The sequence below is a fragment of the Streptomyces sp. NPDC001339 genome, from assembly GCF_042895955.1.
Classification (GTDB): domain Bacteria; phylum Actinomycetota; class Actinomycetes; order Streptomycetales; family Streptomycetaceae; genus Streptomyces.
In genome coordinates, this window is sequence record NZ_JBIAWT010000003.1 from 56,323 (window position 1) to 281,681 (window position 225,359).

General features: G+C 71.3%; 203 protein-coding genes, 1 pseudogene and 1 riboswitch (2 of these 205 only partly in view). Of the genes and pseudogenes, 85 read left to right on the forward strand and 119 right to left on the reverse strand.

The genetic code is table 11. The features are described 5' to 3' along the window. Positions 1 to 1,352, forward strand: partial view of a D-alanyl-D-alanine carboxypeptidase/D-alanyl-D-alanine-endopeptidase gene (gene dacB, locus ACFY12_RS09275; protein WP_390715146.1) — the 3' portion only. The gene continues 232 nt to the left of window position 1, outside the view; the window shows 1,352 of its 1,584 coding nt (coding positions 233–1,584); the start codon falls outside the window, past its left edge; the stop codon is at positions 1,350 to 1,352. Positions 1,353 to 1,428: 76 nt separating this feature from the next. On the opposite strand, the gene ACFY12_RS09280 is transcribed toward dacB, so the two are convergent. Then, on the reverse strand, positions 1,429 to 1,845 hold the full coding sequence (locus ACFY12_RS09280; protein WP_390715147.1) for a PPOX class F420-dependent oxidoreductase: 417 nt from the start codon (positions 1,843 to 1,845) through the stop codon (positions 1,429 to 1,431). 210 nt (positions 1,846 to 2,055) lie between these two features. Between ACFY12_RS09280 and ACFY12_RS09285 the strand changes: the two genes are divergently transcribed. Then, positions 2,056 to 2,796, forward strand: a complete 741-nt coding sequence (locus ACFY12_RS09285; RefSeq protein WP_390715148.1) for an SDR family oxidoreductase — start codon at positions 2,056 to 2,058, stop codon at positions 2,794 to 2,796. A gap of 68 nt (positions 2,797 to 2,864) precedes the next feature. On the opposite strand, the gene ACFY12_RS09290 is transcribed toward ACFY12_RS09285, so the two are convergent. Continuing rightward, a complete protein-coding gene (locus tag ACFY12_RS09290; RefSeq protein ID WP_390715149.1) occupies positions 2,865 to 4,097 on the reverse strand; it encodes an MFS transporter in 1,233 nt (410 codons plus the stop codon). A gap of 129 nt (positions 4,098 to 4,226) precedes the next feature. Here ACFY12_RS09290 and ACFY12_RS09295 point away from each other — a divergent pair, with 129 nt between their 5' ends. After that, on the forward strand, positions 4,227 to 4,679 hold the full coding sequence (locus ACFY12_RS09295) for a winged helix-turn-helix transcriptional regulator (protein ID WP_390715150.1): 453 nt from the start codon (positions 4,227 to 4,229) through the stop codon (positions 4,677 to 4,679). A gap of 90 nt (positions 4,680 to 4,769) precedes the next feature. On the opposite strand, the gene ACFY12_RS09300 is transcribed toward ACFY12_RS09295, so the two are convergent. The 7 genes from ACFY12_RS09300 to ACFY12_RS09330 all read right to left on the reverse strand — a co-directional run bounded on the left by ACFY12_RS09300 (position 4,770) and on the right by ACFY12_RS09330 (position 10,384). Next, positions 4,770 to 5,471, reverse strand: a complete 702-nt coding sequence (locus ACFY12_RS09300; RefSeq protein ID WP_390715151.1) for a type 1 glutamine amidotransferase domain-containing protein — start codon at positions 5,469 to 5,471, stop codon at positions 4,770 to 4,772. A gap of 73 nt (positions 5,472 to 5,544) precedes the next feature. Next, complete coding sequence (locus ACFY12_RS09305; protein WP_390715152.1) at positions 5,545 to 6,669, reverse strand: cupin domain-containing protein; 1,125 nt, start codon at positions 6,667 to 6,669, stop codon at positions 5,545 to 5,547. Further along, positions 6,666 to 8,141 carry a pyridoxal phosphate-dependent decarboxylase family protein gene (locus ACFY12_RS09310; RefSeq protein ID WP_390715153.1) on the reverse strand — a complete coding sequence of 492 codons (1,476 nt, stop codon included), beginning with the start codon at positions 8,139 to 8,141 and terminating at the stop codon, positions 6,666 to 6,668. Before ACFY12_RS09310 ends, ACFY12_RS09305 begins: the two co-directional genes overlap by 4 nt. Next, positions 8,128 to 8,454: a hypothetical protein gene (locus ACFY12_RS09315; protein ID WP_390715154.1), complete on the reverse strand. Its 327-nt coding sequence runs from the start codon at positions 8,452 to 8,454 to the stop codon at positions 8,128 to 8,130. The genes ACFY12_RS09310 and ACFY12_RS09315 overlap by 14 nt, the downstream gene beginning before the upstream one ends. 26 nt (positions 8,455 to 8,480) lie before the next feature. Then, positions 8,481 to 8,909, reverse strand: a complete 429-nt coding sequence (locus ACFY12_RS09320) for a hypothetical protein (protein ID WP_390715155.1) — start codon at positions 8,907 to 8,909, stop codon at positions 8,481 to 8,483. Positions 8,910 to 9,018: 109 nt separating this feature from the next. Beyond that, on the reverse strand, positions 9,019 to 9,324 hold the full coding sequence (locus ACFY12_RS09325) for a hypothetical protein (protein WP_390715156.1): 306 nt from the start codon (positions 9,322 to 9,324) through the stop codon (positions 9,019 to 9,021). Positions 9,325 to 9,427: 103 nt separating this feature from the next. Then, the gene (locus tag ACFY12_RS09330; RefSeq protein ID WP_390715157.1) at positions 9,428 to 10,384 is read right to left on the reverse strand and encodes a DMT family transporter; all 957 of its coding nucleotides are present in this window, start codon (positions 10,382 to 10,384) and stop codon (positions 9,428 to 9,430) included. A gap of 50 nt (positions 10,385 to 10,434) precedes the next feature. On the opposite strand from ACFY12_RS09330, the gene ACFY12_RS09335 reads away from it, so the two are divergent. Together ACFY12_RS09335 and ACFY12_RS09340 are read left to right on the forward strand one after the other, a co-directional pair. Continuing rightward, positions 10,435 to 11,364, forward strand: a complete 930-nt coding sequence (locus tag ACFY12_RS09335; RefSeq protein ID WP_390715158.1) for a LysR family transcriptional regulator — start codon at positions 10,435 to 10,437, stop codon at positions 11,362 to 11,364. Between the two features lie 159 nt (positions 11,365 to 11,523). Next, positions 11,524 to 11,709, forward strand: a complete 186-nt coding sequence (locus ACFY12_RS09340; protein ID WP_390715159.1) for a DUF1737 domain-containing protein — start codon at positions 11,524 to 11,526, stop codon at positions 11,707 to 11,709. Between the two features lie 9 nt (positions 11,710 to 11,718). Here the strand turns inward: ACFY12_RS09340 and ACFY12_RS09345 are convergent, their stop codons facing one another. Continuing rightward, positions 11,719 to 12,309, reverse strand: a complete 591-nt coding sequence (locus tag ACFY12_RS09345; protein ID WP_390715160.1) for a carboxymuconolactone decarboxylase family protein — start codon at positions 12,307 to 12,309, stop codon at positions 11,719 to 11,721. A 178-nt stretch (positions 12,310 to 12,487) separates the two neighbouring features. Here ACFY12_RS09345 and ACFY12_RS09350 point away from each other — a divergent pair, with 178 nt between their 5' ends. After that, the gene (locus ACFY12_RS09350; protein ID WP_390715161.1) at positions 12,488 to 12,802 is read left to right on the forward strand and encodes a hypothetical protein; all 315 of its coding nucleotides are present in this window, start codon (positions 12,488 to 12,490) and stop codon (positions 12,800 to 12,802) included. A 132-nt stretch (positions 12,803 to 12,934) separates the two neighbouring features. On the opposite strand, the gene ACFY12_RS09355 is transcribed toward ACFY12_RS09350, so the two are convergent. Further along, complete coding sequence (locus tag ACFY12_RS09355) at positions 12,935 to 13,453, reverse strand: hypothetical protein (protein ID WP_390715162.1); 519 nt, start codon at positions 13,451 to 13,453, stop codon at positions 12,935 to 12,937. A gap of 194 nt (positions 13,454 to 13,647) precedes the next feature. Between ACFY12_RS09355 and ACFY12_RS09360 the strand changes: the two genes are divergently transcribed. Next, entirely contained in the window at positions 13,648 to 14,463 is an 816-nt protein-coding gene (locus ACFY12_RS09360; protein ID WP_390715163.1) for an alpha/beta fold hydrolase, read from the forward strand. Between the two features lie 101 nt (positions 14,464 to 14,564). Here ACFY12_RS09360 and ACFY12_RS09365 read toward each other — a convergent pair whose 3' ends face one another. Further along, the gene (locus ACFY12_RS09365) at positions 14,565 to 14,921 is read right to left on the reverse strand and encodes a hypothetical protein (RefSeq protein ID WP_390715164.1); all 357 of its coding nucleotides are present in this window, start codon (positions 14,919 to 14,921) and stop codon (positions 14,565 to 14,567) included. Between the two features lie 175 nt (positions 14,922 to 15,096). Between ACFY12_RS09365 and ACFY12_RS09370 the strand changes: the two genes are divergently transcribed. From ACFY12_RS09370 to ACFY12_RS09380, 3 genes are all read left to right on the forward strand, one after another. Beyond that, positions 15,097 to 16,371: a hypothetical protein gene (locus ACFY12_RS09370; protein WP_390715165.1), complete on the forward strand. Its 1,275-nt coding sequence runs from the start codon at positions 15,097 to 15,099 to the stop codon at positions 16,369 to 16,371. 22 nt (positions 16,372 to 16,393) lie between these two features. Further along, positions 16,394 to 16,482: riboswitch (ZMP/ZTP riboswitch) on the forward strand. 21 nt (positions 16,483 to 16,503) lie between these two features. Further along, positions 16,504 to 17,364 (forward strand): bifunctional 5,10-methylenetetrahydrofolate dehydrogenase/5,10-methenyltetrahydrofolate cyclohydrolase, encoded by an 861-nt coding sequence (locus tag ACFY12_RS09375; RefSeq protein WP_390715166.1) that lies wholly within the window; start codon positions 16,504 to 16,506, stop codon positions 17,362 to 17,364. A gap of 189 nt (positions 17,365 to 17,553) precedes the next feature. Continuing rightward, entirely contained in the window at positions 17,554 to 18,363 is an 810-nt protein-coding gene (locus ACFY12_RS09380; protein ID WP_390715167.1) for an SDR family NAD(P)-dependent oxidoreductase, read from the forward strand. Between the two features lie 19 nt (positions 18,364 to 18,382). Here the strand turns inward: ACFY12_RS09380 and crcB are convergent, their stop codons facing one another. The 6 genes from crcB to ACFY12_RS09410 form a co-directional block, all read right to left on the reverse strand. Beyond that, on the reverse strand, positions 18,383 to 18,757 hold the full coding sequence (gene crcB / locus ACFY12_RS09385; RefSeq protein WP_390715168.1) for a fluoride efflux transporter CrcB: 375 nt from the start codon (positions 18,755 to 18,757) through the stop codon (positions 18,383 to 18,385). Next, a complete protein-coding gene (locus tag ACFY12_RS09390; RefSeq protein ID WP_390715169.1) occupies positions 18,754 to 19,140 on the reverse strand; it encodes a DUF190 domain-containing protein in 387 nt (128 codons plus the stop codon). The genes crcB and ACFY12_RS09390 overlap by 4 nt, the downstream gene beginning before the upstream one ends. Positions 19,141 to 19,351: 211 nt before the next feature. Next, positions 19,352 to 20,461 carry a TerD family protein gene (locus ACFY12_RS09395; RefSeq protein ID WP_390715170.1) on the reverse strand — a complete coding sequence of 370 codons (1,110 nt, stop codon included), beginning with the start codon at positions 20,459 to 20,461 and terminating at the stop codon, positions 19,352 to 19,354. A 218-nt stretch (positions 20,462 to 20,679) separates the two neighbouring features. Then, positions 20,680 to 23,367, reverse strand: coding sequence for a magnesium-translocating P-type ATPase (mgtA, locus tag ACFY12_RS09400; RefSeq protein ID WP_390715171.1), 2,688 nt, complete (start codon positions 23,365 to 23,367; stop codon positions 20,680 to 20,682). Between the two features lie 124 nt (positions 23,368 to 23,491). Then, positions 23,492 to 23,875: an ArsR/SmtB family transcription factor gene (locus tag ACFY12_RS09405; RefSeq protein WP_390715172.1), complete on the reverse strand. Its 384-nt coding sequence runs from the start codon at positions 23,873 to 23,875 to the stop codon at positions 23,492 to 23,494. Positions 23,876 to 23,926: 51 nt separating this feature from the next. After that, a complete protein-coding gene (locus ACFY12_RS09410; RefSeq protein ID WP_390715173.1) occupies positions 23,927 to 24,424 on the reverse strand; it encodes a VanZ family protein in 498 nt (165 codons plus the stop codon). 188 nt (positions 24,425 to 24,612) lie between these two features. Between ACFY12_RS09410 and ACFY12_RS09415 the strand changes: the two genes are divergently transcribed. The 4 genes from ACFY12_RS09415 to ACFY12_RS09430 all read left to right on the forward strand — a co-directional run bounded on the left by ACFY12_RS09415 (position 24,613) and on the right by ACFY12_RS09430 (position 26,092). Continuing rightward, the gene (locus tag ACFY12_RS09415) at positions 24,613 to 25,050 is read left to right on the forward strand and encodes a (2Fe-2S) ferredoxin domain-containing protein (protein WP_390715174.1); all 438 of its coding nucleotides are present in this window, start codon (positions 24,613 to 24,615) and stop codon (positions 25,048 to 25,050) included. A gap of 72 nt (positions 25,051 to 25,122) precedes the next feature. Continuing rightward, the gene (gene rpmB / locus ACFY12_RS09420; protein ID WP_390715175.1) at positions 25,123 to 25,359 is read left to right on the forward strand and encodes a 50S ribosomal protein L28; all 237 of its coding nucleotides are present in this window, start codon (positions 25,123 to 25,125) and stop codon (positions 25,357 to 25,359) included. Further along, a complete protein-coding gene (rpsN, locus tag ACFY12_RS09425; protein WP_390715176.1) occupies positions 25,359 to 25,664 on the forward strand; it encodes a 30S ribosomal protein S14 in 306 nt (101 codons plus the stop codon). The genes rpmB and rpsN overlap by 1 nt, the downstream gene beginning before the upstream one ends. Positions 25,665 to 25,894: 230 nt before the next feature. Further along, entirely contained in the window at positions 25,895 to 26,092 is a 198-nt protein-coding gene (locus ACFY12_RS09430; protein WP_390715177.1) for a hypothetical protein, read from the forward strand. 98 nt (positions 26,093 to 26,190) lie between these two features. Here ACFY12_RS09430 and ACFY12_RS09435 read toward each other — a convergent pair whose 3' ends face one another. The 3 genes from ACFY12_RS09435 to ACFY12_RS09445 all read right to left on the reverse strand — a co-directional run bounded on the left by ACFY12_RS09435 (position 26,191) and on the right by ACFY12_RS09445 (position 28,023). Continuing rightward, positions 26,191 to 27,360 carry a GTP-binding protein gene (locus ACFY12_RS09435; protein ID WP_390715178.1) on the reverse strand — a complete coding sequence of 390 codons (1,170 nt, stop codon included), beginning with the start codon at positions 27,358 to 27,360 and terminating at the stop codon, positions 26,191 to 26,193. Between the two features lie 6 nt (positions 27,361 to 27,366). After that, positions 27,367 to 27,537 (reverse strand): 50S ribosomal protein L32, encoded by a 171-nt coding sequence (gene rpmF, locus ACFY12_RS09440; protein ID WP_390715179.1) that lies wholly within the window; start codon positions 27,535 to 27,537, stop codon positions 27,367 to 27,369. 165 nt (positions 27,538 to 27,702) lie between these two features. Then, positions 27,703 to 28,023 (reverse strand): bifunctional 3-phenylpropionate/cinnamic acid dioxygenase ferredoxin subunit, encoded by a 321-nt coding sequence (locus ACFY12_RS09445; protein ID WP_390715687.1) that lies wholly within the window; start codon positions 28,021 to 28,023, stop codon positions 27,703 to 27,705. Positions 28,024 to 28,290: 267 nt separating this feature from the next. Between ACFY12_RS09445 and ACFY12_RS09450 the strand changes: the two genes are divergently transcribed. The 4 genes from ACFY12_RS09450 (at position 28,291) to ACFY12_RS09465 (ending at position 34,125) form a co-directional block, all read left to right on the forward strand. Next, positions 28,291 to 29,034 carry an IclR family transcriptional regulator gene (locus ACFY12_RS09450; RefSeq protein ID WP_390715688.1) on the forward strand — a complete coding sequence of 248 codons (744 nt, stop codon included), beginning with the start codon at positions 28,291 to 28,293 and terminating at the stop codon, positions 29,032 to 29,034. Positions 29,035 to 29,265: 231 nt separating this feature from the next. Next, entirely contained in the window at positions 29,266 to 31,722 is a 2,457-nt protein-coding gene (locus tag ACFY12_RS09455; RefSeq protein ID WP_390715180.1) for an FAD-dependent oxidoreductase, read from the forward strand. 73 nt (positions 31,723 to 31,795) lie between these two features. Further along, positions 31,796 to 32,950, forward strand: coding sequence for an N-methyl-L-tryptophan oxidase (gene solA, locus ACFY12_RS09460; RefSeq protein ID WP_390715181.1), 1,155 nt, complete (start codon positions 31,796 to 31,798; stop codon positions 32,948 to 32,950). Between the two features lie 11 nt (positions 32,951 to 32,961). Then, the gene (locus tag ACFY12_RS09465) at positions 32,962 to 34,125 is read left to right on the forward strand and encodes an aromatic ring-hydroxylating dioxygenase subunit alpha (protein WP_390715182.1); all 1,164 of its coding nucleotides are present in this window, start codon (positions 32,962 to 32,964) and stop codon (positions 34,123 to 34,125) included. Between the two features lie 57 nt (positions 34,126 to 34,182). Here ACFY12_RS09465 and ACFY12_RS09470 read toward each other — a convergent pair whose 3' ends face one another. The 6 genes from ACFY12_RS09470 to ACFY12_RS09495 all read right to left on the reverse strand — a co-directional run bounded on the left by ACFY12_RS09470 (position 34,183) and on the right by ACFY12_RS09495 (position 40,886). Then, entirely contained in the window at positions 34,183 to 34,977 is a 795-nt protein-coding gene (locus ACFY12_RS09470; protein ID WP_390715183.1) for a carbon-nitrogen hydrolase family protein, read from the reverse strand. 108 nt (positions 34,978 to 35,085) lie between these two features. Then, on the reverse strand, positions 35,086 to 36,507 hold the full coding sequence (aspA, locus tag ACFY12_RS09475) for an aspartate ammonia-lyase (RefSeq protein WP_390715184.1): 1,422 nt from the start codon (positions 36,505 to 36,507) through the stop codon (positions 35,086 to 35,088). Between the two features lie 74 nt (positions 36,508 to 36,581). Continuing rightward, positions 36,582 to 37,613 carry an asparaginase gene (locus tag ACFY12_RS09480; protein WP_390715185.1) on the reverse strand — a complete coding sequence of 344 codons (1,032 nt, stop codon included), beginning with the start codon at positions 37,611 to 37,613 and terminating at the stop codon, positions 36,582 to 36,584. Between the two features lie 8 nt (positions 37,614 to 37,621). Beyond that, complete coding sequence (locus ACFY12_RS09485; RefSeq protein WP_390715186.1) at positions 37,622 to 38,368, reverse strand: FadR/GntR family transcriptional regulator; 747 nt, start codon at positions 38,366 to 38,368, stop codon at positions 37,622 to 37,624. Between the two features lie 50 nt (positions 38,369 to 38,418). After that, positions 38,419 to 39,111, reverse strand: a complete 693-nt coding sequence (locus tag ACFY12_RS09490; protein WP_390715187.1) for a response regulator — start codon at positions 39,109 to 39,111, stop codon at positions 38,419 to 38,421. Then, positions 39,108 to 40,886, reverse strand: coding sequence for an ATP-binding protein (locus ACFY12_RS09495; protein WP_390715188.1), 1,779 nt, complete (start codon positions 40,884 to 40,886; stop codon positions 39,108 to 39,110). Before ACFY12_RS09495 ends, ACFY12_RS09490 begins: the two co-directional genes overlap by 4 nt. Before the next feature lie 230 nt (positions 40,887 to 41,116). Here ACFY12_RS09495 and ACFY12_RS09500 point away from each other — a divergent pair, with 230 nt between their 5' ends. The 3 genes from ACFY12_RS09500 to ACFY12_RS09510 are packed head-to-tail and all read left to right on the forward strand — an operon-like array spanning position 41,117 to position 43,901. Then, complete coding sequence (locus ACFY12_RS09500; RefSeq protein WP_390715189.1) at positions 41,117 to 41,932, forward strand: ABC transporter ATP-binding protein; 816 nt, start codon at positions 41,117 to 41,119, stop codon at positions 41,930 to 41,932. Then, a complete protein-coding gene (locus ACFY12_RS09505) occupies positions 41,922 to 42,797 on the forward strand; it encodes an ABC transporter permease (protein ID WP_390715190.1) in 876 nt (291 codons plus the stop codon). The genes ACFY12_RS09500 and ACFY12_RS09505 overlap by 11 nt, the downstream gene beginning before the upstream one ends. Positions 42,798 to 42,845: 48 nt before the next feature. After that, entirely contained in the window at positions 42,846 to 43,901 is a 1,056-nt protein-coding gene (locus ACFY12_RS09510; RefSeq protein WP_390715191.1) for an ABC transporter substrate-binding protein, read from the forward strand. Between the two features lie 80 nt (positions 43,902 to 43,981). Here the strand turns inward: ACFY12_RS09510 and ACFY12_RS09515 are convergent, their stop codons facing one another. The 6 genes from ACFY12_RS09515 to ACFY12_RS09540 are packed head-to-tail and all read right to left on the reverse strand — an operon-like array spanning position 43,982 to position 52,254. Beyond that, positions 43,982 to 45,052 carry a trypsin-like serine peptidase gene (locus tag ACFY12_RS09515; RefSeq protein ID WP_390715192.1) on the reverse strand — a complete coding sequence of 357 codons (1,071 nt, stop codon included), beginning with the start codon at positions 45,050 to 45,052 and terminating at the stop codon, positions 43,982 to 43,984. Between the two features lie 32 nt (positions 45,053 to 45,084). Then, complete coding sequence (locus ACFY12_RS09520) at positions 45,085 to 46,227, reverse strand: trypsin-like peptidase domain-containing protein (protein WP_390715193.1); 1,143 nt, start codon at positions 46,225 to 46,227, stop codon at positions 45,085 to 45,087. Next, complete coding sequence (locus ACFY12_RS09525) at positions 46,224 to 49,259, reverse strand: ATP-binding protein (protein WP_390715194.1); 3,036 nt, start codon at positions 49,257 to 49,259, stop codon at positions 46,224 to 46,226. The genes ACFY12_RS09520 and ACFY12_RS09525 overlap by 4 nt, the downstream gene beginning before the upstream one ends. After that, positions 49,240 to 50,361 (reverse strand): hypothetical protein, encoded by a 1,122-nt coding sequence (locus tag ACFY12_RS09530; protein ID WP_390715195.1) that lies wholly within the window; start codon positions 50,359 to 50,361, stop codon positions 49,240 to 49,242. Before ACFY12_RS09530 ends, ACFY12_RS09525 begins: the two co-directional genes overlap by 20 nt. Before the next feature lie 13 nt (positions 50,362 to 50,374). Beyond that, a complete protein-coding gene (locus ACFY12_RS09535) occupies positions 50,375 to 51,343 on the reverse strand; it encodes a hypothetical protein (RefSeq protein WP_390715196.1) in 969 nt (322 codons plus the stop codon). Between the two features lie 17 nt (positions 51,344 to 51,360). Beyond that, positions 51,361 to 52,254: a DNA/RNA non-specific endonuclease gene (locus ACFY12_RS09540; protein WP_390715197.1), complete on the reverse strand. Its 894-nt coding sequence runs from the start codon at positions 52,252 to 52,254 to the stop codon at positions 51,361 to 51,363. Between the two features lie 204 nt (positions 52,255 to 52,458). On the opposite strand from ACFY12_RS09540, the gene ACFY12_RS09545 reads away from it, so the two are divergent. Beyond that, complete coding sequence (locus tag ACFY12_RS09545; protein WP_390715198.1) at positions 52,459 to 53,259, forward strand: caspase family protein; 801 nt, start codon at positions 52,459 to 52,461, stop codon at positions 53,257 to 53,259. Positions 53,260 to 53,338: 79 nt separating this feature from the next. On the opposite strand, the gene ACFY12_RS09550 is transcribed toward ACFY12_RS09545, so the two are convergent. Continuing rightward, positions 53,339 to 53,530: a DUF6381 family protein gene (locus ACFY12_RS09550; RefSeq protein ID WP_390715199.1), complete on the reverse strand. Its 192-nt coding sequence runs from the start codon at positions 53,528 to 53,530 to the stop codon at positions 53,339 to 53,341. Between the two features lie 453 nt (positions 53,531 to 53,983). Here ACFY12_RS09550 and ACFY12_RS09555 point away from each other — a divergent pair, with 453 nt between their 5' ends. Then, entirely contained in the window at positions 53,984 to 54,946 is a 963-nt protein-coding gene (locus tag ACFY12_RS09555; protein ID WP_390715200.1) for a hypothetical protein, read from the forward strand. Between the two features lie 77 nt (positions 54,947 to 55,023). On the opposite strand, the gene ACFY12_RS09560 is transcribed toward ACFY12_RS09555, so the two are convergent. The 7 genes from ACFY12_RS09560 to ACFY12_RS09590 all read right to left on the reverse strand — a co-directional run bounded on the left by ACFY12_RS09560 (position 55,024) and on the right by ACFY12_RS09590 (position 64,535). After that, positions 55,024 to 55,374 carry a PRC-barrel domain containing protein gene (locus tag ACFY12_RS09560; protein WP_390715201.1) on the reverse strand — a complete coding sequence of 117 codons (351 nt, stop codon included), beginning with the start codon at positions 55,372 to 55,374 and terminating at the stop codon, positions 55,024 to 55,026. Positions 55,375 to 55,531: 157 nt separating this feature from the next. Beyond that, positions 55,532 to 56,029, reverse strand: a complete 498-nt coding sequence (locus ACFY12_RS09565; RefSeq protein ID WP_390715202.1) for a DUF6328 family protein — start codon at positions 56,027 to 56,029, stop codon at positions 55,532 to 55,534. A gap of 73 nt (positions 56,030 to 56,102) precedes the next feature. Continuing rightward, complete coding sequence (locus ACFY12_RS09570; protein WP_390715203.1) at positions 56,103 to 58,658, reverse strand: ATP-dependent Clp protease ATP-binding subunit; 2,556 nt, start codon at positions 58,656 to 58,658, stop codon at positions 56,103 to 56,105. A gap of 136 nt (positions 58,659 to 58,794) precedes the next feature. Continuing rightward, a complete protein-coding gene (locus ACFY12_RS09575; protein ID WP_390715204.1) occupies positions 58,795 to 61,110 on the reverse strand; it encodes an FUSC family protein in 2,316 nt (771 codons plus the stop codon). A gap of 96 nt (positions 61,111 to 61,206) precedes the next feature. Further along, positions 61,207 to 62,190, reverse strand: coding sequence for an acyl-CoA dehydrogenase family protein (locus tag ACFY12_RS09580; RefSeq protein ID WP_390715205.1), 984 nt, complete (start codon positions 62,188 to 62,190; stop codon positions 61,207 to 61,209). 171 nt (positions 62,191 to 62,361) lie between these two features. After that, a complete protein-coding gene (locus ACFY12_RS09585) occupies positions 62,362 to 63,537 on the reverse strand; it encodes an acyl-CoA dehydrogenase family protein (RefSeq protein WP_390715206.1) in 1,176 nt (391 codons plus the stop codon). Further along, on the reverse strand, positions 63,537 to 64,535 hold the full coding sequence (locus ACFY12_RS09590) for an enoyl-CoA hydratase (RefSeq protein ID WP_390715207.1): 999 nt from the start codon (positions 64,533 to 64,535) through the stop codon (positions 63,537 to 63,539). Before ACFY12_RS09590 ends, ACFY12_RS09585 begins: the two co-directional genes overlap by 1 nt. 79 nt (positions 64,536 to 64,614) lie before the next feature. Here ACFY12_RS09590 and ACFY12_RS09595 point away from each other — a divergent pair, with 79 nt between their 5' ends. Together ACFY12_RS09595 and ACFY12_RS09600 are read left to right on the forward strand one after the other, a co-directional pair. Further along, positions 64,615 to 65,397 (forward strand): SDR family oxidoreductase, encoded by a 783-nt coding sequence (locus tag ACFY12_RS09595; protein WP_390715208.1) that lies wholly within the window; start codon positions 64,615 to 64,617, stop codon positions 65,395 to 65,397. A gap of 121 nt (positions 65,398 to 65,518) precedes the next feature. Continuing rightward, positions 65,519 to 66,676, forward strand: a complete 1,158-nt coding sequence (locus ACFY12_RS09600; protein WP_390715209.1) for an acetyl-CoA C-acetyltransferase — start codon at positions 65,519 to 65,521, stop codon at positions 66,674 to 66,676. 52 nt (positions 66,677 to 66,728) lie between these two features. On the opposite strand, the gene ACFY12_RS09605 is transcribed toward ACFY12_RS09600, so the two are convergent. The 4 genes from ACFY12_RS09605 to ACFY12_RS09620 are packed head-to-tail and all read right to left on the reverse strand — an operon-like array spanning position 66,729 to position 70,130. After that, positions 66,729 to 67,778 (reverse strand): NAD(P)H-dependent flavin oxidoreductase, encoded by a 1,050-nt coding sequence (locus ACFY12_RS09605; RefSeq protein WP_390715689.1) that lies wholly within the window; start codon positions 67,776 to 67,778, stop codon positions 66,729 to 66,731. 14 nt (positions 67,779 to 67,792) lie between these two features. After that, positions 67,793 to 68,524 carry a CoA-transferase subunit beta gene (locus tag ACFY12_RS09610; protein WP_390715210.1) on the reverse strand — a complete coding sequence of 244 codons (732 nt, stop codon included), beginning with the start codon at positions 68,522 to 68,524 and terminating at the stop codon, positions 67,793 to 67,795. After that, the gene (locus ACFY12_RS09615; protein WP_390715211.1) at positions 68,521 to 69,369 is read right to left on the reverse strand and encodes a CoA transferase subunit A; all 849 of its coding nucleotides are present in this window, start codon (positions 69,367 to 69,369) and stop codon (positions 68,521 to 68,523) included. Before ACFY12_RS09615 ends, ACFY12_RS09610 begins: the two co-directional genes overlap by 4 nt. After that, the gene (locus tag ACFY12_RS09620; RefSeq protein WP_390715212.1) at positions 69,366 to 70,130 is read right to left on the reverse strand and encodes an enoyl-CoA hydratase family protein; all 765 of its coding nucleotides are present in this window, start codon (positions 70,128 to 70,130) and stop codon (positions 69,366 to 69,368) included. Before ACFY12_RS09620 ends, ACFY12_RS09615 begins: the two co-directional genes overlap by 4 nt. A 56-nt stretch (positions 70,131 to 70,186) precedes the next feature. On the opposite strand from ACFY12_RS09620, the gene ACFY12_RS09625 reads away from it, so the two are divergent. Beyond that, the gene (locus tag ACFY12_RS09625) at positions 70,187 to 71,002 is read left to right on the forward strand and encodes an SDR family oxidoreductase (protein ID WP_390715213.1); all 816 of its coding nucleotides are present in this window, start codon (positions 70,187 to 70,189) and stop codon (positions 71,000 to 71,002) included. A gap of 1 nt (position 71,003) precedes the next feature. Further along, a complete protein-coding gene (locus ACFY12_RS09630) occupies positions 71,004 to 71,918 on the forward strand; it encodes an SDR family oxidoreductase (protein ID WP_390715214.1) in 915 nt (304 codons plus the stop codon). A gap of 82 nt (positions 71,919 to 72,000) precedes the next feature. Here ACFY12_RS09630 and ACFY12_RS09635 read toward each other — a convergent pair whose 3' ends face one another. Together ACFY12_RS09635 and ACFY12_RS09640 are read right to left on the reverse strand one after the other, a co-directional pair. Then, on the reverse strand, positions 72,001 to 72,786 hold the full coding sequence (locus tag ACFY12_RS09635) for a uracil-DNA glycosylase (RefSeq protein ID WP_390715215.1): 786 nt from the start codon (positions 72,784 to 72,786) through the stop codon (positions 72,001 to 72,003). Between the two features lie 51 nt (positions 72,787 to 72,837). Next, positions 72,838 to 75,252: a glycoside hydrolase family 65 protein gene (locus tag ACFY12_RS09640; protein WP_390715216.1), complete on the reverse strand. Its 2,415-nt coding sequence runs from the start codon at positions 75,250 to 75,252 to the stop codon at positions 72,838 to 72,840. 189 nt (positions 75,253 to 75,441) lie between these two features. On the opposite strand from ACFY12_RS09640, the gene ACFY12_RS09645 reads away from it, so the two are divergent. Beyond that, on the forward strand, positions 75,442 to 76,305 hold the full coding sequence (locus tag ACFY12_RS09645) for a universal stress protein (RefSeq protein ID WP_390715217.1): 864 nt from the start codon (positions 75,442 to 75,444) through the stop codon (positions 76,303 to 76,305). 89 nt (positions 76,306 to 76,394) lie between these two features. Here the strand turns inward: ACFY12_RS09645 and ACFY12_RS09650 are convergent, their stop codons facing one another. The 12 genes and pseudogenes from ACFY12_RS09650 to ACFY12_RS09705 all read right to left on the reverse strand — a co-directional run bounded on the left by ACFY12_RS09650 (position 76,395) and on the right by ACFY12_RS09705 (position 89,490). Then, complete coding sequence (locus ACFY12_RS09650) at positions 76,395 to 77,735, reverse strand: nicotinate phosphoribosyltransferase (RefSeq protein WP_390715218.1); 1,341 nt, start codon at positions 77,733 to 77,735, stop codon at positions 76,395 to 76,397. Positions 77,736 to 77,803: 68 nt separating this feature from the next. Next, positions 77,804 to 78,103: a dsRBD fold-containing protein gene (locus ACFY12_RS09655; protein ID WP_390715219.1), complete on the reverse strand. Its 300-nt coding sequence runs from the start codon at positions 78,101 to 78,103 to the stop codon at positions 77,804 to 77,806. A 61-nt stretch (positions 78,104 to 78,164) separates the two neighbouring features. After that, positions 78,165 to 79,025 (reverse strand): universal stress protein, encoded by an 861-nt coding sequence (locus tag ACFY12_RS09660; RefSeq protein WP_390715220.1) that lies wholly within the window; start codon positions 79,023 to 79,025, stop codon positions 78,165 to 78,167. Positions 79,026 to 79,247: 222 nt separating this feature from the next. Continuing rightward, positions 79,248 to 80,519 (reverse strand): sugar ABC transporter permease, encoded by a 1,272-nt coding sequence (locus ACFY12_RS09665; protein ID WP_390715221.1) that lies wholly within the window; start codon positions 80,517 to 80,519, stop codon positions 79,248 to 79,250. Beyond that, a complete protein-coding gene (locus tag ACFY12_RS09670; RefSeq protein WP_390715222.1) occupies positions 80,516 to 81,295 on the reverse strand; it encodes an ATP-binding cassette domain-containing protein in 780 nt (259 codons plus the stop codon). The genes ACFY12_RS09665 and ACFY12_RS09670 overlap by 4 nt, the downstream gene beginning before the upstream one ends. A 246-nt stretch (positions 81,296 to 81,541) precedes the next feature. After that, positions 81,542 to 81,805 carry a hypothetical protein gene (locus ACFY12_RS09675; protein WP_390715223.1) on the reverse strand — a complete coding sequence of 88 codons (264 nt, stop codon included), beginning with the start codon at positions 81,803 to 81,805 and terminating at the stop codon, positions 81,542 to 81,544. A gap of 282 nt (positions 81,806 to 82,087) precedes the next feature. Next, positions 82,088 to 83,248: a sugar ABC transporter substrate-binding protein gene (locus tag ACFY12_RS09680; RefSeq protein ID WP_390715224.1), complete on the reverse strand. Its 1,161-nt coding sequence runs from the start codon at positions 83,246 to 83,248 to the stop codon at positions 82,088 to 82,090. Positions 83,249 to 83,261: 13 nt separating this feature from the next. Continuing rightward, positions 83,262 to 85,766, reverse strand: a pseudogene (locus tag ACFY12_RS09685) (SpoIIE family protein phosphatase). A gap of 308 nt (positions 85,767 to 86,074) precedes the next feature. Next, positions 86,075 to 87,127 (reverse strand): zinc-dependent alcohol dehydrogenase family protein, encoded by a 1,053-nt coding sequence (locus tag ACFY12_RS09690; protein WP_390715225.1) that lies wholly within the window; start codon positions 87,125 to 87,127, stop codon positions 86,075 to 86,077. 93 nt (positions 87,128 to 87,220) lie between these two features. Beyond that, positions 87,221 to 87,547: a hypothetical protein gene (locus ACFY12_RS09695; protein WP_390715226.1), complete on the reverse strand. Its 327-nt coding sequence runs from the start codon at positions 87,545 to 87,547 to the stop codon at positions 87,221 to 87,223. A gap of 264 nt (positions 87,548 to 87,811) precedes the next feature. Continuing rightward, positions 87,812 to 88,279 carry a hypothetical protein gene (locus tag ACFY12_RS09700; protein WP_390715227.1) on the reverse strand — a complete coding sequence of 156 codons (468 nt, stop codon included), beginning with the start codon at positions 88,277 to 88,279 and terminating at the stop codon, positions 87,812 to 87,814. A 260-nt stretch (positions 88,280 to 88,539) separates the two neighbouring features. Next, positions 88,540 to 89,490, reverse strand: coding sequence for a hypothetical protein (locus ACFY12_RS09705; protein ID WP_390715228.1), 951 nt, complete (start codon positions 89,488 to 89,490; stop codon positions 88,540 to 88,542). Positions 89,491 to 89,687: 197 nt separating this feature from the next. On the opposite strand from ACFY12_RS09705, the gene ACFY12_RS09710 reads away from it, so the two are divergent. The 3 genes from ACFY12_RS09710 to ACFY12_RS09720 all read left to right on the forward strand — a co-directional run bounded on the left by ACFY12_RS09710 (position 89,688) and on the right by ACFY12_RS09720 (position 93,575). Continuing rightward, positions 89,688 to 90,521: an undecaprenyl-diphosphate phosphatase gene (locus tag ACFY12_RS09710; protein WP_390715229.1), complete on the forward strand. Its 834-nt coding sequence runs from the start codon at positions 89,688 to 89,690 to the stop codon at positions 90,519 to 90,521. Positions 90,522 to 90,739: 218 nt separating this feature from the next. Further along, on the forward strand, positions 90,740 to 91,975 hold the full coding sequence (locus tag ACFY12_RS09715; protein WP_390715690.1) for a PP2C family protein-serine/threonine phosphatase: 1,236 nt from the start codon (positions 90,740 to 90,742) through the stop codon (positions 91,973 to 91,975). A 205-nt stretch (positions 91,976 to 92,180) separates the two neighbouring features. Further along, entirely contained in the window at positions 92,181 to 93,575 is a 1,395-nt protein-coding gene (locus ACFY12_RS09720; RefSeq protein WP_390715230.1) for a DUF5685 family protein, read from the forward strand. A 125-nt stretch (positions 93,576 to 93,700) separates the two neighbouring features. Here ACFY12_RS09720 and ACFY12_RS09725 read toward each other — a convergent pair whose 3' ends face one another. The 3 genes from ACFY12_RS09725 to aceA form a co-directional block, all read right to left on the reverse strand. Beyond that, positions 93,701 to 94,531, reverse strand: a complete 831-nt coding sequence (locus ACFY12_RS09725; RefSeq protein ID WP_390715231.1) for a hypothetical protein — start codon at positions 94,529 to 94,531, stop codon at positions 93,701 to 93,703. Then, complete coding sequence (locus ACFY12_RS09730; RefSeq protein WP_390715232.1) at positions 94,531 to 95,805, reverse strand: VWA domain-containing protein; 1,275 nt, start codon at positions 95,803 to 95,805, stop codon at positions 94,531 to 94,533. Before ACFY12_RS09730 ends, ACFY12_RS09725 begins: the two co-directional genes overlap by 1 nt. 300 nt (positions 95,806 to 96,105) lie before the next feature. Further along, positions 96,106 to 97,389 (reverse strand): isocitrate lyase, encoded by a 1,284-nt coding sequence (gene aceA / locus ACFY12_RS09735; RefSeq protein WP_390715233.1) that lies wholly within the window; start codon positions 97,387 to 97,389, stop codon positions 96,106 to 96,108. Between the two features lie 490 nt (positions 97,390 to 97,879). Here aceA and ACFY12_RS09740 point away from each other — a divergent pair, with 490 nt between their 5' ends. Together ACFY12_RS09740 and ACFY12_RS09745 are read left to right on the forward strand one after the other, a co-directional pair. Then, on the forward strand, positions 97,880 to 99,289 hold the full coding sequence (locus tag ACFY12_RS09740; RefSeq protein ID WP_390715234.1) for a short-chain fatty acyl-CoA regulator family protein: 1,410 nt from the start codon (positions 97,880 to 97,882) through the stop codon (positions 99,287 to 99,289). A gap of 50 nt (positions 99,290 to 99,339) precedes the next feature. Further along, positions 99,340 to 100,452, forward strand: a complete 1,113-nt coding sequence (locus ACFY12_RS09745) for a CapA family protein (RefSeq protein WP_390715235.1) — start codon at positions 99,340 to 99,342, stop codon at positions 100,450 to 100,452. Here the strand turns inward: ACFY12_RS09745 and ACFY12_RS09750 are convergent. The 4 genes from ACFY12_RS09750 to ACFY12_RS09765 all read right to left on the reverse strand — a co-directional run bounded on the left by ACFY12_RS09750 (position 100,433) and on the right by ACFY12_RS09765 (position 104,096). Next, positions 100,433 to 100,681: a ferredoxin gene (locus tag ACFY12_RS09750; protein WP_390715236.1), complete on the reverse strand. Its 249-nt coding sequence runs from the start codon at positions 100,679 to 100,681 to the stop codon at positions 100,433 to 100,435. The two genes, ACFY12_RS09745 and ACFY12_RS09750, sit on opposite strands and share 20 nt — an antisense overlap. Before the next feature lie 55 nt (positions 100,682 to 100,736). Then, complete coding sequence (locus tag ACFY12_RS09755; RefSeq protein ID WP_390715237.1) at positions 100,737 to 101,957, reverse strand: cytochrome P450; 1,221 nt, start codon at positions 101,955 to 101,957, stop codon at positions 100,737 to 100,739. A gap of 193 nt (positions 101,958 to 102,150) precedes the next feature. After that, a complete protein-coding gene (locus ACFY12_RS09760) occupies positions 102,151 to 103,416 on the reverse strand; it encodes an acyl-CoA dehydrogenase family protein (protein WP_390715238.1) in 1,266 nt (421 codons plus the stop codon). A 218-nt stretch (positions 103,417 to 103,634) separates the two neighbouring features. Then, a complete protein-coding gene (locus ACFY12_RS09765; RefSeq protein ID WP_390715239.1) occupies positions 103,635 to 104,096 on the reverse strand; it encodes an RrF2 family transcriptional regulator in 462 nt (153 codons plus the stop codon). Positions 104,097 to 104,248: 152 nt separating this feature from the next. On the opposite strand from ACFY12_RS09765, the gene ACFY12_RS09770 reads away from it, so the two are divergent. Further along, positions 104,249 to 104,758 carry a SixA phosphatase family protein gene (locus ACFY12_RS09770; protein WP_390715691.1) on the forward strand — a complete coding sequence of 170 codons (510 nt, stop codon included), beginning with the start codon at positions 104,249 to 104,251 and terminating at the stop codon, positions 104,756 to 104,758. 45 nt (positions 104,759 to 104,803) lie between these two features. Here ACFY12_RS09770 and ACFY12_RS09775 read toward each other — a convergent pair whose 3' ends face one another. From ACFY12_RS09775 to ACFY12_RS09810, 8 genes are all read right to left on the reverse strand, one after another. Further along, positions 104,804 to 105,922 carry a S1 family peptidase gene (locus tag ACFY12_RS09775; protein WP_390715240.1) on the reverse strand — a complete coding sequence of 373 codons (1,119 nt, stop codon included), beginning with the start codon at positions 105,920 to 105,922 and terminating at the stop codon, positions 104,804 to 104,806. A 220-nt stretch (positions 105,923 to 106,142) separates the two neighbouring features. After that, the gene (locus ACFY12_RS09780) at positions 106,143 to 108,383 is read right to left on the reverse strand and encodes a xanthine dehydrogenase family protein molybdopterin-binding subunit (protein ID WP_390715241.1); all 2,241 of its coding nucleotides are present in this window, start codon (positions 108,381 to 108,383) and stop codon (positions 106,143 to 106,145) included. Continuing rightward, positions 108,380 to 109,375 (reverse strand): FAD binding domain-containing protein, encoded by a 996-nt coding sequence (locus ACFY12_RS09785; RefSeq protein WP_390715242.1) that lies wholly within the window; start codon positions 109,373 to 109,375, stop codon positions 108,380 to 108,382. The genes ACFY12_RS09780 and ACFY12_RS09785 overlap by 4 nt, the downstream gene beginning before the upstream one ends. 41 nt (positions 109,376 to 109,416) lie before the next feature. Further along, positions 109,417 to 109,947 (reverse strand): (2Fe-2S)-binding protein, encoded by a 531-nt coding sequence (locus ACFY12_RS09790; RefSeq protein ID WP_390715243.1) that lies wholly within the window; start codon positions 109,945 to 109,947, stop codon positions 109,417 to 109,419. A 158-nt stretch (positions 109,948 to 110,105) separates the two neighbouring features. Next, positions 110,106 to 110,798: a nucleotide exchange factor GrpE gene (gene grpE, locus ACFY12_RS09795; RefSeq protein ID WP_390715244.1), complete on the reverse strand. Its 693-nt coding sequence runs from the start codon at positions 110,796 to 110,798 to the stop codon at positions 110,106 to 110,108. Continuing rightward, positions 110,795 to 112,681, reverse strand: coding sequence for a molecular chaperone DnaK (gene dnaK, locus ACFY12_RS09800; protein ID WP_390715245.1), 1,887 nt, complete (start codon positions 112,679 to 112,681; stop codon positions 110,795 to 110,797). The genes grpE and dnaK overlap by 4 nt, the downstream gene beginning before the upstream one ends. Before the next feature lie 265 nt (positions 112,682 to 112,946). After that, the gene (locus ACFY12_RS09805) at positions 112,947 to 113,258 is read right to left on the reverse strand and encodes a hypothetical protein (RefSeq protein WP_390715246.1); all 312 of its coding nucleotides are present in this window, start codon (positions 113,256 to 113,258) and stop codon (positions 112,947 to 112,949) included. A 161-nt stretch (positions 113,259 to 113,419) separates the two neighbouring features. Further along, positions 113,420 to 114,193 (reverse strand): GNAT family N-acetyltransferase, encoded by a 774-nt coding sequence (locus ACFY12_RS09810; protein ID WP_390715247.1) that lies wholly within the window; start codon positions 114,191 to 114,193, stop codon positions 113,420 to 113,422. A 380-nt stretch (positions 114,194 to 114,573) separates the two neighbouring features. Here ACFY12_RS09810 and ACFY12_RS09815 point away from each other — a divergent pair, with 380 nt between their 5' ends. The 8 genes from ACFY12_RS09815 to ACFY12_RS09850 all read left to right on the forward strand — a co-directional run bounded on the left by ACFY12_RS09815 (position 114,574) and on the right by ACFY12_RS09850 (position 124,115). Beyond that, positions 114,574 to 115,059: an Hsp20/alpha crystallin family protein gene (locus ACFY12_RS09815; protein WP_390715248.1), complete on the forward strand. Its 486-nt coding sequence runs from the start codon at positions 114,574 to 114,576 to the stop codon at positions 115,057 to 115,059. 201 nt (positions 115,060 to 115,260) lie between these two features. Continuing rightward, positions 115,261 to 116,985: a CocE/NonD family hydrolase gene (locus tag ACFY12_RS09820; protein WP_390715249.1), complete on the forward strand. Its 1,725-nt coding sequence runs from the start codon at positions 115,261 to 115,263 to the stop codon at positions 116,983 to 116,985. A 75-nt stretch (positions 116,986 to 117,060) separates the two neighbouring features. Then, positions 117,061 to 117,681 carry an L-threonylcarbamoyladenylate synthase gene (locus ACFY12_RS09825; RefSeq protein ID WP_390715250.1) on the forward strand — a complete coding sequence of 207 codons (621 nt, stop codon included), beginning with the start codon at positions 117,061 to 117,063 and terminating at the stop codon, positions 117,679 to 117,681. Between the two features lie 34 nt (positions 117,682 to 117,715). Continuing rightward, positions 117,716 to 118,147 carry a TIGR03668 family PPOX class F420-dependent oxidoreductase gene (locus ACFY12_RS09830; RefSeq protein WP_390715251.1) on the forward strand — a complete coding sequence of 144 codons (432 nt, stop codon included), beginning with the start codon at positions 117,716 to 117,718 and terminating at the stop codon, positions 118,145 to 118,147. A gap of 48 nt (positions 118,148 to 118,195) precedes the next feature. Next, entirely contained in the window at positions 118,196 to 119,377 is a 1,182-nt protein-coding gene (locus ACFY12_RS09835) for a macrolide family glycosyltransferase (RefSeq protein WP_390715252.1), read from the forward strand. A 133-nt stretch (positions 119,378 to 119,510) separates the two neighbouring features. Further along, positions 119,511 to 120,623, forward strand: a complete 1,113-nt coding sequence (locus tag ACFY12_RS09840; protein ID WP_390715692.1) for a M20 family metallopeptidase — start codon at positions 119,511 to 119,513, stop codon at positions 120,621 to 120,623. 215 nt (positions 120,624 to 120,838) lie between these two features. After that, positions 120,839 to 121,771, forward strand: a complete 933-nt coding sequence (locus tag ACFY12_RS09845; RefSeq protein ID WP_390715253.1) for a TNT domain-containing protein — start codon at positions 120,839 to 120,841, stop codon at positions 121,769 to 121,771. Positions 121,772 to 122,048: 277 nt separating this feature from the next. Next, positions 122,049 to 124,115, forward strand: a complete 2,067-nt coding sequence (locus ACFY12_RS09850) for an ABC transporter ATP-binding protein (protein WP_390715254.1) — start codon at positions 122,049 to 122,051, stop codon at positions 124,113 to 124,115. A 141-nt stretch (positions 124,116 to 124,256) separates the two neighbouring features. On the opposite strand, the gene ACFY12_RS09855 is transcribed toward ACFY12_RS09850, so the two are convergent. Continuing rightward, on the reverse strand, positions 124,257 to 125,684 hold the full coding sequence (locus ACFY12_RS09855; RefSeq protein ID WP_390715255.1) for a PucR family transcriptional regulator: 1,428 nt from the start codon (positions 125,682 to 125,684) through the stop codon (positions 124,257 to 124,259). A 191-nt stretch (positions 125,685 to 125,875) separates the two neighbouring features. Here ACFY12_RS09855 and ACFY12_RS09860 point away from each other — a divergent pair, with 191 nt between their 5' ends. After that, positions 125,876 to 127,486 (forward strand): hypothetical protein, encoded by a 1,611-nt coding sequence (locus tag ACFY12_RS09860; RefSeq protein ID WP_390715256.1) that lies wholly within the window; start codon positions 125,876 to 125,878, stop codon positions 127,484 to 127,486. Positions 127,487 to 127,653: 167 nt separating this feature from the next. Then, on the forward strand, positions 127,654 to 129,375 hold the full coding sequence (locus ACFY12_RS09865; protein WP_390715257.1) for an acyl-CoA dehydrogenase family protein: 1,722 nt from the start codon (positions 127,654 to 127,656) through the stop codon (positions 129,373 to 129,375). A gap of 45 nt (positions 129,376 to 129,420) precedes the next feature. Here ACFY12_RS09865 and ACFY12_RS09870 read toward each other — a convergent pair whose 3' ends face one another. From ACFY12_RS09870 to ACFY12_RS09890, 5 genes are all read right to left on the reverse strand, one after another. Further along, a complete protein-coding gene (locus tag ACFY12_RS09870; protein ID WP_390715258.1) occupies positions 129,421 to 130,179 on the reverse strand; it encodes a TetR/AcrR family transcriptional regulator in 759 nt (252 codons plus the stop codon). Positions 130,180 to 130,189: 10 nt separating this feature from the next. Next, positions 130,190 to 130,804 (reverse strand): thiol-disulfide oxidoreductase DCC family protein, encoded by a 615-nt coding sequence (locus tag ACFY12_RS09875; RefSeq protein ID WP_390715259.1) that lies wholly within the window; start codon positions 130,802 to 130,804, stop codon positions 130,190 to 130,192. Continuing rightward, positions 130,780 to 131,208 (reverse strand): hypothetical protein, encoded by a 429-nt coding sequence (locus ACFY12_RS09880; protein ID WP_390715260.1) that lies wholly within the window; start codon positions 131,206 to 131,208, stop codon positions 130,780 to 130,782. The genes ACFY12_RS09875 and ACFY12_RS09880 overlap by 25 nt, the downstream gene beginning before the upstream one ends. A 218-nt stretch (positions 131,209 to 131,426) precedes the next feature. Further along, a complete protein-coding gene (locus ACFY12_RS09885) occupies positions 131,427 to 131,660 on the reverse strand; it encodes a hypothetical protein (RefSeq protein WP_390715261.1) in 234 nt (77 codons plus the stop codon). 179 nt (positions 131,661 to 131,839) lie between these two features. Further along, a complete protein-coding gene (locus ACFY12_RS09890; RefSeq protein ID WP_390715262.1) occupies positions 131,840 to 132,262 on the reverse strand; it encodes a hypothetical protein in 423 nt (140 codons plus the stop codon). Between the two features lie 510 nt (positions 132,263 to 132,772). On the opposite strand from ACFY12_RS09890, the gene tgmA reads away from it, so the two are divergent. Together tgmA and tgmB are read left to right on the forward strand one after the other, a co-directional pair. Next, entirely contained in the window at positions 132,773 to 132,964 is a 192-nt protein-coding gene (gene tgmA / locus ACFY12_RS09895) for a putative ATP-grasp-modified RiPP (RefSeq protein ID WP_390715263.1), read from the forward strand. Between the two features lie 6 nt (positions 132,965 to 132,970). Next, positions 132,971 to 133,900, forward strand: a complete 930-nt coding sequence (tgmB, locus tag ACFY12_RS09900) for an ATP-grasp ribosomal peptide maturase (protein ID WP_390715264.1) — start codon at positions 132,971 to 132,973, stop codon at positions 133,898 to 133,900. A gap of 14 nt (positions 133,901 to 133,914) precedes the next feature. On the opposite strand, the gene ACFY12_RS09905 is transcribed toward tgmB, so the two are convergent. Next, complete coding sequence (locus ACFY12_RS09905) at positions 133,915 to 134,991, reverse strand: beta-propeller fold lactonase family protein (protein ID WP_390715265.1); 1,077 nt, start codon at positions 134,989 to 134,991, stop codon at positions 133,915 to 133,917. A gap of 219 nt (positions 134,992 to 135,210) precedes the next feature. Between ACFY12_RS09905 and ACFY12_RS09910 the strand changes: the two genes are divergently transcribed. Further along, positions 135,211 to 135,582 (forward strand): hypothetical protein, encoded by a 372-nt coding sequence (locus ACFY12_RS09910; RefSeq protein WP_390715266.1) that lies wholly within the window; start codon positions 135,211 to 135,213, stop codon positions 135,580 to 135,582. A gap of 96 nt (positions 135,583 to 135,678) precedes the next feature. On the opposite strand, the gene ACFY12_RS09915 is transcribed toward ACFY12_RS09910, so the two are convergent. The 11 genes from ACFY12_RS09915 to ACFY12_RS09965 form a co-directional block, all read right to left on the reverse strand. Then, on the reverse strand, positions 135,679 to 136,686 hold the full coding sequence (locus tag ACFY12_RS09915) for an RICIN domain-containing protein (RefSeq protein WP_390715693.1): 1,008 nt from the start codon (positions 136,684 to 136,686) through the stop codon (positions 135,679 to 135,681). 105 nt (positions 136,687 to 136,791) lie between these two features. Beyond that, positions 136,792 to 139,419 (reverse strand): acyl-CoA reductase, encoded by a 2,628-nt coding sequence (locus ACFY12_RS09920; RefSeq protein WP_390715267.1) that lies wholly within the window; start codon positions 139,417 to 139,419, stop codon positions 136,792 to 136,794. Beyond that, positions 139,416 to 140,582 carry an acyl-protein synthase gene (locus ACFY12_RS09925; RefSeq protein WP_390715268.1) on the reverse strand — a complete coding sequence of 389 codons (1,167 nt, stop codon included), beginning with the start codon at positions 140,580 to 140,582 and terminating at the stop codon, positions 139,416 to 139,418. Before ACFY12_RS09925 ends, ACFY12_RS09920 begins: the two co-directional genes overlap by 4 nt. Then, on the reverse strand, positions 140,579 to 141,739 hold the full coding sequence (locus ACFY12_RS09930; RefSeq protein WP_390715269.1) for a GNAT family N-acetyltransferase: 1,161 nt from the start codon (positions 141,737 to 141,739) through the stop codon (positions 140,579 to 140,581). The genes ACFY12_RS09925 and ACFY12_RS09930 overlap by 4 nt, the downstream gene beginning before the upstream one ends. Beyond that, entirely contained in the window at positions 141,736 to 143,103 is a 1,368-nt protein-coding gene (locus ACFY12_RS09935) for an MFS transporter (protein WP_390715270.1), read from the reverse strand. Before ACFY12_RS09935 ends, ACFY12_RS09930 begins: the two co-directional genes overlap by 4 nt. Then, positions 143,100 to 144,437, reverse strand: coding sequence for a phenylacetate--CoA ligase family protein (locus tag ACFY12_RS09940; RefSeq protein ID WP_390715271.1), 1,338 nt, complete (start codon positions 144,435 to 144,437; stop codon positions 143,100 to 143,102). The genes ACFY12_RS09935 and ACFY12_RS09940 overlap by 4 nt, the downstream gene beginning before the upstream one ends. A gap of 333 nt (positions 144,438 to 144,770) precedes the next feature. After that, complete coding sequence (locus ACFY12_RS09945; RefSeq protein ID WP_390715272.1) at positions 144,771 to 145,622, reverse strand: hypothetical protein; 852 nt, start codon at positions 145,620 to 145,622, stop codon at positions 144,771 to 144,773. Next, on the reverse strand, positions 145,619 to 146,029 hold the full coding sequence (locus tag ACFY12_RS09950; RefSeq protein ID WP_390715273.1) for a DUF6114 domain-containing protein: 411 nt from the start codon (positions 146,027 to 146,029) through the stop codon (positions 145,619 to 145,621). The genes ACFY12_RS09945 and ACFY12_RS09950 overlap by 4 nt, the downstream gene beginning before the upstream one ends. Further along, complete coding sequence (locus tag ACFY12_RS09955; RefSeq protein ID WP_390715274.1) at positions 146,020 to 146,664, reverse strand: DUF6230 family protein; 645 nt, start codon at positions 146,662 to 146,664, stop codon at positions 146,020 to 146,022. The genes ACFY12_RS09950 and ACFY12_RS09955 overlap by 10 nt, the downstream gene beginning before the upstream one ends. Positions 146,665 to 146,731: 67 nt before the next feature. Next, the gene (locus ACFY12_RS09960) at positions 146,732 to 154,471 is read right to left on the reverse strand and encodes an SDR family NAD(P)-dependent oxidoreductase (RefSeq protein WP_390715275.1); all 7,740 of its coding nucleotides are present in this window, start codon (positions 154,469 to 154,471) and stop codon (positions 146,732 to 146,734) included. Positions 154,472 to 154,698: 227 nt separating this feature from the next. Continuing rightward, entirely contained in the window at positions 154,699 to 154,992 is a 294-nt protein-coding gene (locus ACFY12_RS09965) for a hypothetical protein (protein WP_390715276.1), read from the reverse strand. A gap of 427 nt (positions 154,993 to 155,419) precedes the next feature. Here ACFY12_RS09965 and ACFY12_RS09970 point away from each other — a divergent pair, with 427 nt between their 5' ends. Continuing rightward, complete coding sequence (locus ACFY12_RS09970) at positions 155,420 to 155,716, forward strand: hypothetical protein (RefSeq protein ID WP_390715277.1); 297 nt, start codon at positions 155,420 to 155,422, stop codon at positions 155,714 to 155,716. Between the two features lie 43 nt (positions 155,717 to 155,759). Here the strand turns inward: ACFY12_RS09970 and ACFY12_RS09975 are convergent, their stop codons facing one another. Continuing rightward, a complete protein-coding gene (locus ACFY12_RS09975; RefSeq protein ID WP_390715278.1) occupies positions 155,760 to 156,644 on the reverse strand; it encodes a universal stress protein in 885 nt (294 codons plus the stop codon). A gap of 384 nt (positions 156,645 to 157,028) precedes the next feature. Between ACFY12_RS09975 and ACFY12_RS09980 the strand changes: the two genes are divergently transcribed. After that, complete coding sequence (locus ACFY12_RS09980; RefSeq protein ID WP_390715279.1) at positions 157,029 to 158,399, forward strand: Ig-like domain-containing protein; 1,371 nt, start codon at positions 157,029 to 157,031, stop codon at positions 158,397 to 158,399. A gap of 38 nt (positions 158,400 to 158,437) precedes the next feature. On the opposite strand, the gene ACFY12_RS09985 is transcribed toward ACFY12_RS09980, so the two are convergent. Further along, on the reverse strand, positions 158,438 to 158,818 hold the full coding sequence (locus ACFY12_RS09985) for an ArsR/SmtB family transcription factor (RefSeq protein ID WP_390715280.1): 381 nt from the start codon (positions 158,816 to 158,818) through the stop codon (positions 158,438 to 158,440). A gap of 137 nt (positions 158,819 to 158,955) precedes the next feature. Between ACFY12_RS09985 and ACFY12_RS09990 the strand changes: the two genes are divergently transcribed. Beyond that, positions 158,956 to 159,678: an SDR family oxidoreductase gene (locus tag ACFY12_RS09990; protein ID WP_390715281.1), complete on the forward strand. Its 723-nt coding sequence runs from the start codon at positions 158,956 to 158,958 to the stop codon at positions 159,676 to 159,678. A gap of 76 nt (positions 159,679 to 159,754) precedes the next feature. Here ACFY12_RS09990 and ACFY12_RS09995 read toward each other — a convergent pair whose 3' ends face one another. The 4 genes from ACFY12_RS09995 to cseB all read right to left on the reverse strand — a co-directional run bounded on the left by ACFY12_RS09995 (position 159,755) and on the right by cseB (position 165,406). Beyond that, positions 159,755 to 162,319 carry an ABC transporter permease gene (locus tag ACFY12_RS09995; RefSeq protein WP_390715282.1) on the reverse strand — a complete coding sequence of 855 codons (2,565 nt, stop codon included), beginning with the start codon at positions 162,317 to 162,319 and terminating at the stop codon, positions 159,755 to 159,757. A 57-nt stretch (positions 162,320 to 162,376) separates the two neighbouring features. After that, positions 162,377 to 163,237: an ABC transporter ATP-binding protein gene (locus tag ACFY12_RS10000; protein WP_390715283.1), complete on the reverse strand. Its 861-nt coding sequence runs from the start codon at positions 163,235 to 163,237 to the stop codon at positions 162,377 to 162,379. A gap of 196 nt (positions 163,238 to 163,433) precedes the next feature. Next, the gene (locus ACFY12_RS10005; RefSeq protein ID WP_390715284.1) at positions 163,434 to 164,732 is read right to left on the reverse strand and encodes an ATP-binding protein; all 1,299 of its coding nucleotides are present in this window, start codon (positions 164,730 to 164,732) and stop codon (positions 163,434 to 163,436) included. A 5-nt stretch (positions 164,733 to 164,737) separates the two neighbouring features. After that, complete coding sequence (cseB, locus tag ACFY12_RS10010) at positions 164,738 to 165,406, reverse strand: two-component system response regulator CseB (protein ID WP_390715694.1); 669 nt, start codon at positions 165,404 to 165,406, stop codon at positions 164,738 to 164,740. A gap of 549 nt (positions 165,407 to 165,955) precedes the next feature. Here cseB and ACFY12_RS10015 point away from each other — a divergent pair. After that, the gene (locus ACFY12_RS10015; RefSeq protein WP_390715285.1) at positions 165,956 to 166,807 is read left to right on the forward strand and encodes a tetratricopeptide repeat protein; all 852 of its coding nucleotides are present in this window, start codon (positions 165,956 to 165,958) and stop codon (positions 166,805 to 166,807) included. Positions 166,808 to 166,859: 52 nt separating this feature from the next. Here ACFY12_RS10015 and ACFY12_RS10020 read toward each other — a convergent pair whose 3' ends face one another. Next, on the reverse strand, positions 166,860 to 167,993 hold the full coding sequence (locus ACFY12_RS10020) for a haloacid dehalogenase-like hydrolase (RefSeq protein ID WP_390715286.1): 1,134 nt from the start codon (positions 167,991 to 167,993) through the stop codon (positions 166,860 to 166,862). 422 nt (positions 167,994 to 168,415) lie between these two features. Here ACFY12_RS10020 and ACFY12_RS10025 point away from each other — a divergent pair, with 422 nt between their 5' ends. The 4 genes from ACFY12_RS10025 to ACFY12_RS10040 all read left to right on the forward strand — a co-directional run bounded on the left by ACFY12_RS10025 (position 168,416) and on the right by ACFY12_RS10040 (position 170,051). Further along, positions 168,416 to 168,742 (forward strand): hypothetical protein, encoded by a 327-nt coding sequence (locus ACFY12_RS10025; RefSeq protein WP_390715287.1) that lies wholly within the window; start codon positions 168,416 to 168,418, stop codon positions 168,740 to 168,742. Beyond that, a complete protein-coding gene (locus tag ACFY12_RS10030; RefSeq protein WP_390715288.1) occupies positions 168,709 to 169,164 on the forward strand; it encodes an SgcJ/EcaC family oxidoreductase in 456 nt (151 codons plus the stop codon). Before ACFY12_RS10025 ends, ACFY12_RS10030 begins: the two co-directional genes overlap by 34 nt. A 24-nt stretch (positions 169,165 to 169,188) precedes the next feature. After that, the gene (locus tag ACFY12_RS10035; RefSeq protein ID WP_390715289.1) at positions 169,189 to 169,554 is read left to right on the forward strand and encodes a VOC family protein; all 366 of its coding nucleotides are present in this window, start codon (positions 169,189 to 169,191) and stop codon (positions 169,552 to 169,554) included. A gap of 194 nt (positions 169,555 to 169,748) precedes the next feature. Beyond that, positions 169,749 to 170,051, forward strand: coding sequence for a hypothetical protein (locus tag ACFY12_RS10040; RefSeq protein ID WP_390715290.1), 303 nt, complete (start codon positions 169,749 to 169,751; stop codon positions 170,049 to 170,051). 63 nt (positions 170,052 to 170,114) lie between these two features. On the opposite strand, the gene ACFY12_RS10045 is transcribed toward ACFY12_RS10040, so the two are convergent. Then, entirely contained in the window at positions 170,115 to 172,661 is a 2,547-nt protein-coding gene (locus ACFY12_RS10045) for an ATP-binding protein (RefSeq protein WP_390715291.1), read from the reverse strand. Positions 172,662 to 172,811: 150 nt separating this feature from the next. Then, positions 172,812 to 173,342, reverse strand: a complete 531-nt coding sequence (locus ACFY12_RS10050; protein WP_390715292.1) for a universal stress protein — start codon at positions 173,340 to 173,342, stop codon at positions 172,812 to 172,814. Between the two features lie 402 nt (positions 173,343 to 173,744). On the opposite strand from ACFY12_RS10050, the gene ACFY12_RS10055 reads away from it, so the two are divergent. After that, the gene (locus ACFY12_RS10055) at positions 173,745 to 176,339 is read left to right on the forward strand and encodes an ATP-binding protein (RefSeq protein WP_390715293.1); all 2,595 of its coding nucleotides are present in this window, start codon (positions 173,745 to 173,747) and stop codon (positions 176,337 to 176,339) included. A 24-nt stretch (positions 176,340 to 176,363) separates the two neighbouring features. On the opposite strand, the gene ACFY12_RS10060 is transcribed toward ACFY12_RS10055, so the two are convergent. From ACFY12_RS10060 to ACFY12_RS10070, 3 genes are all read right to left on the reverse strand, one after another. Further along, positions 176,364 to 178,328, reverse strand: a complete 1,965-nt coding sequence (locus ACFY12_RS10060; protein ID WP_390715294.1) for an amino acid transporter — start codon at positions 178,326 to 178,328, stop codon at positions 176,364 to 176,366. Positions 178,329 to 178,542: 214 nt separating this feature from the next. After that, entirely contained in the window at positions 178,543 to 181,413 is a 2,871-nt protein-coding gene (gene lanM, locus ACFY12_RS10065; protein ID WP_390715295.1) for a type 2 lanthipeptide synthetase LanM, read from the reverse strand. A 123-nt stretch (positions 181,414 to 181,536) separates the two neighbouring features. Next, positions 181,537 to 181,665, reverse strand: a complete 129-nt coding sequence (locus tag ACFY12_RS10070) for a hypothetical protein (protein WP_390715296.1) — start codon at positions 181,663 to 181,665, stop codon at positions 181,537 to 181,539. Between the two features lie 893 nt (positions 181,666 to 182,558). Between ACFY12_RS10070 and ACFY12_RS10075 the strand changes: the two genes are divergently transcribed. Continuing rightward, the gene (locus ACFY12_RS10075; RefSeq protein ID WP_390715297.1) at positions 182,559 to 182,888 is read left to right on the forward strand and encodes a plasmid stabilization protein; all 330 of its coding nucleotides are present in this window, start codon (positions 182,559 to 182,561) and stop codon (positions 182,886 to 182,888) included. Positions 182,889 to 183,034: 146 nt separating this feature from the next. Continuing rightward, a complete protein-coding gene (locus ACFY12_RS10080) occupies positions 183,035 to 183,469 on the forward strand; it encodes a hypothetical protein (protein ID WP_390715298.1) in 435 nt (144 codons plus the stop codon). 226 nt (positions 183,470 to 183,695) lie between these two features. Here ACFY12_RS10080 and ACFY12_RS10085 read toward each other — a convergent pair whose 3' ends face one another. The 3 genes from ACFY12_RS10085 to ACFY12_RS10095 form a co-directional block, all read right to left on the reverse strand. Beyond that, entirely contained in the window at positions 183,696 to 184,094 is a 399-nt protein-coding gene (locus ACFY12_RS10085; protein WP_390715299.1) for a hypothetical protein, read from the reverse strand. A gap of 122 nt (positions 184,095 to 184,216) precedes the next feature. Beyond that, positions 184,217 to 185,395: a hypothetical protein gene (locus tag ACFY12_RS10090; protein WP_390715300.1), complete on the reverse strand. Its 1,179-nt coding sequence runs from the start codon at positions 185,393 to 185,395 to the stop codon at positions 184,217 to 184,219. 358 nt (positions 185,396 to 185,753) lie between these two features. Further along, positions 185,754 to 186,674 (reverse strand): aminoglycoside phosphotransferase family protein, encoded by a 921-nt coding sequence (locus ACFY12_RS10095; RefSeq protein WP_390715301.1) that lies wholly within the window; start codon positions 186,672 to 186,674, stop codon positions 185,754 to 185,756. A gap of 195 nt (positions 186,675 to 186,869) precedes the next feature. On the opposite strand from ACFY12_RS10095, the gene ACFY12_RS10100 reads away from it, so the two are divergent. Together ACFY12_RS10100 and ACFY12_RS10105 are read left to right on the forward strand one after the other, a co-directional pair. Beyond that, entirely contained in the window at positions 186,870 to 187,490 is a 621-nt protein-coding gene (locus ACFY12_RS10100; protein ID WP_390715302.1) for a flavin reductase family protein, read from the forward strand. Positions 187,491 to 187,891: 401 nt separating this feature from the next. After that, a complete protein-coding gene (locus tag ACFY12_RS10105) occupies positions 187,892 to 188,785 on the forward strand; it encodes an endonuclease/exonuclease/phosphatase family protein (protein WP_390715695.1) in 894 nt (297 codons plus the stop codon). On the opposite strand, the gene ACFY12_RS10110 is transcribed toward ACFY12_RS10105, so the two are convergent. Both ACFY12_RS10110 and ACFY12_RS10115 read right to left on the reverse strand, forming a co-directional pair. Beyond that, on the reverse strand, positions 188,715 to 189,017 hold the full coding sequence (locus ACFY12_RS10110; RefSeq protein ID WP_390715303.1) for a DUF2277 domain-containing protein: 303 nt from the start codon (positions 189,015 to 189,017) through the stop codon (positions 188,715 to 188,717). The genes ACFY12_RS10105 and ACFY12_RS10110 overlap by 71 nt on opposite strands. Beyond that, positions 188,962 to 189,759, reverse strand: coding sequence for an alpha-ketoglutarate-dependent dioxygenase AlkB family protein (locus ACFY12_RS10115; RefSeq protein WP_390715304.1), 798 nt, complete (start codon positions 189,757 to 189,759; stop codon positions 188,962 to 188,964). Before ACFY12_RS10115 ends, ACFY12_RS10110 begins: the two co-directional genes overlap by 56 nt. 492 nt (positions 189,760 to 190,251) lie before the next feature. Here ACFY12_RS10115 and ACFY12_RS10120 point away from each other — a divergent pair, with 492 nt between their 5' ends. The 5 genes from ACFY12_RS10120 to pqqE are packed head-to-tail and all read left to right on the forward strand — an operon-like array spanning position 190,252 to position 193,524. Beyond that, the gene (locus ACFY12_RS10120; protein WP_390715696.1) at positions 190,252 to 190,413 is read left to right on the forward strand and encodes a pyrroloquinoline quinone precursor peptide PqqA; all 162 of its coding nucleotides are present in this window, start codon (positions 190,252 to 190,254) and stop codon (positions 190,411 to 190,413) included. A gap of 13 nt (positions 190,414 to 190,426) precedes the next feature. Continuing rightward, complete coding sequence (gene pqqB / locus ACFY12_RS10125; RefSeq protein ID WP_390715305.1) at positions 190,427 to 191,356, forward strand: pyrroloquinoline quinone biosynthesis protein PqqB; 930 nt, start codon at positions 190,427 to 190,429, stop codon at positions 191,354 to 191,356. A gap of 19 nt (positions 191,357 to 191,375) precedes the next feature. Continuing rightward, positions 191,376 to 192,161, forward strand: coding sequence for a pyrroloquinoline-quinone synthase PqqC (gene pqqC, locus ACFY12_RS10130; RefSeq protein ID WP_390715306.1), 786 nt, complete (start codon positions 191,376 to 191,378; stop codon positions 192,159 to 192,161). Beyond that, entirely contained in the window at positions 192,158 to 192,415 is a 258-nt protein-coding gene (gene pqqD, locus ACFY12_RS10135; protein ID WP_390715307.1) for a pyrroloquinoline quinone biosynthesis peptide chaperone PqqD, read from the forward strand. The genes pqqC and pqqD overlap by 4 nt, the downstream gene beginning before the upstream one ends. Further along, positions 192,403 to 193,524, forward strand: coding sequence for a pyrroloquinoline quinone biosynthesis protein PqqE (pqqE, locus tag ACFY12_RS10140; RefSeq protein ID WP_390715308.1), 1,122 nt, complete (start codon positions 192,403 to 192,405; stop codon positions 193,522 to 193,524). The genes pqqD and pqqE overlap by 13 nt, the downstream gene beginning before the upstream one ends. 46 nt (positions 193,525 to 193,570) lie before the next feature. Here pqqE and ACFY12_RS10145 read toward each other — a convergent pair whose 3' ends face one another. After that, positions 193,571 to 193,951, reverse strand: a complete 381-nt coding sequence (locus ACFY12_RS10145) for a VOC family protein (RefSeq protein ID WP_390715309.1) — start codon at positions 193,949 to 193,951, stop codon at positions 193,571 to 193,573. Between the two features lie 423 nt (positions 193,952 to 194,374). Here ACFY12_RS10145 and ACFY12_RS10150 point away from each other — a divergent pair, with 423 nt between their 5' ends. Beyond that, complete coding sequence (locus ACFY12_RS10150; RefSeq protein ID WP_390715310.1) at positions 194,375 to 194,605, forward strand: DUF6296 family protein; 231 nt, start codon at positions 194,375 to 194,377, stop codon at positions 194,603 to 194,605. Positions 194,606 to 194,655: 50 nt separating this feature from the next. Here ACFY12_RS10150 and ACFY12_RS10155 read toward each other — a convergent pair whose 3' ends face one another. Continuing rightward, complete coding sequence (locus tag ACFY12_RS10155; RefSeq protein ID WP_390715697.1) at positions 194,656 to 195,354, reverse strand: aspartate/glutamate racemase family protein; 699 nt, start codon at positions 195,352 to 195,354, stop codon at positions 194,656 to 194,658. Between the two features lie 96 nt (positions 195,355 to 195,450). Continuing rightward, on the reverse strand, positions 195,451 to 196,635 hold the full coding sequence (locus ACFY12_RS10160; RefSeq protein WP_390715311.1) for a cytochrome P450: 1,185 nt from the start codon (positions 196,633 to 196,635) through the stop codon (positions 195,451 to 195,453). Between the two features lie 338 nt (positions 196,636 to 196,973). Here ACFY12_RS10160 and ACFY12_RS10165 point away from each other — a divergent pair, with 338 nt between their 5' ends. From ACFY12_RS10165 to ACFY12_RS10185, 5 genes are all read left to right on the forward strand, one after another. Beyond that, positions 196,974 to 197,717, forward strand: a complete 744-nt coding sequence (locus ACFY12_RS10165; RefSeq protein WP_390715312.1) for a Mut7-C RNAse domain-containing protein — start codon at positions 196,974 to 196,976, stop codon at positions 197,715 to 197,717. A 1,061-nt stretch (positions 197,718 to 198,778) separates the two neighbouring features. Beyond that, positions 198,779 to 199,369, forward strand: coding sequence for a hypothetical protein (locus tag ACFY12_RS10170; RefSeq protein WP_390715313.1), 591 nt, complete (start codon positions 198,779 to 198,781; stop codon positions 199,367 to 199,369). Positions 199,370 to 199,495: 126 nt separating this feature from the next. Continuing rightward, on the forward strand, positions 199,496 to 200,203 hold the full coding sequence (locus ACFY12_RS10175) for a class F sortase (protein WP_390715314.1): 708 nt from the start codon (positions 199,496 to 199,498) through the stop codon (positions 200,201 to 200,203). Between the two features lie 248 nt (positions 200,204 to 200,451). Further along, the gene (gene hemC, locus ACFY12_RS10180; RefSeq protein ID WP_390715315.1) at positions 200,452 to 201,387 is read left to right on the forward strand and encodes a hydroxymethylbilane synthase; all 936 of its coding nucleotides are present in this window, start codon (positions 200,452 to 200,454) and stop codon (positions 201,385 to 201,387) included. A 514-nt stretch (positions 201,388 to 201,901) separates the two neighbouring features. Continuing rightward, positions 201,902 to 202,072 (forward strand): hypothetical protein, encoded by a 171-nt coding sequence (locus ACFY12_RS10185; RefSeq protein ID WP_390715316.1) that lies wholly within the window; start codon positions 201,902 to 201,904, stop codon positions 202,070 to 202,072. A 120-nt stretch (positions 202,073 to 202,192) separates the two neighbouring features. Here ACFY12_RS10185 and ACFY12_RS10190 read toward each other — a convergent pair whose 3' ends face one another. Further along, positions 202,193 to 202,537, reverse strand: a complete 345-nt coding sequence (locus tag ACFY12_RS10190) for an MmcQ/YjbR family DNA-binding protein (protein WP_390715317.1) — start codon at positions 202,535 to 202,537, stop codon at positions 202,193 to 202,195. Positions 202,538 to 202,760: 223 nt separating this feature from the next. Between ACFY12_RS10190 and ACFY12_RS10195 the strand changes: the two genes are divergently transcribed. The 8 genes from ACFY12_RS10195 to ACFY12_RS10230 all read left to right on the forward strand — a co-directional run bounded on the left by ACFY12_RS10195 (position 202,761) and on the right by ACFY12_RS10230 (position 211,432). Beyond that, on the forward strand, positions 202,761 to 204,650 hold the full coding sequence (locus ACFY12_RS10195; protein ID WP_390715318.1) for a glycoside hydrolase family 15 protein: 1,890 nt from the start codon (positions 202,761 to 202,763) through the stop codon (positions 204,648 to 204,650). 317 nt (positions 204,651 to 204,967) lie between these two features. Continuing rightward, positions 204,968 to 205,579, forward strand: a complete 612-nt coding sequence (locus ACFY12_RS10200; RefSeq protein ID WP_390715319.1) for a flavodoxin family protein — start codon at positions 204,968 to 204,970, stop codon at positions 205,577 to 205,579. A gap of 458 nt (positions 205,580 to 206,037) precedes the next feature. Beyond that, complete coding sequence (locus tag ACFY12_RS10205; protein ID WP_390715320.1) at positions 206,038 to 207,042, forward strand: methyltransferase; 1,005 nt, start codon at positions 206,038 to 206,040, stop codon at positions 207,040 to 207,042. 30 nt (positions 207,043 to 207,072) lie between these two features. Further along, positions 207,073 to 207,723, forward strand: a complete 651-nt coding sequence (locus ACFY12_RS10210) for a thermostable hemolysin (protein WP_390715321.1) — start codon at positions 207,073 to 207,075, stop codon at positions 207,721 to 207,723. Next, positions 207,710 to 209,278 carry an AMP-binding protein gene (locus ACFY12_RS10215; RefSeq protein WP_390715322.1) on the forward strand — a complete coding sequence of 523 codons (1,569 nt, stop codon included), beginning with the start codon at positions 207,710 to 207,712 and terminating at the stop codon, positions 209,276 to 209,278. The genes ACFY12_RS10210 and ACFY12_RS10215 overlap by 14 nt, the downstream gene beginning before the upstream one ends. Further along, positions 209,275 to 210,216, forward strand: coding sequence for a TauD/TfdA family dioxygenase (locus tag ACFY12_RS10220; RefSeq protein ID WP_390715323.1), 942 nt, complete (start codon positions 209,275 to 209,277; stop codon positions 210,214 to 210,216). The genes ACFY12_RS10215 and ACFY12_RS10220 overlap by 4 nt, the downstream gene beginning before the upstream one ends. Further along, positions 210,213 to 210,905, forward strand: coding sequence for an O-methyltransferase (locus ACFY12_RS10225; RefSeq protein WP_390715324.1), 693 nt, complete (start codon positions 210,213 to 210,215; stop codon positions 210,903 to 210,905). Before ACFY12_RS10220 ends, ACFY12_RS10225 begins: the two co-directional genes overlap by 4 nt. Then, positions 210,902 to 211,432 (forward strand): nuclear transport factor 2 family protein, encoded by a 531-nt coding sequence (locus ACFY12_RS10230; RefSeq protein WP_390715325.1) that lies wholly within the window; start codon positions 210,902 to 210,904, stop codon positions 211,430 to 211,432. Before ACFY12_RS10225 ends, ACFY12_RS10230 begins: the two co-directional genes overlap by 4 nt. A gap of 30 nt (positions 211,433 to 211,462) precedes the next feature. Here the strand turns inward: ACFY12_RS10230 and ACFY12_RS10235 are convergent, their stop codons facing one another. The 3 genes from ACFY12_RS10235 to ACFY12_RS10245 all read right to left on the reverse strand — a co-directional run bounded on the left by ACFY12_RS10235 (position 211,463) and on the right by ACFY12_RS10245 (position 214,546). Then, complete coding sequence (locus ACFY12_RS10235; RefSeq protein ID WP_390715326.1) at positions 211,463 to 211,978, reverse strand: MarR family winged helix-turn-helix transcriptional regulator; 516 nt, start codon at positions 211,976 to 211,978, stop codon at positions 211,463 to 211,465. A gap of 157 nt (positions 211,979 to 212,135) precedes the next feature. Further along, positions 212,136 to 213,467, reverse strand: coding sequence for a M64 family metallopeptidase (locus tag ACFY12_RS10240; protein WP_390715327.1), 1,332 nt, complete (start codon positions 213,465 to 213,467; stop codon positions 212,136 to 212,138). Between the two features lie 170 nt (positions 213,468 to 213,637). Then, positions 213,638 to 214,546, reverse strand: a complete 909-nt coding sequence (locus ACFY12_RS10245) for a LysR substrate-binding domain-containing protein (protein WP_390715328.1) — start codon at positions 214,544 to 214,546, stop codon at positions 213,638 to 213,640. A 101-nt stretch (positions 214,547 to 214,647) separates the two neighbouring features. On the opposite strand from ACFY12_RS10245, the gene ACFY12_RS10250 reads away from it, so the two are divergent. Then, positions 214,648 to 215,952 carry an MFS transporter gene (locus ACFY12_RS10250; protein WP_390715329.1) on the forward strand — a complete coding sequence of 435 codons (1,305 nt, stop codon included), beginning with the start codon at positions 214,648 to 214,650 and terminating at the stop codon, positions 215,950 to 215,952. Here ACFY12_RS10250 and ACFY12_RS10255 read toward each other — a convergent pair. Next, on the reverse strand, positions 215,927 to 216,451 hold the full coding sequence (locus tag ACFY12_RS10255; RefSeq protein WP_390715330.1) for a 5-carboxymethyl-2-hydroxymuconate Delta-isomerase: 525 nt from the start codon (positions 216,449 to 216,451) through the stop codon (positions 215,927 to 215,929). The two genes, ACFY12_RS10250 and ACFY12_RS10255, sit on opposite strands and share 26 nt — an antisense overlap. A 109-nt stretch (positions 216,452 to 216,560) precedes the next feature. Between ACFY12_RS10255 and ACFY12_RS10260 the strand changes: the two genes are divergently transcribed. Both ACFY12_RS10260 and ACFY12_RS10265 read left to right on the forward strand, forming a co-directional pair. Then, on the forward strand, positions 216,561 to 217,628 hold the full coding sequence (locus tag ACFY12_RS10260) for an HpcH/HpaI aldolase/citrate lyase family protein (protein WP_390715331.1): 1,068 nt from the start codon (positions 216,561 to 216,563) through the stop codon (positions 217,626 to 217,628). A gap of 43 nt (positions 217,629 to 217,671) precedes the next feature. Next, positions 217,672 to 218,550 carry an HpcH/HpaI aldolase/citrate lyase family protein gene (locus tag ACFY12_RS10265; RefSeq protein WP_390715332.1) on the forward strand — a complete coding sequence of 293 codons (879 nt, stop codon included), beginning with the start codon at positions 217,672 to 217,674 and terminating at the stop codon, positions 218,548 to 218,550. A 73-nt stretch (positions 218,551 to 218,623) separates the two neighbouring features. Here the strand turns inward: ACFY12_RS10265 and ACFY12_RS10270 are convergent, their stop codons facing one another. Further along, complete coding sequence (locus ACFY12_RS10270; RefSeq protein WP_390715333.1) at positions 218,624 to 220,498, reverse strand: TIGR03767 family metallophosphoesterase; 1,875 nt, start codon at positions 220,496 to 220,498, stop codon at positions 218,624 to 218,626. A gap of 303 nt (positions 220,499 to 220,801) precedes the next feature. Between ACFY12_RS10270 and ACFY12_RS10275 the strand changes: the two genes are divergently transcribed. The 3 genes from ACFY12_RS10275 to ACFY12_RS10285 all read left to right on the forward strand — a co-directional run bounded on the left by ACFY12_RS10275 (position 220,802) and on the right by ACFY12_RS10285 (position 225,162). Next, on the forward strand, positions 220,802 to 223,015 hold the full coding sequence (locus ACFY12_RS10275; protein WP_390715698.1) for a HelD family protein: 2,214 nt from the start codon (positions 220,802 to 220,804) through the stop codon (positions 223,013 to 223,015). A gap of 251 nt (positions 223,016 to 223,266) precedes the next feature. After that, positions 223,267 to 223,827, forward strand: a complete 561-nt coding sequence (locus ACFY12_RS10280; RefSeq protein WP_390715334.1) for a CAP domain-containing protein — start codon at positions 223,267 to 223,269, stop codon at positions 223,825 to 223,827. A gap of 315 nt (positions 223,828 to 224,142) precedes the next feature. Further along, the gene (locus ACFY12_RS10285) at positions 224,143 to 225,162 is read left to right on the forward strand and encodes a M28 family metallopeptidase (protein ID WP_390715335.1); all 1,020 of its coding nucleotides are present in this window, start codon (positions 224,143 to 224,145) and stop codon (positions 225,160 to 225,162) included. A gap of 62 nt (positions 225,163 to 225,224) precedes the next feature. Here the strand turns inward: ACFY12_RS10285 and ACFY12_RS10290 are convergent, their stop codons facing one another. Then, positions 225,225 to 225,359, reverse strand: the 3' portion of a protein-coding gene (locus ACFY12_RS10290) for a hypothetical protein (protein WP_258527922.1). Its footprint extends 72 nt past the window's final position; only the last 135 of its 207 coding nucleotides appear in the window; the start codon falls outside the window, past its right edge; the stop codon is at positions 225,225 to 225,227.

Genomic DNA, 225,359 nt, shown 5'->3' on the forward strand with positions numbered 1-225,359 from the left:
CCGGATCGGCGGCCAAACTCTTCGGCGTCAGCGGCACTTGGCACACCCTCGGGGGCGACCACCGCTTCGTCACCCCGGTGCACGCCGTCGGGAAGGTCCGTAACGGAACGCTCGACGGCGATCTGGACCTGGTCGCACAAGGCGACCTCAGCCTCGGTGGCCGAACCCGCAAGGACGGCACTCTCGACTTCACCGCCATCGACCACACCCACGCCAATGACATCCCCGGCGCCACCCTCACCCCGCAGAACCCGCTGGCCGGCCTCGACCAGCTCGCCCGGCAGGTGCGGGCCGCGGGCATCCGGCGGGTCCACGGCGACGTGATCATCGACGCCCGGCTGTTCCGGCCCGACCCGGCACTCGATCCGGCGCCCACCCCACTCATCGTCAACGACAACGTCATCGACCTGCTGACCTCGCCCGGCAGCCGCGCGGGTGCCCCCGCCGCACTGAGCGTGCGTCCGAAAGTCGCGCCGTACCGCGTCACCTCGACCGTACGCACCGTCGCGGCGGGCGAACCCACCGACATCCACGTCACCACCTCCGCGGACGGCACCCGGATCCGGCTCTCCGGCACCATCGCCGAGGGCTCCGCCCCCGTCCTGCGGGTGTCCCGTGTCAAAGACCCTCAGGCCTTCGGGCGGACGGCGATGATCGAGGCGCTGAAACGGGCCGGGGTCGAGGTCCGGGGGAACGCCGTCGGCCCCAACCCGGCCGGCCGGCTGCCTGCCTCCTATCGGGGCGCACGCGTGGTCGCCCGCTACACCTCCCCGCCGTACGCCGAGTACGCCAAGCTCGTCCTCAAGGTGAGCCACAACCTCGGCGCGAACCTCGGGATCTGCCTGATGGCGACGCGCGTACGAAGCGCCGACTGCGAGGACGGCTTCCCCGTGCTCGCCGCATTCCTGAACGGTGCGAGGGTGGACGGCCGGGCCGTACAACTCGCCGACGGCCGGGGCGGCAACCCGGCCAACCGGGCCACACCCCGGGCCGTGGCGCAGATCCTGACGTACTGGCAGCACACCCCTGACGCCCGGCGCTTCCGCGAGTCGCTGCCGGTTCTGGGCATCGACGGGACCCTCGCCGACTCCTGCCGTGACTGCCCGTCACGCGGCAAGGTCTTCGCCAAGACAGGCACCGTGGCGGGCGGTGACGCACTCAACGAACGGCTGGCGGTGGGCGCCGAGACGATGGCCGGATATCTGGAGACCGGCAAGGGGACGTACGAGGTGTTCTTCGCCGGAGTGAACGGTGCCGCGACGTCCCACACCGATGCCCACGACGTCCTGCACATCGCGAACGACGTGGCCGGCGTGGCCGCTCTGCTCCAGCAGAGCCGTACCGCCGGCTGACCCGGTCGCGAAGCCGGCCGAGTGGTCTGCCGGCCCGTCGGCCGATGGGTCGGCGGACCGCTCGGCCCGTTGGCTCTCAGGCCTGTTCGCTGTCCTTCAGGGAACCCCAGCCGTGCCAGCGGTCGATCTCGATCCAGGCGCTGACCCGGCGGCGGTTCCGCCGGGGATACGGCGTGCCCAGGTAGTGCCGGGCCAGCCGGTCGATGTCGGTCAGCCCTTCGTCGTCCCGCAGCTCCGTGACCCGCCCGACGACGCTGAGGTGCGTATACCAGTTGCCGTCCTCAAGGACGGTGAGCGTGACCCGGGGGTCGTTGCGGAGGTGCTCCAGCCGCTTACGTCCCTCGTCCATGTTCACCAGTACACGGCCGTCGTCCCAGAGGTACCAGGTGGCTGTGGACACCGGCTGGCCGTCCGCCCGCAGGGTGCTGATGACGGCGGGGTTGGGCTTGCTCAGCATGGTGACGGCAGCTTCGGGAAGCGGTGGTTTCGACATCGGGGGAGCCTCCGTGGTCATCGGTCAGTCGGTCATCGGGCATCTGTCATCGGCCATGATGTAGCCACACTCCCTGCATCATGGCGCGGCGGACCCGGAATGTTCGGGAGGCAGGAGGTGTTGGGACTTCGTGACCAAGGCGATCAGGACGGTCGAAGTGATCGAAGTGGTCGAAGTGATCGTGTCTCCGTACGTGGAAGAGGACCGCTGATGTCGCACCCGCCCGCCCGCTCCGGTGAACTGCACGGAAGGGTCGTCGCCCTGATCGGCGGCGGCTCGGGCATAGGGCTCCGGGTCGCCCATCAGGCGACCGCGGCCGGTGCCCAGGTCGTACTGGGCGGCCGTACGCCGTCCACGCTGGAGGCCGCAGCCAAAGGCCTTGGCAGCGCCGCCAGTTGGCGGACCGTCGATGTGGCGGACCCCGAGTCCGTGGCCGCCTTCTTCGGTGCGCTCGAGCGTGTCGACCATGTCTTCACCTCGGCCGCGTCGTACCGGGTCGGCCCGATGCTGGAGTTGAGCGACGCGGACGCGGCCAGCCCCTTCACCTCCAAATTCTGGGGGCAGTACCAGGTCGTCAAGCATGCGGCGCCGTTGATGCCGGAGGACGGCTCGGTCGTGCTGATGTCCGGCGCCGCGGGGGCAAGGCCGCCGGCACCCGCACCCGCCTACGCCGCCTGCAACGCCGCCGTAGAGGGACTCGGCCGGGGACTGGCCGTCGAACTCGCCCCCATACGTGTCAACGTGGTCTCCCCGGGCACGGTGGACGGCAATCTCTGGGCCCAGCGGCCCGAGCGGGACCGGGAGGCCAGTTTCGCCCAGTACCGCAGGGACACCCTGCTGCACCGACTCGGCACCGAGGACGAGATCGCCCATGCTGTGCTGTTCCTCTTCACCAACCGCTATATGACCGGCTCCACCCTCTACCCGGACGGCGGGTACACGCTGCGCTGACGACCGCACTGACGGCGGAAATCCGCCCACACCGCCCTCGACGTGGTGACGGCCGCGTATCGCCGCCACTACGCCGGGGTGCTGCGTCGCGTGCACGCCCACAGCGCGAGACCGAGGCAACTGAACGCGGCACCCAGGGCGCATACGGCGCCCCAGCCGGCCACCGTGTAGAGGAAGGTCGCGGTGATGGCGCCGGTGGCGCTGCCGAGGGAGTAGAAGATCATGTAGCCGCCGATCAGCCGGCTGCCCGCGTCCGGGTGCAGCGTGTAGATCAGGGTCTGATTGGTGACGTGGACCGCCTGCACGGCGAGGTCGAGAAGGATCACGCCGACGAACAGGGCCCAGAGCGAGCTGCGGGTGAAGGCCAGGGGCAGCCACGAGGCGGCGAGCATTGCCAGGGCGATGCCGGTGGTACGCCGGGAGAGTCCGCGGTCGTTCAGGCGGCCCGCCACGGTCGCGGCCAGGGCGCCGGCGACACCGATCAGCCCCAGCGCCCCGATCGCGCTGTGGGACAGGAAGTACGGGGCCTCGCTGAGCGGCAGCGCGACGCTGCTCCACAGGGTGCTGAAGGCGGCGAAGACCAGCAGACCGAACAGGGCCCGGAGCCGCAGCAGCCGTTCCCGCGCGAACAGGGTGATCGTGGAGCGCAGGAGCTGCCCGTAGCGCAGGGTCGGCGGCGGAGCGTCGCTGGGGCGCGGCAGCACTCGGTACAGGATCAGAGCGAGCAGGGTGGTGAGCGACGCCGAGGCGAGGTAGACGGAGCGCCAGCCCGCGAGATCGGCCATGAGGCCGGATATGGTGCGGGCGAGCAGGATGCCGATGACCACGCCGCTGGTGACCAGACCGACGACCCGTCCGCGCCCGGCGGGAGGGGCCAGTGATGCCGCGAAGGCCACCAGCGTCTGTGTGACGACCGCGAGAAGCCCTGTCGCGGCCATGCCCGCGAGCAGAATCGCCGCCGTGCGGGCGGCGGCCACCACGGTCAGTGCCACCGCCAGGAGCAGTAACTGGGCCACGATGAGCCGTCTGCGGTCGGCCACGTCGCCCAGCGGCACGAGGAAGAAGAGTCCCAGCCCGTATCCGACCTGCGTGAGGGTGACCACGCTGCCGACGAGTGCCGGGCTCATGGCGAGGTCATGACCCATGGTCACCAGGAGCGGCTGGGAGAAGTAGACGTTGGCCACCGCGGCCCCGCAGGCGACGGCGAACAGTATGACGACGCCACGGGACAGAGCGGACGCGGGTCTCTCCCCGCTTCGGGCCTCGGTCCGTCGTGTCACGGCCTCATCGTTGCCGGGCATCAGCAGTTCTCCCCCCACACTCTGGTTTCAAGTTGCTACCGGCGTGACGGTAACTCCTTGGGTAGCATGTTGCAACCACCGTGAGGGTGGGAGTGAGAGTGCGTAGAGCGCGTGAGAGCGAGGGACGCCATGGTGACCAGGACACGCTTCGACGACAGTGAATGTCCCGTTGCCCGGTCGGTGGACGCGATCGGCGACTGGTGGTCCCTGCTGATCGTGCGGGACGCCTTCGACGGAAGCCGGCGCTTCGGGGAGTTCCAGCGCAGCCTCGGCGTGGCCAAGAACATCCTCACCGCGCGTCTGCGCAGCCTGGTCGCCGGCGGTGTCCTCGAATCCGTCCCCGCCTCGGACGGCAGCGCCTACCGCGAGTACGTACTGACTCCGAAGGGCAAGGCGCTCTTCCCCGTCATCGTGGCGCTGCGGCAGTGGGGCGAACAGCACTTCTTCGAACCCGGCGAACCACACTCACAGTTGGTCGACCGCCGACAGGGACATCGCCTGCGCGCACTGGAAGTGCTGTCCGCGGACGGGCGAAGGCTCGACCCCGACGACACCACCGTCCACAAGGTCCGCGTCCCGTAAGGTCCCCGTGCAGTGACCCGAGCCGGAGACCCGGTGCCGCTCCGCCGCTCTGCCGATGCTGAGCGGCGGAGCGGCGGAGCGACCCGCCGGTTACAGCAGAGCGACCAGTCGGCGCGCAAGGGGGGCGGCGGAGGCCGGATTCTGTCCGGTGAGGAGTTGCCGGTCGTGGACGATGTGCTCGCCCCATGCCTGTGGGCCGGCAAGGAAGTGTGCTCCGCGCTGGGTAAGGGCCCGTTCCGCCGTCCACGGCAGGGTGCGCAGCAGTCCCAGGTCTTCTTCCTCGGCGTCGGTGAAGGCGGTCATGCGGTACCCCGCGAAGGGCCAGTGTCCGTCGGGGCTTGCGCAGGACAGCAGGGCGGCGGGAGCGTGGCAGACGGCGGCCATGGGTTTGCCGGCGCGGTGGAAGTCGGTGAGGAGTGTGCCGCAGGCCGGTTCCCCGTACAGGTCGATCATGGGCGCGTAGCCGCCGGGGAGGAACACGGCGTCGAATCGGCCCGCGGTGAGGTTTTCCAGGGGCTCCGGTGCCTTCAGATGTGGTTGGAGTCTTTCTACGGCGTGGCGGAGTTCGTCGCAGCGGTCCGCTGGTGCGCCGGTGCCTTCGGGGGTGAACCCGGCCGGGTCGGGGACGGCGGGTGCGCCGCCCGGAGTGGCGAGGGTGATGTCGAGGCCGGCGTGGGTGAACTCACGGTGGGGTTCGGTGAGTTCTTCGGGCCAGAACCCGACGGAGCGGGTGCTTCCGTCGGTGAGGCGAAGGGTGGTGGCGGCGGAAAGAAGGATGAGGACGGAAGGCATGGCTACTCACCTCACGGGTGGGGTGGTGGCGGTTCGTTCGTGGGGGCCGGTGGACCGCCACCACGGGGCGGTGTCAGGGCTGTTGACCGGCTGCTGCCTCTTCGGCGTATGCCTCTTCGACGTCGGCCCCTTCGGTGTGTGCCCCTTCGGTGTATGCCTCTTCGACGTACAGGCCGAGTCTGTCCATGAGGGGGAACTCGTTGTAGGAGAACAGCACCGCTTCGTCGCGGGACTGGCGGTTGGTGTGGGAGTGCCACGCCCACGACGGGACGCAGAGGGTGTCACCGGTTGACCACTCGAAGTCGGTTCCGTTGATGGTGGTGGTGCCTTCGCCGCGTGCGACGACATGGACAACGGAGCCGGTGTGGCGGTGTGTTGTGGTCCGCTCGCCGGGCTGGAGCAGCTGGAGTGTGCAGCCGATGGTCGAGGCGGCCGGGCCGCCCGTTGCCGGGTTGGTGTATTCCAGGATGGTCCCGTCGTACGGGGAGTGGTGCCCGGCCCGCGCCGCGGTGGTCAGGGCTTCATGGCACTTGTCCCACGGGTAGGCGTGGAGCGGTGAGGTCTCTTGTCTGCTGCGGGTGTCGGGCAGCAGCAGGCCGCCCCAGGTGGCGAGGGTGTCGACGCGGCGTGCCGGGTCCAGGTGGGTGCCCGCGGGATGGAGTTCGAAGAAGTTCGCTCCGAGGGTGTTCACCAGTGGATCGTTGGTGCAGTCCTGCCAGATCACCAAGCCGTCGTCGGCGTCGTTGCCGTGCTCGTGCCACAGTCGGCTCGGTGTGACGACCACGTCACCGGGGTTCACGGATATGCGGTCGCCGTTGACCGCGGTCCACCCGCCCTGCCCTTCGTGGACGAAGCGGATGGCGGAGGCCGCGTGGCGGTGGCAGGTCATGGACTCGTGCGGCTTGAGGACCTGTAGCCCGGAGTACAGGTGTCCGCAGGCCGCTTCGTAGTCACGGTGCGCGGGATTGAGATGGGTGATGACACGGAGTGCGGCGGCGTCGCCCTTGACGAACTCGGCCGCCTCGATGGCGAACGGCCGCAGGTTGCGGTAGCGCCACATGCAGGGGACCGAGCGAGGGCTGGGCGTCCAGGGCAGATCGTCGTTGACCGAGGACCAGCGTCCGACGGCGTAGTGGACGCCCAGACGCTCACCGAAGGTGCTCGGGTCGGCCGGCGTGGCAGCGGTGACGGCGTTCATCCCTGCGTCCCTTCCTGCGCGGTCGCTGCGGCGGTGGTCAGCTCGTGCCACAGCGCGTCGATGTCGTCGCCGCGGGTGTGGATGTTGCCGATCGAGACGCGGATGACGTAACCGCACTCCAGCACGGTGTGCGAGACGTATGAGCTGCCGCGGGCGTTGATCTGGCGGTGAATGCGTTGGTTGATCTCGTCGACCTGTTCGCCGGTCAGGTGCGGCGGGGCATAGCGCAGACAGACCAGGGGCAGGGGAGTGGAGGGGTTCACCACCTGCCAGTGAGGGGCGTTCCCGGCCGCCTTGCGCAGATGGTCCGCGAGGTCGGCAGCCGCCTCGAGACGGTCGCATATCCCGCGCATCCCGAAGGACTTGATGATCCACCACAGTTTCAGGGCGCGGAACTGCCGGCCGAGTTGCAGTGAGTAGTTCATGAAGTCGACGCTGCCGTCCTCGTGCCGCGTGCTGAGGTACTCGGGGACGAGGCGGAAGGCATTGGTCAGTGCATCGGTATGGCGGCACAGCAGGGCGCTGGCCTCCATCGGGCACAGCAGCACCTTGTGCGGGTTGGCGACCACGGAGTCGGCGACGGAAAGATCCGGCAGGTGGGGGCGTACCTGTCCGGCCAGGCGCCAGAACCCACCGTAGGCGGCGTCCGCATGCAGCCACAGGTCGTGTCCGTCGCAGACGCGCGCGATGTCTTCCAGCGGGTCGATGGATCCTGTGGACGTGCTTCCGATGTTGGCGACGACGGCGAGTGGACGGTGGCCGGCGCGCGTGTCACGGCGAATGGCGGCGTCCAGGGCCGAGGGGGCGAGTGTGCCGTCGGCCGTGGCGGGAATCCGGACGACATTGTCCAGTCCGATACCCAGTGTGATGGCGGCCTTGTCGATACTGCTGTGGGTCTGGTCCGACGCATAGACCCGCAGTGGGGGTGCGGCGGCGAGGCCGCGATTGCGTATATCGAGGTCCGTGAGGCGCTCGCGGGCCGCGGCCAGGGCGTACAACGTGGCCAGCGAGGCTCCGTCGACCAGTACGGCGTCGCCGCCACGCGGATAGGCGAGCATATCGGCAAGCCACTCCAGCACCGTCATTTCCACGGCGGCAGCGGCCGGCGCCGAGTCCCAGAGCATGACGTTGACGTTCAACGCGGCGGTGGCCATTTCGCCGAGGATGGCGGGGCCACTGGAGCTGTTGGAGAAGTAGGCGTGGAAACGCGGGTGGTTCCAGTGCGTGAGATTCGGTGTGACGTCCTGCCAGGTCTGGCGGAGGACATCGGGAAAGGGCTGCGGGTCGGTGGGCAGGGGTTCATGGATCTGTGCGCGTATGTCCTGTGCCGATTTCCTCGTGGTCACGGGCTGGGAACGAAGCGTTTCGAAGTGCTCGCGCAGGTATGCCAGGAGAGCGTGCCCGTTGTCCTCCAGTTGCTGCGGGGTCCAGTCGCCCAGGGCGCGCTCGTGCTCGTGGTCAGTGGTGGTCATGCTCGACCTCCACGGGCAGTTCATGCGCATAGCGAATGACACGCGGGCGGGTGCAGTACTTGGCGATCAGCGGCTCCACGAGACTCTCCTCGCTCACCAGGAGAGTCTTGTGATCGTGCGCGCTGCGCCACGGGTAGATCCACGTGATGATGCGGGGGTCCGCGCCGTCCTGGAGAAAGGTGGCGTGGCCGTTCCACCCCGGATGGTGATGTGCGTTGTCGCCGAGGGCATCGTCGATGGCCTGCATCGTCGCGGTGGCGTTCTTCGCCGCCTCATCGTTCAGGTACCAGGTTTCCACCACGGTGAACGTCATTATCGGTCTCCTTGGAGCGAGCGATGTCACGAACTGCCGGCGAAGTAGTCCTGCAACAGGGAGGTGCCGCCGGGTACGAACTTCTCGCAGATGAGTTTGTGATGGGCTCGGTTCCGCGACTGTTCCTGCCACAGCCGGCGCGCGGCGTCCTGGACATCGGCGGGGGCGGTCCCTGTGCGGGCGGCTTTCTTCAGCGGGCCACGTACCGTCTTGAGCAGTCGCAGCATCCGCTCATGGTCGCTGTTGAATTTGCCGGAGAAACCGGGGCTGACCCACGGAGGTGCCATGGACGGCCGTAGGAGGCCGTCGTAGGCAGGCTTGGGGAAGTCGGACGCATAACGCATACACGCCGTCGCGGCCCGGTACAGGCGGGTCAGTGTATTCAGCAGGTGCCGGACCGTGTCCCAGTCCGCGTCGGCCATGGCCCTTTGCAGTGCAGTGAGGTGAGTGTTCATCACTGTCAGGTGCAGATGGAAAACATGGTGCCCGAGCTTCCATCTGCGGATGGCTGTCCGGTGTTCGGTCGAAAGTAACATGTGCTGTCCACGGCTCCCTCATAGAGGATCACCGTTGTGGCTCAGCAGCCGTGAGCCGCACGGTGTGCTGCAGTAGTAGCGCGATTCCGTCCAGCAGGTCTGCCCGTTCTTCCTGATCGAGGCTCGTGGCGGGCAGGTCGTCGGTGACGCTCGAGGTCACCGACAGCACGTGGTGGGCCCATGCGGTCGGGGAAGTGTCGGCATGGCGGATGCGAAAGTAACTGTCGTACTCGTCGGGCCCGCTGACGTTTCCCGGCGCATGGCCGTCACGAGGCAGCGTAATGGGAGAAATCAGCCCGTGATCATCGTCATCCGTGGGTGCGGGTTGATCCATGACGTGTGGTTCCCTTCGGTAAGTGGCCGTCCGACCCTCCAACGGCCTTTTCCGGCAGGTGCACTTGGTGACGCACGGTCATTCAGTGGGGGAATCGGTCCGTTCACGATGCGGAGGACGGTGCCGGGGCGCGGTTGGCGAACCAGACCGCACCGATGACCAGAGCGCAGCCGGCCAACTGGCTGGCCGTAGGGGTTTCGCGCAGGATGAGCAGCCCGAGCGCGATCGCCATGACCGGTTGCAGCAGCAACAGCGCGGCAGAGGCGTTGGGGGCGAGCTGCGAGCTGCCCTTGCTGATCAGCAGCCACGCCGCCACCTGCCCCAACAGAGCCAGAGCAATGATCCAGCCCCACGAAGGGGCGGAAATGGCCAGTGGCAGTCCCGTGGTGACCAGACTGATGAGCCCTGATGCGGCGGCGGCCGACGCGGTGGAGGTTCCGACCGGCGTCACAAGGTGGCGCGGTGAACGCTGACCGGACAGGCGGATCAGATACAGGTACCCCGCGTAGGCCACGCCCGCAGCGACGCCCAGAACCGCTCCGCGCACGGGCGCACGCACATCGGCGCTGTGGTCCAGGACTCCTGCCGCCAGGGCGATTCCCGCCAGCATCAGCGGGCTGGCGTAGAGGAAGCGACGTGGAATGTGGGTTCCGCTGAAGATCCGGGCCAGTACGGGGAAGGCGATGACCTGCACATTGATCAGCACCGTGGAGATGGCCGCCCCGATGTCCATGATGCTGACGGTCCACATCACATAGTCGAGGCCGAGAAAGAGTCCCGCGAGAACGGCAAGGCCGCACAGCTTGTACGGCAGGGCGCCGTGGCGGCGGATCTCGTACCACGCCATCGGGGCGAGGACCACCAGAGCGACGGCGCAGCGCAGGAAGGCGGCCGTCCCCGGATTGGTGTCGGCAAGCTTGACGAACATCGCCGAAGCGGACAGGCACGCAGCGCCGCCGACAACCAGGAGTGCCCCGCCGGTCAGCGGACGCGGCCCGGTGCCCCGGTCAGGGTGGCCGGCGGAGCGGTCGGAGGGCCGATTCGTTGATGTTGCTTCCACGCGCCTCACGATGCCACCTACAGTTAGGCAACACTACTTACTGTTGCTTCGTGAAACTCGGTAGTGAGGCTTACGTGTTGACGTGGGACAGGCTTCGTGTGTTCGCGGCCGTGGCGCGGCACGGCTCCGTCCGCGCTGCGGCGGAAACGCTGCACATCACCGGGCCGGCCGTTTCCCAGCACCTGCACAGACTGGAGAAGGAGGCCGGTTGCTCCCTGGTGGAACCCGATGGGCGAGGCATCCGCCTCACCCACGCCGGGCGGGTCCTGGCGGCCTCCGCCCAAGCGATGGTCGACGCGGCGGCACGCGCGGAACTCGACCTCACCAACCTCGGTGGCCTGGTCGTCGGCCCACTGCGCATCGGGGCCGTCGCCTCCGCACTGCGTTCCGTGGTGCCCCGCGTCCTCCAGAGCCTGACCGACAGGCACCCACGCCTGGAGCCCGAGGTGAGTGACGGTGAAGCCGCCCAGATGATCCCGGCGTTGCACGCCGGTCAGCTCGACGCCGTCGTCATGGAGAGCTGGACCCACGCTCCCGCCCGCACCCCGCCCGGGATCGCGACGAGCACCCTGGTCCTCGAGGATGCCCTCGTCGCCGTCCCCACCGAGCACCCGCTCGCCCACCTGGCCTCCGTACCGCTCACCGCACTGCGCGGAGAGGTCTGGACGAGTTGCCCTCCGGGCAGCGACGCCCACGAAGCCCTCATCCGGTTGCTGCACCGCTTCGAAGAGAACCGGGCGAGCGTCCGCTACTGCGTCGCCGACTACGCCACCCAGTTACAGCTCGTTGCCGCATCCCTCGCCGTGGCGCTCGTCCCCCGTATGGCCGCCGCCCACACTCCCGAAGGAGTCCAGCTGATCCCCTGTCGACCGGCAGTCACACGCACTGTCGCGGTTGCCACTGTGCGGGGAGCCGAAACACCACCGATTCAAGCGTTCCTGGCCGAAATGGAGCGATCCTGCCGCAGCCGGCAACCGTGAGCGCAGGCCGCGGTCGGCAACCGTCGCAGCCAGGAACCGTGAGCGTGGTTCCGAGTTTCCTGGCGTTTCGGATGTCCAAGCAGCAGTAGGGCCAGGCTTCGTCGGACCGCATGTGTACACGTACGCACACAGATGCTCGAACCTGCGATCCTTGTTCTCATGAGCACACCACCAGACGGATTGCCCATCTACCGAGTCCTGACAGGTCCGGACGACGCCTCGTTCTGCCAGCGTGTGAGCGAGATGGTGGACCTTGGCTACGAACTGCACGGTGGCCCCGCCGTCACCTTCAACGGTGAGAGCGTCATCGTCGCCCAGGCGCTGATCTGGCCGTCACGGTCGTAGGGGGCGCGCCTACGACGAGTGGCTGACGCGCCCGCCGGAGGCGGCTTCGTCGGCGGGCGACCGGCTCTTCTTGTCAGCCTGGGACCAGTCGGGTGGCTGCTGGTCGATGTCGACTTCCAGGTTTTCCGCAAAGATCGCGTTCAGGACGTAGTGGCCGATGAGCATCGTGGCGGTCGCCACACCGCTATCACCCAGCGCGGTGCGGGCGGCCTCGAAGGTTTCCACGTCGGCCTTCCCCTTGGTCACGCATTCCTCGGCGTAGCGCAACAGCGCGGCCTGCGTGGGGTCGAGTGCGGAGAGGTCGCCGGCCGTGACCGCGGAGATTTCCTTGTCCGATGCCCCCACCTGTTTCGCCCGCGGCGAATGGTGGTGGCGCTCATAGTCGCAGCCGGTAAGGGCGGCGACCCGCAGGATGGTGAGTTCCCGCAGGACGGGGCTCAGTGCCGAATTCTGCAGTGCGTTGCCCTGGCGCAGGAAAGCCTCTGTGATATCGGGGTCGGCGACAAGCATCGCCCGTACCAGGTTGATGGGGAACAGGTCGTAAAGCTCCCGCTCGCGTGGGGTCATCGTGACGGGGTCGCGAAGCGTGATCCGGGCCATCGTGGGCCTCCTGCCATTAGGTTACGACATACCCTCTGATAAAAGGGTAAAACGTGCATCAGGCGGCCTCGAAGTCGATCGTGGCGACCTCGAGCCGGCGCACCTGGACCCCCCTGTCCGGTAGCCGTTCCTCCGAGAAACGATTGATCACGCTGGGCGTGGCATTTAGCATCCATACATGGCGGATCAAAAGGCGGTTATAGAAGTTCACGTCAAACCGTCCCCCATTGCGGCGTGGTTCCATCACCTGATGACGAAGCCGGTAGTTGAGGTCGATGGTCGCGAATGCGCTGCGCAATGGGGAACTTCGAAGATCGGAGTGGATCCCGGCTCACACTGTATGAGCGTGTATTTCCGATATCGTGGGCAAAAGGGTGCGCGGCTCGCCGAGGCGAGCAAGGAGTTCTCGATATCCGAAGCGTCACCGCATGTGGAGGTCATGGCCAGCCTCGGTCCGCGCAATGGAAGCGCGTTCCGGATCGAAGAGCTGTGAAGCGCCCAAGGTGGCGGAGGCCATGAGACCGTCCCGGCCCGCCGTGCAGCTGATGACGCCAACCACCTCATGCTCGAGCTGGAGGCCGACCGATCGGCGCCGCAGACTCTTCACCGGTCGCGCCGGCCTTCCTCATCGGACACTGCCCTCAGTGACATCAGCGCCCCACGCAGCGAGCCGATCTCCCAACAGTCCCACGCCGTCGAGGACATGGCGCACGAAAGCGTCGCGCTCATGGGCCAGAACGGCGGCTTCCCAGACGCAGGGCGCGAGCCCCACCCGGCCGGGCCGCAGTTGGTCCGGCCGTCCCGCCGGACCGACGAAGACTGCCAGGTCGGACATATAGCCTTCGATCCAGCTGGAGACGAGGACGTAGTCGCCGTCGCCACCCGCGTGCAGGATCACGACGGCGAGTCCGAGTGTTCCTCGGACGTGCCCAAGTTCCAGATGGGCTCCGGCGATCCGCAGTGCCGCTGTCGCGTCCTGGTCCGTTACGGCGCGGCCCGGCGCCTCGATGGCGTACATCTTCACCAGATGGCCGGCGGCCTCGCGAGTGCCCAACGCCCTTACGGTGCGGTCATGGTGGCCGTTGGCCAGGGCGAGCAGGGATGTCGCGTCCACTGCTTCCGGCAGTTCCTTGCGATCGCTCATCCGGACATCATGCCGTGCGGGGTTGCGCCGCCCTGAGGCGGGTGGATCGGACGGTGCAGGAAGGCACTTCGCGATGACATGGGGCGTCGGGGCGGGCCCGGGCCGCTGTGCCCCGGTCCGTGGCGGCGGCACGGCCGGGATCCTGCTGGTGGGGCCCGTACCGTTGAACCAGACTGAAGAACGTGGAAACTTTCGTGTCTGTCAGCAACGGGGAGCTCTGGGCGGAGGATTCGGGAGGGGACGGGCTGTCGCTGGTCCTGCTCCACCCAGGTGTCGGGGACTCGACGATCTGGGACCCCGTGCTCCCGGCGCTGACCGCGCGGCACCGGGTGATCCGCTACGACGCCCGTGGCTTCGGCCGTTCGCCCGCGCCCACCGCCGCCTATTCCCCGGCCGGGGATCTCGCCGCGGTCCTCGACCACTTCGGGCTGGCCCGCGCGGTGCTGGTGGGCTCCAGCATGGGTGGCGCCACCTCGATCAGCCTGGCTCTGGAGGCCCCGGACCGGGTGGCGGGGCTCGCGCTCTTCGTGCCTGGGGTCACGGGGTTCGACGGGCTGCTGCCGTCCGGGTTCTACGAAGAGGTGGGCAGGCTGGCCACGGTCGGCGATATGGAGGGCGTCGTCCGGCTCGGGCTGGGCCTGTGGGGACGGGCCGGAGGCGGTACCCCCGAGGCCGATCCGGTCGCGGCCGCCCAGCTCCGCGGCGTACTGCCCGCCTGGTTCAGCAGCGTCGGCCACCAGGAGGCGGACGCCCCCGCCTTCGACCGGCTCGGCGAGGTCACCTCGCCCGCGCTGCTGGCACTGGGGGAGCTGGACCAGCCGGAAGTGGTGCGCTGCAACGAGGAGATGGCGGACCGGATCCCCCGCTGCCGCCTGATCCGGCTGGCCACCTCCGACCACTACCCGACGCTGCGCGAGCCGGAAGCCGTCGTCCAGCTGATCGAGGAGCTGTACGCCGATGCGATGAGCACAGGCACAGCCGACGGCTCCGGGGGCCCGCGCACGACCTGAAGCGCCTGAAGCGGAGGTTCCGCAGCCCGTGAACCGCGCCTCTGGCCGAGCCCGCAACTACGCGGGGTGGGGCGCGGGGTGGGTGGGGTGCGGAGCGGCCGTCAGGCTCCGGGGCCGGTCGTCGTGGGGCGGCTGAGGCGTCCAGGCGGGGCCGAACGTGCGGCCGGGACCGGGATGTGTGTGCGGGGTGGCAGTACATCGGGTGCGCGGTGCGGCCGGAGGGCGGCGAGTGCGGTCTCGGTCTCCTCCATCAGGCGGTGGTAGGAGACCAGTCGCTGCCACTCGGGGTCGGCGACCCCGGGAACCGTGGCGTCCCGCTCGGTCCAGCGCCGTACCAGCGCCGCGTACAACGGGGTCTGCCTGGCAACCTCGGAGGTGATCCACCGGGGGATGACCCCGGGGCGGGGGAGGAAGGTCTGTCCATGACCTGCGACAGTGCCGGAGGTGGGGGCGCTCATGGCCCTAGAAACGATAGTCCGGGCTCAGGGTCACTGGGCATAACTGCGTATATTTGAGGCTCCCCGTACATTCGTCCCTAAGGTGGGGACATACGTCCCGAAGGTGAGGGCATAACTCCCGCGAATATCACCTCATGCAGTGATCTATGCTCGATAAGCGGTTCAATCCGGACGAATGAACGTTGTCGCAGTCATGGAACCGAGGGAGTTGTGGGAGCGCCACGCGGTACTCGCACAGGCGTTTTGCAGCAGCGATGAAGAGGTCCGCCGGACGCAGGGACTCCTCGACGAGGCCGAGGCCCGCCGCTCGCGGACCCTGGCCGCCTTCGCCGTGACCGTCGGCAGCGACGCGGTCGTGGCGGACCTTCTCGGCCTGGACGAACGTGAAGTCCGCCTGGCCCGCCGTACGGTGGGCAAGGACGACGCCCGTGCGGTCGCCAAGAGCCTGCTCTCCCAGCCGCGTGAGCAGGCGGCCGTGCGCGAGCACCCGGCCGAGCAGGCCCCGGTGCGCGAGCCGGCCGCGCCCCACGTTCCGCAGCAGACCGCGGTTCCCTCCGCCGTGCCCCCCACGCCCCAGACGTCCGGGCACCCGACGGCCGCGCAGCAGGCGATGGCCCACCCGAACCACCCGATGGCCCAGCCGGCCGCCGGTCAGACCGGGGTCGGACAGGCCGGAGTCGGGCATGTCGGGGCCGGTCAGGCCGGAGTCGGTCAGACCGGAGTCGGACAGGCCGCGGGGCAGGCCATGGCCGGCCCGCTCGCCGCCGGTTCGGCCGGCGCGTCGCCCCTTACGGACTCTGCCTGGGCGCCCGCCCTGGACGCCGTCCTGATGAGCAGCTGGCACACCGGAGTCGACCTCACCGCCCTCGCCACCGAACTCGGCCTGGACGTCCGGCTCCTGGTGGCCCGCGCCCAGCAACTGTCCCAGGAGACCCGCACCACCCAGCCCGCGCCGCCGGGTGGCATCGGCCGGCACCGCCGGATGGCCACACTCCAGCCGTCCTCCCAGACCGACACCGGCTATCCGGCGTGGCGCGAGAGACCTGCGCAGCCGCAGCGGGAGCCGTATGGGGCGCAGTCGCAGCGCGAGCAGTACGACCACGAGTCCTGGCGACAGCAGCCGTACCAGAGCCAGAGCCACTACGGCTACCCGGACACTTCCGGCCAGCAGGCCCACCAGAATCACCACAGCTATCAGAACCATCAGAGCTATCAGAACCACCAGAGTTACCAGGGCTATCAGGGACATCAGGGTTACCCGGACTACCAGGCCTACGAAGGGCAGCAGCACACCTCCCCTGCCGTGACCGCTCCCGCCATGGCCACTGCCGCCTGGGACCCCGCCGGCATCGCCGCGTCCCATGACTGGGACGGCATCCTCAGCCAGTGGGAGGCGACCACCCCCACCACACCGCCGATCCCCGCCCCCGGCCACAGCGGCGGTGCCTGAGGCGCGGGCGTTCGATACAGTGGGCGCGAGCCGTGACTGGCGCTTGGGTGGAGTACCACCGGGGAGCGGCTCGGCCACTCGAGGCCAGTGCCGCGCGCCTGGGCGATCCGTCACGACGCTCAGGAGTTCACGATGTCGATGTCCCGTACCGCCCGCCTCATGGACGGCACCGCACTCGCCCGCAGCATCGTCGAACGGGCCGCGGACCGCGCCGCCGCCTTCACCGCACAGACCGGCCAGAGCCCTTGCCTGGCGACCGTACTCGCGGGTGAGGACCCCGCCTCGGTGACCTACGTCCGTATGAAGCGCGCCCGTTGTGAGAAGGCCGGTATCCGCTCCCGGCACGTCGCCCTCCCCGCCGCCACCACGACCGCCGAGCTGGTCGACACCCTCACCGGGCTCTCGAACGACCCCGACGTCCACGGCATCCTGCTCCAGCACCCGGTCGGCGCACATATCGACGAGCGTGCCGCCTTCGAGGCCATCGCCCCCGAGAAGGACGTCGACGGCGTCACCTATCACTCCTTCGCCACCATGAGCTTCGGTGTCGACGGCTTCGCCTCCTGCACGCCCGCGGGCATCCTCCGCCTCCTCGACCACTACGACGTCGAGCTGGCCGGCAAGCACGCGGTCGTGGTCGGCCGCAGCGCGATCCTCGGCAAGCCCGTCGGGATGCTGCTGCTCGGCCGCAACGCGACCGTCACCTACTGCCATTCCCACACCACCGACCTCGCGTCGATCACCCGGCAGGCCGATGTCCTGGTCGCCGCCGTCGGCCGGCCCCGGTTCCTCACCGGCGAACACATCAAGCCCGGCGCCGTCGTCATCGATGCCGGCTACAACCCCGGCAACGTCGGCGATGTGGACTTCGACTCGGCGAGCACCCGCGCCTCCCTGATCACCCCGGTCCCCGGCGGTGTCGGTCCCATGACCATCGCCACCCTGCTCACCCAGACCGTGGATGCCGCGACCCGCCGGCTGCAGGCGGTCTGACACGGTCCGACCCGGTCCTGCGCGGTCCGACGACAACGGCCGCGCACCCGGCGGAGCCCCGGCGGCGCTGCCGTACACCGACGGCGTCCGTATGATCACGAGGAGACACGTACAGCACACGGAACAGCACACGGAGCACCACACAGGGCACCACACAGGGCACACGACCACCGAGGAGGCTGAACCGCCATGTCGGAGCAGCGAGTTGTCATTGTGACGGGCGGCGGTACGGGCATCGGCGCCGCCACCGCCCGGCTGCTCAGGGCATCCGGGCACGAGGTGGTGATCTCCGGCCGCCGCCCGGAGCCGTTGCACCGCCTCGCCGAGGAGACCGGAGCGCTCGCCCATCCCGCCGACGCCGCCGATCCCGAGGCCGTGCAGGGCCTCGTCGACGCCGCCGTGTCCACGTACGGGCGCCTCGACGGACTCGTCCTCAACGCCGGTATCGCCCGCAGCGGATCCGTCGGCGACCTGTCGCCGGCGGACTGGGAGGCCGTGATGGCCACCAACGTCACCGGGCCCTTCCTCCTCCAACGCGCCGCGCTCCCGCACCTCTTGGCGGCCCGCGGTGCGGTCGTCGCCGTGGCCTCGGTGTCCGCCCTGCGCAACGGCAACGCCAACGCGGCCTATGCGACGTCGAAGGCGGCCCTGCTCCAGCTCTGCCGTTCGCTCGCCGTCGACTACGGACGGGACGGTCTGCGCGCCAACATCGTCTGCCCCAGCTGGGTGCGCACCGACATGGCCGACGGACGGATGGCCCGTTTCGCGGAGGAGGCCGGGCTCGGGGACGGCGGCATCGACGCCGCGTACGAGGAGGCCACCCGGCTCCTTCCCGCCGGCCGCCCCGGCGAGCCGCACGAGATCGCCGAGGCGATCAGCTGGCTGCTCTCGCCCGCCGCGTCCTTCGTCAACGGCGCGGTCCTCCCCCTCGACGGCGGCGCCACGGCCGTCGACATCGGGCGCACCGCATTCAGCTACCGCCTCACCCCACGCGACTGACACCGGCCCCGGGCGCGCTCTACCCCCAGGCGGCCTGTGCGACCGCCGCGCCGGCGAACGCGGCGCCGAGTCCGGCCACCAGGCCGGCGACGACGTTGGCCGCGGCGAAGAAGCGGGCGCCGTCCTCCGCCAGCCGCAGTGTCTCGTACGAGAACGTCGAGTACGTGGTCAAGGCCCCGCAGAAACCGGTGCCGACCAGCAACTGCACCTGGGGGGACGCCACTCCGGCCGCGACCGCGCCGCTGATCAGGCCGAGGAGCGTGGAGCCGATGACGTTGACGGTGAAGGTGCCCCAGGGGAAGACGGTGTCGTGCCGGGCCTGTACGGCGCGGTCGGTGAGGAAGCGCAGGGGGGCGCCGACCATGGCTCCCGCGATGACGAGCAGCCAGTTCACCGCCCTTCCGGCTCCTTCCGGCTCGCGGTCGCGGACTCGTCGGCCGGCTGCGGCCCGGACCCGGGGCGGATGACTTCGCAGGCGTCGAGGACGACCAGCCCCTCGGGAACCAGCTCGTCCAGCTGGGGGAGGAAGGCGCGGACCCGTTCCTCGGTGTCCACGATCACCACGGCCACCGGGAGCTCTTCGCTCAGGGAGAGCAGACGACTGGTGTGGATCATGGAGGACGCGCCGAAGCCCTCGATGCCCCGGAAGACCGAGGCGCCCGCGAGGCCCGCCTGGTGGGCCCGGTGCACGATCTCGGTGTAGACGGGCCTGTGGTGCCAGGTGTCGTTCTCCCCGACGAAGACGGTGACACGCAGCGCGGGGCCGGTGAGTCTCACTGCTGCCTCCAGTCGGCGATGCGGTCCTGGCTGTCGCGGTCCGGTCCGTCGAGGGGCTCGTTCACCCTCGCGTCGCGTCGCGTCGTGTCGCGCCCGGGCCCGGGAAGTTCACGCTGTGGACCAGCCTACCTTTCGCCGCCGGTGCTCTCCTGTCGGTACGGGCCGGGGCGCCCGGCCGGCGAGGCGGGTCGCGGCCGGGCGCCGGGGAGGGTCACTCCTCGTAGAAGTTGTTGACGACCACATCCGGCTCGTCGTCGTCGAACGCCTCGTTGAGCAGCGCACCGCCGACCAGACCGGCCGCGCCGGCGCCGATCAGCGCGCCGGTACCGAAGCGGCGGCCGCCCTGCTGAGGCTGCTGCGCCTGGTGCTGCTCCTGCGGGTAGCCCTGCGGCATCGGCTGCGGGTACCCGTGCTGGGGTGCCTGCTGCGGATATCCCGTCTGAGGGGCGGTGTAGTACGGCGGCGGGGTGGTCTGCACCCGCTGGGCGCAGCCGCCGCAGGCCTGGATCTGACGGGGTACACCCCATTGCGGGGACCACATCACGGTCGTCGGGCCGGGGCCGTGCTGGGGGTCGAAGAAACAGGTCATGGGGGAGCTCCCTGTCGATGGTGATGAAGTCGGTTGCGGTGCGAGCGGCGATGCGGCCGGCTGCGTCGCGATCGCGGCCGGTGCGACCGGTTGCGGTGCTGCGGCGGCCGTGTTCGCCGTCGCAGCGCCCGCCGTATCTGCCGTATCCGCCGGGCGCAGGACGTCGACGCCGAAGTCCTGGGCGATACCGGCCAGGCCGGACGCGTAGCCCTGGCCGATGGCGCGGAACTTCCAGTCCGAGCCGTGGCGGTAGAGCTCGCCGAAGACCATGGCGGTCTCCGTGGCGGCGTCGCCCCTCAGGTCGTAGCGGGCGATCTCGGCGCCGTTGGCCTCGTCGACCACGCGGATGTGGGCACTGCGGACCTGACCGAAGTTCTGGCCGCGCCGCTCGGCCTCGTAGAGGGAGACCGGGAAGACGATCTTCGCCACCTCGGCGGGGACCCTGGTGAGATCGACCTGGATCTGTTCGTCGTCACCGCCGCTGCCGCCGGCCGCGTCGTTACCCGAGTGCCGGACCGAACCGTCGGGGCTGCTCAGGTTGTTGAAGAAGACGAAGTGGCCGTCGGAGAGGACCTTCCCCGACTGGCCGCACAGCAGCGCGCTGGCGTCCAGGTCGTAGGCGGCTCCTCCGGTGGCTCCTACCTGCCAGCCCAGCCCCACCCGCACGGCGGTCAGGCCGGGGGCGTGTTTGGTGAGCGACACATTGCCGCCCTTGGTCAGGGCCACACTCATCTGCTTCCTCCACAACTGTCCTGGCGTTCCGGGGTCCGGGGTCCGGGGTCCGGGGTCCGGGGTCCGGGGTCCGGGGTCCGGGGTCCGGGGTCCGGGGTCCTTCGGCTTCAACGCCGGGGGGATCCGGATAGTTTCCGGGTTGCGCAATATTTTAAGTATGCGCACGTGAGGTGAGTGAGCCGGCGCTGATACCAGACGCTGACAGCGCTGATGCGCGGTCAGGCGGGGCAGCCCGCGCGAGGCTTCCGGCTCGCGTAGCGCTTCCTGGCGGCCGTGAGCGCGCACCCGTACACGGTGAGGACCGCCGCGAGCAGCGCGTAATAGAGGGGCGGCGGAGCCGACATGTCCAGCAGCGGACCCAGGGGGGACAGCGGCAGCAGGACGCCGATGACGGCGAGGGCGGTGACGGCGAGGTGGACGGGGCCCAGGGCCCCGTCCTCGGCGGCCCGGCGACCGGTCCGCAGGAGGAGCATCACCATCGCCTGGGTGAGGAGGTTTTCGGTGAACCATCCGGCGTGGAACATCGCCGGGTGGCTGTCGGCGTCCGCCGCCGTGGTGTGTACGGCGAAGGCGAGGACGCCGAAGGTGGCAAGGTCGGCGACGGCGTTGAGCAGGCCGAACACCGTGATGTAGCGGAGGAAGGGGCGAGCCCGGAGGACGGCCGGTCGGCGCGTCGCGGCGGACGCGGGGCGGTCGACGGCGAAGGCGAGCTGGGCCGCGTCGAAGCACAGGTTCTGGACCAGGACCTGGGCCGGGAGCATGGGGAGGAACGGCAGCAGGAGACCGGCGGCGAGCATGGCGATGACATTGCCGAGGTTGGAGGAGAGCGTGATGTGCAGATAGGCGGCGATATTGCCGCTGCTGTGGCGGCCGGCGGCGATCGCGTGGTCGAGGGCGGTGAGGTCCTTCTCGGCGAGGACGACATCGGCGCTCTCGCGTGCCACCTCCACCGCTCCCCGGGGGCAGACACCGACGTCGGCCGCGTGCAGGGCGGGCAGGTCGTTGACGCCGTCGCCGAGGAACCCGGTCACGTGCCCGCTCTCGCGCAGGGCCGTGACGATACGGGCCTTGTCCCGGGCCGTGCAGCGGGCCACCACCGTGGCCCGGCCGACGGCTTCGGCGAGGGGTGGCCCGGTGAGTGCACCCAGTTGACCGGCGGTGAGCACCTCGCCCGGCTCCAGGCCGAGGTCCCGGCAGGCGCGGGCGGCGGTGCCGGGGTGGTCGCCGGTGAGGACCTTCACCGCTACGCCGCGCCGGGCGAGGTCGTGCAGGGCGTCTGCGGCGGTGGGCGCGAGCGCGTCGCGGAGGGCGACGAAGCCGAGGAAGGTGAGTCCCCGTACGTCCGGTTCGCGGTACGTGCCGAGGCGGGCCGGGCGTTCGGCGTGTGCGACGGCGACCAGCCGCAGTCCGTCCGCCGCCTTCCGTGCCGCGAGGCCGAGGAGGCGAGCGCGCTCCGCGGCGTCGAGCTCGGCCTCCGTACCGCCGACGGCCACGTGTCCGCACCGGTCGAGGACGTCCTCCACGGCGCCCTTGACGGCGAGGGTGTGCCGGCCGTGCTGCCCGGGGCGGCGCACTATGGCGGCGGCGAAGCGGTGGACGGGGTCGAAGGGCAGGGCCGCGATCCCGTCGTACGCGAGGGGGCCCGCGCCGTCGCCGTACGCGAGGGGGGTCGCGTCGTCGCCGTACGCGAGGGGGTCCGCGTCGTTGTTCCCGCACGCCTCCCCGGCCGCGTCGAGAATCGCCTCGTCGAGGGTGTCCGGGGCGGGCAGTTCGGCGAGCTCCAGGGTCCAGAAGCTGCTCACCGCGGCCCAGCGCAGTACGCCCGGGTCGTCGTCTCCCCGGGCGTCCACCGAGCGTTCCACCACCGGCCGGTCCTGGGTGAGGGTGCCGGTCTTGTCCAGGCACAGGACGTCGATCGCGCCGAGGTCGTGCAGGGCGGGCAGCCGTCTGACGATCACGCCGCTGGTACGGGCCAGCGCGGCGGCGCCCCGGGCCAGCGTGGCGGTGACGATCACCGGCAGCATCTCCGGGGTGAGCCCGACCGCCACGGCGACCGCGAACGGCAGCATCTCCAGCCCCCGCCCGCGCAGCGCCGCATGCGCCATCAGCACCAGTGGCGGGGTCAGCAGCATGAAGCGGATCAGTGTCCAGGCGATGCCGTGGACCGAGCGGTCGAAAGCGGTCTCCGTACGACGCCGCGCCGGACGGCCGTACGACGCCGCGAACCGGGTGTCCGCACCGGTGGCGATGACCAGCGCCGTGGCGCTCCCGGAGGCCACACTGCTGCCCTGGAAACACAGGTGCGGCGGCTCCGCCAGGTCGGGCGGCTCCGCACCGTGGCCGGCGGGTGTGTCGACCGGGTACTCGGGCGCGTCGATCGGGTACTTCGGTACGGGCGCGGACTCGCCGGTCAGTGCCGCCTGATGCACCGTCAGCCCGCTCGCGCGCAGCAACCGCACATCGGCCGGTACCAGATCACCGGGGCCGAGCCGGATCACATCCCCGACGACGAGCTGATCGACCGGCGCCTCACGGACCACGGGCGGGGCGCCGTCGTCCGCCCTCCGCTGTACGGACGCCGTGGTGGCGACCAGTTCGCGCAGCGCGGCCATCGACCGGCCGGCCTGATGCTCCCCGCCCGACCGCAGGACGCAGCTCACCACGACGAGCACCATGATCACGCAGGCGGTGCCCCAGGAGGCGATGGCAGCGGACACCAGCCCGAGACACAGCAGCACCATGGTGAACGGATCGCGCAGGCTGCCCAGAAACCGCCGCGGCCAGGAGGCCGGCCGCCAGGCGGGGACCACGTTCTCCCCGTCGCGCAACAGGCGCTCCTCGGCCTGCTCCTCGGTCAGCCCGCGCGGCCCGCTCTCCAGCCGCCGCATCAGCTGAAGCGCAGGCATGGCATCGGGCGCCAAACCAGTCACGGAACCGGTCACGGAACCGGTCACGGAACCGGTCACGGAACCGGTCACGGAACCGGTCACGGAACCAGGCACGGAATCAGGCACGGGATCGGGTACCGAATCAGGCGCCGAAGTGACGGAGGTGCGCCGACGACGCGTGCCCGGCACGGGCGGACAGCCGGTCGACCAGGAGCCGTACCACCGCGACCACGTCGGGGTCGTCGACGAAGTACACGACCCGGCGGCCCTCCCGGCGCGACCGCACCAGACCGGCGAGCTTCAGCTTCGACAGATGCTGGCTCACCGCGGGCAGCGCGCCGCCGACCCGCCCCGCGAGCCCGCTCACATCACTCTCCCCCTGCGCCAGCGCCCATACGAGGTGCAGCCGCGGCGGGGAGGCGAGCAGCCCGAACACGGCGGCCGCCTGGCCCAGCACCTCGGCGGACGGGTCCACCGTGCCACCACCCTCGCCTGCCGCACCCGCGCCTGTGACGCCCAACACCACTGATCGTCTCCGTCCCCCTGGGACGCGCCTTCGTGTCCCCGAACGGCCAGTCTAGGCCGCGTACCTCGCACGCCTCGCGCGTCTGCCGCGGTGGACCGGCAGGCCGAGGGCGTGGAGGACGGCGGCCGCGAGGGCGAAGCCGGCCAGGCAGCCGAGGGTGTTGGACAGCAGGTCGTTGAGGTCCGAGGTACGTCCGGAGTGGACGAGGTACTGCGTCGTCTCTATGGCGAGGGATCCGAGGAAACCGAGGAGGCCGGCTGTGTACCAGCGGAGGCCGAGTGCGGCGAAGAGGATGCCGCCGGGGAGGAACAGGGCCGTGTTCAGGAGGAAATCGACGATATCGGCGGGGTTGCCGACGTCGAGGAGGGCGAGGTTGACGGCCTGGCCGCCACCGGAGCGGGTGCCGAAGGTGAGGCCGGCGACACCGGCGGCCCACAGCCACACCAGGCCCAGCAGTACACGCCGCGAGGTGCGCAGGGACTTGGTGGCCGCACCGGTTATCAGGCCGCCCGCGATACCGACAGTCAGGGCAATTGCGAAGAAAGGCATGCGAAACCGTACCTGAGCCTTCAAAGGGCGCGTCTCGCCCGTAGCGCGTACAGCGCCACGGAGTCGCGGTGGCGGCATCGCGCACCGCCGGGAGTGGCACGGAATGTCCTGCTCGAGGCGGAGTTCGGGGTGTCCCGATCGAGACGACGGGCCTGGCCGATCCGGTTCCCGTGGCCCAGACTCCGCCCATGGACGACGCGATCGCCGCCCGCCGGGACCGCGGTGTACGGCCCTGCACCGTGGTCGTATGCCGCGGCTGCTGTTGCGGCAACCCGCGCAAACACCCCGACACCGACCATGAAGGGCAACTCGCCCGGCTCCGCGTCGCGGCGGCGGAGTCGGGCGGGCGGTTCGCGGTCCGTACGAGCGCGTGCCTGGGGCCGTGCGCTCAGGCCAATCTCATCGTCGTCCAGCCGTCCGGTGAGGGCCGGCGCCGTGGCGGCCGGGTGACCTGGATAGGCCGGGCGCTGGGCGACGGGAGCACCGGCGACATCCTCGGATGGGTGGCGGCCGGCGGGCCGGGCGTGGCCGATCCACCGGCCGCTCTGGAGCCGTATGTCGTCCCGAGTCCCGGTGAGGCGCAGGCGGGTACCCGGGTACGTGGACGTCGTGCACCCCGCCCTTGACTCGATGGACTACTATATGGAAACGGTTTCCATTTCCGATAGAGTTTTCTCCGATGAGAGGCAGCCAGCACCATGTCCGCCCACTGCCAACTGACCGGCACCAAACCGGGCTTCGGCAAGACCATCTCCCATTCGCACCGCCGCACCTCCCGTCGGTTCGACCCGAACATCCAGCGCAAGCGCTACTGGCTGGCGAGTGAGGGGCGGTACGTCCGGCTCACCCTCAGTGCCAGGGCGATCAAGACGGTCGACCTCATCGGCGTCGAGGCCGCGGTGGCACGCATCCGCGCGCGCGGGGTGAAGGTCTGATGGCGAAGCAGAGCAAGATCGCGAAGAACGAGAAGCGCAAGGTGATCGTCGAGCGGTACGCGGCCCGGCGCGCCGAGCTGAAGGAGATCATCCGGCGGTCGTCCTCGACCGACGCCGAACGCGCCGCGGCCCAGGCGGAGTTGCGGCGCCAGCCGCGCGACGCCAGTGCGACCCGGGTGCGGAACCGGGACAGTGTGGACGGCCGCCCCCGTGGCCATCTGCGGAAGTTCGGCCTCTCCCGTGTGCGCGTACGGGACCAGGCGCACGCCGGATTCCTGCCTGGAGTCACCAAGTCGTCCTGGTGACGCCGGGGCCTCCCCGCTGGACGGCACCGTGGCCCGGACCCTCGTTGTCCGGGCCACGGTGCCGTTCCGGCCGTTCCGGCCGCACTGGGCCGGCGGTGAGGCGTCGTGGGCAACCGTGGGCGCCGAGGGGTTAGGCCAGTCGGCGGTGCTGCTCCCGCCGTGTTCTCGAACCGCGTCTAGCGTGCGGTGGGAGGGATCAGATTGATTCGCCGACCGGAGAGGACACGTCCATGCGCCTTCGTGCTCTTGCCATTACCGCCTGTGCCATCGCTCTGCTCGCTGCGGTAGCTCCCGGGGCCGCCGCCCGGCCCCGCGACGGAGTGGACTTCGGCGTGCGCCTCAACGCGTGCGGCAATGAGTTCGGCGTCCTTGCCATCCCCCTCACGATGCTGGCTCCCATGCGGTCGGACTGCGCGTCGGAGAAGTGATCGGGCGGACTGCGTGCCGGAGGAGCGATCGGGCCGTATGGCAGGGGCGTTCCGGGTTGGGCAGTGCCGTGGCTGCGACCACTGCCCAACCCGGGGTTTCAGGCCTGCGGCACCAGGTCGTGGTGCTCGTGTGCGCAGGCGTCGTCGATGCCGTACGTGTCCCAGGCGGGGAACGGGTCATCGGAGGGGTGTTCGCCGTCGGCCAGGAGGCAGTCGGTCAGGGCCGCGTGCAGCGCCGTGGGGCGCAACTCCGTGCCGATGAAGACCAGTTCCTGGCCCTGGCCGCCGTCGGCGGCGCGGGCGCCGGTCGGCTCGAAGCGGGCGACCGCGCCCGCCTGTGACCACAACCCGGTGACGCGCGGGCGGCTGGCCAGCCAGAAGAAGCCCTTGGAGCGCAGGATCCGGCCGTAGTCGCCGCTGTCGAGACCTTCGGTGACGAAGGACCAGAGCCGGCCCGGGTGGAAGGGGGCGTCGGCGCGGAAGACCGTACTCGAGATGCCGTACTCCTCGGTCTCCGGGACGTGGTCGCCGTTGAGTTCGCGCACCCAGCCGGGTGCCTGCTGGGCCCGCTCCAGGTCGAACAGTCCGGTGCCGAGGACGTCGGCGGCGTCCACCCTGCCGTGCCGTACGGGCACGATCCGGGCGGCCGGGTTGAGGCGGGCGAGCGTGGCCCGAAGGCGGTCGCCGGCCTCCGCGTCGACCAGATCGGTCTTGTTGAGGACGATGACGTCGGCGAACTCGATCTGGTCCATCAGCAGGTCGCTGACGGTGCGTTCGTCTTCCTCGTACTGGTCCAGGCCCCGCTCGGCCAGGCCGTCGCCGCCGTTCAGCTCGGGCAGGAAGGTGGCGGCGTCGACGACCGTGACCATCGTGTCGAGCCGGGCGAGGTCGCCGAGGGTCGCCCCGTCGTCGCGGGGGAAGGCGAACGTGGCCGCGACGGGCATCGGTTCCGAGATGCCGCTGGACTCGATGAGGAGATAGTCGAAGCGGCCCTCGCGGGCCAGTCGGCCGACCTCTTCGAGCAGGTCGTCGCGGAGGGTGCAGCAGATGCAGCCGTTGGTCATTTCGACGAGGCGTTCCTCGGTGCGGGAGAGCGCGGACTCGCCGCCGCGCACCAGGGCCGCATCGATGTTGATCTCGCTCATGTCGTTCACGATGACCGCGACGCGCAGGCCCTCTCGGTTGCTCAGCACGTGGTTGAGCAGGGTCGTCTTGCCCGCGCCGAGGAAGCCGGACAGGACCGTGACGGGCAGTCGGTGGTGCGTCATACCGCCTCAGCGCTCCGGGTGCAGCAGCCCGCGTTCGTACGCCTTGGCCAGCCGCTGCGGCACCAGGTAGGTGGAGCCGTCGACGGTGATCGGTACGAGCTGGGGGGTGCGCGCCTTCCACTGGGCGCGGCGGTGGCGGGTGTTGCTGCGGGACATCTTGCGCTTGGGCACGGCCATGGTGACCTCCTGGCTGACCGGGGTACTGGGCGGTGGCCCACGCTATCTGAAAATGGAAGCCATTTCCAAACAAGGGGAGTGTACGGCCGCCCGGGGCGGAGGTGGGCAGGCAGCCAGGTGGCCAGGGCGCTTCTGGCGGATCTCCGCGGCGTCGCGGCCGCGACCTCATGCCGCCGTGCCCTCCTCGGCTGTGCGGTGGACGTAGATCATGCCGTCCTCGACCGTGACCGTGTGGGTGCGCACGGCCCGGCGCGCGGGGAGACAGGTGGGCTCACCGGTGCGGAGATCGAATGAAGCGGCGTGGAGCGGGCATTCGACCAGACACCCCTCCAGCCAGCCGTCCGCGAGCGAGGCGTCCTGGTGGGTGCAGGTGTCGTCGATGGCGTACAGCTGCCCGTCGGCGTTGAAGACGGCGATCGGAGGTGCGGTGTCGATGCGTAGGGACTCGCCCACGGGCAGGTCGGCGAGGCGGCAGACCGGAATCACAGGACCAGGAAGCACAGGACCCCCCTGTTGCTGTTCGGTATCAACGCGTTTCGCTTTGCGCACTATGGAGCGCGGTGCGCAACAGAATCGAGGCGGGGGGCGTGCGCGTCAAGCGTTCCCCGGAAAAGCCGGCCGTTCGGAACCGGACCCGCGATCGGGTCCCCAGGTGGTGAGATCCAACGTATGACGGGCAACGTGCAGCGACAGGCGGAGGGGCTGGTGGCGGGGCCGCCGGAGGGCAGGCCGCCGAAGGGGCCCGCGAGCGCGGTGCAGTCGGTGGACCGGGCGGTGACCGTACTGGAGATCCTGGCGCGGCTCGGCGAGGCCGGGGTGACCGAGGTCGCCGACGAGCTGGGAGTGCACAAGTCGACCGCGTTCCGGCTGCTCGGGGTGCTGGAGAGCCGGGGGCTGGTCGGTCAGGAGCAGGAGCGCGGCAAGTACTACCTCGGTGCCGGAGTGCTGCGGCTCGCCGGTGCGGCGGCCGTGCGGCTGGACATCTCCCAGGAGGGCGCGGCGGTGTGTCGGCAGCTTGCCGACGCACTGGGGGAGACGGTCAATATCGCGGTGCTGGAGAGCGATGCCGCGGTCAACATCATGCAGGCCCGCGGCCCGGCTTCGGTCACCGCACAGAACTGGCTCGGCCGGCGGACGCCGCTGCACGCCACGTCCAGCGGCAAGGCGCTGCTCGCGTACCAGCCGGTGCCGGTTCAGGAAGCCGTCCTGGGACGGAGGTTGCCGCGGCTGACCGAGCGGACCGTCACCTCGGCCGCCGAGCTGCGCCGGCAGCTCGAGGAGGTCGTCGAGCGGGGTTTCGCGCTCGCGGTCGAGGAGCTTGAGCTCGGGCTACGGGCGGTGGCGGCGCCGGTACGGGCGCATGACGGCTCGGTGATCGGGGCGATCAGCGTCTCGGTGCCGGCCTACCGGCTGGATGCGGAGCGGCTGCCAGAGGTCGTCAAGGGCACGGTGGCCGCGGCTGAGGAGCTCTCCCGGCGTATGGGGTACGCCTGTTGATGCCGTGATGCCGTGATGCCGTGATGCCGTGATGCCGTGATGCCGTGATGCCGTGATGCCGTGATGCCGTGATGGCTTGACGGGCCTTTCGCCGGCAGTTGGCGCGCGCCTTCTGCCGGTGGTGGGCGTCGGCCTCTTGACGCGTCGATAGCGCGTTCTCACTATGTCTCCGAAGGCGCAACCAGTCGTGCTCTGCGCAACAGCGATCTGCGCAACAGCGAGGGGTGGGCTATGAACCGTTCCCGTGTGGTGGTCATCGGCGCCGGTATCGTCGGCTGCTCCCTCGCCGACGAGCTGACCGCCCGCGGCTGGACCGATGTCACCGTCCTCGAACAGGGGCCGCTGGCGGCCCCCGGCGGCTCCACCTCGCACGCACCGGGCCTGGTCTTCCAGACCAACCCCTCAAGAACCATGACCGAGTTCGCCGCCTGCACCGTCCGCAAGCTGAGCTCCCTGGAGGACGGCGGAACGCCCTGCTTCCGCCCCGTCGGCGGCCTGGAGGTCGCCACGACCGAGGCGCGCTGGGCCGATCTGCACCGTAAGGCCGGACTCGCCGCGTCCTGGGGTGTACGGGGTGCCCTGCTCACCCCGCGGCAGTGCAAGCGGCTCTGGCCGATGCTGGACGAGACCCTGCTTCACGGCGGATTCCACACCCCCGACGACGGACTGGCCCGCGCCCTGCCCGCCTGCCGTGCCCAGATGGCCCGGGCCGTCTCCCGCGGTGCCCGCTTTCTCGAGCGGCACACCGTCACCGGTATCGAGCGGGCGGATGGCCGGGTCACCGGCGTCGTCACCGACCGGGGCGGCTTCCCCGCCGACCACGTCGTCTCCGCGGCCGGCTTCTGGGGGCCGGTGATCGGGGCCATGGCCGGGGTGGACGTACCGCTGCTGCCGCTCGCCCATCAGTACGCCAGGACCGCACCGCTGCCCGGGCTCTCCCCGGCCAACGGCCCCGGGGAGGAGGCGACCCGGCCCATCCTGCGCTTCCAGGACCGCGACCTGTACTTCCGCGAACACCACGACCGCCTCGGTATCGGCTCGTACGCCCACCGCCCGATGCCCGTCGACCCTCCGCCGGTCTTCGGCCGGCGGGGCTCCCGGCGGCGCTTGCACAAGGGAGGCCGGTACGCCATGCCGTCCGTGCTGCCCTTCACCGCGGACGACTTCGCCCCGAGCTGGCAGGACAGTGTGACCCTGTTGCCCGCGCTGGGCGCGTCCCGGGTCGCGGAAGGCTTCAACGGCGTCTTCTCCTTCACGCCCGACGGTCTGCCGCTCCTCGGCGAATCCCGTGAGCTGCGCGGATTCTGGCTCGCCGAGGCGGTCTGGGTCACCCACTCCGCGGGCGTCGCCAAGGCCGTCGCCGAGTGGATGACGGACGGCCGGCCCGCTCTCGACGTCCACGAGTGCGACCTCCACCGCTTCGAGGACGCCCAGCGTTCCCCCGCGTACGTCGCCGAGCGAGGCGCCCAGAGCTTCCGAGAGGTCTATGACGTCATCCACCCGCTGCAGCCCATGGCCCAGCCCCGGCCGCTGCGTACCAGCCCCTTCTACCCACGCCAGCAGCAGCTCGGCGGGTACTTCCTGGAAGGCGGCGGCTGGGAGCGCCCCCACTGGTACGAGGCCAACGCCCCGCTCGCCGAAGACCTCCGGCTCCCCGAGCGGGACGCCTGGTCGGCGCGGTACTGGTCGCCGATCGCCGCCGCCGAGGCCAGGGCCACCCGGGAGCGGGTCGCCCTCTACGACATGACCCCGCTGCGCCGGCTGGAGGTCACCGGCCCGGGAGCCCTCGGCTTCCTGGACCGTATGACCACCAACAACCTCCGCAAGAAGCCCGGCGCGGTCACCTACACGCTGCTCCTCGACGAGACCGGAGGGATCCGCTCCGACCTCACCGTCGCCCGCCTGGCCCCCGACCGCTTCCAGATCGGCGCCAACTCCCCGGCGGACCTGGACTGGTTGCTGCGCCACGCGCCGTCCGACGTCCGGATCCGCGACATCACCCCGGGCACCTGCGGCATCGGCGTCTGGGGACCGCTTGCCCGCGACCTCGTCCAGCCGCTGACCCGCGACGACTTCTCCCACCAGGGCTTCGGCTACTTCCGCGCGAAGGAGACGTACCTCGGCCACGTCCCGGTCACCGCCCTGCGCCTGTCGTACGTCGGAGAGCTGGGCTGGGAGCTGTACACCACCGCCGACCTGGGGCTGCGGCTCTGGGACACGCTGTGGGAGGCGGGCCGGGAGCACGGGGTGATCGCTGCCGGGCGCTCGGCCTTCAACTCCCTTCGCCTGGAAAAGGGTTACCGCGCCTGGGGCACCGATATGACCGACGAGCACCATCCGTACGAGGCGGGTCTCGGCTTCGCGGTACGCCGGGACAAGGACTTCGTGGGCCGTGCCGCACTCGACGGGGCGCCGCCCGTCACGCGCAGACTCACCGCTCTCCTCCTCGACGACCCCGCCGCCCAGGTCCTCGGAAAGGAGCCCGTCCACCTCGACGGCGTCCCGGCCGGCTACGTCACCAGCGCCGCGTACGGCTACACACTCGGCCGCTGTATCGCGTACGCCTGGCTGCCGGCCACCCTCACCGCCGGCACCGGAGTGCATATCGAGTACTTCGGCGAGAAACTCCACGCGACCGTGGCCGAGGAGCCGCTCTTCGATCCGGACATGACCCGCATCCGTTGCTGATCTGCCATGTTGCTGACCTGACCTGACCTGACCTGACCTGACATGTTGCTGACCTGATATCAGGAGTTCTGCTGTGTCTCCCACTTACGACGTGATCGTCATCGGGCTGGGCGGAATGGGCAGCGCCGCCGCGCACCAGCTCTCCGCGCGCGGTGCCCGTGTCCTCGGCCTGGAGAAGTTCGGCCCGGTCCACCAGCGTGGCTCCAGCCACGGGGGTTCACGGATGACCCGGCAGTCCTACTTCGAGGATCCGGCGTACGTTCCGCTGCTGCTGCGCGCGTACGAGCTGTACGACGAGCTGGAGCGGGCGACCGGCCGGGACATCGCCACCCTGTGCGGCGGTGTGATGGTCGGCCGCCCGGACACGCGGACCGTCTCCGGTGCGCTGCGCTCCGCCCGGCAGTGGGACCTGCCCCACGAGATGCTGGACGCCGCCGAGATCCGCCGCCGCTTCCCGACGCTGCGGCCGCAGGACGACGAGGTGGCGCTGTACGAGCGGAAGGCGGGCCTCCTCCGCCCCGAGAACACTGTCGCCGCCCACCTCCAGCTCGCCACCCGGCAGGGCGCCGAGCTCCACTTCGACGAGCCGATGACACGCTGGGAGCCGTGCCGGGGCGGCGTCCGCGTCCACACCGCCGAGAACGCCTACACCGCGGGTCAGCTGGTGCTCTGCCCGGGGGCCTGGGCGCCCGGACTGCTCATGGACCTCGGCGTGCCCTTCACCGTCGAACGGCACGTCACGTACTGGTTCCAGCCCACGGGCGGCGTCGGGCCCTTCCGGCCCGAGAACCACCCCGTCTACATCTGGGAGGACGCGGCCGGGGTCCAGGCCTACGGCTTTCCGGCCATCGACGGACCGGAGCTCGGGGCCAAGGTCGCCTTCTTCCGCAAGGGCGTCGTCTGTACGGCGGAGACCGTCGACCGGACCGTACGCGATGACGAGGTGCGGGCCATGGCGGACCATATGTCGCGCTGTGTCCCCGATCTGCCCGGCACCTTCCTCAAGGCCGCCACCTGCCTGTACACCAACACCCCCGACGAGCACTTCGTCATCGCCCGCCACCCCGCGCACCCCGAGTCGACCACCGTGGCCTGCGGGTTCTCCGGGCACGGCTTCAAGTTCGTACCGGTGGTCGGCGAGATCGTCGCCGATCTGGCTCTGACCGGCACCACCGCGTACCCGATCGGTCTCTTCGACCCCCGCCGGCTCGCCGCCGCGCCCGCCTGAGGAGGACGCACATGACGACGACTCCTGTCTCCCCGCCCCCGGCCGCCGTGAAAGCGCTCTCGACGGCGCCCTCGCCCAGCTTGACCGCCACCCTCGCCGGCCGTTACTACACGGATCCGGGGATCTTCCGGCGGGAACAGGAGCAGATCTTCGAACGGCAGTGGTTCTGCGCCGTGCGCGGCTCCGATCTGACCGGGCCGGGCGCCTACCGCACGGTGCAGGTGGGCCGGGAGAGCGTCCTGATCACCCGCAACCGCGCCGGTGAGCCGCGTGCCTTCCTCAACATCTGCCGGCACCGCGGCGCACGGCTGTGCACCGAGGAATCCGGCGAGGTCCGCCGCAGCCTCCAGTGCCCGTACCACGCCTGGACCTACGACCTCGACGGACGGCTGGTGGCCGCCCCCAACCTGCAGCGGATGCCGGACCTCGACCGTACCGGGCGCGGCCTGGTCACCGTCCCGCTCCGGGAGTGGCTCGGCTACGTCTGGGTGTGCCTGGCCGACCGGCCGCCGTCCTTCGAGGAGGCCGTGACCGGCGCGGTCACCGAGCGGCTGGGCGATCCGGCAGCCATCGACCAGTACCGCACCGAGGCGCTCGCACTCGGCCGGCGCCTCACCTATGACGTGCGCGCCAACTGGAAGCTGATCGTCGAGAACTTCATGGAGTGCTACCACTGCGCCACCATCCACCCCGAACTCACCGATGTCCTGCCGGAGTTCGCGGAGGGTTTCGCCGCCCAGTACTACGTCGGCCACGGTGCGGAGTTCGCCGCGGAGGCGGCCGGGTTCACCGTCGACGGCAGCGCCGGCTTCGGCCGGCTGCCGGGCATCGACGGTGACCGGGACCGCCGCTACTACGCGATCACCGTCCGGCCGCAGGTGTTCGTCAACCTCGTCCCCGACCACGTCATCGTCCACCGGATGTTCCCGGCGGCCGCCGACCGCACCCTCGTCGTGTGCGACTGGCTGTACCAGCCCGACGTCGTCGACTCCGGTGCCGATGTCAGCAAGTCCGTCGAGCTCTTCCACCGGGTCAACACCCAGGACTTCGACGCCTGCGAGCGCACCCAGCCGGGCATGCACTCCCGCGCCTACCGCGACGGCGGGGTGCTCGTACCCAGCGAGCACCACATCGGCGCCTTCCACCGCTGGGTCGCCGAGCGGCTGGCGGACTGACCGCGCGGGAGGGTGAGAGGTCGGGAAGCCGGGAGGTCGGGAGGCCGGAGGGCGTCCCTAGAGCCGGCGGTTGTCCAGGACGGCCACCGCACGCCGTACCCGTGCGGTCTCCTCGACGTCCACATCGGCGGCCAGCAGGCCTGGTTCGCCGCCCAGCCGGGCGCGTACCGTCCCGTCGGGGCCGATCAGCGCGCTGTGCCCGACGCCGGTGGGAATCCGGGTGGGTACTTCCGGATCGGCCGACGGATCCGGGGCGGCCTGGCCGACGGCGGCGAGCCAGACCGTCGCGTCCAGCGCGCGGGCCCGTACCAGCAGGTCCCACTGCGCGAGCTTGCCCGGGCCCGCGCCCCAGGAGGCGGGCAGTACGGACACCGTCGCCCCGGCGTCCGCGTGCGCCCGGAACAGCTCGGGGAAGCGCAGGTCGTAACAGGTCGCCAGGCCCACCCGGACTCCGCCGACATCAATGGTCACCACCTGCGAGCCCGCGGCGACCGTGTCCGACTCCTTGAACCCGAAGGCGTCATAGAGGTGGATCTTGTCGTAGGACGCCTCGACCCCGGGCCCGGTGGCGAGCAGGGTGTTGGCGACCCGGCCGCCGGGTGCCGGGGTGAACATCCCGACCACCACCGTCACCCCCGTCTCACGGGAGACGGACCGCACGCCCTCGGCCCACGGCCCGTCCAACGGCTCGGCCACCTGCCCGAGAGCCACCCCGAACTGCACCATCGACGCCTCGGGGAGGACCGCCAGCCGAGCCCCCACGTCCGCGGCCCGGCGGACGTGGTCCTGTACCGCCGCGAGGTTCTCCTTCGGGTCGGTCGATGCCGTCAGCTGGCACAGCGCGATACGCATGCGGCCTCTCTTTCCTCGTGTCCGAGTCGTGGTGCCTGTGTCGTGCCTGGGACGTGTCCGTCCCGGTACCGATTCTCCCGCGGATCTCCCGAGGATCTCCGGCCGGCCTCAGGCCGGGGTCAGGTCCTCTCCCGTGCCGGCGATCTCCTCCGGGCGCAGCAGGGCGGCGAGCCGGTCGGCCGGGAGCAGTCCCTGTTCCAGGACCAGTTCGGCGACGCCGCGGCCGGTCGCCAGGGCCTCCTTGGCGATCGCGGTGGCGGCGGTGTAGCCGATGTGCGGGTTGAGGGCGGTGACCAGGCCGATGGAGTTCTCCACGCTCGCCCGGAGCGTCTCGGTGTTGGCGGTGATACCCACCACGCACCGCTCGGCGAGGGTGCGGCAGGCGGCGCCGAGGTGGGTGATGCTCTCCGAGAGCGAGTGCAGGATGACCGGTTCGAAGGCGTTGAGCTGCAGCTGGCCCGCTTCGGCGGCCATGGTGATGGTGACGTCGTTGCCGATGACCTCGAAGGCAACCTGGTTGACGACCTCCGGGATCACCGGGTTCACCTTGCCGGGCATGATGCTCGAACCTGCCTGGACCGGCGGCAGGTTGATCTCCGCCAGGCCCGCGCGCGGGCCGGAGGAGAGCAGCCGCAGGTCGTTGCAGCTCTTGGAGAGCTTGACGGCAATGCGCTTGAGGACGCCGGAGAGGTGGACGAAGGCCCCGCAGTCCTGGGTGGCCTCGACGAGGTTGGCGGCGGTCACCAGGGGCAGGCCGGTGAGCGCCACCAGGTGTGCGCGGGCCGCTTCGGCGTACCCCCGGGGGGCATTGAGACCGGTGCCGATGGCGGTGGCGCCGAGGTTGATCTCGTGGATGAGAAGGGCGGCTTCGGCCAGCCGGCTCTGGTCCTCCTCCAGCATCACCGCGTACGCCGAGAACTCCTGGCCCAGCGTCATCGGCACCGCGTCCTGGAGCTGGGTGCGGCCCATCTTGAGGACGTCGCGGAACTCCTCGGCCTTGGCGGCGAAGGCCTCGCGCAGCACGGTCATCGCCGCGAGCAGCTCCCGTACGGCGAAGATCGTGGCGACGTTGACGGCGGTCGGGTAGACGTCGTTGGTCGACTGGCTGAGGTTGACGTGCTCGTTGGGGTGCAGACGGTGGTAGTCGCCCTTGCCGTGGCCGAGGATCTCCAGCGCGCGGTTGGCGATCACTTCGTTGGCGTTCATGTTCGTCGAGGTACCGGCACCGCCCTGGATGACGTCGACGATGAACTGGTCGTGCAGCCGGCCGTCCACCCGGATCTCCCGGCAGGCGGCGGCGATGGCGTCGGCCCGCTCGGGATCGAGCAGTCCGAGGTCCTGGTTGGCCCGGGCGGCGGCCTCCTTGACGGCGGCGAGGGCGTTGATCAGGTGCGGGTAGGCGGCGATCGACGTACCGGTGATGGGGAAGTTCTCCACGGCGCGCAGGGTGTGCACGCCCCAGTAGGCGTCCGTGGGTATGTCGCGGTCGCCGAGCAGATCGTGTTCGCGGCGGTGGGCGGCGGCGGTCATGGTGCGCTGGTCCTTTGAGGGGGGAAGCAGGGGGAGGGGGAGGGGGAGGGGATGCGGTGCGGTGTGATGGCGCGTCAGGTATCGGTGGGGCGCGGGGCGAGGGCGCCCGCTGCCCGGAGTTCACCGACCGGTGCGCCGCCGCCGATCACCGGTGTGGCGGCGAAGGGGGCGAGTACCCCGGGGTCGATGCCGCAGCGGGCCAGCGCCGCCGCCGTCACCGGCATACGGGCGCGGTCGGCGCCGTCGGCTATCTTCACGCCGACCGCCCGTCCGTCCGGCAGCGCCGCGATCTGTACGCCCTCGAAGCCGTCCTTGGCGAGCAGCCCCGGCACGGCGTGCACCAGCCGGGCGGTGTCCCGTCCGCTGCCGGAGACCATCTCCGGGTGGGTGCGCATGGCATGCGCGACCCGGCCCTCGTGCGTGTCGGGGGAGGCCGTCGCGAGGCGGGCGGCGGCCCGGGTCAGGCCGTGCAGGGACACCGCGAACAGCGGCGCTCCGCAGCCGTCGACCGTGACATGGGCGATGCCCTGGCCGGTGAGGTCCGCCACGGTCGTGGCGATCTCCTGCTGGAGCGGGTGCTCCGGGTCGAGGTAGGTGTCCAGTCGCCAGCCCCGGGCCCGGGCCGTCAGCAGCATCGCGGAGTGCTTGCCCGAGCAGTTCTGGGCGAGCCGGGAGGGGGCGAGCCCGCGCCGGAGCCAGTCGTCCCGTTCGACGGCCCCGTACGGCAGGTCGGGGACGTTGCGCAGCTCGTCCTCGGCCAGGCCGGCGGTGTCCAGGATGCGCCGGGCCACGGCCAGGTGCCGCTCCGCGCCGGAGTGGCTGGCCGCGACCAGCGCCAGCGTCTCGTCGTCCAGCGGCGGCAGCCCGGCCCGCAGCAGGCCGACGGCCTGGAGCGGCTTGATCGCCGAGCGGGGGTAGAAGGCGGCCTCGATGTCGCCCGCCTGGAACTCCACGGTCCCGTCGGCGGCCAGCACCACGACCGAGCCGTGGTGAACGCCCTCGATGACGCCGCCGCGGATCACATGGGCGACGGGGACGTGGGCCGGTTCGCGCACCTCGGGCGGTGCCTGGGGTGCGCGGTGCGGCGGGGTGGTGCTCTGGCTCATGATCGGTCTCAGCTCTCCGTGGCGTCCGTGGTGGGGGCTGTGGCGGGGGCCGTACGGTGCGGCGGGCGCACGATGGTGGTCAGCGTCGTCTCGACGCGCGAGAGGTGGTGTGCCATGGCTTCCGCGGCGTCGCGCTCGGAGCGGTCGGCGAGCGCCTCGACGATCGCCCGGTGCTCGCGGTTCGACTGCTCGCGCCGTCCGCCGAGCTCGGTGAGGAACGCCGACTGGCGGGCCAGCGCGTCGCGGATCTCCTCGATGACCCGGCGGAAGACCGGGTTCCGGGCCGCCTGGGCGACGGCGAGGTGGAAGAGGGTGTCCATCGCGACCCAGGCGGTGGTGTCGGTCTCCCGCTCCATCCGCTCCAGCAGGTGCGTGAGGTGGTCGAGGTCCGTAGGCGTTCGGCGCAGCGCCGCGTACCCGGCCACCGGGATCTCCACATGGCGACGCACCTCCAGGAGATCGCTCGCCGCGTAGTCGCCGAAGGTCGGATCGGCGAGCGCGCCGTTCGAGACCACGAAGGTGCCCTTGCCGGTGCGGGAGACCGTGAGCCCCATGGTCTGGAGCGCCCGCAGCGCCTCCCGGAGCACGGGTCTGCTCACTTCCAGACGACGGCAGAGCTCCGCCTCCGAGGGGAGCTTGTCCCCGACCGCGTACTCGCCCCGCTCGATGGCGCCGCGCAGATGGTTCAGGACCGCTTCCATCGCGCTGACCCGCCGGGGCGTGGCACCAGCTGTCTGGCTGTCTGACAGGTTCACTCGACGATCCTCGGACCCCGTGGGGGGAGCTGTCAAGCGCGGTCAGGCGGTCAGTGGGCGCCCGCGCGGTGGTAGCGGTGTTCGGGGCGGCCGGTGTCGCCGTACCTCAGCGTGAGGGTGATGTGACCGCCGCGTTCCAGGTGCTTGAGGTAGCGCTGGGCCGTCGAGCGGCTGACACCGGAGCGTTCGGCGACCTCGTGCGCGGAGAGCGGGCGGACGGCCTCGCCCAGCACGCGGTGGATGAGGTCGGCGGTGGCCGCCGAGTGGCCCTTGGGGAGCTCGGTGCGCGGGGACTCGGGGGCCCGGAAGGCGCTGAAGATCCGGTCGACCTGTTCCTGCCCGGCCTCGCCGTGCCCGCTCACACCGGCGACGGTACGGCGCAGCGCGGCATAGCCGTCGAGCTTGGCGCGCAGCCCGGAGAAGCCGAACGGCTTGACGAGGTACTGCAGCGCGCCGGAGCGCATCGCGTCCTGGATGGTGGCCACATCGCGGGCCGCGGTGACCATGATGACGTCGGTGCGGTGGCCGAGCTGCCGGAGCCGCCGCACCAGGGCCAGGCCGTTCTCGTCCGGGAGGTAGTGGTCGAGCAGCATCAGATCGGCCGGGGTGCGCTCCAGGGCGGCCAGCGCCTGGGCGGCGGTGTGGGCGCGGCCGGTGATACGGAAGCCGGGCACCTGGGCGACGTACGCGGCGTTGATCTCGGCGACGTGGAAGTCGTCGTCCACGACCAGGACATCGATCATCGCGGGTCTCCGATCACCGTGGCTCTCCGATCACCGTGGGTCTGCGTTCCGCGTGGTTCCTCGTGGCGGCTGTCGGCCGCGGGGGACTCAGGACCCTTCGGGCCCTTCTGCCGCACGTGGTGTCCATCGAGTGGGTCGAGTCCGTCGAGCGCCTCCGGCAGGACGACCGTGAACACCGCGCCCCCGCCCGCCCGCGCGGTCACCCGGGCCATCCCGCCGTAGCGCTCGGCGAGCCGGCGCACCAGTGCCAGGCCGATGCCCCGGCCGCGTGCGGGGGAGCGGCCCCCGGTGAGGGGTGGATCCTTGGTGGACCAGCCCTCGGTGAAGATCTGTTCGCGCAGAGCGGGCGGTACCCCCTGCCCGGTGTCCGAGACCCGGAGGACCGCCGTGGTGCCCTCGGCCCTCAGCTCCACCTCGACGAACGGGTCGCCGCGGCGGCGCCCGGCGGCGGCGTCCAGCGCGTTGTCGATGAGATTGCCCAGGACGGTCACCAGGTCGCGCGGGTCGACCACCCGGTCGGGCAGCAGCGTCGAGGCCGACACCCGCAGCGCCACCCCGCGCTCGGCGGCGATCGCCGCCTTGCCGGCCAGCAGCGCGGAGAGCAGCGGGTCGGGCACCCGGTCGGCGATCTGCTCCGCCTGCGCCCGGTGGGCGGTGGTCACTTCGGTGACGAACTCCACGGCCGTGGTGTACCGGCCCAGTTCGAGCAGTCCGCGCAGCGTGTGCAGCTGGTTGGCGTGTTCGTGGTCCTGGGCCCGCAGCGTGTCCAACAGCCCCTGGGTGGCGTCCAGTTCGCGGCCGAGGAGCTCCAGCTCGGTACGGTCCCGCAGGGTCACCACCGCCCCGCCGCCGCGCGTAGGCACCCGGTTGGCGATCAGTACCCGGCCGCCGCGGACGGCCAGCAGGTCCGCCCCGGCCACCCGCCCGGTCAGCACATCGGTGGTCCGGCCGGGCGGCAGGACGTCGCCCAGCGCCCGGCCCGCGGCGTCGGTTCCGAGCCCGAGCAGCCGCCCGGCCTCGTCGTTGACCAGCCGGATCCGGCCCTTACGGTCGAACGCCACCACGCCCTCCCGGATGCCGTGCAGCATCGCCTCGCGCTCGTCGAGCAGGGCGGAGATGTCGGCGAACGCCAGACCGTGCGTACGGCGGCGGAGCCGGCGCGAGAGCGCGACGGCGGCCAGCACACCGACGGCCAACGCCGCGCCGGCGTAGCGCAGCACGGTGGGGACGGTGCCCAAGAGGCGCTCCCGGACGCTGTCATAGGCGATACCGACCGAGACCGCGCCGACGATCCGGCCGCGGGCGTCGCGCAGCGGCACCTTGGCGCGGGCCGAACGCCCCAGTGTGCCGGTGTCGATCTGCCGCACCTCCTGCCCGGCCAGGGCACGGCTGGGGTCGGTGGAGACGCGCCGGCCGATCTCGGCGGTGGTGGTGTGCGACCAGCGCACCCCGCGGGTGTCCAGCACCACGACGTACAGCGCTCCGGTCGCCCGGCGGATCCGCTCCGCGTCGGCCTGCACCGGCCCGTGGGCGTCCGGTCCGTTGGCGGCCAGTCCGTGGGCGTCCGGTCCGGTGGCGGCCAGTTCGCGGGCGAAGCGCGGATCCGCCGCGGTGGTCTGGGCGATGGCCAGTGCCCGCCGCATCGCCTGGTCGTCGAACTGGGAGCTGAGCGGCGCGAGGAACAGGCCGGTGGCGAGTACCAGCACACCGGTGGTCAGGGCCACTTGCGAGGTGAGGACCTGCGCGAAAGCGCGCCGGGGCCAGGGGATCCGCATCGGTTTCGGGTCTCCTCCGTCCTGGGCCCGCCACGGGGCGGGGAACCGTCGCCGGCGTCTCGTGGCGAGGGGGCCGCGCCGTAAGCCCTCCGTGAGCACCTGCTCACCTCCTGATGATCCGCATGCTGTTCTAGCGTGAGCAGAACGCACACAACAGGGTTTGTGAGCAGAAAGGCAGCTTGTGCTCACAAGCTGCGCCGTGGTCCGGGCCGCTCCTAGCCTCCCGGCCCATGAACAGCTACACGGGCCCCGCCATCGAACTGCGCGGCGCCGGCAAGACGTTCCGCACCCCGTCGGGGGTGCCGCACACCGCTGTCCGGGATCTGGATCTGGTCGTCGAGCGCGGCGAGTTCGTCGCCGTGGTCGGTCCCACCGGGTGCGGCAAGTCCACCACTCTGACCCTGATCAGCGGGCTGGAGGAGCCCACACAGGGCGAGGTACGGGTTGCCGGTGAGCCGGTCCGCGGCATCGGCGACCGGGTCGGGTTCGTCTTCCAGCAGGACGCGGTCTTCCCCTGGCGGACCGTGCTGTCGAACGTGATGGCCGGGCCCCGCTTCCGCGGCGTCCGGAAGCCCGAGGCCAGGCAGCGGGCGCGGGAGTGGCTCGCCCGGGTCGGGCTGGCGTCCTTCGAGGACCGCTATCCGCACCAGCTCTCCGGTGGTCAGCGCAAGCGGGTGGCACTCGCCGCGACCTTCGTCAACGACCCGGAAATCCTGCTCATGGACGAGCCGTTCTCCGCGCTGGACGTGCAGACCCGGGCGCTGATGTCGGACGAACTCCTGGAGCTGTGGTCGGGGACCGGGGCCTCGGTCGTCTTCGTCACCCATGACCTGGAGGAGGCGATCGCGCTCGCCGACAAGGTGGTGGTGATGACCGCCGGCCCGGCGACCGTCAGGGAGGTCTTCGAGATCGGACTGCCGCGGCCCCGCCGGGTCGAGTCGGTACGGCTGGAGCCGCGGTTCCTCGAAATCTACCGGGAGATCTGGGCCTCGCTCGGCGAAGAGGTCCGGATCACCCGCGAGAGGGGTGCCGCGGATGCCGCCTGAGACCGTCGTCGCGCATGTCACGACGGCCGGGTCCGGTACCGGAGACGGCCGTACCCGGGAGCGGGCGCGCGCCGCTCGCCACCGCACGCTGCTGGTGTACGGCACCCGGGTCCTGCTGCTGGTCGGGCTGACCGGACTGTGGGAGGGGCTCGCCAGGGCCGCCGTGATCGATCCCTTCGACTTCTCGATGCCGTCGAAGATCTGGGCCCAGATGACCCAGTGGGCGCTGCACGGTACGCCGCAGGGCCCGCTGCGGGAGCAGATCTGGTACACGCTCTACGAGGCGCTGCTCGGCTGGGTCATCGGCGTCATCGCCGGAGTGGTGCTGGGCATCGCGCTCGGCCGGATCCGCTTCCTGGCCGATGTCCTCGGCCCGTACATCAGGGTGCTCAACGCGCTGCCACGGATCGTGCTCGCCCCCGTCTTCCTGATCTGGTTCGGCCTCGGACCGGCCTCCAAGGTGGCCTCCGCCGTCGTCCTGGTCTTCTTCCCGGTCTTCTTCAACGCCTTCCAGGGCGCCCGGGAGGTCGACCGGAACCTGGTCGCACACTCCCGGATCCTGGGCGCCGGCGGCCGTCAGGTCACCCTCCAGGTCGTGATCCCCTCCGCCACCTCATGGATCTTCACCAGCCTGCATGTCAGCTTCGGCTTCGCGCTGATCGGCGCCATCGTCGGGGAGTACATCGGCGCGACCAAGGGCCTCGGTCTGCTGGTCGCGGCCTCGCAGGGCACCTTCAACGCGGCCGGTGTCTACGCCGCCATGGTGATTCTCGCCGTTGTCGCGCTGCTCGCCGAAGGACTGCTGGCCCTCCTGGAGAAGCGGCTGTTCCGCTGGAAACCGGACGGCGCCCCGGCCGGCCGTTGAAGGAGCACCGCCACCCGCACCTCCGTCAACCCACCAAGGACGTATGCCATGCGCTCTCACCGTAAGCCGGTGGCCGCCGCTGCCGCCGCGCTGCTCGCCCTCACCACCCTGACCGCATGCGGCGGCGGAAGCTCCGCGGCCTCCGCCCCCGGCACCAAGAACAACAAGATCAAGATCATGGTGGGCGGCCTGGACAAGGTCATCTACCTGCCGGCCAGACTCACCCAGCAGCTCGGCTACTTCGAGGACGAAGGCGTCCACGTCATCCTGCTCACCGAACCGGCCGGGGTGCAGGCCACCACCTCCCTGGTCTCCGGTGACGTCCAGGGCGTCGTCGGCTTCTACGATCACACCCTCGACCTTCAGGCCAAGGGCAAGCAGGTGGAGTCGGTGGTGCAGTTCGCCCACGCCCCCGGCGAGGTCGAGGTGGTCTCCCGCAAGGCGGCCGGCGAGATCACCTCGCCCAAGGACTTCAAGGGCAAGAAGCTCGGTGTCACCGGCCTCGGCTCGTCCACCGACTTCCTGACCAAGTACCTCGCGGTCAAGAACGGGGTGCGGGCGGAGGAGTTCACGCCGGTGGCGGTCGGCGCCGGCCAGACCTTCCTCGCCGCCCTCCAACAGGGCTCCATCCAGGGCGGGATGACGACCGATCCGACGGTCGCGCGGATCGTGGACCAGAACCTCGGCAAGGTCCTCGTCGACATGCGCACCCCCGAGGGCTCGAAGCAGGCGCTCGGCGGCCCCTACCCGTCGTCCAGCCTCTATATGAACACCGACTGGGTGAACAGCAACAAGGAGACCGTGCAGAAGCTGGCCAACGCCTTCGCGCGGACCCTGAAGTGGATGTCCACCCACACCGCCGAGCAGATCGCCGCGAAGATGCCCGCCGACTACGCGCAGGGCGGCAAGGAGCTCTACGTCCAGGCGATCAAGGACACCCTGCCGATGTTCACCAAGGACGGGGTGATGCCGGCCGACGGCCCGGAGACCGTCGAGCGCGTCCTCAAGGCCTTCAACCCCAACCTGCGGAACGCGTCGGTCGATCTGGCGAAGACCTACACATCCGAATTCGTCAAGAAGAGCCCGGTCGCCGGGAAGGGGTGACCCCCATAAGGCCCTACGACTTGGACCAAGACGCTACGGCTCGGGCCAAGTTCCTGCGATTCGGGCCAAGTTCCTGCGGCTCACACGAAGTTGATCTCCGCCCGTGCCAGCAGAGGGTCCTCCACCAGCTGCCACAGCGGTACGGCGAAGTTCCCGGAGCCGTAGCGGCCGCCGAAGTGCAGGCCCAGCACCCGGTGGTCGGTGAGATCGATGACGGGTGAGCCGCTGTTGCCGCCGAGCGTGGAACAGTCGTGCCGGATGGTGTTCTCGCCCGGCACCCACTCCGTGGTGGTGCCGGGCTGGAGCCGTTTGACGTTGTAGATGTCCATGAAGATCCGGCGCATCGACTCCGGCTCGTTGCGCCGGCCGTCGTACGCCGGATAGCCGACGCAGTACACCGGACGCCCCGGCAGATCGGCCGGAGCGTCCGCGGCCACCGCCAGGGGAGCGGGCAGCTCCCCGCCGCCGGGCGGCGGTGCGACCCGCAGCAGGGCCAGATCGACGTCCTCGTGGATGCCCAGCACCTCGACGACATCGTAGGACGGACCGCCGCCTCCCGGGAGGGCGCCGCCGCCGTACTCCTCACCCATGTCGACGTTGACGCCGACGCCCTGCTGGAAGGACCAGCCGTCGCCGTCGCCGCGGGCGAACTCCGCCGCGACATGACGGTTCGTCAGCACCGCCTCGGGGCCGACGAGGAACGCCGTACCGAGCCAGTCCAGGCTGGGGTGCCCGGTGAGCTCCACCCGGCCGACCCGGACGAACGACTCCCGGATCGCCGCCCGGTGTCCCTCCAGGACCGCCCAGTCTCCCTGTTGCGGCGCGAAGTCGTGGTTCTCCACCAGGATCGCGGGCCGGCCTTCGAGCAGCACGATGGCCTCCACGCCGAAGGACTCGTCGTCGCTGATCTCGTCCGCACGGCCCTCGGCGAGCTTCTCCAGACCGGTGACACCCGCCGACAGCACCCGGGTCCGCTCCTGCTGCGCGAACTGCGCGATCTGCCCGGCCGGCAGCTCGTCCGCCGGGAGTTCCTCCAGAGATTCGGGGATCTCCCAGGACAGCCCGTCCCGGACCCGGGCCGCCACCTCCCGGAGATCCGAGAAGACCTGCTCGGGACCGGCCGGTACCGGTGATCTGTGCCCTGTGTGCATCTCGTCCTCCTCGACGCGCCGTCGCCCTGCCGCTACGGCGCCGCTTGTGCCTGCTCGATCTCGGCATGGATACCGGGACTGGTGGCCTCCAGGTGGCGCAGCACGCTGCGCATCTGGGTGCCGACGTTCACAAAGGCCGTGGTCCGGCCCTGGAACAGCACGTTCTCCACGCGCCGGGTGCCCCGGTGGAGGGCCACCACCTTCCAGTCGTCGGTGCAGACCGGTGAGCCCGACGACCCGCCACGGGTGTCGGTGAAGTAGCGCACATCGTGCTCGTCCGCCTGGTAGACGAGGTTGTTGCGCAGCGCCACCCGCTTCGACCGGCCGCCCGGGTGCTGGATGATGTTGACGGCCACATAGGCGTCACCGGTCACCGTCAGCGGCCGCTCCGCCAGCTTCAGCGCCTGCCGGGCGGGCCGGTCGGCCAGCCGCAGCACCGCGTAGTCGAGTGCGGGGTCCGCGGCGACGAGTTCGCTGACGGTGGCCTCCACCGTCTCCGTGTCGTCGGTGTCGGCGTCGGCGTCGAAGTCGAACCGGGCGGTGGTGCGCCGGGCCTGGAGGCGCAGGTCCTCGGGGCCGGCCAGCGGCCGCCCCGCGCCGGTCCCGGCCCTGGCGTTGACCACATGGTGATTGGTGATCAGCAGGTCCGGGGTGATCAGCCAGCCGGTACCGGAGTGCGGGAAGCCGTTCGGCTGGAGGGGGGCGCCGCCCTCGTAGGGCGGTACCTTGACCCGGGCCACCGCCGCGCCGGCCAGCGCACCGCCGCGCAGAAAGCCGATCGGGACGGTGTCGTCCCGGTGGATGATCTCCTCCTTGATCTCCCCGGGAAGCGGCAGCCCGGCCGGCACCTCCGGCTCGCCGCCCGCCGCGCGCGCCACCTCGTCCAGGGCCCGCTGGAAGACGGTGAGCGGCCCGGCCTCGGTGGTCTCGGCGACCGCGTTGCGGAGCCAGATCTCCAGCGGCACCGAGCCGTCCACCAGCCGCTCCACCCGGTTCATCTCACTGAGGTCCGAGTGCACCTGGCGGCCGGGCGCCGGGTGCAGCGGCAGCGTGCCGCGGTAGCGGGGCATGATCCCGTCGAACAGCAGCGGCCGGACCGCGGGGTCGGCGAGCCCGGTCTCCACCGCGGCGTCCAGCACCCGGCGGACCTCGTCCGGCGGGAGGTAGCCGGTCATCGGTCACCAGGCCCCGCGGGGCCGCTCCCTTCCCGCGTACGGAGGCCTTGGCCGGACGGGCCCCGGGCGTACGGGCCGTCGCCCGCCGGTGCCGCCGTACCCTCTCCGGAACCGAAGCCCATCGCCGCGGCCACCCCCGCGACGATCTCCCCGCTCTCGTCGGGAATGGTCAGCAGCCGTCGGGCGAGCGCGTCGAGGGTGCCGCGGTCGCGGGCCAGCCGCAGGATGCCCGTGATGCCGGTGGGCGCACCGCCGGCCTGCGGCCGGGCCGGTCCCACGGCCTCGTTCAGGATCTCCATCACGGCGCCCAGCAGCGCCGGTTGCCGGCGGGTCGCCCGTCGCATCGCGGCGCCCAGCGTGTCCAGCGTCTCGTCGTCGGCCGGCAGCCCCACCACCTCCAGCGCGTGGTCGAGCGCCCCGGGGGCCCGGTCGTAGATCTGCGAGGCGACCGCCCGCACCAGCACCGGCCGGTCGGCGAGCACCGTATCGGGCAACCGCGCGAGCAGTTCGGCGAGCCGGCGGTCCGCTTCGGCGGCCGAGCCCTCGCCCCCGGCCGTCAGCCGGGCCCGCGCCAGCAGCGCGCCCATCGCCTCCAGATCCTGTCCGAGGCCGACCGCGACCTGCTCCGCCGCCCTGAGCTCGCGGTCGGCGCTCGCCGGATCGCCGTCCTCCGCCGCGAGCCGGGCGGCGAGCAGCAGCAGCTCCAGGCGGCGCCCCTCGCACCCCGGGCGCTCCGCCGGGCCGAGGGCGTCCGCCACGGCCCGGCGGGCCTCGGCCCGCCGCCCCAGGCGGTTCAGGGTCTCGGCGAACAGGGCGTGCAGCGGGCTGCACGGCGTCCAGGGGCGGCGCCGGCCGATCCGTTCCCACGCCGCGTCCGCGAAGCCCTGCGCCAGCAGGTCCTCGACCTCGCGGGCGGTGATCCGCTCCCAGTCCTCCTGGTCGGCGCCCGCCGCCACCCGGTCCGGGGCGCCCCCGCCGAGCCGGGCTGTCAGCAGCCCGGCGGCCCTGGGTGACAGGTCCTGCTGCGCCCCGGCCAGGAACCGTTCCACGCCCGGCAGCCAGCGCTCCTCCACCGACCGCGGGTCCTCGTCCAGCCGCAGCCGGTGGTAGATCTCCTCGGCGCGCGCCTCCAGGCCCTCGCACCGGGCGTAGTGCTCCACCGCGCGCCGCTCCACGGCGCGCATCACCCGGGTACGGTCGCCACCCGGCAGCCGCAGCATGATGGCGCGGACATCGCCCCGGTAGCGCACCGCGTCCGTACGGGCCGGCTCGACCATGTCGAGACGGCTCAGCCCGGCGAGGAGCGACCGGGCCCGGTCCAGGGTCGGCACCTCCAGCCCGCAGGGTCCGGCGAGTACGTCCTTGATGATCTCCGGGGTGATGACCCGCAGCGCCAGGCCCGGGTGGGCCAGCCGGCGGACGTCCGGATCGGCGATATGGCTCAGGATCCGGTCGTAGAGGACGCCCTGCACCAGCAGTTGGTCGACGCGGCGGGACACCTCGGGGCGCCGTGGGGGCAGGCTGCGGATCAGCTCGCCGGCCGTCCCGGCCGACGCCTCCGCCAGAGTGGCGGCCCGCGCGGCCAGCTTCAGGCTCAGCGGATGGCCGCCGACCCGGTCGGCCAGCGCCCGGGCCACCTCCCGGTCCGCCACACCGCTCGACAGCAGGACGCCCACGGCCGCCTCGGTGTCGAGTTCGCCGAGCTCGATGGCGAGCGGTGACATGGTCTTCGCCGGGTGTTCCACCGGTGCCCGCCCGGAGGCGATCCACCGCGTCCGGGGGTAGACGCTCTGCAGCGCGAGGAAGATCGCCCAGCCCCGGCCCGTCGCCGGTGAACCGCGGTACTGCGCCGCTTCGACCGCGTCCATGACCAGCACGAATGGCGGGTCCGGCTGATCCCTGTCGGCCTTGCCGTCCGCGACCGCCCGCACCAGGACATCGGCGACCCGCTGGGCGAGTTCGGTCTCCCGCTGGGTGGCCAGCGTCTGGAACTGCCGTGAGGAGCGGCGCCCCAGCACGGCCCGGGTGGCGGCGAGTTCCTGCAGCTCGGTCACCCGCTCCTGCCCCTCGCGCTGGCTGCGGGCCGCCTGCTCGCACTCCTCGGCCAGCGCGTCCAGCTCGGCGCGGTGGGCCGGATACTGGATGCCGAGCTGCCGGGCGGCCTCGGCGATCAGCGTCACCGGTTCCTGGATGGACAGGGTGGGCCGCTCGAAGTCGATATACGCGAACGGGAAGCCGCCACCGGGCGTGCGCACACCGTCGAGCAGGAACTGGGCGAGCAGGGTGCTCTTGCCCATCCCGTCAGGACCGTGCACGACCAGCGGCGGCATCGGCGCCGGGGCCACGTCCGGCATCGGCTCGGGCGGCGCCGATCCGCCCGGCAGCCCGACGTAGCGCCGCAGTTCCTCCAGTTCGCGGGCGCGCCCCTGGAATGGCTGCCGGACCAGCTGCTCCAACGGCTCCAGCAGCCTGGCCCGTTCCAGGTCGCGCTGCACCTCGGAGGCGTCCGGCAGCCCGGTCACGCCCGGCACCTGGGACAGCCACAGCACCGCCCGCAGGGCGTCGGCCAGTTCGCCGGCGGTCATCCGGGCCGTCGTCGGCGGGCGCCCGGAGAGCTGGGCCAGCGCGAAGTACTCCGGTCCGGACCCGGGGGAGAGCGGGCCGGTGTTGCCGGCGAGGGCGCGCCGGGCGGCCTCCGGCCCCGCCAGGCCGCGCAGCGTCCGTTCCCGGACATCGGCCTTGAGGGCCCACTCGGGCCGGTCCTGCTCCCCCAGGGTCGTACAGTCGTCGACCAGCTCCAGCAGTGCGCGTCCGGTGGGGTGCTGCTCCCCGGGCAGCCTCAGCCGCCGGGGATCGAACCGCGCCAGCAGGCAGGCCGCCTCCCGGTAGGCGCGGCGGAGGTCCGAGACGCCCGGGGCCCGGTCCGCGCCGGTGTGCAGTGCCTCGCGCAGCCGCGCGGTGAACAACTCCCGTACGTCCACCCGCTGTTCGGAGGGTGTCCCGGCGGGCCGGTCAGAGGGACTGGTAGACACGAATGGCCTCCTCCGCCGCGCTGCAGACCCTCCGCATATAGCTCTGACCCTCCTCGCCACCCCTTCCGGCGGCGCACAACACCTCCTCGACGGCCACGTCCACCAGCTCCGCGACGGTGCTCTCCGGAAGCCCGGCGGTGACCGGGGACCTCGGGGCCGACTCGTGGAAGGCCAGGTCGAAGAAGGCCCGCAGGTCCTGTGGTTCGGCGACCCGGGCGGTGTCCCAGCAGATACTTCCCCGCAGGTCGTAGGGGAGTTGGCGCATCGAGCGGCCGTAGCCGAGCAGCACCAGCCGGGGGGCCTGCTCGCCCCGGGCGGCGGTGTGCTCGTAGAGGGCCAGGGCCAGCTGCCCGATGAAGTCCCACACATCGGAGCTGGGGTCGAGCTTGTCGCACTCGTCGAGGACCAGCCACAGGCGCTCGTCGGCCGCGGTCGCCCGGGCGGCCACCCAGTGCGCCGCCTCGTCGATCGACGGCAGCGGGTCGCCCCGGCCGGTCCGGTCGAACGGGGCGGGCCCCGCCCCCGGCCCGGTGACGAAGTCGGCGAGCCGCCGGACGACCTCGGCGGCGGTGGACGTGCGCGACAGGGTGACCCGCACCGGGCGGAAGCCGCTGTGCTGTCCGATGTGGCGCAGGAAGGTGTAGGTGTACGACCGCCCGCTGTCCGGTTCGCCGTCGACCAGCAGGATGAACGTGTCCGGGTCGGCGATGAACCGGCGCAGCGTCTCCCGCAGGTCCTCGCGGTCGATGAACGCCTCGGTCCCGTTCTGCAGGACGCAGCTGCGGAACGTGTCCTGCGCGGTGTGGGCGCGGACGTCGTCGCGCAGCCGCGCCAGGAATTCCCGTGCCTTCACGACGTCCGGGAGCACGGCCAGCCGGTCGGCCCCGGTGAGCGCCTCCATGAGCCGCAGCTGGCGGTGGAGGACGGTCCGCGAAGCCCGTACGAGGGCACGGGCGTTGTCCGCGCTGACGTGGGTCAGCGGCAGCGCGCCGACGAACTGCTGGGGGAAGCCGTACTGCAGCAGCTGGGCGTGCGGATCCGTGGTGTCGAGCAGATAGCTCTGCGCCCACGTGGTGACCAGGTCCCACTCGGTTTCGGTCAACGGCACACCGCACCTACCCGGGACCGTGCGTGAGATGGCCGAACAACTGGTGCACCGGCTCCCTGACCTGGGGCTGGGACAGGTACTCGCGGATGCCGTGGTGGTTGCCGCTGTCGTTGGTGACCAGCAGATCGGTGACCCGCTCCGGCGGTGCGTACTCGGGCCGCAGGGTGTGGTCGAGGGCGACCAGGTCCCGCAGGTCCGAGGCGTTGCGCCAGGCCGCCACGCCCGCCGGGACGGCCGGCGGGTGGACCAGCTGGTCCTGTACCTCGGTGATCGCCAGCGGTGAGCCCACGGTCACCAGCAGCTCCACTTCGCGCCCCAGCTCCCTGAGCACCTCGTACGCGATCACCGAGCCCAGGCTGTGCCCGATCACCACGAGCGGACCGTCGGCCGGTCCGCCCAGTGCCTCCCGCACCACCTCGCGCATCGCCGGACCCGCCCCGCCGAAGAAGTACGCGTGGACGTCCTTGAAGGTGTGCCGGACCAGCCGCCGGAACACCGCCGTACGACCGGCCTGGGGCAGCGGCAGCGCCTCCAGCGGCAGCTCGGCGGACGGCTCCTCGCGCTCCCCGGCATGAGCCAGGGGGTCCGCGAGGTACGTCATGTCCCGCAGCCAGCCGGCCAGCGCGCTCCCGTCCTGGCCCGCCCGGCCCTCCAGCCCGGCGTCCGCCGCCTCCCGCCGCGCCTCGTCGAGGGTGCGCGCCACGAACTCCTCGGGCGCTTCGAGCGCGGCCCGGTCCGACGGGGGAGCCCCGGGCCCGGTGGCGGCCGCCGGCTCCTCGGCCGGCTCCGGCCCGCCGTCCAGCGGATCCGCCCAGAAGTCGGGGAGCGGCTCGGGATACCGCAGCGGCGCCCAGTACGCCATCCGGGAGGCCCCGGCCATGTCCCTGCCGAACAGCGCGGTGTCCCACTGGGACTTGAGCAGCTCGCGGCGGACCTTGTTGCCGTTGCCGTGGACGTAGACGACCGCAGGGGGCATGGCGCTTCCCTCCGCCCTCAGCCGCGCCGCAGCACGATGTCGTCGGGCGACTGGAGCCGCTTCCAGCGCTCCCTGGGGGCGCGGGTGACCGGCATCAGATCGACGTCCGGCAGCGGCCCCAGGTCCAGCAAGGTGAGCTCGACGACGTCCGAGACCGGCACCTGGAACGTCCGGAAGGCGCCGAGCGGGGGCGGCGCCCCCGGTGTGGCGCCGGCCAGCGCCCGGTCGGCGTCCCGCGTCAGATCCGGGCTCTGGTCGAGTACGTACGCCGTCGCCGCCAGCGCGCCGTCCTGGACGAACGCCGCCACCTTCCAGAACCGCAGCGGTACCTGGACGCCCCGGTAGGGCGGGTCCGAGTCGTGCAGTACGGGACCGGTGAGGACGGCCAGCTTGCGGTCGAACGCGGCGGCGTGGTCGAGGAGGTAGTTCTCCAGCCCCTGCCAGAGCTCCTTGCCCTGGTTGAACACGTCGGCCTGCGGGGCGGCGTTGGTGTAGTGGAAGGTGTCGGCGTCGGCCTGTTTCGCCTCCGCGGCTTCGCCCCATACGGGGTCGAGCCGCCGTACCAGGTGTCCTTTGTCGAGGGAGTTGGCGCGGTAGATCTCGTTGCCGGCCTGCCGGCTCTCGGGCACCCGCGGATCGAACTGCCAGTCGTCCTCCCGCGGGAGGTTCACCAGCTGCCCGCCGTCGATGCAGACGCCGGTGGCCGCCGCCATCCGCCGGTCCGGGCGGAACACGACGGTGAAGTGGGTGTATGGCAGGAGCACCGTCTCCAGGTCGGGGACGCTCGGCTTCGGGAGCGGCACCTGGACGCCGAGGAAGTGCTCGTCGTAGCCCGCGCGGCCGGCGAGGGAACCCCGGAACCCGGCCCCGGACGTCACCCCACCCGCCGCCTGGGAATCTGATGGGATCATGTGAAGAGCGATTCCCGGTGGCATGTGCCGCTGATCGGTGCGCACCGTGAAGCCACTCGAACAGCCGGGCGCGTCGAGGCCGCACGGGCACGGCGGGCGGGGCGACCGTTCAGGCGGTTGGGCGGGCCGCCGGGTTCCCGGACCGGCACATCATGGAACGCATGCAGGCACCTCCCGTCGTCCCGCCGTTGTCAAGGAGCCCGCATGCCCACCGGCCTCTCCCTCCACCTCGGACTCAACCAGGTCGATCCCACCAGGTATGGCGGCTGGGACGGCCAGCTCGTCGCCTGTGAGAACGACGCCCACGACATGGCGCGGCTGGCCGCCGCGGCCGGCTTCGAGCCGACGACCCTGCTCACCGCCGACAGCACCGTCGCCAACGTCACCGGCGCGCTGCGCGAGGCGGCCGGAACCCTCGAGCCCGGCGACATCCTGCTGTTCACCTACTCCGGCCACGGCGGCCAGGTCCCGAACACCGTGGGAGGTGACAATGAGCCGGACCGGCGCGACGAAACCCTGGTGTTCTACGACCGCGAATTCATCGACGACGAGCTCAACCGGGAATTCGGCCGCTTCGCCCAGGGCGTCCGCATCCTCGCCTTTCTCGACTCCTGCCACAGCGGCACCGCCATCGAACTGCCCCAGCAGACCACACGGACCGCCCGGCTCATGCCGGTCTACAAACAGGACGAGATCTACCAGCGCGACAAGGAGTTCTACCAGGAACTCCAGCGCGACCTCGCGGCATCGAAGAGCCAGGGGCGCCCCGCCGACGCTCTGCTCATCTCCGGCTGCCAGGACAATCAGCTGTCCTCCGACGGCGACACCAACGGACTCTTCACCGGGACCCTGCTGGAGGTCTGGCGCGACGGGGCATTCCGTGGCGACTACCGCCGCTTCCACGGCGAGATCCTGCGGCGGATGCCGCCCTACCAGAGCCCCAACTTCTATGTGACCGGACAGCCCGGAGAGGAATTCCTGGCGCAGCAGCCGTTCACGGTCTGACGGCGCCCGGAACCGGGAATCCGGCACACGGGGACGGGGCGCGGCCACCGGCCGCGTCCCGTCCGCACCTGCTGTTCCTTCACTCCGAGGGGTAGATGTCCCCGCCCCGCAGCATGCTTTCCTGCTCACTCTGGGACTGCAGCCTGCGAGCCTTTTCCTGGAGCCGCTTCCGCTCCTCCGGATCGTTGGTACGTTCCGCGGCTGCCTTCAATTCCTGGGCCTTGTCACGCATCTGCTGGATTCGTGCGCGTACTTCTCCGGATGCACTCATGGTCGGTCCTCGCGATCGGTCCTCGTGATGGGTCCTCGTGAACTGTCCTCGCACGGTGGCGGCAGAGCTGCTCAGGGAGCTGCCTCTACCAGCGAATCAGGCCCGGCCGCCTTCGGCACTTCGAAAAGACCTCACGAAGCCCGATCGTAGAAAGGCGCCGAGCGCGGCACGCCCGGGCGTACCGGCGTGTCTCCACCGGATGGCCTTCCTGAATGGCGAGGGCGGCGGAAAGGGACGTTGGCTGAAGCAAGCAGATCACGTCCGCTGAGTGTCAGAGCCTCTGGCGTTTGACGCTCCCCTCGTTCAGTGGAGTCCTCCATGACATCCGAACCAGCACTTTGTGGGGGCGACGCCGAACTGTCATCGACAGCACACGGCGAGCGTATTCCGCCCCTCCCATCCGAGAAGAATTCGTCCCGCACCCTTCTCTGGGAGGCCGTCACCCATCGGCCCTTGGAGGAAGTCGCCGCGCTCGTGGAACTGCTCAAGCGCAGCGGCGACGTTCCCAATCCGGGTGACGAAGCCCTCCGCCTGGCGGTGCTCTCCCGTCCGGTGAGCGACGTCGCGGTGCTGTTCGACCTGCTGCGGGCCGATCCGAACGCGGTGGAGTCCAGCCGTGACGCGCTGCGTGCCGCGGCCGTGGACCGGTCCGTCGAGGAGGTCGCGCAGCTCATCGAGCTGTTCGACTGGCCGCGGGAGGACGACGGCCACGGCTTCGGCACCGCCGGCCCGTTCGACATGTCCGCCCCCTTCCCTCCGGGCCCCGGGAGCCCCGGCGGCGGCCCTCCGGAACCGGAGCCCACCGCGGCCATGCACGTCCTCGACCCCGACGTCCGCCCCCTGGGGAACACCGCCCACCCGGCCCCCACCGGGCACCACGAGACCGCGATGCCGCAACCACCCGGCCGGCCGCCCTGGGCCGGCCACCCCGCCGGCCCGCACCCGCAGCACGGCCAGGGCGCCCCGCCGTGGCCCAGCGCGCACGAGGAGCCCCGGCAGCCCGGCTACGCCGTCCCCGGCGTGCTGCGGTCCGTACTGCGCTGGCCCGCCGCGGGGGCCCTGGCGCTGTGCGGGGTGAGCCACCTGCCGGTGAACACCTCGCCCGTGCACGGCGCCCAGGCGGCCGTCGCGCTCTCCATGGCCATCGCCGTGGTCTACCTGCTGCTGTCGGGCTGGCTGGCGATGCGCGACACCGCCCTGGTCTGGACGGTGAGCGCCGCCGCGGCCATGGTCATCGTCGCCGTGCACGCGCTGTCCCGGGCCGGCGTCCTCACGCCCCTGGGAAGCGGCCTGGGCGACACCGGTATGTGGCCCGAGATGGTGGCGGTGGCCCTGGCGATCGTCACCGCCGGACTCGCCGGTGCGGCGCTGCTCAGTCGCACGCGCCGGGTAGGGCCCGTCCCGGCGGGACTGTGAGCCGCCGGCGCGGAACCGTCAGCCAAGGGCGCGGGCCGGGACCCTGAACGGGGGCCCGGCCCGCGCCCTTCGTCAGGTCAGCTGTGCGGAGCCCCGTAATGCCCGGCGAGCCGCCGGTAGTACGCGTCGTCGCCGAGGTGCTTCCCCCGGTCGAACTCCGGGGCATCCGCGATGTCCTTCTTCGTCCGGGCGAGGTAGATCACGCTCCGGTCGAAGTCGATCGACGAGATGACACCGGCCGGCAGCAGGACGTGCCTGCCGAAGATCCACGCACCGGTGTCGACGACCAGATACGCGGCTCCCGCCTCGTCGGAGTGCTGGTCGACCGTCCCGACGGTGCCGTCGATCGCCTCGACCGAGAAGCCGGTGAGATCGGTCCCGGCACGGTGGCCCGCGGTGTCCTGGAATCCCCAGATGCCGTCCGTCATGGGAGACCTCCCAGCGCTGCCGAGCGGCCGGAACCGCGCGCCTTCCCTCGCCGTCCCTCCCCGTGACCATCATGCCCCCGGCATCGGCCCCCGGAGACCCGCCGGAAGCGCCGTGGGCCCTGCCCCGTCGGAACCCATCGGGCCCATCGGACACGCCCTAATCCCTGGACGAGTACCGGTGCAGCACCCAGGCCGGCAGGGCGAACCAGCAGACGATGAACCAGGCGACCAGCCCCGCGACGAGCCAGGGGACGGCCGGACCGCCCCACGCGATCCGGAGGATCAGCAGCAGCGCCGAGGTGACGGTCAACAACAGCAGGACGATCCCGGTCAGGGCCAGCCGCGAGGCCCAGGTCACCGTCTCCGGCTTCAGCCGGTGGCCGGCGACCAGCCGGTGGAAGGTCACCGTGCCGATCAGCGCCCCGGTGGTCGCCGCGCCCAGCAGCACCGTCACCACGTAGATGGTCACGTCGGCCTCCCCCAGCGTCGCGAAGCGCGGGGTGAAGACCACGGTGAGCAGGAACCCGAAGAGGATCTGCACCCCGGTCTGGATGACCCGCACCTCCTGCAGCAGCTCGACCCACCGCCGGTCCGCGCGCTCCTCCGGCGTCTCATGGCGACCGCGCGCCGTCCGGCGCGGATCCGGCGACTCCATCCGGCCTCTCCCGTCTGCCGGCTCCCGTCTGCCCGTCTGCCGCGGCCCTCCGGCTACCGCCGCTGCCCGTCGGCTAGTGCTTCACGCTGGTGCGGAACGCCAGCTCGTCGTCCTTCACCTCCACCCGCACCACGTCCCCGGACGACAGCGCCCCGTCGAGCAGCAGCCGCGAGAGCGCGTTGTCCACCTCCCGCTGAATGGTGCGCCGCAGCGGCCGCGCCCCGTACTCGGGCTGGTGGCCGCGGTGGGTGAGCCAGTCCACGGCCTCCGGTGTGAACTCCACGGAGATGTCCTGGGCGTGCAGCCGGCGGCGGGTCCCCTCCAGCAGCAGACCGGTGATCTGGCGCAGCTGCTGGTCCGTGAGCCGGCGGAAGACGATGATCTCGTCGAGCCGGTTGAGGAACTCCGGACGGAAGTGCTCGCGCAGGCTCGCCAGCGCCCGCTCCCGCGCCCCGTCGCCGCCCTCCGCCCCCGCCATGTCCGAGCCGAAGCCCAGCACCCCGCGGCCGCCGCTGAGCGCCTCGGAGCCCAGGTTGCTGGTCATCACGATGACGGTGTTCTTGAAGTCGACGGTACGGCCCTGGGAGTCGGTCAGATGCCCGTCGTCGAGCACCTGCAACAGCATGTTGAACACGTCCGGGTGGGCCTTCTCCACCTCGTCGAGCAGCAGCAGCGAGTACGGGTGGCGCCGCACCGCCTCGGTCAGCTGGCCGGCGTCCTCATGGCCGATGTATCCGGGCGGCGCGCCCACCAGCCGGCTGACGGTGTGCCGCTCCTGGAACTCGCTCATGTCCAGCCGCACCATGCGGTCCTCACTGCCGAACAGCGCCTCGGCGAGCGCCCGGGCCAGCTCCGTCTTGCCCACGCCGGTGGGGCCGAGGAAGAGGAAGCTGCCGATCGGGCGACTGGGGTCGGACAGGCCGGCCCGTGAGCGGAGAATCGCCTCGGAGACCGCGGTGACCGCGTCGTCCTGGCCGATCACCCGGTCGTGCAGCCGGTCCGCCAGCCCCAGCAGCCGCTCCTTCTCCTCCTGGGTCAGGCTGCTGACCGGCACCCCTGTCTGCCGCGACACGATCTCCGCGACGTCCTCCGCGGTGACCTTCACGATCGTGCCGTCGCCGCGCGGCCGGGAGCCCTGGGCCGCGTCGATCCGCGCGGTCAGCTCGTTGATCCGGTCCCGCAGCTCGGTGGCCCGTTCGTACTGCTCCGACGCGACCGCCTGGTCCTTGTCCACGGCCAGCTGTGCCACCTCACGCTCCAGCGCCCGTACGTCGGTGGTCTTGGCGCCGGAACGGAGCCGGACCCGGGCGCCCGCCTGGTCGATCAGGTCGATGGCCTTGTCGGGCAGGAAGCGGTGGGTGATGTAGCGGTCCGACAGCTCGACGGCGGCCAGCAGCGCCTCGGGCGTGTAGCGGACCTGGTGGTGCGCCTCGTAGCGGTCCTGGAGGCCGCGCAGGATCTCCACGGTGTCGGCGACGGTCGGCTCGGGCACCAGGATCGGCTGGAAGCGGCGGGCGAGGGCGGCGTCCTTCTCGATGTACCGCCGGTACTCCTCCAGCGTTGTGGCGCCGATGACATGCAACTCCCCGCGGGCCAGGGCGGGTTTGAGCATGTTGCTCGTGTCCAGGGCGCCGCCCTCCCCGGTGCCGCCGCCGGCCCCGACGACCGTGTGCAGCTCGTCGATGAAGATGATCAGCGAGTCGGGGTGGGCGCGGACCTCCTCCATGATCCCGTTCATCCGCTCCTCGAAGTCCCCGCGGTAGCGGGTGCCCGCGAGGACCGCAGTCAGGTCCAGGGCGACCACCCGGCGCCCCGCCAGGGTGTCCGGGACCTCCCCGTCGGCGAGCCGCTGCGCCAGCCCCTCCACGATCGCCGTCTTGCCGACGCCCGCGTCACCGACCAGCACCGGGTTGTTCTTCCCCCGGCGGGAGAGCACCTCGATGGTCTGCTCGATCTGCTCGTCGCGGCCGATCACCGGGTCGATCCGGCCCGCCCGGGCCAGGTCGGTCAGATCGCGGCTGAACTTGTCGAGGGTGGGGGTGTCGTGCTTGGGCGGGGCGCCGTGCTCGCCGGGGCCGTGCTGCGGCCCGTGTCCGCCCTGCGGGGTGGCGGCGTGCGGCTCGAAGTGGGCGAGGCCCAGGATCCGCCCCGCCGCCGAGTCCGGGTTCGCCGCCAGCGCGTCGAGCACATGCTCCGGGCCGATGTACGAGGACCCGTTGTCCCGCGCCAGATCGTGCGCGCCCAGCAGGGCCCGTTTGACCGCCGGGGTCACCGCGACGCTGGACTGCTTGGGGCCGCTGCCGGCGCTGCGGTCGATCTCGGCCGCCAGCGCGTCGGGGTCCGCCCCGGCCTGCCGGAGCAGGGTCCGGGTCGGCTCGGCGCTCAGCGCGGCCCGCAGCAGGTGCTCGGTACCCAGCTCGGGGCTGCCGTGCTCGGCGGCGTAGGCGGCTGCGGAGGTCACCAGGTCCCGGGCGGGCCCGCTCATCAGGCGCGCGATGTCCGCGTGCCGGGGCAGTGACTGCCCGCCCTCGCCGCTCCCGGACGGCACCGCGCCGCCGAAGAAGCGCGCGAGGAATTCACTGAACGGGTCCGGGCCGTAACCCTCCGGACCCACGGATCCATTGCTCATGTGTGTCCGTTCCGCTGCCACGGCGGTACCGCGACATGCTGCCTCGTCGGGGCCGGTCGCCACTCCACTGCTTCAGGATCGGTTCCCGCGGAGCCATCCGCACCCGGGCGGGCCGCCGCGGGCCCGGCGGCGCGGCTCACAGCTCGCGGTGGATCCGGGCGAGGTCGGCGGTGAGCGCGTCGAGCCAGATGACCGAGTCGACGAGGAGCGCGGCGGAGACCGCGCGGGCGTCCTGGTCGGGGACGTCCTGCGGGATGTGCGGGACGACGGCCAGCAGGGCGTGGATGTCCAGCGCTGGGGGAGCGCCGAGCGGTGGTGGTGGGGCACCGTGGTCGGTGCGGAGGCGGCGGGAGAGGTCCCGGTAGGCGGCCGCCGTGGTGCCGGAGGCCTGCCGCAGCCAGGAGCCGACCTCCCGCCGGTCGATCCGGCCGGGCCGGCCGGGCAGCATCCGTTCGCCGCGCCGTGCGTCCGCCCCGGCGACCACCACGGCCAGCCAGTCCGGCTGCCGGTCCGGCTCGGTCCTCGGTTCGCTCTCGAACTGGGCCAGGCTCTCCTGCGCGAGGATCAGCGCGCGGTTGATCGCGGCGATACCGGCGGCGCTGCCGCCCGCCGCCGGGACACCGGCCGTGGTGCGGTCGACGATCCGCGTGGTGGTCCACCCGATGGCGTCCGCGACGGCCGCGCACAGGTCCGCCATGCTCCTGCGGACCTCGCGCCCGGCGCCGCGCGGCCAGGCCACCAGACCGCAGACCAGACCGATGACGCTGCCGATCAGCACATCCTCCACCCGGACCGGCGCGAGCAGCCAGGTGACCGGCGAGACCTGTGCGAAGAGCAGGGCGACGACCAGGGTGAAGCCGCCCTGCGCCCAGGCCAGCCCGCGCAGCGGCCCGACGAGGAAGGCCACCAGCATCAGCGGCGGCAGCACCACCGCGTACACCACCGGACGGTCGTGGACCGCCGCCAGCAGGCCAGCGGCCAGCCCCGCGCCGAGCAGCGTTCCGATGAGCGCCTGGCGGACCGCGGTACGGGTCTCCAGGCTCGTCGTCCGGATCAGGGTGAGCGTCGCCAGCAGCACCCAGAAGCCGTGCTGAAGATTGAGGACTCCGGCGACGGCCCGGGCCGCGGCCAGCCCGAGCGCGAACCGGCAGGCGTTCTGGAAGATCACCGAGCGGGGGGTGAGGTGCGTGGCCAGCCGCTGCCGCCACAGCTCGGTGGCGCGGGCCCGCGCGTAGGTGAAGGAGTGCCCGCCCGGGTTCCGGTCGACGCTGCGGTCGCCGAGCAACAGCCGGGTGGCCAGCACGAGGGTCACGGCGGCGTCGGCGGCCTGTACCACCAGCGACCGGCGGCGCAGACGGGCCAGCTGTTCGTCGGCGCTCAGGCGGTCCAGGGCCTCCAGGGCCCGGCGGGTACGGGCCGGGGCCAGCTCGTTCTGGAGGGCCGTCGCGGACGGCCGCCCCATACCGGGCCGCAGCCGCGCCCGGCGCGGTGGCAGTGCGCCCACGCGGACCCACCGCCGTTCGTTCTCCCGCAGCGCCCGGGCCGTCTCGCGCGCGGTGGCGCCGACGGTCCGCAGCAGGGCGGCGGTCTGCGGGCGGAAGGCGCGGTACGCCCCGGCCGTGGTGTGCACGGCGGCCAGCCTGGCCAGCAGGGTACGGACGGCCTCGGCGGTATGGACCAGTGCCTTGTTGGCGAGTGTGGGGGCGGCGGGCATATCGGCCGGGGGTACCCGGTCCGGGCGCAGCGCCTCCGCGGCCGCGTCCGCCCGGGCGAGCGCGGGACCCGGTGCGGGGCCGCCGCGGTGCTCGGCGAGGTCCGCCGCCGCGTCGGCGGCCTCGGCCAGCAGCCGGCGGAACGGTGGGGTGGCCGGTTCCGGCAGGACGAAGCGCTGGGCCAGCACGAGCAGGACGGTGCCCAGCAGATAGCCCGCCAGCCGTTGCGCCAGGGTGTCCGGGGCGTACGGCGGGAAGCACGGCAGGATGTAGAGCAGCTGCATCCCCGGTGCCGCGGCGGCGACCCGCGGCCCGGTGGTGCCGGCGTACGCGACCAGGAAGCCGACGACCAGCATGCCGAGGACGGCCGCCCAGGTCCGGACCGCGAGCAGAGTGCCCAGGCCGACGAGCGCCAGGCCGGCGGGGACCGCGGTGAGCAGGGTCTCGGCGCGCTGGCGCCCGGAGCCGGGGATCCGGGCGAGCGCGCCCAGCGCGACCACGGTGAAGGTGGCGTACAGGGACATCACGGTCAGGCCGAGCCCGTAGCGGCAGAGGTAGAAGGCGGTACAGGCGGCGACCGTCACACGGACCGCCGTGCCGACCACCGGCCGCTGTGTGTGCAGCGCGTGCCGGCCGTGCTCCCGCAGATAGCGCAGCCGGCGCAGCCCGGCGCGGAGGGGCACCGACCCGACGGGTCCGTCGGCCGTCCGCCGTGGGGAAGCTCCCAGCTGCGACCTCACCTCTCCACTATTGGCCAGCGGCCGGAGGTCCGCACCGCACCCAGCGATCGGAGGTCCGTACCGCGCCCAGCGGCCGGGGGTCCGCACCGCGCCCCGTCAGAAGTGCTCCAGCACCCGGTCCCGGCACTCGGCCGGTGTGCCCCAGGCGTCCCGCAGGGGGCGGGCCTTGCGGATCCACAGGGAGAGGTCCGGTTCCTCCGTGTAGCCGAGGGCGCCGTGCAGCTGTAGCGCCGTACGGGCCGCGGTATACCCCGCTTCACCCGCCGCGGCCTTCGCCGCCGCCACCTCGCCCGTGGCCGAGGGAGCGTCCGCCGCCACCGCCAGCGCCGCCGCGTACACCAGCGGCTGGGCGAACTCCAGCGCGATGAGGGTGTCCGCCAGCCGGTGTTTGACCGCCTGGAACGAGCCGATCGCCACGCCGAACTGGGTGCGCCGCCGGACGTACGAGACGGTCGCCGCCAGGAGAGCGCGGCCGAGGCCGAGGCACTGCGCCGCGGTGGCCAGCCGCGCGACGTCGACGGCGTGGGCGGCGGCCTCGGCCACCTCCGGGCCCCGGGCGAGGACCGTGCCGCCGAGCGGACGGGACAGTCGCCGGGCCGGATCGAGGCAGGGCTGCACCGGGCCCTGCGTGTCCGTACGGCGCACGGTGTCGCCCCGGACGACCAGGACGGCGTCGGCGGCATCCGCGTCCAGGGCGAACGGTGCCCCGACGCACAGGCTGACCATGGCGTCGCCGGAGGCGATCCGCGGCAGCCACTCCCCGGCCGCGTCACGCTCCCCGAGCCGGTCCAGGAACGCGGCCGCGGCCACCGTCTCCACCAGCGGACCCGGCACCGCATGACGTCCCAACACGCCGAAGGAGACGGTCAGTTCGACCGGAAGCGGTCCCACGCCGCCATACCGTTCCGGCACGGCGAGCCCGAACACCCCTGCCGCCGCGATCCGCGCCCACAGCTCCCGCCCGGGCCCGTGCTCCCCGGCGGCCCAGGCGCGTACCACCGCCGGAGCGCCGGACGACCCCAGCATGCCGTCCAGCACACGGCCGAACTCCCGCTGCTCGGCGGTGAGGAGGAAGCGCATCAGCGGCGTCCCTTCGGCAGCCCGAGCAACCGCTCGGCGACCCTGTGCTGTCCCGGGGGCAACCCCCGGACCCCCGGCCCGGTCATCGTCCCCGCGCCTCCTTCGGCAGACCCAGCAGCCGTTCCGCGATACTGTGCTGTCCCGGGGGCAACCCCCGGACCCCCGGCCCGGTCATCGTCCCCGCGCCCCCTTCGGCAGGCCCAGCAGCCGCTCCGCGATGATGTTCCGCTGGATCTCATTGGTGCCGGCGTAGATCGGCCCGGCGAGGGAGAAGGTGTAGCCCTCGGCCCAACTCCCGTGCGCCGGCGCCTCCTCGGCGGCGTCGGTGAGCATGCCGTACGGGCCGAGCAGGTCCAGCGCGGTCTCGTGCAGGGCGAGGTCCAGCTCGGACCAGAAGACCTTGGTCAGGCTCGACTCGGCGCCGGGGGAGGCCCCGTCGGCCGGCCGGGAGGCCTGCGCGTAGCCGAAGAGCTGGTAGGCGCGGGCGCCGATCAGGGCGTCGGCCACCCGGCCGCGGAGCGCCGGACCGGCCGCTCCGGGGGCCGCCCGCCACAGCGCGGCCAGCCGCCCGGCGGCCGCCATGAAACGGCCCGGGCTGCGCAGCGTCAGGCCGCGTTCCCGGCCGGCCGTGCTCATCGCCACCCGCCAGCCCTGCCCCGGCTCACCGATGACATCCGCGTCGGGTACGAACACCCCGTCCAGGAACAGTTCGGCGAAGGCCGGTTTCCCGTCCAGGCGGCCGATGGGCCGTACCGTCACGCCCGGCGCGCGCAGCGGGAACATCAGATACGTCAGCCCCTGGTGCGGCCGGCCGGTACCCGGTTCGCTGCGGAACGGGCCGAACGCGCGGTCGGCGAAGGCGGCGCGGGACGACCAGGTCTTCTGCCCGCTCAGCCGCCAGCCGCCGTCGGTGCGTACGGCGGTGGAGCGCAGTGCCGCCAGATCCGAGCCGGCCTCCGGCTCCGACCACGCCTGTGCCCAGATCACCTCACCCCGCGCCATGGGGCCGAGGACGCGGGCGCGTTGCTCGTCGGTGCCGTACTCGAAGAGGGTGGGGGCGAGGAGGCTGATGCCGTTCTGGCCGACCCGGCCGGGCGCGCCCGCGGCGTGGTACTCCTCCTCGAAGACCAGCCACTCCAGCAGTGAGGCGCCGCGGCCGCCGTACTCCTCGGGCCAGGAGACCACCGACCAGCGGTCCGCGGCGAGCCGGTGCTCCCACTCCCGGTGGGCGGCGAACCCCTCGGCGGTCTCCAGGGACGGCAGCGGGGCGGCGGGGACGTGCGCGGTGAGCCAGGCCCGGGCCTCGGCCCGGAAGGCGTCCTCCGCGGCGGTGAAGGCGAGGTCCATCAGGCCTCCGCCGCACGCGGATTCGCCGGCTCTCCCCCGGAGGGCCGCCGGGTCGCCGCCCCGGAGGACCGCCGCATCGCATCGAGGTCCATCCCGCCCAGCGGGTCGGTGGCGGTCTCGGCGTTGTGCGCGTGCGCGAGGTGGTGCAGGGCGAACGCCGAGTCCAGTCCGGGGTGCAGGCCCTGAAGGTCCTCGGCCTGGTTGACGGCGCGCTTGGTCAGCGCCAGCCCGAGCCGTGGCATCGCCGCGATCCGAAGCGCCAACTCCCCGGTCTGGTATGCCAGTTCATGCTGCGGGACGACCCGGTTGACCATCCCCAGCTCGTACGCCCGGCGGGCGGACATCCGGTCGCCCGTGTAGAGGAACTCCTTGGCGATACGCGGGGGCATCACCCACGGGTGGGCGAAGTACTCCACACCCGGGATGCCCATCCGTACCACCGGGTCGGCGAAGAAGGCGTCCTCGGCGGCGACGATCAGATCGCAGATCCAGGCGAGCATCAGACCGCCCGCCACACACGCCCCCTGGACCGCGGCGATCACCGGTTTGGGCAGTTCCCGCCAGCGGCGGCACATGCCGAGGTAGACCTCCGACTCGCGGGCGTAGCGCTGCTCGGCGCCCGCCTTGTCCGAGTGGTCCCACCACAGCCCCGCGGCGCGGTCGAAGGGGAGGTGGGCATCGCGCCCGGGGGAGCCGATGTCGTGGCCCGCGGAGAAGTGCCGGCCCTCGCCGGCGAGTACCACCACCTTGACCTCGTCGTCGTCCGCGGCGCGGTAGAAGGCGCGGTCGAGGGCGTAGGTCATCGCGGAGTTCTGTGCGTTGCGGTACTCCGGGCGGTTCATGGTGACGGTCGCGACCGGGCCTTGGAGGCTGTAGCGCACGGGCGCGTCGGTTGCGCCGGGAGCCTGGCCGGGATGGCGCACGGGCGCGTCGGTTGCGCCGGGCGCGTGGCCGGGACGGCGCACCGGGTTCTCGTCCTCGTGGGCAGCGGGCATCATCCCTCCCCTCCTTCCCTAACAAGTGTTTGGTAGGTTAACGTACGGCCGCGAGCGGCGTCGAGGCCGAGGAGGTCCGCGTATGACACCGCCCCCCTACGTGCCCGGCCACGATCTGCTCACCGGCCGTACCGCCGTCATCACCGCGGCCGCCGGCGCGGGCATCGGCGGCGCCACCGCCCGCCGCTTCCTGGAGGAGGGCGCCCGGATCGTCATCGGCGACGCCCATGCCCGGCGGCTGAAGGAGCACGCCGCGGCGCTGGCCGAGGAGTTCGGCGCCGACGCGGTGGCCGCCCTGCCCTGCGACGTCACCGACGAGGGCCAGGTGGGCGCCCTGCTGGACCTGGCCGAGGAGCGCCACGGCCGCCTCGACATCGTCGTCAACAACGCCGGGCTGGGCGGCACCGCCGACCTGGTCGAGATGACCGACGCGCAGTGGACCGCGGTCCTCGACACCACCCTGAACGGCACGTTCCGCTGCACCCGGGCCGCCCTGCGCCGGATGCGACGCACCGGCAGCGGCGGCGTCGTCGTCAACAACGCCTCCGTCCTCGGCTGGCGCGCCCAGCGCGGCCAGGCGCACTACGCCGCCGCCAAGGCCGGGGTGATGGCGCTGACCCGCTGCGCCGCCATGGAGGCGGCCGCCTACGGCGTACGGATCAACGCGGTCGCGCCCAGCCTCGCCATGCACCCGCACCTGGTGAAGGCCACCACCCCCGGGCTGCTGGCGGAGCTCACCGCGCGGGAGGCTTTCGGCCGCTGGGCCGAACCCTGGGAGGTCGCCAACGTCATCGTCTTCCTGGCCGGCGACTACGCCTCGTACATGACCGGCGAAACGGTGTCGGTCAGCGCACAGCACGCCTGAGACACCTGCGCCATCCCCGGGGCACCCGCACCACCCCTGAGGCGCACCGCGCGGCCACCACCACTCAAGGGCCTTGCGGAACCGGCCGGCACCTTCGCAGAATCTCACCAAGGAGAGCAGCATGTCCGAGGCCTATGTCGTCGACGCGGTCCGTACCCCGGTCGGCAAGAAGGGCGGTGGCCTCTCCGCCGTCCACCCCGCCGATCTGGGCGCCCATGTGCTGACCGCCCTGATGGCGCGCACCGGTGTCGACCCGGCCGCCGTCGAGGACGTGGTCTTCGGCTGCCTGGACGCGGTCGGACCGCAGGCCGGGGACATCGCCCGTACGTGCTGGCTGGCCGCCGGGCTGCCCGAGGAGGTCCCCGGCGTCACCGTCGACCGCCAGTGCGGATCCTCCCAGCAGGCCGTCCACTTCGCGGCCCAGGCCGTGCTCTCCGGCACCCAGGACCTGGTCGTCGCCGGCGGCGTACAGAACATGTCGCAGATCCCGATCGCCTTCGCCGGCCGCCGGGCCACCGAGCCGCTGGGCCTGACCGAGGGCCCGTTCGCCGGCTCCGGCGGCTGGCGGGCCCGCTACGGCGAGGCGCCCGTCAGCCAGTTCCACGGCGCCGAGCTGATCGCCGACACCTGGCGCATCTCGCGTACGGAGATGGAGGAGTTCGCGCTCCGCTCCCACCAGCGGGCCGTCCGCGCCATCGACGAGGGCCGCTTCGACCGGGAGACCGCGCCGTACGGGGACGTCACCGTCGACGAGGGCCCGCGCCGCACCACCTCCCTGGCGAAGATGGCCGCCCTGCCGTCCGTCATCCCGGGCGGTCGGCTGACCGCGGCGGTCTCCTCGCAGGTCTCCGACGGCGCGGCGGCGATGCTGCTCGCCTCCGGGCGGGCGGTGGCCGCGCACGGGCTGACCCCGCGCGCCCGTATCCACCACCTGTCGGTGCGCGGGGAGGACCCGATCCGGATGCTGACTGCACCGATCCCCGCGACGGCGTACGCGCTGAAGAAGGCGGGCATGACGATGGACGACATCGATCTGGTCGAGATCAACGAGGCGTTCGCGCCCGTCGTCCTGGCCTGGCTCGCCGAGACCGGTGCCGACCCGGAACGGGTCAATGTCAACGGCGGCGCCATCGCGCTCGGCCATCCGCTCGGCGCGACCGGCGTACGGCTGATGACGACCCTGCTCCACGAACTGGAGCGCACGGGCGGCCGGTTCGGCCTGCAGACCATGTGCGAGGGCGGCGGTCAGGCCAACGTCACCATCATCGAAAGGCTGTGAGCCGCGTCACCGCGCGACCGTGGGCCGCATCATCGAGCGGCTGTGAGCCGCGTCATCGAACGGCGGTGAGCCGCTCGCGTACCTCCGCCGCCTCCCGCATGATCCGTTCCACCAGCTCCGCGCAGCACGGCAGGTCGTCGATCACCCCGGCGACCTGCCCGGACGCCATCACGCCGAGATCCGTACGGCCGTCCACCATCGCCGACCTCAGCAGCATCGGGGTGTTCGCGGCGAGCAGTACCTGACCCCACGTCATATCCCGGCCGTGCCGCAGGGCGAGACCGTCGCGGATCATCCCGCGCCAGGTCGCACCGGACAGTCTCCGGAAGCCCGCCGCCGCGCGGACCGCCCGCACCAGGGCCGCGGCGCGGCCGGCCCGCTCGAGGGAGTCGACGAAGTCCGTGCGCAGCATCCGGTGCGGCAGCCCGTCCACCGCGGTGGTGACGGTGACGTCGTGGACGGCCGCGGCCAGATAGCGGGCCAGGACCGCCCGGGGCACGGTGCTGTCCGATGTCAGCAGGAAACGGGTGCCCATGGCGATCCCGGCCGCGCCGTACGCGAGGGCGGCGACCAGGCCCCGGCCGTCGAAGAAGCCGCCCGCGGCGATCACCGGGATGCCGACGGCGTCGACGACCTGGGGGAGCAGCACGCTCGTGGCGACGCTCCCGGTATGGCCGCCGCCTTCGCCGCCCTGGACGATGACCGCGTCGGCGCCCCAGGCCGCGACCTTCTCGGCGTGCCGGCGGGCGCCGACGGACGGGATGACGACGACGCCGGCGTCCTTCAGCCGGGCGATCAGCGCACGGGACGGGGCCAGGGCGAAGGAGGCGACCCGTACGCCCTCGTCCACGATGACGCGCACCCGCTCGGCCGCATCGCCCGCGTCCGCCCGCAGGTTGACGCCGAACGGCGCGTCCGTACGGGAGGCGACCTCGCGGACCGCTGCGCGCAGCCGGCCGACGGTCATGGTGGCCGAGGCGAGGATCCCCAGTGCGCCCGCGTTCGCGGCGGCCGAGACCAGCCGGGGCCCCGCCACCCACCCCATACCGGTCTGTACGAGCGGATACCGCACCCCGACGAGCCGGGTGAGGGCCGTCTCCATCGGCGCCGTCGCCATCAGCCCGCGACCTCGCGTGCGCGCAGCCCCTCCGGGTCGATGACCTCGCGGATCAGCCGGAGTTCGGCGGGGGTGGGTTCCCGGGTGTACGGCACGTCGTCCGGGACCGCCAGGGGGAACCCGGTCGCCGCGGTGACCTCGCCGACCGTGACCCCCGGGTGCAGGGACGCCAGCCGCATCGAGCGGTCCGGTGTGGCGAAGTCGAAGACGCCCAGATCGCTGACCACCCGCGGGATGCGGTGGAACCGTGTCGCGGACGGGCCGGCGGCGGCCGCGCTGTCGTACCCGACCCCGCAGACCATGTCGACCCGGGCCACGAAGACCCGCGGGGAGTGCCGGGGAATCCAGTAACTCACCGGATGGTTGAGGGTGTTGACGGGGGCGCCGCGCACCCCCAGGAGCTGGCGGGCGGGCCGCTGCCAGTCGCCGACGCAGGAGATGTTCTGGTTGCCGAACCGGTCGAGCTGAGCGGCGCCCATCATCACATGCCGCCGGCCACCGGTCACCATGGCCAGATGCCGGCGGTAGGGAAGCCAGCCCTCCGGCGTGCCGTCGGCGCCGACGAGCGTCGCCTCGCCGTCGGTCAGCAGCAGATCCGGCGCGAAGGTCCGTTGGGCGAGCCGGGCGCCCACCGAGGGGATCAGGCCCATGGGGCTGGCGAGTACCTCCCCGTTGCCGCGCCAGGCGTCGGCGCAGGCGACCACGCAGTACTCGGCGCGGCTGGTGGTCATCGGGCCTCCTCGTGCCAGGCCCGGACGGCGGACTGATAGGCCTCCTCGTCGGTGCCCGACAGGAAGCGCTCCGCGAACTCGGGCCAGGGCGTGGTCGCGTACAGCTTCTGGAAGGGCTCGTCGCGGCCGTGGTCCGGCGCGCAGGAGGTGAAGTGCGCGCCGTGCGGCGTCTCGACGACACCGGTGACCGCGTGCCGCTTGACCAGCAGGGTCTGTGGCACCGCGGTCGCGAAACCGCCGGTGTCGACGAGCCGTTCGCAGGAGACGTACGCGGCGTCCGCGGCTTCGCAGAACAGGTCGTCGAAGTACGGATCCGGGCCCAGGTACTGGCCGTTGCCGAGCCGGTCGGCGCGGTTGAGGTGGACCAGGGCCGCGTCCATCCGCAGCGCGGGCATCGCGACGAAGGTCTCACCGTCGTCGTACGGTGAAGTGACCGTACGCAGCGCCGGGTTGACCCGCATCACATCGGAGCCGAGGCCCGCACGGACCGGCAGGAAGGGGAGCCGGTGGGCGGCGGCGTGCAGTCCCCACATGAACATCGCCTCGTCGATCTCGGTCAGCGCGAACGCGCCCCGCTCCCGGGCCGCGCGGAACTGCGGCTCCAGGGGGATCGAGTCGAGCGTCGCGAACGGCGCGATCAGCCGGCGGATCCTTCCGGCGGCGGCGAGCAGGCCGACATCCGGCCCGCCGTACGAGACCACGGTCAGATCGGTGACCTCGGACCGCAGCAGCGCCCGTACCAGCGCCATCGGTTTGCGCCGGGAGCCCCAGCCGCCGATGCCGAGGGTCATCCCGCTGCGGAGACGGGAGACGACATCGTCGGGCGTCATGGTCTTGTCGGTCATGGCTGCCCGGCCTCCTGGCGGTGCTCGGCGCCGAACACGTCACGGATCCGGCGGGCGACTCCGCTGAGGTCGGCCTCGAAGGTGAAGCCCTGTTCGAAGCGGTAGCTGCGGCGGACGTCGACCGGGTCGATACCGTTGATCGCGGCCTTGGCCAGCCGGATCAGTGTGCCGTCCTTCGCCGCGATCTCTCGCGCCAACTCCACTGCGGCATCATGGAGTTCGGCGCGCGGTACGACATTCCAGACGGAGCCGTGCGCCCGCAGTTCGGCGGCGGTGACGGTACGCGAGGTGTAGTACAGCGCCCGCATCAGATGCTGGGGCACCAGTCTGGCGAGGTGGGTGGCCGCGCCCAGTGCGCCCCGGTCCAGTTCCGGCAGGCCGAAGGTGGCGTCCTCGGAGGCGACGATCGCGTCGGCGTTACCGGCCAGCCCGATACCGCCGCCCAGGCAGTGGCCGCCGACCGCCGCCACGACCGGTACCTCGCAGTCGTAGACCGCGGCGAACGCCTCGGCGCAGCCGCGGTTGGCGCCGAGCAGCGCCGCGTGTCCGGTGTCCCGCCGCAGCTCCTTGATGTCGACGCCCGCGTTGAAGCCCGGCCCGGCGGCGGTCAGCACCACGCAACGGGTCTCCGGGTCGCGGCCCGCGGTCCGCACGGCGTCGGCGAGGTCGTACCAGCCCTGTACCGGCAGGGCGTTGACCGGTGGGAAGTCGACGGTGAGGACGGAGACGCCCTTCTCGGGGCGCGCGGTGGAGACACCCATCAGCGGATCAGCTACCTTTCCACCAAACGTTTGTTAGGCCGGGAAGGTAGCACCGAATGGAACTCGACGGGAGGGTCGCGGTCGTCACGGGCGGAACCCGGGGCGTCGGCGCGGGCATCACCCGCTCGCTGCTGGCGGCGGGCTGCGCCCATGTCGTCGTCTGTGCCCGCAGGCCACCGGACATGCCCCTCGAAGCCGGCGGAAGAGAGGCCGAGTTCAGCCCGCTGGACCTCCGGGACCCGGATGCCGTACAGGACTTCTTCACCGCCCTCGCCGAGACGTACGGGCGGCTCGACGTCCTGGTCAACAACGCCGGCGGTACGCCCTACCGCCTCCTCGGCGAGGTGCCCGCCGAACGGCACCGCCGGGTCATCGACCTCAACCTCACCGCGCCGCTCACCGCCACCCTCGCCGCGTACCCGCACCTCCGCGCCGCACACGGCTCGGTGGTGATGATCGGCAGCGTCAGCGGCACCCGCCCGTCACCCGGGACGGCCGCCTACGGCGCGGCGAAGGCCGGTCTGGAGCAGCTGGCGCGCTCCATGGCGGTCGAGTGGGCGCCCGACGTACGGGTGAACACGCTGGTCGTCGGCGTGGTCCGGACCGAACGGTCCGCCCTGCACTACGGGGACGAGAAGGGCATCGCCGCCGTCGCCCGCACCGTTCCGCTGGGCCGGCTGGCCGAGCCCGCCGACATCGGCGAGGCGGCCGTCTTCCTCGCCTCGGACCGCGCCGGATACCTCACCGGGGCCAGCCTGCTGGTGCACGGCGGCGGCGAACGCCCCGCGTTCCTCGACGCCGCGACCGTCAACCAGGGCACATTCGGCCGGCGCACACCCCCCGCCGCCACGACCGAAGGGACAGGGAACTGACATGCCGACGGGAATCTGCGCGGGCCGGGTCGCCGCCGTCACCGGCGCCGGCCGTGGCCTCGGCCGCGCCCACGCCCTGGCCCTCGCCGCCGAAGGCGCCCGGGTCGTGGTCAACGACCTGGGCGTCTCCACGGCCGGCGCCGGCATCTCGCCCGGTCCCGCCCAGCGGGTCGTCGACGAGATCCGCGCCCGCGGCGGCCAGGCCGTCCCGCACACCGCGGACATCACCACCCCCGACGGCGCCGCCTCGCTCCTCGCCACCGCCCTGGACACCTACGGCCGCCTCGACACCCTCGTCAGCAACGCCGGATTCCTGCGCGACCGGATGCTGGTCAACCTCGACGAGGACGACTGGGACGCGGTCGTCGGCGTCCACCTCAAGGGCCACTTCCTCCCGCTCAAGTACGCCGCCGCGTACTGGCGGACCGAGGCCAAGGCCGGCCGGACGCCGCGCGCCCGGGTCGTCCACACCAGTTCGGGCGCCGGTCTGCACGGCAGTGTGGGGCAGGGCAACTACTCCGCCGCCAAGGCCGGAATCCTCGCCCTCACGCTCGTCGCCGCCGCCGAACTCGCCCGCTACGGCGTGCAGATCAACGCCATCGCCCCCGCCGCCCGCACCCGGATGACCGAGCGGACCTTCGCCGGGACGATGGCGGCCCCCGCCGACGGCGGGTTCGACGCCATGGCCCCCGAGAACGTCTCCCCGCTGGTCGTCTGGCTCTCCTCCGCCGCCGGCGACGGCGTCACCGGCCGGGTCTTCGAGGCCGAGGCGGGCCGGATCACCGTGATGGAGGGCTGGCGCCCCGGACCCACCGCGGACAAGGGCGGCCGCTGGACCCCGGCCGAAGCGGGCGAGACGGTACGCACGCTGCTCGCGTCGGCGCGGCCGCCCCTGCCGGTGTACGGGACGTCCTGAGCAGGTCGTCCGAGGGCGGGCCGAGCGCGTTGCCCGAGGCCGCCGCGCCGAGCACGGCGCGGGTCACGCCGGCCGGCCGGCGTCACGCCGTCAGCCCCGCGCGGACGGCGGCGCGGGTGAGCAGGTCCTTGAGCATCTCCGGGGTGAGCAGGCCGGTGAAGGTGTTGCGCTGGCTGGGGTGGTAGCTCCCCAGGACGTACAGGCCCTGGCGCCGGCCCGCAGCGGGGAGGGGCAGTTCCACGCCATGTCCGAACGCGGGGCGGGGGCGGGGGAGCGGCCAGCCGGCCTCCCCGAGTACGGGCAGCAGTGCGTGCCAGGCGAACGCGCCCAGCGCCACGACCGCCCGCAGCCCGGGGCCGAGCAGTGCCACCTCCGCCGCCAGCCAGGGGCGGCAGGTCCGCCTCTCGGCGGGCGTCGGCTTGTTCTCCGGCGGGGCGCAGTGCACCGCCGCGGTGACCCGCACGCCGTACAGCTCCAGCCCGTCACCGCGGTGTCTCGCGGTGGGCTGGGAGGCGAGACCCACCGCGTGGAGCGCGGCGAACAGGAAGTCCCCGGAAGCGTCCCCGGTGAACATCCGGCCCGTCCGGTTGCCGCCGTGCGCGGCCGGCGCCAGCCCGACGACGGCCAGCGCCGCGTCCGGTGGCCCGAACCCCGGGACCGGACGCGCCCAGTACTCCCAGTCCCGGAACGCCGCGCGGGGGTGGGCCCCGATGTGCTCGCGCCAGGCCACCAGCCGAGGGCAGGCCCGGCAGCGGGCCACCCGCGCGTCCAGCTCGGCGAGCCCTCCGCAGCGGGGCGCGGTGCGGGCCGGGAAGTCGCTGTCCTCTTCCCTGCCCGGCGGCCCACCGGCCGCGCCCGTTGCGTTCATCCCCCCACGCTAGGTCCTGTTCGACGGGTCAGGCCCCAGGCTCGACGCCGGTCAGCCGTCCGGCAGATCGAGCCGCCGGGCCGTCCCCGGCGCGACGCTGAACGACCGCTCCCGCAGCCGCACCCGCACCGCCGCCTGCTGGGACTCCGGTACCGCGATCCGCACCTGTTCCCCGCGGATCCGCAGATCGATGTCCCAGTGGTGGCGGTAGCGGATGCGGACGTCGAACGTGGAGAGCTGGGGGAGCGGTACCGGGTCGAGCCAGAGGGCCCCTTCGCGGGTCTCCAGGCCGGTCAGGCCACGTTGCACCAGATCCAGGGTGCCGGCCATCGCGCCGAGGTGGATGCCCTCCGCGGTACTGCCGCCGTGCAGGTCGGCGACATCGCCGGTGAGCGCCTCCTCGCAGTACGTCCAGGCGTCCGGGCGGTGCACCCGGGCCAGCACCCAGGCGTGGACCAGGGCGCTGAGGGTGGAGCCGTGGCTGGTGCGCCGGAGGTAGTAGTCGACGGTGGCGCGCCAGGTGTCGTCGTCGAGGGCGTAGCCGAGCCGGCGGAAGACCGAGGCGAGCTCCGTGGGGGAGAAGAGGTAACCGAGCATCAGGACATCGGCCTGCTTGGAGGCCTGATAGCGGTTGACGGTGTCGCCCTCGGCCTCCAGGATCCGGTCCAGCCGCCGGATGTCCCCGTAGCGCCGGCGGTAGCCCGCCCAGTCGAATTCCGCCAGGTCCGCATAGCCGGTGAACTGGCTGATCACGCCCTGGTGGAAGGGCACATGGAGCAGCCGGGCGATATCGTCCCAGCGCTCCGGCTCGTCCGGGGTGAGCTGGATCTGCTCGAAGAGCTGCCGCCGGTGGGCCTCGGGGAGGGTCCGGCAGAGCTCGAGGGCGCGTATCAGCACCCAGGCCGCGGTGACATTGGTGTACGCGTTGTCGTCCACCCCGGGCCCGGCGGCCCCGGGATAGCCGTCGTGGTACTCGTCGGGACCGACCACACCACGGATCCGGTACCGGCCCAGCCCGGGGTCCCAGACCGCGACGGAGGCCCAGAACCGTGCGATCTGGAGCAGCATTTCGGCACCCTTGCCGTGCAGGAACTCGGTATCCCCGCTGGCCTGGCCGTACTGCCAGATGTTGTAGGCGATCGCCGAACCCACATGGTGCTGACGGCGCGAGTGGTCGGGCAGCCAGCGGCCGGACCGGGGGTTGAGATGGAGCTGCTGGGTCTCCTCGCGGCCGTCACCGGCGCTCTGCCACGGGTACATCGCCCCCGCCCGGCCCGCCTCCCGCGCCGCGTGGCAGGCGGCGGGCAGTCGCCGGTGGCGGTAGTCGAGCAGCGCCCGGGACACCTCGGGAAAGTGCAGGTTCAGAAACGGCAGCACGAACAGCTCGTCCCAGAAGACGTGCCCGCGGTACGCCTCACCGTGCAGGCCCCGCGCCGGCACCCCGACATCCAGCTCCGCGGTGTGCGGGGAGAGGGTCTGGAGCACATGGAAGAGGTGCAGCCGCAGGATCAGGCCCGCCTCTCCGGGCACCTCCAGCCGGGCCTGCCGCCACAGGTTGTCCCAGGCACGGCGGTGCGAGGCCAGCAGCTGCCGGAAGTGCGGGGCCTGGAGCACACAGGTCACCGCGGCGTGCCGGGGACTCTCGATCGCCGGGTCGTGGGAGGTGTACAGCGCCACCGTCTTGTCGACGGTCACGGTGGAGCCCGCGGTGACTGGCAGCAGCACCGTGTGGCAGGCCCGGAGCACGGTCAGCCGGGGCCGCGGCGGCACGCCCCGCCCGGGGGTGGCCCGCAGCCGCTCGGCCAGCGCGACACGGATGTCCGAGTCGACGGTGCGGCAGCTCAGCCACACCGTGTCCGGCCCCTCGGCACCTGTCTCCCAGCCCCGCAGGTGCTGGTCGGCCAGACCGCGATAGCGCTCGACTCCGGTGTTGCGGACCGCGCCGTCGATCCCCGCCTCCACCTCCACAGTGCCCGCCCAGCCCTCCGCCGTGAACGCGGTGCGCAGCGCGGCGAGATGGGGGTCGCCCATGTGCACCAGACGACGCTGCTCGACCGTCAGCCGCCGCCCGGCCCCGTCCTCGTAGACCGACCGGCGGGTCAGGGTGCCGTACCGCAGGTCCAGGTCCTGCCGGTGCTCCGTCAGCTGCGGGTGGTCGGGGGAGAGCCAGGGCCCCGGGGGCGCGTCGGCCGGGCGGATCCGGTAGCGCAGCGGCAGCCAGTTGGGCAGGTTGACCAGGTCCTCGTTGTCCACCGGGCGGTCCGCCACAGTGGACGTCAGGCGGTTGTAGCAGCCGGCCGCGTAGGTGCCCGGATAGTGCGCGGGGCCGGCCAGCACCTCGGACGCCGCGCCCCGGGTGCAGAAGTAGCCGTTGCCCAGCGCGCAGAGCGCCTCCCGCAGCCGTTCCGCACCCGCGTCGTACCCCTCGTACGACCAGGTCCAGGAGCGGCCGCCGGCGGTCGGCATCGGTCACGGCTCCCTTCGTCCTTCGTCGGTGTCCTTCCATGTCACCACGGCCGGGGGCCGGGGGCGCGGCACGCGGCGGGCGGCCCTGGCGTGCCCCGGGGTACGGGGTGACGATGGAGGGACACCGGCCGGACCGGGCGACCGGGCCACCGAGGCGACCGGGCCGGCGAGCGGAAGGCGGTGGCGGCGATGGAACGGCCCCTGGTCGTGGGCGTCGACGGATCGGACTCCGGCCTCCGGGCGCTCGACTGGGCGGTGGACGAGGCGGCGCTCCTCGGGCTTCCCCTGCGCGTGCTCTACGCCTCCGAATGGGAGCGCTTCGAGGGCGAGGCCCCCGAGCAGGCCCCGGAACGCCCCCGCGAGGAGGTACTGGTGGAGGCCGTCGTGGCCTCCGCCGCCGAACGCGCCCGCGCCCGCGACGCCGCCGTCGACGTCACCACCGAGGTGGCGCCCGAGGACGCGGTCACCGCCCTGCTGCGCGCCGGCCACACCGCGTCGCTGCTGGTCCTGGGCTCGCGGGGGCGCGGGGAGATCACCGGGCTGCTGCTGGGGTCGGTCGGGCTGGCGGTCGTGGCGCGGGCCCGCTGCCCGGTGATCGTGGTACGCGGCGATACGGCCGGGCTGACCGGCACGCATCAGTCGGTCCTCCTCGGCGTCGGAGACCCGGGCAAGGGCGCGGACGCGGTCCGGTTCGCCTTCCGGGAGGCCGAGGCCCGCGGCTGCCTGCTGAAAGCCGTCCGTGCCTGGCGCTGCCCGGCGCACGAGCGGACCGACGCGGGACACCCCGGGAGCACTCACGAACGGCAGGCCTCGGAGCTGATCGACAAGGCACTGGCCGCGGCGGCCGGCGACCATCCGGAGGTCAGGGTGCGGCGGACCACCGTCGAGGGCCCGGCGCACAAGGTGCTGGTGCACCGCGCCGCCGCGGCGGATCTGCTGGTCATCGGGGCCGGGCGTCGTCACGGCCACTTCGGACTCCCGCTCGGGCGGGTGGTGCACGGGGCGCTGTGCCATGCCGCCTGCCCGGTGGCGGTCGTACCGCAGCGCGGCTGAGCGAGACGCGAGTCTTCTCGCGGTGTCACCCATCTCCGTACCGCACACAGGCTCTGTACCCCACACAGGCCCTGTACCCCACACAGGCCCTACGTGCCGAACGGTGCCAGGATCTCCCGCTCGGTCCGCCGCTGTACCCGTTCGCTCAGTAGGGACAGCTTGTGCGACACCGTCGCCCGCACCGGCTCCGGCGACCGGACGCGCCGCGCCGTGCCGGGCAGCTCCGCGACGTCCGCCAGCAGCCGCCGGTGGGCGTCCGCGAGCCGGTCCCGTGGCGTACAGCGTCGGCCCGCCCGCATCATCGTCTCCAGCAGCGGCACCCCGTCCGCGGGCGGCGGCTCGTCGGCCAGCCCGATCACATCGTGACAACCGGGCCTGCGGAAGACCTGCTTCCGGCCCGGCGCGGTCACCTTCGCCGACGACAGCTTCATCACCGGCCGGCCGTCGTACGCCACCAGCTTGTACGCCGAATCCAGCGCGGGCGCGTCGGCGCTCACCCCGACGCGGGTGCCCACCGCGTACATGTCGATCGGCGCACCCGAGGCCACCAGGTCGTGCACGGCGTACTCGTCCAGCCCGCCGCTGGCGACGATCCGTACCTGAGGAAGGCCCGCGTTGTCGAGCATCGCCCGGGCGCGGCGGGAGAGTTGGCCCAGGTCACCGCTGTCCAGCCGGATCGCCGAGCCGTCACCGCGGCCCAGCGCGGTCAGCACCCGGGCCGCCGCCGCGACCCCGGACGCGGTGTCATAGGTGTCCACCAGCAACGTCACCGGGCCCGGGTGGCACAGCGCGAACGCGGTGAAGGCGGCCTCCTCGTCCTCGAACGCCTCGATGTACGAGTGCGCCATCGTGCCGACGGCCGGCAGGTCCTCGGCGTGTGCCGCCGCGACATTGCTGGTCCCCGCGAAACCGGCCATCGCCCCCAGCCGGGCCACCGTGTGCGCGACCTCGGTGCCGTGGGTACGCCGGAGCGAGAAATCCACCACGGGGCGGCCCTGCGCGGCGAGTACACAGCGGACGGCCTTGGACGCCAGCGCGGTCTGATGGCTGAGCTGGTTGAGAACGTACGTCTCCACCAGCTGCGCCTCGGGGAGCGGCGCGGTGATCTCCAGCAGCGGCTCATTGGCCAGCACCACCCGCCCTTCCGGTACCGCCCGGACCTCCCCGGTGAAGCGCAGGTCGGCCAGCGGGGCCAGCTCCCGCGCGGGCCGTTGCAGCGCCTGGGCGAACACCTCGACGTCGTCGTGCCCCACCCGGAAGCCGGCGAGGTGGTCGAGGACCGATTCGACGCCCGCGGCGATCAGGAAGCCCCGCTCCGGCGGCAGTCGCCGGACGAAGCAGCTGAAGGTCGCCGGCCGCACCATGCCCTCGCGCAGGTACGAGAGAGCCATGGTCACTTCGTACAGATCGGTGACCGTCGCATCCGCCATGGACGACTCCTTCCCGGCCGGGCCGCCGGCCCGGTGCGCCGCGCCCGGCTCAGGCCGGCGCGTTCGGCTCAGGCCAGCGCGTTCGTCCAGCCGTAGGCCATCCGGTTCTCCCGCCGGGGCGGCGCCGCACCGACCTCCTGGAGGTCGTCGTCCGCCACCCGCAGCAGCTGCCCCGCGAGGTCCTTCAGCGCGCGGCCGGCCGCGATCTCGTCCCCGATCTCCGGTACGTCCGGATCCTCGGGGCTGCAGCGGGCCGTGCCGCGCCCGGTGAAGGTGGTGGTTCCGGTGTCCAGGACCGCCCGCGCGGTGGTCATGCCGCCCTCTTCGACGAGGGAGACCCGGACCGGCCAGTCGACTGTGTTCGCCATGGCTCACTCCCATGCCCTTGGGCCCCCTCTACCGCCATCATCCGCCTTCTCCCTCGTGTTCTCACTCGTGCGGCACCACCGCCACCGGGCACGGGGCGTGATGGACGACGGCCTGCACGATATGGCCGATCCGCGGGCCCGGCAGCAGGTGGTGGTGCCGGCGTCCCACGGCGAGCAGTGCCGCGTCCGCGGTGTCGTGGAGCAGGGCCGGTGCCGGGCTCTCCATCTCGGCCCGCGCGTCCACCGGCACATCCGGATACTTCTCCCGCCAGGGCCGCAGCGCCTGCTCCAGCTCGTACCGGGCCTGCTTGGCGGCTTCCTCGGCGGCGGACGGCTCCACCCCGCCGCCCCGGTTGTACGCGTAGGCGGGCAGATGCCGGCCGTGTACGGCACGCAGGGTGACGCCGCGGCGCGCGGCGGAGGCGAAGGCGAAGGCGAACAGCGCCTCGCAGGGCTCGTGGAGGCCGACCCCGAGCACCACGTCACCGTCCCGCCCGTCCGGCGTGGGCTCCTGCTCGGCGCGTACGATCACCACCGGTGTGCTGGTGTGCGTGACCAGTTGCAGACCGAGTTCACCGAGGACGTAGCGCGACATCGGGCCGAGGTTCCGCGAGCCGAGGACCAGCAGGTCCGACGCGGCGGCGGCCTCTTTGAGGGCGTCCATCGGGTCCTTGGCCACCAGGTCCGCGTCCACCGGGATGTCCGGGTACCGGGTGCGGACGGCGGCCTCGGCCTCGTCCATCATCCGGTGCGCCCAGTAGTTCTGGCTGCTGTCCTGGGGCCCGGTTTCGGACGCGAGCAGCACCCAGGCGTGCAGCAGCCGCAGCCGGGCGTGGCGCAGCCGCGCCTCCCGCGCCGCCCACAGGACGGCGGCCCGGGACTCCGGCGTACCGTCCACACCGGCCGTGACGATGTCCTTCATGACCTGGCTCCTCTCTCCGGCGGCCGTCCCCGGCCCGCGGTGTCAGTCGCACACCTCCAGCCTCCGCCCAGGTCCCTCCCGCCCGCACGGCGACCGCGCGCCGCCGTGGCTCCGGTCCTGTTAGAAGCGCCCTGGCCAGGGCCTGTATCGACAGTCGCCGCGGGGCCCGCCCTTCGGGCGGACGACGGGACTTCCGACACAGGCCATAGGCCCTGGACCGCCCTAGACCCGGCCGTGGGACCGCTGGGCGCGCCGGGACAGCGAATCGATCACCACCGCGACCAGCAGCACCCCGCCCGTGATCATGTACTGGACGGCGGTCTCGATGCCCATCAGGGCCACCCCTGACGCGATCGACTGGATGACCAGCACCCCGAGCAGCGCCGACCAGGTCCGGCCCCGCCCGCCGAACATGCTGGTGCCGCCGATGACCGCGGCGGCGATGGCGGCCATCAGCAGATTGCCCGATCCCGAGGTCTGGGAGACCGAGGTGACGCGGGAGGCCAGGAACATCCCGCCGATCGCGGCCATCGTCCCCGACACCATGAACACCGAGATCCGCACCAGGTCGACGTTCAGCCCGGTGCGCCGGGCCGCCTCCACACTGCCGCCCAGCGCGAAGATCATCCGTCCGTAGCGGGTACGGCACAGCACCTGGTCGAGACCGACGAGGAGGACCAGGAAGATCAGCAGGGCCAGCGGCAGGCCCTGGAACTGGTTGAGCACATACGCCGCGGCCACCGAGACCACCGCCAGCACGCCGGTGCGCAGCACCAGTTCGCCCAGCGGCCGGGCCGGCACCCCGGCGGCCCGGCGACGGCGTACGTCCTGGTAGGAGGCGAGGAAGTAGCCGGTGGTGCCGAGTACCGCCAGGCCGTAGGCGTAGGCGTCGTGGGTGAAGTAGAAGCCGGTCAGCTGGGCGACCAGACCCCGGTCGTCGAGGTTGAGGGTGCCGCTGGAGCCCAGGAGCGAGACCATCAGGCCGTTCCAGCCCAGCAGACCCGCCAGCGTCACCACGAAGGCGGGCACCCCCACCTTTGCGAAGAAGAACCCCTGCACGGCCCCGATCGCCGTACCGCAGAGCACCGCGAGGAGCAGCGCCGGCCCCTCCGGCATGCCGTGCTGCACGTTCAGTACCGCGAAGGCGGCCGCCGCCAGGCCGCTCACCGAGCCGACCGACAGATCGATCTCCCCGAGCAGCAGCACGAAGACGACACCGGTCGAGATCATCCCGATACCGACGATGTCCACGCTCAGCACGGACAGGTTGCGCGGTGAGAGGAAGTTGCCGTTGAGGCTCTGGAAGATGATCCACACCACGAGCAGCCCGAGGACGACCGGGACTGCCCCCAGCTCACCGGCGTGGAACCGACGCCGGAGGATCCGCAGCGGGTTCTGTCCGCCACGCCCGTCCGGGGTCCGGCCGTCTGGGGTCCGGCCGTCCGCGCCGGCCGTCCGCTTCCCGCGCCCTGCCGCCGACCACGGCCGCCTCACCCCTCCACCTCCCAGCCCGGCGCCCTGCGCCGCGTCACCGCGTTGTCGGTGGCCCCGGTGATGGAGGAGATGATCTGCTCGTGGGACGTTGTGCCGACGTCGAAGAACCCGTTGTTGCGGCCCAGCCGCAGTACCGCGATCCAGTCCGCGACGGCCTTGACGTCCCCCAGGTTGTGGCTGATCAGCAGGACGCCGAGACCCCGCTCGCGGAGCTGGTCGACCAGGTGGAGGACCTGCGCGGTCTGTTCGATGCCCAGGGACGCGGTGGGCTCGTCGAGCAGGACCAGCCGGGGCTCGCCGAGCATCGAGCGGGAGACCGCGATGGTCTGCCGCTGGCCCCCGGACAGCGAGGCGACCGGGATACGGACGTGAGGCATCCGGATGGCGAGCGAGTCGAGCAGCTCCCGGGTGCGGCGCTCCATCTCCACCTCGTCGAGCAGCCCGGTCCGCTGGAGCTCCCGGCCCAGGAAGACATTGCCGACCACATCGAGGTTGTCGCACAGCGCGAGGTCCTGGTAGACGGTGGCGATGCCCAGCTCCTGGGCCTCGTGGGGACGGGTGATCCGGACCGGCCGGCCCTGCCACTCGACGGTGCCCGCGTCGGCCGGGTCGACCCCGGCGATCACCTTGATCAGCGTGGACTTTCCCGCCCCGTTGTCCCCGACCAGGGCGACCACCTGGCCGGCGCGCACCTCCAGCTCGACGTCCGCGAGCGCCTGGACCGCGCCGTACCGTTTGAAGACTCCGCGCAGCCGCAACAGCGGCGGTGCTGTCATGGGGCACCTGCCTTACCCGGTGAGCCCGGCCTTGGCGCACACCAAGACTGTCCAAGGACACACACAGTCCACGTTACTGTCGATAAGGCAGCAAACCAGACAACAAGGAACAGAATGTAATCGAACGTCCGTGTGGCGGCGCGGAAAGAGGAACGGCGTCGCGTCCCAAGGGCAGGAAGATTTTTGGGTTCTGACATGAGTTTGGCGCCCCGGGTGGTGGGGCGCCAAAGTTTCATCTGCCGACGATCAGCGGGTCCCGCCGGCGCCGAGGGCGTTCGTCTTGGAGGCGAGGTCGTTCTTCGTAGCCAGCTTGTCGGCGACCTTGCTCAACCCGCTGATCAACACCTCGGCATTGATGTCCTTGAGCGGGTTCTTCACGTCGTTCTTGCTGACGGTGCTGCTGTCCACCAGCGTGTCGTCACCGTGGGATGGAGCGGCAAGTGCCGGGGACGCGGCCCCCAACATCAGCGCGACGCCGACAGCACCTGCAGCAACCTTGGCGATCTTCACGATCCGTACCCCTTCCAGCAGATGCGTCCAACGGCGCGGCACGACTCTCGTGCCTCCGGAGCGTCCCGGCCTGGGATGCTCGTCACGCACTGCCGCAGCCCCTAACCACTGCACTCATATCAAAGTGTCGGGGCGTCACCCGTACGAGCAATATTTTCTTCAGTCTTCTCACTCGCCCGGCCGAACTGTACGAGGCCCCCGCCGGGCACGACCGGCGGCCGGCAGGGGACCTCTTCGCACGTCAGGCTGCTGGAGAGGGCGTACCGATGCCCGCTTGGTTGATCATCGAGGGGATCTTCCCTCGCTATGTGTGGGGTGTGTCAGACCCGCCTTGGCGCAGGCGGAGGCGTACTTGGGAGTGCAGATCTGATCGACTGTGTACATCCCGTCCTTGATGACCGTGTTCTTGATGGTGTGCACGGTTACCGGGACGGGGGTGAGCAGGACGGCTGGAATGCCGTGTGTGGTGGGGCTGTTGACGCGGTGTGTGGCGAGACCGTCGAGGCTCTCGCCGCGGCCCAGGGCCACGGCCATGGCGGCGGCGTGTTCCGCCTCGGGGCGGAAGGACTTCAGGACGGTCATGGTCTGCTCGCCCGAGAGGAGCCGCTGGACCGCGTCGAGTTGGGCGTCCTGTCCGGTGATCGGGGGCAGCGGGGAGACCTTCTCCGCTTTGAGGGCGGCGATGACGGCGGTCGCGAGGATGTCGTTGGCGGCGTAGACCCCGTCGATGTGCTCGGCACCGAGGGACGAGATGGCGGCGGACATATTGGCGTTCGCCGCCTCCTGGCGCCAGCCGGCGGTGTCGTACGACTTGCCGATGCGGACCTTGCCCCGGAGGACGGACAGCGCGCCCTGCTTGAACCAGGCGGAGTTGGGGTCGGTGTCCGCGCCGTTCATCATCACGATCTGGCTGTCGCGCGCCCGGTCGCCGAGTGCCCCCAGCAGCGCCCGGGCCTGCAGCCGGCCGACCTCGGCGCCGTCGAAGGAGACGTAGCCCGAGACCGGCCCCTCCGCGAGGCGGTCGTAGGAGACCACCCGCACACCGGCCCGGCGGGCGTGCCCGACCGGCGCGCGCATCGCCCGGGAGTCGACGGCGTCGAGGACCAGGACGTCCGCCCGTTTGGTGATCATCGCGTCCATCTGCGCCTGCTGGGTGGTGATGCTCTGCTGCGCGCTGACGGCCTCCACCTCGCACTCGGGGCAGAGCCGATGGATCTCCCGCAGCATCAGCGGCTTGTCGAAGTGGTGGAAGCGCCAGTTGTTGTCCGGGAACAGCACCCCGATCCGCGGAGAACCCGAACCGCCCAACTGCTGCCCGCCGCAGGCCGCCACGGCGGCCACCAGACACAGCCCGGCGAGGGCGGCGGCAGCGGTACGCGGACGGCGGGGCCCGATCTCCGGACGGACGACGGGAGTTCGACGGAAGGGCCAGGGCCTGGTCACCTCGGGGACCTCCTCACTCTCCGGCCTCCGCTGAGGCCGCCTGGGCGAGTTGCTCCTCCGCCCCGAGGCTGATCTCGCTCCACACCTGTTTGCCGCCGCTCAGCGGTACGGATCCCCAGGCCGCCGACACCGCCTCGACCAGCAGCAGCCCGCGGCCGCCGGTCGCCTCCCAGTCCACGCTCACCGGCTTGACCGGGGCCCGTGGCGAGCCGTCGTTCACCGCGATCCGCAGCCGTCCGGCGGCCAGCGTCAGATCCATCCGCACCTCGCCCTGGGTGTGCGCGAGGGCGTTGGTGACCAGCTCGGACACCACCAGCAGCGCGACGTCCAGTTCCTCGGTGACCTGCCATTGCCGCAGTGTGCGCGAGGTGAAGCGGCGGGCGTGCATCACGGCGTCAGGGAGCCGCCAGACCGCCCAGCGGGCCCGGGCTGGCCGTACCCGCATCCCGTCGTAGCGCAGGACCAGCACCGCGACATCGTCGTCGCGCCGCTCGGCGCTGCCCAGCAGGTCGTCGGCGAGCCGCCCGGCATCTGCCGGATCGGCCGCGGCGAGCACCGCGCGCACCTGGCGGATGCCGTCGTCCAGGGTGAGCCGGGCCGATTCGGCCAGACCGTCGGTGAGCAGCACGAGTACGGTGCCGGGCGCCAGGCCGACCTCGGTCAGCGGGAACTCGCCCTCGGCGGACACCCCCAGCGGGGGCCCGCCCTCGACCGGGACCTCCTCGGTGCTGCCGTCGGGGTGGCGCAGCAGCGGCGGCAGATGCCCGGCCCGGACGAACCAGGCGATGCCCTCCTCCATGTCCAGGTCCACATAGCAGCAGGTGGCGAAGAGGTCGGTTTCCATTCCCAGCAGCAGCCGGTTGGCGTGCGCGATCACCACATCGGGCGGATGACCCTCCACCGCGTACGCCCTGATGGCGGTCCGCATCTGCCCCATGATCGTCGCGGCCCCGGCGCTGTGCCCCTCCACATCGCCGATCACCAGCGCCACATGCCCGTCCGACAGCGGGATCACGTCGTACCAGTCGCCGCCCACCTCCAGCCCCATCGTGGCGGGCAGATAGCGGACCACGGCCACCCCGCCGGCCAGTTCGGGCAGTGTGCGGGGCAGCAGACTGCGCTGCAGCATCGTGGCGAGCTCATGCCCGGCGTCCAGCGCGTGCGCCCGTACCAGGGCCTGCCCGACCAGGCCGGCGGTCGCGGTCAGCAGCGACCGTTCCTCCGGCCCGAAGCGGTGCGGGGTGTCCCAGCCGACCAGGCACACCCCCACGATCTTTCCCCCGGCCCTCCACTCGCTTCGAGTCGAGGAGACCCCACCGTCCGCCGGCAGCGGCAGTACGGCGAGCCCGCCCGGCCCGACGCCCGCCAGCCCCGGCTCCAGTTCGGATCCCGGCGGCCACAGGGCCACATGGCCGGCCCGCAGCACCGCTTCCACCGTGGGCAGCGAGTGGGGCGACACCTCCGGCCACTCCGAGCGCCACGCGGACTGCCAGGACGCGGGTCAGGACTCCGGCTCCGGCGGGTCGAGGAGGGTGACCACCAGGCGGTCGGCCGTCCGCTCGGCGACCGCCACCCGGCTCGCGGCCAGCGGTGCCCGCAGTGCCGCCACCACCGCCCGGCTCACCTCCCGGATGGTGGTCGCCCCGGCCAGCGCGGCGGACAGCCGCTGGACGACGGAGACCTCGTCCGCGCTGGGCCGCAGGTACGAGGCGTCGGCCACTACCCCGAGCATCCGCTCCGGCGTCCCCTCGGCGTCGATCAGCACCCGGCAGCGCAGACTGAGCCAGCGCAGCTCCCCGTTGGCCCGCCGGATCCGGAACGACAGCTGCTGGCCGACGGCGGACGTCCCGCCCGGCTCGACGATCTGCATCAGCGCCGGGACATCGTCCGGGGCGGTGTGCTCCAGCAGCGTCTCCACCCGTCCGTCGAACTCCTGCGGACCGATCCCGAACAGCTCCAGCACCCGGGCGTCCGCGTCGATCCGTCCGGTGTACAGGACGAGCGTGAAGGCACCGCCCCGGAGGGTCTCCAGCCCCGGCCCCAGCAGCTGCCGCCGCCCGGTCCGCGCCCTCACCCGCGCCGCGACGGCCTCCAGCCCGGCGGCCACCTGGTCAGCGTGCAGCTCCAGGAGGTGCCGCCGGTCGGCGTCGAAGGCATCCGCTGCCTGGTCCACCACGACCAGGCACCCCAGTCGCCTGGCGTTCCCGCCCAGTGGCAGTACGCCGAGGGAGACCCCGGCCGGCGCCGCCCCGGAGCGGTCGCCGGAACGGTCGTCTCCCGGTGGAGTGGTGAGCGTGCCGGGCGCGGTCGGCTCCGCCGGCCCCAGCCACTGCGGCAGTCCGGTACGGAACGCCGTCGCCACGGGGGAGTCCCCCGACAGGTCGTACCGCTCGGGCAGTCCGCAGGGGGCGCCGGAGCCTCCGACCGTCTCGGCCAGCTGAAGCTCGCGGTCCCCTTCGGCCGGCACATAGACGGCGGTCAGCTCGGCGCCCGAAGAGCCAAGGACCCGCGCGGTCACTGCCTGCTCCGCCTCCGTACGCGGGAAGCCGTCGTCATAAGCCACGGTCGTCGTATCCGCCCTCGGGGCCAGGGCGTCCACCCCGCCACCGTCTCACCGGATATGTCGTGCTCACCGGATCGTGCCGGATCGTGCTTGCCGGATATGTCGTGCATTACCGCCCTGACTCCATGGTGCGACATTCAAGCAGTGGGCAGCCAGTCGGCGCGGTGACGAGGCGAGCCACGGCGGGTGACCGGGAACCCATGGCAGGTGACCGGGAACCCGCGGCGGATGACCGGGAACTCACGGCTGATGACCGGGAACCCTCAGCCGGGGATCAGCACCGCGGCCCCGTGGACCCGGTCGGCCGCCAGGTCGGCGAGCGCCTCGGGGGCGCGGCTGAGCGGGTACGGGCTGACCGTGACGCGGATGCCGATCCGGGCCGCGGTCCGCAGGAACTCCAGGCCGTCCGCCCGGGTGTTGGAGGTGACGCTGCGCAGGTTCCGCTCGTAGAACAGATGGTTCTGGTAGTTCAGCGGCGGGACGTCGGTGAGGTGGATCCCGGCGACGGCCAGGGTCCCCGACCGGTCCAGCGCCGCCAGGGCCACCGGCACCAGATCGCCCACCGGGGCGAACAGGATCGCCGAGTCCAGCGGCTCGGGAGGGCGGGCGTAGGCCTCGCCGGCCGAGGACGCACCCAGCCCGAGGGCGAGTTCGCGGGCCTGGGCCGACCGGGTCAGCACATGGACCCTGGCCCCTTCGGCCAGTGCGACCTGCGCAGCCAGATGTGCCGAGGCGCCGAACCCGTAGATCCCGAGCCGGCCGCCCGGGGGCAGCGCGCTGCGGCGCAGCGCCCGGTAGCCGATGATCCCGGCGCACAGCAGCGGCGCCAGATGGGCGGCGTCGTGGTCGTCCGGGAGCGGATAGGCGTAGTCGGCGGGGAGGACGGCGGCTTCGGCGAAACCGCCGTCGGCGTCCCAGCCGGTGTACCGGGACGCCGGGCAGAGGTTCTCCCGCCCGGACCGGCAGTACCGGCAGTCACCGCAGGTGCCGCGCAGCCAGGCCCCGCCCGCCCGGTCGCCGACGCGGAAGCCGGTGACGGCCTCGCCGGTGGCGATCACCCGGCCGACGATCTCGTGTCCCGGCACGGTCGACGGCCGGTGCGGGGCCAGATCCCCCTCGGCCAGATGCAGATCCGTACGGCACACCCCGCAGGCCTCCACCCGCACCAGAATCTCGCGGGGCCCCGGTACGGGGGCGGGACGCCGCACCGGCACCAGCGGCCCGGAGGCGACCGGCCCGGGGTGGGCGACGGCCCAGCCGCTCACCGCGCCCCGGTCGGCGGTCGGTGCGGCGGGCCCAGCCTTGTGACCAGCCATGGGTCCAGGATCGCTCCGGTCCGGGAGCGCGCCAAACACCGACACGGTCCCGGCGTCCGCCCGACTGACGGCACGGGGAGCCTCGACCCTCCGTCAGGGGGAGCGGCGGATGCGCGCGGTCAGCTTCCGGCGGAGGCGTGCCAGGAGACCGCGCCGGGTGGGCGGGGAGGAGGCGGAGCACGGGGAGGAGGTGGAGGACGGGGAGGAGGTGGAGGACGGCGCGGAGGGGGCGGGTGCGGTGGGGGTGTCCGAGGCGTCCGTCGGCGGCTCGGCCGGGGACGGGGGCTCCGGGTCGACCGGCGGCTGTACGGCGGAGCCGTCCGGGTGCTCGGTGGACTGCCGGGGCCCGGGCGTGCTGCGGGTACGGGCGGCCTCGGCGCGTACCAGGGCGCCGAGCGCGGCGAAGACGTCGATGGGCATGCCGAATCTCCTGCGGTGCGAAGGTCCTGAGGGCTGACGGCGGCACGGCGCGCCGCCCCTAGGGCCCTTCTGATGGATCTCCGCGGCGTCACGACGCCCGGCACGCACTCTCGCCGCACCGCGCGAAAGCCCACGTAGCGCCACTACGCGGACTTCCGCGCGGCACGCCGAGAGCACGCACCAGACGCCGCTCCTTCTCCCACGGAGATCCATCAGAAGGGCCCTAGCCCGCGGTGCGGGGAGGGGCGTGCGGCCGGGGCCCGGTCAGCAGCGGAGAACCGTGGCGCGCCCGGGGGAGGGGGCGAGTGCGGCCGGGACGACGGCCCAGGCGGCGGAGTGCGCCGGTGCGGCGAGCGCCTGCACCGCGGCGGATTCGTCGATCGCCTTGCCGCTGGACCCGGTCGGGATGTGGTGACGCAGATGGCAGGCCGAGGCCTGGTGCTTGCGGTGGACGCCACGGCCCGGGTGTTTGTCACCGCCCTCGGACGGTCTCACCACCGGCGCCGTGGAGTCGCAGGCCCGGTCGGACGGGCCGGATACGGCCGATACGGCCGATACGGCGGGGGCGGCGGGAGTGGCGGCGTGGGTGAGGCAGCGGCCGGCCTCCGGGAGCGGAGCGTCGGAGGAGCCGGTGAGGAACGCCGCGTGCAGCAGCGTCAGCAGCGTGAGGAGGAGAAGCAGACGCCGACCGTCGGTCGCCGTGGAGCGGCCGGTGGTGGCGGTGTCGCGCATGCGGGTCTCCCAACGCTCTTCCAGGAAAAAATCCCCTGGAAGACATCGGGGCACTCGGGAGACACCGGAATCGGGGCGCAATTCCACCCGATCCGGCTATGGGGCGTACGTCTGCCTCATATGCGGCTAACCGGTCATGTCTTCCGCCGTGGACCGGTCTCCCGCCATGGACCCGGTCTCCCGTCGTACGCCGCTCTCTCGGAATGCACCGGTCTCCCGTCACGCACCGGTCTCCCGTCACGCGCCGACCGCCGAGAACGTCAGCCCGTCGAAGTGGCGCGCTCGTAGCAGTGCGAGAACTGCTCCAGCGGTTCGCCTTCCGCGCTCCACGGCCAGGGCGCAGCCACCCCACCGGTGGCGCGCAGTACGGCTGCGGCCTCCGTGATCCGCGCGGACTTGATCAACGCGTAGGCCAGGACGTTCAGATCGGCCAGCGCCGCCGCGTGGCGCAGGAACCCCGGCCGCGGCCAGAAGTGCGCCGCCTGGTCGAGCGCCCTGGTGGCATCCGGGCGCCGCCATATCTCCCCCGCGCCGAGGGCCGTCACACCCCCCGGGGCCACCGCCCGCTGATGGGTACGCACCAGTGCGGTCACCTCCAGACCGGCGGCGGGGGCGTCGGCCGGCATACCGGAGCGGACGCCGTCGAGCAGGTCCAGCACCATGGAGCTGGAGCCGCACTCGTCGGGCGAGAGGTAGCCCAGGGCCTGGAGATGGGCCTCCCGGTTCCAGGGGTCGCGGGCCTTGATCTCCCGCCACACCGCCGACAACTCGCTCGACGGGCGCCGCTCCAGCCGGAGCAGGGCCAGCTGCAGGGTCCACGCTGTGGGGTCCGCCGGGAGCAGCTCGGCCGCCAGCCGGCAGGTCTCGCGGGTGGCGTCCAGGTCGACGCCGCTGCCCGGCCGCTGCGCCTGGAACAGCTCCGACCAGGCATGGAGCAGCAGCGCGTGCGGGTTCCGGGGGCCGTGCTGCCGCCAGATCCCGGGCAGCGCCCGCCCCGCGGACCCGGCGAGCACTCGCAGCCGGTGCGCCTTGCGGTCCCAGTCCTCGCCGGCGTCGTCGAGCACATTCGCCATCAGGGCCATGACGGCCGTGTCGAGGGAGCCGCGGTCCCAGCACGTCTCGACGCGCCGCCGCACCCGCCCCAGGTCGAGGTCGTCGAGTTCGGGGACCAGCCGGGGACGGTTGCTCTTACGGCGTCGGAAGACGGACATGTCCTCGGGGCCTTCCCAGAAAGAGGTGCGGTGGACGGAGGGGACGGAGGGAACTCAGCTGCTGGGCCCTGTCGCCGCTCGTACAGGACAGCGCCAAATGCCGGCGGGACGTTACGCCCGTCCTTCCGGTACCGATTGCACCCGTCCTTCCCGGTACCGTCTGTGCCCACCGTCCGCCCTCGCCGGAATGGGACCCCATGAGCGCCATCAGCATCGGACAGGCCATCGTCCTCGGAGCCGTCGAGGGAGTGACGGAATTCCTCCCGGTCTCCTCCACCGGCCACCTCAGAATCGCCGAAGGGCTGATGGGGATTCCCCTCGACGACACCTCCGTCGTCGGCTTCTCCGCCGTCATCCAGGTGGGGGCGATCGCCGCGGCGCTCGTCTACTTCGGCAAGGACATCGCGCGGATCGTCCGGGCCTGGATCCGCGGGCTGCGCGACCGCGAGGAGCGCTACCACCACGACTACAAGTTCGCCTGGTGGGTCATCTGCGCCACCCTCCCGATCGTCGCCGTCGGCCTGGCCGCCAAGCCGCTGATCGAGGGGCCGCTCGCCTCGCTCTGGGTGGTGGCCGGCTCGCTGATCGCCGGCAGCGGCGTGATGTGGGCGGCGGACCGGAGGGGCCGGCACAAGCGCGGGGAGGACGACACCTCGCTCCGGGACGCGATGTGGGTCGGCTGCTCGCAGATCCTCGCCCTGCTCTTCCCCGGCTTCTCCCGCTCCGGCGCGACCATGTCCACCGCCCTCCTCCTCGACCTGGAGCGGGTCGCCGCCACTCGCCTCTCCTTCTTCCTCGGCATCCCGGCCCTCACCGGAGCGGGCGTCTACGAGCTGAAGGACGCGGTCGGCAGCGGCGCCGCGGTCGGCCCGCTGGCCGTCGGCACCGTCGTCTCCTTCGCCGTCGCCTATGCCTCGATCGCCTGGCTGCTGAGGTTCGTGGCCCGGCACTCCTTCCACTCCTTCGTGCTCTACCGGATCCTCGTCGGCGCGCTGCTCTTCGCCCTGCTGGGCATCGGCGTGGTCAACTGACGGTCACCCGGGCCGCCGCGCCGGGCCGCCGGAACGCGGCCGTGCTGCTGGTATGGGGTGGTATGGGGCAGTGAGAGAGCGGACCGCGCGACGCGGGACGCGGCACCCTGGAGGTGGCCTTGTCGAAGCGGGAGGGCTCGGACGCGGAGCGGGACACCGGTCTCGCGGCCGCGGGCCGGGACACCGACCTCGCCGGCGTACTGACCCGCCTGCGCGTGATGGAGGAAGCGGCCGAACAGATCGGCACCACCCTGGACGAGCAGACGACCTGCGCCGAGTTGTGCCGTTTCCTGTGCAAGCACCTGTGTGACGCCGCCGCGGTCGACCTGCTGTCCGAGGACGTCACCGGGGCGCGGGGCCCGGCCCGGCCGGCGCTCCACCGTGTGGCGTCGGCCGGGCTGGTGAAGGTGCTTCAGGCGCGCTTCCCCGACGACGCGACGGGGCCGCCCGAGGGCGGAGCACCCGCGCTACGGGCACTGGACGAGGCCCGCCCGATCACCACCACCGCGGTCCTCAAGGGCGGAATGTCGGCCCAGGCGCTGTCGGTGCCGCTGCTCGCGCACGGCCGCCGCTACGGTGCGCTGCTCACCCTCCGCGCGGGCGGTACCTTCAGCGACCAGGAGACCGCCACCGTCCACCATCTGGCACGCCTGGCCGCCGGCCACCTCGCGCACGGCCGCCGGTACGCCTCGGTGCAGCGCACCGCGCTGGACCTGCAGCGGGCCCTCCTCGCCGAACCGGGCCGGCCGCACCCCAACCTGGACCTCGCCACCCGCTATCTCCCCTCCGGCTCCAGCTCCCTGGTCGGCGGCGACTGGTTCGAAACCGTCCGGCTCCACTACGGGCGCACCCTCCTCGTCATGGGTGACGTCATGGGACACGGGCTCGACGCGGCGGTCGACATGAACGCCTACCGCTCCACCCTCCGCTACGTCGCCTCGACCGACCTGCCGCCGCACCGCGTCCTGCGTCAGCTGGACACCGCGGTGGCCGAGGACGAGTACCGCCGTCCGGCCACCTGTCTGCTGGCCCGGGTCGACCCGGCCCGCGGTATCGCCGGGTTCGCCAGCGCCGGCCACCTCCCCCCGGCGGTCTTCGGCCCGGACGGCACCGCCGACCTGGTGCCGGTGCCGGTCGGCCCGCCGCTGGGCACCGGCATCGGCGGCTACGAGATGATCACCCGCCCCCTGACACCCGACGACACCCTGCTGATGTTCACCGACGGCCTCGTCGAGCGCCGCGGTGAGGACATCGACGCCTCCCTGGCCCGGCTGGCCCGGCTGCGGCTGCCTGTCGGGGCCGGCGTCGAGGAGGTACTGGACGAGGTTCTGCTCGACCTCGACGGGATGTACGCCGAGGACGATGTCGCCGTACTCGCCGCGCGGGTGCGCGAGCACGCGAGCCAGGAGCCGGGCGGGCCCGGCGAGGAGCCGGAGCACCCGCTGGTCATCTGAGGACAGGTGGGCGGAGGGCTGGTCGTCCGAGGCCGGGTCCGACGGCCGGCCGGCGGGGTGTCAGCCTGCGCGCCCGGTTTGTGCGAGGGGTATGTACGCAGGTCAGCGCAGTAGTCGGTACGATCTCCAGCCGTTGCCCGGGCCGTGTCGCCCACGCCCCACGCCACCATTGCCACCATTCCGACGTCTTACGGGGGGTTTCACCATGTTCGGAATCGTCAGGCCCTGTTCCCATCGCCTGTCTCAAGGGCTCAAGGCCGAGTGGATGGCCCATCTGTGCGGCCTCTGTCTCGCCCTGCGCGCCGATCACGGGCAGTTCGCCCGGGTCGTCACCAACTACGACGGACTGATCATTTCCGTACTGACGGAAGCCCAGTCGGGCCGGACGGCCGACCACCGTCGTACCGCCGGACCCTGCCCGCTCCGGGGCATGCGCACCGCTTCCGTGGCCCGGGGAGAGGGCGCGCGGCTCGCCGCCTCGGTGTCCCTCGTGCTCGCCTCGGCGAAGATCCGGGACCATGTGGCCGACCGGAACGGCCTGTTGCGCCGCAGGCCGGTGGCCGCCGCGGCGCGGAAGGTCGCCGCGGGGTGGGACCGCGCCGGGGCGCGGACCGGCGCCGGCGTCGGCTTCGACACCGCCGTACTCGTCGACGCGGTCGACCGTCAGCTGGGCATCGAGCAACTGGCCGGCCCCGGCACACCCCTGACGGCCATCACCGAACCGACCGAGACCGCCACCGCCGCCGCCTTCGCCCACACCGCGGTGCTGGCGGGCCGCCCGGGCAACGCCGAGCCGCTGGCCGAGGCGGGCCGGCTCTTCGGCCGGCTGGCCCACCTCCTCGACGCCGTGGAGGACCGCGCCCAGGACGACGCCGAGGGCGCCTGGAACCCGCTGACGGCCACCGGCGCCACCACCGCGCAGGCCCGCCGGCTCTGCGACGACGCGCTGCACGGTATCCGGCTCGCGCTCCGCGAGGTGGAGTTCATCGACTCCGCCCTGGTTCATGTGCTGCTGGTGCACGAGCTGCGCCGGTCGGTGGACCGGGCCTTCGGCACCGTCGGCTGCGCCCACCTGGGGCACGGCACCCAAGGGAACGGCACTCAGGGGCACGGGGCACCGGGCCCGTACGGCGGCCAGGCCGGCAACCCGTACCAGCAGGGCAACCCCTACCAGAACGGACCCGGTCAGCCGCCCCCGTACGGCCAGGGGGCGCCCGTCGGCCCGTATGCCCATGGCCGGCAGCACCTGAACGGGCCGCAGAACCCCTACGGCGGGGGTGCGGTGCCGCCCGGCGGGCAGGGCGGCGGTGGCCATGGTGGCGGTCCCGGCGGCGGGGACGGCGGATTCCCGCACCTCCCGCACCAGCCCAAGCCGCCCCGTGGCTTCCTCGCGGGCTGCGCGGTCGCCATCGGTCTGTGCTGCACGTGCAAGCTCTGCTGTGCGGAGGAGTACGAGGGGCCCTGGTCGCGCAAGAAGCGCGAGGGCTGCTGCCAGGACTGCGACTGCGGCGACGGTTGCGACTGCTGCAATGGCTGCGATTGCTGCGGCTGCTGTGACGGCTGCGATTGCTGTGGTGGCTGCTGCTGTTGCGACGGATGACCGGCGGCCGCCGGCTGCCCCCGCCCGCATCCGGCCGTCCCCGGTTGTCCCCACCCGTCCGCGGCACCGGGGCGGCCACGGAACCTCCCGTGGCCGCCCCGGTGTGCGGGATCATCAGGCAGCGATCAGGCGCCCGGCGGTACCCTCGACGGACGGCCGGCCCCGCGGGTGGCGCGGTAGCCGGCGATACCCGCGAGCGCGGCGAGCGCACCCCCGGCCGCGGTCCAGATCCAGCGGTCGGACCACCGGCCCGAGGACCAGCCGCCCTCCGGCTCGGCCATGGCCGCGGGCCGTGGTGACGCACCGTCCCCCTTCGCCCGCGGAGTGGCGGACCCGGCCCCGGGCACCAGGGGAGCGGCCAGCGCGCCGTCCACCGCATGGGCCCCGCCCTGGTCGGAGGTGGACGCCACGACCTCGGCGTGGACCGGCTGGCCCAGGTCCTCCTGCGGCACACCGGCGACCGTCAGGCGGACGAAGTAGCTGCCCGGCAGCGGATCGTTCGACCACGGTTCCGCCCAGCCGCGGACCGTGCGCAGGGTGCAGGACAGCTCGACGGAGCCGGCGTCCCGGTCCGCGGACCGCGACGAGGCGCCGTACGTGCACGCCTGGCGGCGGCGCAGCCCGTCGTAGACGTCGAGCTGCCAGGTGGCCGCACCGTGCCGGCCGGCGGCCGGCGGGAGCGTCACCTTGGCCTTGACCGTGGCGCGCTGCCCGGCGTCCACCGGCAGGACCCAGTAGAGGTAGTCGCCGGTGGACGCGTCGGCCGTGGCGGGCTGGTCCGGCCGGATGGCGGCCGCCGTACGGAAGGAGGTGCCGGCCTCGGTGGGCGCGGCCGAATCCGGACTCCCGCTCGCGCTCGGGGTGGGCGTGGGGCTGTCGGCGAGCGAGGGCCCCGCCAGGCCGAGCAGGCCGGCCCCGGCCAGGACGACGGTCGTCAGTATGCGTACGGTACGCATCAGTTGGTCCTCCACACGGTGACGCGCCAACGGGAGAGCCAGCCCCACAGCAGACCTGCCGCCAGACCGGCGAGAGCCAGCGAGCCCAGCAGCCACCAGCCGTGGCCGAGGCCGAAGGACGCCGCGTCGGAGCCGTCGCGGGGACCGTCGACGACGTCGATGGCCAGCTCGACCGGGAGCCCCGGGTCGGTCCTGACCGAGGCGGGCGCGGAGAAGGAGTTGCCGACCTGGAGGCAGACGGTCTCCGCCGGGGCCTTGTCCCCGCCGTCCGGGGCGTCCACCTCGGCCTTGGGGTAGCGCAGCCCGGACGAGATCACATCCGTCCGCCCGTAGCCTGCCTCCGAGCCGCGGACGATCTCCCGTCCGTGCACGGTCGAGGCCCGCAGCAGGACTCCGTAATCGTTGTTGACGGCGCGGTCGGCGGCCACGCTCACCGACGCCCGCAGCTCCTGGCCCGGCCGGACGTCCACCCGGTACCAGCGGTGCTCGCCGAACTTCTCGCGGTCGGTGTAGAGACCGGACGTGAGCTTCGGGGCGTTGGCGCACTGCTGGGCGCCCTCGGCGGGCACCGGGGTGACGACGGGGTCGGCGGCCCGCTTCACCAACTGGTGTACCCGGTCGCGCAGTTCCTTGGTGTGCTGCACCGAGGTGTACGTCCCGCCGGTGGCCTCCGCGATACAGCTCAGCTGCTTACGGGTCCGGTCGTCCGGCAGCAGCCCGAGGGTGTCGATGGTGAGGCCGATGCCCTGGGCCGCGATGTCCCGGGCCACCTGGCAGGGGTCGAGCGGGGCGCAGGTGTCCTCGCCGTCCGTGATCAGGACGATCCGGCGGGCCCCGTCGCCGCCCTTGAGGTCCTCGGCGGCGCCCAGCAGGGCCGGGCCGATCGGCGTCCAGCCGGTGGGCGCCAGCGTCGCCACCGCGGTCTTCGCCTCGGTCCGGTCCAGCGGCCCGACGGGGTAGAGCTGCCGGGTGTCCTTGCAGCCCACCTGCCGGTCGTCGCCGTGGTAGGTGGCGCCGAGGGTGCGGATGCCGAGCTGGACGTCCTGCGGTACGGCGTCCAGCACCTCGTTGAACGCCTGCTTGGCGGCGGACATCCGGCTCTGCCCGTCGATGTCGCGGGCCCGCATCGAGCCGCTGACATCGAGCGTCAGCTCGACCTTGGGGGTGGCCTTCGCCGCCGGCTCACCGGCGCCGGCGGGCGTGGGCAGAAGGGCGACGGCCATGGCGGCGAGCAGTGCGCACACCCCGGCCGTCAACCGTTTTCTTGTGATCATCGATGGATCGTATGGAGAAATCCCGGCCGGGCCAAAACCGTCCGGGTACGGTCGGCCTGACCGGCCGTCCGACGTCCCGGCGGCCGCCGCCACCCGGGTACGGCACCACGTACGGCACCGCGCACGAGAGGGGTGCGGGGCAGCATCGTTCCGCTGCCCCGCACCCCTGTCACGGCAGCCGCGGCCCCTCAGCCCCGGCGGCCGACCGGGCCCCTCAGCCCCGGTCGTGGCGGGCGCCTCCCGTCCCCGGGAAGCGTGGGTGGAGCGGCTCCCGGAGGAACCGCTCCCGGTGGAGCGTTCCTAGTGGAACTGCTCCTCCTCGGTGGATCCGGCCAGCGCAGTGGTGGAGGAGGCGGGGTTCAGGGCGGTGGAGACCTGGTCGAAGTAGCCGGTGCCGACCTCGCGCTGGTGCTTGACGGCGGTGAAGCCGTGCTGCTGGGCGGCGAACTCCCGCTCCTGCAGGTCGACATAGGCCGTCATGCCGGACTCCGCGTAGCCGCGGGCCAGATCGAACATCCCGTGGTTGAGGGAGTGGAATCCGGCCAGGGTGATGAACTGGAAGCGGTAGCCCATCGCGGCCAGCTCCCGCTGGAACTTGGCGATCTGGTCGTCGTCGAGGGCGGCCTTCCAGTTGAACGACGGCGAGCAGTTGTAGGCCAGCATCTGATCGGGGTACTCGGCGTGGATCGCCTCGGCGAACTCGCGGGCCTGCGCCAGGTCCGGCGTCCCCGTCTCCACCCACAGCAGATCCGCGTACGGAGCGTAGGCCAGGCCCCGGGCGATGACCGCGGCCATGCCGTTCTCGACCCGGTAGAAGCCCTCGGCGGTCCGCTCGCCCGTGCAGAAGCGGGCGTCGCGCTCGTCGATGTCGCTGGTGAGGAGGCTGGCGGCCAGCGCGTCGGTACGGGCCACGATCACCGTCGGCACGTCGGCGATGTCGGCGGCGAGGCGGGCGGCGTTGAGGGTGCGGATGTGCTGCCCGGTGGGCACCAGGACCTTGCCGCCGAGGTGGCCGCACTTCTTCTCGGACGCCAGCTGGTCCTCGTAGTGGATACCCGCCGCACCGGCCGCGATCATCGCCTTGGTCAGCTCGAAGGCGTTGAGCGGGCCGCCGAATCCGGCCTCGGCGTCGGCCACGATCGGCGCCAGCCAGTCGGTGGTGTCCTGGCCGCCCTCGGCGGTGGCGATCTGGTCGGCGCGCAGCAGCGCGTTGTTGATCCGGCGCACCACCTGCGGAACGGAGTTGGCGGGGTACAGGCTCTGGTCCGGGTAGGTGTGCCCGGCCAGGTTGGCGTCGGCGGCCACCTGCCAGCCCGACAGGTAGACGGCCTGGAGCCCGGCCCTGACCTGCTGCACCGCCTGACCGCCCGTCAACGCGCCCAGGGCGTGGACGTAGTCGAGCTCGTGCAGCTGCCGCCACAGCCGCTCGGCGCCCCGCCGGGCCAGAGTGTGCTCCTCACGGACACTGCCCGACAGCCGCACCACGTCCTCGGCCGTGTAGGTGCGCTCAACTCCCGCCCAGCGGGGGTCCGTCGCCCACCGCTGTGCCAGCTGCTCGGCCGCCGTCGTACCTGCCTGCGCCATGACCGTCTCCCGTGGTCGCCTGAAATCGCTGTGGATCGTGTGCCCGTGGGCCATATGGCCCTGGGACCGTGTGCCGGTGAACTGATTGCCTGTGAAGCGTGTGTCCGTGAACTGCCCTGGAACGGTGTGCCTGTGAACGGTGCGAAGGGCGCGTCACTGAGTGCCATACCGTCCGGTGCGACGCCCGCCGAACCCCGCCCGGTGTTGTGGAGAGGTGAGCAATGCGTCCGGGGGACCGGGCCGGAATTCCGGGACGTACGACGTCAGGGCGTCTGGTCGGTCCCGTGGTTCCGCTCCGGCCACCGGGGTCCGGCGGGCCGCACTACGACTCTGGCATTGGCACTGAGTGCCAACAAGCATGGATGACTGCCAACTTCCGCGCATCTTCCGATGCCTTCTTGCCAACTTTGCCAAGGCTCCTGTCCCTTCGCGCCCGGCGCTTCGTAGGCTCCCTCCGGAACGCACGGAGAGGGCGGAGAGGACGGAACGCTTGAGCAGGACATACGCGGGGGCACGGCTGCGACGGCTGCGCGAGGAGCGACGGCTCAGCCAGGCCGCACTGGCCCGGATGCTCGCGATCTCGCCCAGCTACCTCAACCAGATGGAGCACGACTCACGGCCGCTGACCGTGCCGGTCCTGCTGCGCCTCACCGAGACCTTCGGCGTGGACCCGGGCTTCTTCTCGGAGCGCGACACCAGCCGCCTCCTGGCCGACCTGCGCGAGGCGCTCGCGGACGAGGTCACCGCCGCCCGGGTGTCGCCCGCGGACCTCTCGGAACTGGCCTCCCGGCTCCCGGCGGTCGCCGGCGTCCTGCTCGACCTCGGCCGCCGCAACCAGAAGCTGGCCGAGCGCCTGGCCGAGGCGGCACACGGCCGCGACCACGACGACCCGGCCCCGCCGCGCACCCCGCACGAGGAGATCCGGGAGTTCTTCTACCGCCGCCAGAACTACCTGCACGACCTCGACCTCGCGGCCGAATCACTCGCCGGCACCCTCGGCATCCGGCCGGGCGAGGTACTGCCCGCCCTCGCCACCCGGCTCACCGACGCGCACGGCGTCCGCCTCGCCCCCGGCTCCGGCCGCCGTCTGCACCACTACGACCCGGCCGCCCGGGTGCTGCACCTGTCCCACCGCCTGCGCCCCGGCCAGCAGGCCTTCCGCATGGCCACCCAGCTGGCCCTGCTGGAGTTCGCCGACGAACTGTCCGCGCTCGCCTCCGAGGACTACGAGGAGGGCTCCACCACCTGGTCGCTCGCCCGGATCGGCATCGCCAACTACACCGCCGCCGCACTGATCCTCCCGTACCGCGCCTTCCACATCGCGGCCGAGGAGATGCGCTACGACCTGGAGCGCCTCACCGACCGCTTCGGCCTCGGCTACGAGACGGTCTGCCACCGGCTCAGCACCCTCCAGCGCCCCCGCCTGCGCGGGGTGCCGTTCTCCTTCGTACGTGTCGACCGTGCGGGCAACATGTCCAAACGCCAGTCCGCCACCGGCTTCCACTTCTCCCGCGCGGGCGGCACCTGCCCGCTGTGGAACGTCTACGAGGCGTTCGCCGCGCCCGGCCGTATCCAGGTCCAGATCGCCGCGATGCCGGACGGACAGCGCTACTTGTGGACCGCCCGCACCGTCACCCGGCACCGTGGCGGCTGGGGCGAACCGGGCAAGACCTTCGCCATCGGCCTCGGCTGCGAGATCCGGCACGCCTCCCGGCTCGTCTACTCCGACGGCCTCGACCTCGACAACGCCTCCGCCGCCACCCCCATCGGCATGGGCTGCCGCATCTGCGAACGCCTGGACTGCCCGCAGCGCGCGGTACCGCCCCTGGGACGGCCCCTCGCCATCGACGAGCACAGCAGCACCTTCGTGCCGTACCCCGTCGGGGACGCGCGACCGTGACGCCGGAGATCCGTCAGAAAACGCCCAGCCTGAACGTCTAGCCTGGAGGAGTGGGCGGTGACCCGGTCACCGTGTTCCTCTGCGGTGACGTGATGCTCGGGCGCGGCGTCGACCAGATCCTTCCGCACCCGGGCGACCCCGCGCTGCGTGAGGGCTATGTCCGCGACGCCCGGGTCTACATCGACCTGGCGGAGGTGGTGAACGGTCCCATTCCCCGTCCGGTCGGCTTCGACTGGCCCTGGGGGGAGGCGCTGCGCGTGCTCGACGAGGCCGCGCCCGGCGCCCGGGTGATCAACCTGGAGACCAGCGTCACCCGCAGCGGCTCCTTCGCCCCCGGCAAGGCGGTCCACTACCGCATGAACCCGGCGAACCTCCCCTGTCTGACCGCCGCCCGCCCCGACGTCTGCGTACTGGCCAACAACCACGTTCTGGACTTCGACCGCAGCGGACTGGCCGAGACGCTCGGCACCCTGGCCGGCGCCGGCCTGCGCACGGCGGGGGCCGGCGCGGACGCCGCGGCGGCGGGGCGTCCGGCCGTGGTGCCGCTCGACGGTGGCGGACGGGTGCTGGTCTTCTCCGTCGGGATGCCGTCCAGCGGCATCCCGCACGGCTGGGCCGCGGCCGAGGACCGCAGCGGTGTCGCCTTCGTGGCCGCGCCGACCCGGGACGCCGCGACCGAGCTGGCGGACCGGGTACGGCAGGCCAAGCGCCCCGGCGATATCGCGGTGGTCTCCGTCCACTGGGGTCCCAACTGGGGATATGGCGCCTCCCGTGCCGAGACGGCGTTCGCGCACCACCTCCTCGACGGCGAGGTGGACATCCTTCACGGGCACTCCGCACACCATCCCCGTGGCCTGGAGGTCCACCGGGGAAGGCTCCTGATCCACGGGTGCGGCGACTTCATCGATGACTACGAAGGCATCACCGGCTACGAGGAGTACCGGGACGACCTGCGGCTGCTCTTCCTGGTCTCGGTGGATCCGGACACCGGCCGGCTCCACGACCTGCGGGTCACACCGCTCCAGGCCCGGCAGATGCGGCTGCGGCACCCCTCGCCCGAGGACCTCGGCTGGCTGCGAGGGCTCCTGGACCGGATCAGCACCGGTTTCCACCCGTGCCCCGCGGCCGACCCGGAGGGCGCGTTCACTCTGCGGCCTTCTTGAGGCCCGGCGCGCCGTGCTCGATGTGCTCGGCGGCGTCCTCGATGACCCGGATGACCGAGTTGGGGCACAGGGCCGCCGCACGGCGGGCCGCGTCCGCCAGTTCGGGCGGGGGCTCGTCGTTCAGGACGACGACCGTACCGTCCTCCTCGGACTGGTCGAAGAGCGCGGGAGCGGTGAGGGCGCACTGTCCGGCGCCACGGCAGCGCGAGCGGTCGACGCGGATGCGCATGCTGTGCTCACCCCCAATCGTGTCCGTCCCCCCACGTGTCCGTCCCCACGTGTGCTCACCCCCAGGTGAGCGGCAGGGCGTGCACCCCGTAGATCAACATGTCGTCACGGAAGGGGACTTGGTTCGCCGGTACGGCGAGCCGCAGGTCCGGGAACCGTCCGAAGAGCGCCGGGAAGGCGACCTCCATCTCCACCCGTGCCAGCTGCTGGCCCAGGCACTGGTGGATGCCGTGCCCGAACGCGACATGCTGCGAGGGCTCGCGGGTCACATCGAGCCGGTCGGGCCCGTCGAACTGCTCGGGGTCCCGGTTCGCGGCGGCCAGCGAGGCGACCACGGTCTCCCCGGCGCGGATGCGCCGCCCGGCGATCTCGACATCCTCCTTCGCGACCCGGAGGGTGCCGAACTGCACGATGGTGAGGTAGCGCAGCAGCTCCTCGACGGCGCGCTGGACGCCCTCGGGGTGCGCGCGCAGCGCGGCGAGTTCGCCGGGGTACGACAGCAGGGTGTACGTACCGAGCGCCAGCATGTTCGCGGTGGTCTCATGGCCGGCGACCAGCAGCAGACGCCCGATGCCCGCCAGTTCGTCGTCGCTCAGCGCGTCCTCCGGCGCCTCGGTTCCCCTCGCGATCAGCTGGCTGAGCAGGGCGTCATCGGGACGGGCGCGCTTGGCGACGACGAGGTCGTGCATATACCCGCAGAGCGCCTGGTGTGCCGCGAGCGCTTCGGCCTCGTCCACGTCCAGTCCGAGCAGCGTCCTGCTCCAGCGCTGGAATCCGGCCCGGTCCGCGTACGGGACGCCGAGCAGCTCACAGATGACGAGGGAGGGGATGGGCAGGGCGAAGGCCGGCACGAGGTCCACCGGGGGGCCGCCGCGCTCCATCGCGTCGAGGTGGTCGGCGACGATCCGCTCGACCCGCGGGGCCAGGGCCCGCATCCTCCGCACCGTGAAGTAGCGGGTGAGGATCCGGCGGTAGCGGGTGTGCTCCGGAGGGTCCATCGTCAGCAGCACACCGGCGCGTTGTTCGGCCTCGGCGAGGCGGATCGGGATCCTCCGCAGGGGCAGCGAGGCCCGCCTCCGGTCCGCGCTGAACCGGTCGTCCGCGAGCACCGCGCGGACGTCCCGATGACGGGTGAGCAGCCAGCCGGTCTTGCCGTCGGGGAAGGACAGCCTGCTGACCGGATCCTGCTGCCGCAGCCGTCGGAAATCGTCCGGTGGGTCGAGCGGGCAGCCGCGGCGCGTCGGCAGCGGCGCCGGGGCGAGCCGGGTTGCGCACATCGGAACGCTCCCTCCGTCCGGCGGCGAGAACCACACCTCTCTCCAGAGTGCACCACCACCGGCGCGAACGGCAGCCCCGGCAGCAGCCCCGGCAGTAGCGCCGGTACGGCGTCGGCGCAGGCCTGCTGCCGGCACGCGCCTGCTGGCGACACGGGCTGTCGACTCGGGCTGTCGACAAGGCCTGCCAGGGCGCTCAGATGCGGAGAGTCACGGGCGTACGGGTGCCGTTCAGGTAGTGGTCGCCGATGTCCCGGAGCCGGTGGGTGGGCGAGCCTTGTGCCGTCAGGACGCGCGCGTTGCGCCAGAACCTGTCGAAGCCGGGGTCGCGGGCGGGTACGTCGGTGCCCTCCGTGAGTTCCAGCACGCGGGTGGTGATGTGCATGACGGACCTGCTGGTGACCGCCTCGGCCGCGGCGATCAGGACGGCGATGTCGGCGCGCTCCTCGACGCCGAGTCCGTGCCCCCTGCGCAGCCCTCGCGCCAGGGCCTCCGTCGCCGGTTCGGCCACCGCTGCCGCCGTGTGCGCGGCGGCCACCAGTTCCCCGTAGGCCAGGAGGAGGTACGGATCCCCGCCGGGCCGTCCTTCGTAGGCATCGCCGTCCGTGTCCGCCGGCGGCCAGGTGTGCGGCGTGGTGCGGCTGACGTCCCGGGCCTCGGCCAGCGCTCCTTCGGCGATCCCCAGGCCGACATGGACCAGCGCGAGCCGGAGGGCCAGTGGTGCGAGCGTGGTGAACGGGGAGGCGTCGTGTTCTTCACGCGGGACGGCGCCCAGTACCTGCTCGGGGCGCACCGGGACACCGTCGCATACGAGGGTGCCGGCTCCGGTCAGCCGCTGGCCGAGGCGGTCGTGCGCCGGCTCGGCCAGGACGCCCGGGTGGGCCGGGTCCACGAGGACGATCAGCGACTCGCCGGTTCCGGCACGGACCGCGCCGAGTACCAGCCGGTCGGCGACGGTGACGCCCGCGGGGAAGCTCCGCCGCCCGTCGAGCACATAGCCGTCACGTGCCTGCCCGCCGCGCACCGGAGTGAGGACCGGCCCGGAGCCGGCCTCCGCGGTCTCCGCCCGCGGGACGTCGATACTCCCGCCCCAGAGCCACTGTTCCTCGGCAGCCCGGAGTTCGAGCGCCTCGGCCCTCTCCGGGGTGCCGAAGAGGCGGGCGCTCCACGACAGGACGTAGTGCCGGGCGAGCAGTTCGCCGATGGAGCCGTCGGCCGCCGAGATCTCCCGGACGACGGCACAGGCGGCCCGCCAGTCGGCGCCCCTGCCCGGCGGGCCGGGCGGCAGCAGCAGAGACGGCAGCCCGGCTTCGCGCAGCCGTGCGGCCTCGTCGTACGGCGGCTTGCCCGCCCGGTCGCGGAGGAGCGCGTCGACGGCGAGATCGTCCGCGATCTCACGGGTGACGCGCGGCCATATGCCGTCTTCCGATGGGGGGTTGACCAGATCGGGGGTGGGGCGCACTGCGGAAGTCCTTTCCCAGTTCCCGGTTTCCCTGTTTCCCACTGAATTAGTAGGGAAAGCCTGCGCCCGGAATTCGCCGACAGCAAGAGGGTGTTCACGACGTGGACGATCGGGTCTTGCGATCCGGACACGAGTGGGTTCCGGACAGGAGTGGGTTCCTGACGCGGGTCCGTCCGGCCGCGGGTGGGTCCGGACGGCCGGCGGCCGCGGGGTGCTGACTACGGATTCGTCCAGGCGGCCGGGTCCTCAGCCAGTGCGGAGACCCGGCCGGGCAGTTCGGCCGTGGCGACATCGGCCAGGGACACCCCGTCGAGGATCTGGCGGACGTTGGCCCGCAGCGCCACCCACAGCGGGAGCAGCGACTCGGCGGGGCCGGTGTACGACAGTTCCGGCGGGCGCACGCCGCGTACGGACACCAGCGGGCCGTCCACGACACGGATGACGTCGGCGATGCTGATCGCCTCCGGGGCCTTGGCCAGCCGGTAGCCGCCGTTGCCGCCGCGCTGGCTGAGAACCAGCCCGCCCCGGCGCATATCGTTGAGGATGCTCTCCAGGAACTTGTGCGGAATGTCCTGGGCACGGGCGATGGTCTCCGCCTTGAGCGGCGGTTCCCCGTCCTGGACACCAGCGAGTTGCAGTGCGGCCCGCACCGCGTAGTCAGCTCTGGCCGAAATCCGCATGGCGGCATTATTCCGCAGGGCCGGAACGCCCCGCGCCCACGGGATCCCGCCCCACCCGGCGCGGTGGGTGCGGACGGCCACCCTTGGGTGTGAGGCTGGGAAGTGAGACGCTCGCCCGGTGACGATGGAGGGAGGCGGCCCCCGTGGAGACAATGCGCCGGCTGGTCGTCCTGAGACACGCGAAATCCGCCTGGCCACCGGAGGTGGCGGACCACGACCGGCCCCTCGCCCGACGCGGGCTGCGCGACGCCCCGGCCGCCGGGCGCTGGCTGCGGACCGCCGACTGTGTCCCGGACCTCGTCGTCTGCTCCACCGCCGCACGCGCCCGGCAGACCTGGGAACTCGCCGCCGCGCAGCTCCCGGCCCGGCCCGCTGTCCGCCATGAACCCTGCCTCTACGGCGCCGACCCGGCCGCCCTGCTCGCCGTCGTCCGCGAAACCCCGCCCGACGTGGGCACCTTGCTGCTGGTAGGGCACAACCCCGCGGTCCAGGACCTCGTCCTCCTGCTCGCCCACGAGGCGCTCAGCGACGCCCTCGAACGCACCCGGGAGAAGTTCCCGACCTGCGCGATCGCCGTACTCGCCCAGCAGGACGCCTGGCCGGCGGTCGCTCCGGGACGGGCCCTGCTCACCGACCTGGCCGTGGCGCGCGGGCAGCGGTGAGGACGGCATGCCTCAGGCGTGTCTCGGGCGTGCCTCAGGCGTACGTCAGCCCAGCTTGGCTCCGGTCTTCTCCAGGGCCGCGCGCACCGGCTGGTAGAAGGTTTCGCCCTTCTGGGAGCAGGTGCCCCGGCCGCCCGAGGTGAGACCGAGCGCGGTGTCACCGTCGAAGAGCGGTCCGCCGCTGTCTCCGGGCTCCGCGCAGACGGTGGTCTGGATCAGGCCCTCGACCGCCCCCTCCTGGTAGTTGGCGGTCACGTTGAGCGCGGTGACCTCACCGCCACGGACGTGGGTGGTGCTGCCGCTGCGCTGCACCTTCTGGCCCACGATCGGGTCGGCCGCCTTGGAGATGGGCTGCTGGTTGCCGCTGCCGTTGCCGCCGCCGCTGCTCTTGCTGTGGCCGCTGCTGTAGAGATTCACCGCGCTGGGGTGCACCACATCGGCCGCGGTGTACTTCGCGAGCCCGAAGTCGGAACCGGGGAACTTGTGGTGCTCCGTCACGGCGATCTCGGAACCTCCCATCTGCTCGGACCAGCGCTGCACCGCCTTGGCGCAGTGCCCGGCCGTCAGGACGTACGGCTGGCCGTCCTTGACGACGTTGAAGCCGAGTGAGCAGCGCGCCTGGCTGCCCCAGATGGCGTCGCCACCGGCGATCACCGGCCGGAGTTCGTACGGCGAATGGGTGAGGGTGGCTCGTTCACCCAGTGACGCGGCGGCCGTCCTGAGCCGGTCCAGGTGCTTGCCCTTGACCGTGGGGTCGGCGACGACGACCACCTTGTTGATCCTGGGGTCCATCGCCCAGGACGTCCCCGGGATCCCCGCCTGCTCCTTGAGGGTCGCCCGGGCGGCGTCCAGCGAGGCGAGGGAGTACTTGACGATCCTCGCCTGAGCGCCCGCCGCACGGACCTTGGCGGCGGCGGCCTCACTGGTCACGTTCACCACGAGCTTGCGGTTCTCGGCGTCGTAGAAGGAGCCCGCCTCCTCGCCGCCGAGACTGGAGCGGATCTCCTCGGCGCGCAGTGCGGCCATGGTGGCCGAGGGCGGATCAGGGGGCTGGCCGGCGGCGGCATCGGCGCTCGGCACGGCGAGTACGGCAGTGAGCAGAGCCACCGCCCCGGCACCCGCGACGACGGCGGTGCGAGGCGTGGATACGTGTGTGTACGTCAACTCAGAACCTCTACCTCTGGTGGGGGTGTGCCGGTGAAGGAGGCCCGGGCCCGGAGGACGGGGCCCGGGGGAGCGCCCGGAGGAGGGCCGGGGAAAGGGGTGTTCCCCTGGTATCTGGTGGGAGCTGCTATCCGATTATCGGAGATCATTCCTGCCGCCGCCGGGTGCTACACCCGCTCGCTCGGAGCTCAGCCGGAATCACCTGGACGGTCCTGTCTGTTCAGAGCAGGTCCTCAAGGGTGATCGGCAGCTTGCGGACCCGGCGCCCGGTGGCGTGGTGGATGGCGTTGGCGATGGCCGCGGCGGCGCCGACCAGGCCGACCTCGCCGACGCCCTTGACCCCGAGCGGGTTGACGATCTCGTCCGTCACATCGACGAGTTCGACCTCCACCTCGGGCGCGTCGGCGTTCACCGGTACGAGGTAGTCGCCCAGGCTGGAGGCCACCCAGCGGCCGCGGCGCGGATCCATGGAGTTGGCCTCCAGCAGGGCCTGGCCCAGCCCCCAGAGCATCCCGCCCATCAACTGACTGCGGGCCGTCTTGGGGTTGAGGACCCGGCCGGGGGCGAAGGCGCCGACCATCCGGCGGACCCGGGCCAGGCCGAGGTCGGGGTCGACGGCCACCTCGGCGAACTGCGCGCCGAACGTCATCATCCCGTAGCGGGTGCTCTCGGGAGACGGTGACCAGGCGCCGACCGCTTCGGCGTCGGGCAGGAAGTTCCGGTGCAGCAGCTCGCCGTAGGTCTCCCCGGTATCGGGCGCGTCCCGCAGTATCATCCGGCCGTTCCGGACGGTGATGCCGTCGGGGTCGGCGCCGTGCAGCGGCGACTGGGTGTCCGCGACGGCCTGGGCGACGAGCTGACGGCGCAGAGCGGTGGCCGCGGTGTGCACGGCCGCGCTGATCATGCCCGCTCCCGAGGAGCCGACCGCCGCGGCGATGGTGGGCAGCATGGTGTCACCGCCCTCGAAGCGGCACCGTTCGACGGGGAGCCCGAGGGCGTCGGCGGCGACCTGCGTCATCACCGTGGCGACGCCGGTGCCGAAGTCGGGGGTCGCGGCCTGCACCACGGCCGTGCCGTCGGAGTAGAGCCGGGCCCGGGCCCGCTGCGGGTTGCTCGGGCCGTAGACGGGGTAGCCGGCGCCCGCCATGCCGTAGCCGATGAGCAGGTGGCCGTCGCGGTGCGACCGTGGCTCGGGGTCGCGCCGGTGCCAGCCGAAGCGCTCGGCGCCGCGCTCGTAGCACTCCTTGAGCCCGGTGCTGGACCAGGGGTTGCCGGTGGTGGGATCGGTGTCGGTGTAGTTGCGCAGGCGCAGTTCGATGGGGTCGATGCCCAGTTCATGGGCGAGGTCGTCCATGGTGCTCTCCAGCGCGAACATGCCGGAGGCCTCGCCGGGGGCCCGCATGAAGGTGGGCGTCATCGTGTTCGCGCGGATCAGCCGGTAGACGCCCTCGTAGTTGTCGCAGGCGTAGAACTGGGAGGCGACACCGAGGGAGGGCTCCGCCCAGTCGTCGAAGTGCGAGGTGGGCGAGAGCTTGTGGTGCCGGAGCGCGGTGAGGCGGCCCTCCTTGTCCGCGCCCAGCGTCAGGCGCTGCTCCTGCTCCTCCCGGTGGCCGACCGAGGTGAACATCTGCTCACGGGTGAGGCTGAGCTTGACGGGGCGTCCGACCTGGCGGGCGGCGAGTGCGGCCAGCGCCGGATGCGCCCAGATCATGGCCTTGCAGCCGAAGCTGCCGCCCACGTAGTGCGAGACGACACGGACCTTCGAGGGCGTCAGGCCGAGCAGCGCCGCCACGGTGAGCTGGGTGGCCGCCACCCCCTGGGTGGCGTCGTGGAGGGTGAGCTGGTCACCGTCCCAGGCCGCGGTGGTGGCCGAGGGCTCGATCGGGTTGTGGTTGTTCGCGGCGTAGGTGAACGTGGCGTCGATGCGGACATCGGCCTTCGCCAGCCCCGCCTCGACGTCCCCGCGGGTGCTCCGGCCGGGGACGAAGCCCGCGAAGACCGCCTCGGGCTCGTAGGCGTCCTCCCGTGCCTGGTCGAGCGTGGTGACCGACGGCGTCTCCTCGTACGCGACGCGGACCAGCGCGGCCGCGTGCTGGGCGCGTTCCCAGGTGTCCGCGACCACCATGGCGACGGGCTGTCCCGTGTAGTGCACGACCTCGTCCTGGAACGGGAAGAAGGTCTGCCCCGGGGCGGGCATCCCGGCGAGGGAGGGGATCAGCGGGGGCTGTTCCGCGATCTTGGGCAGGTTCTCGTGGGTGAGGACGGTGAGCACCCCGTCGGCCTGCAGCGCCTCGGAGGAGTCGATACCGGTGACCCGGCCGCTCGGGACGCGGGCGCCGACCAGCACGGCGTACACCATGCCGGTGAGCAGCAGATCCGCGGAGTAGTGCGCGCCGCCGGTGACCTTGTGGCGGCCGTCGACCCGGTCGGTGGGTTGTCCGATCGCGAGGGCAGTGGTCATGACCGGCTCTCCGTGCGGGTGAGCGTCTCCAGGACGCGGACCATGGTCCGCCGGGCCAGTTCGGCCTTGAAGGCGTTGAGCGGTGTGGTGCGGGCGGCGGCGAGCTCCTCATCGGCCGCCCGCCGGAAGGTCTCGGCGTCGGGGGACGCCCCGCGCAGCACCTCCTCCGCGCGGTGGGCGCGCCAGGGCCTGGTGGCCACCCCGCCCAGCGCGAGCCGTACATCGCTGATGACCCCGTCCGCCATGGCCAGCATGCCCGCGACGGAGGCCAGCGCGAACTCGTACGACTCGCGGTCCCGGACCTTCAGATACCGGGATGTGCGTGCCGCGGGCATGCCCGGAACCTCGATCCCCACCACCAACTCACCATGCTCCAGCGGGTGTTCCAGGTGTGGTGTGGTCCCGGGCAGCAGGAAGAACTCGTCGATCGCGTACACCCTCCGGCCACGGGGGCCCTCGGTGTGGATACGGGCCCCCAGGGCCGTCAGCGGGACCGCGACGTCCGACGGGTGGGTGGCGATGCAGTGATCGCTGACGCCGAGGACGGCGTGGCCGCGGTGGAAGCCGTCGAGGGCGGCGCAGCCGCTGCCCGGGTCCCGTTTGTTGCACGGTGACGTCGCGTCGCGGAAGTAACCGCAGCGCACCCGCTGCATCATGTTGCCGCCCATGCTGGCCATATGGCGGAGCTGCGCGGAGGCGCCGAGCTCCAGTGCCTCGGCGATCATCGGGTACCGCTCCCGTACGGCGGGGGCCTCGGCCACCTCGCTCATCCGCGCCAGCGCGCCGATGTACAGGCCGCCGTCCGGCCGGTCCTCGATCTCGGTGAGGGGCAGGTCGTTGATGTCCACGAGCCGGCGCGGCAGCAGCACGTTCTGCCGCAGCAGGTCGATTTCCGTGGTGCCCCCGGCCAGGAAGTCGCTGGTGGGGTCCGCGGCTACGGCGGCGACCGCGTCGGCGACGGCGGTGGCGCGGGAGTAACTGATGGGCCGCACAAGGGCTCCTTAGGTCTGGTCCTCGGGTCGGGTCCGCCGGCCTATCGGCTCCCGTCGCGAACGGTGCGGATGGCGGCCCGGATGTGGGGATAGGCGGCGCAGCGGCAGATGTTGCCGCTCATCCACTCCCCGATCTCGGCATCGTCGGAGGCGTGTCCCTCTTTGAGCAGCGCCACCGCGGACATGATCTGGCCGGGGGTGCAGAAGCCGCACTGGAAGGCGTCCTGCTCGATGAAGGCGCTCTGCATGGCGTGCAGTTCCCCGCCCTCGGCCAGGCCCTCGACGGTGGTCACCTCGTGCCCCTCGCAGGCGATCGCCAGGGTGAGACAGGCGAGCACCCGCCGGTCGTCCACCCACACCGTGCAGGCGCCGCAGGTGCCCTGGTCGCAGCCCTTCTTCGACCCTGTCAGGGCCAGCCGTTCGCGCAGCGCGTCCAGCAGGCTGACCCGCGGTTCGGCGTGGAACGTACGCTCGTCGCCGTTGACCGACAGGGTGATCTTCACCGGGCCGGGGCCGCGTTCCGGCAGCACGACGGCTGCGGGCGCCCGGGACGGGGTGTGCGGAGCGGACACTGACGGACCTCCTCTGACCGGATATTTCATCCTGTTTCATCCGCAGTGCCCCCGCGACCGCTGACCGCCATCGGTGGTCCCCTCGGTCCCCTCGGACCTCTCGGCGCATCGGTGCCCTCGCCGGCGGAGCTCCCTCGCCGCCCCCGGTTCCCGTCTCGTCAGGCTCCCGTCGCCTGCGGCTCACCCGTGACGGCCACCTGGGCCGGCCGCAGCAGCCGGTCACCCACCCGGTAGCCCTGGCGGAGGACTTCGGTGCAGGCGGCGCGCCCGGCCCGCTCCACGGGGGTGTAGGTCATCGCCTCGTGGACGTTCGGGTCGAAGGCCTCGCCCACGGTGCCGACGGACTGCAGGCCCAGCGACGTCAACTGGGCTTCCAGCAGCAGCGCGACGCGCCGGAAGCCACCGGTCACCTCGTCGTGTCCGGCCGCCTCGTCGATCGCGTCGAGCACCGGCAGCAACCGCTCCAGCACGTTGACCACGGCGATCTGGCCGACCGCCAGCCGGTCGCGGTGGACCCGCCTGCGGTAGTTGTCGAACTCGGCCTTCAGCCGCTGGAGGTCGGCGGTGCGCTCGCGGAGGGCGGCCGTCAGCCGCGCCGCCTCGTCGGATCCCGGCCGTATGGCGTCCCCGGCCCTCGTGGGAGCGCCGGCGGAGGGGGAGGAGGTGCGGCCGGGGCGAGTGCCGGAGGGGGCGCCGGGGTGGGCGCCTGAGGGGGCGCCGGTGTGCCGTCCCGCCGCCTCTCCGGGGGCGGCGCCGCGCGGGCGGTGCGGGCCGGGGCCGTCCTCCGGCCGGTGCCCGACGAGCGCCAGCGGAGGGCGGGGGAGGCCGCCGACATCGGTCGGGCGGTTCATCGTCCGCTCCCTTCCTGCTTGTCGTCGTCGACGATTTCGGCGTCCACCACATCGTCCTCGGCCTTGGCCTGCGCACCGGACGGGCCGCCCTCGCCGCCGCCACCGGCGGTCTGCGCGGCCTGGGTGTCGGCGTACATGGCCTGGCCGAGCTTCTGGGAGACGGCCGCGAGCTTCTCGCTGGCGGTGCGGATCTCGGCGGTGTTGTCGCCGTCGGGGGACGTGGCCTTGAGCTTCTCCTTCAGCTCACCGACCGCGGTCTCGACCTCGGTTCTGATGTCGCCGGGGACCTTGTCCTCGTTGTCCTTGAGGAACTTCTCGGTCTGGTAGACGAGCTGCTCGCCCTGGTTGCGGGTCTCCGCGGACTCCCGCCTGCGGCGGTCCTCCTCGGCGTGGCGCTCGGCGTCGCGGACCATCTGGTCGATGTCGTCCTTGGGGAGCGAGGAGCCGCCGGTGACGGTCATCTTCTGCTCCTTGCCCGTGCCCAGGTCCTTGGCCGTGACGTGCATGATGCCGTTGGCGTCGATGTCGAAGGAGACCTCGATCTGCGGGACACCGCGGGGTGCCGGCGGCAGACCGGTCAGCTGGAACATCCCGAGCTTCTTGTTGTACGCCGCGATCTCCCGCTCACCCTGGAAGACCTGGATCTGCACGGACGGCTGGTTGTCCTCGGCGGTGGTGAAGATCTCCGAGCGCTTGGTCGGGATGGTCGTGTTCCGCTCGATCAGCTTGGTCATGATGCCGCCCTTGGTCTCGATGCCGAGGGACAGCGGGGTGACGTCCAGCAGGAGGACGTCCTTGACCTCGCCCTTGAGGACACCGGCCTGGAGGGTGGCGCCGATGGCGACGACCTCGTCCGGGTTGACGCCCTTGTGCGGGTCCTTCCCGGTCAGCTCCTTGACCAGGTGGGTCACCGCCGGCATCCGGGTCGAGCCGCCGACCAGGATCACATGGTTGATGTCGGCGACCTTGATCCCCGCGTCGTCGACCGCGTTGTGGAAGGGCGTCTTGCACCGTTCCAGCAGGTCGGCGGTCATCTGCTCGAACTGGGACCGGGTGAGCTTCTCGTCCAGGTGCAGCGGCCCCTCGGCCGAGGCGCTCAGGTACGGCAGGTTGATCGAGGTCTCGGTGGCGGCCGACAGCTCGATCTTCGCCTTCTCGGCGGCCTCCCGCAGCCGCTGGGTGGCCATCTTGTCCTGGGACAGGTCGATCCCGTACGCGTTCTTGAACTGCCTGGTCAGGTGATCGACGATCCGCTGGTCCCAGTCGTCCCCGCCCAGGTGGGTGTCGCCGTTGGTGGCCTTCACCTCGACCACGCCCTCGCCGATCTCCAGCAGGGAGACGTCGAAGGTGCCGCCGCCGAGGTCGAAGACGAGGATCGTCTGGTCGTTCTCCTTGTCGAGTCCGTACGCCAGCGCCGCGGCGGTCGGCTCGTTGACGATCCGCAGGACCTTCAGCCCCGCGATCTCACCGGCCTCCTTGGTCGCGGTGCGCTGGGAGTCGTTGAAGTACGCCGGAACGGTGACGACGGCATCCGTCACGTCCTCACCCAGATAGTCCTCGGCGTCCCGCTTGAGCTTCTGCAGCACCCGCGCGGAGATCTCCTGCGCGGTGTACCGCTTGCCGTCGATGTCGCCGGTCTCCGGGAAGCGCCACGCGGGGTCCCCCATGTGCCGCTTGACCGAGCGCACGGTGCGATCGACGTTCGTCACGGCCTGCCGCTTCGCGATCTCGCCGACCAGTACCTCGCCGCTCTTGGCGAAGCCGACCACCGAGGGGGTGGTCCGGGCACCCTCGGCATTGGTGATGACGGTGGGCTCACCGCCCTCCAGGACACTGACCACCGAATTCGTCGTTCCGAGGTCGATGCCGACTGCTCGTGCCATGGTCTTCTCCTCGTCACCGCTCTCCCGGCCTCCACCCGCAGGCCCTCTCACCTGCTGATATGGAGACCAAGCCGGCTACATCAACTGGATAGGCCGTGCCTGGACACCTGTCAAGATGTCCTCATTCACGGCAAATATCCCGCGATTGTTTGGCTACGAAACGTCACCGCCCGCCGGTGTGCACGGGGCGCCCGCACAACCGCCTGGCGACCGGTCGGAGAGTCTCTCCGCCGGTCGCCAGGGCGAGGTGGCTGGTGGATCGTGATCAGTAGAGCAAGTGGAGCAGCGAGAAGACCAGGCGGAGGATGCCGAGACCGCCCCGGTGCTTTCCCTGGTGATGACCGCGGTGCCCGTGATGGCCGTGGTGACCGCGGCGGTGGCCGCCGTTGTTGCCGCCGCTGACCTTCACCGACGCCGACACCGATGAATGTCCGGGCGTCGGCCGGTGCTCGGCGGGAGCGGCCGCGGCGGTCCCGGGAGCGGCCGAGGCGGTCCCGGCTCCGGCCAGGACACCGCCGCCGGCCAGAAGAACGGCGGCGGTGCCCATCGCGGCGCGCTGCATCAAGCGATTTCGCATCAGAATCCTCCTTTGCGCCGGGGCAGCCCGTGCTGCCCTCCGTTCAGAGGTATCCCGCCGCCGGGCAGACCGCGCGCCGCATGGTCCGGCCGGGTGAATCCACCGCCGGGGGGTGCCGCGCAGGGCAGCGGCCGGGGGCCGTCAGATGCGGGTGGGGGCCGTCAGATGCCGACCGGGCAGGCGCTGACGCGCGCGGCCACGCAAGGATCCTCGTTGCGGTATCCGAGGCGCGTGTAGAGCCGTTCGGCGGGGGTGTTGTCGGCGAGCTGCCACAGGGTGCAGAACCCATGGCGGCGTACCGCGTACCGGGTGAGCCAGGAGGTCAGCGCCGCGCCGAGACCCTGCCCGCGCTGGTCGGCGTCCGTCGCCACGGACGCCATCAGCGGCGCGCCGCTGTCCCGCAGGCTGCTCAGGGCACCGCAGGCCACCAGCCGGCCGTCCGTGTCCCGGATGCCGGCCCAGAGGCTGACGTCGGAGGATCCGGGGCCGGTGGAGTGGGCCGGGCTGTGCTGTTCGAGGAAGGAGAGCAGCTCACCGTGGCTGGCCTCGCCGAGCCCGACGACACGCTCCTCCGCCTGGTGGACGGGCGGTTCCTCCAGCGTCCAGCGGAAGACCCACTCCACGACGTCCGTCACGGCCAGATGGCGGCCGACCAGGGTGTCGGTGCCGCGCGGTGCGGTGAACTCTCGTACATCATCCGGGAGTTGGTGTGCGGCCCGGAGGATGAGGCCGGCGGTGGCGGCGGGTGTGCCGACGCTCCACACATGCCCGCGGGGCTGGTCGAGCCAGGCGACGGCGCCGTCGCCGGACCAGCTGATCCGGCCCGTCGGGCGGTGCCGCGCGGCCCCGAAGCGCAGCAGGGCGGAACCTGTCTGCCGTTCCAGGCCCTGATGGAACAGGTCGGCGGTCCGGGGAACTGGAGTCGTTGCCTGCATGGCTCTCTGCGCAAGGACGTAGGGGGTGGGGGACAGGACGCCCGGGCGCGCGGGACGTGCGACCGGAACCGGCGGTGTGAGGGATGTGAAGGAAGAAGGGCCCGGCAGCGGCTGCGCACGGGGGGCGCACGCCCGGCTGCGCGGACGGCTCACTGTCGCACACCGCCCCCGGGCCGGGGCAAATCGGCGACGGGGATCCGCGCACACGGCACGTTTCCGCAGCTGAGGAAGTGGATGGCAGGGCGGGTGGAGGGCCGGCCGCAGGGGCGGGCATCCGAGGTGCCCACCCTCTTCCGCCGCCGGGTCGCCGCGTGGGCCGACGCTGGCCAGCATGGAAGGAGCAGAACCGTTCTGCTGCCCGTACGGGGAGGTGAAGCGTGATGACGCTGCCCATACGACACCGGTCCGGTAGTCCGCTGGAGCGAGGGTTCCCCTGGCCCGAGTCGATGGCGGCCGAGTTCGAGAACCTGTTCGACCGGATGAACCGGTTCATGGAGTCGGCTTCGATCACACCGTCCTTCATGCCGTCCTTGACCGGGGCGACGTCCTGGGCCCCGCCGGCCGACATCCACGAGACGGACGAGGCGTACCACGTCGAGTGCGATCTGCCCGGCATGCGGCGCGAAGACATCGACGTCCAGGTCGGCGAGCACGATCTGTGCATCTCGGGAGAGCTCAAGGCATGCGAACGAGAAGGCGTGCTGCGCCGCCGCGGCCGTCCCACCGGGCGATTCGAGTACCGGGCCCTGCTGCCCACGGATGTGAGGGCCGAGGAGGTCACCGCGGCGCTCAACGACGGGGTCCTCACGGTGACGATCCCCAAGGCGCAGGTCGCCAAGCCGCGCCATATCGAAATCCAGGGCTGAACGGTCCGGACTCCGGGCCGGGCGGCCTGAGTTGGGGGGCGACCGGTCCGGGGTCCGGCTCGAGAGGGAGGATGTCGTACCCGCGGGTAATTTTTGGCTGATCATGCTCTCACCAGGGTCGAAGGTGCGCCCGTACGCTCCCAACCACCGCACGAGACGAGTGCCGCTGTGGCACCGCGGTCAGATCCCGATGGAGCATCGATGGCGCGACCCCGCCGTATCGCCGGCCGTCAGCACGGCCGGCGCCGGACGACAACTGCCGTTCTTGTCACGGCACTTGCCCTCAGCGGCACCCTCATCACCCCACCCGCGTCAGCGGCCGCCCACCCCGGATCCGCGGTCACCTCTGCTGCCACCCACACCTCCGCCGCGGCCGCGCACACCGCGTCCTCGTTCCGCCTGGCCGACATCACCATGAAGGACGGCACCGTCCTCAAGGCGAATGTCTTCACCCCCGCGCCCGGCACGCCCGGCGCCGATCGCAATGGCCGCTACCCCCTGATCGTGCAGCCGGCCAGCTGGGGGCAGAACGACCTGGAGTACATAGCCCAGGGCAAGCGGCTGGCCGCCGACGGCTATATCGCCGTGACCTACACCGTGCGCGGATTCTGGCTCTCCGGGGGCGAGGTCGACGTCGCCGGGTCCAAGGACGTGTCGGACATCTCCGCGGTGATCGACTGGGCGCTCGCCCACACCCCGGCCGACCGGCAGCGCATCGGCATGATCGGGCTCTCCCTGGGCGGCGGCCTCACCCTGCTGGGCGCCGCCTTCGACCCCCGGATCAAGGCGGTCGCCTCGCTGAGCGGCTGGGGAGACCTGGTCGACGCGCTCTACAGCGGGCAGACCCGGCACGTCCAGGCGGCCGCCCTGCTCGACCTCGTCCAGACACCCACCGGCCGCAAGAGCCCGGAGTTCAAGCGGGCACTGGAGGACCTCTTCGCCGACCGCGACATCCCCGACGTCGTCGCATGGGCACGCACCAGGTCGCCGGCCACCTACGTGGACCGGATCAACGCCCACGGTACGGCCGTCTACATGTCCAACAACTGGGGCGACAGCATCTTCAACCCCAGCCAGATGACATCCTTCTACCAGCGGCTGACCGTGCCCAAGCGGTTCGAGCTGCGCCCCGGAGACCATGCCACCCAGGAGCTGACCGGCTTTCTGGGGCTGGACAACCCCGTCTGGGCGGGTGCCCACCGCTGGCTCGACCGCCACCTCAAGGGCGTCGGCCGCGGCAAGGGGGCGGCCGGCACAGCCGGCACGGCAGGTGCGGAGAAGCCCGTGCAGCTGGACGTCCGGCCGAGCCGCACGCTGGAGAGCTACCCGGACTGGCGCTCGGTCAGTTCCCGTACCGCTCACCTGCGTCTGGGCGGCCCGGACTCCTGGGGCACCGGTGCGCTCGGCGGAACGGCCGCGACCGACTGGCGGAAGCAGGTCGCCGGCGGGACGAATTCCGGCGCGGACGGCGGTGTGGCCGAACTGGCCGGGGGGCTCGACCAGCTCATCGGCCTGCCGCCGACCGTACTCGTCCCCCTGCTGCCCCGTAAGTCCGCGGCGGTCTGGCAGTCGGAGCGGTATGCCGACGCGCAGCACATCCGCGGCGCCGCACGGCTGCACACCACCGTCACGGCATCCGCACCCCAGGGCACCGCGTTCGCCTACCTCTACGACGTGAACTCCCTGGGGGTGGGGAAGCTGATCTCGCACGCCCCGCAGAGCTGGACCGGCAAGCAGCCCGGCCGCGCCTTCCCGCTCGACGTCTCGCTCTTCACCACCGCGTACGATCTGCCCGCCGGGCACCGGCTGGCGCTGGTCGTGGACACCAAGGACCCGATGTACGGAGGCCGTACCCCGAAGGGGAGCAGCGTGTCGTTCGGCTCCACCGCGGCCGACCCGGCCGAGCTGACGGTGCCGCTGCGCTGACCGGCCGGAGCCTGTCTCTCCGGTTTCCGGTCTCCGGTCCACGGAGATCGGAGAGACAGCCCCTAGACTCGGCGGATGGCGAAGTACTTCGACGTTCACCCGGAAAATCCTCAGCGGCGCACCATCAGCACGGTGGCCGACAGCATCCGCTCCGGCGCGCTCGTGGCGTATCCGACGGACTCCTGTTTCGCACTGGGATGCCGGCTGGGCAGCCGCGAGGGCATCGAGCGGATCCGGTCGATCCGGAACCTCGACGACCGTCATCACTTCACCCTCGTGTGCCAGAACTTCGCCCAGCTGGGACAGTTCGTGCACATCGACAACGATGTGTTCCGCGCGGTCAAGGCGGCGACGCCCGGCAGCTACACCTTCATCCTCCCCGCCACGAAGGAGGTGCCGCGCAAGTTGCTGCATGCGAAGAAGAAGACGGTGGGAGTCCGGATCCCGGACCATGTCGTCGCCCAGGCCCTGCTCGCCGAGCTCGATGAGCCGCTCCTGTCCAGCACCCTGCTCCTGCCCGACGAGGACGAGCCGCTGACGCAGGGCTGGGAGATCAAGGAGCGGCTCGACCACGTCGTGGACGCCGTACTCGACTCGGGCGACTGCGGCACCGATCCGACCACGGTCATCGACTTCTCCGGCGGCGAAGCCGAGATCGTACGCCGCGGCGCGGGTGACACCGCACGGTTCGAGTAGCCGCGCGGAGGAGCGGGGGAGCGGAGGAGCCGTTGTGCCGAGGATGACGAGCGGGCAGGCCCGGGAGCGCTTCGCCCGGGCCCGGATCGCCCGCCTCGCGACCACGGACGCCACCGGTCACCCGCACCTGGTCCCCGTGGTGTTCGCCCTCACCGGGGACACCGTGGTCTTCGCCGTGGACCACAAGCCGAAACGGTCGCATCAGCTGAAGAGGCTGGCCAACATCCTTGCCCACCCCGGGGTTTGCCTCCTCGTCGACGACTACGCCGAGGACTGGGACCGCCTGTGGTGGGCGCGCGGCGACGGCACGGCCGGCGTGCTGCCGCCGGCCGACCGGTCACCGGTGTCCGCGCGCTACGTGGATCTGCTGGTGGAGAAGTACCGGCAGCAGTACGCCGCCCGTCCACCGGACGGACCCGTGGTGGAGGTCGCGGTGACCCGCTGGTCCGGCTGGCGCGCCATCTGACGGCGGGCGCCTCTCGGGTGAAAACCCCGGCTCGGTAGGATGTGCGATATGTCGAAACACCTGTTATTCGTGGCACTTGCCGGCCACGGACACGTCAACCCGACACTGCCGCTGGTCGAGGAACTCGTCCGGCGAGGCCACCGAGTGGACTACGCCACCAGCGCGGAACACTCCGAAGCGGTCATCGGAGCCGGCGCGCGCTGGGTGGAGCTGGAGCTCCCGGACACGATGGCGCGGACGTCACCACCACGCGAATTCAGCTCCGCGGACCTCGCCGACTTCATGCGCCTCATGTTCGACGCCACCCGTCAGGTACACCCGACGCTGTACGAGTACTGCGTCGAGGAGTCGCCGGACGCCATCGTCTACGACACCATGAACTGGTCGGCCCGGGTCGTCGCCCAGCAACTGGACATACCCGCCGTCCGGTGTGTCCCCAACCTCGCCTCGAACGAAGAGTATTCGCTGTTCGCAGCCTTCATGAGCGACGAGAGCGATGAGAATCTCCTGACCGACACGCTCGCCGACGCCTGTGCGGAGTTCTCCGCCGAAAACGGTGTCGAGCTCGCCCCGTCGACCCTCATGGATATGACCGAGAAACTCAACCTCGTGTTCATACCAAGGGAGTTCCAGATAGCGGGGGACACCTTCGACGACAGCTTCCACTTCGTCGGCCCCTCTTTGGGCAGCCGGGAGCACGCGGAGTCCTGGTCGCCCGCCGACCCCGAAGCACCCGTGCTGTACATCTCGCTGGGAACGGTCTTCAACGACCGGCCGGAGTTCTACCGCGACTGCCTCGAGGCCTTCCGCGACGGGCCGTATCAGGTGGCCATGACCGTGGGCGATGTGGACCTCGCCGATCTGGGCGAGATACCACCCAACTTCGATGTCCGGCCGCGGTTCCCGCAGCCCGCCGTACTGCGCCATGCCGACGCCTTCGTCTCTCACGCCGGCATGAACTCCACGATGGAGGCGCTGTATTACGGGGTCGCTCTGGTCACCGTCCCGCAGATGCCCGAACAGGCCGCCAACGCCGGCCAGGTGCAGACGCTGGGGCTCGGCGAGCAACTGGACACGGCGACGGTGACCGCCGAGTCGCTGCGTGCCGCGGTCGCCCGCGTCACCGACGACGCCACGGTACGCACCAACCTCGACCGGATGCGCAAGGTCGTCAGGGAGAGCGGCGGAGTCGCCCGCGGTGCGGACGTGATCGAGGAGTACCTCGGCTGAGCCGAGTCCGGCCCGCCTCCTCGCCGGGGGACGGACGTGGGGGCGGGCCGGGCCGCTTCGCTGCGCGGCATGGCGTTCCACGTACTCTTGCGCCGTGACGACGCGCGAGGATGACGAGGACAAGGCCGTGACGATGCGCAAGACCGCCGATGTGGTCGATGCGGTCGATGTGAGTGTCGACGCGATGCTCGAGGACCTCAGGACGCTCGTCGAGGTCGAGTCTCCTTCGCGCGATCTCGATGCCTTGACGGCGTCGGCCCGTGCTGTCGCCGCGGTCATCGAGAACCGGCTCGGCGGGCGGGCCGTCCTCATGGAGAGTGAGGGCGGCCCGCACGTCCACTGGTCAGCCGGTGGCGATCCCCGCGTACTGATCCTCGGCCACCATGACACGGTGTTCCCGCTCGGCACCCTTGCGCGCCGTCCGTTCAGGGCCGAGGACGGGCATGCGACCGGGCCCGGGGTCTTCGACATGCTCGGCGGTCTGGTGCAGGCCGTCCATGGCCTGGCGACGCTCGATGACCGGTCGGGCGTGGAGATCCTGGTGACCGCCGACGAAGAGGTCGGCTCCCGCTCCTCGCGCGCGCTCCTCGAGGAACGAGCCCTTGCCTGCGGTGCCGTGCTGGTGGTCGAGGGCGCTGCCGACGGCGGAGCGGTGAAGACCGGCCGTAAGGGCTGTGGCACGTTCCGGGTTTCCGTCGCGGGCCGGGCGTCGCACGCCGGTCTCGAGCCCGCGGCCGGGGTCAACGCCCTGATCGAAGCGGCACACCAGGTACTGGATATCGCGGCGCTCGGCCGGCCCGATATCGGCACCACGGTGACCCCGACCGTCGCGGCCGCGGGAACCCTGGACAACGTCGTGCCCGCGGAGGCCACCGTCATCGTCGACGTCCGGGTCGAGTCGGCCGACGAGCAGCAACGCATCGAGTCCGCGTTCGCCGCGCTGGCTCCGCATCTCGACGGGGCGGAGATCGCGGTTCAGGGAGCCGTCAGCCGGCCCCCGATGCCCGAGTCGGCGTCGGCCGAACTCTTCGCGGAGGCACGGCGACTGCTTCCCGGCCTGGAAGGCAGGGCGGTCGGCGGCGGGAGCGACGGGAACTTCACGGCCGCGCTGGGGGTGCCGACGCTCGACGGGCTCGGAGCGGTCGGCGGCGGTGCCCACGCCGACCACGAGTACGTGGTGATCGAAGCCATGGCCGAGCGGGCGCACCTCATCGCCGGACTGGTGAACGCGGTGCGGAAGGCATAGCGGAACGCACCGGCCGGTGACCGCGTAAGGTCGCCGCCCACGGCCGCCGTCTTCCGGTTACCGCGTACGGCCGCCGTCTGCCGGGAAGCCGACCCGGACAGTTGGATCGTCACTGGTCGTCACTGGCGTGAAACCTCCCTCCGCCGTTCAACAGGTTGTTAGGTTCCCGGCATTGATGCCGGGGCCAGTGGGGCCTCGGTTGTTGAGGAGGACCAATGAGGGTTTCCACCGTCCTGGCGACGGCCGTATGCGGCGCACTGCTCGGTGGCGCGGCTCCGACGGGCACGGCCCAGGCGGCACCGGGGCGGCAGCAGACGACGGCGCCCACGCAGTGCCTGGACCCCTACCTGTCCGGGAACTGGGACCTGGGCCCGAAGCAGTTGCCGGGCACCGGGCCGGTGGCCCCGCTGGTCAAGGGCTACGACCGCATCAAGGGAGCCACGACGGCCAAGGAATTCTTCGCCAAGTGGAAGAAGGACAACTGGGATTGGGCGTATCCCGGGAATGATGGATTCGACGGAATTCCCCGCACGGTGACCCTGAAGCCGGGGACGATTCTGGACCGCTTCGGATCTCCGAAGGGCAGTTTCCTGTCACCTGTCGCGAACCAGAATCCCGACCTCTATCAGGCGCGGTCCATACCCCCGTCCAACCTGCACACGTACCCGAACGATGTCGAGTGCAATTACCACCGCTACCGGGTGAACAAGGAGTTCACCGTGCAGCAGGGCCGCATAGCGGCGTGGTTCGGTCAAGCCGGTGGCGGAACGCAGGTCAAGCTCGGCGGGGAGACCAAAGTCGCGGACCTGCTGAACAGCAAGTCGCTTGAGGAGATAACCCTCGGCGGCCCCGCCGCTCCCCGTCACGCCGCTCCCCGTCCCTCCGCCCTGGCCGCCCGTCCCGTCACCGTCACGGACCGCGCCACCGCCCGCGCCGAACTCCGCCGGGCCGGAGTCCCCGACGACTCCTACCGCATCGACGGCCTGCACGAGCCCGGCGTCCAGGCGACCGAGTACTACCGCCTCCGCAAGGCCGCCGGCCAGTGGGTACTCACCTTCACCGAGCGCGGCAGGACCACCCTGGCCGGCCGCTACGCCGACGAATCCCGGGCCGTCCAGCGTCTGTTCAAGGAACTCTCGGAGAGCTGACGGGTCCTGCGGGGGCGGGGCAGGGGCGGGACAGGGGGGAGCGGGGCGTCGGCCTGATGCTCGGCTCTCGATCGTGTCGGCGATTGTCTGACGGCTGACCTGCGGTGGGCCAGGCCTTTTGTGGTGCGGAATGCCATGTTCCTGCGTAGCGGGCATACCATCGGGAAATGCTCGATTGACCCGTGCGGCGTCCAACGCCCTTTCCGCTCCGACGCGTTCGGCATCGTCCGTTGAAAGGCCTGTTGCCGGACGGCCTGTTGCTGTCCGTTGCTGTCCGATGTGGTCCGTTTGTGGTCCGGTGCGGTCCGGGGGCAGCCCCGGCCCCTGGCAGTCCCGGCCCCCGGCAGTCCCCCTGGCAGCCCCGCCCCCTGGTACTCGACCGTTCCGAGGAGCGCCCTTGTCCACCACCGCAGACGCAACCTCGCCCACCTCGCCCGCAGACGCACCCTCGCCCGCGGATGCCGCCCCGCGCGCGTCCGCCGCTCCACCCGCGGGCCCGTCCTCCCGTTCCACCTGGCGGCTGCTCCTCGGCTACGTACGACCGCACCGCCGGACCCTGCTGGCCGGAGCCCTGCTGTCGCTGGTCACCGGGGCGACCGGTCTCGCCCTGCCGCTGGTGGCCAGTGCGCTCATCGACGGCCTCTCCCATGACAGATCCGTCGCCGGGCCGCTGCTGGGGATGTCCGCACTGGTCATCGCCAACGCCGCGCTCGGCGCGCTGGGCGCGTACGTGCTCCAGCGCACCGCCGAGTCCGTCGTGCTCGGAGCGCGGCGCGCCCTGGCGTCGTATCTGCTGCGGCTGCGCATCACCGCGCTGGACCGCAGCGAGCCCGGCGACCTGATGGCGCGGATCACCTCCGACACCACCCTCCTGAGCGAGGTCACCACCGACTCACTGGTCGGCCTCGGCACCGGCGGGCTCACGCTCGTCGCGACGCTGGTGATGATGGGCCTGGTCGATCCGGTGCTGCTCCTCGTCACCGTCGGTGTCATCGTGGGCGCGGGCATGGTGATCGGCATGATCGTGCCCCGTATCACCAAGGCCGCCCGGCACGCCCAGGAGGCGGTCGGGGCGATGGGCGCCTCACTGGAGCGCACCCTCGGCGCGCTGCGTACGGTCAAGGCTTCCGGCGCCGAGCACCGCGAGGAGCAGACCCTCCACAGCGCTGCCGCGGATTCCTGGCGGCAGAGCGTACGGGCCGCCAAGTGGTCGGCGCTGGCCGGGAACACGGCCGGGCTGTCGATGCAGATCGCCTTCATCACGGTGCTCGCGGTGGGCGGTGCCCGGGTCGCGACGGGCGCCATCGACATCGGCACGCTGGTCGCCTTCCTCCTCTACGTCTTCTACCTCATGTCGCCGATCCAGCAGGTCGTCACCGCCATCACCCAGTACCAGACCGGGGCGGCCGCACTGGCCCGCATTCAGGAAGCGCTGCGGCTGCCCGCCGAGCCGCCGACGGAGCCCGTCCCGCTGCCCGAGCCGGCCGCCGAACCCGCCGCGCTCGCCTTCGACGACGTCTGCTTCCGCTATGGCGACGACCTCCCGCACGTCCATCACGGAGTGAGCTTCACCGTCCCCGCCTGCGGTATGACGGCCTTCGTCGGCCCGTCCGGCGCGGGCAAGACCACCCTCTTCGCCCTCATCGAGCGGTTCTACGACCCGACTTCGGGGCGCATCACACTCGATGGCCGCGACCTCGCCGACTGGGACATATCCCTCCTCCGCTCGGCCATCGGCTACGTCGAACAGGACGCCCCCGTCCTGTCGGGCACCCTGCGCGACAACCTCCTGCTCGGCAACCCGGACGCCGATGCCACCGAACTGCGCCGCGTACTGAAGACCACCCGCCTCGACGGGCTCGTCGCCCGCCTTCCCGAGGGCCTGGACACCCTCGTCGGCCATCGCGGTACCAAGCTTTCCGGTGGCGAACGTCAGCGGGTCGCCATCGCCCGCGCCCTGCTGCGCCGCCCGCGCCTGCTCCTGCTGGACGAGGCCACCAGCCAGCTCGACGCCGTCAATGAAGCGGCCCTGCGCGAGACCGTCGCCGACGTCGCCCGCACCACCACCGTCCTCGTCGTCGCCCACCGGCTGTCCACGGTCACCATGGCCGACCGCATCGTCGTCATGGAGGCGGGCCGGGTGCGAGCCGTCGGCACGCACCAGGAACTCGTGGCCGCCGACCCGCTCTATGCCGAGCTGGCGGCCACCCAGTTCCTCGCCACCGCGGACTCGGCCCCCGTCTCGTCCCCCGTCTCGTCCCCCGACTCGGCTCCCGACGCGGCCCCCGACTCGGCTCCCGTCTCGGCCGGTGGAGCGGGTGCGGGACCGGGGGCACCCGTATGAGCGCGGCCCGGGGTGCGCTCGGGGGGGGCCGAGGGGTCCGAGGGGCACGCGTCCGGTATGCCGCCGTCATGACCGGGCAGACTCCCGCACCCGATGACACCAACGGCCGGCGGCGGGGGCTATGAGGGACAGCGCGGCACCTCAGCTCGTCGCCGGGCTGTCGTCGTGCACCTGGCGGTGCGTCAGCGCCCACCAGATCTCCGCGAGGTCGGCCGGGTCGCGCAGGCTGGTGCCGGTGATCTCCTCGAAGCGGCGGAGCCGGTTGCGCAGCGTGTTGGGGTGCACATACAGGGTCCGCGCGGCAGCCTCCAGGCGCAGCCCCTGCCGTAGGTAGGCGGCCGCCGCCTCTTCCAACTGTGCGCCGTCCTCGCCCCGTTCGGCCAGCGGCGCCAGGCGCAGCCGTACCAGCTGTTCACCGACGGCCGGCATCGCCACGACCGTGGCCCGCAGCCCCAGTTCCTCATGGGTGAACGCTCCGACGAGCCCGCAGCCGACGGCGGCGCGGAGCGCCAGGGTGGCCCGGGCGAACTCCGCGGCGATTCCCGACGCGGGCGCGGGGGCGCCCAGCCCCACGACCAGTCCGCGGCACAGTCCGCCCGGGCGGCCGGCCAGCAGCCCGGCCGCGTCCCCGTCCACGATCGTGACCAGGGGCTTCCCCGCGGCATCCAGGGCGAGCCAGGGGCGCAGCAGATCGACGGCCCGGGCGAGGACGCCCTCGCCGGAACCACGAACTCCCTCGCCGGAACCACGAACGCCTTCGCCGGCACCACCAACGCCGTCACCGGCACCACGAACGCCGTCACCGGAGTGGACGGCGGTGCCGGGCAACCGGGCGCGGAAGGGGATCCGGAGGGCGGTGCTCCAGTCGTACCCGCCGTACGCCGCCACGGCCTCCGGCCCCCTGCCGTCCGCTCCTGTACCTTTACCCTCCGCTCCCATGTCATTTGTCCCTACACAGCCCGTTTTCATGGCATGAGCCTCGCCGAGCAGCAGCGCGCGGACCAGCGCGGTCCGCCGGTGGTACGCCACCGTTCCGGCCCGGGGGCCGGAGTGGGAACTACGGACGATGTGCAGGGTGTTGGTGTCGACCCAGACGCGGAGCGCCTCGGCGATCGGCAGCAGGTCCTCGGCCGTACCGTGCCGGGCCGCCATCTCCTCGCCGAAGCGCCGCCAGGCGAGGTCCGTACCGATCCGGTACGCGGAGATGATGTCCTCGACGGGCAGGGAGCGGGCCAGGGCCGTCACCTCGTCGAGGTGTCCGGCCGGTATGGCGTACGTCCGGCCGCCGCCCTGTCCGGATCCCGTCGGCGGCCGGCCTCCCCCGCCGGGGCCGCATGGCGCCCGGTGTCCCCCTTGCGCCCGGTGCCCCCCTTGCGCCCGGTGCACCCGTTGCACCAGGGACAGCCCGTTCCGCAGGGACGCCGTCACCCGCGGCCGGAGCTCTTCGGCCGATACCGCTGCGTAGGAGGGGAGTTGGGCCCGGAGAGCGCGGACGATCTCGTCGGAGAGGGTGTCGATTCCGGCGTGCAACGCGGTGACGGCCTCCCGCACTGTTGTGGAAGTCTCCACCCATCCCCTCCCGACTCGGTGTCTTTCCCCATGGCGAAAGCGATCATTCGTCGCCATGCTACGAGCAAGCCGACCGAACCCCTACAGATGTTCGATCCTGGACGACTCTTCCGCGGTCGCCAGGAACCATCCGTGGCCCGGTACCCGGCCCCGCAGTTCTCTGGATCACCCCCACACCCGCAAGGAATTTCATGGCCGTTCCCTGGCGCCGTATCGCGGTGCCCGCCGCCGCAGTCGGCGTACTCGTCCCCGCCGCCCTCGGCACCCATGCCCTGCTCTCGGACTCCGGCAATTCGGGCGGAACTCCCGCCGGGATACGGGCCACCGGGTCCGCCGACCCGGACAGCGCGCCGGACGACGGCACGAGCGCCGCCAACCCCGAGGGTGCCGTCGCTGCCAAGCCCTCCACCGCCCCCGCCGGTTCCAGCCGTTCGGTTCCCGTCCGGCTCTCGTCGTACGACGCCCGTAACAAGCGGGCGGTGCTGAAGCCGGCCGACGGCAAATCCGTACGCAAGGGCGATGTCATCGCCGCCGCGCCCAACCGGCACGCCCCGTCGGGTGCGCTGTTCAAGGTGGGTGAGGTCACCGGGTCCCAGGGCGGCGAGGTCCGGGTGACCACGGTCCCCGCAACGCTCCCTGAGCTGCTGGGCGACCAGAAGGTGGACCAGAAGGCGGCGCTCCGGGCCGGTGAACTCACCGTCAGGCCGCTCTCTTCCGGTGTCACCGTGCAGCAGCCGCCCGCCGGGGGCGGCCAGGACGACGGCGCCCCGACCGCGCCGTCGGACAGCGCGAGTCCGTCGTCCGACGGCGCGAGCCCGTCGCCCGGCGACACCGGCGGATCCGATGCCGGAACCGCCACCGGCGGTAAGGGGGAGAGCACGCCGCCCGCGGGTTCACCCAGCCCGTCGCCCTCCGCCTCCGGTACGGCGCACGGCCAGCTCACCCGCTCCGGCGCCCGCGCGGCGCACACCTCCTCGCTCGCCTCGTCGCGCACCGGCGCGCTGTCGCCCGTCGCGGCGAAGGCCAGGGCGAAGGCGCCCGCCGGCCTGCGGCTCGGGGTCAACGTGCCGCTGCCGAAGGGTGTGGAGGCGACCGGTAAGTCGCCGGCCCGGCTGTCCGGCGAGGTGACGTTCCGGCCCGAGCTGATCTTCCAGTACCAGAAGCGCGGCGGCCTGAACCTGCTGCCGGAGCGCGCGTCCATCGGCCTCGGCGGCTCCTACGGTTACGCCTGGCAGGTGCACGGCAAGGTGCGAGGTACGGCGGACACCGGGGAGACCGCGGTGCCGCTGGCGGCGGTCACCGGACGGCACGTCTTCTGGGTGGGCCCCGTCCCGGTCGTGGTCAGCACGGAGGTCACCTTCACCTACCGCTTCACCGCCGACGGCAGTATCGAGCTCGACGCGGACCAGCGCACCTCCGGTTCGTTCGCCGTCGGTGCGAACTACGACCGCGCGCACGGGTGGCAGCCGCTGCACAAGGCGCAGCAGCAGACCAAGGGTGCCGCACCCCGGGTGGCGGGCGCGGCCACCGCGACCGCCCGCGTCGGGGCGCGCGCCCAGGTGTTCCTCTACGACACCGCGGGTGTCGGCGGCGATCTCTCCGTCCACCTCACCGGACGGGCCGCGGCGGCCACCGGGGGCGGTGCCCCGGCGTGGGCGCTGAGCGCGGGCTACGACCTGAAGACCGAGCTGATGCTGCAACTGAAGATCTTCGGCATCGAGATCGTGGACCTCAGGACCACCCCCTTCGCCCTGCACGACGAGCGCAAGCTCTTCGGCAGCGGAAAGCTGCCGCCTGTCTGACCCTGTGGTGCTCCGCCTGTCTGACGCTGCGGTGCTCCGCCTGTCCGATCCCGCGGTGCTCCGTCCGCCCGGGTGAGCCGTGTCTCACCCGGGCGGTGCCGCTTGTCTGTGCAACAAGTTGCATAGAAGGATCAGGGGCAACCCTCGAGCCGGAAAGGCGCACACCCATGGCGGACCCGCTGCTGTTCCACCCGCACACCTACGACCCGGCGCACTTCGACCCCGAGACCCGCAGGCTGCTGCGCGCCACCGTCGACTGGTTCGAGAACCGCGGCAAGCGCCGGCTCATCGAGGACTACCGCTCCCGCGCCTGGCTGGCGGACTTCCTCGCGTTCGCCGCCGAAGAAGGACTGTTCGCCACCTTCCTCACCCCGTCCGCCGCCGCCGAGGGGCAGCCGGACAAACGCTGGGACACCGCCCGGATCGCCGCCCTCAACGAGATATTCGGCTTCTACGGACTCGACTACTGGTACGCCTGGCAGGTCACCATCCTCGGCCTCGGCCCGGTCTGGCAGAGCGACAACGCCACCGCCCGGGCCCGCGCCGCCGAACTCCTCTCCCAGGGCGAGGTGTTCGCCTTCGGTCTGTCCGAGAAGGCCCACGGCGCCGACATCTACTCCACCGACATGCTCTTGGAGCCCGACGGCAACGGCGGCTTCCGGGCCGGCGGTTCCAAGTACTACATCGGCAACGGCAACGCGGCCGGGCTCGTGTCCGTCTTCGGCCGCCGCACCGACGTCGAGGGCCCGGACGGCTATGTCTTCTTCGCCGCCGACAGCCGCCACGAGGCGTACCACCTGGTGAAGAACGTCGTGGACTCCTCCAAGTACGTCAGCGAGTTCCGTCTGGAGAACTACCCGGTCGCGGCCGACGACATCCTGCACACCGGTCGCGCCGCCTTCGACGCCGCCCTGAACACCGTCAACGTCGGCAAGTTCAACCTCTGCACCGGCGCGATCGGCATCTGCGAGCACGCGATGTACGAGGCCGTCACCCACGCGCAGAACCGCATCCTCTACGGCCGCCCGGTCACCGCCTTCCCGCACGTACGCCGCGAGCTGACCGACGCCTATGTCCGCCTCGTCGGGATGAAGCTCTTCAGCGACCGAGCCGTCGACTACTTCCGCTCCGCCGGCCCCGACGACCGCCGCTACCTCCTCTTCAACCCGATGACGAAGATGAAGGTGACCACCGAGGGCGAGAAGGTCATCGACCTGATGTGGGACGTCATCGCCGCCAAGGGCTTCGAGAAGGACACCTACTTCGCCCAGGCCGCCACCGAGATCCGGGGCCTGCCGAAGCTGGAGGGCACGGTCCACGTCAACCTCGCCCTGATCCTCAAGTTCATGGGCAACCACCTGCTGAACCCGGCCGAGTACCCGCCCGTCCCCACCCGCCTCGACGCGGCCGACGACGCGTTCCTCTTCCGGCAGGGACCGGCCCGTGGCCTGGGTTCCGTACGCTTCCACGACTGGCGCACCGCCTACGACGCCTACGCCGCGGTGCCCAACGTCGCCCGCTTCCGCGAACAGGCCGACGCCCTGTGCGAGTTCGTCACCACCGCGGCCCCGGACGAGAAGCAGAGCCGCGACCTCGATCTGCTCCTCGCCGTCGGCCAGCTGTTCGCGCTCGTCGTCCACGGCCAGCTGATCCTGGAACAGGCGCGGCTGACCGGACTGGACCAGGACATCCTCGACGAGCTCTTCGCCGTCCTCGTCCGCGACTTCTCCGCACACGCCGTCGAACTGCACGGCAAGGACTCCGCCACCCCGGAGCAGCAGACGTGGGCACTGAACGCGGTCCGCCGCCCGGTGGCCGACGAGGCCCGCTCGGCGCGCGTCTGGGAGCGGGTGGAGGCCCTGGCCGGCTCCTACGAGATGGCGCCGTGATCACGCGCTCAGGAGCACCGGCGGACGGGAGCGTGACGACAGGCCCTAGGACCGCTTCCGCTCGGTGCGGGCGGGCTTGGGGCCCGACGCGGCCATGCCTGCCGCCGTGGGCATGAAGTCGCCGACCAGCTCGTTCAGCTCCCGTACGAGCGGACGCAGCAGCCGGAACCGGGTGAGGGCGATCGCCCGTGCGACGATCGGGGAGACGCGCTCGGCGAGGCGGCGGGTGTTCGCGGAATCGGGCGTGCGGTCGTAGACCCAGAAGAGGACGAGGCCCATCTGGGTCAGCCACATCAGCCGGGGCAGCGGTTCGGTGAGTCCCGGGTCGGCCTTCGTGGTCGACCCGGCCAGCACCTGCCGGTGTATGTCGATCGCGGCTTCCCGGGGGCCGACGGAGTCGGGGGAGAAGGGGCTGAGCGGGCTCTCGGGGTCGGCGGCGTTCTTGAAGAACTGCGCCGCGAACTCGTGGTACGGCTGGGCGGTGTCCACCCAGGCGAGAAGGACCCCGCGCAGCCGCGCCGCGAGGTCCTTCTCCGTGGCCAGCACCTCCACGACGGCTGCCTGGTGCTCCTCGGCGATCCGGTCGTAGAACCCCTGGATCAGGTGCTCCTTGGAACCGAAGTAGTAGTACGCATTGCCGACCGAGACACCGGCTTCCTTGGCGACGGCCCGCATCGTGGTCTTGTCGTAACCACGCTCCTGGAAGAGGCGCAGCGCCGTCTCCATGATCAGGGTCCGGGTCTGCTCGCTCTTCGGGGCGCCCTTCACGGGGCTCGGGGTCGCCGCCTTCTCCGCCTTTTCCATGGCTGCGAGCCTAATCGGGGACGGCGCAGCCATCGGCACAGGCATCCGGTCCGGCGGTCGGCGCGGACGCCGGCGGGGCGGTTGGTGGGGCGGTCGTCCAGCCGTGTACGGGGTCGTACACCCAGCCGCCGTTCGGGCCGTCGGCCCGTAGGCCCCAGGGCGGGGCGGGCGCGGCCGGAGAGGGCCGCCACACGGACGGAACGGGGGTCCGCTCGGCCGCCTCGCGGTACTTGGCGGCCGCCAGTACGGCCGCCTTCGCGAGCGGGGCGCCCGAGGAGGAGCTGAACCGGTGGGACATCGGCCGGTACCCGGCCAGGGACCACAGGCACACCACCCACGCCGCCGCCCCCGTGTAGACCTGCCCGGCGTCCCCGACCACGGTGATCTCGCGCAGCGTCGCCGCGTGGTCGAGTGCCGGGAAGCGCCGCTGCGCCTCCCCGGAGCCGGCCGGGACGGGATCCAGGGGTACGAGCTGTGGCTGCCGTACGAGCCAGTTCCGCACGAAGGTGCACAGCGGGCAGTCGGCGTCGTACAGCACTGTCAGCCGGCGGACCGGGACCGGGGCCCGCAGGCCCCGGTCGTCGAGGGCGGTCAACGCGCTCACGCCCCCGCGCTCGGTGCGCATGCCTCGCCGCCCGGCTTCGTCCAGCCCGTCGGCGCGACGGGCGGCACCTGCTCACGCTCCATCAGCCCACGGCGCCGGATCTTGTTCAGGACGTAGACGTTGCCGAGGTGCAGCACGCCGAGGACCAGCAGGACGACACCGAGCTTCACCGACAGGGTCTCGACCAGTCCCCGGGCGTCGTCCACCGCGTCGGCGGAGCGCAGATACAGCGTGACGAAGCCGAGGTTGACGAGGTAGAAGCCGACCACCAGCAGGTGGTTGACGGCGTCGGCGAGCTTCTCGTTCCCATGCAGCACATCGGAGAGGAAGATCCGCCCGGCGCGGCTGAGCGTCCGCGCGACCCACACGGTGAGACCGATGCTGATGAGCAGGTAGACGACGTACGCGACGACAGTGAGGTCCATTTCCCCACCCCTTCTTGAACGTGTTCAAAAACCTCGTACGCCAAGGACTGTAGACCTGCTTTTGAACATGTTCAACTCTGGGCGGGCGGGGCCGGGCAGGGCAGAGCCGGGTCGGGCCGTGAGCGGCGGGCTGGGAGGGATGGAGCGTGATGACGTGACGCCGTAAACGGCCGCCACCGCCCCCGTTGGAGCTCTACGGGGGCGGTGGCGGACCGGGATCACGCGTGGTCGACGAGTTGCGCATGCCCCTTCTGGCGTGCGCAGTGGGCGCAGCAGAAGAACTGCCCGTCCGACTGGAGGCCATGGCCCAGGATGCGGCAGTTACAGTTCTCGCACACCGGGGCCATCTTCTGGGCGGCACATTCCAGGCTGTCGAAGATGTGCGCGGAACCGGCCGCGCGTACCTCGAACGCCATCTCGTAGTCGTTGCCGCATACTTCGCACACCGCCATGGACGAACACTCCTTGCCCTTGCTTCTCGCGAGCCGTTCCGGAACACGATGAGCCTGAGCCGAGCGTTTTGGCGGTGCAAGGCAACTGGCGGCGTCGGCTCGCCCGATCACTCGCCTGGTCCTGGCGCACGAATGCCGCCGGGTACTCCCGGCGGCATTCGTACGGGCGCGTCTGCGGACTACAGGACGGAGACGGCCTCCTGGTGGGCGTAGCTGAACCCCTCCTCGTCGAAGTAGAAGACGGTGACCTTCACCTGGTCGCCCTTGTCGAAGTGCGAGCCGACGGCCGGGCGTAGGGTGATCTGCGTCTTGTGGTCGGTGTAGTCGCAGACGAGTTGGGCGTTCTTGATGGTGCCCGCGGCGACCGACTCCTCGTGCCCGGACACCGTGGTGGCGTTGGCGACCAGCTGGTGGTTCATGCCGGTGTCGCAGGAGTACGTCACGTTCGCCCGGAGGCCCGTTGTGCTGAGCGAGACCTTGCCGAGGGTCAGCAGGTTGGCCTTGGCGGCCGCCGACGGCGCGGTGACCAGCGCTCCCGCGCCGACCAGGGCCGTGACGGCGGCGATTCCGGCGAGGCGGTGCCGCAGACGCGGAGTGTTCATCGAGTCTTCCTTCCCCCTGTGCTGCCACCTTGGTCCGGTACCGCGGAGGATGCTCCGTTTTGTGCGGTGACGGTGACAGTTGCTCGTGTTGGAGGCTGATCCTACGTGTATGACCGCCGCGGTTAACGGATGGCCGGGGCGCCTGCGGCAGTGGCACCATCGGTTCCGGCCATGTCGTACCAGGTGCCGGTTCCGGAGCGCCGGGGAGGAGCGCGCGCCCGCAGGTACGCGCTCCCCGGTGGGCGCCGACAAGCGCCGATAAGCCTGCTGTGCGCCCTATCGCCGCGTAATGGCGGGGGAATACGCGGCGTAGTGCTGTTCTCACGCTCAAGTGGCATGCGCTCGTCCGGAAAACGTTCTGGCGTTGGATCCGTCAAGCGATTCGCGAGAAACGATCAAAAGCAGCAACTATTGACCGAACAGTTGCGTCATCTGTGCAAAGTTGTTTGACGAAATACCCGTCCCTGACCGCGGTATGGGGACAGACCACGGGGCCTTGAAGGAGAAGGTATGCGACCGTTTGCGTTGAGCTACGCCCGCCCGGCGGTGAAGCCGGTGGCCGCCACGCCGTACACCTACGACGCCGCGCGGCAACTCAACGTCCTGCCCGACGGCCGACCGGCCACCAGCAGCCGGGCGGTTCTGCTGGCCACCGGCACCACCGCCTCCACCGCCGGTTCCAAGACCCACTTCGACGACTGAACGTCGATGACCGTCCTGGTCCTCACCTGTGAGGAAGACCTGACCGCGGACATGGTCATCGCGATCCTGCAGGACCGCGGAGTCCCGGTCGTCCGCCTCGACCCCGCCGACCTCCCCGGAAGGGTGAGCCTCTCGGCGGACTACGTCGGCGGCGGCTTCCAGGGCTACTTCAGAGCGGACGAACGCATGGTGAGCCTGAGCGGGCTGCGGTCGGTTTGGGTACGCCGGCCCGGCACACCGGGTACCCGCGCGGAAGACCGGTCGGCCTGGCTCACCGCGGAGTCCGAGCAGGCGCTGTACGGCATGCTCACCGCCACCCGGGCCCGCTGGATGAACCACCCCGCGGCCGCCGGACAGGCCCGCTACAAGCCCTGGCAGCTCCACATCGCCCAGCGGAGCGGCTTCGCCGTGCCCGCCACGCTGATCACCTCATTCCCCGCGGTGGCCCGCCGGTTCGCCGCCACGTACCAGGACCTCGTGGTCAAGTCCGTCTCCGGGAAGCATCCCGGCGACCCTCCCATGGTGCTGCCCACCACCCGTATCAGCCCCGACGCCGACTTCTCCGCGGTCGCGTTCGCCCCGACCCTGCTCCAGCAGCACGTCCGCAAGCAGGCCGACATCCGGCTGACCAGCGTCGGCGGCCGGCTCTTCGCGGCCCGTAAGGAGGCCGACCCCGACGAGGTGGACAGTCGCTTCACGGAGAACGCCTCCTGGAAGCCCGCCGAGGTTCCCGACCTCGTCCGCCGCTCGGTGGCCGCCTACCTGGATACCGCCCAACTCGCCTACGGAGCCTTCGACTTCGCCGAGGACCACGACGGGGTCTGGTGGTTCCTCGAATGCAACCAAGGCGGCCAGTTCGGCTTCATCCAGCTCGATACCGACCAGCCCATCGCCCAGGCCATCGCCGCCTGGCTGGCGGCGGACCCGCTCACCTGAGAGGCATCACCCGCTCAGCGCGGGGTGATGGCGATTCCTTCGGGCTCGTGCCCGGTCGGCAGGGTGGCGCGGACCTGCTGGGTGAAGGGGTCGATCACCGATACGGTGTCGGACTTCTCGTTGGTCACCCACACCCGCCGGCCGTCAGGGGTGACGGCGACACCTTGTGGCTGCACGCCGACCGGCACATGGCCGACGATATGGCGGGCGGGGATATCGATGATCAGCAGGCAGTCCCGGGCCGTATCGGCGACATAGAGGCGTTTGCCGTCGGGGCTGACCGCGTTTCCCAGCGGCGCCCGGCCGGCAGGCAGGTTGGCCACCACCTTGTTGGTGTGGGTGTCGATGACCGACACCGTGCCGGAACCCGTATTCGAGACGAACACCTGCTTGCCGGAGGGCAGCGCGCTGATCCCGCTGGGGAAGTCGCCCACCGGGATGTTCTGGGTCGCGTGCGAGGTCGGGTCGAGCACGGTCACCGCGCCGCCGCCGTTGTCGGTCACGTACGCGTGTCCGTCCGGCACCGTGGCGATGCTGTGCGGCAGCGGTCCCACGGGCACGGTGGCGATCACTTTGTGATCCGCGACCTTGATGATCGAAACCGTGTCCGAGCCGAAGTTGGTCACCAGCACTTTCTGGCCGTCCCGGGTCGGCACTGCCGCGAAGGGCCGACGCTGGACCGGCACGGTGGCCTTGGTCATCCGGGTGGCGGTGTTGACGAAGGAGACGGAGTTGGACCGGCTGTTGGCGACGTAGGCCGCATCGCCGTCCGGAGCCGCTCCCACCCCGGTGGGGCTGTGGCCCACATGGGTGTCGCCGAGCTGGCGTTCCAGACGGGTGTCATAGGCCGAGACGGTCGACGATCCGCTGTTGGCCACGTAGGCGCTGACGCGCACGGGATAGCGGCCCGGGGCCCGGGGTGCGGGGTCCGGCGGGGCGACGCCGCCCCCGGCCAGTACGCAGGACAGCAACAGGACGGTGGCTGAGCTCCAGCACACGCGGCGGCCGCGGCGGGACAAGGGGGATCTGCTCGTACGGTGCCGGCCCGGCACCTCGCCGTGCGCGGAACTTGCCGGGGGGAATGGGCGCATGGCTCTCCTGGGTCGGTAGTGCTCGTGACGAATCCACAAGACCAGGCATCGGGCGATCCCGCAGGTGCACTACCGGCAGCCGGCCCTCGCATATGCCCCTGGAGAGTGAACCGTCCCGGTCGGCCGAGGCCTGAGGGGAACGTATGGGCGAATCCCTCTGTGCGGGAATTACGGGGAATCAGGGGGAACCACGGGGGAACGAGGAAGGGAAGCGGGCCGGTGGCACGATTGAAGGTCGACGCGGGTGATCTGGTGGTGGGTCTCGCGTGGTGGGAGAGGATCGTCGCCAGGCCTGGCTGTGCGCGGGTGCCCCTGGCGGCGGTGGAGCGGGTGACCGTCCAGCCGGACTGGTGGCGAGCCCTGCGTGGGGTTCCCGTCCGGGGGCGCGCGCTGGTGGTTCCGGGCGCGCTGTGTCTGGGAGTGTGGCGGCACGGCGGCGGTCGGGACCTGAACGCCCTTCGCCCGCGCCGGGCGTCGCCGTCGGTCGTCGTGGAGCTCCGTGCCGCCTCGCCGTACGCGCGTATCGCCGTCTCCTCCCCACAGGCCGCGCAGACCGCGTCTGCCATCGGCGAGGCCCTTCACCACCGGTGAGGCGGGACCCCGCTCGGTACGGGCTCTGGTGGGATCGTGAGGGCCCGGTCGGCGAGGGCCGACCGGGCCCGGAGCGTCGGAGGAGCGGCGACGCGTCTACTTGTCGCAGCCGGTGAAGGTGTCGCTGGTCTGCGCCATGTAGATGCTCGCTCCGCCGTCGCCGGACTTCAGCGGGACGGTGATGGTGTCCTGCGCGGTCCACGGGAAGCCGTTGGCATCGAACGTCCACTCACCGGAGACCTTGGTGGCCAGCTCCGACAGGGCCACCCACCCGTACTGCTTCGGCGGGACCGTCACCACAAGGGAGTTCCCGAGATCCTTCTGGAGGTTCATGCTGACCGAACCGGTCACGGTGTGGGCGACGGTGGCCTGGAAGGGGACGAGCTCTCCGCCGCCGCCCTGCAGGGAGGTCTGCAGCTGGAAGCCGAGCTCGGTGGTCCAGCCGGTGGTGGTGTTCAGCGGGAACGTCCACGGCACGGGCTCGGTGGTGCCGTTGTACCAGACCGGGGAGATGCACTGCTTCGGCAGCGGGGCGGCCGGCGTCTGCGAGGCCTTCGACCAGGAGCAGGTGGAGGTGTCCTTCGCGCAGCGGAACGCCGCGTAGTCGACGGCGAGGGCGAACGCCGCGTCGGAGGCGGCCTGCGTGGGCAGGGTCCACTGCTGGGGACGGGTGTTGTTGCAGCCGTACGTCTGGGTCCAGGCGTCGTTGTAGGTGGCGCCGAGGACGACGTCGAGGCACTTGTTGCTTCCGGCGTTACGGACCATGAACGCGTTCGCCTTGGCGCCGTTCCCGGGGACGGGCTGGAAGTACCACTTCTTGCTTCCGGTTCCGTCGCACGGCTGCTGCCGCAGCGGCAGCCCGGCGGTGACGCACTTGCCGGTCGCGGTGTTCACCAGGTTGAAGGAGCCGTCGCTGCCTACGGGGTTGATATGCCAGTTCTGCTTGTAGCCCGGCGCGGAGTTGGTGACGACGATGGCCCCGGAGTCCGGGTTGCCGTTCTGGACGTCGAGGGAGCGGCCGTTGTTGACGTTGGTCAGGGTGACCTGGGCCAGGTCGCCTGTGCCCGGCGCCTTCTCCGCGGCTGCTGCCGGTGTGGCGGTCAGGAGGTCCCCGGCCGGCTGCGGCTGTCCGGCGCCGGCCGGGGACCTCCAGGTCGCAGTGCGAGGTCAGGCGTCAGGGGCCAGAGGTCCCAGAGGCCGGACTTCGCGTCAGGCAGTGGCAGTGGCAGTGGCCGCCGCCCGGCGGTCGATGACGGTGCGGAGTTTGCCGCTGGTGGGGGTGCGTTCGAAGGCGAGCGTGTCGGCGGTCTCGACCGTGCAGGTCAGCAGCGCTTCCGCACCGGCCGCCGAGCCGAGTTCCGGGATGTGGGCCAGCAGCGCCGCGCGAGCCTCGTCCGGATCGGGGGCGTACCGCTCGTCCAGGCGGACGGTCAGCTGCTCGCGGTCGGCCGCGGAGGTCAGGACGAGCTGCAACTCGCCCCGGTAGCCGAGGTGTTCCTCGGCGGCCTGGGTGAAGCGGCGGTAGTTGAAGTGGTAGGTGCCCATGCGGAACACGTCGCCGTAGCGTCCGAGGAGTTCGATGCGCGGGGTGTGGCTGCCGCAGGGGCACGGCCCGTCCACGGCCCGGCCCAGGTCGCCGATCTGGTAGCGCTCCAGGCGCTGTCCGGCCCGGGTCCGGGTGGTGAAGACCAGTCGCCCCGGCTGCCCCGCGGGAACCGGGCGGTCCTCCTGCGGATCGAGGATCTCCAGCGTGTGCAGGTCGGTCAGGACGTGGTGCTCGGTGCCGCGGGCGTGGGTGCACTGGTAGCCCAGTGGCCCCAGGTCGGTGCTCCCGTAGGCGGCGGAGCGGATGAGCCGCACGCCGAACTCCTCGGTGAGGATGCGGCGTTGCTCGGTGGTGAAGTGCTCCCCGCCGTAGAAGACCTTGCGGATACCGCCGTAGGAGCGCAGCCGCTCGCTCTGGCTGTGGAACAGCTGCCACAGGTAGGACGGCATGCCGAACAGGGTGTCCACCTGATAGGTGACGAGGGCCTCGGCTATGGCCTCGTGGTCGGGGCCGGCGGCCATCGGGATCTGGGTGGCGTTCAGCCGCTCCAGGATGGAGAAGAAGCTGATGAAACTGCCGTACATCTCCCCGCAGAAGAAGAGGTTGGCGGCGCGGTCGCGGGCCGGGTCGAAGCCAGCGGCGAGCAGGCCGTGTGCCGAGGCGCGCATCTGCGTGTCGTAGTCGTCGCAGGTGAAGACGGACAGGGCCGGGGCGCCGGTGGTGCCGCCGCTGCGGAAGTACAGCTGGGCGTGTTCGGGCGCGAGGGACCGCAGCTGGTCCTGGGCCGCGGACTTGTCCATGAGCGGGCCGGTGGGTGCGGCGGGCGGCGTGGCGGAGGCGATCAGGTCGTCCAGGCACGGGGTGGCGGAGAATTCCGCGCCGGTGGCCTGCACGCTGACCCGCCGGCTGTAGCGCTGGAGGGCGTAGACGCCGTCATGGGGTTCGCCGTGGTAGCTGTCGAGCATCGCGCCGAGCGGGGTGATCCGCTGGACGCCCGCGGTGAGGAGCGCCTTGGAGAGCCGGGCGATGTCGGCGCGGCTGCCGCCCACCGAGGCGGTCTGGAGGTAGCGGCGCATGGGCCGCAGGGTCGCGGTGATCTCCTGGCGGGGGAGGGGCTTGATCCAGACGGTGCGGTGCAGCGGGGAGGCGGTGAGGGCGGGACGGACGTCGGCGAAGACCCGCCAGCTGCCGTCGTCGGCGGTGATGACCTTCGTCAGCCCCAGATGCTGTTCGGCCCGGGCGACCAGTTCGGTCGTGGTGATCTCCGCCTGCTCGGCCGCGTCGGGCTCCGGTTCGGGGTGCGGGAGGGGGAAGGTGGCGGAGACCTCGTCGAGTACGGCGGCGAACCGCTCAGCGAAGGCGAAGAGTTCTGCCGTGTCCGGACAAGCCTCGGGGGCGCCGCCGGAGCCGGTGTCACCGTGGTCCCTGGTGTCACCGTGGTCCCCGGTGTCGAGGTAGATGACCTGCGGGCTGGAGCACGCCTGCTGCTCGGCCCGGCAGACGTCGGCGGCGAGCGCGGCGAGGCTGTCCCGGTCCGTCGCGGCGTCGCGGGTGAGGTAGCCGAACGAGATCTTGTGACCCCATTCGACGAGCCGGCAGCCGGGCGGGATGAGGGCCGCGACTCCCCGTACGGCGTCCTCGCCGCCCCATACGGCCACGGCGTCCGCGGGCTCGCACAGCAACCGCATCAGGTCCTGGCGGCTGGAGGGGAAACGCAGCGCGACGATCCGGCGGCCGACAGCCCCGGTGGGGTCCGCGGCGGCGAGTTCGGCGAGCAGGTGCTGGGCGAGCGCGGTGTCGCTGCTACTGGTCTTGAGGACGTTCACATTGCCCGCGAGCAGGCCCTCCACGACGCTCAGGGGGGCGACCGTCGCGGCGTTGCCGGGGGCGATGTGGACCAGCAGTCCCACCGGGGCCCACGCCTCGTACACCGTCTCGCGTGCGTCGGGGCGGGTGAGGCGTTCGGGACGCGGCCCGCCGAGTTCGCGCCGCAGTTTGCGTTCGAGGGCGGGCCGGGCGAGGGCGTCCGCGATCTCGGTGAGGGTGGCCGCGGCGTCCGCGCGGTCGGCGGCCGGGACGCCTTCGGTCATCCGGCCCAGGAGCCGGGCGTGCACGTCACTGTCCGGATCGCGCAGGGCGCGGCCGAGGGTGTCGCAGGCCACCAGCACGGTCTCGGCGGACAGCGGCTCCGCGAGGGTGCGTGCGACGAGGTCGGGCAGCTCGGCGAGCCGGTCGGCCGCCTCGTCGGCGCCGATGAACGCGCCCTGCCAGAAGTGGAGTTCGGAGGTCATGACATTCCCTTCAGGAGTTCGGCGGCGGCGACCGCGCAGCTGCGGTTGCGGCTCACCCCGGCGCGGCCGTGGATCGTGAACCACGGTGTGATCAGGGGGCAGCCGCACTCGTCGCCGGGGTGCAGCGAGGCCAGGTCCCCCATCACGACGCTCTGCGCCGGGACCGAGGTGATGTACGGGGACACCAGGTGGAGGTAGCCGCGTTCGCCGTACGGCAGCGGTCGCAGGGTCCGGGTGTCGCGTACGGCGGCGCGGGACCAGACCGGTACGTGCAGCCGGTGGTGGGCGCACTCGATGTACGGCACGCAGTGCTCGACGGAGCCGTAGGTGTCCCGGATCCGCTCCGGGGGAATGCCGAGCTGCTGGGTCACCTCGTCGTAGAAGTCCTCCTTGGCGATCTGCCGGTCGGCGTGGCCCTTCCAGCCGCCGCCGAGGACCACCAGCGAGCCCTCCGGGAGCTGGACCGGTGGGATGCCGGCGGCCCGCATGCGCTCCAGGGTGAAGTGCAGGAAGGCCGGGAAGCCCAGGATGCGTACCGGCAGCCCCTCTTCGGCGTAGCGCCGGAGAGCGGCGATGCAGCCGTGCACGTCGAATTCGTGGCCGGTCCCGGTGTGCCGCAGGGCGTGGGTGGTGTGCCGGACCGGCGCGAAGTCGCACAGGTAGTTGTCGGTGAAGGAGGTGCCCAGACGGACCTCCGGCGCGGGCTCGTAGCTGTAGAGCAGGTAGTTGGCCGGCTGATCGGGGGTGATCCACCCGTAGTGGTCGAAGATGCGGGCCACCATCCGCTGCGCGGAGCGGATGGTCCACTCGTCGAAGAACATCTGCGACTTCTGACCGGTGGTGCCGGACGAGGTGAGATGCAGGAAGACGTCGTCGCGCGCCATGGAGAGCACTTCGTGCCGCTTGAAGAAGTTGGCGTGCAGCAGCGGGGTGCGGACGGCCGTGCCGACGGTGGGCGCCGGGACCTCGGGGGTGTCCGCGAGGAGGGAGCGGAACAGCGGGGAGCGCTCCGCGTGCCAGGCGTGGGACTCGGCCATGGCGGCCGCGAACAGGGCGTCCGTCTCCGGTCCGCTCGCATAGGGCGAGGGGAGGTCGCACAGGCGCTGGACGGCGGCGAGGGCCGCCGGGTCGGGGACCTCGACGGGGGCGAGATGCGGGTTCATCGGACAACCTCGTGACGGGGCAGGTAGGTCGACGTCCAGGAGGTCAGGTACGCGGCCAGGTACGGCTGGAGCAGCGTGCTGACGGCGGTGGTCCGGAAGTCGATCTGACGGTCGGTACGGGAGAGGACGGCATAGTCGTGGAAGCGGTCGCCGATCCGGCGCATGGCCGGATAGCAGGCGCTGGGCACGAAGCCGGAGGAGAGGAACGCCCACAGCGCCGCGGTGTCGGACAGCGGCACCAGCGTCTCGACGTAGTCGGCGCCCGCCCGGCTGAGGGCCGTCATGAGCGAATCGAGGGCCCGGGTGGCGGCCGACGGACACGGGTGCACCGCGACGAGGGCGCAGCTGCCGGCCACCGGGTCGAGGTCGGCGTAGATCTCGAACTCGCCGTTCGGCGGGGTCAGCACCGTGTTCGGGGTATGCAGCGGGACGTGGGCGCCCGCGGGATCGGGGAAGAGCTCACGGAACCGCCGGCGTACGAAGCCGGGGGCGGTGATCACTTCGATCGCGGTGCGGATCTTCGGGTGCGCGGTCGCGGCGGCGGCCGGGAGCTCCAGGTCCCCGGGGGCGAGCGGCCGGACCCCGGCGTACGAGATCCCGACGGTGCCCTCGGCGGCTTCCAGCAGGGGCACCAGCGCCTCGGGGACGGCGGTGACCGGTTCACGGCGGTCGAGGACGCCGTCGGCGTAGCAGGCGAACAGGGCCAGAGTCTCGCAGCCGGACACATCGGCGGCGTTGGGCAGCAGACCGAGGGGCCGGTACCCGTTGCGGGCGACGACCCGCTGCGGGGCCTGGGTGACCAGACGGACGGTGGTGTGGACGGAATCGAGGGCGCCGGTGGCGAAGGCGTCGGCGGTGACCGCGCCCGTCAGCCGGCTCGCCAGCCCGTGCTGACGGTGACGGGGGTGGACCGCGAGACCGACGAGCTTGCCGGCCCGGTTGCCCGGGTCGGTCTGCACGACCGCGGACCCGGCCAGTTCGCCGGTGTCGGCCCGGCGCGCGGTGAGCCAGTGGCAGTGCGGGTCGGTGATCAGGCGGTGCATCTCGGTCGGATCGCTGCCCAGGGCCACCGGGTAGCCGTGGCCGTACACGTCGAAGTACAGCTGCCGGAGTTCGGCGATGTCCTGGGGTGCGGCCGGCTGGAGGGTGGTGGTCATCGGGTATCCCCCAGCGGCACGACGCCGACGGCGGATTCGACCGACTCGACCGACTCGACGGGCTCGACGGGCTTGGCGGGCGCTGCGGAACCGGACGCGGCCGGGGCGGCGGAGGCGGCCTCGGGCAGCGCACCGGCGCGCCTGCCGGACCACCACAGCGCCGCGGCGACCGGAACCAGCCCGACGGCCTGCAGCAGGCACAGGACCTGCGGGGACAGGTGGTCGCCGAGGGCGCCGAAGACGAGTGAGGACAGCGGGAAGGTCGCGCCGAGCAGCGCCTGCATCATGGCGAAGAAGCCCGGCTTGTCCTCGGCCGGGACCAGCCGCTGGAACAGCGCGACGAACCGCACTCCGATGGCGCCCACACACCAGCCCGCGACGACCAGGGCCCCGATGGCGGCGGTCCGGTCGGGGAACAGGCCGGGCGTCCCGAGAGCCGCGGCCATCAGCGCCAGGCAGGCCCCGCCGACGGTGGTGGCCGAACCGCGCAGCCGCGCACCGGTGAACGACCCGAGCAGCGTGCCGATGCCCAGGGCCGCCTCCAGCGCGGCGACGGTGGAACCCTGTGCGTGCAGCACGGACCGGGTGTAGAGGGGCATGACCACGTACACGGCGGTGGTGAAGACGTTCGCCGCGGCGAAGCAGAGCAGCACGCGCCGGATGAAGCGGTGGTCGGCCAGGATCTGACGCAGCGTCCGCCGGGGCGGTACGCCGTCGGCCGGGTCGGCGCCCCCCGCCCCCGTGGCGCCCCGGGGGAACCGGGTGACGGAGACCAGCACCGCGGCGGCGAGGTACGCGCCGGCGCATCCGGAGACGATGCCCGCCAGGTCCCAGGCGTCCACGATGAGCGGTCCGAGCAGCCCGCCGGCCAGGCCGGCCAGGGACTGGGTGGCGAGTTCGAACCCGGTCGCCTCCTCGATGTCGGCGTCGTCGACGAGTTCGGGTACGGAGGTGGTCAGGCACGGATCGAAGAGGGCCTGGCAGCCGGCCAGCAGCAGCGCGGCCCCGTAGGCGACGGCCATGGGCGGCGGCGCGGCACAGGTCCAGCCGGCGGTGGCGGCGGCTACCAGGCCCGCCAGGGCGGCCGCCGAGGCCAGCACCGTACGGTGCCGGCAGCGGGCGATGACGGTGGCCACCAACGGGGCGAGCGCCACCGCGGGCAGCGTACTCACCGCGAGGAACACTCCGGAGGCGAGGCCGCGGTCACCGCCGCTGCCGACGGCGTGGGCGACGAGCCACCACACCACGCCGACCTGGAACATCCGGCTCGCGGCCTGGGTGAGTACCTGTGCGGCCCATACGGTGCCGAAGGCCCGGTTGCGCAGGACGACGGGGAGACGGCGCCGGGCCGGTGCCGCCGTCATGAGTGCGGCCGTTCGTCGAGGACCTGGATCAGCTTGCCAGTGCGGGAGTTGACGGCCAGGTCGCTGTGGCGGACCCACTCCACGGCGAGCGGGTGGATGCGTCCGGCGTCGGCCTCCGCGGCGTACAGGGGCCGGGCCGCGAGGAGCTCCTTGGTGATGGCGCCGGCCAGGTGCCCGAGGCCGTCCGGGTCCCCGCGGCCGTCCCGGTCTCCGTGGCCGTCCGGGTCTCCGTGGCCGCCGGTGGCCGGATGCCTGCCGACCGCCGCTTCGTCGGCGGCCAGCCGCAGCACCAGTCCGTCCCGGCCGTCCCAGCGGCGTACCACGAGCTGCACGCCGGTCACCTGGCCGGTCGGGTCCGCGGAACGCACCAGGCCGTGCACGTCGTGGGTGTAGAAGGACACCACACCGACGCGGACGCCCTCCTCGGCGCGGCCGAGGATACGGAAGTGCCCGGCGTCGGCGTCGGTCCATTCGGCCCGGTCGCCCACGGGGTAGCGGAGGATGGGCATCAGCCGTCGGCGCAGGTCCGTGACGACGACGCGGCCCGCGACGCCGTTGCGGGTGACGGGCTCGCCGGTGTTCTCGTCGAGGATCTCGACGACGGTGTGGGGCGTGAACGCCCGGTGGACGCGGGGGTCGGCACCCGGTACGGCCTGCCCGAGAAGGCCGGAGTCGACACCGGCGTAACCGATGGAGCGGACCTGCGCCCGGGGGAACGCCTTGCCGAGCAGCGGCCGCTGGTCCTCGAACAGCCCCTCGCCGCCGAAGAACAGGATCTCCACTCCGGGGAGTTGGCGTCCTTCGCCGACGAGGTGGTCGGCCAGGGAGCAGAGCGTCGTGGTGGTGCCGGCGACGACGTCGACGTCGAATTCCGTCAGCGTCTCGACGGTCGATTCGAGCGGCGCGGCGCCCCCTATCGGCAGCCGTACGTTGGCCACGGGAGCGCGGTGGAGGGAATCCAGGATGAAGCTGAAGCTTGCGTAGAGTTCCCCGGCGTAGAAGAGGTCGGCGACGCGGTGGCCGGGGCGCAGTCCGGCTTCGACGAGTCCGCCGCCGAACGCGGAGGTGAATTCTCGCCATTCTTCGCGGGTATAGACGGAGAACTTCGGAGCCCCGGTCGTTCCGCCGCTCTTGAAGACCACCGCCTCATCGAGCGGTCCGGTCAGAAGTCGGTTGTTGCGGGGTGTGTTGGCTCGCCAGAATGCGTCATGCGGGATGACCGGCAGGTCCGTCAACTCGTCCACCCGGTCCGGCAGTCCGGCGTAGAGGTCCTGGTAGAAGGGCGAGTTGCCACGCACGAAGCGTATGAGTTCCGACAATGGTTGAACGGGCATTGATTCCTGTTTTTCGGCATGCAGAGGAAACCGGTGCCACGGGGTGTGCGGCACCAGCTTGTGGTGTGGAGTCGGCAGCAGGCGTTTCAGGAAAACCCGGTGGGGCCCCTGCCGAACGCCATTCTGCGTTGGTGACTTCGATCGGTGATGTTATGTCATGAGCGATGTGCCCGGCGACATCCGACTTGGCGGAAAAGGGATGCCTGTCGGCCGCCATTCCCTTACCGGCTGCCACCGTGCATCCGCCGGATTCCCCGTCTTCACGTTAACTCGGCTGCACGGTGACTCGGCCTCCCGGTAACTCGGCTTCCCGGTCGCCTTTCGGGCCGAGTGTCATCCCGTGGCGTCCTCTCGCGCCGACGGCGACCCGGCGAATGTTTCCGGCCGCGATGCCGGCCGAAAACATTCGCCGCCCGGGGTGATCCGGCCATGTACGGCGGTGACTTCACCGGCCCGGAGGCGGAGTCCGGCGATGCGGACCTCGGTCAGGGCGGCGTAGGGGAGGGGCACCGGCGGCAACAGGGAGGTGGAGAAGCCCACGGGGAGCAGGCCGAGGAGGCGGCCGGTGATCCAGCGCGCCGCGAGCCGGATGTCTCCGCGCACGGTGACGGTGGGCGCGGACAGGCAGACGCCGGATCCGGAGCCGTAGGCGATCCGGGCGCCTCGCAGGGTCACGGACCGGGCGCGGCACAGCGCCCCGGTCAGCGCGGGGAGCGGGCACAGCAGGCCGGTGACCTGCAGGGTCCGGGCCGCAACCGAGGTGTCCCCGGCCGCGGTGGAACCGTGCGGCGGCGGACCCCAGGACGGCAGGTGACCGCCGTCCGGTAGGTGACCGCCGTCCGGCGAGGTGAGGCAGCGGGCGAGGACGCGCGCCTGTTCCAGGGTGGCTGTGCCGAGGTCCGTGGCCGGTGGCAGCGGCCGGCAGCGGCCGGAGGCCGTATGCGTCCTTCCCACGGCCGGTGCGGGCACGGGGCCGGGTGCGGTGCGGGCCCGGTGTCCGGCTGCCGCTGTCGTCCCGGCTGCCGCCGTCGTCCCGGGTGCCGCCGTCGTCCCGGGTGCCGCCGTCGTCCCGGGTGCGGCAGCGACGGGCCCGGGCCGGATGCCGTTCGCGTCCGGTGCCGCGAGGGCGGAGGCCGGCAGCACCAGGACGGCGGCGGCCAGCGCGCGGCCGGACAGCCGCCTCATTCGGCCGCCTTGCCGCCCGGCACCGGTGGAGGGGCGTCCGGGCCGGTGCGGCCGCCGGTGTCACCGGTCCGCCATCCGACGGCGAGCGCGCCGCCGGCGATGGCCAGGAGCATGCCGGCGAAGAACCCGCCGAGGTTGGCCAGGGGGAAGGAGAGCAGCGCCAGCACGATCGCGGCGACCCCGCTGACCGTGGCCCGGTGGGGCCGCGCGGCCGTGTGGAGGCCGCAGCCGACGAGGGCGCCGGCGATCAGCAGCGCCGAGGTGGCGGCCGTCCCCTGGAAGCCGAGGTACTCGGGGCGCCGCAGCGGGAAGTACGCCAGCTCCGCTCCGGCCGCGCAGAGCAGGGCCGCCGCGGCCCATGGGCGGCCGCGAACGGCGAACGGGGCTTGCGGGGCTTTCAGACGCATGGACGGTTCCCGGGGCGGATGGACATGGTCGCGTCGTGCAGGGAGAACGAGCCGGCGGCCAGCGACCAGGCGCTCAACCGCATATCGGTGATGTCCAGCGTCCTCGCCTGCTGGCCGTACGCCCCGAGGACGCCGCCGGTGAGGGAACCGGCGGCGTCCAGCCGGGAGGCGTCCCGCCCCATCTGGACGTCTCCGAAGCGCAGATCGCCGCGGACCTGCTGGAGGTCGATCACCAGGTCCTCCGCGGTCACCAGGGCACCGCGGCCACCGCGGATGGTCAGGGTCACGGGACCGAACGGGGTGCGCGCCACCGAGGACTGGCAGACGTTGGTGAGTCTGGCGTGGCCGATCCCCGCCACCGCCACCGGCCGGCTGCGGCCGCGCGCGTCCTTGTCGAACGACGCGTACTGGACGGCCTCGCGTCCGTTGAGCTGGTCCGCGGTGACCTGGAAGGTGCTGCCCGAGACTGCGAAGCTCACGGGCACTCCGGCCGCCGTGGTGCTCCACACCGTCGTCGCGGAGCCGGCCAGTGCGAGCACGGCGGACACGGCCACCCGCCGCCAGCTGGTGCCCGCGGTGGGCGCGCCGCCACCGCGTCTTCGTGAGCCGCGCCGCGTCGCGCGATGACGTGCCATCGGTGTCCTTCCTGTGGTGTCCCTCGGCCCAACGCGGCCGCCGTGAGCGGGATACGTGCGAGCCGGATCAGCGGGGGGAAGTTCCCCCGTTCGGTCCGACACCGGCCGGGATACGGTCCTCGGGCGGTCCCGTGGTCGCTTCGGAGGTGGCCGTGTCGTCACCGGCGGCGGTTCCGGACGTTCCCGAGAGGCCGAGGCGCAGCAGGACCAGATGGGCGATGTCGGTAATGGTGCCGCCACTGCGCAGCAGCTCCAGGGGCGGGATGTCGATGTCGAAGCGTCCGCGTACGGAGACCAGCAGCTCGGCGATCATGAGGGAGTCCAGGCCGTACTCGTCGAGCCGCCGGTTGTGGTCGAGGTCCTTGTGGTCCAGGTGCAGGACGTCGGCCAGGAGGCGTGCGAGCGTATCCGCGACGGCTCGCGTCGCGTCCTGGACGGACATGGCCGCGAGTGCCCGCAGGATCTCCTCCCGGGTGTATTCGGCTTCCTCCATGTGGTCGGGAAGCAGCGTGGCACACCGGGGCGCCGCGAGAGCGGGCAGCAGACGGCGCATACGCCCCCAGTTGTAACGGCCGGCGCCTGCCACGGCGAGGCCACTGCCCGTCAGCACGTCGGCAGCGGTGAACGCCTCCCTGAGCGATACGGGTTCGATACCGGCGGAGCTGAGGACGGCCGTCAGCTCGTTGCGGGCGACATAGCCGGTTTCACCGATGGCTCCCCAGGCGATCGCCTGTCCGGCGGTCCCGCGGCCGCGACGGTGCCGGGCCAGGGCTTCCAGCCAGAGATTGGCCGCGACGTAGTTGGCCTGGCGGATGTTGCCCATGACGGTCGTGCCCGACGAGTACATCAGGAACATCTCCAGCTCGCGCCCGGCGAGGAGTCGGTCCAGCACCATCGCGCCCGCCGCCTTCGGGGACAGCGCGGCCGAGAACCTTTCGTCGGTGAGCTCGGTCAGCGGATCGTCCTCCAGCCGCATCGCGCAGTGGACGACGCCGCGCAGCGGGTGCCCGCCCGCGTCGATGTCCTCGATGACGCGCCGCATGGCCGCGAGGTCGGCGACATCGGCGGCGTATGCGGTGGCCTGGACACCGCGCGCGGCGAGGCCGGCCAGTACAGCCGGGGCTTCGGGTGCCTGCTCGCCGCGGCGGCTGACCAGTGCGAGGTGGCGCACGCCCCGCTCCGCGAGCCAGCCGGCCGTCGCGGCGCCGAAGCCGCCCAGGCCGCCGGTGACCAGATACGTGCCCTGTGCGTCCAGGCGCGGTGTCTTCCTGCGCCGCTCGACGGGGACGGGTTCGTCCAGCGGGTCGAAGGCGACGACGACCTTGCCGGCGTGGCGCGAGTGCTGCAGGAGCTGGAATGCCTCCGCCACCCGGGCAGCGGGGTAAATGCTGTGCGGCAGCGGGCGGTACGACCCGTCGCGTACGCGTTCGGTGACGGCCGCGAACAGCGTCGCACCATGGACCGGGTCGAAGGCGAGGGCGCTGAGGTCGACGCCGAAGAAGGCGATGTTGTTACGAAAGGGGCGCAGGAGCAGCGGCTTGTTCTCGTAGATGTCGCGCTTGCCCAGTTCGATGAAGCGGCCGCCGGGGCGCAGGAGTTCCAGACCGCGCGTGATCGCCTCGCCCGCGAGGGAGTTGACGAGGACATCGACGCCCTGTCCGCCGGTGGCCTCCATGACACCGGAGGCGAACTCCAGGCTGCGTGAGTCCAGGACGTGGTCGACGTCCAGGTGCCGCAGCAGTTCCCGTTTCGCGGGAGTGCCCGCCGTGGCGATCACGCGGGCCCCGCGCATCCGCGCGTACTGGAGGACGGCGAGTCCGACTCCGCCCGCGCCGCCGTGCACCAGGACCGTCTCCCCGGCCCTGAGCCGGGCCAGCTGGTCGAGGCTGTAGTGCACGGTGGAGAACGCGACGGGCAGAGTGGCGGCCTCGGTGAAACTCATCCCCTCGGGGATGTGCCCCAGGGCCTGGTGCGCGGTGACGGTGTGCGAGGCGAGGGAGGCCGGCGCCAGTCCGTACACGCGGTCGCCGGGCCGGAAGCCGGTGACGTCCGGTCCGACGGAGGTGACGACGCCGGCGCACTCCAGGCCGAGGCCCACCGCGTCGTACTTCCCCTCGACCGCCTCGGCCGGCAGCAGCCCCACCGCTTGCATCATGTCCCGGTAGTTCAGGGCAGCCGCCCGTACGGCGACGGCCACCTGACCGGGGCCCGCCGTGGCAGGGGTGTTCTCCACCCATGCCAGCTGGTAGGAGAGCCCGGGCGAACGGACGTCCAGTGCGAACGAGTCCGCCGCCGGGGCGGCTTCCGTCATCGGTCCGGCGGCAGGCAGCACCAGCTCACGGGGCACGAATCTGCCGCCGCTCGCGGTGATGACGATTTCGGTCTCGGTGTCGTCCGAGAGGAGTTCGCGGGCGACGCGGTGGGCGTCGGTCGCGGTTTCGCCGTCGCGGTCCAGCGAGATGGTGCGGACGGACAGCCGCGGTGCCTCGTTGGCCAGGGTCCGCGCGATGCCCCACACGGCGGCGTCCTGAGGCGCGATGGCGCGTTCGGGGGAGGGCAGTGCACCACTGGGCCGGGTCACCATGGTCAGGGACGCCCGTCCGCTGTCCGCGAGGCGGGCACAGGCAGCGGTGACCGCGCGCATAAGGGCCGCGCGCCCGGTTGCCCGCTCCACCTCCTGGGCGGGGTCCGGCCCGGAAGCCTCGCCGAGGATGACGCAGACGTCCGCGACGTCCTCCCCGAACTCCGCTGCCCAGTCGACCGGGCCGTCCACCAGCAGGCGCACCGGTGTGGCGGCGCCGCCGTCGGGCGGTGACACAAGCGCCGCGAGGGCCCGTGCGAGGCCCAGCTCTGCGGTCGTCTCCGCGGCGATGGTCCACCGGCGGCCCGGTCGGTGGGCGGGCAGCGGCGGTGGTGGCGCGACCTCGCGCCGGGGGGCCGCGGCGAGGAGCACGGAGAAGTCTTCGCGGCAGGGGTCCGCGTCGTCGCCGGTGCGGACGACGTCCGTGAAGCCGCACCGCTCCAGCAGAGCGGGCCACTGGTCCGCGGGCAGCAGCGGTGAGTCCGGGCGCTCCTCGTGGTCGGTGCGGTCCCAGAAGCTGTCGAGGGTGCCGAAGTAGGGTGCCAGCAGGTGCGGATCGTGGCCCTCGAGCCCCAGCAGCAGTCCGCCGGACGCCAGGAGGGTGCCGATGCGGCGCACCGCCGATTCCAGGTGTTGCGCGGTATGCAGGGCATTGGCGGCGATCACGAGGTCGAAGCCGGCCTCCGGCAGACCCTGGCCGACCGGGTCGGCATCGAGGTCGAAGGGCCGGTACGTGACGAAGTCATAAGCGGCGAAGCGGCGTTGGGCGCGCGTCAGGAAGGCCGGTGAGACGTCGGTGCAGACATACTGCGTGCGTTCGGGTGGCAGCAACGGAAGCAGGGCGGCGGTCGTGCCGCCGGTGCCCGCCCCCACCTCCAGGACGCGCAGCGGCCGGTCGGTCGGCCACACCCGCACCGTCTCCCGCAGGAGGGCTTGTGCAACACGGTTGTGGAAGCGAGCAGTCACGGACGTGTCGTAGAACTGCTCCGCATCGGTGAGGCTGCCGTCGGACACCAGGATCTCCAAAGGGTCCCGGCCGTCGCTGGTGAGCACCTCCCGCATGGTGCTGATGGCCAGCCGGCTCTCAACGGACGCCTGCGGGAACTCCAGGGTCATCCGGCGCAGCAGCTCCCGGTCGTTGAAGACCGAGCGCGTGAGCCGCAGCCGTCCGCCCCCGACCTGCTCCAGCAGTCCGTGCCGGACCAGTTCGGGGATCATGCAGGCGAGGTAGGGCTTGCGCCGGGGCTCCATGCCCGCCGCGATGAGGTCGGCCACCTCGAAGGGAGCGGAGACGTCCGGAAGCAGAGCGGCGATGGCGGCCGCGTGGCGGTGGGCAGCGGCCTGTTTGAACAGGGCCATGCACCCCGCATAGTCCTTCTCGTGCCAGTCCGCGCGGAGGGCGGCGATCCGCCCGGCGGCCGCCGCCGCGATGTCCGCCGGTGCCGCAGGCGGCTCACCCGCGACCGGATCGCCGGCCCGGGGCTGGGCGCGCAACTCCGTGTGATGTGTCGTCAGCGGCGCGTGGTGGCTGCCGGCGAGCCTCCGCTGCCGGCACCGGCGCAGTTCGACGCTGACCGTACCGTCTTCGTCGGTGACGACGATGTCCCAGCACGCTTCGTTCGCCGAGAACGAGTGCTGCCGCACATGGATCCAGCCGGCCGCGGCGGGCGTACGCCACACGCGGACTGCCCCGACGGCAGCCGGCAGATACACGGTGCCGTCCGCCACGGCCTCGCCGACCAGCGGCGCGCCCGCCTGCAGGGCCCCGTCCAGCAGGGCGGGGTGCGCCTTGTACTCCTCGGTGGCCGCCTCGTGCCGGTACGCCGCCAGCACTTCACCGTCTCCCACGTGCAGTGCGCGCAGCACCTGGAACGCGGGGCCGTACTGGAGACCGAGGCGTCCCACCGCGTCGTAGTGCTCCGCGCCGCTCACCAGGCGCGGGCAGCGTGCGCGTACCCCGGGGACGTCGAGGGCCGCCGGTGCCCGGCCGAGCAGGGCACGGACCCTCGCGCGTACGTGCTGCCGCGGCCGCCGGGACTGCGTGTCGGTGCTGGTGATGCTCACCACTCCGTCGTCCGGGGTGACGGCCAGTTGGACGCGGACGGTGCCGGCGTCCGCGGCCCAGGGCACGACCAGGGGGCGGGTGATCTCCAGGCAGTCCACTTCCACCGCCTCGTCGAGGGTGAGACGGCCGGCGGCCAGCGCCATCTCGACGTAGGCCGTCGCCGGGACCACGACCGAGCCCGCCAGCTTGTGGTCGGCCAGCCATGGCGTCAGCGCGGGTTCGACGGCTCCCTGCCAGGTCGGTACAGGAGAGGGCAGCCGTTCGCCCAGCAGCGGGTGGTCCAGGTGCCCCGACCCGCTGGTCCGCATCCACATCTGCGGGGTGCCGTTCCAGTGCCGCTCGCGCTGCCACGGGTACGCGGGCAGGTGTGCCACCCGGCCTTGCCGGGGGAAGTACACGCTCCAGTCCACCTGGGCGCCTGCGGCCATGAGCGTGGTCACCGCCTGACGTACCGTGCCCTGCCCGCCCCGGCCGCGCTGCAGCGTCGCCGTCACCGCGATCACCGCCCGGGGCCGGGAGTGGGCGATACGGCGCAGATAGGACCGCAGGACGGGGTGCGGCCCGATCTCCACGAAGACATCCGCGCCGTCGTCCATCGCCTGCTCCACCGCCGAGGCGAACCGCACCGGCTCACGGACGTTGCGCCACCAGTAATCCGCGCCCAGAGCGGTGCCCTCGATCCGGTCACCGGTCACGGACGAGAGCATGGTGATTCTTGTCGCCGCGGGCCGCAGACCGGCCAGCCCCTGGCGGAGCGGTTCCTCGACCGGGTCCATCGCCGCGCTGTGGAAGGCGTAGTCCAGGTCGAGTTCCGTGCAGGCCACGCCGCGCCGCGCCAACTGTGCGCAGAATCCCCGCAGTTCAGCAGCCAGACCGGCGACCGTCACATCGCGCCCGCTGTTCACCGCTGCCACTTCCACCCCGGGGATCGCCGCCACCGCCTCCGCTGCCTCCGCCGGCGGCAGCGTGACGGCGGCCATCCGGCCGCTTCCCGCGGTGGCCGCCTGGGTACGACTGCGCTCGGCGATCACCTGGGCGGCCTGCCGCAGATCGAGCGCCCCGGCGACATGGGCGGCGGCGACCTCCCCGACACTGTGCCCCAGCACGCTGTGCGGGGTGACGCCCTGTTCCTCCAGCATCCGCACCACGCCGACCTGTACGGCGAACAGCAGCGGCTGGGCGATTTCCGTGGCCGCCAGACGCGCCTGCTCCGCCGGCACGGCAAGTTCCTCGGCGACCGACCAGCCCAGCAGCGGAGCCAGTGCGGCGTCGATCGCCAGCACAGCCTCCCGGAAGGCTGTGCTGCTCGCGAGGAGATCGGCCGCCATGCCGGCCCACTGCGATCCGTTGCCGGAGAAGACGAAGGCGATCCGCCCATGCTGGACCGCCTGGGCGGTGGTGCCCACCGAGCCGTCGCGCTCGTCGTCGCGCGGGAGCGGGATGAAGGGCCCCTGCTCCTGCCCCGGCTCGCCCGCCGCGGGCGGGGCACCTTCTGCGGGCGGGGCAGCCTCTGTGGACGGGGCACTTTCCGTATGAGGGGTGCCCTCCGCATTCCCGGTGCCGGCCCGCGGTCCGGCGAGACCGCGCAGCCGCTGGACGGCGCCCCGGGGACCGGCCAGCACAGCCGCGCGGTGCGGGTGCAACCCCCGGCGCCGGCACGTGGTGTAGGCGATGTCGTAGAACTCCCGCGGTGTGGCGGTCGCCAGCCGGTCGGCCAGCAGGGCCGCCGCCTCGGCCAGGGCCTCCGGCGTGCGTGCGGAGACGATCACCGGGTAGGCCTCGGCGTGCCCGGCGTGTTCGGTGCGTCCCGGCGCCTCCTGGCCGCCGGAACCCTCCCGCGGAGCGGGCGGCAGTGCCGGCGAAGAGGTGAGAACGGCATGGGCGTTGGAGCCGCCGAAACCGAAGGAGTTGACCCCGACGACCGGCCGGTCGACAGTGCCGATGGGGCGGCAGCGGGTGACCGGTGCGAGGTTGAGCCCGGCGAAATCGATGTCCGGGTTGGGCGGGCAGGCGTGCAGTGAAGGCGGGATCGTCCCGTGCCGCAGCACGAGCAGCGCCTTGAGCAGCCCTGCCATCCCGGAAGCGGGCTCCAGGTGCCCGACGTTGGTCTTGACCGAGCCGATCGGCAGCTCTCCGCCGGCTCTGCGGCGGCCCAGGGCCTGGCCGATGGCCCGGCACTCCAGCGGGTCGCCCACCAGGGTGCCGGTGCCGTGCGCCTCGAGGTAGACCAACTCGTCCGGCGCCACGCCCGCTTGCGCGTACACGGAGCGCAGCAGGTCTTCCTGTGCCTCCGGGTTGGGCAGCGCGAGTCCCATGGTCCTGCCGTCGCTGTTGGACGCGGTGCCCAGGATCACCCCGTGGATCCGGTCACCGTCGGCCACGGCGTCCGCCAGCTTCTTCAGGACGACGAGGCCGCCGCCCTCGGCGCGTACGAACCCGTCGGCATGGGCGGAGAACGAGGCGCACCGGCCGGTCGGCGACAGCATGGCCGCCTGGGAGAACCCCACATAGTGGTAGGGGCTGAGCAGCGCGTTGACCCCGGCCGAGAGCGCTACCCGGCTGCTGCCGTCGAGGAGAGTGCGGCAGGCCCGGTCCAGCGCCACCAGAGACGAGGAACAGGCGGTGTCCACCGCCATGCTGGGGCCGCGCAGATCGAAGAAGTGGGACAGCCGGTTCGCGGCGATCGAGGACGCGCCACCCGACATCGTGTACGCGTTGACGTTCTCCGGCACCATCAACTGCAGGGCCCCGTAGGAGGCGTCGGAGACCCCCACGTACACGGCTGTATCGGACCCGGCCAGCCGCTCGGCGGCGATACCGGCGTCGTCCAGCGCCTCGACGGCCAGTTCCATCAGAAGCCGGTGCTGGGGATCCATGTGCGCGGCCTCCTTCGGCGCGATGCCGAAGTAGGCCGCGTCGAACCCGGCGATGTCTTCGAGGAAGCCGCCCGCGACCGTGTAGCTCTTGCCGGTCCGCGGCATCGAGGTGTCGGCGAACCGGCGTGATTCGAAGCGCTCCGCCGGCACTTCACCGACCGCATCGCGGCCCTCCACCAGCGCGGCCCACAACCCGTCGAGGTCGTGGATGCCGCCCGGCAGGCGGCATGCCGCCCCGACCACCGCGATCGCCCGGTCCGGTGACGCTGCCTTGTTGTCATGCATGAACGACCAGCTTTCCTACAAAGACGGAAGACAAGCAGCCCTATGGGCAGCATGAGTGGGCGATGTGCCGCGGCCCTGTGACCCTGAGTGAGCATACAGCTACAAAGAGTGCTCAAATGGGCTGGACTTCGCCGGTCTTCCTGACTTTCGCCGGTCTTGGAGCGTCCTCTCGGCGGTGAGTCCCGGCATCCGGGCCCGCAGGTCCGGGTGCCGGGACTCGTCTTCCGTTACTTGCCGGCCATGTTGTTGCAGCCCAGGGACGAGCCGATCTTGGTCTGCTGGGTGCCCGGGGCGCCTTCGCCGCCGAGGGCGTTGCCCAGTGCGCCGTCGAGGATTCCGATCGTGCCGAGGACTTCGACGTTCAGGTCGTGCGACCGGCACGAGGTGCCCTGCTTGATGTCGAAGTGGGTGCCGTCCTTCCGGCCCTCCTTCTCGCCGCCGGCGTGAGCGGTGCCGGCGCCGAGGAGGCCGACGCTGCCGAGAACGGCCACCACCACGGCAGCCTTGCGAAGCATGCGCATTTCATCTCCGGAGATTGATCGGATTCGATCCGTAATCGATCGAATTTGGGCAGTATGGAGGGTAATGCGAATTTCCCTCATCTACTCGGCGACGCGCTAGGTCCGTCACCAGGTCCGATGCGCGCACCCTCGCCGACCGGGTGTCGGCTAGCCCGAGTTGAGGTGTTGTACGACGAAATGAGGTTGCCGGTGGGCGCGTTCCCGATCGCGATCACCCGATCATCATCGAATGATTGATGTGTTCGTCTGTCCGCAGTCGCAGTTGCTTCTTGGTGTTGCTGTCGCTGTCGCTGACGTAGCCGCAGTCGGATTCCGGCCGTCGTCCGTACCACCCCGGCTCCGCCGACGGCGGGCAGCGCGCTGCCGGGCTTCCGCGGCCGAGGTGGCGGCGTGGCATATCCCCCTCCGATCCACGATCGTATGGAGCATGGACTCCGAGGAAATCGAGATGCGGGAAGCGGTCCGGGAGTTGGCCAGTGCGCTGGAGACGCTGCTCAACCTGATCAAGGCTGACGCGCTTCCCACCACCCCCGAGGCTCACGGCCTGATCCGGAAGGCGAGGACCTTCCTCGACGCATCGAGCGGCCGGATCACCGACCCGGACCGGCCCGGCGAGATCCTCCCGCTGGCCACCGCGCTCAACAGGTTGATCATCTCGGCGCGGGAGCAGATCCTCGACGACGCCGTCGCCGCCTCGCCCGTGCCGGACCATCCGGGCATGTAGGCGCCCGGGCACGCCGCCGCCGGACGGATCGGCTACCGGTCGGCTACCGGTCGTGCGCGTGCGGGACGGTGAGGACCGGGCAGCGGGCGTGGTGCAGCACGCCCTGGCTCACGGACCCCAGCAGCATGCCGGTGAAACCGCCGTGCCCGCGGGTGCCCACGATGAGGCCGAGGCTGTGTGCGGACCGCTCGGTGAGGACCCGGACCGGGTGGCCGCGCACGACCTCATGGTCCAGCGCCACTTCCGGGTGCGCGGTACCACGCCCGGCCACCGCCTCCGAAAGCAGCCGACGGCATTCCTGGAGCGCCGCCTCCTCGTCCGCACCCCCGAACCGTGGTGGGTGCCATACGTACAGCGCCCGCAGGCCCGCGCCGTGCAGGGCGGCTTCCTCGAAGGCGAAGTCGACGACGGCGGTGGACTCGGCTCCGCCGTCCACCCCGACCACGAAGTACGGCGGATGCTCGGTGACGCGCTGCGGCTCCGGTACGACCACCACGGGACAGGGGGCATGGGCGATGAGCGGCAGGGCGACGGCGGCGGAGGTGAAGAGCTCCTGGACCGCACTCAGATGCCAGGAGCCCAGTACGACCGCGGTGGCGTGCTGCGCCTGCTCACGCAGTACCCATGCCGGGTCCCCCTCTGCCAGGAGCCCGGACACCGGTACCTCTGGCTGCCGGGTCTCGACAAAGGCGACGGCCTCGCGCAGGTTGTGGTCGCCTGCCACATGCAGCGCCGCGTTCCACTCCTCCCAGGAGGGCCGCCCGCCCGTCGGCCGGTACCCCGGGGTCGGTACGCCCTGAGCGTGGAGCAGCAGGAGCGGCAGGTGCCGTCGGGCCGCCTCGTCGGCAGCCCAGACGAGCGCCGTGCGCTGGGACGGATCGGGGTCGACACCGATCACGATCGGCAGGCGCCCGTCCGTCTGATTCATCCCGTCTGCCTGAGTTCCGCCCGTATGGGTCCCGCCCGTATGGGTCCCGTCCGTATGGGTCCCGTCCGTATGAGTCATCGCGTCTCCTCCGTCGGGGCAGCCCCCTTGCGGCGAGATGTGCCACTTCCACACATAGCGCTCGCCGGGCCCCTGCGCATGTGCACGCGTATTCTCGGATGTGGGCCCGGACCGCTCCGATACGAGCTGATGAGGGACGAGATGACCGCCGCACGCCACGGTCCTCGGACGACATCGGTGTCGGCGCGGCTGGCACGAGCGGCTCGCGGCTGGACGTGCCACGTCACGCTGGATGTGTGAACCCCTCCGACGGATGCGTGACTCCCTCAGGAGGATTTCTAAGAGAAGCGTTGAGAAGTTCCCTCTATGGTCGGCCGCCGACATCGCATAGCCCTCGGCCCACTCTTCTGCAGGGAGCAGCTCGTGACAACGCCGGCCAACCCCGTGCCCTCTCGGTTCCGCCCACCACGCTCCCAACTGCTCCTGACCGATGAGCAGTTGGCATCCGGTGCGGCGCGTCGGTCCCGGAGGATACCCGGCTCCCTCGTCACCTCGGCTCTGCTCGCGGTCGGGGCGCTGGCGCTGACCGCATGCGGTGGGGGCGGCTCCGCGGACGGCGAGGGCGGTAAGAACGGCGCTGCTGGTGCCAAGGATGGCTCCGGCGTAAGGATCACCGTATCGGCGAAGAACGGTGCCACCAACGCGAGCATCAGTAGTACGGGGGTGCGGGTCAGCGGTGGCACATTGGTCCAAGTGAAGCTGACCGCCGCGGAGTCCGGCAAGGAGATCGCCGGTGTGACAGCGTCCGATGGTTCCTCCTGGAAACCGTCGGCGCAGCTGGAGCGCGGAACGAAGTACCGGATCGTGGCGAAGGCCAAGGACGCCGAGGGCCGAACCACCTCTGAACAGGCCACGTTCACGACGGTCTCCTCGAAGAACAGCTTCACGGGCGCTTACACCCCTGAGGACGGCACGACCGTGGGCGTGGGCATGCCGGTGTCCTTCCAGTTCGACAAGCCGATCACCGACAAGAAGGGCGTGCAGTCCCATATCGCGGTGACCTCCAGCAGCGGCCAGAAGGTCGTCGGCCACTGGTTCGATGCCCAGCGTCTGGACTTCCGTCCCCAGGAGTACTGGAAGGCCGGCTCCAAGGTCACGATGAAGATCGCCCTGGACGGGGTGCGGGGCGGCGAGGGCATCACCGGCGTGCAGTCGAGGACGGTGACCTTCACCATCGGCCGGTCACAGGTCTCCACCGTCGACATGAACACCCAGACCATGACGGTGGTGCGGGACGGCAAGACCGTCAAGTCGGTGCCGATATCCGGCGGCAGCCCCCGGAACCCGACCTACAACGGCCAGATGGTCATCTCCGAGAAGCTCCGGGAGACCCGGATGGACAGCTCGACCGTCGGCTTCACCAAGCCGGGATCCACCTACAACATCCCTGATGTGCCGCACGCCATGCGGCTGTCGACCTCGGGTACGTTCCTGCACGGCAACTACTGGGGCGACGCTTCGAACTTCGGACGCTCGGGCACCAGCCACGGGTGTATCGGCCTGCGGGACGTCCAGGGCGGTGGGGGCGACACTCCGGGCAAGTGGTTCTTCGACCAGTCGCTGATCGGCGATGTCGTTGTCGTCAAGAACTCGCCCGAGCGGACCGTCAAGCCCGACAACGGCCTCAACGGGTGGAACCTGTCCTGGAGCGAGTGGCAGACGGGCAGCGCGGTGTGAGCCGTGCCTGGTTCGGCGGCTGTCCGGTGTCCAGGCGATCAGGATGATGTCGGTGAGGGCGGCTGATCCGCTTCCGGCTCCGGTTCCGCTTCCGGTTCCGGTGCCGTGCCGGAGGGCGGCGTGGCGGCCAGGACGGCGTCGAGGAGGCCGGGGAAGCGGGCGTCGAGGTCGTCGCGGCGCAGGGCGACGGCCTTGTAGCGGCCCTGTTTGTGCTCGCGGGTGATGCCGGCCTCGCGCAGTGCGCGCCAGTGATGGGTGGCGGTGGCCTTGGTGACGTCCAGGGGGAGGCTGCCGCAGGTGCGCTCGCCCTCGGAGGCCGCCAGTTCGCGGACGATGCGCAGGCGGACGGGGTTGCCCAGGGCGGCGAGAACGTTCTCGATGTGGAGCTGGTCGCGGTGAGGGTGGTGGGCGACATGCATTCTTCGACTGTACGACAGGTCACATACTGGCCGTTTGTCCGCTCTCATTGTCCGCGCTCTCATTGTTCGACTGTATGGTGTTTCTCGTACAGATGGATCCAGGCGGACCTGGACGGACCCAGTCGGAGAGCAAGCCCATGAGCACCACCCCGAGCCGGGCCGACGAGCCCGTCGCCATCGTCACCGCCGCAGGCTCGGGCATCGGACGGGGGATCGCGACCGAGCTGGCCCGCCGCGGCTACCGGCTCTCCCTGCTGAGCCGGGGCGAAAACGTGCGCGACCTCGCCCAGGATCTGGGCGCCGTCGCCACGACCGGCTGCCTCACCTCACCCGAAGACCTTCAACGCCTCGTCGACGCCACGATGGACACCTACGGGCGGATCGACGCGGTCGTCAACGGCTGCGGCCACACCGCCAACGACGAACTGCTCAAGGTCACCGATGAGATGTGGCACGACGGCCTGGACATGGTGCTGCTGTCCGTGGCGCGCATGGCCCGCCTGGTCACCCCGCATATGCTCACGCGCGGCACAGGCGCCTTCGTGAACGTCTCCTCGTACACCGCGCTCGAGCCCATGGGGATCATCCCGGTGAACTCCAGCCTCCGCGCGGCCCTGTCCTCGTTCACCAAGCTCTACGCCGACCGGTACGCCGCCCACGGCCTGCGCATGAACGCCATCCTGCCGGGATTCGTCGACTCCTACCCGGAAACCGAGGAGTTCCTCGCCCGCATCCCCGCCGGGCGCTACGCCACCACCGCCGAGGTCGGCAAACTCGCCGCCTTCCTCATCTCCGATGATGCCGCCTACATCAACGGCGCATCCCTGCGCATCGACGGCGGCGCCGCCCGCTCCCTCTGACCCAATGGGGGGCAGTGGCCACGACTTGATCCGCAGGTCGTGGCCACTGTCCCCACTGCTCCCGCATGGGGCGGCATTACGCGTCCGCGACGGCTTCCAGCGGGCTCAGGGCGGCTGCCCGGCGGGCCGGGACGGCGGCTGCGAGCGCGCCGATCGCGAGGGATGCCAGGCACACGAGGAACAGCGTCCCCCAGGGCAGTGCCAGGGAGTACTGCTCCAGCGCGCCGTTGGCCAGCGCGCCGACCGCCCAGGCGCAGAACAGTCCGCCCGCCAGGCCGAGGAGGGTGCCGAACGCGGCGACGGTCACCGCCTCCAGGCGGATCATCCGCCGGATGCCGGTGCGGTCCATGCCGAGGGCGCGCAGCGCGCCGATCTCGCGGGTGCGTTCCGAGACCGACACGGCCAGGGTGTTCACGATGCCGAGCGCGCTGATCACGACGCCGATGGCCAGCATCCCGTACATCACGTTCAGCAGGTCGCCCATGGTGCCGGCGGCCTCGTGGACCAGTTGCTCCCGGTCCTGCACCTTCAGCAGTGGGCTGTTGCCCACGGCGGTGCGCAGTCGCTCCTCGATCGTCTTCGAGGCCGCGCCGTCGTCGGTGCGGACGAGGATGCGCTGGACGGAGTGGGGCAGGTAGCTGTTCCGCGCCACTTCGGTGCGGGCGCCGAGCGCGTCATGGGCGACGGGGTTGTCCTTGTAGACGCCCGCGACGGTGTAGTGCTTGAAGGCCTGGTTCCGGCCCATACCGACGTTGATCTTGCCGCCCGCGCTCACGCCCTGCTCCCGGGCGAGCGTGCTGGAAACGGCGATCCGGCCCGGACCGAGATCCTTCGCGGAGCCGCTGACGAAGTCCAGCTTCATGACGTCGTTCACCGTGTCGGGGTCGACGCCGGAGAGCTCCCGGACCTTGCCGCCGACGAACAGGGTGGAGTCCGCCACGGCGCTCGCGGTCCGCACCCCGGAGGTGTCGGCCACACGCCGTACGGCCGCCGGGTCGACGCCCGTCATGGTGGTGCGGGAGCTGATCACGTAATCCGCGCCGAGGCCGGCCGCGTCCTGGCGGTCGAGGGCCTGCCCGGTGGAGTTTCCGATGACCGCGAGCCCGGTGACCAGCGCGGTGCTGATCATCAGGGTGACGGCGGTGGCCGCGGTGCGCCGCGGGTCGCGCAGCGCGTTTTCGCGGGCGAGATGTCCGGTGATGCCGAAGCGGCCGGTCAGCCGTCCGGTCAGCCGGATCACGGGGCCGGCCAGCAGTGGGGCGAGCACGATCAGGCCGGCGACGAGGAGGGCGCAGCCGAACATGGCGTTCTGCAGGTTCGTTTCCGACGCGTCCTTCGCGCCCGAGAGCGACACCAGCCAACCGGCGCCGAGGACGAGGAGGGCGAGGCCCGCCACCCCGCGGATCCGGGACCGCTGTGCGGAGGGCGATTGTTCCGTCGTACGCATCGCCTCGACGGGCGCGACCCTCGCCGCCCTGCGGGACGGCAGCCACGCGGCGAGCACGGTGACGCCCACGCCCACGCCGAGCGCCGCCACGACGGACCTCGGGCCGATCACCAGGGGGCCCTGGGGCAGCGTGTCCCCGCCGGTGCTCAGGATGCCGGGCAGCACCGAGGCGATGCCGAGGCCGAGCAGGAAACCGGCCGCCGAGGCGATGAGGCCGACCAGGAGTGCCTCCAGGAGGACGGAGCGGGCCACCTGGCGACGCGAGGCGCCGACCGCCCGCAGGAGCGCGATCTCACGGGTGCGCCGCGACACCAGCATGGTGAAGGTGTTGATGATCAGGAACGAGCCGATGAACAGCGCGACCCCCGCGAAGACCAGCGGTATCTTCGCGTGGCCCCGAGTCAGGGTGTCGACGAGGATGGCTTGCTGGTCGGCCTGGGCGGAGCCGGTGGTGGCCTCGGCCCGGTCGGCCGGGAGCACGGCGGTGACCCGGCGCGAGAGCGTGAACTGGTCGGTGCCGGGGGCGGCGGACAGATCGATCGCGCTGTAGTGGCCCGGGGACGCGAACAGCTTCTGGGCGGTCGCCCTGTCGAACAGGGCGAGGGTGCCGCCGGCGGTCACCCGGGTGTCCTTGGTGGTGACGATGCCGACGAGTCGCTTGGTCATGACCGGCCCGTCGGTGGCCAGCGTGACCGTGTCGCCGAGGCGGAAGCGGCCGGCGGCGGCGGTGCCGCTGTCCACGGCGAGTTCCTCACCGCTCGTGGGGGCGTGGCCCTCCACCAGCGGATAGCGGCTGTCCTTGCCGTCCTTGCCCGGTACGTAGGCGGCGGCCCGGTTCGCCCATACCTTGCCGGCGCGCAGCGGGGTGCCGTCCGCCGCGTTCAGAGTGGCCGAGCCGTCGGCCGACGGCCGCACGGCGGCGACACCGGGTACGTCGGCCAGTCTCCGCGCAAGCGCGTCGTCGAGCACGCCGGTGTGCTGGTCGGCCGCGGCGCCCGGCGGGGGCGCCTTCGCGGTCACGGTGACCGCGATGTCGGCGAAGTTCTTCGACAGGGCGGCGCGGTGGGCCGCGGCGGAGGAGTCGGCGAAGACGAGGGTGCCGCAGACGCACGCCACACCCAGGCAGACCGCGAGGACGGTCATGACCAGACGGGCCTTGTGCGCCAGGACGTTGCGCAGGGCTGTTCTCAGCATGGGCAGCTTTCGGGGAGGGGATGGGGGAGGGACCGGAACGTGCGGTACGGGCGCGGATCAGCTGGTGCGTGAGCGGGCGTCGGAGCCGGGGGTCCGGGGCTGCGCGGCGGAGCCGCTGGCGTGGCCGCCGCTCCCGGCGCTGGGGTGACCGCTCCCGGAGAGACGCGGCATGACGTCGAGGACGCGGTCCGGGGTGGGGTGCGTCATCTCGTCGACCAGGCGGCCGTCGGAGAGGAAGACCACGCGGTCGGCGTAGCCGGCGGCGACCGGGTCGTGGGTGACCATGACCACGGTCTGGCCCAGCTCGCGCACCGAGTCGCGCAGGAAGCCGAGGACCTCGGCCCCGGCGCGGGAGTCGAGGTTGCCGGTGGGCTCGTCGCCGAAGATGATCGCGGGCTGTGAGGCCAAGGCGCGGGCCACCGCGACACGCTGCTGCTGCCCGCCGGACAGCTGGGCGGGCCGGTGGCCGAGGCGCTGGGTGAGGCCGACCATGGCGACCACGCGGTCCAGCCACTGCTGGTCGGGGCGGCGTCCGGCGATGGTCAGCGGCAGCGTGATGTTCTCCAGCGCGGTCAGCGTCGGCAGCAGGTTGAACGCCTGGAAGATGAAGCCGATCCGGTCGCGGCGCAGATGGGTGAGCTGCCGGTCGTTGAGCGTGCTCAGTTCGGTGGTGCCGATACGGACGCTGCCGGAGCTGGGCGAGTCGAGACCGGCGGCGCAGTGCATCAGGGTGGACTTGCCGCAGCCGGAGGGGCCCATGATCGCGGTGAACTCGCCCTCGCGGAATTCGATGCTGACCTGGTCGAGGGCGACGACCCGGGTGTCGCCGCTGCCGTAGACCTTCGTCAGGCCGGTGGCGGCGGCCGCGATCCCGGGCGTCGTGTGCGGCGTGTGCGGGGCAAAGGGGTCGGCGGTCACGGGGGACTCCTCTTCGGGTGCGGAAAGGTGCACTCCGAAGGGTGTCGGGGGAACGTATCGGGGCCTGGGCCGCTGTGTATCGGCGTCCGCTCTGCTGCGTAGCGGTTCTGTAGTGCCGTAGCGGTTCTGTAGTGCGTAAGTGCGTAGTGGCTCTGCGGGGGTGGGCGCCTGTCGGGGTGGGTGTGGGCGCCGGACGTCAGGCCGGCAGGCGCAGGGTGGCGACGACGCCGCCGTCCGGGTCCGGGGCGTTGTCCAGGCGCAGCTCGGCGCCGAGGAGGCGGGCTTGGCCCAGGGCGATGGTCAGGCCCAGGCCGTGGCCCGAGCCGCGCTCCGTCGCGCCCGTGTGGAAGCGGCGCGGGCCGTGGAGCAGCAGGTCCCGGGGGAAGCCCGGGCCGTGGTCGCGTACGACGACCGTACGGCCCTCGACGGTGACCTGGACCGGGGTGCCCCCGTGCCGGTGGGCGTTGACGACGAGGTTGCCGACGATCCGTTCGAGGCGCCGCGGGTCGGTCTCCACGGTCTGCGCGGCTTCCGTCCCCGCTTCCGTCTCCGCGACGGTGACCTCGGTGTCGTAGCCGGTGCGGACCACGGCCTCGCGGACCACGGCGCCGAGCGGCACATGGGCGCGGACCGGTTGTTCGGCACCGGCGTCCAGCCGGGAGACCTCCAGCAGGTCCTCGACCAGGCCGCGCAGATCACGCACCCGGGCCCGGAGCAGATCCTCCGTCTCACCGGGCGGCAGCAGGTCGGCCGCGGCCAGCAGACCGCCGACGGGGGTACGGAGCTCGTGGGCCACGTCCGCGGTGAACTGGCGCTCGGTGCGCAGCCGTCGGCCGAGACTGTCGGCCATGAGGTCGACGGTGGCGGCGATGTCGGCCACCTCGTCGCGGCCCTTGGTGGGCCCGGTCCGGGCGTCGAGGTCTCCGGCGGAGATCCGGCCCGCGGTCTCGGAGACCTGCCGCAGCCGACGGGCGAGCAGCCCGGCGCCGTAGCCGGCCAGGGGCGTGGCCGCCGCGAGCGTGATCAGCGAGGCCACCGTCATGGTCACGTCGAGTTGGCGCAGGGTGTGGAATTCGGTGCTCATGTTGACCTGGACGGCTAGGACCGGGCTGCCGGGGCCGCCGGTCCGCTGGGCGGCCCAGAAGCTCGGTCCCATGTTGCCGTCGACGCGCCCGTCATAGGCCGTGTGCCGGTCGCCGTCGGCCGGGTCGCGCAGTGCGGCGGGCAGCTCGGCCGGATCGAGCTCGGCGCCCTCCGTCAGCGTTCCGGTACGCCGGTAGACGTCCATCGCCGAGTACACGCCGTTGAACGCCTGTCCTTCGGCCCGGGAGCGGATGTCGCGCGCGGTCCACAGGTGCACCAGCACGCCCACCGCGGCCACGACCAGGCAGGCCGTGACCGCGGCCAGTGCGGCGATCTTCCAGCGCAGGGACGAGAGGTCCGGCCGCAGCAGGTGGAACGGGCGTACCGGCCGCAGCCGGCGGAACGGATGCACCGGCCTCAGCGCCTGAGCTTGTAGCCGAAGCCGCGGACCGTCTCGATCCGGTCCCGGCCCAGCTTCCTGCGCAGCCGCTGCACACACAGGTCCACCACGCGGCTGTCCCCGTCCCAGCCGTACTCCCAGACGTCGCGCAGCAGGGTGTGCCGCGCCAGCACGACGCCCGGATGAGCGGCGAACTCCAGCAGCAGCTTCAGTTCGGTCGGGGTCAGTGCCACCGGGCTTCCGGAGACGAACACCTCCATTCCGGCGGTGTCGATCGTCAGGTCCCCGAAGACCAGCACCTCACCGTCGGACGGCGACGGGCCCTCGCCCGCGGCGCGCCCGGGTTGGGGGACGGGCGCGTAGGTCGCCCGCCGCAGCAGCGAGCGGATGCGCGCGACAAGCACGTAGGTGTCCACGGGTTTGACCACGTAGTCGTCCGCTCCGGCCTCCAGACCGGCGACGACATCGAGCCCGTCGCCGCGCGCCGACATCATCAACACCGGCACCAGACTGGTCTCCCGGACTCTGCGGCACAGGCCGATACCGTCCAGACCAGGCAGCATCACGTCCAGAATCAGCAGGTCGAAGCTTTCGTCGCGGAAGAGCTCCAGCCCCGCCAGCCCGTCGGCCGCGGCCTCCACCTGGTAGCCGTAGCGCCCGAGAGCGGTGGCGAAGGACCGGCGCATGAGCTCGTCGTCTTCCACCAGCAACACACGGACGGGACGCGACGCGGCCGCAGCCGAGGCGGACGAGGACACGGACGGATGACTCCTGTACCTGTATCGGATGTACGTGTATCGGACGTACCTGTATTGATCGGACGTACCTGTATTGGATGTTCGGACGGTCCGGGCGAGACAGCGGGCCCGGCTGCGGCCTGCTGCGAATTCACTCACGTACTTACTCATGTACTCACGCGCAGTCGCGACCCGAGAGGAACGATACGGCAGACCCCGCGGGCCTCCCCGTCGCTCCGGCCCGGCGGACCGCTTCGATGGACAACAAAGCGCTCGCTGATACCCACCGGATACAAACTTGCTGATACCGACCGGATACACAGCAGGATCCCGGCGAGGCCCGGCCTCGGTGTGCGAGCGGTTCGACGTCGACGGGCGCGACCGAACAGCAGCGGTTTGACCAGTTTCGGCGAGTACTGTGGGACGCGCCTCCGATCCTCCCGGCCGGAGGCGGGTAGCAGCAGCCATCGTGGCGCGGTCGTTGAGCGGGGGTAGTCCATGGCAGACGCGCCCACGGAGTGGAGCGGTATCAACGGGGGAGACAGCGGTGTCAACGGGGGAGACCAGGTCGGCCGGAGGAGTCCGGACGACGTGGAGGACCTGAGACGCCGCGCCCTCTCTCTGGACGCCGGGCTCTCGGTCCGCGACCCGGATCTCCCGGCCTCCTGGCCCGAGTACCGCGCGCTCGCCTCGCTCGTATGGATCCTGCTCAGCCGCCCGGACTTCCGCAGCCATGAGGCAGAGTCGTTCCGCGCCCTGCTCATCCGAGTGCTGCGCTACCTGTTCGTGTCCGGCCAGTACCAGTCCGGCGCGACGATCGGCCGCAAGATCCGCCACGACTGGACCGGGGCGCTCGGCACGGAGCATCCGGACACCCTGGCAGCGGCCAACCGGCTCGCCGGCTGCCTGTTCGGCCTCCGGAAGTACGAGGACGCGCGGGCCCTGTTCGCGGACCTCCTGCCCCGGTGCGAGCGGACGCTGGGCGGGGAGCACCCCCAGACCCTGGCCGTCGCCGGCAACCTCTGCGCATCCCTCACCGCGCTCGGCGCCTACCAGGACGCCCGGGAACGATGCTGGGATGTCCTGCGACGGAGCCAGTGGGCGCTCGGCCCCGACCATCCCAGCACTCTGCGCGCGGCCTCCAACCTCGTGGTCATCCTGCGGCACCTCGACGATCACCAGACCGCACGGGCCGTCGCGGAGGACACGGTGCCGCGATACCGGCGAACGCTGGGTGACCACCACCCCGACACCGTGAACGCCGCGAAGGATCTCGTCGCCGTCCTCCGCGAGCTGAGAGAGGATGACCGCGCGCAGTTCCTGGTGCAGGATCTACTGCCACACTCCTGAATTTCCCTCAGCTGCATTTCCCTCGGCTGAGTTGCCCTCAGCTGAATTGCCCTCAGTGAATCTGCTCGGGCGTGACGGTCAGCCAGTTCTTGTCGGCCGTCACCTGCTGCCCCAGCTCCTTCTGCCGCTTCGCATTGGCCTTCTTCATCGCGTCGAGCTCCTTCATGGCGCTCTCCTTGCGGTTCACCCAGATACGTGCCCCGCCGTGTGTCACGTCCGCGGAGTGGAACAGCATCGGCCCGTCGCTCTTCGGAGTGTCACCGGCGGCCAGGATCGGCTTCTTCCACTCGTCGATGTACGTGTTGATGGCGGCCGGCTTGCCCTCGTACCAGGTCAGCGGTGCCCACAGCTTGGGCGTCAACTCCCGCTCGGCGAGCGCCTTCCGCGCCTTCGGGTCGAAGCGCCCCTCGGCGATCTCCTTGCGCGAACTGGTGACGTCGCCGGTCTTCCGGTCCTTGAGCAGCATGGAGACGCCGATGACGTTCTCCGGCTTCACGCCGTAGCCGTACTTGGGGTCGGAAAGGACCATCCGCACCAGGTCCTCGCTCGCCGCGCTGACGACATAGACGTCGATGCCGTGCGTGCGCAGAGTCCGGTACAACTCCTGCATCCCGGTGAAGAATTCGGGCGCCTTGACCTCCGTCTTGGTCAGCTTCCCGTCCTTGTAGTACTCGGCGGGTATCGCTTTCCCGTAGGCGAGCAGCTCGTCGACGTACTTCTTCAGCTCCGTCAAGGTGAAGCCGGAGAAGATCTGCGCGGCCCAGGGGTAGCAGACCTGGTCGTCGACCTCGCACAGCCGGTTGTAGTAGCTGTAGAGGCTTTCCTTGTGGGTGGCGGTGTCCTTGAAGGGGATGATCTTCAAGGAGGGGTCCATGGACTTCCGGGTCAGCACACCCTTCATCTCGAGGAACGGGAGAAACGCCTCTTCGAGGTCGTTGCGGTAGGTGGTGTTGTCCGCGTCGAAGACGGCATACGCCCCCTTGCCGTGGTTCTCGGCGATGACCTTGCCGAGTTTCTCCGCCACCGGGGCGGGCCAGTGCTTGAGTTCCTTGGCGACGGATTGTGACGACGTGCTCGCGGCGGAGGCGTCACTACCGGGCCACAGAGCGCTGCCCGCGACCACCCCGGCCGTGAGCACCCCCGCCGCCCCGAAGACCGCAAGCTTGCCTTTACCGCGTATGTTCACGTCTGGTCCATCCCTGCTGAAGCGAGTCCTGCGGCGGTCAGCCCACGTGGGGGCGGCGCGTCATGCTAGGGCGCCGGCCCGGAATTTCCCATGAGCGACGTCACGGCGAGCGAGAGGCATGAAGCAGGGGACCCTGGGTAACAGCGGCGGGGTCGTCGCCCACACCCACTTGGCCCGGCCCGAGGGCGCATCCGTGACGCCCGGCTTCTGCGACCGCGACGCCCGGCTTCTGCGACCGCCGCGGCGCACCCCGCACGAACCGTACGACTGCCGCGGCGCACCCCGCCGCGCGCGGCAACTGGCTCTACGGGGACGTCTGGGACGCGCACGTCCCAGGGGTGCTGAAGGCACCCGCGGAGCCCCCCTCATCCTTCGCCCTGCTCATAGGCACCCTGCGCAATGGCCAAGCCCTGATTCACTCCATGGAGTTCGCGCGTAACGTCCGTTCCGCGGACACGGTCGCCGCGGACGAGTTCCGGACGACGATCATCCCCCGCTTCGGGGTGGCATACGCCAATATGCACCGCGGATTCTGGTGCGACTCCCGCGACCTGCTCCGCATCCATAAGCGAGCGGCCGGCCTGAGGGTGGAGCGTCCGGACGGTTTGCTGTCGTACACGCTGGGTGCGTGGCGTCCGCCCCTCGGCCCCCGGGAAACCGTCTGCACGCCGCTGCGCATCCAGTTCCATGAAGCCCGGAGAGGGGGCGGACGCGCGTGCACGACATCGGCAGGAACGAAACCGGCGTGAAGGACACCGGCGTGAATGACGTCGGTGTGAACGACGTCGGCATGAAGGGCATCGAAGTGCGCGCTGTCTTCGACGCCATGGAGGCCGCCTGGGCCCGGTCCGATGCCGAGGGCTTCGGGCGGGTTTTCTCCCCCGACGCGGATTTCATCTCCGTCCGCGCGGAGCATTACCACGGCAGCGGCCAGATCGCGTCGGCACACGAACGTCTCTTCGCCACGGTGTACGCGGGAACCCGGCTCCAGGTCACCGTCCGGCGCGTCACCCGGCTCAGGCCGGATATCGCCCTTGCCCACGTGGAGAACAGAGTGCGCATGCCGCGGCCTGGCGCAGACCTCGTCCTGTATGCGCAGGCGGTGCTGGAGCGACGGCGGGAGAACTGTCTCATCGTCGCATTCATGAACATGTCTCCGCTGCGCAGATAAACGCGACTCCCGGAAAGAGACGGCATGCCCCGCCCAAGAATTCGCCACCTCGCCCTCTACGCCCGGAACCCGGAAGAACTGGCCCGCTTCTACGGCAAGCATTTCGGCATGGAAACACTGGTCGGCGACGAGGACGGTAACTTCTTCCTCCATGACGGCTATCTGACCCTCGCCCTGCTCAAACCCGATATGGGAGGTGAGGCGCCCGCCGGGATGAACCACTTCGGATTCCATGTCGACGACATCGACCGGACGTGCGCGGAATTGGCGGACGAAAACGTGCCGGCGCCCCAGCGGCGGGCTTCCCCGAGGCCGTATGCCGAATACCGGGCCATCGACCCCGAGGGAAACTGGTTCGACCTGTCCGAGCACGGCTACGGAGTCGACTGAAGCCGCACCCTCGAGCGGTCCCGAAGTCTGGAATGGAAACCGATATCGCATTCACGACACGGGGGAATTCATCTTTTGCTGACACTCGGTGTGTGTGGCAGCCTCTCGAAAAGGGGTGGGATCAGGAAACCGAGACCATGGCCCGCCGTCGTCGTACGCGATGGACGGCGGCCTGACCCGCGGAGATGAGCAGCGTGGCGACAACAGACGAACACCAGCCCCACCACGGACACGACCACACCCACGGCGAGGGCTGCGGCCACGTAGCAGTTCCGCACGGCGACCATGTCGACTATGTGCACGACGGTCATCTGCACCGGAGCCACCACGACCATGCGTACGAGTGCGAACCGGGCGGCCACCAGCAGCACTCCGGCCACGATCACATGCACGGGGAAGGCTGCGGCCACGTCGCCGTGCCCCATGGTGATCACGTCGACTACGTGCACGACGGGCACCGGCACGCCTCGCACAACGGCCACTGGGACGACCATTAGCTCAGACAGCTCAGACCGGCGGAGCTGAGCGACCGGCCCGCGGGGCCGAGTTGAACCGGCCGGTTACGACGTGATGGCGGCCGGAAGGTCGGCCGAGGCGGGTACCTGACCCGCGGCGGTGGGAACGGTGAGCACCATCGTCATTCCGCCGCCGGGGGTGTCCTCGGCGTCGAGAGTGCCTCCGATGGCCTCGGCGAAGCCGCGGGCAACCGCCAGGCCGAGGCCGACACCCGTGCCGCGCGGGGCGTCGCCGTAGCGCTGGAAGGGCGCGAAGATGCGGTCCTTGGCGTCGTCGGGGACACCGGGGCCGCGGTCGGCCACGCGGATTTCGACGCGGTCGGCGAGCGCGCTGGCGTTCACCAGCACGGGCTCGCCGTCGGGGCTGTACTTCACCGCGTTCTCCACGATGTTGGCCACCGCCCGCTCCAGCAGCCCGGGGTCGACGGCGACCATGGGAAGGACCTCGGGGATGTCGAGCACGATGCTGTCCTCGGGGACGCCGCCGAGCGCCATCGGCACCACCTCGTCGAGGTCGATCTCGCGGATCAGCGGCGTGACGGTGCCGGTCTGGAGCCGGGACATGTCCAGGAGGTTGCCGACGAGCTGGTCGAGCCGGTCGGTGCTCTCCTCGATGGCGGCGAGGAGTTCGGCCTGATCCTCGTCCGACCATTCGATGTCGTCGGAGCGCAGGGAGGTCACGGAGGCCTTGATACCGGCGAGCGGGGTGCGCAGGTCGTGGCTGACGGCGGCGAGCAGAGCGGTGCGGATGCGGTCGCCCTCCGCGAGCTTGCGGGCGTGGTCGGCCTGGGACTGCAGGCGCTGGCGGTCCAGGACGACGGCGGCCTGCGCCGCGAAGGCGGCCAGCACCCGGCGGTCCTCGGCGGGCAGCACACGGCCCGACAGCGCGAGCGCCATGTGATCGCCGACGGGCATGTCGACATCCGCGTCCTCGGGGCGCTCGATCGGGCTGGCATCGCCCACGCTGCCCGTGCACGTCCAGGGGGCCGTTTCGCTCTCCCGTTCCAGGAGTGCCACGGAGTCCATCGCGAAGGTCTCGCGGACCCGCTCCAGGAGGGCGTCCAGGGTGGTCTCACCGCGCAGCACACTGCCGGCCAGGAAGGAGAGGATCTCGGACTCGGCGCGCAGGCGGGCGGCTTGGTGGGTGCGCCGGGCGGCGAGGTCGACGACGGAGGCGACCGACATCGCCACCAGTACAAAGATGACCAGCGCGAGGATGTTCTTGGGCTCCGCGATGCTGAGGCGGTTCATCGGTGCGGTGAAGAACGCGTTCAGCAGCAGGGAGCCGACCAGGGCCGAGGTGAGCGCCGGAAGGAAGCCGCCCAGCAGCGCCGCCGCCACGGTCAGCATCAGGAACAGCAGCATGTCGTTGGCGAGCCCGAGACTCGCGTCGGTGGACATCAGCAGGAGTGTCAGCAGCGCCGGCCCCGCCGACCCGACCAGCCAGCCCCAGATGATCCGGGACCGTCCCAGCCGCGCGCCGCGCGCGACCGGCAGCCCGTGGCCCTTGGCGGCCGCTTCGTGCGTGACGATGTGGACGTCGAGGTCGGGCCCCGAGTCGACGGCGACGGTCGCGCCGACGCCGGGGCCGAAGAGGTACTGCCACGCCTTGCGACGGGACGTTCCCAGCACGATCTGGGTGGCGTTCACCCCGCGGGCGAATTCGAGCAGGGCGGAGGGGATGTCCTCGCCCATCACATGGTGGAAGGTGCCGCCCAGGTCCTCGATGAGGGTGCGCTGGACGGCGAGCTCCTTCGGCGACCCGGAGGCCAGCCCGTCGCTGCGGCCTATGTAGACCGCCAGTACCTCACCTCCGGCGCCCTTCTCGGCGAGGCGGGCGGCGCGCCGGATGAGCGTACGGCCCTCGGGCCCGCCGGTCAGCCCCACGACGATCCGCTCACGCGAGCCCCAGATCTTCGAGACCCGGTGCTCGCGCCGGTACTCCTGGAGGTACTCGTCGACCCGATCGGCCACCCACAGCAGCGCCAGCTCCCGCAGCGCGGTGAGGTTGCCGAGCCGGAAGTAGTTCGACAGCGCCGCATCGACCTTGTTCGGCTGGTAGATATTGCCGTGTGCCATACGCCGGCGCAGCGCATGAGGCGACATGTCGACCAGCTCGATCTGGTCCGCACGACGCGCCACCTCATCCGGAACGGTCTCCCGCTGCCGGACTCCCGTGATCGACTCGACGACGTCACCGAGCGACTCCAGATGCTGGATATTGCACGTGGAGATGACATGAATGCCTGCGGCCAGCAACTCCTCCACATCCTGCCAGCGCTTGGCGTTGCGCGAACCGGGGATGTTCGTATGCGGCAGCTCGTCGACGAGGGCGACGGCGGGAGCACGTTCCAGCACGGCATCGACATCCATCTCCGTGAAGCGGGTACCGCGGTACTCCAACTCCCTGCGCGGGACCTGCTCCAACCCGTGCAGCATCACCTCCGTACGCGGCCGCCCGTGATGCTCGACAAAGGCGACCACACAATCCGTGCCGCGCTCGACCCGACGATGCGCCTCGGACAACATCGCGTACGTCTTGCCGACACCCGGCGCCGCGCCGAGGTAGATCCGAAGCTTGCCACGTGCCAAGGGAGCCTGCTCTCCGTGTCGTCCTCAGCTGAGCCGTACAGCCGTCCATACAGCCGTCCATACAGCCGTCCATACGGCCGTCCATACGGCCGTACAGACACGAAGATAATGGGTCCGTGTCGCGGTGCGTTAGGCCCATGAACGCCTGGGTCAGGCGACGAACTCCCTTGCGTCCATTGGGAGTTTCCAGGTATTGCGGCGGTGTACGGCGCTGAGGGCTTGGTGCAGGGGAGACGGCGGCACGGCCAGTACCGGGCAGGGTGCGTGGGCGACGCAGTGCCGGGAGACGGAGGGCCACAGTGCCCGGCGCAGCCGGCCGCGGGCTCCGGTCCCGACCACCAGGAGGTCGTCGGCGTCATCGGCCACCTCGATCAGGACCTTCCCGGGCTTGCCGGACACGACGAGGGGCCGCAGCGGTGCACCTGGTCCGGCGCTGCCGAAGGCGGCATCGAGCGCCTCTCGGAGTCGCTCGACGGCCATCCCGCGCCATGTGGCGCCCAGATGGGGTGGGCAGAGCCCGCCGCGCTGCGGAATGTCACCACCGGGCGGCTCCCAGGCCAGCACGGCCCACAACTCGGCCCCGGTGGCGCGCGCCTCGTGGGCGGCCCGGTGCAGTGCCGTCAGGCTGCCGAGCGAACCGCTCACACCGGCCACGACGCGTCGGCCGCCGGGTCCGCGCATGGGGTCACACTCCTCGTTCTCTCGCGTTCAGGTCTGGCTGCTTCGTCGTTGAGGTCTGGCCAGAGCCTGGCCAGGGTCTGGCCATTCCGTCTCGATTCATGGAAATGCCGCCGGTGGGGAGATCGCGGCGCGTTGGCGCTTTCTTAGCGCGAGGAGGGGAGAACCTGACGGCTTCGTGACGGCGGCGGAGGGTCAGAGTTGCGTCAACGTCTTCGAACTCTCGCGCGGTATTTGCCGACGTGAAGTGACGATGTTCCTGACAACCTCGCACGCCGCCCGGCGCCATTTCCGTAAGGAAGCCGATGAGGAAGCCGATAAGGAAGCCCGTAAGGAACAGGGGATCCTTTGCGGAGCCGCCCGGCGTGCCGCCTTCCTGAAGAGGGGTACGTGGAGGAGTACGTGATGGGGCGGGGCAGCGATACGACGACCGACGACGGGCCGGGTGCGTGTCCCGGCAGACTCAAAGTCTTTCTCGGGTCCGCCCCCGGGGTGGGCAAGACCTACCGGATGCTGGACGAGGGGCGCCGCCGGGCCGCGCGCGGCACGAACGTGCTGGTGGCCTTGGCGGAGTGTCACGGCCGCGCGTCCACCGAGGCGATGCTCGAAGGGCTCGACACCCTGCCACGGGTGGTGCGCACGCACGGGGGCGCGGACTTCACCGAACTCGACCTCGACCGGGTGCTGGAGCTGCGGCCCCGGGTCGTGCTCATCGACGAACTCGCGTACACCAACGCGCCGGGCGGCCGCCACGCCAAGCGCTGGCAGGACGTCGAGGAGCTGCTCGGCGCCGGGATCGACGTCGTGACCACGCTCAACATCCAGCATCTGGAGTCCCTGAGCGATGTGGTCGAGAAGATCACCGGCGTGCCCCAGCACGAGACCGTGCCCGACGAGGTCGTCCGGCGCGCCGACCAGATCGAGCTGGTCGACCTGCCGGCGGAGGGGCTGCGGCGCCGTATGGCACACGGCAACATCTACCCGCCCGAGAAGGTCGACGCGGCGCTGTCGCACTACTTCCGGCTCGGCAACCTGACCGCGCTGCGGGAGCTGGCGCTGCTGTGGGTGGCGGGCAGGGTGGACGAGGCGCTGCGCAAGTACCGGGACGAGCACAGCATCGGCCGGGTGTGGGAGACCCGGGAACGCGTGGTGGTGGCGCTCACGGGCGGGCCGGAGGGCGCGACCCTGATCCGCCGCGCGGCCCGGATCGTGTCCGGGTCCGCCGGCGGTGACCTGCTGGCCGTTCACATCACCCGCAGCGACGGACTGGCGGCCGGTTCGTCGCTCGCCGCGCTGGCCGGGCAGCGGCAGCTTCTGGAGAGTCTCGGGGGCAGTTACCACGCGGTGGTCGGTGACGATGTGCCCGCCGCGCTGCTGGACTTCGCCCGGGCCCAGAACGCCACCCAGCTGGTCGTCGGAGCCAGCCGCCGCGGCCGGCTGCGGAGGGTGCTGACGCCGCGCGGCGTGGGCGAGACGGTCGTCGAGCTCTCCGGCGACATCGACGTCCACACCGTCACCCACGAACACGCCGGTCAGGGAAAGGGAAGACGACGGACTGCCTTCGGCAGGGGGCTGCCGCGCTCCCGCCGGGTGGCCGGCCCGGTGGCCGGTCTCGTCCTCCCCGCGCTGCTGACGTTACTGCTGCGCGGCATCTCAGGCCCGCTCGCACTCAACCTCACCAGTGAGGCCCTGCTCTTCCTGCTGACCGTGCTGGGGGTGGCCTGCATCGGCGGCGTGGTCTCCGCGCTGCTCGCCTCGGTGACGACCTCCCTGCTGCTGAACTACTACTTCATTCCGCCCGTCGGCCACTTCACCTTCGCCGAGGCCAATATCGTCGTCGCCCAGGCCGCCTTCACCACCGTCGCGGTGACCGTCGCGGCCATCGTCGACCGTTCGCTGCGCCTGAGCCGGCGGGCCGCGCGGGCGACCGCGGAGGCGGAGACCCTGACCTCGTTGGCGGGCGGCATCCTGCGGGGGGACCGGGCCGTATCCGTACTCCTGGAACGCACCCGCGAAACCTTCGGGATGGATCGCATCGAACTACGGCCCCGGGGAGGCGAGTTCGTGCCGCCGTCGTCGGCCGCAAGCCCTCCGGGACCCGCAAGCGACCCGACGACCGACCACGAGACCAGGGTCCCGATAGGAGACGACAACGTGCTGGTGCTCAGCGGCCGTCGGCTGCCCGCCTCCGAGCACCGCGTCCTCACCGCCTTCGCCGCGCATCTGACGGCCGCTGTCGAGCGCGGCCGGCTCGCGGAGGCCGCGGCCGAGGTCGAGTCCGTCAAGGCGGCCAACCGGATGCGTACCGCACTGCTCGCCGCCGTCGGACACGACCTGCGGACGCCCCTGGCCGGCAGCTGGGCCGCGATCAGCTCGCTGCGCAGCCGCGATGTCGACTTCTCGCCCGAGGACCGCGAGGAACTCCTCGCCACCGCCGAGGAATCCCTGGCCAAGCTCAGCCGCCTGGTCGACAACCTCCTCGATATGAGCAGACTGCAGGCAGGCGCGCTGACGCTGCGCCTGGAACCCATCGCGCTCACCGAGGTGCTCCCCACGGCGCTGGACACCCTGCCCGGCTCGCCTCCACGCGCGCTCGTCGACGTGGTGACCCAGGGGCTGGAGACCGCCCCCGACGTGTTCGCGGACCCCCCGCTGCTGGAACGCGTCATCGCCAATCTGGTGGCCAACGCGGTACGGCACTCGCCCGCCGGGCGCCCGGTCACCCTCAGCGCCAGCGCGCTGGCCGGACGGGTGGAGCTGCGGATCACCGATCGCGGTCCGGGTCTGCAACTCGCCGACCGGGAGCGGGCGTTCGAGCCCTTCCAGCGGCTCGGCGACACCGACAACACCACCGGACTCGGCCTCGGCCTCGCCCTCTCCCGCGGTCTTACGGAGGCCATGGGCGGCACCCTCACCCCCGAGGACACCCCCGGGGGCGGCCTGACGATGGTCGTCTCCCTGCCGGCCGCACCGGTCCCGGCCGTGGCGTGTACCCGGTAGGGCTCCTCGCCGCCGTGCGGGTGTTCAGCCGACGTGGACGCGGGGGCGGCGGGAGCGGTCGGGTTCGGCTTCGCGGAGGACTTCGCGGGTGACGGGGGCGACTTCGCCCTGGCCGAAGAGGAAGAAGCGGAGGAACTGGGCGAGGGGGTTGCCTTCGGTCCACTCGAAGTAGATGTGCGGCCGCTGCCCGGTGGTGTCGCGGACGTGCAGCAGCAGGGCGGCCAGCGCATTGGAGATGGTGGAGCTCTCCAGGCAGAGCACGCGGTAGCGGCCGTGCAGCACCTCGCCCCGTACGTGCAGTGCGCTCTCGAACTCGGAGGGATCGCCCAGGGTGACCTCGACGAAGACGAAGTCCTCTTCGGCCGGCAGGTCGTGGTCGGTGCGGATCTGCTGGAGCTTGTCGCGGTACTCGGCCGCATCGCGCTCGTCGGGCTCATTGGCGATGAGGCGGATCTTGCGGTGCGCGATGTCGCGGACGAACCGCTCGGCCGTGTCGTCGAGGAAGACGTCGGTCACCCGGAGCTCGAAGGCGCGGGCGAGGCGGGAGAGGAAGGAGACGAGGATGATGCCGGCGATGAAGCAGGCGCCGATCTTCACACCGTCCGGCCGCTCCACGATGTTCGCGGCGGTCGTGTAGAGGAACACCGCCGCGATGACGGCGAAGCCGATCGTCCAGCCGTGCTCGCGGGCGCGGCGTGCGGCGATGGTGACGGCGATCGCGGCGGAGCTGATCAGGACCAGGACGCCGGTCGCGTAGGCGCCGCCCTGGGCGTCCACATCGGCGTCGAAGATCCACGTCACCAGGAAGGCGACGAGGATGAAGACCAGCACCATCGGGCGCACCGCCCGCGCCCAGTGGGGCGCCATGCCGTAGCGCGGCAGGTACTGGGGCATCAGATTCAGCAGACCGGCGAGGGCCGAGGCACCGGCGAACCACAGGATGGCGATGGTGGAGAGGTCGTAGAGGGTGCCGAAGGCGGAGCCCAGGTACTCGTGCGCCAGGTAGGCCAGGGCACGGCCGTTGGCCTGCCCGCCCGGCTGGAAGGCGTCGCCGGGGATGAGCAGCGTGGTGATGAAGCTCGTCAGGATGAGGAAGACGCTCATGATCACCGCAGCCGAGGTGAGCAGTTTCTTCGCGCCTCTGATCCGTCCCGCCGGATGCTCCTCGGTGTCGCCGGGCTCTCCCTCGATGTGCGGCATCACCGCGACACCGGTCTCGAAGCCGGACAGGCCCAGCGCCAGTTTCGGGAAGACCAGCAGGGCTACTCCCACCATCGCGAGGATGTCGCCGTGCTCGGTGGTCAGCGCGTGGGACCAGTCGGGGATGACATGCACCGCGGTGACCACATGCCAGAGCCCGGCCACGACCACGACGGCGTTGAGGGCGAGGTAGAGGCCCACCAAGGCGATCGCCACTCCGATCGCCTCCAGGAACCCCTTGAGGAAGACCGCACCCAGCAGGGCGACCAGGATGAGGGTGATGAGCAGCTGCTGACCGTGCAGGGCGCTGCTGACCTGCGGGTTCTCCACGAGGTGGGTGGCGGCGTCGGCAGCTGACAGGGTGATGGTGATCAGGAAGTCGGTGGCGGCGAAGCCGAGCAGGGTCAGTACGAACAGCTTGCCCTGCCAGAAGGACAGCAGCCGTTCCAGCATCGCGATCGAACCCATGCCGCGCGGGCTCTCCTTCGCCACCCGACGGTAGACCGGCAGCGCGCCGGCGAGCGTCACGGTGACGAGGATGATGGTGGCGACCGGCGACAGCACCCCGGCGGCCAGGGCGGCGATGCCCGGCTGATAGCCGAGGGTGGAGAAGTAGTCCACGCCGGTCAGGCACATCACCCGCCACCAGCGCTGCCCCTTGTGGGCGCTCTGCGGCCCGGCGTGCGGACCCGGGTGGCGCTTGGCCATGTCGGTCAAGCCCTCCAGCAGCCACGCCCGGAACCGATGCCGGGCCGCGGCCCCGGCGGACGAAGGGGCAGGGGCGGCCATCGTGCTCTCCCGTCGTACCGGGTCGTACCCGAAGGAATCCAGCCATCGACGCGACGGCCACGTCAGGGTACGCATTCGCGGTGTTCTCGCCACTGTGTTCGGCGGCGTGGCGGTGGCGTGTCCCCGGACCGGGGGAAGCGGGGTAAGGACGACGACGCCCAGGACGGCGCGAGGGAATCCAGCTCAGGAGCAGATGAACGCGACGGATTCCGGCTCAGTAGCAGGTGAGCGCGACCGGAGCTCCGTGAGGCAGCTCAGGGGCCCGGAGCATCAAGTCGGTGTCCGCGACGCCCGCCCACCCCAGCATGTAGCCGATGAGTGAGGTGTGCCCCAGCGCTCCGACGTAGAAGCCGTTCCGCCGGGCCCGGTCCAGCACCTGGTTCTGGTACCACCGCGCCCGGTCGATCAATGGACGGTCGTCCAGGTAACGGGAGGCGGCGAGCAGGCACTGGATCACCCCGGAGGTTCCATGGCACACCGACAGATCCACCGGCCTGTCATCGTCGGGCAGGGCGACAGCGGCATCCGTCAGGCGGTCCGCATGCTCACGCACCAGGCCTTCACGCCCCGTGCGACAACCGATCTCGCCGGCCGCGAGCAGAACGCCGGCGGCGCCCTGGCACCAGCCCGCGGCCGAGGGCTGACAGTCCGGCAGGGAGCTCTCCAGCCACTCGGCGGCCTCCCGCCACCACTGCTCACGGGACATCACCCGTCCGGCCCGGGCCTTGGCCCACGCCACGCCCAGCTGCCCGTGCGCGACGTCCATCATGGCGCCCTTGGGCTGGGGCCCGTGCGGATCGAAGGCCATGTGCGCCAGCCGGTTCAGATGCGACGCCCGCACGGGGACGCCGCTCTCCCGACGGGACAGCAGCAGCATCAGGGCACCCGCCGGTCCGTTGGACAGATCGCCCTCGCGGTCGTCACCACGCTCGGCGATCTTTCCGAGCAAGGAATCCAGCCATACGTCGTCCACCGCATCGGGCATCGACAACAGTTGTGACGCAAACCCTGAGAACACCGATTCCGGAATCGCGTCCAACTGCTCGCCGTACGTGCCCATGAGTTCTCTCAGGCCCTCTTCAGCGGCACGCGCCATACTGTCGTCAGCGGCACGCGCCATACTGTCGTCGGCGGTATGCGCCGTACTGTCGTCAAGGGCATGCGCCGTACTGTCGTCAAGGGCATGCGCCATACGGTGACGCTCGGCCGACGCCAGAGCACGCCGGATGCCACCCATGTCATGGAAGGCCACATAGTTCCCCGGATTGATCGTAGGCGTATGACGATCCGGGCCGATACTGCCGATCCATCCAGCACCGCGACCGGATCCGTCGCCGCTGGTGATAGTGACCGCCACATTCTCGATCACCTCGGCGATGCGCCCGCCCCAGGTGCCGGGCACGGCCTGCGCGAGGGTCTGCCCGAAGACCGAGTGCCGCCACACGCCGCCGGCATCGGGGGCGACATGGCCAAGGCACTCCTCCACCAAGAAGTGGTGGAACCTGTCGTGGCGCTCCCGTGCCATGGCCAGCCCGCGGCGTGCTGTGGCGAGAGGTGAGAGTTTGTACAACGGCCATGGCTCGCCATGGTGCGCATGGGCATCGATACCCTCGGCGAGCGTGAAGAAGTACGGGATATCACCCGCGTCCAGGGCCGCATGCTCGGCGGCGGCCAGCGCGTCGTTCTGTTCTGGCGTCAGCGTCTTGTGGAACCGCCGTAGCAGGTTGAACAACCGGCTGGTTTCCTTCTCGTCACGCAGGTACTTCGGGTGCGTGGAGGCGTCCAGATAACGGGCGTAGACCTCCGTCGCCCGTATGAGGCACCGCACCGGCATATCCGCGAACTGGCCCAGGACTTCATCGATCACACCGGAGCGCAGGAACGTCAGAGCATCCTGGTAACCGCTCATCACGTCAGCGAAGTGGCCGCTGATGCTGAGCTGTTCGCCATTCAGGGACGGGACGTTTCCGGAATGCCGGTAGGTGAAAGTCCGCCACTCCACCCGAATGGCATCGCTGTCGGCGTCCACCACGGTCGCGTTCTTCAGCGAGGACTTCTGCTCACCGAGCACACCGGCACCGGCAAGCATCACGTCGATCACGGAATCCGGGTTGTTGACCGGCAGCAGCATCGTGGACGCCGGCGAGAGTCTCATCTGCGCCACCAGCGTGTCGGCCAGTGTGCCGGTCAGCGTGCCGGTCCGTGTGTCGGTCCGTGTGTCCTTCGTGGTGCCGAAGTCGGCACGAAGAAGGGTTTCGGTGTCGACCACGCACGGGAACTCGCCACAGGCGACCAGGTTTTCCTCGTGCAGGTCGGTAGCGCCGAGAGCACCGAACAAGCAGATCAGCGCGCCGAGGCGGTAGAAGTAGCGCATCGCCTGCGCGCCAGAGGTCATCGGGTTACCGGCCAGCCTCACCTGCCAGCCGTGGTCACCCGACGAGACCGACGCGGGAACGCAACCCGAAAGGCTGTGGGTCAGGTACGGTTCGGCGGCCTCGTACACGGCACGGGCGAATGCGTCGCCGGTCAGCGGCCTGGGCTTGTAGACCAGTTGTGCGCCTGAGCTGGTGGTGAGGAACATGACCCGCTGATTGCCGTTGTGCGGATCGGAGTTCGACAGCTTCACTTCCGCGATCGTCTCATCTGCGCCGATTCCGGCGATGCTCGCCAGTCGCGCACGGTCGTCGCGGAAGGCGGCGAGCATCTTCGTATGCGCCTGTCGCAGGTTCTCCACGATCCGCCCAAGGCGGCGCCGCAGCACCGGATACCCGTCCAGGATCGCTTCGCAGGTGTCCGGTTGACGCAAGGTGTGAGCGAACGCATCGATACCGGCCCTGCGGCCAGAGTCCAGGGGCAGGCCATGTTCTTCGCGGAAGTGGTGGAAGCGCTCTATCAGCGTGCGGTAGCTGTGATCTTCCACCACGTGCAACGCCATCTGCCACAACTTGGCGGTGACCTTCTCCCGGTCCTGTTCGGCCACGGTCGCGGCCAGTTGCGGCGCCAGCCTTTCGGTGAACGCGTCGAGCGGAAGGATGTGCTCATAGAAGGGCAGGAATGCCTTCACGCCCAGAGTCGGGGTGCTCATGCTCTCTCGCCCCTCTATTCCCTATACGGAATGATCTGGCGGGGTGAGGATCACGATCAGACCCTCACCCCGCCCGGCGGTCATGTCATGCCGCACTCATCTGCGTCGTTCCGACGTACTCGCTCAGTCGCGGAAGCAGAAGCTGAAGCTGCACCCGATTTGGCTTGCGTTCGGGGCCGACTCCGGCTCCGGCTCCTCGCTCAGTTCGATGAGCTGGGTTTCGTCGTACGCGCCCAGAAGGTCGTCGCTCATGGCTGTTCATCTCCCTCTGTTGGTGGGTTCTGACTCATCAACCGTGACAGCGCACCGTGAAATACCGATGAAATCTTGCTGGTGCGCCATGCCTCGGCTCTATGAGGGGCAGCGGTGGCCCTATGCCAGGCAGCGGTCGCGCGCTCCGCACGGTTCATTCGATTGGCGGAGCTCAGCTGGTCCGACTGGCGGCCTGATGGTCACCTGAAGGAGCGGATGGGGCGCCGGCGGCCGGTGATATCGATACCGGCCTTGCTTCCGGTATCGGCGTACCAACGCCCTGTCCGCTCCGGCCGAGGCCACGCGAGCGGGAGTGGAGGTGGGCTTCATGTACGAGATGCGCGCCGGGCCGGCAACGACCGCCACCACGGGACTGGCGTGGCATGTGATGGCCAGGGACGAGGCCGATGCGACGTTGTGCGGGCGACGGCTCACGACCAGTACGCGAGGCCCGGCGATGAGCCAGGAACCGCCGATCGGAAGGTTCTGCGCACCGTGCATGGCTTCCTTCCGCGCCGCGCTGGACGACGTCCACGACACGGCATCGTCAGCGAGGACGGATCCGACGGACCTGGAGGAGCCGCCCCCTCGACGACCTGACCGAGGGCCGCGGCGCGCTTGATGCTCGTAGCGAGCAGCCGGGCGCCCCGGAGGACCGCCCCTCGACGCGGATCAGGCGTACCGCGTCCAGTATCAGCCTCCCGCCACGCACCCTGCACGAGCGGCTCACTCGTCTCGGCCCGAGCGGCTCACCCGTCTCGCGCGTCCTCGCTGTTCAGGGTGAACTGGAGGGGGACCGGCGGACGCCGCGTCATGCGTCGGCTCGGTTACCGCACCCTGCCGAGAGTCGGTTACTGCACCCTGCCGAGAGGCCGAGAAAATCAGGAGCCGTCATGCCTGCCGGAGCGAGCAAGAAACGTGAGCGCCAGTACGAGCACATCAAGGAAAGCGCCTTGGAACGGGGCGAGTCGACGAAGCGGGCGAAGGAGATCGCCGCCCGGACCGTGCAGAAGGAACGCGCTCGGGCAGGGGAAGCCAAACGACCGGGAAAGGTCTCCACCCAGGACCCGAAGTCCGCCTCGCAACGCGGCGGTGAACGCTCCCACCGGGGGGCTCAGGGCCCCACCAAGGACCAGCTGTACGAAGAGGCCAAGAAGCGCAACATCGAAGGCCGCTCCCATATGAACAAGGACGAGCTCCGCCACGCCCTTGGCCGCGGCTGAACCGCCGGCCGCCGTGGGGGGTGTTGGGCCACCCGGCTGATTCTCGCCGCCGAGCGTTTAAGTCCCTGCGGGTTGAAGAGGATGCGGGTGGACGGCCGCAGCACGATACGTCTGGCATCGGAACGATGAACCAGGCGAGGAGTGTCGTGAGAAGAATCGTGCAGGCGGGAAGTGTGCTCGGGGCGTGCGGACTGGTGCTGCTGGGCACCGGCATTGCACAAGCTCAGACCGTTCCGGGTGAATCCCTCCTGGGGGCCGCAGTGGGCGCGGACGTGGGGTCTGTCACCGGCGACCTGGGCTCGCTTACCGGCATGGTCTCCGGCGTGGTCTGCAACAACCGCCTCGCCGACTTCCGTTACAAGTCACCGGTGCGCAAGGCGCCGCAGCCGCATCCCTGCATCAACGGCCCGGTACGCAGTGGCAACAGCCTGCACAGCGGCAATTTCATCAACCGCGGCAACCCGAACAACAGCGGAAACCTCTCCAGCCACAACGGCTCCACCAACAGCGGGAACTCCGCCGAGGGCGCCTCGTCGGGCAGTAGCAACAACGTGCAGCGCATGCTCAAACTGCCCTTCTGAGCCTTGGCGACCGGCCCTGCTTCGCAGCCGGCGCGGTGCAGTACATGGCCCCCGCTTCCGGTCGGACCGGAACGGGGGCCGTCGCATCAGTACACGTCACAAGCAGCGTTCATGACCACAGCACCCGCACTCGCAGCCGTACCCGCACTCGCACTCGTGACAAGTGGCGTTCAAGCGGCATTCAAGTGGCGTTCATGACCACAGCACTCGCGACAAGCAGGGCTCCTCACAGGTGCGTCGAGCCCGGCCCGAAGTGCTGGATGTCGTTGCTGGTCTTGTTCTCGGCGCCGGTCGTGCCGCCGCTGTCGACATTGGTGTTGCCGTTGTCGTTCTTCGGGCTGCCGCTGTCGGTGGGGTTGCCCGCGAGCCAGATGTTCTGTGCGTACTTGAGGTTTCCGCTGTTCACCGGGCCGTTGACACAGACCTTGGCCCGGGGTCCACAGTGCAGCACGGCACGGAAGTCGGCGTAGGTGTCGCTGTTGTACACACCGTCCGCGCCGTACTCGTCGAACGGGCCGTCCCCGGCCGCGGCGGGGGACGCCCCGCCGATGGCCAGGAGCAGGCCACACGCTCCTGCGATCACGAAGTTGACGCGTCCCATGTTCTTCACTCTGTGCTCCTGCACCTCGCGGATGGTAACCGCGGTCTTGCTATCGGGGCGCCCCGGTCTCCACCAAGCCTGAGCAACGGCCCGTCCCGCGCATTCACCCCGTCCGACCACCGAATTCACCGTGACGGCCCTCCGGCTCACGGCAGGTCGCCGCCGTCGGGACCGCTGAACGGTGTCACGGCCGGCTCCGGCGGTGCCGACCGCGTCCATGTGCCCTCTGCGAGGGCCGCCAGGACTCGGCGCTTGAGCTCGGCGCGCTGCGGGCTGTTGGCGAGCGACCTGGGCAGAGAGCCGTCGTACTCTTCGTGAGGGCGCAGCTCGGCACGGATATAGGCGTACTCGGCGGCGCGACTTTCGCTGAGGAACTGGCTGGCCGTGGCTTTGGCTTCGGCACTGGCGATCACGTACGGACTCTCGCGCTCCCGCTCGCGCAGCGCCTGGGTGATCTGGCGCACGTATCGCTTGTACTCCAGGCGCCGCTGCTGGATGGCCGCAAGGAAGCGCCGGGCATTGAGTACCGAGATCGCCCGCTCCTGAGGAAGGGCGTAGAAGTCGTCCGGGAGAGTTCCCAACCCGTGAGGGGTCGCTGCGCAAGCCTGTTCCACGACCATGTACCCGAGTTCCCGCAGGGCGTTCTCCCAGCGCCCCAGCAGCAGAGGGTGGCGCAGCGCCATGTTGCGCTCTTCCTGGTTCTTGGCGTCGTCGGCCGCAGCGTGTCTCACGGCGATACCGCTGGCGGCGAGGAGGTCCTCGACTTCCGGGGTCCGGGGCGCGGTGATCTGGCCGCAGGCACACGCGTACGTGATGTGCTCGTGCACATTGCTGAAGCAGGGTTCCTCGGGGGCATCGTCCAGATTCCGGCGGACGCGCTCCTGCCGAAGCAGATCTGCGTACTCGTCCGGGAACGCGACTCTCAGCCAGCCCTGGGCGGTGAGGCGGGAGTTGGTGCCGCTCCTGCGCTCGGCGCTGCGGTTGAAGTCGTTGCGGCGTAACTTCTTGACGAGGATACCGGCCTCGTGCCGCCGGTGGCGGACGCGGCGAAGGCGGTGCTCGGTGGCCTCCAGGCGGGGGTCACCGGTGTAGCGCATCCGTTCAACGGCGACCTGGAGTTCTCCGCAGGCGCAGAGCAATGCGTCCTGCCAGTCCAGTCGCCACTCCGCCTTCCGCAACAGGCGCCGGGTACGTTGTGGGATGTATCCGTTGGTGGCTTCCGCGATGGCTACGGTGACGAGTGTGTCGAAACTTTCGGTGATCAGCTCTGCCAGCCGGTCCGTTGGAATGCGCTCGACGTCACTGAGCCTCAGCCTCTCCGCCATCCCCACCGCCTTCGACACGCTTGCTGTCCGGTATGCCGGTACGCCGATACCCCGGTACGGCCGCGGGCCCCGCCGCCCCACCCGCCGGCAGCCTATCGAGAAGGACGCCGGCCTGGAGCGTCATCAGAAGGACGGCATCCTTCTGGTGACAGCCGCCGCACCCCGTGTGGGGCCCACGCGCTCAACAGGTCTCTGGCCGGCCCCGGCAGCTGCCTCGTGTTCGCCGTACGACGTGCGGACTCCGGCGGCCTCGATCGCACTGGTTCTCGTAGTCATGCCAACCATGCTGAGAGGTTGCCCCTGCGGCAGGGTCAACCCTTGCCACGGTGCATCGCCGGCCGAGCATCTGCCCGACCCCTCAACTGGGGTCTGTAGCGCCGTGATCCTCTCCCAGTACCGCCCGGATCACGTGCCGGGCGTTGTCGGCCATTGCCGGGTTCGTCTTCCGGTAGTACGGCAGCGCGATGAGCGCCTGTGAGAGTGTCCGTCCCCGGCCGCGGTTCCAGGTCGCGTCGTCCACGGCGAGCGTCTCGCGGAAGGCCTCCCTTGCATCGGCCGGCAGCAGATTCCATGCCGGGAACAGATCGCAGGCCGGATCGCCCCTCCCGGTGCACCCGAAGTCGATCACCGAGGTCAGCCTGCCACCGTCCACCAGCAGGTTGCCCGGCATCAGATCGGCATGGAGCCACACCGGTGGTCCGTCCCTGCCCGGGGTGCGCAGGGTGTCCTCCCATATGGCGGCCGCGGCATCGCAGTCGACGCCCTCCTGCGGGATCCCGCGCAGTTCCTCGATCGCCGCCCGGGTCGATGCGTCGAGCGAGGCGACGTGCCCGCCTCGGTACGCCTGCGGCGCCCCTGGCAGGGTGATGCTCCGCATCGCCGCCACGAACCCGGCCAGGTCCTTGGCCAGCAGCACGGGCTCGCTCAGCGCCCCCGCCGTCGGGTTCTCCCCCGACCGCCACCGGTACACCGACCACGGCCACGGATACCCCTCGGCGGCCTGACCGGTCGCGAGGACCTCGGGGATGGCCACGGGCAGCCAGGGTGCGAGGCGGGGCAGCCACTCCTGCTCCATCGATACGTCCTTGGCTCCGCCCTCCACCAGTGGCAGCCGTACGACCATGGCGTTGCCCAGCCGGTACATGGCGTTGACCGTGCCGCCGGACGGAAGCCGCTCCACATTCAGCCCTGCCCACTGCGGAAACTGACGGGAAATCAGCTGTTGTACGAGGCCGTCGTCGATGAGGTGTTGGCCGGGGTGCATCTGCCCTGTGCTCATGGGGTGCCATCCGATCGCCGGCTGCGAGCGGGCGTCAAACGCTTTTCTGGGTGACGGCGACGTAGGGGCGACCGGGCGGGGCACCGCGGCACCGCCGCCCGGTGGTCCTCCGCGGGCGTCCGCCGGAATCGAGGGCTGGGTGGTGCCGAGGAACCGCTGTAGAATTCGCGGCCGCCCGTGTGGATACTGATCGCCATGCGTATCGACTTCGACCCCGCTGCCATGTCCCGCAACGAGTTCTATCAACTGCTGACCGCGACGGTGGTGCCGCGGCCGATCGCCTGGATCTCGACGTACGACCCACATAGCGATTCAGCGAACCTCGCCCCGCACTCTTTCTTCTCGATCGCCAGTGTCGCGCCGCCCGTTGTTCAGTTCAGCTCCGTAGGGCGCAAGGACACGCTGCGCAACATCGAAGCGACCGGGCAGTTCGTGGTGAGTTTTGCGCCCGAGGAATGCTTTGAGCAGATCAATGATACGGGCACCGATTTTCCGTATGGAGTGAGTGAGTTCGAGGCGGCCGGGATCGATTCCGAGCCCAGTCTGCGGGTCAAGCCGCCGCGGGTGGCGGCCTCGCCGGTTGCGTTCGAGTGCGAGGTGCACACCACGATCGGCATCGGGGATGCGACGGTCGTGTTCGGGCGTGTGGTGCATGCGGTGGTTTCGCGGGATGTGCTGGTTGACGGGCATCCCGATATCGCCAAGCTGAAGCCGTTGTCGCGGCTGGGGAAGGAAGAGTGGGCCACCGTCGGTGGCGTACGGGAGATCTCCCGTATCCGGCATGCGGACTGGCGGGGGCCGGCAGGCGAGAGGTAGGGGAGGTAGGAGAGGCAGGACGGGTAGGACGGGTAGGTGGGGTGAGGGGGCGGGCAGGGCGGGCGAGGCGGGAGAGGGGTGGCCGGGGGTAAGTGGTGGGGGAGTGGGGGAGTGGCAGGGGTTGTGCAGGGAACGTTTCAAGTCCGTTTCTGTGTAGGCCACTTCCGGATTACCGCGGTCTTCGAGGATCTGGTGCGGTGATTGCGCTGTCCGTGCTGGATGAGTGAACGTCCGACTTCCCGGCTCACCGCCCTACCGCCTGACCGCATAACCGCGTGGTCGGCTGACGGCCGGATGACTGGAGTTACGGAGTTGCTGTGACTGCTTTCGCGCCGGCGGTGGACCGGATTCCTGGCGACATCCCTCGCGGTATTTCTGGCGACTTGACCTTCTCGCGGTCGGTGACGGGGGCGTTGAGTCGGCGATTCGCGTTGCGGGCGCTGGCGGCCGCGGCGGTGGCTGGGCCGACGGTGTCGGTGGCGTATGGGGCGGGGACCGCACACGCCGCTGAGAGTGGCCGAATGCTGCGGGTGATGAGTTTCAACCTGCGGTATGCCTCGGATATCCGGCCGAATTCCTGGGCCGAGCGCAGGCCCGTCATGCGGGCGTTGCTGCGCCGTGAGGCCCCACAACTGCTCGGGACCCAGGAGGGGCTGTACGGGCAGCTGCGCGATATCGCGCAGGATCTCGGGCCGCATTACGACTGGGTGGGGACGGGGCGGGGCGGCGGGAGCAAGGAGGAGTTCGCGGCGATTTTCTACGACGTACGGCGGCTTGCTCCGACGGAGTACGACCACTTCTGGCTGTCGGACACGCCCTATCTGATCGGGTCGGCCAGCTGGGGAAACACCGACATTCGGATGGTGACGTGGGTGCGCTTCCGGGATCTGCGTACGGGGATCTCGTTCTACGCGCTCAATACCCATCTCGACCACGCGCATCAGTATTCACGGGAGCGGTCGGCCGCTCTTATCACCGAACGGCTGCGGGGAATGGACCCGGCGTTGGCCCGGATCGTCACCGGGGACTTCAATGTGGCGGCGCACAAGAATCCCGTGTACGAGGCGATGCTCGATGGCGGGGCGCTCGTGGACAGCTGGGATACGGCCGATGAGCGCAGCGCGCAGTACGCGACCTATCACGGATATGAGCCGCTGGTGCGGGACGGGGACCGGGTCGACTGGATTCTCACCTCGCCGGGGGTGCGTACACGACGCGCTGAGATCAATACGTACTCCGCGCACGGACAGTTTCCGAGCGATCACCTGCCTGTGCAGGCTCAGGTCGAATGGTGAGCGCATCGGGGTGGGCGGGGGCGGACGAGCCGCGTACCTGAAGACCGTCGAGGAGTTCCCGGGTCGCGGCGGTCACGGCTGCCACGGCGTGATCGAACACCTCGCGATTGTGGGCGGCCGGGGCGCGGAACCCGGAGACCTTGCGGACGTACTGCAAGGCCGCGGCCTTGATGTCGTCATCGGTGACCTCGGGGGTGACGGGCGGGCGGAGCGTCTTGATGCTGCGGCACATGAGTCCAGTGTGCCTCCGGGGGCGGGGAGAAGCGCCCTGGCCAGGGCTTGTCGTCGAGACCCGTTACCCGCATGGTGATGTTGAGGCGGCCGGCGGTCAGGCCGGTGGCCGGGTCGCCGGTGCCGGGGAGGACCTTGGGCACCCCGTGGTACGCGAAGCGGGACGGGCCGCCGAAGATGAAGAGATCGCCGGAGGCCAGCTCGATATCGGTGTAGGGCTTGGTCCGGGTCTCGGTGTTGCCGAAGCGGAAGATGCAGGTGTCGCCGATGCTCAGCGAGACCACGGGAGCGCCGGAACGCTCCTCCTTGTCCTGGTGCATGCCGAGCTTCGCCTGGCCGTCGTAGAAGTTGATCAGTGCGGTGTCCGGAGTGTAGTCGTCGCCGGCGGTCGGGTCCTGATACGCGTCGGCCAGTGCGCGGCGGCCCAACTCGACCATCCAGGAAGGGAACGCGGCGACCCGGGCGCCGTTCACATCGTCGGCGGTACGGGTGTACGCGTACGGCTGCCAGTGCCAGCCGACGCATACCGTCTGGACGGACATCACTCCGCCGCGCGGCAACCTGGTGTGCCGGATCGGGGCCGGGCCGCGCGCCCAGCCACGGCAGACGGTGACCAGCTCGCGCTGCCGCTCCAGGGAGAGCCAGCCCGGGACGTGGACGGCACCGGGGGCGACTTCCCGGCGGCCGGCAGGGGTGGGAGGACTGGGAGGACGGTTCTCGAATCCGGGGAGTGGCATGCTCATCTCTTACAGCGTGCCACGGGTCGGGAGATGGCGGATGGGGGATGTGGGGGATGTGGGGGATGTGGGGGATGTGGGGGATGGAGATATGAGGGATGGCGGATGGGTGGTGGGAAGTCCGGATGGCTGTGTGGGGCGTCCATAGGTCGGACCATTTTTTCGTTTCGCCCTTGACCGTGACCGCGGGGCTGAGGATTCTGCACAGCGGTAAGTAAGCGACTGCACAGCGGTGAGTAAGCGACTCGGCAGCGGTGAGTAAGCGACTGGGTAGGCGATTGAGTGGGCGATAGCGATGGAGTGTGGGCGATGGGCAATGGCCGCTGTGCGGTTGTTCCCTTGAAGGTCCAGATCGTCCGTTGAAGGTCTACATCTTCCGTGAAGATCCAGACCACGGCCCATGTTCCGTATCTCCTCTCTCATGCCCCTGCCCTCTACCTCCCAAGAAAGGCTGGAAACGGCATGAATCCTCATACGATCCCCCACGTGAAGCCTCCCTTGAACTGCCCCACGGATCCGCACCCGAGCCCTCACACGAATTCCCGTACGGACGATGACGTCCATGGCCAGGGCGAAGAGCGAGGCACCTGGCAGACGCCCGGCTACAGGGTCGTCGAGACCGCGCTCGAAGTCACCGCGTACGCGCTGTACGTTCGCTGACGGCGCTGCTGCCATGCTGCTGAAGGTCCTCGGCACCGCGGCGGGTGGCGGAGTGCCCCAGTGGAACTGCGCATGCCCCGGGTGCTCCGGGGCACGCGCCCACCCCGACCGGCGCCGCCGCCACGCCTCGCTCGCCGTACGAGCCGACGACGACCACTGGTACCTGATCAACGCCACCCCCGATATCGCCGACCAGATCGAGCACACCCCCGCCCTGCACCCGAGCCCCGCCACACGCCGTACGCCCATGGCGGGCATCGTCCTCACCGACGCCGAACTCGACCACACGCTCGGCATCGCACGGCTCCGAGAGTCCGACCGGATCGAGGTGTTCGCCACCGGGCCGGTCCGTGCGGCGCTGTGCGAGCGGGCTCACCTCGACGGTCTCCTGGCGCCCTATACCTCCCTGGAATGGCGGGAGTTGGGCTCTGTTCCCGTACCGCTGAGCGGCGGATCCGATGTCGAGATCAGCGCCGTTCCGGTCTCCGCGAAGCGGCCCCGGTACGCCGGTGGGTACGCTGCCGCCGGACCGGGCAGCGAGGTATCGCGCCGCGGGGCAGCCGAGCCGTGGGTGGTCGCGCTCCGCCTGCACGACCGGCGCACGGGAGGCACCGCGCTGTACGCCCCCGCGCTCGCCGCCTGGCCGGACGCGTTCCACGAGGCGTTGGCCGAGGCCGACGTCGTTCTGCTCGACGGCACCTTCTGGGACGACGAGGAACCGCGCCGCAGTGGCTTCTCCGCCCGCACCGCGACCGGCATGGGGCATCTGCCGATCAACGGCCCGGACGGCACCGCGACCCGGCTGGCACCGCTCGCCGCCCGCTGCCTCTACACCCACCTCAACAACACCAACCCGCTCGTCGACCCCGCCGCGCCACAGCACAAGGAGCTGGCGGGGCTCGGGCTCGCGGTGGCCGCGGAAGGCATGGAGATCGTCCTGTGAGTACGACGGAGGCCGCCCCGTGAGCACACCGTTCGAGGAGCGGCTGCGGGCCGTGGCGCGCGACAGGTATCACGACAGGCATCCCTTCAACGTCCGTATGCACAGGGGGGAGTTGACGCCGGAGGAGTTGCGCCGGTGGATCCGCAACCGCTTCCACTACCAGCGTCATATCCCCGTCAAGGACGCCCTGATCATGGCCAAGCTGCGCACCCCGGAACTGCGCCGGATGTGGCTGCGGCGGATCCAGGACCACGACGGTCAGCAGGACGGCGAGGGCGGCATCGAACGCTGGCTCCGGCTCGGTGAGGCCGCCGGGCTCGACCGTTCGCTGCTGATGGACGAGGCCGGAGTGCTGCCCGGCGTACGGCTCGCCGTCGACGGCTACGTCAACTTCTGCCGGTTGCGCTCACCGCTGGAGGCGGTCGCGGCCTCGCTCACCGAGCTCTCCGCTCCGGACATCATGCGCACCCGGATCGACGCCTTCGAGCAGCACTACGGCTGGATCGACGCCGAGGGGCTCGGCTACTTCCGCGGCAGGCAGAGCCAAGGGCGCCGGGACAGCAAGGAGGCCCTGGCGCTGGTCCTGGACTGGGCACGTACGGAAGTGGAGCAGGAGCTGGCGGTGGCCGCGCTGACGTTCAAGTGCCAGGTGCTGTGGTCGCTGCTCGACGCGGTCGAGCGGGGGGAGCGCCGCATGACGGGGGACCGTCCCGAGGTGGGGGACCGCCCTGAGGTAGGGGAGTGCCCCGAGGTGGGGGACCGCCCCGAGGTAGGGGAGCGCCCCATGGCGGAGAAGCGGCCATGACGGGCTGGCGGCCGGTGCTCGCTCCCGCCGTGCATCTGCGCCACGACCGGCTACGGGGCACCGATCTGCTGCTCCTCCCCGAACGTGTCGTGGTACTGGAGGGGGGCGCGGGCGCCGTGCTGCGGCTGTGCGACGGGGAGCGTGAAGTGCCGGACATCGTGGCCGAGTTGAGCCGCCGGTACCCGGGTGCCCCGGTGGCGGCCGAGGTGCCGGAATTCCTCGGGCGGATACGGGAGGAGGGATGGCTGCGATGACCGGTCCGCCGGAGCGGAGTGCGGTGCGGCCGGAGCCGCCCTGGGCGCTGCTCGCCGAACTCACCCACGGCTGTCCGCTGCACTGCCCGTACTGCTCCAATCCGGTCCAGCTCGTCAGCAGGGGAGCGGAGCTGACGGCCGGGGAGTGGGCGGGTGTGCTGCGTCAGGCGGGGGACCTCGGGGTGGTGAGCGCGCATCTCTCCGGTGGTGAACCCCTGCTCCGCTCCGACCTGGAAGCGATCGTGGCGGCCGCCGACCGCGCCGGGATCCACACCCAGCTCGTCACCAGCGGTGCCGGACTCGGCCGGGCGCGGCTGGACCGGCTTGTCGGCGCCGGACTGCGCAGCGTACAGCTGTCCGTGCAGCACGCCGACGCGGCGACGTCCGATCGGATCGCCGGGAGCCGCTCCTTCGCCGGCAAGGAACGGGCCGCGCGCCTGATCCGTGCCGCCGGACTGCCGCTCGGAGTCAATGTCGTACTGCACCGCCACAACCTCGATGCGCTGGACGCGCTGATCGATCTTGGAGTGAGCTGGGGCGCGGACCGCATCGAACTCGCCAACACGCAGTTCTACGGCTGGGCACTGCGCAACCGGGCCGAGCTGCTGCCCTCCCGAGCGCAGCTCGATCGCGCGCGGCAGACCGTACGGCGCCGGCGGGCGGGATTCGACGGCACGCCCGAGCTGGTGTGGGTGGTCCCCGATTACTTCGACGGCAACGCCAAACCCTGTATGGGGGGCTGGGGCGCTGTCTCCCTCACCGTCGCGCCCGATGGCACGACCCTGCCCTGTCCGGCAGCCGCCTCGATTCCCGGCCTCAACGCCTCCAACGTCCGCGACCACCCGCTGGCATGGATCTGGAACCACTCGCCTGCCTTCACCCGCTACCGGGGCACGGCGTGGATGCGCGAGCCCTGTCGCAGCTGTGACCTGCGCGAGCAGGACTTCGGCGGCTGCCGCTGCCAGGCCTTCGCGCTCATCGGCGACGCCGCGGCCACCGACCCGGCCTGCCGGCTGTCCCCCGACCATGCCCTCGTACGCGACCTGGCCGATGCCGCAGCGGAGCGGCCCACCACGGGCCTCGGCCGACCGCGCGGAGCCGACCTTTAGCGGAATCGCCCCTCAGCGGAATCGCCCATCAACGGAGGAACGGGCATTAACGGAGGAACAGGCAGAAGGGATGCATCGCCGGGTCGAGCAGCACCCGGACGTCGTCCTGCGGCTGGTAAGCGGCCCGGGCGGCGCCCAGCGCCACCGCATACGCCTCCGCTTCGTCCAGGTCATCCACCCGGATGTCCAGATGCAGCATCTTCTGCTGTTCCTCTGGCCGTTCCGGCCACACCGGCGGCCGGTATCCCGGCTCGGACTGGAACGAGAGTCCGGTGCCGCCCTCCGGGCACCGGAGCAGTACCCAGCCGGGTTCGCTGCACGTCACCTCCCATCCCAGCAGTCTCCGGTAGAAGTCGGCGAGCGCGTGGGCGTCCGCACAGTCCACGGCCACTGTCGCGAGCGAGAACCGAGGTTTCCGAGCCACCATCTCTCCTGCCTGCCTGCCTGCCGTCCTGCTGTCCTGCCGTCCTGCCGTCCTGGGGTCCTGGGGGCTTGCTGTCCGGCTCCTCTGTGCCGTTCGGGCCGCTGTTGTCAGTGGTGGCCCGTACGGTGGTTCCCGTCACTATCCGAGCTGCTGGCGCTCCTCGGATCCGCCCCGCTCCTGTGACAGCGCACGGGAGCGGGGCTCCGTCAGAGGGCCCCGGTGTACGGGCGCTCCGGCGTACGGGGCTCCGGCGGGGGTGTGCCCGGAGGTCCCCGCTGGGGGAATCGGCCGTTTTCCGGCTCCTGAGGCGCGGTGTGCGGGGGTGGGCGACGATGGAAGTGCCTGGGTGCGGCGGTGCGCGCGGAGCGGCGGCGGGGAGCGACGCCGGCGCCGGAAGCACCCGCTGAGCCGTATCGGGAGGCCCCGATGGATTACCCGGAACGCTATGAGCTGGTATTTCAGGCTCTCGCCGTGGAGGACGACGTGGTGATCGTCCGCCGTACCGAGCAGGCGGGAGCGGGCGGGTATCCGGTCTACGAGGACGAGTCGGGGATCGTGCGGGCGGAGATCAGCGACCGGGGCGAGGTACGCATGCTGGCCAGCGGCGGACATCAAATGCCTCGTACGCCGGTCCTGGCGCGGCCGCTCGCCCATTGAGCCGACTGCCGGAGCTGGCCTCCGCTTGCTCGTACGGCTACTCAGGGTGGCTACTCAGGGTGGCCGAGAGCGCGCAGGACAGCCGCCTCGGCGTGCAGTCGGGTGGTCGGGAAGACCGGTACCGGACTGTGCTCGGGGCCGATGAGCAACTCGATCTCCGTACAGCCCAGTACGATGCCCTCGGCCCCGGCGGCGACCAGGTCACCGATGACGGCCATGAAGGCCGCACGGGACTCCTCGCGGACGATGCCGCGGCAGAGCTCGTCGTAGATCACCTGGTGGACCGTGCCCCGCCCGGCCGCGTCCGGGACCAGGACGTCCAGACCGTGGCTCGCCAGGCGGCCACGGTAGAAGTCCTGTTCCATGGTGAAGGCGGTGCCGAGCAGACCGATACGGCGCAGGCCCTTGGCGCGTACGGCTTCCGCGGTGGTATCGGCGAGGTGCAGCAGCGGGATGCCGACCGCGGCGGACACCTGGTCGGCGACTTTGTGCATGGTGTTCGTGCAGATCAGCAGCATGTCCGCACCGGCGGACTCCAGGGCCTTGGCCGCGTTGGCGAGCACTTCGGCAGCCTCGTCCCAGCGTCCTTCGACCTGTAGTCGCTCGATCTCCGCGAAGTCCACGGAGTAGAGCACGCATCTCGACGAGTGCAGGCCGCCCAGGCGTTCCCGGGTCAGCTCGTTGAGCAGCCGGTAGTACTCAGCAGTGGACTCCCAGCTCATGCCGCCGAGCAGTCCGATCGTTCGCATCATCGCGTCACTTTCGCACATCGGTACTGTCCCTCACCAGGGATTTCCTGGCCTGGCACGGCACGGCCGGGCCGGGCCGTGTCACGCCGCTGCCGGCTACCAGAGCACCGGCAGCTGTTCCGTCCCGCGGACGAACATGCCGGCCCGCCACTTCAGTGCGCCGGGGTCGGCGTCCAGGGCCAGGTCCGGACAGCGCTCCAAGAGGGAGCGGATAGCGATACGCGCCTCCAGCCTGGCCAGCGGGGCGCCCAGGCAGAAGTGGATACCGTGGCCGAACGCGGTGTGCCCGCGGGCGTCGCGGGTGATGTCGAAGTCGTCGGTGGCGACGAAGCGTTCGCGGTCCCGGGACGCCGAAGCGAGAGCGACCAGCACCGGCTGACGAGCCGGGATCAGCGCCCCGCCGAACTCGATCGGCTCCCTGCTGAAACGCCATGTGGCCGTCGCCAGCGGGCCGTCGTACCGCAGCATCTCCTCCACGGCGTTGTCCATGAGGGAGTAATCGGCTCGCAGGGCCGCCAGTTGGGCCGGGTGCTGGAGCAGGGCGCGCACACCGTTGGAGAGCAGACCGACGGTGGTCTCGTGGCCCGCGACCAGCAGCAGGAACGCCGTGCCGAGCACCTCCTCGCGGGAGAGCTGGTCGCCGTCCTCGTCGCTGGTCCTGATCAGGGCGCTGAGCAGACCGTCGGTGGGCTGCTCGCGTGTGGCGTCGATCAGGGCGGTGAGGTACTCCGCCATCGCCCCCGCAGCCTGCTGCGCCGCTTCTTCGCTGGTCGGCGCGACCAGCTCGTTCGACCAGCCGCGGAAGGCCTCCCGGTCGATGGCGGGAACGCCGATCAGTTCGCAGATGACGGTCATCGGTAAGGGGAAGGCGAGCGACTCCACCAGGTCGGCCCGTCGGCCGGGGGCGGCGAGCATCGCGTCGAGCAGGTCGTCGGTGATCTGCCGCACCCGCGGCCGCAGTGCTTCCACGCGACGGGGTGTGAACTCCTTCGCGACCAGCTTCCGCAGCCGGGTGTGCTCGGGTGGGTCCGCGTCGAGCATGTGCATGAGCAGCGCCATATGGCTGTCGTCCAGCAGACCGGCACCGCGCCAGTCCTTGCTGAGGCGGGGGTCGGTGAGGGCGGCCCGTACCGCGTCGTGGCCGACGATCAGCCAGCCCTCCTGCCCCTCGGGGGTGCGTATATGGTGCACCGGCCCCTGGGCGCGCAGCTTGGCGTAGTACGTGTACGGGTCTGCGGTGAAGTCCTCACCGTAGGCACCCAGATCGACGATCTCCGGCATGCGTTGCCCGCCCCCTCGGCGAATTCATGGAATCCCGTTGCCAGACCCGTGGACGCCCGAAAGTCCGAATGCCCGAAAGTCCGAATGCCCGGAAGTCCGGAAGTTTGAAAGCCCGGAAGTCCGGGAGCCCAGAAGCCCAGAAGCCTGTTGTCCGGTTCGCGGAGGTCCGCTGCCCGGCTTCGCTTCGAACCGTACGTGCCGGCCATGGGCGTGGGCATCGGCCCAGCGGAGGATCTTCATCGAGCCAGGTACTCCCGTCGCAGTCCATCTGCCGGTGCCCGGCAGGCAACGTCTGCCCGTCACCGGGATCTGCTGGCCGGAGCGGCCCGCCCGGTGCCATGCTGTGTGGCGTGAAAGGCCCCCAGACCTACTTCAGCTTCGCCCCTGAGCTGCACTCTTTCGTCGCGGCGGAGCACGTCACCGCACGCGCGCCCGTGGTGACCGACGGTTCCTCGACGCTCGGCCATGTCGTCGAGTCGCTGGGCGTTCCACTCACCGAGGTCGGCAGGCTCGTCGTGGATGGCGGCGAGGTCTCCGTCTCCCACATCCCGCGCGCCGGCGAGCACATCGAGGTGCGCGGCATCGAACGCCCGCAGCGGGTCCCCGGCGCGCCGCTGCGGTTCTTGCTCGACGTCCATCTCGGCACCCTGGCGCGCAGGCTGCGGCTGCTCGGCGTCGATGCCGCGTACACCAACGAGGACCCCGGTGACGCGGCACTGGCCGCGCTCTCCGCGAAGGAGCGGCGGGTGCTGCTCTCCCGGGACCGGGGGCTGCTGCGCCGGCGGGAGATCTGGGCGGGCGCCTTTGTCCACAGCGACCGGCCCGATGACCAACTCCGCGACGTACTGGAGCGCTTCGCCCCCACGCTCGCGCCCTGGACGCGGTGCACGGCGTGCAACGGCCGGCTGGCGGACGCCGACAAGGAATCGGTCCGGGAGCACCTCCAGCACGGGACCCGGCGGACGTATGACGTCTTCGCGCAGTGCACCGTATGCGGCAGGGTGTACTGGCGCGGCGCACACCACGCACGGCTCGAAGCGATCGTGGAGGAGGCGCTCGCGCTTCGGTACCGCGCCGGCTGAATCGACCCGGAGCGGCACCGACGGGCGGAGCGGCGGCCCGGGGTGCTTGCTGTCTTCGGGAGCCCGGGGCGGTGTCCTCGGGAGCCCGGGCGTCACCGGGGGCCGACCTGCCAGCGGGCTCGGCCGCTCGGCCGTATGAATTCCCCGATCCGGGTGAGGAAGCGGGGCGATCGAGAGTGGCGTCCATGGCGAGTGGCCAGGACAGTGAGTGTCGGCGGAGTGTCGGCTGAGTTCGGCGATGCGCCGGTGGCCGCGCGGCGGGGACGAGGATTCCCGCGGGCGTGTGAGTGGGGATGTGTGTGCCCCAAGTTCTCGTGCTTGCAAGGAAATTCTCCCTTCATGTCGCTGGATTTCCTCCGAACTGTGGGGCAATGAAGGGCCTTTGTGGGAATGCGCGCAGCAGCCGCATCGGAATGGAACGGTGAAGGGGCGTGAAGGAAGGGGAGTTGGGCGTGGAGACGAGGCCGGCGTGCCGCGAGTCGGGCCGGGAGGCCGGGCTCGGTGGCGGCGGCCCGTGGCAGCGAGTCTCCTCGACCCCGCGCGACGCCATCAGGCGTGCCGCGGAGGCTCTTGCGATACGCCCGTGTTCCTGGACGCTTCCCCGACCACGCTCCTGGACGCTCTCCCGACCACGCTTCCGGACGCGGTCCCGACCAGGCATCCCGGAGGCGATCCCCGACGCGCTCCTGGCGCCTTCCTGAGCCGGGATCCGCCCGCGTCCTCCCGGGACGGAGCGGTGCGGTCCGTCGCCGAAGCTCCCTTAGCCCACTCGTTGCGTGACACGCCGACGACGCGCGCCATCCAACGGGTGAATTCTTCGCTTCCTGCCACCCGAAGAGCCCAGGGGGTACCTCGAACGCAACGTTTTCCAGTGGTGCGCGGCCGCGATTCGGCTGACGGTGATCACGTCGCTACTGCGATCCGATGTGCCGACAAAGAGTCAGCCTTCGCAGTCGCGCCGAAAGGAACATGTCCCCATGCGCACTGCTCGCACACTGTTCGCTTCGGCCGCTATCACAGCGGCCCTCGCAATCTCTGCACCCGCCGCCAATGCCATGATCATGGAGGACATTGCCTCGAAGGGGAGTGCATCCTCCAGCGACGACGACCACGGTCGGAACGGCAAGCGCGACCGTGACGATGACCATGGGCGGGACTACGGCCGTGACCGGGACCGTGACCGTGACCGCGACCGTGACGACTGCAAGAGCCGCAGCTGGGGCGGCGGCCATGACAACGGCAACGGCCACAGCTGGGGCGGCGGCCACGACAGCGGAAGCGGCCACAGCTGGGGTGGCGGCCATGACAGCGGAAGCGGCCACGGCTCCTGGGACCGCTGCCGGAAGCCGAGCGGCGGCGTCCACACCGGTGGTGGAGCCCTCGCCAAGGTCGTGGTCAACGACTGGGACGACGACGATGACCACGGGCGTGGCGGCGGCCGTGACAACGACTGGGGCAACGGCAGCCGGGACCACGACCACGGCGGCTGGCGCGACCACCACCGCCGTCCGCACGGCGGTATCCACACCGGTGGCGGTGGGATGGCGACCGGCGGCAGCCTGGCGGCAGGCTCCGTGCTGATGCTCGGTGGTCTGGGAGCCGGTGCCTTCATGCTGCGTCGCCGCAACGCCTCTGGGTCTGCGACGGCCTAAGAGGCTGCCCCGTACGGAGGTCGCTACGCCGTCGCGGCCACCGTTCCTCGTGGACGGTGGCCGCGACGATTGCGTTCGACGGCCTCCCCGCCTCGCCGCTGCCCCCTACATGAAAGGCCTCCGCATATGACTGCCCAGCAGTCGCCGCCCCAGCCGAGTACGAACCCGTCCCGGACCGCCCAGGCGCCCCGCCCCGTCGGCCGCGGCCTGTTGTGGTCCGCGGCAGCGTTCCTGCTGGGCTCCCTCCTCGTCTACAACTCCGTGGACACTTCGGCGGATCCCAAGCCGCAGTCCGGTCCGGCCGTCGCCGCCTCCGCGAGTCCCAGGACGACCGGTTCCTCCTCGGCGGCCGTCCGGGGCCTGGAGATGGCCCGCTCCGCGCCGCGACGGCTGAGGATTCCCGCGATCGCCGTCGACGCCCCCTTCACCCCGCTGTCCCTCGGCCCGAGCGGCCAGCTCGACGCTCCGCCCGCGGCGGACAGAAACCTGGTCGGCTGGTTCAAGGACGGCGCCTCCCCGGGGGAGCGTGGAGCATCGATCCTCGCCGGTCATGTCGACACCAAGACCGGACCCGCGGTGTTCATGCAGCTCGAGTCGATCAAGCCGGGCAGCACGATCAACATCTCCCGTGAAGACGGTACGGTCGCGATCTTCAAGGTGGACTCCGTCGAGACCTTCAACAAGAAGCAGTTCCCCAATGACCGGGTCTACGCCGATGCGCCGACCGCGCAGCTCCGCATCATCACCTGCGGTGGCGCATACGACCGGAAGGTCAGGGATTACGTGGACAACGTAGTGGTGTTCGCCCACCTGGCATCGTTCAGACGTGCCTGATCCGGGGCGGGGCGGGCCGGGGAGGGTAGGGTCCGGCCCGAGCCCGCCCGCTACACGCCGGCTCACCCGGTCGGCCCAAGAGCCGGCCAAGAGTCGGCCCCAAGGCCGGCCCGGCCCAAGCGGCGGCCTCATCGGCGGACCGCCACGGCCGGGTGTCGGGTGGGGAGAGCCGGGCAAGCCGCCCCGCGCACAGCGCCGGGCGGAACTGACGGCCCAATGACGGCCTACTGACGGTCTATCGTGGCCGCATGTCCGCCCCAGAGCTGATCCGTATCGTCTCCCGTGACTCGCCCATGGCCCTGGCCCAAGTGGAGCGCGTCCGCACCGAACTCGGGGTGCTCCACCCCGGAATCGCCACCGAGGTCGTCCCGGTCAAGACGACCGGCGACCGCTGGATGGGTGCGCTCTCGCAGGTCGAGGGGAAGGGGGCGTTCACCAAGGAGGTGGACGCGGCCCTCCTGGCCGGTGAGGCGGACCTCGCGGTGCACTGCGTCAAGGACATCCCGGGCGACCGCCCGTTGCCGGCCGGCACGGCTTTCGCGGCCTTCCTGGAGCGCGATGACGTTCGCGACGCCCTGATCCATCCGGGCGGGCTCACCCTCGACGAACTCCCCGCGGGCACCCGGATCGGCACGTCGTCGGTCCGCCGGATCGCCCAACTCGCCGGCTCCCACCCGCATCTGCAGTGCGTACCGATGCGCGGTAACGCCAACCGCCGCATGGAGAAGCTCGCGGCTGGCGAAGCGGACGCACTGCTGCTGGCGGTCTCCGGCCTTGAGCGCATCGGCCGGACGGATGTGATCAGCCAGATCCTGTCCGTGGACGAGATGTGCCCGCCCATCGGTGCCGGCGTGCTGGCGCTCCAGTGCCGTGAGGGCGACTCCGACACCATCGATGCGGTCAGTGGCCTGGGGCACCCCCGGACGTACCAGGAGACCACCGCCGAGCGCATGCTGCTGCACGTCCTGCAGGGCCACTGCAACAGCCCGATCGCCGGCTACGCGAAGACCGACCGGCGCGGCGAACTCTCCCTGCGCGCCTGTGTGTTCACCCCGGACGGCAAGACCGTTCTCAACGCGCACGAATGGGCCGGGCCGCTCACTCCGGAGACGCTCGGTACGTCGGTGGCGGTCGCCCTGCTCCGCCAGGGCGCGCGCGAGCTGATCGACAGCATCGCGCACTGACGGCTGCATCGCCGGGGCGGGAGGCCGGACGGATCGGATGGGCGGATCGGCGGACGGATCGGATGGATCGGACAGGCGGTCGCGGGGGCGGATCGGACGGGCGGTCTCGGGGGGGGCTGAATCCGGCAGGGAGGCTCGGCCGAAGCGGACCACGGCACCCACCGAGCGCACCGCCCGGCGGGCGTGGTCCACCCGGGCGTGATCCACGGGGTGTGATCCACCGCGTGTGATCCACCACAGCCAAACCGTGCGTTCGGTCATGAACGGGAATCAACGGTCTCGGAATCCCGATATTCAACGGTCTCAGGCTCCGGACTGATCTTTGCGTGCCCGCCGCACGCATGACAGGATGTCGGCGCCGCACGGGGGAGCGGCGCATGAGCGGGGACAACCTCCCTTAGCGCACCAGGAGTTCAGCTCACACCTGAAGTGGTGGTGCTCCTTCTTCCCGGGGCGGCGAGACCTGCTGAGCCGCAGCCAACAACACACACGGGAATGGAAATCGGACACCGAGATGAACACCACCGCCATCACAGCACAGACTTCCAGCCGCACGCCGATTTATGAAGAAATGGTCGAGAAACACGGCGATGTCCTCGCCGAAGTCCGCGAGGTCGCCGAGCATTCGCAGCAGAAGGTGTCCCAGGCCCTGGACTGGAGTGATCTGCGCCGCCCGCGCGACTGAGGGGCATCGGCCCGGGGCTCCGTGAGAAGGTTTGCGCCCTTCGCCCGTCGCCGGTCAGCCGCCACTCGTCATCCCGTCAGCCGGCCCGTCGTGGGAACCATCCGTCCCCGCGGAATTCCGTCAGCCTGCCGTGGGGAAAACGTCCAGCAGTCGCGGTGGAGCCGCTTGCTTCCACGAGTCCACGAGGATGTCCCGCAGCTCGTCCATGTCCTCCAGTTCGGCGAGCCGAACCCGCACCCACGCCGAGCCGGCCTCGTGCGGAGGCACCCAGAATTTCTTCGGCTCCGCCGCGATCAGTTCCCGCCGCTCGTGGATCGGGCACCGCACGGCGAAAGACGTCTCATCGTCGGGGATCGTGAGGAACATCTTCCCGGCGACCCGGAAGGTGGGCATCTCCCAAGCGATCTTCTCCACTGTTTCCGGCAGGGAGAGGGCGATACGGCGGACATCAGCGGAATCGATCACGCCACCACTTTAGGCACATGAGGACACACGCGAAGAGCATGAGGACGCGCGCGGAGACATGCGGCAGGGGCTTCGGCTCGGACGAACGGCCTCGTGGGCGGCGCAGCGAGCGGCGCCGTGAACAGTGTCGTGAACGGCGTCGTGAACGATGTCGTGCGGCGCCCGGAACCCCCCGGAGGTAACCTGAAGCCGTTGCCCCTGCCCAGGCCGGGGAGGTCGGTAGATGACCTCGTGCGAGAGCCCCCGCCCCTGCAAGGCGGATGCGCCCCGCTACCCGCCGATCGCCGAGCACGGCCTGATCGGCGATATGCGTACGGCCGCCCTCGTCGGGACGAACGGCACCATCGACTGGTACTGCTGCACACGCTTCGACAGGCCCAGCGTCTTCGCCGCGATCCTGGACGCCGAACGTGGTGGGGCCTTCGAGCTCGCCCCGGACGTGCCCGCCCGGACGAAGCAGTTCTACTTCCCCGACACCAACATCCTGATCACCAGGTTCTTCGCGGACCACGGTGTCGGCGAGGTCCAGGACTTCATGCCGATCGTCGGCGACTCGCGCGAGGCGGACCGCCACCGGCTGATCCGCCGGGTGCTGTGTGTCCGCGGGGCGCTGCCCTTCACCGCCCGGGTGGCGCCCCGGTTCGACTACGGCCGGCAGGCGCACACCGTGCGATGCCGGCAGGGTCACACCGTCTTCGAGTCGGCGGAGCTCTCGCTGGCGCTGACCTCCAGCGTTCCGGTCGAGATCGACGGCCCGGACGCCTGGTCGTCCTTCAAACTGCACGAGGGCGAGTCGGCGGTTTTCGCGCTCGACCGGATCGGCGAGGGGGTGGAGCCGCGGGTCTGCGCGGTGCGGGAGGCGGAGGAGCAGTTCAGCGCCACGGTGAGGTACTGGCGCGGCTGGCTGTCGCAGTCCCGTTACCGGGGGCGCTGGCGGGAGATGGTGCACCGCTCCGCACTGACTCTCAAACTCCTCACCTACGCACCGACGGGCGCCATTGTGGCCGCGCCGACCACCAGCCTGCCCGAACAGATCGGTGGCGAGCGCAACTGGGACTACCGCTATGTGTGGGTGAGGGACGCCGCGTTCTGTATCTACGCTCTGCTCAGACTGGGATTCACCGACGAGGCCAAGGCTTTTGTGCATTTCCTCTCCGGTGTCATCTGCCGGGACTGCGGGGCCGCGTGTGGGGCCGGCGCCGGATCCGGGGCTGGGGCCGGGGCCGGTTCCGGAACCGGCAGCCCGTTGCAGATCATGTACCGGATCGACGGCCGCAGCGAACTGCCCGAAAGCGAGCTGTCCCACCTGGAAGGCCATCTGGGCTCGGCACCCGTACGTATCGGCAACAACGCCGTCCATCAGCTCCAACTGGATATCTATGGGGCCCTCATCGACTCGCTCTACCTCTACGACAAATGGGGGGAGCCGCTGTCCAGCGACGAATGGGACACCATCGTCGGTCTGGTCGACTGGGTCTGCGACAACTGGGATCAGCCGGATGAAGGAATCTGGGAAACTCGCGGCAGGACCCAGAAATTCCTCTACTCGCAGTTGATGTGCTGGGTTGCGATCGAGCGCGCGATGCGGATCGCCGGGCACCGCGGCCTGCCCGCGGATATGCTCCGCTGGGGCCGGGCCCGTGACACGATCTACCGGCGGATCATGGAACGCGGCTGGTCCGCGGAGCGCAAGGCGTTCGTCCAGCACGAAGGCGATGATGTCCTCGACGCGGCCGTCCTGATGATGCCGCTGGCCAAATTCATCTCGCCCACGGATCCGAAATGGCTTTCCACCCTTGATGCCTTGGGCGCGGACCTGGTGTCCGATTCCCTGGTCTACCGCTACGACCCGAGCCGCAGCCCGGACGGGCTGCGCGGCGAGGAGGGTACGTTCTCGATCTGCTCCTTCTGGTACGTCGAGGCGCTTTCTCGTGCGGGGCGTGTGGACGAGGCCCGGCTGGCCTTCGAGAAGATGCTCACCTACGCCAACCACCTCGGGCTCTATGCCGAGGAAATCGGCCGCACCGGCGAACAGATGGGCAATTTCCCCCAGGCGTTCACCCATCTCGCCCTGATCAGCGCGGCATTCAACCTGGACCGGGCGCTGGGGTGACCGTGCCGGCTGGGGTGACCGTGCCGGGAGCAGCTTGATCCCGTGCCGTGGGGCGACTGCCTCCGCACAGCCGCGGACAGCACGGCGTGTGAGGTGGGTCACGTCGTAGCGAGGGATGAGGGGGTGGGGGGCGAGGGTCACGCCACCTCGGTGGTGAAGTGTCCGGTCTGCGGGTTTACCTGTTCTTTTCGGGGTGTTGGCCGGAGGTGCTTGCCTTCGGGGTGTGGAGGTGGATAGCGTACCCAGCGGTCTAAAGCTTTCTGGACAGCTTTAGTGAAAGATAAACCATGGAATCGGTTCCTGGGTGGGGGAGAAGCATGCAGATCAACGTTGCCGTCGCTTACCACAGCGGATACGGCCACACCGCCAAGCAGGCGGCGGCCGTGGCGGCCGGCGCGGAGAAGGTGCCCGACACCCGCGTACACCTGGTCTCCCTCGCCGAGTTGAACGACGAACTCTGGGAGACGCTGCAGGAGGCCGACGCCGTCATCTTCGGTACGCCGACCTACATGGGGGGCAGCAGCGCGGTCTTCCGCACGTTCGTCGAGGCCACCAGCCAGGTCTGGGGCGACAACATGCGCTGGAAGAACAAGATCGCGGGCGGCTTCACCAACAGCGGCAACATGGCAGGCGACAAGCTCAACGCTCTCATCGACATCGCCCTGTTCGCCGCCCAGCACGGCATGATCTGGGTCGGCCTGGCCGAGTACGGCGGCTGGAACACCTCCTCCGGCAGCCCCGAGGACATCAACCGGCTCGGCAGCTGGCTGGGCGCCATGTCCCAGTCGAACAATGACGAAGGGCCCGACGTCACGCCCTGCGCCAGCGATCTGCGTACCGCGGAGATGCTCGGCCGCCGGATCGCCGAGACCGCCCACGTCTACCGCGCCGGGCGCGCCGCGGTGGATCTGGAGGACGTGTCCGGCTGAGGCCGATCTCCGGCAGCCTCTTCTGAGGCGCCTCTACGGGGGAATAGTCCAACAGGCCTTCGGGGGCGGTCGGTTGATGGCGCATGCCCGCAAGTGGGAGCCGCCGCCGTTTCTTTCTGCCCCAGGTGCCAGGTGCTGTCCCTCACGGTGCCCTCGCTCAGGCTTGACCCGGGTGCCCCGCTGCGTGAACCGGTGCGGAGACGAACCTTTCGTCGGCCGCTCGGGCACCGACATCTCACCGGGAGCGGCTCGGGCGAGCTCCGCTGTCCCGCGCAGCACACGGCGGCAGGCCTCCCTTCGACAGCTCCCACCTCTCTTTCTGTACCTCTCTTTCTGTACCGCGCCCGCGGAACCTCGCGCGCCCGGCGATTCCCGGCGATTCCCGGGGATTCCCGGCGGCGTCCGCCCGTGCGGCCGTCCGTCCTGCCATTCCACGAGGAGACACGAGGAGATCAGCCATGTTCCAGACCACGACCGACACCGAGCTGGCGGGCAACCCGATCGACGAAGTGATCGGCTCCACGATCCGCTACGCGGCGTTGACCACCGCGGCCAAGCTCGGCATCTTCACCGCCCTGGAGCAAGGCGGACCCAAGACGCTCGACGAGCTGGCCGCGGCCATCGGCGCCAGTACCGACGGGACCCGTGCGGTCGCCGACGTGGCCGCCGTCCTCGGGTGGCTCACCCTGGAGGACGGCCGCTATCGCAACGGTCCGCTGGCCGAGCGCTGGCTGGGCAAGGGCGCCGAGTTCGACTTCACCCCGGCGCTGCTGTGGGCGTACGAACTCACCAACGTCCTGTGGGAACTCCCGCAGGCCGTACGGGACGGCAAGCCCGCGCAGTCCCTGTGGGAGCGCTGGGCCGACAACCCCGAGGCCGGGCGGGACTTCGCCGCGTACATGAAGGTCAAGTCCCGGCTGACGGTGGACGCCATCGTCGACGCCGTACCGCTGCCCGACGGGGCCCGGCGCCTGCTCGACCTGGGCGGTTCGCACGGACTGCACTCCCTCGCCATGTGCCGCCGGCACCCCGGGCTCTCCGCGACCATCCTCGATCTGCCCGAGGCGCTCGCCGACACCGGCACCGCGATCGAACAGGCCGGCCTCGCGGACCGGATCACCCTCCAGCGCGGCAGCTTCCTCAGCGGCGACCTCGGCAGCGGCTACGACGTGGTGTTCCTCTTCGAGATCGTGCACAACCACACCGACGCCGAGAACCGGGACCTGATAGGGCGGGCCGCCAAGGCCCTCCGGCCCGGTGGCCGGATCGTGGTCCTCGAAGACGTCCGGGGCGAGCGGCCCGAACCGCACAACGCCGCGTTCTCCCTGGCCATGTACGCCTGCTCCGGTGACCGCACCTACAGCCTGCCGGAGATCTCCGGATGGCTGACGGACGCCGGCCTGAAGACCGTCGAGCGGATCGCGCTGCCCTCGTCCGTCTCGCTGGTCGTCGGCGGCAAGTAACGCCGGCCGTCGCGGAAGGGGGGGAGCACCATGCAGATCGATCTGGCACACCGGTCGACCCGTTCATGGCAGATGGCCGCGGACCTCGCGAGAGAGGTGTACGCCCAGGCATACGGCGCCGAGGTGGTGCCCCGGCCCGATTCGTTCATCGTCGCCCGCCCCGCCTGCTGCCCGGCCGAGCAGCCTGCCGCGCCACTGGCCTGCGCGGGGCTGACCTTCGGCCGGGACCAGGCGCTGTTCTCCGAGCACTACCTCGGCACCGGCGTCGAGGAGGCCATCCTGGCCCGCCTCGGGGTCGTGGTGGACCGGCGGCGGGTGGTGGAGGTGGGGGCGCTGGCCACCCGCCGGGTCGCGGTCGGCCGGGAACTGGTCAGAGCCACCCCGATCATCGCCTGGTGCTTGGGTATGGAGTACATCCTGTGCACTGTCACCCGCCGCCTGGTCGCCATGCTGGGCCGCACCGGCATCCACTTCGTGCCGTTCGCTCCCGCCGACCCGCGCCGGCTGCCGCCCGACGAGGCGGGGCGCTGGGGCACGTACTACGACCATGAGCCTCAGGTCGGCATCATCGCCCTGAACGCGTTGGACCGGCTCTTCTCCGACGCCACCGGGCGCTACTCCGTCACCGACCTGCAACTGAGCATCAGCGCCATGGAGGTGGCCGGCCATGCGGGTCATTGAGGAGAGCCTGGCGCGGCTCGGCGAGTCGCAGCGCCCGCTGATCGAGGTGCTGGACGAGGACGGCGCCCTGGCGCGCACCCTCACCTACCGGGAGGTGACGCGCCGGGCCGCGGACCTCGCCCGGCGGCTCGGCCCACGGGACGGCCGGCCGGCGCGTGTCGGCGTGCTCTGTGGCAACACCCCCGAATTCGTCGTCACCGACCTGGCGTTGGTCATGGCCCGCGCCATCGAGGTCCCGGTTCCGCTCGCCTTCTCCGCCGAACAGGCCGCCGGTCTGCTGGAGGACACCGACCTGTGCGTGGTGGACGCCGCCGGAGGCGCGCGCCTGAACGAGTGGGGGAGGAGCCGGGTCCTCCCCCCGGGCTGTACGGTGCTGCCGCTGTCCGTGGACGGGCCCGTACCCTCCGCGCCCCTCGTGCCGCCGCCGGCCGGCGCCGCCCCTGCGGACTGGGAGTGCAAGGTCATCCACACCTCCGGAACCACCTCGCGCCCCAAGGGCGTACGGATCCGGGCCCGGGCGATGGACGAACTGCTGGGCTCCCTGCGCACGGTGATGCCGTCCGGCGCGTTCGCCCGCTACCTGTCGGTCGTGCCGTTCAGCCTGCTCATCGAGCAGGTCACCGGCCTGTACATGGTGCTGCTCGACGGCGGGACGCTCGTCCTGATGCCGCCCGGCGAGGCGCTGGTCGGCACCGCGGCGGGGGCCGCCGCCGACTGCCTGCCGTATGTGGCGGCCGCCCGGCCCACCGCGCTGGTCGCCACCCCCACGCTCGTCGACGCCTTCGCCACCGCGGCGGACGGCGCCGCGGAGCGCGCTCGCCCAGTGGCCCCGGCGCTGTTCGGCACCCGCGAAGCACCGCTCATCTGCTGCGGCGGGGCACCCGTACACCCCGACCTGCTGCGCCGCCTGGACGCCCACGGCCTGCCCGTCCACGAAGGGTACGGGCTGTCCGAGAACAGCTCCGTGGTCAGCTGGAACACCCCCGCCGCGCGCCGCCTCGGCACCGTCGGCCGTCCGCTGCCGCACGTCCGTGTCCGCACCGCCGACGACGGCGAACTCCTGGTCCGCAGCTCCTCGCTGTTCGCCGGCTACACCCGTAACGACCCCTCCAGCCTCGTCCTCGACACCGACGGCTGGCTGCACACCGGCGACCTGGCCCGGATCGACGAGGACGGCTTCCTCACCATCACCGGACGCAAGAAGAACGTCATCATCACCGCGGCCGGCCGCAATATCGCCCCCGAATGGGTCGAGGCCCAGTACGCCCGGCTGCCGTTCGTCCGCGCGGTCGCCGTCGTCGGCGAGGGGCTCGACGCCCTGCACGGGCTGTTCCTCGTCGAGGAGGCCACCGACATCACGGCCGCCGCGATGGCCGTCCGGGAGTTCGGCCAGGCACACCTATCCGAGGTGGAACGGGTCGCCGTACCGCACTTCCTCGCCGACCCGCGGCTCTACCGCAGGTACTTCACCGTCACCGGACGGCCGATGCGTCAGGCCGTCCGCACCGCCCTCGCCAACGGAACGCTGTACGACCACCAAGGAGCTGACGCATGACCGCGCACGCTGACGTCCGGCCCTATGGCGCCGCCACCGGCCGGCTCGTCCTGCCCGCCGACGACAGGTCACTCGGCGCACTCGACCTCGCATGGGTCACCGGCCTGCTGGCCGACGCCGGATTCCTCCTCTTCCGGGGCTTCCGCACCGGCCTCGCGGAGTTCACCTCCTTCGTGAAGGCGCACTCCGGCCGGATCACCCTCGACCCGGCGCGTTCCTTCCACGGCGGCGAGGTCGCCCAGAAGGTGGACGCCGGCACCGGCGCCGTCGGCCTGCACCTGGAGAACGGCAACAGCCCCTTCGGTCCCGACCTCACCTGGTTCCTGTGCGAGAAGGCCGCCGCCAGCGGCTCCCAGACCACCGTCTGCGACGGCTACCGCGTCTGGGACGCGGCGAGCGACACCGCCCGCGCGGTCTTCGGCACCAGGGACATCATGTACTGCCGCCGCGTCGAAGAGCACAAGTGGAAGGCGTTCGTCTGCCACCAGACGGAGGGCCGCAAGGAGCCCGGCGACGTCACCTTCGCCGATATGAGGGAACTGGTCGGCGGCAGCGTCTCCACCACACTCCAGCTCAACGACGACGGCTCGATCCACTACGCGTACCGCACCGGCGCCGCCCGTCACACGCTCTTCGGCAGCCGGCTCGCCTGGGCCAACAGCGTCTTCGGCCCCTCGTACAACTACGAGGCACCCCGCATCACCTTCGCCGACGGCACCGCGATACCCGACGCGCTGCTCGCCGAACTCCGCCGGCTCACCGACGACCTGACCGAGGAACTCGACTGGCAGGACGGCGATGTGGCGCTCATCGACAACACCCGGGTGATGCACGGCCGCCGCGAGATCCTCGACACCGACCGGACCGTCTACAACGCCCAGAGCTACCTCGACCCGGCGCTGCTGACCGCCGTACGGACCGGAAGGGCACAGGGATGACCGGCACCACCGCGGCCCTGGGCCTGGACGACGAGCGGGTCCGCGCCGTCCTGGACGAGATCGCCCGCACCGCCGCACGCGACGACCAGGACGTGATGCGGCGCGCCTACGCCACCGCCGCCGACTGGCCGCAGCCGCCCACCGCCCAGCAGGCCGCCGACCTGTGCGCCCAGGCGGCGCTGCCCGTGCACCCGGAGGTCGGCACCTTCCTCTACCAGCTCGTACGGGGCCGGCGTCCGGTACTCGTCGTGGAGTTCGGCACCTCCTTCGGCGCGTCCACGCTCTACGCGGCCGCGGCGCTCCGCGACAATGGCGGCGGCCTGGTCATCGGCTCCGAGCTGCATCCCGGCAAGGCCGAGCGGGCCCGCGAGCACCTGGCGCGGGCCGGGCTCGCCGACTACGCCGAGATCAGGACCGGCGACGCCCGTGAGCGGCTCACCGACCTGCCCGGGCCGCCCGACCTGGTGCTGCTCGACGGGTGGAAGGAGCTCTACCTCCCGGTCCTGAAGGTTCTCGAACCGCAGCTGCGCGCCGGCACCCTGGTCGTCTCCGACAACCTGCCGATGCTGCCCCGGGAATTCCTCGACCACGTCCGTACCGCCGGCCACGGCTACCTCTCCCAGCGGCTCCCGCTGGGAGACGGTATCGAGTTCACCGTCCGTCTCCAGGAAGGCCCCTCGCACCGATGACCCACCGCACCCACCGACGCACCCTCCTCCGGGCCGGCCTCGCCGCGCTGCCGCTGGCCGCGGCGGCACCGGCCGTGGCACAGGCCGCCGAACGGCCCGGCCGGCTCACCGCCGCCGCCGTCGCCCAGTGGACCGACGCCTATCTGGAGGCCTGGCGGACCAAGGACGACGCCGCCGCCGTGCAGCTGTTCACCCCCGACGCCGTGTACGAGGCGGTGCCCGGCGTACCGGAGCAGACCTTCCGCGGCCGGGAGGCGATCGGGCGCTACTGGCGTGAGATCACCGTCGGCCAGAGCGACATCACCGGCCGCCACGGCACACCGATCGTCACCGGGGACCGGGCGGCCGTCGAACTCTGGGTCACCCTGCGCTCCGCCGCGCTCAACCCCGACGGCGACCACTGGGCCACCCTCCTGGAGACCAACATCCTGCTCTTCGCCCCCGACGGCCGCTGCCGCCGCAACACCGAGTACTGGAACCTCCAGACCGGCCGCCTCACACCACCCCAGGGGTGGGGCACGGCATGACCGCCGGCCGCCCGGCCCGCCGACCACGCCTCAACGGCGGATCAGCACACCCTCCTCGATGGCGGCCAGCGCGATCCGCAGCTGTTCGCTGAGGGCCCTGGCGGTGTGCTCCGGAATGCGGTCGACGAGCCGGGCATGCACGGCGGTCGTGGCGCGCACCGCCGCCTCCGCGGTCTCCACCCCGTGCGGGGTCAGCTGCACCCAGCTGCTGCGGGCGTCGTCCTCGGCCGCCGCGCGGGTGACGTACCCCGCGGCCACCAGGCGCTTGACCACGTTGCTGGTGCCGCCGGACGACAGCAGGAGAGCGTGGGTGAGCTCGGTCGGCTTGAGGCGGTACGGGGCGCCGATGCGCCGCAGGGTGGCCAGCACACCGTACTCGGCCTGGGTCAGCCCCAGCTTCTCCAGCTCGGCCGCCGCCGCGGTGTCGAACGCCGAGACCAGCAGGGCGCTGCGCTTGGCCAGTTCCAGGGGCAGACCGGCGATTTCGGGCAGCTCCTGTCCCCAGGCCGAGATGATCTCGTCTACGTGGTCAGGCTCCACTGCCATCCGCCTTCTCTCTGCCACACGCTCCGTTCAACGATAGCCCACCGCTCCGGTGGAACCGTTTCTGACCTGCGGAGACCCGGGGCGGTCGGATCGGCGGAGCCGTCCCGGCCCACCATGGCGGGCGGGCCGGGACGGACACGGATCACCGGGGCACGGATCAGGGTGCGATTCGCCAGCTCAGCTTTCCGGACAGCGGCTTGCGCAGCGCCGGGTCACGCACCGCGTCCGTGCGGTCGGTGGCGCGGGCGGTGACCGTATGACCGTGGCCGTCCGCCGGAACGCCGAGGGTACGCGGCACGACCGAGACCCGGCCCCGCGCGGCCTTCTGCTCGCGGCCGTCGACATACCACCTCACCTGCGCGGAGGCGGGCACGCCGACCCGGATGCGGTCCCCCCGGCGCAGCGCCCGGTCCGTGGCGACCGGGCTGCTCAGCACGCTCGCGTGGCGGTAGAAGGCGGCGATCATCGCCTCCCGGCCGGGGAGGTTGAACTCCCGGCCGAGCGTCCGCATGATCGAGTTCTCGGTGGGCCGGTTCAGCCCGAACTGGTAGTAGCCGCCGCCCTCGTACGCGCCGACCGGGCCGCCGTCCGGCGACTGCTGGCCGATCCAGCGGTACCACTTCTGCTGCTGGGTGGTCATCTCGTCGGCGGACAGCTTGCTGAGGTTGGACTCGGCGGGCTCGGGCCCGGTGTAGGTGCCGTCCTTGCCGTAGTCGTACTCGTCGGCGAGCTTGCCGAGGGAGTGGCCGGTTTCGTGCACCGCGATCTGGTCGGACTTGTCGTTGTCGGAGGAGGCGGTGGCGATCCCGTCGTAACCGACCTGCGAGGAGACGTCGTTGTAGCCCGCACCGCCGTACTTGGTGGAGTTGCCCAGGACGACGACGAGGTCGGCGGCCGGAGCCTTGGAGGCGTACGCCTCGACCTTGCCGGTGTCGACACAGAGCAGGCGCTCGATGCCGGAGCAGAAGAAGGCGGAGTCCAGGGCGGTGTCGCGCACCACGTCCTTCGACGGGTCACCGGAGACACCGGACTCGTTGGAGACGGCGTCGACCGCCCAGACGTTGAACAGGCCGGTGTACGAGGCGTACGGCTCGACCGCGGAGATCTTGGCCCACTTGGCGCGGACGTCGGCGTGGAAGTCCTCCTGCTGTGCGGCGGTGTAGCCGTCGCCGACGAAGACGATGTCGAGCTTGTCGCCGACCGGGCCGTTCTGCACGATCGGGGTCACATCGCCGTCGCCGGCGGTGATCGCGGCCTTCGCGGTCCGGGAGAGCGGCTTCGGGGCGGGGACGGTGGTGTGCCGCGGATGGCCGCCGGATCCGGTGAAGTACTCGACCTGCTGGGTGTGTCGGGTGTCCGGGACCGGTCCCGGGTCCGGGGCGCCGTGTGCCGTGGTCGCGGCCACTGTGGTGGCGGCCAGCGCGGCGGCGGCCAGGCCCGCGGCCGCCGCGGTCCGTATGGAGAACCGTATGGAGGTACGTCTGAGCATGGGGGGTTGTCCTTCCGAGTCCCACTGAGGAGAGGGGCTGAACCGGATTCAAGCGCGCTCAACGTAAAGGCTTCGGCGGACAGGAGCAATGGATGATGCTTCAAACGACCTGCTGAACAGGAGAGTTCGGGACGGAACGGGCGGCCGTCAACGTCGGGCGTCCGCGTCGGTCAGCGTTCGATGCGCGGGCGCAGTTCCTGGGCCAGGGCGAGGGTCAGGGCCCGGAAGATGCGTACCTCCGGGTTGGTGTCGTCCGGCCGGACGGCGAGGTAGCTGCTCGCCCAGGGGGCGTCCAGGACGGGGACGAACGCCGCGCCCGGCCAGGCGTAGTAGCGCGCGAAGGACTTGAGGCCGGAGCCGGCCGCGCGTCCGGCGACCACACCGGTCAGGACCTCCTGGGGCGTCAGCGCGCAGTCCGGGCTGCGGCGCTGTGCCTCGTGGTGGAAGTAGAGGTAGTCGGTGAAGGCGGCCGGGGTGTGGCCGGGTACCCGGAAGAAGGGCAGGTCGGCGATGTCCGCGACGCGTACGCCCTCCTCCCGGGCATCCGCCAGCGCGGAGGTCTCCGGCACCGCCACGATGCGCTGTTCCGTGGTGAGCCGGTCCACGGCGATGCGCTCATCGTCCGGTGCCGGCCGGATGAACGCCACGTCCACCCGGTCCTCGGTGAGCGCGGTGACATGCTCGGTGAAGTTCAGCTGCCGCAGCTCGACGGGGATGTCGGGGCGGGCCCGCCGGAAGGCGTTGATCGCGGCGGGGGTCAGCTCGGCCGAGCCGTGGCCCATGATGCCGATCCGCAGGGGGCGGGGCGTATCGGGCAGGGGCTCGCGTACGACCTCGGCGATGTCGTCCAGTGCGGCGTTCGCGGCGGCCAGCAGGGTACGGGCGTGCCCGGCCAGCCGCGTTCCGGCGCGGGTGGGGGAGACCGGGTTGCGGTGCAGGAGCTGGGTACCGAGTTCGCTCTCCAGCTGCCGCACATGCTGGGTGACCGCGGGCGGGGAGAGGAACAGCCGGGCGGCGGCCCGTTTGAAATGCCGTTCCTCGACCACCGCCAGGAACGACGACAGCAGGCGAAGGTCCATGTCGGCCACCTTAAAGGGACGGCTGGGCGGGCCCGCAGGGGCATTCATGATTCGTGAACGGGGGCCGCGCCGGCGGACCGGAGGTGGTGAGACTGAGCGCCATGAACAGCTCAGTCGAACATCCGGTGCGGCCCGGAGCGTACGCCGCCGACCACGCCACCGGACCAGCTCCTTCACCACCGCGGCGTCCCTACGGGCGGCGCGTCGCCTGGATGATGACGGCCTCCGGCTGGAGTGCCAACCAGTTCTCCGCGCTGCTGGGCGCCTACCGCACCGAGGCGGGCCTGTCGGAGTCCGCGGTGACCGGGCTGATCGCGGTGTACGTCGTCGGCCTGATCCCCGGACTGCTGGTCGGCGGCCCGCTGGCCGACCGCTACGGCCGTCGTCCGGTCGCCCTCCTCGCTCTGGGTGTCAACCTGCTGTCGACCTGTGTGCTGATGGCGGGCTCGGCCGCCACGTGGTGCCTGCTGCCGGGCCGCGTACTGACCGGCCTCGGCGCGGGCACGCTGCTGGCCGCCGGCAGCGCATGGGTCAAGGAGCTGTCCTCCCCGCCGTACGACCCGACGGCGTCGCCGGGCACGGCGGCCAAGCGGTCGGGGATGTTCGTCTCCGCGGGCTTCGCCTCGGGAGGGCTGGCCGCCGCGCTGATCGCCCAGTGGGCGCCGTACCCGATGCTCTCCGCATACCTGCCGCACCTCGTACTGGCCGTGGGCGCGGGAGTCGCCGCGTTCGGCGCGCCGGAGTCCCGGCCGGAGCGGTCCCGGCCGGCGGCGGAGTCCGGCGCCGCCTCCGCCGCACCGGTGCCGGAACCCTTCCCGCGGGCCCGTTTCTGGCGGGCCATCCTGCCGGTCGCCCCCTGGGTGTTCGCGGCCCCGACGGTCGGCTTCGTCACCCTGCCCCGCCTGGTGGACGGCGGCATGACGGGCTGGCAGACCGTCTACGCCGGAGTCGCCACCGCCGTCGTCCCCGGTGCCGGGCTGGCCGTCCAGCCGCTGGCCCGGCGCCTCGCCGCCCGGCACCGGCTGGCCAACGGGGTCGCCGGACTCCTGGTCATCGCGGCCGGGTTCGGGTGCGCCGCACCCGCCGCGGCCACCGAGCAGCCATGGCCGGCGCTGGCCGCCGCCGCGATCCTCGGCGCAGGCTACGGGCTGACCCTGAGCTTCGGCCTGACGGTGGTCGCCGCCCTCGCCCCGCGGGCTCGCCTGGCCCGGCTGACCTCGCTGTTCTGGACGCTGGCCTACACCGGCATGTTCACGCCGTACGTCCTCACCGCGCTGTCCTCCGCCGCGCTCGGCGTGCCCGCGCTGCTCGCGGCGGGCGCCCTTCTGGCGGTGCTGGTCTGCGCCGTGTTCGTCCTGCTCAACCGGGGCCGGGGCGGGGTCACTTCGCCGGTACCACCTGCTTGACGTACGCATCGCTGAGGTCGCGTATGTCCACAGAGGCATGGACGGTCACACCGGGCACCGACTCCGTGTGGCTGCGTACCAGGTCCAGGATCGCCTGGCTCAGCGCCGACTTGGTCTCCGCCGTACGGCCGGGCAGGATCGCCAACTCCACGTGGACCAGGGCCTGCCCGGGCTCGTCGTACGCGATGACGCTCTCGTCGATGCGGCGGAAGCGGGTCTTGCAGCTTTCGATGGTGACGCCGTCGGCCGTCCTGGCGGCCAGTGAGTGCAGCTCGCGGGCGAAGCGGCGGCGGTCGAAGGATTCCTGCAGCGCTGCGTCGTAGTCGACGAGGAGATGCGGCATGCTCTCGTACTCCTTGCGGTTGCGGTTGCGGTTGCTGTTGCAGATGCGGAGTTGCGGATGCGGAGTTGATGTGGAGTGGTGGACGCGGACCGGGTACCCGGACGGGGACGCTACCCGACCGCCCGGGGAGCGGATCCGCCCGGTGACCAACAGCACACATACTGATCAGTAACGTTACTGCCGCGCGGCCCTAAAGTGAGGCCGGACGGCGTCGCCGGGCACCCGGCGACGGCCCCGCACCCCTCGATCCGACCAGGGAGACTGCATGCGCTCTCCGAAGGACTTCTTCCGCCCGCTGGCCGTCGGCGCCCCGACACCGGTGCGCGAGGTACCGTTCCGGCCCTCCCGGATGATCCACTTCTTCGACCCCGGCAACGAGAAGATGGCGGCGAAGGTACCGGCCATCGCTCCCACCGTGGACGTCCTGCTCGGCAATCTGGAGGACGCCGTCGCCGCGGACCGCAAGGAGGCGGCCAGGTCGGGCCTGGTGAAGATCGCCAAGGCCACGGACTTCGGCGACACGCAGCTGTGGACCCGGATCAACAGCCTGGACTCGCCGTGGGCGCTCGACGACCTGCTGACCCTGGTCACCGAGATCGGCGACCGACTCGACGTGATCATGGTGCCGAAGGTGGAGGGCGCCGAGGACATCCACTACGTCGACCGGCTGCTCGCCCAGCTGGAGGCCAAGGCGGGGATCCAGCGGCCGATCCTGGTGCACGCCATCCTGGAGACCGCCACCGGCGTCGCCAACGTCGAGGAGATCGCCGGGGCCAGCCCCCGGATGCAGGGCATCTCGCTCGGCCCCGCCGACCTGGCCGCCAGCCGCCGGATGAAGACCACCCGCGTCGGCGGCGGCCACCCCGGATACCTCGTCCGCGAGGACCCGCACGGCCCCGACGGCGCCGCCCCCCGGGCCACCTTCCAGCAGGACCTGTGGCACTACACCCTCGCGCGGATGGTCGACGCCTGCGCGGCGCACGGCATCCTGCCGTACTACGGGCCGTTCGGCGACATCAAGGACACCACCGCCTGCGAGGACCAGTTCCGCAACGCCTTCCTGCTCGGCTGCGTCGGTGCCTGGAGCCTGCACCCGGTACAGATCGCCATCGCCAAGCGGGTCTTCTCGCCCGCCCCGGCCGATGTCGCCTGGGCCCGTAAGGTCATCGACGCCATGGGCGACGGCACCGGCGCGGTGATGATCGACGGCAAGATGCAGGACGACGCCACGTACAAGCAGTGCCAGGTGGTGGCCCGGCTGGCGGACGCCCTGGCCGCCCGCGACCCCGAACTGCGCGACGCCTACGCCGCGGCGGAATTCCCGCAAAGCTGAGGACCAGCACGACGGACCAGCACGACGACGAGGAGTATGACCGATGCCCGACGCGACCCCGCGGCCGCGCCGCTCCGTGCTCTACATGCCGGGCGCCAACGAACGCGCCCTGGAGAAAGCCAAGTCCCTCCCGGCCGACGCCCTCATCCTCGACCTCGAGGACGCGGTCGCCCCCGACGCCAAGGCGGACGCCCGTAAGCGGGTCGCGGCCGCCGCGGCCTCCGGGGAGTACGGCTACCGCGAGGTGACGATCCGCGTCAACGCGCCGGGCACCCCCTGGCACGCCGACGACCTGCGGGCCGCCGCCGAGGCCGGGCCGGACGCGGTCGTCGTGCCCAAGGTGGAGTCCGCCGACACCGTACGGGAGGTCGAGCGCGCACTGGAGGCGGCCGGCGCCCCGGACCGCACGGCCGTCTGGGCGATGGTCGAGACCCCGCGCGCGATGCTGGACGCCCGCGCGGTGGCCGCCGCCAGTGAACGGCTCACCGTGCTGGTGATGGGCACCAACGACCTGGCCAAGGAGCTCCACGCCGAGCACATGCCCGGCCGCGCCCCGCTGCTGACCGGCCTCTCGCTGGCGCTGCTGGGCGCCCGGGACGCCGGCAAGGTGATCCTGGACGGCGTCTACAACGATGTGAAGAACCCCGAGGGCTTCGAGGCCGAATGCGTGCAGGGGCGGCAGTTCGGCTTCGACGGCAAGACCCTGATCCACCCCTCGCAGGTCGAGCCGTGCAACCGGGTGTTCGCCCCGTCCGCCGGGCAGATCGACCGCTCGCGGAAGATCATCGCGGCGTTCGAGGAGGCCGCCCGCGAAGGCCGTGGAGTCGCCACCGTGGACGGCCGCCTCATCGAGAACATGCATGTCGAGGACGCCCGCCGGATCCTCGCCCTTGCCGAGGCGATCGCGGGTCGCGGCGCTTGACCGACTCCGGACGGCTGGTCGGCTTCCGACGGCCGGTGGGGGTGTGCGTGAGCGGTTCACCGACCGCCGGCGCCTACGTACGCCCCCACCGGTGGACGAGGAGTTCCGTGTTGCGGTCCGCCGGCCGGCCCGCCATCCGCTCGTACGTACCGCCGCCCACCGTGGCGGCGAGTCCGGGAGCGTTGTAGGACAGCTCGCGGTAGAGGGAGGCGAGGCCCACGGCGGAGAGGTCGTCGAAGTCCGTGCGGTGGGGAGCGGCGGACTCGATGAGGGTGGTGAAGAGGGACAGCGTGCCGTCGTGGTTGTCGGCGAGTTCGAGGAGCCGCGCGTGCTGGGGGTAGTCCACGTGGGAGGCGGTGTTGACCTCCCAGAAGGCGCGGGCCGGCGTCGGATGGGCGTGCGGGGTGATGCGGTTGACGTGGCTGTGCCCGTTGATCCAGGCCACCACGTTCGGGAACCGGCTCAGCAGGGCGATGACCTCCTCGCCGTCGTGCCGGGGCTCGTCGGTGCGCGCCGCGTCGGGGCGCTTGGTCATGCTCGGGCTGTGGTGGTGGCTGAAGACCAGGATGTGCGCGTCATCGGCGGCGGCGTTGCGTACCAGGCGGCCGTCCGCGTCGTAGTGGCGCGCGCTGTGGGCGGCCAGGGTCCGCTCCAGCCAGCGGAGTTGCCCGGTGCCGAGTGATCCCTCGTAGTGGCCGCTGCGGTACGTGGTGTCGAGGCTGATGCCGATGACACCGTCGGCGAGGGGGAAGGCGTAGTACATCCGCTCGCCGTCCAGATGGTTCTCGGTGTATCCGTGCCCCACCGGGCCCGCTCCGGCGAAGGCCGGGTCGAGGTGGGCCAGGAGGTGGTCGTGCGGGGTGGCCATGCGTCGGCGCTCGTCGGCCGTCACGGTCCGGGCCCGGTGGGCGTTGCGGCGCAGGATCTCCTTCAGCACGGTGCTCTTGGGATCGTCGCCGGACTTCAGCACCCTGGCGAAGGCGGCCACATCGGTGTCGGGCAGCGAGAAGACCTTGCGCGCCCCGGTGACGTAGTCCCGCAGGAAGGGGTCCTCCGGGGCCAGGCAGCCGCCCGGCAGGTCGTCGTGGTTGCCGGGCGTCGAGTACCAGGGGAGGCGCAGGCCGGGACTGGTGACGGGGCGTATCGCGGCGTCCAGGAAGCTGGGGATCCGCGGCAGTCCGCGCAGCTTGTCCTGGTCGCGCAGGCCGGTGCCGGGGTGCCAGTACAGCGGCAGGCCGGAGTTCTGCACGCCCTCGTACGCGGCCGGGTCGCCGGTGTTGGGGGTGATGCGGCCGCCGCTCATCAGGGTGAGGAACCACTCCAGTTCCACCGCCGAGTTGTTGTCGACGTTGTCGCCCGTCGCCATCACCAGGGCCGGCGGCCGTCCGGTGTGGGGTCCGCCGCCGAGTGCGTTGACCTGCTCCACCAGCGAGACCGCGCCCGCCACCGACAGCGCCTCCTGCCCCCGCCACGATCCGGGCGACCCGGCGCGCAGGAACTCGGTCCGCAACGGGCTCTGGACGTCGGCCACATGGAGGTCGGTGAACTGGACGAAGCATGCGAGCGGGGTCCGCCGGTCCCGGCGCCCGCTCCGGGCGGCGGCGAGTTCGTCCCGTACGACGACGGGCCAGCCGGGGCCGGAGGTGAGGCGCCGGTAGCCTCCCCGGTCTCCCCGGCTGCCGGTGAGCCGGGCGGTCGTGTGGAGTGTGGTGGTCCCGTACGGTGCCGCCCGCCCCGGGGTGGGCGGGGCCGGTGTGAGGCGGGCCGGTGTCCTGTGGGTGCCGGCGGGTGGATGGCCGGCGGCCGGGTGCGTACGGCCGGGGCGCTGGTGCGGAATGGCGTGCGGGATGGCGTGGGGGATGACGAAGGCGGTGCCGGTCGCGGCGACGGCGGCACCGGAGGTGAGGAGGAATCGACGACGGTTGGTGGTGATGTCCCTGCCGGCCATGGGCCCCTCCGTGTGGCGGCCGGTGGTCCCGGCCCCCGTGGTCACCCTTCGGAACAGCTCGTTCCGAAGGGTGCGCCGTGCGCGTGGCCGGTAGTTGAACGCCTCCGGAACGTGGAACGCCGATCGGCCGTCCATACAGAAATACCCCGGACCGAATTGACGGCCGGGGTATTTCTCTGCGTATATTGGGGGCTTCTCTGTTGAAAAAGAGTAAAGAACAGATCCACCTTTCACATCGAAGAATATCCGAGCGGAGTTGAATTGTCAAACGAGGAATTGCGGCATGAGCAGGAATTCGCCGACATGCTCTACCGGCGCCTCGCCGAACTCCGGGCCGGGGCCGAAGCGGCGGTCCGCAGGGCCCTGCCCGAGGACCTGACCAACGCCCAGGCCCGCCTGGAACGCGACGTTCTGATCGGCGAGCAGTCCGGTCTGCTCGCCGCCATCGACGCGGGCGAACAGGGCCTGTGTTTCGGACGGCTGGCATTCCGGGACGGCCGCGATCACCACATCGGCCGGATCGGTATCCGGCGTGACGACGAGAACCGCACCCCGCTCGTCATCGACTGGCGCGCCGAAGTCGCCCGCCCCTTCTACCTCGCCACCGGGCACACCCCGATGGGGCTGCGCCGCAGACGGCACATCACCACCGAGGGCCGATGGGTCACCGCCCTGCACGACGAGATCCTGGACCTCACCGACACCCGGCGCACCGGACACGAGGGCGCCGACGCGGACGCCGTATTGCTGGCCGCGCTGGACGCGGCACGCACCGGCCGTATGCACGACATCGTGCAGACCATCCAGGCCGAGCAGGACCGCATCATCCGCGCTCCGCACCACGGCGTGCTCGTCGTGGAGGGCGGCCCCGGCACCGGAAAGACCGTCGTCGCACTGCACCGCGCTGCCTACCTGCTCTACGCGCAGCGGGAGCTGCTGGCCCGTCGCGCCGTGCTCATCGTCGGCCCCAACCCGGCGTTCCTCGGCTACATCGAGGAGGTGCTGCCCGCGCTCGGCGAGACCGGGGTGCTGCTCGCCACGGTCGGCGAGCTCTTCCCGGGCGTGACCGCGGACGGCACCGACACCGCCCGCGCGGCCGAGGTCAAGGGCCACGCGGCGATGGCGGACGCCCTGGCGCACTTCGTCCGCGACCAGCAGCGGCTGCCCGACCCGGTGACCGTGATCGACCACGAGGACGGCGAGCTGCGGCTGGACGCGGAGATGGCGCGCGAGGCACGGCGCCGGGCGCGCGAGACCGGACTGCCGCACAACCTCGCCCGCCCCCACTTCGCCTTCCGCGTCATCGACGCGCTCACCGCCCAGCTGACCGAGCGGATCGGCGCCGACCCGTACGGCGGTCCCAACCTGCTCGGGCCCGACGACATCGCCCAGCTGGGGAAGGCGGTCGCGGCCAGCACCGAAGTGCACCGCGCCATCGAGGAGTTGTGGCCGGCCCTGACACCGGAGGAGCTGGTCGCCGACTTCCTCGCCGATCCGGTGCATCTGCCGGACGCCGACGCGGAGGCGATCCGCCGCTCGGGCGGCGCCTGGACGCCCGCCGATGTGCCGTTGCTGGACGAGGCCGCCGAACTGCTCGGTCACGACGACACGGCGGCCCGGGTCGCCGCCGAGGCCGAGCGCCAGGAGCGGATCGCCTACGCACAGGGCGTACTCGACCTCGCCTACGCCTCGCGGACCCATGAGTTCGAGGACAAGGACGACGAGGACTCCGAGGTGCTGGGCGTCCAGGACCTCATCGACGCCGAGGCGCTCGCGGACCGGCAGGAGGAGGCCGACCACCGCAGCGCCGCCGAACGCGCCGCCGCCGACCGCACCTGGGCCTTCGGCCACATCATCGTGGACGAGGCGCAGGAGCTCTCCGCGATGGCCTGGCGGCTGCTGATGCGCCGCTGCCCGACCCGCTCCATGACCCTGGTCGGCGACCCGGCGCAGACCGCGGAGCCGGGCGGCTGCGGCTCGTGGGACGCGATCCTCGCGCCGTACGTCGACAATCGCTGGCAGCATGTCCGGCTCGGCGTCAACTACCGTACGCCGACCGAGATCATGGAGGTCGCGGCGCGGGTGCCGCGGTCCGCGGACCCGGCGTTCGCACCGCCGCGCTCGATCCGCTCCACCGGCGTACGCCCCTGGGCGCACCGCACCGACGACCTGCCGGGCGCGGTCGCCGAAGCCGTCGCACGGGAAACCCGGGAGGCGGGCCGCCTCGTGGTGATCGTCCCTCGCGGCCACCACGCGGCTCTGGTGTCCGCGCTGCCGGCCGCCTCCGCCGGACCCTCCCCGGATCTGACCAGCCCAGTGGTGCTGATCGATCCCCGGCAGGCCAAGGGCCTGGAGTTCGACACGGTGCTCGTGGTGGAACCGGACGAGCTCGGGGCGAGCGACCTGTACGTCGCGCTCACCCGGGCGACCCAGCGGCTGGGCGTGATACACACCCGGCCGCTGCCGGCCGCGCTGGACACCCTGCTGCCGTCGGCCACCGCCGCACCCGGCCGGTGACATACCGGGGCCGGGCCCTGTCGTCGCACTCCTGACACTCCTGCCCGCCGACACTCCTGCCCGCCTGCCGTGGGACGGGCGGGAGCGCGACGACAGGGCTCCCGGACGCCGGGGACGCCCGCGCGCCCTGTATGTGCCCCGGCAGCCCCTCCGTCATGGGCATGGACGTGACCGCCGCCGGCAAAGGATCACCCCTGTCCCAGCCCACGCCCTGCGTGAATCGGAGGTCCGGAATGCCGGGGAAGCACCGGATGCGGCAGCGTTGCCGCCGCCCCCAGCAGCAGTGCGCTCGTGACGCCGCGCCCCGGACGGCCAGGACCCGTAGGGGTCTGGTCGCCGCCGCGGCCGGCGTCGCCCTGTGCGCCCTGCTCGCTTCTCCCGCCTCCCCCGCCTCGCCGGCCTCTCCCGCCCCCGCCGAGGATCACCTCGCTGTTGCCGCGCGCCAGGTCGTGGAGTTGGTGAACGTGGAGCGCGCCGGGCACGGGTGTCCGCCCGTACGGCAGAACGACGCGCTGCGGCAGGCTGCCCAGCGGCATGCGGACGACATGGCGGCCCGCCGTTTCTTCGACCACACCAGCCCGGACGGCACCGATCCAGGGCAACGCATCACCGCGGCCGGATACTCCTGGTCCGTGTACGCCGAGAACATCGCCGTCGGATCGCCGACCCCCGGCGACGTCATGAAGGCCTGGATGAACAGCCCCGGCCATCGCGCCAACATCCTGAACTGCGGCCTGGCAGAGGTCGGTGTGGGCATCACCTTCGGGACCGGCGGACCGTGGTGGGTGCAGGACTTCGCCTCCCCGGCCTGAGCGCGGCCGGAGACCGGGCGTGCCCGGATATCGGGCAGCACCTGCCTTTTTTCGACAAATACCGTTCTGCGCGGGGTCATTCCGTTGACGCCGCGCCGTTCACGATGTGATGGTACGGACCACTCGGTCATGGACATGTCGTCTCACGCATGCCGCCCCGCTCGCAGATGCCCTGGCTCACCTGCCGTGCACCACCCCCCACCCGTCGGACCCGGCAGGCGACGACACGGCGGCAAGGCAACGTCCCCGGGCCGGGCGTTTCACCAGCATCGCCACCACCTCCACCGGAAGAACACGACACCCCCTCAAGGAGCCATGGTGATACGAAGATTCACGGTGACCGGGGTCTCCCTCGCCGTCACCCTCGGAGCGGCCCTGCTCGGCGCGGACCCCACGGTCGCCGCCACACCACAGGCGGGAACGGCCCCCCGCCCGTCCGCTGCCAGCGGCGCCGCGCACGCCGCCGCCCCGGACATCGACGTGGCCAAGGTCCAGGCACACCTCACCGAGCTGCACGCCATCGCGCAGCGCAACGGCGGCAACCGGAGGTCCACCGGGCAGGGCTACCGGGACTCCGTCGCCTACGTCAAGAACAAGCTCAAGGCGGCCGGCTACGCGATCAGCGAACAGCCCTGCACCTCCGGCTGCTCGTCCGGAGCCGGCCCCAACCTGATCGCCGAGTGGCCCCAGGGAGACGCCGGCACGGTGTACATGTTCGGCTCGCACCTCGACGGCGTCGGGGCCGGACCGGGCATCAACGACAACGGCTCCGGCTCCGCGGCCCTGCTGGAGACGGCGCTCACCCTCGCCCGGGAGAACCCCGCCATGGCCGCCCGCGTCCGGTTCGGCTGGTGGACGGACGAGGAACAGGGCCTCAACGGCTCCGACTTCTACGTCCGGTCCCTCTCCCGCACCGAGCGCGCCAGGATCAAGGCTTACTACAACTTCGACATGGTCGCCTCCACCAACGGCGGCTACTTCATCAACCACGTCGACTCCGCCGCCGCTGCGCCGATGAAGGAGTACTGGGACTCCCTCAAGCTTCAGCCGGAGGAGAACACCGAGGGAGCGGGCCGCTCCGACGACTACTCCTTCGAACAGGCCGGCATCCCGACCTCCGGATACGCGATGGGAGCCGGCGCCCGGAAGACCTCGGCGCAGGCGGCCAAGTGGGGCGGTACCGCCTACCGTTCCTACGACCCCTGCTATCACCAGTCCTGTGACACCACGGCCAACATCAACGCCACCGGACTGAACCGCAGCGCGGACGGGATCGCGTACACCCTCTGGAAGCGTGCCGTCAGCGGCACGGGCGGCGGCGCGTCCGCCGGCTGACCCCCCCGACTGCCCCGGAAGGACACGACGACGACCGGCACCGGTACACCGCCCGCCGGTCCTCAGTCGGCCTTCCGGGGCAATCGGCGGGCCAGATTGCCCGCCAGATGCCGGGCGGCGAACGCCCCCTCCCCGTCACGTGAGCTCAGCAGCCGCAGCAGCTCCACCGCCGCCTGCGCCTCACGGAGCGTCAGCAG

Coding starts and splice junctions, on each gene's coding strand:
- ACFY12_RS09280 (WP_390715147.1), bottom strand. CDS start 1,845: ATGTCGAAACCACCGCTTCCCGAAGCTGCCGTCACCATGCTGAGCAAG.
- ACFY12_RS09285 (WP_390715148.1), top strand. CDS start 2,056: ATGTCGCACCCGCCCGCCCGCTCCGGTGAACTGCACGGAAGGGTCGTC.
- ACFY12_RS09290 (WP_390715149.1), bottom strand. CDS start 4,097: ATGCCCGGCAACGATGAGGCCGTGACACGACGGACCGAGGCCCGAAGC.
- ACFY12_RS09295 (WP_390715150.1), top strand. CDS start 4,227: ATGGTGACCAGGACACGCTTCGACGACAGTGAATGTCCCGTTGCCCGG.
- ACFY12_RS09300 (WP_390715151.1), bottom strand. CDS start 5,471: ATGCCTTCCGTCCTCATCCTTCTTTCCGCCGCCACCACCCTTCGCCTC.
- ACFY12_RS09305 (WP_390715152.1), bottom strand. CDS start 6,669: ATGAACGCCGTCACCGCTGCCACGCCGGCCGACCCGAGCACCTTCGGT.
- ACFY12_RS09310 (WP_390715153.1), bottom strand. CDS start 8,141: ATGACCACCACTGACCACGAGCACGAGCGCGCCCTGGGCGACTGGACC.
- ACFY12_RS09315 (WP_390715154.1), bottom strand. CDS start 8,454: ATGACGTTCACCGTGGTGGAAACCTGGTACCTGAACGATGAGGCGGCG.
- ACFY12_RS09320 (WP_390715155.1), bottom strand. CDS start 8,909: ATGAACACTCACCTCACTGCACTGCAAAGGGCCATGGCCGACGCGGAC.
- ACFY12_RS09325 (WP_390715156.1), bottom strand. CDS start 9,324: ATGGATCAACCCGCACCCACGGATGACGATGATCACGGGCTGATTTCT.
- ACFY12_RS09340 (WP_390715159.1), top strand. CDS start 11,524: ATGAGCACACCACCAGACGGATTGCCCATCTACCGAGTCCTGACAGGT.
- ACFY12_RS09345 (WP_390715160.1), bottom strand. CDS start 12,309: ATGGCCCGGATCACGCTTCGCGACCCCGTCACGATGACCCCACGCGAG.
- ACFY12_RS09350 (WP_390715161.1), top strand. CDS start 12,488: ATGGCGGATCAAAAGGCGGTTATAGAAGTTCACGTCAAACCGTCCCCC.
- ACFY12_RS09355 (WP_390715162.1), bottom strand. CDS start 13,453: ATGAGCGATCGCAAGGAACTGCCGGAAGCAGTGGACGCGACATCCCTG.
- ACFY12_RS09365 (WP_390715164.1), bottom strand. CDS start 14,921: ATGAGCGCCCCCACCTCCGGCACTGTCGCAGGTCATGGACAGACCTTC.
- ACFY12_RS09370 (WP_390715165.1), top strand. CDS start 15,097: ATGAACGTTGTCGCAGTCATGGAACCGAGGGAGTTGTGGGAGCGCCAC.
- ACFY12_RS09375 (WP_390715166.1), top strand. CDS start 16,504: ATGTCGATGTCCCGTACCGCCCGCCTCATGGACGGCACCGCACTCGCC.
- ACFY12_RS09380 (WP_390715167.1), top strand. CDS start 17,554: ATGTCGGAGCAGCGAGTTGTCATTGTGACGGGCGGCGGTACGGGCATC.
- ACFY12_RS09395 (WP_390715170.1), bottom strand. CDS start 20,461: ATGAGTGTGGCCCTGACCAAGGGCGGCAATGTGTCGCTCACCAAACAC.
- mgtA (WP_390715171.1), bottom strand. CDS start 23,367: ATGCCTGCGCTTCAGCTGATGCGGCGGCTGGAGAGCGGGCCGCGCGGG.
- ACFY12_RS09410 (WP_390715173.1), bottom strand. CDS start 24,424: ATGCCTTTCTTCGCAATTGCCCTGACTGTCGGTATCGCGGGCGGCCTG.
- ACFY12_RS09415 (WP_390715174.1), top strand. CDS start 24,613: ATGGACGACGCGATCGCCGCCCGCCGGGACCGCGGTGTACGGCCCTGC.
- rpmB (WP_390715175.1), top strand. CDS start 25,123: ATGTCCGCCCACTGCCAACTGACCGGCACCAAACCGGGCTTCGGCAAG.
- rpsN (WP_390715176.1), top strand. CDS start 25,359: ATGGCGAAGCAGAGCAAGATCGCGAAGAACGAGAAGCGCAAGGTGATC.
- ACFY12_RS09430 (WP_390715177.1), top strand. CDS start 25,895: ATGCGCCTTCGTGCTCTTGCCATTACCGCCTGTGCCATCGCTCTGCTC.
- ACFY12_RS09435 (WP_390715178.1), bottom strand. CDS start 27,360: ATGACGCACCACCGACTGCCCGTCACGGTCCTGTCCGGCTTCCTCGGC.
- rpmF (WP_390715179.1), bottom strand. CDS start 27,537: ATGGCCGTGCCCAAGCGCAAGATGTCCCGCAGCAACACCCGCCACCGC.
- ACFY12_RS09455 (WP_390715180.1), top strand. CDS start 29,266: ATGAACCGTTCCCGTGTGGTGGTCATCGGCGCCGGTATCGTCGGCTGC.
- ACFY12_RS09465 (WP_390715182.1), top strand. CDS start 32,962: ATGACGACGACTCCTGTCTCCCCGCCCCCGGCCGCCGTGAAAGCGCTC.
- ACFY12_RS09470 (WP_390715183.1), bottom strand. CDS start 34,977: ATGCGTATCGCGCTGTGCCAGCTGACGGCATCGACCGACCCGAAGGAG.
- aspA (WP_390715184.1), bottom strand. CDS start 36,507: ATGACCGCCGCCGCCCACCGCCGCGAACACGATCTGCTCGGCGACCGC.
- ACFY12_RS09480 (WP_390715185.1), bottom strand. CDS start 37,613: ATGAGCCAGAGCACCACCCCGCCGCACCGCGCACCCCAGGCACCGCCC.
- ACFY12_RS09490 (WP_390715187.1), bottom strand. CDS start 39,111: ATGATCGATGTCCTGGTCGTGGACGACGACTTCCACGTCGCCGAGATC.
- ACFY12_RS09495 (WP_390715188.1), bottom strand. CDS start 40,886: ATGCGGATCCCCTGGCCCCGGCGCGCTTTCGCGCAGGTCCTCACCTCG.
- ACFY12_RS09500 (WP_390715189.1), top strand. CDS start 41,117: ATGAACAGCTACACGGGCCCCGCCATCGAACTGCGCGGCGCCGGCAAG.
- ACFY12_RS09505 (WP_390715190.1), top strand. CDS start 41,922: ATGCCGCCTGAGACCGTCGTCGCGCATGTCACGACGGCCGGGTCCGGT.
- ACFY12_RS09510 (WP_390715191.1), top strand. CDS start 42,846: ATGCGCTCTCACCGTAAGCCGGTGGCCGCCGCTGCCGCCGCGCTGCTC.
- ACFY12_RS09515 (WP_390715192.1), bottom strand. CDS start 45,052: ATGCACACAGGGCACAGATCACCGGTACCGGCCGGTCCCGAGCAGGTC.
- ACFY12_RS09520 (WP_390715193.1), bottom strand. CDS start 46,227: ATGACCGGCTACCTCCCGCCGGACGAGGTCCGCCGGGTGCTGGACGCC.
- ACFY12_RS09535 (WP_390715196.1), bottom strand. CDS start 51,343: ATGCCCCCTGCGGTCGTCTACGTCCACGGCAACGGCAACAAGGTCCGC.
- ACFY12_RS09540 (WP_390715197.1), bottom strand. CDS start 52,254: ATGATCCCATCAGATTCCCAGGCGGCGGGTGGGGTGACGTCCGGGGCC.
- ACFY12_RS09545 (WP_390715198.1), top strand. CDS start 52,459: ATGCCCACCGGCCTCTCCCTCCACCTCGGACTCAACCAGGTCGATCCC.
- ACFY12_RS09550 (WP_390715199.1), bottom strand. CDS start 53,530: ATGAGTGCATCCGGAGAAGTACGCGCACGAATCCAGCAGATGCGTGAC.
- ACFY12_RS09560 (WP_390715201.1), bottom strand. CDS start 55,374: ATGACGGACGGCATCTGGGGATTCCAGGACACCGCGGGCCACCGTGCC.
- ACFY12_RS09565 (WP_390715202.1), bottom strand. CDS start 56,029: ATGGAGTCGCCGGATCCGCGCCGGACGGCGCGCGGTCGCCATGAGACG.
- ACFY12_RS09570 (WP_390715203.1), bottom strand. CDS start 58,658: ATGAGCAATGGATCCGTGGGTCCGGAGGGTTACGGCCCGGACCCGTTC.
- ACFY12_RS09580 (WP_390715205.1), bottom strand. CDS start 62,190: ATGCGCTTCCTCCTCACCGCCGAGCAGCGGGAGTTCGGCCGTGTGCTG.
- ACFY12_RS09585 (WP_390715206.1), bottom strand. CDS start 63,537: ATGGACCTCGCCTTCACCGCCGCGGAGGACGCCTTCCGGGCCGAGGCC.
- ACFY12_RS09590 (WP_390715207.1), bottom strand. CDS start 64,535: ATGATGCCCGCTGCCCACGAGGACGAGAACCCGGTGCGCCGTCCCGGC.
- ACFY12_RS09595 (WP_390715208.1), top strand. CDS start 64,615: ATGACACCGCCCCCCTACGTGCCCGGCCACGATCTGCTCACCGGCCGT.
- ACFY12_RS09600 (WP_390715209.1), top strand. CDS start 65,519: ATGTCCGAGGCCTATGTCGTCGACGCGGTCCGTACCCCGGTCGGCAAG.
- ACFY12_RS09605 (WP_390715689.1), bottom strand. CDS start 67,778: ATGGAGACGGCCCTCACCCGGCTCGTCGGGGTGCGGTATCCGCTCGTA.
- ACFY12_RS09610 (WP_390715210.1), bottom strand. CDS start 68,524: ATGACCACCAGCCGCGCCGAGTACTGCGTGGTCGCCTGCGCCGACGCC.
- ACFY12_RS09615 (WP_390715211.1), bottom strand. CDS start 69,369: ATGACCGACAAGACCATGACGCCCGACGATGTCGTCTCCCGTCTCCGC.
- ACFY12_RS09620 (WP_390715212.1), bottom strand. CDS start 70,130: ATGGGTGTCTCCACCGCGCGCCCCGAGAAGGGCGTCTCCGTCCTCACC.
- ACFY12_RS09625 (WP_390715213.1), top strand. CDS start 70,187: ATGGAACTCGACGGGAGGGTCGCGGTCGTCACGGGCGGAACCCGGGGC.
- ACFY12_RS09630 (WP_390715214.1), top strand. CDS start 71,004: ATGCCGACGGGAATCTGCGCGGGCCGGGTCGCCGCCGTCACCGGCGCC.
- ACFY12_RS09635 (WP_390715215.1), bottom strand. CDS start 72,786: ATGAACGCAACGGGCGCGGCCGGTGGGCCGCCGGGCAGGGAAGAGGAC.
- ACFY12_RS09640 (WP_390715216.1), bottom strand. CDS start 75,252: ATGCCGACCGCCGGCGGCCGCTCCTGGACCTGGTCGTACGAGGGGTAC.
- ACFY12_RS09645 (WP_390715217.1), top strand. CDS start 75,442: ATGGAACGGCCCCTGGTCGTGGGCGTCGACGGATCGGACTCCGGCCTC.
- ACFY12_RS09650 (WP_390715218.1), bottom strand. CDS start 77,735: ATGGCGGATGCGACGGTCACCGATCTGTACGAAGTGACCATGGCTCTC.
- ACFY12_RS09655 (WP_390715219.1), bottom strand. CDS start 78,103: ATGGCGAACACAGTCGACTGGCCGGTCCGGGTCTCCCTCGTCGAAGAG.
- ACFY12_RS09660 (WP_390715220.1), bottom strand. CDS start 79,025: ATGAAGGACATCGTCACGGCCGGTGTGGACGGTACGCCGGAGTCCCGG.
- ACFY12_RS09670 (WP_390715222.1), bottom strand. CDS start 81,295: ATGACAGCACCGCCGCTGTTGCGGCTGCGCGGAGTCTTCAAACGGTAC.
- ACFY12_RS09690 (WP_390715225.1), bottom strand. CDS start 87,127: ATGGCTGGTCACAAGGCTGGGCCCGCCGCACCGACCGCCGACCGGGGC.
- ACFY12_RS09695 (WP_390715226.1), bottom strand. CDS start 87,547: ATGCCCATCGACGTCTTCGCCGCGCTCGGCGCCCTGGTACGCGCCGAG.
- ACFY12_RS09700 (WP_390715227.1), bottom strand. CDS start 88,279: ATGCGCGACACCGCCACCACCGGCCGCTCCACGGCGACCGACGGTCGG.
- ACFY12_RS09705 (WP_390715228.1), bottom strand. CDS start 89,490: ATGTCCGTCTTCCGACGCCGTAAGAGCAACCGTCCCCGGCTGGTCCCC.
- ACFY12_RS09710 (WP_390715229.1), top strand. CDS start 89,688: ATGAGCGCCATCAGCATCGGACAGGCCATCGTCCTCGGAGCCGTCGAG.
- ACFY12_RS09715 (WP_390715690.1), top strand. CDS start 90,740: ATGGAGGAAGCGGCCGAACAGATCGGCACCACCCTGGACGAGCAGACG.
- ACFY12_RS09720 (WP_390715230.1), top strand. CDS start 92,181: ATGTTCGGAATCGTCAGGCCCTGTTCCCATCGCCTGTCTCAAGGGCTC.
- ACFY12_RS09725 (WP_390715231.1), bottom strand. CDS start 94,531: ATGCGTACCGTACGCATACTGACGACCGTCGTCCTGGCCGGGGCCGGC.
- ACFY12_RS09730 (WP_390715232.1), bottom strand. CDS start 95,805: ATGATCACAAGAAAACGGTTGACGGCCGGGGTGTGCGCACTGCTCGCC.
- aceA (WP_390715233.1), bottom strand. CDS start 97,389: ATGGCGCAGGCAGGTACGACGGCGGCCGAGCAGCTGGCACAGCGGTGG.
- ACFY12_RS09750 (WP_390715236.1), bottom strand. CDS start 100,681: ATGCGCATCCGCGTCGACCGCTCGCGCTGCCGTGGCGCCGGACAGTGC.
- ACFY12_RS09755 (WP_390715237.1), bottom strand. CDS start 101,957: ATGTGCGCAACCCGGCTCGCCCCGGCGCCGCTGCCGACGCGCCGCGGC.
- ACFY12_RS09765 (WP_390715239.1), bottom strand. CDS start 104,096: ATGCGGATTTCGGCCAGAGCTGACTACGCGGTGCGGGCCGCACTGCAA.
- ACFY12_RS09770 (WP_390715691.1), top strand. CDS start 104,249: ATGCGCCGGCTGGTCGTCCTGAGACACGCGAAATCCGCCTGGCCACCG.
- ACFY12_RS09780 (WP_390715241.1), bottom strand. CDS start 108,383: ATGACCACTGCCCTCGCGATCGGACAACCCACCGACCGGGTCGACGGC.
- grpE (WP_390715244.1), bottom strand. CDS start 110,798: ATGAACCGCCCGACCGATGTCGGCGGCCTCCCCCGCCCTCCGCTGGCG.
- dnaK (WP_390715245.1), bottom strand. CDS start 112,681: ATGGCACGAGCAGTCGGCATCGACCTCGGAACGACGAATTCGGTGGTC.
- ACFY12_RS09805 (WP_390715246.1), bottom strand. CDS start 113,258: ATGCGAAATCGCTTGATGCAGCGCGCCGCGATGGGCACCGCCGCCGTT.
- ACFY12_RS09810 (WP_390715247.1), bottom strand. CDS start 114,193: ATGCAGGCAACGACTCCAGTTCCCCGGACCGCCGACCTGTTCCATCAG.
- ACFY12_RS09815 (WP_390715248.1), top strand. CDS start 114,574: ATGACGCTGCCCATACGACACCGGTCCGGTAGTCCGCTGGAGCGAGGG.
- ACFY12_RS09820 (WP_390715249.1), top strand. CDS start 115,261: ATGGCGCGACCCCGCCGTATCGCCGGCCGTCAGCACGGCCGGCGCCGG.
- ACFY12_RS09825 (WP_390715250.1), top strand. CDS start 117,061: ATGGCGAAGTACTTCGACGTTCACCCGGAAAATCCTCAGCGGCGCACC.
- ACFY12_RS09835 (WP_390715252.1), top strand. CDS start 118,196: ATGTCGAAACACCTGTTATTCGTGGCACTTGCCGGCCACGGACACGTC.
- ACFY12_RS09840 (WP_390715692.1), top strand. CDS start 119,511: ATGCGCAAGACCGCCGATGTGGTCGATGCGGTCGATGTGAGTGTCGAC.
- ACFY12_RS09845 (WP_390715253.1), top strand. CDS start 120,839: ATGAGGGTTTCCACCGTCCTGGCGACGGCCGTATGCGGCGCACTGCTC.
- ACFY12_RS09850 (WP_390715254.1), top strand. CDS start 122,049: ATGTGGTCCGTTTGTGGTCCGGTGCGGTCCGGGGGCAGCCCCGGCCCC.
- ACFY12_RS09860 (WP_390715256.1), top strand. CDS start 125,876: ATGGCCGTTCCCTGGCGCCGTATCGCGGTGCCCGCCGCCGCAGTCGGC.
- ACFY12_RS09865 (WP_390715257.1), top strand. CDS start 127,654: ATGGCGGACCCGCTGCTGTTCCACCCGCACACCTACGACCCGGCGCAC.
- ACFY12_RS09870 (WP_390715258.1), bottom strand. CDS start 130,179: ATGGAAAAGGCGGAGAAGGCGGCGACCCCGAGCCCCGTGAAGGGCGCC.
- ACFY12_RS09875 (WP_390715259.1), bottom strand. CDS start 130,804: ATGCGCACCGAGCGCGGGGGCGTGAGCGCGTTGACCGCCCTCGACGAC.
- ACFY12_RS09880 (WP_390715260.1), bottom strand. CDS start 131,208: ATGGACCTCACTGTCGTCGCGTACGTCGTCTACCTGCTCATCAGCATC.
- ACFY12_RS09885 (WP_390715261.1), bottom strand. CDS start 131,660: ATGGCGGTGTGCGAAGTATGCGGCAACGACTACGAGATGGCGTTCGAG.
- ACFY12_RS09890 (WP_390715262.1), bottom strand. CDS start 132,262: ATGAACACTCCGCGTCTGCGGCACCGCCTCGCCGGAATCGCCGCCGTC.
- tgmA (WP_390715263.1), top strand. CDS start 132,773: ATGCGACCGTTTGCGTTGAGCTACGCCCGCCCGGCGGTGAAGCCGGTG.
- tgmB (WP_390715264.1), top strand. CDS start 132,971: ATGACCGTCCTGGTCCTCACCTGTGAGGAAGACCTGACCGCGGACATG.
- ACFY12_RS09905 (WP_390715265.1), bottom strand. CDS start 134,991: ATGCGCCCATTCCCCCCGGCAAGTTCCGCGCACGGCGAGGTGCCGGGC.
- ACFY12_RS09920 (WP_390715267.1), bottom strand. CDS start 139,419: ATGACCTCCGAACTCCACTTCTGGCAGGGCGCGTTCATCGGCGCCGAC.
- ACFY12_RS09925 (WP_390715268.1), bottom strand. CDS start 140,582: ATGAACCCGCATCTCGCCCCCGTCGAGGTCCCCGACCCGGCGGCCCTC.
- ACFY12_RS09930 (WP_390715269.1), bottom strand. CDS start 141,739: ATGACCACCACCCTCCAGCCGGCCGCACCCCAGGACATCGCCGAACTC.
- ACFY12_RS09935 (WP_390715270.1), bottom strand. CDS start 143,103: ATGACGGCGGCACCGGCCCGGCGCCGTCTCCCCGTCGTCCTGCGCAAC.
- ACFY12_RS09940 (WP_390715271.1), bottom strand. CDS start 144,437: ATGCCCGTTCAACCATTGTCGGAACTCATACGCTTCGTGCGTGGCAAC.
- ACFY12_RS09945 (WP_390715272.1), bottom strand. CDS start 145,622: ATGAGGCGGCTGTCCGGCCGCGCGCTGGCCGCCGCCGTCCTGGTGCTG.
- ACFY12_RS09950 (WP_390715273.1), bottom strand. CDS start 146,029: ATGCGTCTGAAAGCCCCGCAAGCCCCGTTCGCCGTTCGCGGCCGCCCA.
- ACFY12_RS09955 (WP_390715274.1), bottom strand. CDS start 146,664: ATGGCACGTCATCGCGCGACGCGGCGCGGCTCACGAAGACGCGGTGGC.
- ACFY12_RS09960 (WP_390715275.1), bottom strand. CDS start 154,471: ATGCATGACAACAAGGCAGCGTCACCGGACCGGGCGATCGCGGTGGTC.
- ACFY12_RS09965 (WP_390715276.1), bottom strand. CDS start 154,992: ATGCGCATGCTTCGCAAGGCTGCCGTGGTGGTGGCCGTTCTCGGCAGC.
- ACFY12_RS09970 (WP_390715277.1), top strand. CDS start 155,420: ATGGACTCCGAGGAAATCGAGATGCGGGAAGCGGTCCGGGAGTTGGCC.
- ACFY12_RS09975 (WP_390715278.1), bottom strand. CDS start 156,644: ATGAATCAGACGGACGGGCGCCTGCCGATCGTGATCGGTGTCGACCCC.
- ACFY12_RS09980 (WP_390715279.1), top strand. CDS start 157,029: ATGGTCGGCCGCCGACATCGCATAGCCCTCGGCCCACTCTTCTGCAGG.
- ACFY12_RS09985 (WP_390715280.1), bottom strand. CDS start 158,818: ATGCATGTCGCCCACCACCCTCACCGCGACCAGCTCCACATCGAGAAC.
- ACFY12_RS09990 (WP_390715281.1), top strand. CDS start 158,956: ATGAGCACCACCCCGAGCCGGGCCGACGAGCCCGTCGCCATCGTCACC.
- ACFY12_RS09995 (WP_390715282.1), bottom strand. CDS start 162,319: ATGCTGAGAACAGCCCTGCGCAACGTCCTGGCGCACAAGGCCCGTCTG.
- cseB (WP_390715694.1), bottom strand. CDS start 165,406: ATGCGCCGGTCCTTCGCCACCGCTCTCGGGCGCTACGGCTACCAGGTG.
- ACFY12_RS10015 (WP_390715285.1), top strand. CDS start 165,956: ATGGCAGACGCGCCCACGGAGTGGAGCGGTATCAACGGGGGAGACAGC.
- ACFY12_RS10025 (WP_390715287.1), top strand. CDS start 168,416: ATGGAGTTCGCGCGTAACGTCCGTTCCGCGGACACGGTCGCCGCGGAC.
- ACFY12_RS10035 (WP_390715289.1), top strand. CDS start 169,189: ATGCCCCGCCCAAGAATTCGCCACCTCGCCCTCTACGCCCGGAACCCG.
- ACFY12_RS10050 (WP_390715292.1), bottom strand. CDS start 173,342: ATGCGCGGACCCGGCGGCCGACGCGTCGTGGCCGGTGTGAGCGGTTCG.
- ACFY12_RS10055 (WP_390715293.1), top strand. CDS start 173,745: ATGGGGCGGGGCAGCGATACGACGACCGACGACGGGCCGGGTGCGTGT.
- ACFY12_RS10060 (WP_390715294.1), bottom strand. CDS start 178,328: ATGGCCGCCCCTGCCCCTTCGTCCGCCGGGGCCGCGGCCCGGCATCGG.
- lanM (WP_390715295.1), bottom strand. CDS start 181,413: ATGAGCACCCCGACTCTGGGCGTGAAGGCATTCCTGCCCTTCTATGAG.
- ACFY12_RS10070 (WP_390715296.1), bottom strand. CDS start 181,665: ATGAGCGACGACCTTCTGGGCGCGTACGACGAAACCCAGCTCATCGAA.
- ACFY12_RS10075 (WP_390715297.1), top strand. CDS start 182,559: ATGCCTGCCGGAGCGAGCAAGAAACGTGAGCGCCAGTACGAGCACATC.
- ACFY12_RS10090 (WP_390715300.1), bottom strand. CDS start 185,395: ATGGCGGAGAGGCTGAGGCTCAGTGACGTCGAGCGCATTCCAACGGAC.
- ACFY12_RS10095 (WP_390715301.1), bottom strand. CDS start 186,674: ATGAGCACAGGGCAGATGCACCCCGGCCAACACCTCATCGACGACGGC.
- ACFY12_RS10100 (WP_390715302.1), top strand. CDS start 186,870: ATGCGTATCGACTTCGACCCCGCTGCCATGTCCCGCAACGAGTTCTAT.
- ACFY12_RS10110 (WP_390715303.1), bottom strand. CDS start 189,017: ATGTGCCGCAGCATCAAGACGCTCCGCCCGCCCGTCACCCCCGAGGTC.
- ACFY12_RS10115 (WP_390715304.1), bottom strand. CDS start 189,759: ATGAGCATGCCACTCCCCGGATTCGAGAACCGTCCTCCCAGTCCTCCC.
- pqqB (WP_390715305.1), top strand. CDS start 190,427: ATGCTGCTGAAGGTCCTCGGCACCGCGGCGGGTGGCGGAGTGCCCCAG.
- pqqD (WP_390715307.1), top strand. CDS start 192,158: ATGACGGGCTGGCGGCCGGTGCTCGCTCCCGCCGTGCATCTGCGCCAC.
- pqqE (WP_390715308.1), top strand. CDS start 192,403: ATGGCTGCGATGACCGGTCCGCCGGAGCGGAGTGCGGTGCGGCCGGAG.
- ACFY12_RS10145 (WP_390715309.1), bottom strand. CDS start 193,951: ATGGTGGCTCGGAAACCTCGGTTCTCGCTCGCGACAGTGGCCGTGGAC.
- ACFY12_RS10150 (WP_390715310.1), top strand. CDS start 194,375: ATGGATTACCCGGAACGCTATGAGCTGGTATTTCAGGCTCTCGCCGTG.
- ACFY12_RS10155 (WP_390715697.1), bottom strand. CDS start 195,354: ATGCGAACGATCGGACTGCTCGGCGGCATGAGCTGGGAGTCCACTGCT.
- ACFY12_RS10160 (WP_390715311.1), bottom strand. CDS start 196,635: ATGCCGGAGATCGTCGATCTGGGTGCCTACGGTGAGGACTTCACCGCA.
- ACFY12_RS10165 (WP_390715312.1), top strand. CDS start 196,974: ATGCTGTGTGGCGTGAAAGGCCCCCAGACCTACTTCAGCTTCGCCCCT.
- ACFY12_RS10170 (WP_390715313.1), top strand. CDS start 198,779: ATGGAGGACATTGCCTCGAAGGGGAGTGCATCCTCCAGCGACGACGAC.
- ACFY12_RS10175 (WP_390715314.1), top strand. CDS start 199,496: ATGACTGCCCAGCAGTCGCCGCCCCAGCCGAGTACGAACCCGTCCCGG.
- hemC (WP_390715315.1), top strand. CDS start 200,452: ATGTCCGCCCCAGAGCTGATCCGTATCGTCTCCCGTGACTCGCCCATG.
- ACFY12_RS10185 (WP_390715316.1), top strand. CDS start 201,902: ATGAACACCACCGCCATCACAGCACAGACTTCCAGCCGCACGCCGATT.
- ACFY12_RS10195 (WP_390715318.1), top strand. CDS start 202,761: ATGACCTCGTGCGAGAGCCCCCGCCCCTGCAAGGCGGATGCGCCCCGC.
- ACFY12_RS10200 (WP_390715319.1), top strand. CDS start 204,968: ATGCAGATCAACGTTGCCGTCGCTTACCACAGCGGATACGGCCACACC.
- ACFY12_RS10205 (WP_390715320.1), top strand. CDS start 206,038: ATGTTCCAGACCACGACCGACACCGAGCTGGCGGGCAACCCGATCGAC.
- ACFY12_RS10210 (WP_390715321.1), top strand. CDS start 207,073: ATGCAGATCGATCTGGCACACCGGTCGACCCGTTCATGGCAGATGGCC.
- ACFY12_RS10215 (WP_390715322.1), top strand. CDS start 207,710: ATGCGGGTCATTGAGGAGAGCCTGGCGCGGCTCGGCGAGTCGCAGCGC.
- ACFY12_RS10220 (WP_390715323.1), top strand. CDS start 209,275: ATGACCGCGCACGCTGACGTCCGGCCCTATGGCGCCGCCACCGGCCGG.
- ACFY12_RS10225 (WP_390715324.1), top strand. CDS start 210,213: ATGACCGGCACCACCGCGGCCCTGGGCCTGGACGACGAGCGGGTCCGC.
- ACFY12_RS10230 (WP_390715325.1), top strand. CDS start 210,902: ATGACCCACCGCACCCACCGACGCACCCTCCTCCGGGCCGGCCTCGCC.
- ACFY12_RS10235 (WP_390715326.1), bottom strand. CDS start 211,978: ATGGCAGTGGAGCCTGACCACGTAGACGAGATCATCTCGGCCTGGGGA.
- ACFY12_RS10240 (WP_390715327.1), bottom strand. CDS start 213,467: ATGCTCAGACGTACCTCCATACGGTTCTCCATACGGACCGCGGCGGCC.
- ACFY12_RS10245 (WP_390715328.1), bottom strand. CDS start 214,546: ATGGACCTTCGCCTGCTGTCGTCGTTCCTGGCGGTGGTCGAGGAACGG.
- ACFY12_RS10250 (WP_390715329.1), top strand. CDS start 214,648: ATGAACAGCTCAGTCGAACATCCGGTGCGGCCCGGAGCGTACGCCGCC.
- ACFY12_RS10260 (WP_390715331.1), top strand. CDS start 216,561: ATGCGCTCTCCGAAGGACTTCTTCCGCCCGCTGGCCGTCGGCGCCCCG.
- ACFY12_RS10265 (WP_390715332.1), top strand. CDS start 217,672: ATGCCCGACGCGACCCCGCGGCCGCGCCGCTCCGTGCTCTACATGCCG.
- ACFY12_RS10270 (WP_390715333.1), bottom strand. CDS start 220,498: ATGGCCGGCAGGGACATCACCACCAACCGTCGTCGATTCCTCCTCACC.
- ACFY12_RS10275 (WP_390715698.1), top strand. CDS start 220,802: ATGCTCTACCGGCGCCTCGCCGAACTCCGGGCCGGGGCCGAAGCGGCG.
- ACFY12_RS10280 (WP_390715334.1), top strand. CDS start 223,267: ATGCGGCAGCGTTGCCGCCGCCCCCAGCAGCAGTGCGCTCGTGACGCC.
- ACFY12_RS10285 (WP_390715335.1), top strand. CDS start 224,143: ATGGTGATACGAAGATTCACGGTGACCGGGGTCTCCCTCGCCGTCACC.